The sequence below is a fragment of the Chromobacterium sp. HL1 genome, from assembly GCF_057418835.1.
On record NZ_CP162399.1, the window covers coordinates 3,049,787 to 3,271,808 of the forward strand.

Annotated in this window: 222 protein-coding genes and 4 tRNA genes (2 of these 226 cut by a window edge); 104 read left to right on the forward strand and 122 right to left on the reverse strand. The window is 65.3% G+C overall.

Annotated elements, in window-relative coordinates; genetic code table 11:
- Nucleotides 1-828 carry the 5' end (the start) of an ABC-F family ATP-binding cassette domain-containing protein gene (locus AB1Z25_RS13685; protein ID WP_107799716.1) on the reverse strand. The gene continues 840 nt to the left of window position 1, outside the view, so only the first 828 of its 1,668 coding nucleotides appear in the window; its start codon is at nt 826-828; the stop codon falls past the left edge of the window.
- A 245-nt stretch (nt 829-1,073) separates the two neighbouring features.
- Nucleotides 1,074-2,462: a GTPase HflX gene (gene hflX, locus AB1Z25_RS13690; protein ID WP_107799717.1), complete on the reverse strand. Its 1,389-nt coding sequence runs from the start codon at nt 2,460-2,462 to the stop codon at nt 1,074-1,076.
- A gap of 161 nt (nt 2,463-2,623) precedes the next feature.
- On the opposite strand from hflX, the gene AB1Z25_RS13695 reads away from it, so the two are divergent.
- Nucleotides 2,624-3,889 (forward strand): DEAD/DEAH box helicase, encoded by a 1,266-nt coding sequence (locus tag AB1Z25_RS13695; RefSeq protein ID WP_486635468.1) that lies wholly within the window; start codon nt 2,624-2,626, stop codon nt 3,887-3,889.
- Nucleotides 3,890-4,035: 146 nt separating this feature from the next.
- On the opposite strand, the gene AB1Z25_RS13700 is transcribed toward AB1Z25_RS13695, so the two are convergent.
- Complete coding sequence (locus tag AB1Z25_RS13700) at nt 4,036-4,815, reverse strand: HAD-IIA family hydrolase (RefSeq protein WP_107799719.1); 780 nt, start codon at nt 4,813-4,815, stop codon at nt 4,036-4,038.
- A gap of 323 nt (nt 4,816-5,138) precedes the next feature.
- On the opposite strand from AB1Z25_RS13700, the gene AB1Z25_RS13705 reads away from it, so the two are divergent.
- The 3 genes from AB1Z25_RS13705 (at nt 5,139) to AB1Z25_RS13715 (ending at nt 7,958) form a co-directional block, all read left to right on the forward strand.
- Nucleotides 5,139-5,879: an acetoacetate decarboxylase gene (locus tag AB1Z25_RS13705; protein WP_107799720.1), complete on the forward strand. Its 741-nt coding sequence runs from the start codon at nt 5,139-5,141 to the stop codon at nt 5,877-5,879.
- Between the two features lie 112 nt (nt 5,880-5,991).
- A complete protein-coding gene (locus AB1Z25_RS13710) occupies nt 5,992-6,774 on the forward strand; it encodes a 3-hydroxybutyrate dehydrogenase (RefSeq protein WP_107799721.1) in 783 nt (260 codons plus the stop codon).
- A complete protein-coding gene (locus AB1Z25_RS13715; protein WP_227103995.1) occupies nt 6,771-7,958 on the forward strand; it encodes a DUF3734 domain-containing protein in 1,188 nt (395 codons plus the stop codon). The genes AB1Z25_RS13710 and AB1Z25_RS13715 overlap by 4 nt, the downstream gene beginning before the upstream one ends.
- Nucleotides 7,959-7,993: 35 nt before the next feature.
- Here the strand turns inward: AB1Z25_RS13715 and yfcF are convergent, their stop codons facing one another.
- The 13 genes from yfcF to cmk all read right to left on the reverse strand — a co-directional run bounded on the left by yfcF (nt 7,994) and on the right by cmk (nt 19,556).
- Entirely contained in the window at nt 7,994-8,617 is a 624-nt protein-coding gene (gene yfcF, locus AB1Z25_RS13720) for a glutathione transferase (protein WP_235087755.1), read from the reverse strand.
- 155 nt (nt 8,618-8,772) lie between these two features.
- A complete protein-coding gene (gene cysM / locus AB1Z25_RS13725) occupies nt 8,773-9,657 on the reverse strand; it encodes a cysteine synthase CysM (RefSeq protein WP_107799724.1) in 885 nt (294 codons plus the stop codon).
- Between the two features lie 91 nt (nt 9,658-9,748).
- On the reverse strand, nt 9,749-10,195 hold the full coding sequence (locus AB1Z25_RS13730; protein WP_486635469.1) for an NUDIX hydrolase: 447 nt from the start codon (nt 10,193-10,195) through the stop codon (nt 9,749-9,751).
- A complete protein-coding gene (gene rfaD / locus AB1Z25_RS13735; protein WP_107799726.1) occupies nt 10,192-11,187 on the reverse strand; it encodes an ADP-glyceromanno-heptose 6-epimerase in 996 nt (331 codons plus the stop codon). Before rfaD ends, AB1Z25_RS13730 begins: the two co-directional genes overlap by 4 nt.
- Before the next feature lie 55 nt (nt 11,188-11,242).
- Nucleotides 11,243-11,821, reverse strand: coding sequence for a DUF924 family protein (locus AB1Z25_RS13740; protein WP_486635470.1), 579 nt, complete (start codon nt 11,819-11,821; stop codon nt 11,243-11,245).
- A gap of 36 nt (nt 11,822-11,857) precedes the next feature.
- Nucleotides 11,858-12,820, reverse strand: a complete 963-nt coding sequence (rfaE1, locus tag AB1Z25_RS13745; protein WP_304502833.1) for a D-glycero-beta-D-manno-heptose-7-phosphate kinase — start codon at nt 12,818-12,820, stop codon at nt 11,858-11,860.
- Between the two features lie 8 nt (nt 12,821-12,828).
- Nucleotides 12,829-14,148, reverse strand: coding sequence for a UDP-glucose dehydrogenase family protein (locus tag AB1Z25_RS13750; RefSeq protein WP_107799729.1), 1,320 nt, complete (start codon nt 14,146-14,148; stop codon nt 12,829-12,831).
- Nucleotides 14,149-14,151: 3 nt separating this feature from the next.
- Nucleotides 14,152-14,889: an orotidine-5'-phosphate decarboxylase gene (gene pyrF / locus AB1Z25_RS13755; protein ID WP_107799730.1), complete on the reverse strand. Its 738-nt coding sequence runs from the start codon at nt 14,887-14,889 to the stop codon at nt 14,152-14,154.
- Between the two features lie 182 nt (nt 14,890-15,071).
- Nucleotides 15,072-16,232, reverse strand: a complete 1,161-nt coding sequence (lapB, locus tag AB1Z25_RS13760; protein WP_486635471.1) for a lipopolysaccharide assembly protein LapB — start codon at nt 16,230-16,232, stop codon at nt 15,072-15,074.
- 120 nt (nt 16,233-16,352) lie between these two features.
- Nucleotides 16,353-16,646, reverse strand: a complete 294-nt coding sequence (locus tag AB1Z25_RS13765; protein WP_019104285.1) for a LapA family protein — start codon at nt 16,644-16,646, stop codon at nt 16,353-16,355.
- 135 nt (nt 16,647-16,781) lie between these two features.
- Entirely contained in the window at nt 16,782-17,096 is a 315-nt protein-coding gene (locus AB1Z25_RS13770) for an integration host factor subunit beta (protein WP_019104286.1), read from the reverse strand.
- A gap of 7 nt (nt 17,097-17,103) precedes the next feature.
- Nucleotides 17,104-18,795: a 30S ribosomal protein S1 gene (gene rpsA / locus AB1Z25_RS13775; protein ID WP_085951937.1), complete on the reverse strand. Its 1,692-nt coding sequence runs from the start codon at nt 18,793-18,795 to the stop codon at nt 17,104-17,106.
- A 92-nt stretch (nt 18,796-18,887) separates the two neighbouring features.
- Nucleotides 18,888-19,556, reverse strand: a complete 669-nt coding sequence (gene cmk, locus AB1Z25_RS13780; RefSeq protein ID WP_107799732.1) for a (d)CMP kinase — start codon at nt 19,554-19,556, stop codon at nt 18,888-18,890.
- Between the two features lie 229 nt (nt 19,557-19,785).
- Here cmk and aroA point away from each other — a divergent pair, with 229 nt between their 5' ends.
- On the forward strand, nt 19,786-21,078 hold the full coding sequence (aroA, locus tag AB1Z25_RS13785) for a 3-phosphoshikimate 1-carboxyvinyltransferase (protein ID WP_107799733.1): 1,293 nt from the start codon (nt 19,786-19,788) through the stop codon (nt 21,076-21,078).
- 118 nt (nt 21,079-21,196) lie between these two features.
- Complete coding sequence (locus tag AB1Z25_RS13790) at nt 21,197-21,616, forward strand: pyrophosphohydrolase domain-containing protein (RefSeq protein WP_107799734.1); 420 nt, start codon at nt 21,197-21,199, stop codon at nt 21,614-21,616.
- 185 nt (nt 21,617-21,801) lie between these two features.
- Here AB1Z25_RS13790 and AB1Z25_RS13795 read toward each other — a convergent pair whose 3' ends face one another.
- A complete protein-coding gene (locus tag AB1Z25_RS13795) occupies nt 21,802-22,434 on the reverse strand; it encodes a class I SAM-dependent methyltransferase (RefSeq protein ID WP_107799735.1) in 633 nt (210 codons plus the stop codon).
- Nucleotides 22,435-22,578: 144 nt separating this feature from the next.
- The gene (locus tag AB1Z25_RS13800) at nt 22,579-23,208 is read right to left on the reverse strand and encodes a LysE family translocator (protein WP_107799736.1); all 630 of its coding nucleotides are present in this window, start codon (nt 23,206-23,208) and stop codon (nt 22,579-22,581) included.
- 209 nt (nt 23,209-23,417) lie between these two features.
- On the opposite strand from AB1Z25_RS13800, the gene AB1Z25_RS13805 reads away from it, so the two are divergent.
- The gene (locus AB1Z25_RS13805) at nt 23,418-24,839 is read left to right on the forward strand and encodes an aminotransferase-like domain-containing protein (protein ID WP_107799737.1); all 1,422 of its coding nucleotides are present in this window, start codon (nt 23,418-23,420) and stop codon (nt 24,837-24,839) included.
- A gap of 1 nt (nt 24,840) precedes the next feature.
- Here AB1Z25_RS13805 and AB1Z25_RS13810 read toward each other — a convergent pair whose 3' ends face one another.
- Together AB1Z25_RS13810 and AB1Z25_RS13815 are read right to left on the reverse strand one after the other, a co-directional pair.
- On the reverse strand, nt 24,841-25,770 hold the full coding sequence (locus AB1Z25_RS13810; protein ID WP_227104011.1) for a L,D-transpeptidase: 930 nt from the start codon (nt 25,768-25,770) through the stop codon (nt 24,841-24,843).
- A gap of 185 nt (nt 25,771-25,955) precedes the next feature.
- Nucleotides 25,956-26,459 (reverse strand): DUF2938 domain-containing protein, encoded by a 504-nt coding sequence (locus AB1Z25_RS13815; RefSeq protein WP_486635472.1) that lies wholly within the window; start codon nt 26,457-26,459, stop codon nt 25,956-25,958.
- A 121-nt stretch (nt 26,460-26,580) separates the two neighbouring features.
- Between AB1Z25_RS13815 and AB1Z25_RS13820 the strand changes: the two genes are divergently transcribed.
- The 3 genes from AB1Z25_RS13820 to AB1Z25_RS13830 all read left to right on the forward strand — a co-directional run bounded on the left by AB1Z25_RS13820 (nt 26,581) and on the right by AB1Z25_RS13830 (nt 30,311).
- Nucleotides 26,581-27,288 carry an ArsR/SmtB family transcription factor gene (locus AB1Z25_RS13820; protein WP_486635473.1) on the forward strand — a complete coding sequence of 236 codons (708 nt, stop codon included), beginning with the start codon at nt 26,581-26,583 and terminating at the stop codon, nt 27,286-27,288.
- Nucleotides 27,289-27,332: 44 nt separating this feature from the next.
- The gene (gene rlmD / locus AB1Z25_RS13825; RefSeq protein WP_486635474.1) at nt 27,333-28,871 is read left to right on the forward strand and encodes a 23S rRNA (uracil(1939)-C(5))-methyltransferase RlmD; all 1,539 of its coding nucleotides are present in this window, start codon (nt 27,333-27,335) and stop codon (nt 28,869-28,871) included.
- A gap of 255 nt (nt 28,872-29,126) precedes the next feature.
- Nucleotides 29,127-30,311, forward strand: a complete 1,185-nt coding sequence (locus tag AB1Z25_RS13830; protein ID WP_107799742.1) for a NupC/NupG family nucleoside CNT transporter — start codon at nt 29,127-29,129, stop codon at nt 30,309-30,311.
- Between the two features lie 58 nt (nt 30,312-30,369).
- Here the strand turns inward: AB1Z25_RS13830 and AB1Z25_RS13835 are convergent, their stop codons facing one another.
- The 4 genes from AB1Z25_RS13835 to AB1Z25_RS13850 all read right to left on the reverse strand — a co-directional run bounded on the left by AB1Z25_RS13835 (nt 30,370) and on the right by AB1Z25_RS13850 (nt 34,334).
- Entirely contained in the window at nt 30,370-30,669 is a 300-nt protein-coding gene (locus AB1Z25_RS13835; protein ID WP_486635475.1) for a putative quinol monooxygenase, read from the reverse strand.
- A 207-nt stretch (nt 30,670-30,876) separates the two neighbouring features.
- Entirely contained in the window at nt 30,877-32,094 is a 1,218-nt protein-coding gene (locus AB1Z25_RS13840) for a 6-phosphofructokinase (RefSeq protein WP_227104020.1), read from the reverse strand.
- Between the two features lie 182 nt (nt 32,095-32,276).
- The gene (gene dkgB, locus AB1Z25_RS13845) at nt 32,277-33,077 is read right to left on the reverse strand and encodes a 2,5-didehydrogluconate reductase DkgB (protein ID WP_486635476.1); all 801 of its coding nucleotides are present in this window, start codon (nt 33,075-33,077) and stop codon (nt 32,277-32,279) included.
- Nucleotides 33,078-33,140: 63 nt separating this feature from the next.
- A complete protein-coding gene (locus AB1Z25_RS13850) occupies nt 33,141-34,334 on the reverse strand; it encodes an MFS transporter (protein WP_227104024.1) in 1,194 nt (397 codons plus the stop codon).
- A gap of 129 nt (nt 34,335-34,463) precedes the next feature.
- Here AB1Z25_RS13850 and AB1Z25_RS13855 point away from each other — a divergent pair, with 129 nt between their 5' ends.
- A complete protein-coding gene (locus AB1Z25_RS13855; protein ID WP_253315499.1) occupies nt 34,464-35,399 on the forward strand; it encodes a LysR family transcriptional regulator in 936 nt (311 codons plus the stop codon).
- Between the two features lie 79 nt (nt 35,400-35,478).
- On the forward strand, nt 35,479-36,240 hold the full coding sequence (locus AB1Z25_RS13860) for an alpha/beta fold hydrolase (RefSeq protein WP_107799747.1): 762 nt from the start codon (nt 35,479-35,481) through the stop codon (nt 36,238-36,240).
- A gap of 42 nt (nt 36,241-36,282) precedes the next feature.
- On the opposite strand, the gene AB1Z25_RS13865 is transcribed toward AB1Z25_RS13860, so the two are convergent.
- Complete coding sequence (locus AB1Z25_RS13865) at nt 36,283-36,792, reverse strand: GNAT family N-acetyltransferase (protein ID WP_227104030.1); 510 nt, start codon at nt 36,790-36,792, stop codon at nt 36,283-36,285.
- Nucleotides 36,793-36,912: 120 nt separating this feature from the next.
- Here AB1Z25_RS13865 and AB1Z25_RS13870 point away from each other — a divergent pair, with 120 nt between their 5' ends.
- The gene (locus AB1Z25_RS13870) at nt 36,913-37,713 is read left to right on the forward strand and encodes a substrate-binding periplasmic protein (protein ID WP_486635477.1); all 801 of its coding nucleotides are present in this window, start codon (nt 36,913-36,915) and stop codon (nt 37,711-37,713) included.
- A gap of 11 nt (nt 37,714-37,724) precedes the next feature.
- On the opposite strand, the gene AB1Z25_RS13875 is transcribed toward AB1Z25_RS13870, so the two are convergent.
- The 4 genes from AB1Z25_RS13875 to AB1Z25_RS13890 all read right to left on the reverse strand — a co-directional run bounded on the left by AB1Z25_RS13875 (nt 37,725) and on the right by AB1Z25_RS13890 (nt 41,576).
- The gene (locus AB1Z25_RS13875) at nt 37,725-38,477 is read right to left on the reverse strand and encodes a LytR/AlgR family response regulator transcription factor (protein WP_227104034.1); all 753 of its coding nucleotides are present in this window, start codon (nt 38,475-38,477) and stop codon (nt 37,725-37,727) included.
- A 29-nt stretch (nt 38,478-38,506) separates the two neighbouring features.
- Entirely contained in the window at nt 38,507-39,412 is a 906-nt protein-coding gene (locus AB1Z25_RS13880; protein ID WP_107799751.1) for a sensor histidine kinase, read from the reverse strand.
- Nucleotides 39,405-39,707 carry a hypothetical protein gene (locus AB1Z25_RS13885; protein ID WP_107799752.1) on the reverse strand — a complete coding sequence of 101 codons (303 nt, stop codon included), beginning with the start codon at nt 39,705-39,707 and terminating at the stop codon, nt 39,405-39,407. Before AB1Z25_RS13885 ends, AB1Z25_RS13880 begins: the two co-directional genes overlap by 8 nt.
- A gap of 153 nt (nt 39,708-39,860) precedes the next feature.
- On the reverse strand, nt 39,861-41,576 hold the full coding sequence (locus AB1Z25_RS13890; RefSeq protein WP_486635478.1) for an ABC-F family ATP-binding cassette domain-containing protein: 1,716 nt from the start codon (nt 41,574-41,576) through the stop codon (nt 39,861-39,863).
- A 370-nt stretch (nt 41,577-41,946) separates the two neighbouring features.
- On the opposite strand from AB1Z25_RS13890, the gene AB1Z25_RS13895 reads away from it, so the two are divergent.
- Nucleotides 41,947-42,531 carry a HutD/Ves family protein gene (locus tag AB1Z25_RS13895; protein ID WP_486635479.1) on the forward strand — a complete coding sequence of 195 codons (585 nt, stop codon included), beginning with the start codon at nt 41,947-41,949 and terminating at the stop codon, nt 42,529-42,531.
- Between the two features lie 68 nt (nt 42,532-42,599).
- Nucleotides 42,600-42,959: a VOC family protein gene (locus tag AB1Z25_RS13900; RefSeq protein ID WP_107799755.1), complete on the forward strand. Its 360-nt coding sequence runs from the start codon at nt 42,600-42,602 to the stop codon at nt 42,957-42,959.
- A gap of 74 nt (nt 42,960-43,033) precedes the next feature.
- Here AB1Z25_RS13900 and AB1Z25_RS13905 read toward each other — a convergent pair whose 3' ends face one another.
- From AB1Z25_RS13905 to AB1Z25_RS13915, 3 genes are all read right to left on the reverse strand, one after another.
- Complete coding sequence (locus tag AB1Z25_RS13905) at nt 43,034-44,020, reverse strand: DUF1176 domain-containing protein (RefSeq protein WP_486635480.1); 987 nt, start codon at nt 44,018-44,020, stop codon at nt 43,034-43,036.
- Between the two features lie 81 nt (nt 44,021-44,101).
- Nucleotides 44,102-44,473, reverse strand: a complete 372-nt coding sequence (locus AB1Z25_RS13910; RefSeq protein WP_486635481.1) for a VOC family protein — start codon at nt 44,471-44,473, stop codon at nt 44,102-44,104.
- Nucleotides 44,474-44,552: 79 nt separating this feature from the next.
- The gene (locus AB1Z25_RS13915; protein ID WP_486635482.1) at nt 44,553-45,965 is read right to left on the reverse strand and encodes an MFS transporter; all 1,413 of its coding nucleotides are present in this window, start codon (nt 45,963-45,965) and stop codon (nt 44,553-44,555) included.
- Nucleotides 45,966-46,382: 417 nt separating this feature from the next.
- On the opposite strand from AB1Z25_RS13915, the gene AB1Z25_RS13920 reads away from it, so the two are divergent.
- Nucleotides 46,383-47,297, forward strand: coding sequence for a LysR family transcriptional regulator (locus tag AB1Z25_RS13920; RefSeq protein WP_486635483.1), 915 nt, complete (start codon nt 46,383-46,385; stop codon nt 47,295-47,297).
- Between the two features lie 178 nt (nt 47,298-47,475).
- Nucleotides 47,476-47,955, forward strand: coding sequence for a protease inhibitor I42 family protein (locus AB1Z25_RS13925; protein ID WP_486635484.1), 480 nt, complete (start codon nt 47,476-47,478; stop codon nt 47,953-47,955).
- A gap of 181 nt (nt 47,956-48,136) precedes the next feature.
- On the opposite strand, the gene AB1Z25_RS13930 is transcribed toward AB1Z25_RS13925, so the two are convergent.
- From AB1Z25_RS13930 to AB1Z25_RS13955, 6 genes are all read right to left on the reverse strand, one after another.
- Nucleotides 48,137-48,916, reverse strand: coding sequence for a PhzF family phenazine biosynthesis protein (locus AB1Z25_RS13930; protein ID WP_486635485.1), 780 nt, complete (start codon nt 48,914-48,916; stop codon nt 48,137-48,139).
- Entirely contained in the window at nt 48,913-49,629 is a 717-nt protein-coding gene (locus AB1Z25_RS13935) for a helix-turn-helix transcriptional regulator (RefSeq protein WP_107799762.1), read from the reverse strand. Before AB1Z25_RS13935 ends, AB1Z25_RS13930 begins: the two co-directional genes overlap by 4 nt.
- A gap of 11 nt (nt 49,630-49,640) precedes the next feature.
- A complete protein-coding gene (locus AB1Z25_RS13940) occupies nt 49,641-50,066 on the reverse strand; it encodes a DUF2000 domain-containing protein (RefSeq protein ID WP_107799763.1) in 426 nt (141 codons plus the stop codon).
- Entirely contained in the window at nt 50,059-50,604 is a 546-nt protein-coding gene (locus tag AB1Z25_RS13945) for a GNAT family N-acetyltransferase (protein ID WP_231462255.1), read from the reverse strand. The genes AB1Z25_RS13940 and AB1Z25_RS13945 overlap by 8 nt, the downstream gene beginning before the upstream one ends.
- A 95-nt stretch (nt 50,605-50,699) precedes the next feature.
- Nucleotides 50,700-51,893: a serine hydrolase domain-containing protein gene (locus tag AB1Z25_RS13950; protein WP_486635486.1), complete on the reverse strand. Its 1,194-nt coding sequence runs from the start codon at nt 51,891-51,893 to the stop codon at nt 50,700-50,702.
- Between the two features lie 114 nt (nt 51,894-52,007).
- The gene (locus AB1Z25_RS13955; RefSeq protein ID WP_107799766.1) at nt 52,008-53,027 is read right to left on the reverse strand and encodes a threonine aldolase family protein; all 1,020 of its coding nucleotides are present in this window, start codon (nt 53,025-53,027) and stop codon (nt 52,008-52,010) included.
- Nucleotides 53,028-53,262: 235 nt separating this feature from the next.
- Between AB1Z25_RS13955 and AB1Z25_RS13960 the strand changes: the two genes are divergently transcribed.
- On the forward strand, nt 53,263-54,558 hold the full coding sequence (locus AB1Z25_RS13960; protein WP_486635487.1) for a hypothetical protein: 1,296 nt from the start codon (nt 53,263-53,265) through the stop codon (nt 54,556-54,558).
- Between the two features lie 171 nt (nt 54,559-54,729).
- Here AB1Z25_RS13960 and AB1Z25_RS13965 read toward each other — a convergent pair whose 3' ends face one another.
- From AB1Z25_RS13965 to AB1Z25_RS13980, 4 genes are all read right to left on the reverse strand, one after another.
- The gene (locus AB1Z25_RS13965) at nt 54,730-55,674 is read right to left on the reverse strand and encodes an ornithine cyclodeaminase family protein (RefSeq protein WP_486635488.1); all 945 of its coding nucleotides are present in this window, start codon (nt 55,672-55,674) and stop codon (nt 54,730-54,732) included.
- Nucleotides 55,671-56,633 (reverse strand): threonine/serine dehydratase, encoded by a 963-nt coding sequence (locus AB1Z25_RS13970; protein ID WP_233246696.1) that lies wholly within the window; start codon nt 56,631-56,633, stop codon nt 55,671-55,673. Before AB1Z25_RS13970 ends, AB1Z25_RS13965 begins: the two co-directional genes overlap by 4 nt.
- Entirely contained in the window at nt 56,630-57,235 is a 606-nt protein-coding gene (locus AB1Z25_RS13975; protein WP_486635489.1) for a helix-turn-helix transcriptional regulator, read from the reverse strand. Before AB1Z25_RS13975 ends, AB1Z25_RS13970 begins: the two co-directional genes overlap by 4 nt.
- Before the next feature lie 167 nt (nt 57,236-57,402).
- Nucleotides 57,403-58,842 (reverse strand): PhoPQ-activated protein PqaA family protein, encoded by a 1,440-nt coding sequence (locus AB1Z25_RS13980; protein ID WP_486635490.1) that lies wholly within the window; start codon nt 58,840-58,842, stop codon nt 57,403-57,405.
- 259 nt (nt 58,843-59,101) lie between these two features.
- Between AB1Z25_RS13980 and AB1Z25_RS13985 the strand changes: the two genes are divergently transcribed.
- From AB1Z25_RS13985 to AB1Z25_RS14000, 4 genes are all read left to right on the forward strand, one after another.
- Entirely contained in the window at nt 59,102-60,103 is a 1,002-nt protein-coding gene (locus tag AB1Z25_RS13985) for a substrate-binding domain-containing protein (RefSeq protein ID WP_486635491.1), read from the forward strand.
- Nucleotides 60,100-60,858: a hypothetical protein gene (locus tag AB1Z25_RS13990; RefSeq protein WP_486635492.1), complete on the forward strand. Its 759-nt coding sequence runs from the start codon at nt 60,100-60,102 to the stop codon at nt 60,856-60,858. Before AB1Z25_RS13985 ends, AB1Z25_RS13990 begins: the two co-directional genes overlap by 4 nt.
- Before the next feature lie 351 nt (nt 60,859-61,209).
- Nucleotides 61,210-61,737: a hypothetical protein gene (locus AB1Z25_RS13995; RefSeq protein ID WP_486635493.1), complete on the forward strand. Its 528-nt coding sequence runs from the start codon at nt 61,210-61,212 to the stop codon at nt 61,735-61,737.
- Nucleotides 61,738-62,154: 417 nt separating this feature from the next.
- The gene (locus tag AB1Z25_RS14000; protein ID WP_486635494.1) at nt 62,155-63,003 is read left to right on the forward strand and encodes a glycoside hydrolase family 16 protein; all 849 of its coding nucleotides are present in this window, start codon (nt 62,155-62,157) and stop codon (nt 63,001-63,003) included.
- A 189-nt stretch (nt 63,004-63,192) separates the two neighbouring features.
- On the opposite strand, the gene AB1Z25_RS14005 is transcribed toward AB1Z25_RS14000, so the two are convergent.
- The gene (locus tag AB1Z25_RS14005) at nt 63,193-63,822 is read right to left on the reverse strand and encodes a LysE family translocator (RefSeq protein WP_107799778.1); all 630 of its coding nucleotides are present in this window, start codon (nt 63,820-63,822) and stop codon (nt 63,193-63,195) included.
- Between the two features lie 317 nt (nt 63,823-64,139).
- Nucleotides 64,140-64,586, reverse strand: coding sequence for a GNAT family N-acetyltransferase (locus tag AB1Z25_RS14010; RefSeq protein WP_486635495.1), 447 nt, complete (start codon nt 64,584-64,586; stop codon nt 64,140-64,142).
- A 200-nt stretch (nt 64,587-64,786) separates the two neighbouring features.
- Between AB1Z25_RS14010 and AB1Z25_RS14015 the strand changes: the two genes are divergently transcribed.
- The 4 genes from AB1Z25_RS14015 (at nt 64,787) to AB1Z25_RS14030 (ending at nt 69,298) form a co-directional block, all read left to right on the forward strand.
- Complete coding sequence (locus AB1Z25_RS14015; protein WP_107799780.1) at nt 64,787-65,101, forward strand: DnaJ domain-containing protein; 315 nt, start codon at nt 64,787-64,789, stop codon at nt 65,099-65,101.
- 276 nt (nt 65,102-65,377) lie between these two features.
- The gene (locus tag AB1Z25_RS14020) at nt 65,378-66,826 is read left to right on the forward strand and encodes an alkaline phosphatase (protein WP_486635496.1); all 1,449 of its coding nucleotides are present in this window, start codon (nt 65,378-65,380) and stop codon (nt 66,824-66,826) included.
- A 188-nt stretch (nt 66,827-67,014) separates the two neighbouring features.
- On the forward strand, nt 67,015-68,376 hold the full coding sequence (locus tag AB1Z25_RS14025; protein ID WP_486635497.1) for an alkaline phosphatase: 1,362 nt from the start codon (nt 67,015-67,017) through the stop codon (nt 68,374-68,376).
- 250 nt (nt 68,377-68,626) lie between these two features.
- On the forward strand, nt 68,627-69,298 hold the full coding sequence (locus tag AB1Z25_RS14030) for a hypothetical protein (protein WP_107799783.1): 672 nt from the start codon (nt 68,627-68,629) through the stop codon (nt 69,296-69,298).
- Nucleotides 69,299-69,403: 105 nt separating this feature from the next.
- On the opposite strand, the gene AB1Z25_RS14035 is transcribed toward AB1Z25_RS14030, so the two are convergent.
- The 6 genes from AB1Z25_RS14035 to AB1Z25_RS14060 all read right to left on the reverse strand — a co-directional run bounded on the left by AB1Z25_RS14035 (nt 69,404) and on the right by AB1Z25_RS14060 (nt 77,706).
- Complete coding sequence (locus AB1Z25_RS14035) at nt 69,404-69,940, reverse strand: GNAT family N-acetyltransferase (protein WP_486635498.1); 537 nt, start codon at nt 69,938-69,940, stop codon at nt 69,404-69,406.
- A gap of 205 nt (nt 69,941-70,145) precedes the next feature.
- Nucleotides 70,146-71,246, reverse strand: a complete 1,101-nt coding sequence (tssA, locus tag AB1Z25_RS14040) for a type VI secretion system protein TssA (RefSeq protein WP_486635499.1) — start codon at nt 71,244-71,246, stop codon at nt 70,146-70,148.
- Between the two features lie 31 nt (nt 71,247-71,277).
- Nucleotides 71,278-75,129, reverse strand: coding sequence for a type VI secretion protein IcmF/TssM N-terminal domain-containing protein (locus AB1Z25_RS14045; protein ID WP_486635500.1), 3,852 nt, complete (start codon nt 75,127-75,129; stop codon nt 71,278-71,280).
- Entirely contained in the window at nt 75,126-75,890 is a 765-nt protein-coding gene (locus AB1Z25_RS14050; protein WP_486635501.1) for a DotU family type IV/VI secretion system protein, read from the reverse strand. The genes AB1Z25_RS14045 and AB1Z25_RS14050 overlap by 4 nt, the downstream gene beginning before the upstream one ends.
- Nucleotides 75,880-77,226: a type VI secretion system baseplate subunit TssK gene (gene tssK, locus AB1Z25_RS14055; RefSeq protein WP_227108596.1), complete on the reverse strand. Its 1,347-nt coding sequence runs from the start codon at nt 77,224-77,226 to the stop codon at nt 75,880-75,882. Before tssK ends, AB1Z25_RS14050 begins: the two co-directional genes overlap by 11 nt.
- A 24-nt stretch (nt 77,227-77,250) precedes the next feature.
- Nucleotides 77,251-77,706: a hypothetical protein gene (locus tag AB1Z25_RS14060; RefSeq protein WP_227104085.1), complete on the reverse strand. Its 456-nt coding sequence runs from the start codon at nt 77,704-77,706 to the stop codon at nt 77,251-77,253.
- A gap of 281 nt (nt 77,707-77,987) precedes the next feature.
- Between AB1Z25_RS14060 and tssB the strand changes: the two genes are divergently transcribed.
- From tssB to AB1Z25_RS14135, 15 genes are all read left to right on the forward strand, one after another.
- Nucleotides 77,988-78,533, forward strand: a complete 546-nt coding sequence (gene tssB / locus AB1Z25_RS14065) for a type VI secretion system contractile sheath small subunit (RefSeq protein WP_081545015.1) — start codon at nt 77,988-77,990, stop codon at nt 78,531-78,533.
- A gap of 35 nt (nt 78,534-78,568) precedes the next feature.
- Nucleotides 78,569-80,047, forward strand: a complete 1,479-nt coding sequence (gene tssC, locus AB1Z25_RS14070) for a type VI secretion system contractile sheath large subunit (protein ID WP_081545014.1) — start codon at nt 78,569-78,571, stop codon at nt 80,045-80,047.
- A 65-nt stretch (nt 80,048-80,112) separates the two neighbouring features.
- On the forward strand, nt 80,113-80,610 hold the full coding sequence (locus AB1Z25_RS14075) for an Hcp family type VI secretion system effector (protein ID WP_048409970.1): 498 nt from the start codon (nt 80,113-80,115) through the stop codon (nt 80,608-80,610).
- A gap of 383 nt (nt 80,611-80,993) precedes the next feature.
- The gene (tssE, locus tag AB1Z25_RS14080) at nt 80,994-81,461 is read left to right on the forward strand and encodes a type VI secretion system baseplate subunit TssE (protein WP_107801837.1); all 468 of its coding nucleotides are present in this window, start codon (nt 80,994-80,996) and stop codon (nt 81,459-81,461) included.
- Nucleotides 81,461-83,260 carry a type VI secretion system baseplate subunit TssF gene (gene tssF, locus AB1Z25_RS14085; protein WP_486635502.1) on the forward strand — a complete coding sequence of 600 codons (1,800 nt, stop codon included), beginning with the start codon at nt 81,461-81,463 and terminating at the stop codon, nt 83,258-83,260. The genes tssE and tssF overlap by 1 nt, the downstream gene beginning before the upstream one ends.
- Nucleotides 83,224-84,273: a type VI secretion system baseplate subunit TssG gene (gene tssG / locus AB1Z25_RS14090; protein ID WP_486635503.1), complete on the forward strand. Its 1,050-nt coding sequence runs from the start codon at nt 83,224-83,226 to the stop codon at nt 84,271-84,273. The genes tssF and tssG overlap by 37 nt, the downstream gene beginning before the upstream one ends.
- The gene (gene tssH, locus AB1Z25_RS14095; protein ID WP_486635504.1) at nt 84,270-86,852 is read left to right on the forward strand and encodes a type VI secretion system ATPase TssH; all 2,583 of its coding nucleotides are present in this window, start codon (nt 84,270-84,272) and stop codon (nt 86,850-86,852) included. The genes tssG and tssH overlap by 4 nt, the downstream gene beginning before the upstream one ends.
- 11 nt (nt 86,853-86,863) lie before the next feature.
- Nucleotides 86,864-87,307, forward strand: coding sequence for a hypothetical protein (locus AB1Z25_RS14100; RefSeq protein ID WP_486635505.1), 444 nt, complete (start codon nt 86,864-86,866; stop codon nt 87,305-87,307).
- Nucleotides 87,308-87,525: 218 nt separating this feature from the next.
- The gene (locus AB1Z25_RS14105; RefSeq protein WP_486635506.1) at nt 87,526-87,978 is read left to right on the forward strand and encodes a hypothetical protein; all 453 of its coding nucleotides are present in this window, start codon (nt 87,526-87,528) and stop codon (nt 87,976-87,978) included.
- Nucleotides 87,979-88,236: 258 nt separating this feature from the next.
- Nucleotides 88,237-88,407, forward strand: coding sequence for a hypothetical protein (locus AB1Z25_RS14110; protein WP_486635507.1), 171 nt, complete (start codon nt 88,237-88,239; stop codon nt 88,405-88,407).
- 96 nt (nt 88,408-88,503) lie between these two features.
- Entirely contained in the window at nt 88,504-89,460 is a 957-nt protein-coding gene (locus AB1Z25_RS14115; RefSeq protein WP_486635508.1) for a hypothetical protein, read from the forward strand.
- A 410-nt stretch (nt 89,461-89,870) separates the two neighbouring features.
- A complete protein-coding gene (locus tag AB1Z25_RS14120) occupies nt 89,871-90,539 on the forward strand; it encodes an endonuclease/exonuclease/phosphatase family protein (RefSeq protein ID WP_486635509.1) in 669 nt (222 codons plus the stop codon).
- A gap of 115 nt (nt 90,540-90,654) precedes the next feature.
- Complete coding sequence (locus AB1Z25_RS14125) at nt 90,655-91,212, forward strand: hypothetical protein (protein WP_227104100.1); 558 nt, start codon at nt 90,655-90,657, stop codon at nt 91,210-91,212.
- Nucleotides 91,213-91,433: 221 nt separating this feature from the next.
- Nucleotides 91,434-93,440 carry a type VI secretion system Vgr family protein gene (locus AB1Z25_RS14130; RefSeq protein WP_486635510.1) on the forward strand — a complete coding sequence of 669 codons (2,007 nt, stop codon included), beginning with the start codon at nt 91,434-91,436 and terminating at the stop codon, nt 93,438-93,440.
- 4 nt (nt 93,441-93,444) lie between these two features.
- Complete coding sequence (locus AB1Z25_RS14135) at nt 93,445-93,972, forward strand: toxin-antitoxin system YwqK family antitoxin (RefSeq protein WP_107799796.1); 528 nt, start codon at nt 93,445-93,447, stop codon at nt 93,970-93,972.
- Between the two features lie 215 nt (nt 93,973-94,187).
- Here AB1Z25_RS14135 and AB1Z25_RS14140 read toward each other — a convergent pair whose 3' ends face one another.
- Together AB1Z25_RS14140 and AB1Z25_RS14145 are read right to left on the reverse strand one after the other, a co-directional pair.
- The gene (locus AB1Z25_RS14140) at nt 94,188-94,541 is read right to left on the reverse strand and encodes a VOC family protein (protein ID WP_107799797.1); all 354 of its coding nucleotides are present in this window, start codon (nt 94,539-94,541) and stop codon (nt 94,188-94,190) included.
- Nucleotides 94,542-94,817: 276 nt separating this feature from the next.
- Nucleotides 94,818-95,459 (reverse strand): S24 family peptidase, encoded by a 642-nt coding sequence (locus AB1Z25_RS14145; protein WP_486635511.1) that lies wholly within the window; start codon nt 95,457-95,459, stop codon nt 94,818-94,820.
- 377 nt (nt 95,460-95,836) lie between these two features.
- Between AB1Z25_RS14145 and AB1Z25_RS14150 the strand changes: the two genes are divergently transcribed.
- The gene (locus AB1Z25_RS14150) at nt 95,837-96,178 is read left to right on the forward strand and encodes a hypothetical protein (RefSeq protein ID WP_107799799.1); all 342 of its coding nucleotides are present in this window, start codon (nt 95,837-95,839) and stop codon (nt 96,176-96,178) included.
- Nucleotides 96,179-96,497: 319 nt separating this feature from the next.
- Here the strand turns inward: AB1Z25_RS14150 and AB1Z25_RS14155 are convergent, their stop codons facing one another.
- From AB1Z25_RS14155 to AB1Z25_RS14165, 3 genes are all read right to left on the reverse strand, one after another.
- Nucleotides 96,498-97,445: a sugar-binding transcriptional regulator gene (locus AB1Z25_RS14155; RefSeq protein ID WP_474454000.1), complete on the reverse strand. Its 948-nt coding sequence runs from the start codon at nt 97,443-97,445 to the stop codon at nt 96,498-96,500.
- A gap of 173 nt (nt 97,446-97,618) precedes the next feature.
- Nucleotides 97,619-98,035, reverse strand: coding sequence for a putative toxin-antitoxin system toxin component, PIN family (locus AB1Z25_RS14160; RefSeq protein WP_486635512.1), 417 nt, complete (start codon nt 98,033-98,035; stop codon nt 97,619-97,621).
- Nucleotides 98,036-98,046: 11 nt separating this feature from the next.
- A complete protein-coding gene (locus AB1Z25_RS14165; protein ID WP_107799802.1) occupies nt 98,047-98,286 on the reverse strand; it encodes a ribbon-helix-helix domain-containing protein in 240 nt (79 codons plus the stop codon).
- Between the two features lie 249 nt (nt 98,287-98,535).
- Between AB1Z25_RS14165 and AB1Z25_RS14170 the strand changes: the two genes are divergently transcribed.
- The 9 genes from AB1Z25_RS14170 (at nt 98,536) to AB1Z25_RS14210 (ending at nt 108,282) form a co-directional block, all read left to right on the forward strand.
- Nucleotides 98,536-99,312: an L-iditol 2-dehydrogenase gene (locus AB1Z25_RS14170; protein ID WP_019102568.1), complete on the forward strand. Its 777-nt coding sequence runs from the start codon at nt 98,536-98,538 to the stop codon at nt 99,310-99,312.
- Between the two features lie 154 nt (nt 99,313-99,466).
- A complete protein-coding gene (locus tag AB1Z25_RS14175) occupies nt 99,467-100,774 on the forward strand; it encodes an ABC transporter substrate-binding protein (RefSeq protein ID WP_227104109.1) in 1,308 nt (435 codons plus the stop codon).
- A gap of 80 nt (nt 100,775-100,854) precedes the next feature.
- Entirely contained in the window at nt 100,855-101,787 is a 933-nt protein-coding gene (locus AB1Z25_RS14180) for a carbohydrate ABC transporter permease (RefSeq protein ID WP_227104111.1), read from the forward strand.
- Nucleotides 101,784-102,608: a carbohydrate ABC transporter permease gene (locus AB1Z25_RS14185; RefSeq protein WP_486635513.1), complete on the forward strand. Its 825-nt coding sequence runs from the start codon at nt 101,784-101,786 to the stop codon at nt 102,606-102,608. Before AB1Z25_RS14180 ends, AB1Z25_RS14185 begins: the two co-directional genes overlap by 4 nt.
- The gene (locus AB1Z25_RS14190; protein ID WP_486635514.1) at nt 102,605-103,288 is read left to right on the forward strand and encodes an HAD family hydrolase; all 684 of its coding nucleotides are present in this window, start codon (nt 102,605-102,607) and stop codon (nt 103,286-103,288) included. The genes AB1Z25_RS14185 and AB1Z25_RS14190 overlap by 4 nt, the downstream gene beginning before the upstream one ends.
- 21 nt (nt 103,289-103,309) lie before the next feature.
- Nucleotides 103,310-104,407: an ABC transporter ATP-binding protein gene (locus tag AB1Z25_RS14195; protein WP_486635515.1), complete on the forward strand. Its 1,098-nt coding sequence runs from the start codon at nt 103,310-103,312 to the stop codon at nt 104,405-104,407.
- A 20-nt stretch (nt 104,408-104,427) separates the two neighbouring features.
- Nucleotides 104,428-105,819: a D-arabinitol 4-dehydrogenase gene (gene dalD, locus AB1Z25_RS14200; protein ID WP_486635516.1), complete on the forward strand. Its 1,392-nt coding sequence runs from the start codon at nt 104,428-104,430 to the stop codon at nt 105,817-105,819.
- 55 nt (nt 105,820-105,874) lie between these two features.
- Entirely contained in the window at nt 105,875-107,347 is a 1,473-nt protein-coding gene (xylB, locus tag AB1Z25_RS14205) for a xylulokinase (protein ID WP_486635517.1), read from the forward strand.
- Nucleotides 107,344-108,282 (forward strand): carbohydrate kinase family protein, encoded by a 939-nt coding sequence (locus AB1Z25_RS14210; protein WP_486635518.1) that lies wholly within the window; start codon nt 107,344-107,346, stop codon nt 108,280-108,282. Before xylB ends, AB1Z25_RS14210 begins: the two co-directional genes overlap by 4 nt.
- Before the next feature lie 141 nt (nt 108,283-108,423).
- On the opposite strand, the gene AB1Z25_RS14215 is transcribed toward AB1Z25_RS14210, so the two are convergent.
- Together AB1Z25_RS14215 and AB1Z25_RS14220 are read right to left on the reverse strand one after the other, a co-directional pair.
- A complete protein-coding gene (locus tag AB1Z25_RS14215) occupies nt 108,424-109,386 on the reverse strand; it encodes a LysR family transcriptional regulator (protein WP_253314509.1) in 963 nt (320 codons plus the stop codon).
- A 60-nt stretch (nt 109,387-109,446) separates the two neighbouring features.
- Nucleotides 109,447-110,535 (reverse strand): agmatine deiminase family protein, encoded by a 1,089-nt coding sequence (locus tag AB1Z25_RS14220; protein WP_107799810.1) that lies wholly within the window; start codon nt 110,533-110,535, stop codon nt 109,447-109,449.
- Between the two features lie 182 nt (nt 110,536-110,717).
- Here AB1Z25_RS14220 and AB1Z25_RS14225 point away from each other — a divergent pair, with 182 nt between their 5' ends.
- Nucleotides 110,718-111,542 carry a substrate-binding periplasmic protein gene (locus AB1Z25_RS14225; RefSeq protein ID WP_235087636.1) on the forward strand — a complete coding sequence of 275 codons (825 nt, stop codon included), beginning with the start codon at nt 110,718-110,720 and terminating at the stop codon, nt 111,540-111,542.
- 368 nt (nt 111,543-111,910) lie between these two features.
- On the opposite strand, the gene AB1Z25_RS14230 is transcribed toward AB1Z25_RS14225, so the two are convergent.
- The 6 genes from AB1Z25_RS14230 to AB1Z25_RS14255 form a co-directional block, all read right to left on the reverse strand.
- Nucleotides 111,911-112,411 (reverse strand): hypothetical protein, encoded by a 501-nt coding sequence (locus tag AB1Z25_RS14230; RefSeq protein ID WP_486635519.1) that lies wholly within the window; start codon nt 112,409-112,411, stop codon nt 111,911-111,913.
- Nucleotides 112,412-112,615: 204 nt separating this feature from the next.
- Nucleotides 112,616-113,008 carry a DUF4280 domain-containing protein gene (locus tag AB1Z25_RS14235; RefSeq protein WP_081545670.1) on the reverse strand — a complete coding sequence of 131 codons (393 nt, stop codon included), beginning with the start codon at nt 113,006-113,008 and terminating at the stop codon, nt 112,616-112,618.
- A gap of 60 nt (nt 113,009-113,068) precedes the next feature.
- The gene (locus AB1Z25_RS14240; RefSeq protein WP_486635520.1) at nt 113,069-114,766 is read right to left on the reverse strand and encodes a putative 2-aminoethylphosphonate ABC transporter permease subunit; all 1,698 of its coding nucleotides are present in this window, start codon (nt 114,764-114,766) and stop codon (nt 113,069-113,071) included.
- Nucleotides 114,760-115,860: a putative 2-aminoethylphosphonate ABC transporter ATP-binding protein gene (locus AB1Z25_RS14245; protein WP_486635521.1), complete on the reverse strand. Its 1,101-nt coding sequence runs from the start codon at nt 115,858-115,860 to the stop codon at nt 114,760-114,762. The genes AB1Z25_RS14240 and AB1Z25_RS14245 overlap by 7 nt, the downstream gene beginning before the upstream one ends.
- A 213-nt stretch (nt 115,861-116,073) precedes the next feature.
- The gene (locus AB1Z25_RS14250) at nt 116,074-117,096 is read right to left on the reverse strand and encodes a putative 2-aminoethylphosphonate ABC transporter substrate-binding protein (protein WP_199225886.1); all 1,023 of its coding nucleotides are present in this window, start codon (nt 117,094-117,096) and stop codon (nt 116,074-116,076) included.
- A gap of 155 nt (nt 117,097-117,251) precedes the next feature.
- Nucleotides 117,252-117,932 carry a DAPG hydrolase family protein gene (locus AB1Z25_RS14255; protein WP_486635522.1) on the reverse strand — a complete coding sequence of 227 codons (681 nt, stop codon included), beginning with the start codon at nt 117,930-117,932 and terminating at the stop codon, nt 117,252-117,254.
- 96 nt (nt 117,933-118,028) lie between these two features.
- Between AB1Z25_RS14255 and AB1Z25_RS14260 the strand changes: the two genes are divergently transcribed.
- The gene (locus AB1Z25_RS14260; protein ID WP_227104126.1) at nt 118,029-118,676 is read left to right on the forward strand and encodes a TetR/AcrR family transcriptional regulator; all 648 of its coding nucleotides are present in this window, start codon (nt 118,029-118,031) and stop codon (nt 118,674-118,676) included.
- Between the two features lie 76 nt (nt 118,677-118,752).
- Nucleotides 118,753-120,375: a sensor domain-containing diguanylate cyclase gene (locus tag AB1Z25_RS14265; protein ID WP_107799818.1), complete on the forward strand. Its 1,623-nt coding sequence runs from the start codon at nt 118,753-118,755 to the stop codon at nt 120,373-120,375.
- 62 nt (nt 120,376-120,437) lie between these two features.
- Here the strand turns inward: AB1Z25_RS14265 and AB1Z25_RS14270 are convergent, their stop codons facing one another.
- The 4 genes from AB1Z25_RS14270 to phnF form a co-directional block, all read right to left on the reverse strand.
- Nucleotides 120,438-120,767: a hypothetical protein gene (locus AB1Z25_RS14270; RefSeq protein ID WP_107799819.1), complete on the reverse strand. Its 330-nt coding sequence runs from the start codon at nt 120,765-120,767 to the stop codon at nt 120,438-120,440.
- 298 nt (nt 120,768-121,065) lie between these two features.
- Entirely contained in the window at nt 121,066-121,635 is a 570-nt protein-coding gene (gene phnN / locus AB1Z25_RS14275; protein ID WP_227104127.1) for a phosphonate metabolism protein/1,5-bisphosphokinase (PRPP-forming) PhnN, read from the reverse strand.
- Nucleotides 121,625-122,317, reverse strand: a complete 693-nt coding sequence (locus AB1Z25_RS14280; protein WP_486635523.1) for a DUF1045 domain-containing protein — start codon at nt 122,315-122,317, stop codon at nt 121,625-121,627. The genes phnN and AB1Z25_RS14280 overlap by 11 nt, the downstream gene beginning before the upstream one ends.
- Nucleotides 122,317-123,039 carry a phosphonate metabolism transcriptional regulator PhnF gene (gene phnF / locus AB1Z25_RS14285; RefSeq protein WP_227104129.1) on the reverse strand — a complete coding sequence of 241 codons (723 nt, stop codon included), beginning with the start codon at nt 123,037-123,039 and terminating at the stop codon, nt 122,317-122,319. The genes AB1Z25_RS14280 and phnF overlap by 1 nt, the downstream gene beginning before the upstream one ends.
- A 168-nt stretch (nt 123,040-123,207) precedes the next feature.
- On the opposite strand from phnF, the gene phnG reads away from it, so the two are divergent.
- The 7 genes from phnG to AB1Z25_RS14320 are packed head-to-tail and all read left to right on the forward strand — an operon-like array spanning nt 123,208 to nt 128,790.
- Nucleotides 123,208-123,648, forward strand: coding sequence for a phosphonate C-P lyase system protein PhnG (gene phnG, locus AB1Z25_RS14290; protein ID WP_107799823.1), 441 nt, complete (start codon nt 123,208-123,210; stop codon nt 123,646-123,648).
- A 1-nt stretch (nt 123,649) separates the two neighbouring features.
- The gene (gene phnH, locus AB1Z25_RS14295; RefSeq protein WP_486635524.1) at nt 123,650-124,222 is read left to right on the forward strand and encodes a phosphonate C-P lyase system protein PhnH; all 573 of its coding nucleotides are present in this window, start codon (nt 123,650-123,652) and stop codon (nt 124,220-124,222) included.
- A gap of 1 nt (nt 124,223) precedes the next feature.
- Nucleotides 124,224-125,309 carry a carbon-phosphorus lyase complex subunit gene (locus AB1Z25_RS14300; RefSeq protein WP_486635525.1) on the forward strand — a complete coding sequence of 362 codons (1,086 nt, stop codon included), beginning with the start codon at nt 124,224-124,226 and terminating at the stop codon, nt 125,307-125,309.
- Entirely contained in the window at nt 125,306-126,163 is an 858-nt protein-coding gene (locus AB1Z25_RS14305; RefSeq protein WP_107799826.1) for an alpha-D-ribose 1-methylphosphonate 5-phosphate C-P-lyase PhnJ, read from the forward strand. The genes AB1Z25_RS14300 and AB1Z25_RS14305 overlap by 4 nt, the downstream gene beginning before the upstream one ends.
- Nucleotides 126,160-126,933: a phosphonate C-P lyase system protein PhnK gene (phnK, locus tag AB1Z25_RS14310; protein WP_235087620.1), complete on the forward strand. Its 774-nt coding sequence runs from the start codon at nt 126,160-126,162 to the stop codon at nt 126,931-126,933. The genes AB1Z25_RS14305 and phnK overlap by 4 nt, the downstream gene beginning before the upstream one ends.
- Before the next feature lie 4 nt (nt 126,934-126,937).
- The gene (gene phnL / locus AB1Z25_RS14315) at nt 126,938-127,645 is read left to right on the forward strand and encodes a phosphonate C-P lyase system protein PhnL (protein ID WP_227104137.1); all 708 of its coding nucleotides are present in this window, start codon (nt 126,938-126,940) and stop codon (nt 127,643-127,645) included.
- Nucleotides 127,642-128,790, forward strand: a complete 1,149-nt coding sequence (locus tag AB1Z25_RS14320) for an alpha-D-ribose 1-methylphosphonate 5-triphosphate diphosphatase (protein WP_486635526.1) — start codon at nt 127,642-127,644, stop codon at nt 128,788-128,790. Before phnL ends, AB1Z25_RS14320 begins: the two co-directional genes overlap by 4 nt.
- Nucleotides 128,791-128,933: 143 nt before the next feature.
- Here the strand turns inward: AB1Z25_RS14320 and AB1Z25_RS14325 are convergent, their stop codons facing one another.
- Both AB1Z25_RS14325 and AB1Z25_RS14330 read right to left on the reverse strand, forming a co-directional pair.
- Nucleotides 128,934-129,080, reverse strand: coding sequence for a hypothetical protein (locus tag AB1Z25_RS14325; protein ID WP_157222177.1), 147 nt, complete (start codon nt 129,078-129,080; stop codon nt 128,934-128,936).
- Nucleotides 129,081-129,125: 45 nt separating this feature from the next.
- Nucleotides 129,126-129,392, reverse strand: a complete 267-nt coding sequence (locus AB1Z25_RS14330; protein ID WP_146176662.1) for a hypothetical protein — start codon at nt 129,390-129,392, stop codon at nt 129,126-129,128.
- 331 nt (nt 129,393-129,723) lie between these two features.
- On the opposite strand from AB1Z25_RS14330, the gene AB1Z25_RS14335 reads away from it, so the two are divergent.
- The 3 genes from AB1Z25_RS14335 (at nt 129,724) to AB1Z25_RS14345 (ending at nt 131,750) form a co-directional block, all read left to right on the forward strand.
- Entirely contained in the window at nt 129,724-129,948 is a 225-nt protein-coding gene (locus AB1Z25_RS14335) for a hypothetical protein (RefSeq protein ID WP_107799831.1), read from the forward strand.
- A 606-nt stretch (nt 129,949-130,554) separates the two neighbouring features.
- A complete protein-coding gene (locus tag AB1Z25_RS14340) occupies nt 130,555-131,307 on the forward strand; it encodes a winged helix-turn-helix domain-containing protein (protein WP_486635527.1) in 753 nt (250 codons plus the stop codon).
- The gene (locus AB1Z25_RS14345) at nt 131,283-131,750 is read left to right on the forward strand and encodes a hypothetical protein (protein ID WP_107799833.1); all 468 of its coding nucleotides are present in this window, start codon (nt 131,283-131,285) and stop codon (nt 131,748-131,750) included. Before AB1Z25_RS14340 ends, AB1Z25_RS14345 begins: the two co-directional genes overlap by 25 nt.
- 211 nt (nt 131,751-131,961) lie before the next feature.
- Here AB1Z25_RS14345 and AB1Z25_RS14350 read toward each other — a convergent pair whose 3' ends face one another.
- From AB1Z25_RS14350 to AB1Z25_RS14370, 5 genes are all read right to left on the reverse strand, one after another.
- Nucleotides 131,962-133,590: a lactate permease LctP family transporter gene (locus AB1Z25_RS14350; RefSeq protein WP_227108597.1), complete on the reverse strand. Its 1,629-nt coding sequence runs from the start codon at nt 133,588-133,590 to the stop codon at nt 131,962-131,964.
- Nucleotides 133,591-133,752: 162 nt separating this feature from the next.
- Nucleotides 133,753-136,578, reverse strand: a complete 2,826-nt coding sequence (locus AB1Z25_RS14355) for an FAD-binding and (Fe-S)-binding domain-containing protein (RefSeq protein WP_486635528.1) — start codon at nt 136,576-136,578, stop codon at nt 133,753-133,755.
- Nucleotides 136,575-138,038, reverse strand: a complete 1,464-nt coding sequence (locus tag AB1Z25_RS14360; protein WP_107799835.1) for a LutB/LldF family L-lactate oxidation iron-sulfur protein — start codon at nt 138,036-138,038, stop codon at nt 136,575-136,577. The genes AB1Z25_RS14355 and AB1Z25_RS14360 overlap by 4 nt, the downstream gene beginning before the upstream one ends.
- A complete protein-coding gene (locus tag AB1Z25_RS14365; RefSeq protein ID WP_107799836.1) occupies nt 138,035-138,742 on the reverse strand; it encodes a LutC/YkgG family protein in 708 nt (235 codons plus the stop codon). The genes AB1Z25_RS14360 and AB1Z25_RS14365 overlap by 4 nt, the downstream gene beginning before the upstream one ends.
- Nucleotides 138,739-139,479, reverse strand: coding sequence for a (Fe-S)-binding protein (locus tag AB1Z25_RS14370; protein ID WP_235087615.1), 741 nt, complete (start codon nt 139,477-139,479; stop codon nt 138,739-138,741). The genes AB1Z25_RS14365 and AB1Z25_RS14370 overlap by 4 nt, the downstream gene beginning before the upstream one ends.
- A 163-nt stretch (nt 139,480-139,642) precedes the next feature.
- Here AB1Z25_RS14370 and AB1Z25_RS14375 point away from each other — a divergent pair, with 163 nt between their 5' ends.
- Complete coding sequence (locus tag AB1Z25_RS14375) at nt 139,643-140,407, forward strand: FCD domain-containing protein (RefSeq protein WP_235087612.1); 765 nt, start codon at nt 139,643-139,645, stop codon at nt 140,405-140,407.
- A gap of 171 nt (nt 140,408-140,578) precedes the next feature.
- Here AB1Z25_RS14375 and AB1Z25_RS14380 read toward each other — a convergent pair whose 3' ends face one another.
- Nucleotides 140,579-140,923 carry an H-NS histone family protein gene (locus AB1Z25_RS14380; RefSeq protein WP_107799839.1) on the reverse strand — a complete coding sequence of 115 codons (345 nt, stop codon included), beginning with the start codon at nt 140,921-140,923 and terminating at the stop codon, nt 140,579-140,581.
- A 418-nt stretch (nt 140,924-141,341) separates the two neighbouring features.
- On the opposite strand from AB1Z25_RS14380, the gene AB1Z25_RS14385 reads away from it, so the two are divergent.
- The 3 genes from AB1Z25_RS14385 to AB1Z25_RS14395 all read left to right on the forward strand — a co-directional run bounded on the left by AB1Z25_RS14385 (nt 141,342) and on the right by AB1Z25_RS14395 (nt 141,584).
- Nucleotides 141,342-141,417 (forward strand) — tRNA-Ala (locus AB1Z25_RS14385).
- A 7-nt stretch (nt 141,418-141,424) separates the two neighbouring features.
- Nucleotides 141,425-141,500 (forward strand) — tRNA-Glu (locus AB1Z25_RS14390).
- 8 nt (nt 141,501-141,508) lie between these two features.
- Nucleotides 141,509-141,584: transfer RNA gene (locus tag AB1Z25_RS14395), tRNA-Ala, on the forward strand.
- A gap of 54 nt (nt 141,585-141,638) precedes the next feature.
- On the opposite strand, the gene AB1Z25_RS14400 is transcribed toward AB1Z25_RS14395, so the two are convergent.
- From AB1Z25_RS14400 to AB1Z25_RS14415, 4 genes are all read right to left on the reverse strand, one after another.
- Nucleotides 141,639-143,246, reverse strand: a complete 1,608-nt coding sequence (locus AB1Z25_RS14400) for a diguanylate cyclase domain-containing protein (RefSeq protein ID WP_486635530.1) — start codon at nt 143,244-143,246, stop codon at nt 141,639-141,641.
- Nucleotides 143,243-144,685, reverse strand: a complete 1,443-nt coding sequence (locus tag AB1Z25_RS14405; protein ID WP_227104154.1) for a sensor histidine kinase — start codon at nt 144,683-144,685, stop codon at nt 143,243-143,245. The genes AB1Z25_RS14400 and AB1Z25_RS14405 overlap by 4 nt, the downstream gene beginning before the upstream one ends.
- Nucleotides 144,686-144,938: 253 nt before the next feature.
- Nucleotides 144,939-145,014, reverse strand: a tRNA-Asn gene (locus AB1Z25_RS14410).
- Nucleotides 145,015-145,109: 95 nt separating this feature from the next.
- Nucleotides 145,110-148,055, reverse strand: a complete 2,946-nt coding sequence (locus tag AB1Z25_RS14415) for an Rne/Rng family ribonuclease (RefSeq protein WP_486635531.1) — start codon at nt 148,053-148,055, stop codon at nt 145,110-145,112.
- A 522-nt stretch (nt 148,056-148,577) separates the two neighbouring features.
- On the opposite strand from AB1Z25_RS14415, the gene AB1Z25_RS14420 reads away from it, so the two are divergent.
- The 8 genes from AB1Z25_RS14420 to AB1Z25_RS14455 all read left to right on the forward strand — a co-directional run bounded on the left by AB1Z25_RS14420 (nt 148,578) and on the right by AB1Z25_RS14455 (nt 154,636).
- The gene (locus AB1Z25_RS14420; RefSeq protein WP_107799842.1) at nt 148,578-149,513 is read left to right on the forward strand and encodes an RluA family pseudouridine synthase; all 936 of its coding nucleotides are present in this window, start codon (nt 148,578-148,580) and stop codon (nt 149,511-149,513) included.
- A gap of 1 nt (nt 149,514) precedes the next feature.
- On the forward strand, nt 149,515-150,174 hold the full coding sequence (locus tag AB1Z25_RS14425) for an HAD-IA family hydrolase (protein ID WP_107799843.1): 660 nt from the start codon (nt 149,515-149,517) through the stop codon (nt 150,172-150,174).
- Nucleotides 150,150-150,512, forward strand: a complete 363-nt coding sequence (locus AB1Z25_RS14430; RefSeq protein ID WP_486635532.1) for a Rieske (2Fe-2S) protein — start codon at nt 150,150-150,152, stop codon at nt 150,510-150,512. Before AB1Z25_RS14425 ends, AB1Z25_RS14430 begins: the two co-directional genes overlap by 25 nt.
- 41 nt (nt 150,513-150,553) lie before the next feature.
- Nucleotides 150,554-151,495, forward strand: a complete 942-nt coding sequence (locus tag AB1Z25_RS14435; protein ID WP_486635533.1) for a S49 family peptidase — start codon at nt 150,554-150,556, stop codon at nt 151,493-151,495.
- Nucleotides 151,496-151,514: 19 nt separating this feature from the next.
- Nucleotides 151,515-152,351 (forward strand): flagellar motor protein MotD, encoded by an 837-nt coding sequence (gene motD / locus AB1Z25_RS14440; RefSeq protein WP_019101524.1) that lies wholly within the window; start codon nt 151,515-151,517, stop codon nt 152,349-152,351.
- Between the two features lie 28 nt (nt 152,352-152,379).
- Complete coding sequence (locus tag AB1Z25_RS14445) at nt 152,380-152,970, forward strand: malonic semialdehyde reductase (RefSeq protein ID WP_227104166.1); 591 nt, start codon at nt 152,380-152,382, stop codon at nt 152,968-152,970.
- A gap of 57 nt (nt 152,971-153,027) precedes the next feature.
- On the forward strand, nt 153,028-154,056 hold the full coding sequence (locus AB1Z25_RS14450; protein WP_227104168.1) for a quinone-dependent dihydroorotate dehydrogenase: 1,029 nt from the start codon (nt 153,028-153,030) through the stop codon (nt 154,054-154,056).
- A 112-nt stretch (nt 154,057-154,168) separates the two neighbouring features.
- Nucleotides 154,169-154,636, forward strand: a complete 468-nt coding sequence (locus AB1Z25_RS14455; protein ID WP_048415794.1) for an outer membrane lipoprotein — start codon at nt 154,169-154,171, stop codon at nt 154,634-154,636.
- Nucleotides 154,637-154,757: 121 nt separating this feature from the next.
- Here the strand turns inward: AB1Z25_RS14455 and AB1Z25_RS14460 are convergent, their stop codons facing one another.
- The 3 genes from AB1Z25_RS14460 to fur are packed head-to-tail and all read right to left on the reverse strand — an operon-like array spanning nt 154,758 to nt 156,605.
- Nucleotides 154,758-155,495 carry an arginyltransferase gene (locus tag AB1Z25_RS14460; RefSeq protein ID WP_486635534.1) on the reverse strand — a complete coding sequence of 246 codons (738 nt, stop codon included), beginning with the start codon at nt 155,493-155,495 and terminating at the stop codon, nt 154,758-154,760.
- Nucleotides 155,482-156,183 carry a leucyl/phenylalanyl-tRNA--protein transferase gene (gene aat / locus AB1Z25_RS14465; RefSeq protein ID WP_235087594.1) on the reverse strand — a complete coding sequence of 234 codons (702 nt, stop codon included), beginning with the start codon at nt 156,181-156,183 and terminating at the stop codon, nt 155,482-155,484. The genes AB1Z25_RS14460 and aat overlap by 14 nt, the downstream gene beginning before the upstream one ends.
- Nucleotides 156,180-156,605 carry a ferric iron uptake transcriptional regulator gene (gene fur, locus AB1Z25_RS14470; protein ID WP_019101530.1) on the reverse strand — a complete coding sequence of 142 codons (426 nt, stop codon included), beginning with the start codon at nt 156,603-156,605 and terminating at the stop codon, nt 156,180-156,182. The genes aat and fur overlap by 4 nt, the downstream gene beginning before the upstream one ends.
- Before the next feature lie 144 nt (nt 156,606-156,749).
- Between fur and AB1Z25_RS14475 the strand changes: the two genes are divergently transcribed.
- From AB1Z25_RS14475 to AB1Z25_RS14490, 4 genes are read left to right on the forward strand one after another with little or no spacing between them, the layout of a single operon-like run.
- Nucleotides 156,750-157,082 carry an outer membrane protein assembly factor BamE gene (locus AB1Z25_RS14475; protein WP_233246701.1) on the forward strand — a complete coding sequence of 111 codons (333 nt, stop codon included), beginning with the start codon at nt 156,750-156,752 and terminating at the stop codon, nt 157,080-157,082.
- Complete coding sequence (gene dapB, locus AB1Z25_RS14480; RefSeq protein WP_486635535.1) at nt 157,079-157,891, forward strand: 4-hydroxy-tetrahydrodipicolinate reductase; 813 nt, start codon at nt 157,079-157,081, stop codon at nt 157,889-157,891. The genes AB1Z25_RS14475 and dapB overlap by 4 nt, the downstream gene beginning before the upstream one ends.
- Nucleotides 157,892-157,927: 36 nt before the next feature.
- A complete protein-coding gene (locus AB1Z25_RS14485; RefSeq protein ID WP_107799853.1) occupies nt 157,928-158,902 on the forward strand; it encodes a FecCD family ABC transporter permease in 975 nt (324 codons plus the stop codon).
- Nucleotides 158,895-159,674, forward strand: a complete 780-nt coding sequence (locus AB1Z25_RS14490) for an ABC transporter ATP-binding protein (protein WP_486635536.1) — start codon at nt 158,895-158,897, stop codon at nt 159,672-159,674. Before AB1Z25_RS14485 ends, AB1Z25_RS14490 begins: the two co-directional genes overlap by 8 nt.
- 4 nt (nt 159,675-159,678) lie before the next feature.
- On the opposite strand, the gene folE is transcribed toward AB1Z25_RS14490, so the two are convergent.
- From folE to AB1Z25_RS14525, 7 genes are all read right to left on the reverse strand, one after another.
- The gene (gene folE / locus AB1Z25_RS14495) at nt 159,679-160,317 is read right to left on the reverse strand and encodes a GTP cyclohydrolase I FolE (RefSeq protein ID WP_107799855.1); all 639 of its coding nucleotides are present in this window, start codon (nt 160,315-160,317) and stop codon (nt 159,679-159,681) included.
- A 228-nt stretch (nt 160,318-160,545) separates the two neighbouring features.
- The gene (locus AB1Z25_RS14500) at nt 160,546-162,060 is read right to left on the reverse strand and encodes a SpoVR family protein (protein WP_486635537.1); all 1,515 of its coding nucleotides are present in this window, start codon (nt 162,058-162,060) and stop codon (nt 160,546-160,548) included.
- A gap of 158 nt (nt 162,061-162,218) precedes the next feature.
- Nucleotides 162,219-163,502, reverse strand: a complete 1,284-nt coding sequence (locus tag AB1Z25_RS14505; protein WP_107799857.1) for a YeaH/YhbH family protein — start codon at nt 163,500-163,502, stop codon at nt 162,219-162,221.
- Between the two features lie 150 nt (nt 163,503-163,652).
- Nucleotides 163,653-165,581, reverse strand: coding sequence for a PrkA family serine protein kinase (locus AB1Z25_RS14510; RefSeq protein ID WP_081545718.1), 1,929 nt, complete (start codon nt 165,579-165,581; stop codon nt 163,653-163,655).
- Between the two features lie 398 nt (nt 165,582-165,979).
- Complete coding sequence (locus AB1Z25_RS14515; protein WP_081545720.1) at nt 165,980-166,297, reverse strand: PilZ domain-containing protein; 318 nt, start codon at nt 166,295-166,297, stop codon at nt 165,980-165,982.
- Nucleotides 166,284-166,841 (reverse strand): NUDIX domain-containing protein, encoded by a 558-nt coding sequence (locus tag AB1Z25_RS14520; protein WP_264372981.1) that lies wholly within the window; start codon nt 166,839-166,841, stop codon nt 166,284-166,286. The genes AB1Z25_RS14515 and AB1Z25_RS14520 overlap by 14 nt, the downstream gene beginning before the upstream one ends.
- A 9-nt stretch (nt 166,842-166,850) precedes the next feature.
- A complete protein-coding gene (locus AB1Z25_RS14525) occupies nt 166,851-167,402 on the reverse strand; it encodes a DUF2062 domain-containing protein (RefSeq protein ID WP_019100393.1) in 552 nt (183 codons plus the stop codon).
- 196 nt (nt 167,403-167,598) lie between these two features.
- On the opposite strand from AB1Z25_RS14525, the gene AB1Z25_RS14530 reads away from it, so the two are divergent.
- Both AB1Z25_RS14530 and AB1Z25_RS14535 read left to right on the forward strand, forming a co-directional pair.
- A complete protein-coding gene (locus tag AB1Z25_RS14530; protein WP_486635538.1) occupies nt 167,599-169,383 on the forward strand; it encodes an acyl-CoA dehydrogenase C-terminal domain-containing protein in 1,785 nt (594 codons plus the stop codon).
- A 382-nt stretch (nt 169,384-169,765) separates the two neighbouring features.
- Nucleotides 169,766-170,056 (forward strand): putative quinol monooxygenase, encoded by a 291-nt coding sequence (locus tag AB1Z25_RS14535; protein WP_486635539.1) that lies wholly within the window; start codon nt 169,766-169,768, stop codon nt 170,054-170,056.
- A 202-nt stretch (nt 170,057-170,258) separates the two neighbouring features.
- Here AB1Z25_RS14535 and AB1Z25_RS14540 read toward each other — a convergent pair whose 3' ends face one another.
- Nucleotides 170,259-170,756, reverse strand: a complete 498-nt coding sequence (locus tag AB1Z25_RS14540; protein ID WP_486635540.1) for a hypothetical protein — start codon at nt 170,754-170,756, stop codon at nt 170,259-170,261.
- Between the two features lie 651 nt (nt 170,757-171,407).
- On the opposite strand from AB1Z25_RS14540, the gene AB1Z25_RS14545 reads away from it, so the two are divergent.
- The 4 genes from AB1Z25_RS14545 to AB1Z25_RS14560 all read left to right on the forward strand — a co-directional run bounded on the left by AB1Z25_RS14545 (nt 171,408) and on the right by AB1Z25_RS14560 (nt 175,534).
- Entirely contained in the window at nt 171,408-172,343 is a 936-nt protein-coding gene (locus tag AB1Z25_RS14545; RefSeq protein ID WP_486635541.1) for a hypothetical protein, read from the forward strand.
- Between the two features lie 433 nt (nt 172,344-172,776).
- Nucleotides 172,777-173,406 carry a hypothetical protein gene (locus AB1Z25_RS14550; RefSeq protein WP_486635542.1) on the forward strand — a complete coding sequence of 210 codons (630 nt, stop codon included), beginning with the start codon at nt 172,777-172,779 and terminating at the stop codon, nt 173,404-173,406.
- Nucleotides 173,407-174,373: 967 nt separating this feature from the next.
- Nucleotides 174,374-174,913 carry a hypothetical protein gene (locus AB1Z25_RS14555; protein ID WP_486635543.1) on the forward strand — a complete coding sequence of 180 codons (540 nt, stop codon included), beginning with the start codon at nt 174,374-174,376 and terminating at the stop codon, nt 174,911-174,913.
- 81 nt (nt 174,914-174,994) lie between these two features.
- Nucleotides 174,995-175,534, forward strand: coding sequence for a hypothetical protein (locus AB1Z25_RS14560; protein ID WP_486635544.1), 540 nt, complete (start codon nt 174,995-174,997; stop codon nt 175,532-175,534).
- Between the two features lie 214 nt (nt 175,535-175,748).
- Here the strand turns inward: AB1Z25_RS14560 and AB1Z25_RS14565 are convergent, their stop codons facing one another.
- The 3 genes from AB1Z25_RS14565 to AB1Z25_RS14575 all read right to left on the reverse strand — a co-directional run bounded on the left by AB1Z25_RS14565 (nt 175,749) and on the right by AB1Z25_RS14575 (nt 177,846).
- On the reverse strand, nt 175,749-176,057 hold the full coding sequence (locus AB1Z25_RS14565) for a helix-turn-helix domain-containing protein (RefSeq protein WP_486635545.1): 309 nt from the start codon (nt 176,055-176,057) through the stop codon (nt 175,749-175,751).
- Nucleotides 176,047-176,361 (reverse strand): type II toxin-antitoxin system RelE/ParE family toxin, encoded by a 315-nt coding sequence (locus AB1Z25_RS14570; protein ID WP_486635546.1) that lies wholly within the window; start codon nt 176,359-176,361, stop codon nt 176,047-176,049. Before AB1Z25_RS14570 ends, AB1Z25_RS14565 begins: the two co-directional genes overlap by 11 nt.
- A gap of 111 nt (nt 176,362-176,472) precedes the next feature.
- Entirely contained in the window at nt 176,473-177,846 is a 1,374-nt protein-coding gene (locus AB1Z25_RS14575; RefSeq protein WP_486635547.1) for an aminotransferase-like domain-containing protein, read from the reverse strand.
- 193 nt (nt 177,847-178,039) lie between these two features.
- On the opposite strand from AB1Z25_RS14575, the gene AB1Z25_RS14580 reads away from it, so the two are divergent.
- The 3 genes from AB1Z25_RS14580 (at nt 178,040) to AB1Z25_RS14590 (ending at nt 182,235) form a co-directional block, all read left to right on the forward strand.
- On the forward strand, nt 178,040-179,221 hold the full coding sequence (locus AB1Z25_RS14580; protein ID WP_486635548.1) for an MFS transporter: 1,182 nt from the start codon (nt 178,040-178,042) through the stop codon (nt 179,219-179,221).
- 597 nt (nt 179,222-179,818) lie between these two features.
- Nucleotides 179,819-180,370, forward strand: coding sequence for a hypothetical protein (locus AB1Z25_RS14585; protein WP_486635549.1), 552 nt, complete (start codon nt 179,819-179,821; stop codon nt 180,368-180,370).
- A gap of 236 nt (nt 180,371-180,606) precedes the next feature.
- Entirely contained in the window at nt 180,607-182,235 is a 1,629-nt protein-coding gene (locus tag AB1Z25_RS14590) for a methyl-accepting chemotaxis protein (RefSeq protein ID WP_486635550.1), read from the forward strand.
- A 55-nt stretch (nt 182,236-182,290) separates the two neighbouring features.
- On the opposite strand, the gene gloA is transcribed toward AB1Z25_RS14590, so the two are convergent.
- Nucleotides 182,291-182,686 (reverse strand): lactoylglutathione lyase, encoded by a 396-nt coding sequence (gene gloA / locus AB1Z25_RS14595; protein WP_486635551.1) that lies wholly within the window; start codon nt 182,684-182,686, stop codon nt 182,291-182,293.
- A 248-nt stretch (nt 182,687-182,934) separates the two neighbouring features.
- Between gloA and AB1Z25_RS14600 the strand changes: the two genes are divergently transcribed.
- Complete coding sequence (locus AB1Z25_RS14600) at nt 182,935-183,777, forward strand: LysR family transcriptional regulator (protein WP_235087561.1); 843 nt, start codon at nt 182,935-182,937, stop codon at nt 183,775-183,777.
- A gap of 24 nt (nt 183,778-183,801) precedes the next feature.
- On the opposite strand, the gene AB1Z25_RS14605 is transcribed toward AB1Z25_RS14600, so the two are convergent.
- Both AB1Z25_RS14605 and AB1Z25_RS14610 read right to left on the reverse strand, forming a co-directional pair.
- Entirely contained in the window at nt 183,802-184,200 is a 399-nt protein-coding gene (locus AB1Z25_RS14605) for a hypothetical protein (protein WP_486635552.1), read from the reverse strand.
- 15 nt (nt 184,201-184,215) lie between these two features.
- Complete coding sequence (locus AB1Z25_RS14610; RefSeq protein WP_486635553.1) at nt 184,216-185,595, reverse strand: MFS transporter; 1,380 nt, start codon at nt 185,593-185,595, stop codon at nt 184,216-184,218.
- A 109-nt stretch (nt 185,596-185,704) separates the two neighbouring features.
- Between AB1Z25_RS14610 and AB1Z25_RS14615 the strand changes: the two genes are divergently transcribed.
- Both AB1Z25_RS14615 and AB1Z25_RS14620 read left to right on the forward strand, forming a co-directional pair.
- Nucleotides 185,705-186,607 carry a LysR family transcriptional regulator gene (locus AB1Z25_RS14615; protein WP_486635554.1) on the forward strand — a complete coding sequence of 301 codons (903 nt, stop codon included), beginning with the start codon at nt 185,705-185,707 and terminating at the stop codon, nt 186,605-186,607.
- Nucleotides 186,608-186,738: 131 nt separating this feature from the next.
- Nucleotides 186,739-186,984, forward strand: a complete 246-nt coding sequence (locus AB1Z25_RS14620) for a hypothetical protein (RefSeq protein ID WP_253314997.1) — start codon at nt 186,739-186,741, stop codon at nt 186,982-186,984.
- Nucleotides 186,985-187,369: 385 nt separating this feature from the next.
- On the opposite strand, the gene frdD is transcribed toward AB1Z25_RS14620, so the two are convergent.
- The 5 genes from frdD to AB1Z25_RS14645 are packed head-to-tail and all read right to left on the reverse strand — an operon-like array spanning nt 187,370 to nt 191,993.
- Nucleotides 187,370-187,735: a fumarate reductase subunit FrdD gene (frdD, locus tag AB1Z25_RS14625; protein ID WP_227104194.1), complete on the reverse strand. Its 366-nt coding sequence runs from the start codon at nt 187,733-187,735 to the stop codon at nt 187,370-187,372.
- A complete protein-coding gene (locus AB1Z25_RS14630) occupies nt 187,732-188,130 on the reverse strand; it encodes a fumarate reductase subunit C (RefSeq protein ID WP_486635555.1) in 399 nt (132 codons plus the stop codon). Before AB1Z25_RS14630 ends, frdD begins: the two co-directional genes overlap by 4 nt.
- On the reverse strand, nt 188,127-188,873 hold the full coding sequence (locus AB1Z25_RS14635) for a succinate dehydrogenase/fumarate reductase iron-sulfur subunit (protein WP_107799874.1): 747 nt from the start codon (nt 188,871-188,873) through the stop codon (nt 188,127-188,129). The genes AB1Z25_RS14630 and AB1Z25_RS14635 overlap by 4 nt, the downstream gene beginning before the upstream one ends.
- The gene (gene frdA / locus AB1Z25_RS14640; RefSeq protein WP_227104196.1) at nt 188,870-190,654 is read right to left on the reverse strand and encodes a fumarate reductase (quinol) flavoprotein subunit; all 1,785 of its coding nucleotides are present in this window, start codon (nt 190,652-190,654) and stop codon (nt 188,870-188,872) included. The genes AB1Z25_RS14635 and frdA overlap by 4 nt, the downstream gene beginning before the upstream one ends.
- Before the next feature lie 13 nt (nt 190,655-190,667).
- Entirely contained in the window at nt 190,668-191,993 is a 1,326-nt protein-coding gene (locus AB1Z25_RS14645) for an anaerobic C4-dicarboxylate transporter (RefSeq protein WP_107799876.1), read from the reverse strand.
- Between the two features lie 295 nt (nt 191,994-192,288).
- On the opposite strand from AB1Z25_RS14645, the gene AB1Z25_RS14650 reads away from it, so the two are divergent.
- Complete coding sequence (locus AB1Z25_RS14650; RefSeq protein WP_486635556.1) at nt 192,289-193,752, forward strand: hypothetical protein; 1,464 nt, start codon at nt 192,289-192,291, stop codon at nt 193,750-193,752.
- Nucleotides 193,753-193,975: 223 nt separating this feature from the next.
- Here AB1Z25_RS14650 and AB1Z25_RS14655 read toward each other — a convergent pair whose 3' ends face one another.
- The 3 genes from AB1Z25_RS14655 to AB1Z25_RS14665 form a co-directional block, all read right to left on the reverse strand.
- Nucleotides 193,976-195,301: a methyl-accepting chemotaxis protein gene (locus AB1Z25_RS14655; RefSeq protein WP_486635557.1), complete on the reverse strand. Its 1,326-nt coding sequence runs from the start codon at nt 195,299-195,301 to the stop codon at nt 193,976-193,978.
- Nucleotides 195,302-195,486: 185 nt separating this feature from the next.
- A complete protein-coding gene (locus AB1Z25_RS14660) occupies nt 195,487-196,038 on the reverse strand; it encodes a GNAT family N-acetyltransferase (RefSeq protein WP_486635558.1) in 552 nt (183 codons plus the stop codon).
- A 188-nt stretch (nt 196,039-196,226) separates the two neighbouring features.
- Nucleotides 196,227-196,526 (reverse strand): hypothetical protein, encoded by a 300-nt coding sequence (locus AB1Z25_RS14665; protein ID WP_107799880.1) that lies wholly within the window; start codon nt 196,524-196,526, stop codon nt 196,227-196,229.
- Nucleotides 196,527-196,967: 441 nt separating this feature from the next.
- Here AB1Z25_RS14665 and AB1Z25_RS14670 point away from each other — a divergent pair, with 441 nt between their 5' ends.
- From AB1Z25_RS14670 to AB1Z25_RS14680, 3 genes are all read left to right on the forward strand, one after another.
- A complete protein-coding gene (locus AB1Z25_RS14670) occupies nt 196,968-197,702 on the forward strand; it encodes a hypothetical protein (RefSeq protein ID WP_107799881.1) in 735 nt (244 codons plus the stop codon).
- A gap of 15 nt (nt 197,703-197,717) precedes the next feature.
- Nucleotides 197,718-198,896 (forward strand): MFS transporter, encoded by a 1,179-nt coding sequence (locus AB1Z25_RS14675; RefSeq protein WP_227104198.1) that lies wholly within the window; start codon nt 197,718-197,720, stop codon nt 198,894-198,896.
- Between the two features lie 122 nt (nt 198,897-199,018).
- Entirely contained in the window at nt 199,019-199,426 is a 408-nt protein-coding gene (locus AB1Z25_RS14680; protein ID WP_107799882.1) for a VOC family protein, read from the forward strand.
- A 495-nt stretch (nt 199,427-199,921) separates the two neighbouring features.
- On the opposite strand, the gene AB1Z25_RS14685 is transcribed toward AB1Z25_RS14680, so the two are convergent.
- The 18 genes from AB1Z25_RS14685 to fliE form a co-directional block, all read right to left on the reverse strand.
- Nucleotides 199,922-200,638, reverse strand: a complete 717-nt coding sequence (locus AB1Z25_RS14685) for a glucosaminidase domain-containing protein (RefSeq protein WP_486635559.1) — start codon at nt 200,636-200,638, stop codon at nt 199,922-199,924.
- Entirely contained in the window at nt 200,619-201,044 is a 426-nt protein-coding gene (gene flgN, locus AB1Z25_RS14690; RefSeq protein ID WP_107799884.1) for a flagellar export chaperone FlgN, read from the reverse strand. The genes AB1Z25_RS14685 and flgN overlap by 20 nt, the downstream gene beginning before the upstream one ends.
- Nucleotides 201,045-201,314, reverse strand: coding sequence for a flagellar biosynthesis anti-sigma factor FlgM (flgM, locus tag AB1Z25_RS14695; protein ID WP_486635560.1), 270 nt, complete (start codon nt 201,312-201,314; stop codon nt 201,045-201,047).
- Nucleotides 201,315-201,416: 102 nt separating this feature from the next.
- Nucleotides 201,417-202,109, reverse strand: coding sequence for a Crp/Fnr family transcriptional regulator (locus AB1Z25_RS14700; protein ID WP_107799885.1), 693 nt, complete (start codon nt 202,107-202,109; stop codon nt 201,417-201,419).
- A gap of 223 nt (nt 202,110-202,332) precedes the next feature.
- The gene (locus AB1Z25_RS14705; protein ID WP_486635561.1) at nt 202,333-203,313 is read right to left on the reverse strand and encodes a flagellar motor protein MotB; all 981 of its coding nucleotides are present in this window, start codon (nt 203,311-203,313) and stop codon (nt 202,333-202,335) included.
- Nucleotides 203,314-203,326: 13 nt separating this feature from the next.
- Nucleotides 203,327-204,193: a flagellar motor stator protein MotA gene (gene motA / locus AB1Z25_RS14710; protein WP_107799887.1), complete on the reverse strand. Its 867-nt coding sequence runs from the start codon at nt 204,191-204,193 to the stop codon at nt 203,327-203,329.
- 17 nt (nt 204,194-204,210) lie between these two features.
- A complete protein-coding gene (locus AB1Z25_RS14715) occupies nt 204,211-204,903 on the reverse strand; it encodes an RNA polymerase sigma factor FliA (RefSeq protein WP_107799888.1) in 693 nt (230 codons plus the stop codon).
- Nucleotides 204,904-204,909: 6 nt separating this feature from the next.
- Nucleotides 204,910-205,353 carry a flagellar basal body-associated FliL family protein gene (locus AB1Z25_RS14720; protein WP_107799889.1) on the reverse strand — a complete coding sequence of 148 codons (444 nt, stop codon included), beginning with the start codon at nt 205,351-205,353 and terminating at the stop codon, nt 204,910-204,912.
- A gap of 17 nt (nt 205,354-205,370) precedes the next feature.
- Complete coding sequence (locus AB1Z25_RS14725) at nt 205,371-206,378, reverse strand: flagellar hook-length control protein FliK (protein WP_486635562.1); 1,008 nt, start codon at nt 206,376-206,378, stop codon at nt 205,371-205,373.
- Nucleotides 206,375-206,662, reverse strand: coding sequence for an ABC transporter substrate-binding protein (locus AB1Z25_RS14730; protein ID WP_235087531.1), 288 nt, complete (start codon nt 206,660-206,662; stop codon nt 206,375-206,377). Before AB1Z25_RS14730 ends, AB1Z25_RS14725 begins: the two co-directional genes overlap by 4 nt.
- The gene (gene fliS / locus AB1Z25_RS14735; RefSeq protein WP_048407819.1) at nt 206,649-207,041 is read right to left on the reverse strand and encodes a flagellar export chaperone FliS; all 393 of its coding nucleotides are present in this window, start codon (nt 207,039-207,041) and stop codon (nt 206,649-206,651) included. Before fliS ends, AB1Z25_RS14730 begins: the two co-directional genes overlap by 14 nt.
- Before the next feature lie 85 nt (nt 207,042-207,126).
- Nucleotides 207,127-208,470 carry a flagellar filament capping protein FliD gene (gene fliD / locus AB1Z25_RS14740; RefSeq protein WP_107798663.1) on the reverse strand — a complete coding sequence of 448 codons (1,344 nt, stop codon included), beginning with the start codon at nt 208,468-208,470 and terminating at the stop codon, nt 207,127-207,129.
- Between the two features lie 131 nt (nt 208,471-208,601).
- Nucleotides 208,602-209,036 carry a flagellar export protein FliJ gene (gene fliJ, locus AB1Z25_RS14745; RefSeq protein ID WP_081575891.1) on the reverse strand — a complete coding sequence of 145 codons (435 nt, stop codon included), beginning with the start codon at nt 209,034-209,036 and terminating at the stop codon, nt 208,602-208,604.
- Nucleotides 209,033-210,346, reverse strand: coding sequence for a flagellar protein export ATPase FliI (fliI, locus tag AB1Z25_RS14750; RefSeq protein ID WP_107798662.1), 1,314 nt, complete (start codon nt 210,344-210,346; stop codon nt 209,033-209,035). Before fliI ends, fliJ begins: the two co-directional genes overlap by 4 nt.
- A gap of 3 nt (nt 210,347-210,349) precedes the next feature.
- Entirely contained in the window at nt 210,350-211,057 is a 708-nt protein-coding gene (gene fliH, locus AB1Z25_RS14755; RefSeq protein ID WP_107798661.1) for a flagellar assembly protein FliH, read from the reverse strand.
- Nucleotides 211,054-212,106: a flagellar motor switch protein FliG gene (locus AB1Z25_RS14760; protein ID WP_048415757.1), complete on the reverse strand. Its 1,053-nt coding sequence runs from the start codon at nt 212,104-212,106 to the stop codon at nt 211,054-211,056. Before AB1Z25_RS14760 ends, fliH begins: the two co-directional genes overlap by 4 nt.
- Nucleotides 212,090-213,787 carry a flagellar basal-body MS-ring/collar protein FliF gene (gene fliF, locus AB1Z25_RS14765; RefSeq protein WP_227104209.1) on the reverse strand — a complete coding sequence of 566 codons (1,698 nt, stop codon included), beginning with the start codon at nt 213,785-213,787 and terminating at the stop codon, nt 212,090-212,092. The genes AB1Z25_RS14760 and fliF overlap by 17 nt, the downstream gene beginning before the upstream one ends.
- 18 nt (nt 213,788-213,805) lie before the next feature.
- Nucleotides 213,806-214,147: a flagellar hook-basal body complex protein FliE gene (gene fliE, locus AB1Z25_RS14770; protein ID WP_107798659.1), complete on the reverse strand. Its 342-nt coding sequence runs from the start codon at nt 214,145-214,147 to the stop codon at nt 213,806-213,808.
- Between the two features lie 469 nt (nt 214,148-214,616).
- Here fliE and AB1Z25_RS14775 point away from each other — a divergent pair, with 469 nt between their 5' ends.
- The 8 genes from AB1Z25_RS14775 to AB1Z25_RS14810 all read left to right on the forward strand — a co-directional run.
- The gene (locus tag AB1Z25_RS14775) at nt 214,617-215,483 is read left to right on the forward strand and encodes a FliM/FliN family flagellar motor C-terminal domain-containing protein (RefSeq protein ID WP_107798658.1); all 867 of its coding nucleotides are present in this window, start codon (nt 214,617-214,619) and stop codon (nt 215,481-215,483) included.
- A 31-nt stretch (nt 215,484-215,514) separates the two neighbouring features.
- Nucleotides 215,515-215,877, forward strand: coding sequence for a flagellar motor switch protein FliN (gene fliN / locus AB1Z25_RS14780; RefSeq protein ID WP_107798657.1), 363 nt, complete (start codon nt 215,515-215,517; stop codon nt 215,875-215,877).
- The gene (gene fliP / locus AB1Z25_RS14785; protein WP_371926309.1) at nt 215,877-216,641 is read left to right on the forward strand and encodes a flagellar type III secretion system pore protein FliP; all 765 of its coding nucleotides are present in this window, start codon (nt 215,877-215,879) and stop codon (nt 216,639-216,641) included. Before fliN ends, fliP begins: the two co-directional genes overlap by 1 nt.
- A 258-nt stretch (nt 216,642-216,899) precedes the next feature.
- Nucleotides 216,900-217,172, forward strand: coding sequence for a flagellar biosynthesis protein FliQ (gene fliQ / locus AB1Z25_RS14790; RefSeq protein WP_043590304.1), 273 nt, complete (start codon nt 216,900-216,902; stop codon nt 217,170-217,172).
- A 2-nt stretch (nt 217,173-217,174) separates the two neighbouring features.
- Nucleotides 217,175-217,954 carry a flagellar biosynthetic protein FliR gene (gene fliR / locus AB1Z25_RS14795; protein ID WP_253315627.1) on the forward strand — a complete coding sequence of 260 codons (780 nt, stop codon included), beginning with the start codon at nt 217,175-217,177 and terminating at the stop codon, nt 217,952-217,954.
- On the forward strand, nt 217,947-219,089 hold the full coding sequence (flhB, locus tag AB1Z25_RS14800; protein ID WP_107798655.1) for a flagellar type III secretion system protein FlhB: 1,143 nt from the start codon (nt 217,947-217,949) through the stop codon (nt 219,087-219,089). Before fliR ends, flhB begins: the two co-directional genes overlap by 8 nt.
- Nucleotides 219,086-221,176 carry a flagellar biosynthesis protein FlhA gene (locus AB1Z25_RS14805; RefSeq protein ID WP_486635563.1) on the forward strand — a complete coding sequence of 697 codons (2,091 nt, stop codon included), beginning with the start codon at nt 219,086-219,088 and terminating at the stop codon, nt 221,174-221,176. The genes flhB and AB1Z25_RS14805 overlap by 4 nt, the downstream gene beginning before the upstream one ends.
- A 474-nt stretch (nt 221,177-221,650) precedes the next feature.
- On the forward strand, nt 221,651-222,022 hold the 5' portion of the coding sequence (locus AB1Z25_RS14810) for a helix-turn-helix domain-containing protein (protein ID WP_158274251.1). Its footprint extends 492 nt past the window's final position; 372 of the gene's 864 nt are visible here — the first part of the coding sequence; its start codon is at nt 221,651-221,653; its stop codon lies off the right edge, out of view.

Below are 222,022 nucleotides of genomic sequence, written 5' to 3' on the forward strand. Positions count from 1 at the left end.
CGCCTGCTTGGCCTTGCTGGCCTTGGCCTTGAAGCGGTCGATGAACTTCTGCAGATGCGCCATCTTCTCCTGCTGCTTGGCCAGCACGGCCTGCTGCAAAATCATCTGCTCCGCGCGCATGTCCTCGAACTTGCTGTAGTTGCCGCCGTAGCGCACCAGCTTGCCGTGGTCGATGTGCAGGGTGACATTGGTCACCGCGTCCAGGAATTCGCGGTCATGGCTGATCACCACCATGGTGCCGGCGTACTGTTTCAGCCAGGCCTCCAGCCAGACCAAGGCGTCCAGGTCGAGGTGGTTGGTCGGTTCGTCCAAGAGCAATAGATCGGACGGGCACATCAGCGCGCGCGCCAGCTGCAAACGCATGCGCCAGCCGCCGGAAAAGCTGTTCACCGGCCGCTGCAACTCGGCCACGCTAAAGCCCAGACCCAGGATCAGCGCCTGCGCCCGCGCGGGAGCGTCATGCTCGCCGGCGTCGTTCAGCGCGGTGTAGGCATGCGCCATGCGCATATAGTCCTCGCCCGCCTCGGCTTCGGCCACTTCGCGCCGCGCCGCCAGCAAGGCGGTATCGCCTTCCACCACGAACTCGGTGGCGGTCTGCGAGGTTTCCGGCATGTCCTGCGCCACCTGCGCCATCCGCCACTGGCTGGGGATGGAGAAATCGCCGCTGTCTTCGTGCAGGCTGCCGTTCAAGACCGCAAACAGCGAAGACTTGCCCGCGCCGTTGCGCCCTACCAGGCCGACCTTTTCACCGGGGTTGATATTGACTGTCGCGCCGTCCAGCAAAACTTTGGTGCCGCGACGCAAAGCCACGTTTTTCAGAATAATCATTGGGAATAGCAGTGTTGCAGAATTTTAGGAAGCAAGAAAACAGCAGCCCGGCGACCACTTGCGTCCCGGCGGAATGCCATGAATTAAGCATGCCCGCGGACAAAAGCCGGGGCACGAGGGAGGGATTATACGCAGATGCGCGCTCACGGAGGATAAGCGTCTGCGCCATCTCGGCGAAACGCGGGGCGGCGGGTGCGTTCCAGGAACGGCCCGGCTCCGCCACGCCCGAGCCGTAGGCTCAGGCCTCAGACTTCCCAATACTCCTTCTGACGCCCCTGCGAGCCGGGGTTCAACTGCTCGCGCAGGCTGCGCAGCTTGTCCGGCTCGCCGCGCACGCGGAACCAGCTGCCCTCTTCCTCCGCGCGTTCTTCCAGCACCTGGCAGTGGCTGTAGATTTCGCCGCGCAGTTGCTGGGCGGACCACGGCAGCAGCAGTTCGCCTTCCTCCAGATCTCGCTGGAAGAAGGCCACGATCAGCGCGCGCAGCGCCGCCACTTCCTCGGGGCGGCGCGCGCTCATCACCACGCAGTCCGGATAGCGTTGCCGCAGCTCGGCGGCCCAGGCCGCCTGCTCGGCCGCGTCGCCGACATGATCTATCTTGTTGAACACCCGGATGCGCGGCACTTCGTCGGCGCCGATTTCCTTCAAGACCTCATCGGTCACTTCCAGCTGACGCTGGAAGCCCGGGTCGCTGGCGTCGATCACATGCAGCAGCAGGGCCGCGTCCAGCGCTTCTTCCAGCGTGGACTTGAACGAGGCCACCAGGCCGTGAGGCAGGTTCTTGATGAAGCCCACGGTATCGCTGACCAGCACCCGCGGCACGCTTTCCGGGTAGATGGCGCGCACCGTGGTGTCCAGGGTGGCGAACAGCTTATTGGCCACCAGCACTTCGCTGCCGGTCAAGGCGCGCATCAGCGTGGACTTGCCGGCATTGGTGTAGCCCACCAGCGACACCCCGCCCAGACCCTGGCCCTGGCGCTCCAGCCGGCGCGCGCGCTGGGTCTTGCGCTCCAGCTCCATCGCGACGATTTCGCGCTGCAGCTCGGCGATGCGGTCGCGCACCTTGCGACGATCCAGCTCGGTATGCGATTCGCCGGCGCCGCGCCCGCCCATGCCGCTGCGCTGCCGGCCTTGCGGCCCGGCCAGCTTGGCCGCCTCGCGCAAGCGCGGCGCCATATAACCGAGACGGGCGATTTCCACCTGGGCGCGCGCCGCGCGCGAGCGGGCGTTGCGGTGGAAGATCTCCAGAATCACCATGGTGCGGTCCATCACCTCGCAGCCGACGGCCAGCTCCAGATTGCGCGCCTGCGACGGCGAGATTTCGTGGTCCACCAGCAAGGCGTCGATCTCCACCGTGCCGGCGTCCAAGACCGGAGGCGCGTCCTCCAGCTCGTCGTTGCGAAGACCGCGATTGACGAACTGGCTGATTTCCTCCAGCTTGCCCACGCCCATATAGGCGGTGCGGTCGAAGCTGTTACGCTTTTGCACAAAGGTCCGCACCACTTGGAAGCCCAGGGTCTTGGCCAGTTCGCTCAGCTCGGTGAGCGAGGCCTCGAACTCGACATCGCTGACATCGGGCAACTGGACCGAGGCCACCAGGGCGTAGCGGGGTTTCTCTTTGACTTCTGTTTGCATGTGCGTATGACTTTAACTTGATAGCGAGCCCAGATAGTACTCGCAAACGGAACTTCCCGCTGCGCAACGCGCGTTGCGGCGACGCCACGCCCCGCTTGACCCGGCCGCGGGCAGCGTCGATACTCCTGCCGCTTCAAGTCCATCGCCGTCAACGCCAATCCATGTCATTCACCTCACTGGGCCTGTCGCCCGCCCTGGCCCAGGCCGCCAGCGATCAGGGCTACCCGGCCCCCACCGCGGTTCAGCTCGCCGCCGTCCCCGCCGTTTTGCAAGGCCACGACGTGCTGGCCACCGCGCAAACCGGTTCCGGCAAAACCGCGGCCTACTGCCTGCCGCTGTTGCAGCAATGGCTGGCTGGCCGCCAGGTCTCGTCTCGCCAGCCGCAAACGCTGATCCTGCTCCCCACCAGGGAACTGGCGGCGCAAGTGGGCGACGCCCTGCGCCAGCTGGCCCAGGGCCTGCCGCGCCGGCCCAAGATCGCCGTGGTCTTCGGCGGCGTCTCCATCAATCCTCAGATGATGGCCTTGCGCGGCGGCGCCGACATCGTGGCGGCCACGCCCGGCCGGCTGCTGGACCTGCTGGCGCACAATGCGCTGCGGCTCGCCGCCGTCGACACCCTGGTGCTGGACGAGGCCGACCGCCTGCTCGACCTCGGCTTCGCCGACGAACTGGCCAGCGTGCTGGCGCAGCTGCCGCCCTACCGGCAAAACCTGATGTTTTCCGCCACCTTCCCCCCCGCCGTGCGCGCGCTGGCGGAGCAATTGCTGAACCAGCCGCGGCATATCGACATCGCGCCCGGCGACGTCGCCGCGCCGGACATCCGCCAGCGCGTCATCGAGGTGGACGCCGGCCGGCGCACCATGTTGTTGCGCCATCTGCTGCACACCCATGGCTGGGAGCGGGCTCTGGTCTTCGTGGCCAGCCGCCACACCGCAGACCGAGTGGCCGGCAAGCTACAGGCCGCCGGCGTCCGCGCCGCCGCGCTGCACGGCGATTGCAGCCAGGGACAACGCGGCCAGGTGCTGGCCGACCTCAAGTCCGGCCGTCTGCAAGTTCTGGTGGCCACCGACGTGGCCGCGCGCGGCATCGACATCGCCCGCCTGCCGGTGGTGGTGAACTACGATCTGCCGCGCTCGCCGGTGGACTACACCCACCGCATCGGCCGCACCGGCCGCGCCGGCGCCAGCGGCGAGGCCATCAGCTTCGTCAGCGCCGATTGCGCCGCGCATTTCCAATTGATAGAGAAACGCCAGCGACTGCGGCTGCCGCGCGAACGGATCGCCGGTTTCGAACCCGTCGCCGCCAGCCCGGCCGCGGCCGCGAGCGCCGCCACGAACCCGGCGGCCGACAACGGCGGCGTCAAGGGCAAACGCAAGAGCAAGAAGGACAAATTGAGGGAAGCCGCGGCCCAAGCCGAGCAGCGCTGAGCGCCTCGCCGGGCCGAGCGGGATCTAGACGGCAAACAAACAGGGCCGCCCCCAAACGGGAGCGGCCCTGTTTTCGTCCGACGCCGGCCTGACCGGCCATGGCTTGTTCAAAGCCTCGCGACGCGCAACAGAACGTAGCCAGGCTTTTACAAAGCCCCCGGATCAATCTCCGCCACGCTCTCGAACACATAGTCCGGCTGGTAGGGAAACTGCTCCATGGATTCGCGCGACGACACGCCGGACAACACCAGCGCGGTGCCCATGCCGGCTTCTATGCCGCCGACGATGTCGGTGTCCATCCGGTCGCCTATCATCACCGCCTCCTCCGGATGCACGCCCAGCTTGCGGGTGGCCAGCATCATCATCAGCGAGTTCGGCTTGCCCACGATGTAGGGCTTCTTGCCGGTGGCGGCCTCGATGGCGGCCAGCAGCGTGCCGGCGGCCGGCTCGTAGCCGCCGCCCTCTATCGGATCGATCATATCCGGGTTGGTGCCGATGAATTTGGCGCCCTGATCGATAAAACGCACCGCCTTCTTGATCTGCTCGAAACTGAAGGTCTGGGACTTGGCCACCACCACGTAATCCGGATGGGATTCGGAAATGGAAAACCCCACCTTGTACAGCTCGTTGATCAGGCCGGCGCCGCCCACCACGTAGGCGGTGGGCATGGCCTTGCGCGTCTGGCTGCGCAGAAACATCGCCGTGGCCATCGCGCTGGTGATGAAGTTGTCTTCCGTCACGCCGTTGATGCCCAGGCTCTCCAGCTTCAGCCTCAGGTCCAGCGGCGTCTGCTCCGCGTTATTGGTCAGAAACAGGAAGGGCGTGCCGCCCTGCGTCAGGCGGTTGACGAAATCGCGCGCGCCCGGAATCAGTTGCTTGCCCCGATAAATCACTCCGTCCATGTCGGAAATGATGCTTTTGCTCATACGGTCCATCCAAAACTGCAAGTGCCGACTCCGCCGGCACGGTGGCGGGCCGCGGCTCATTCGCCGCAACGGCGACAGCATAGCACGGCGGCGCGGTGGCCGACGCCCTCCTTGCCGCCGAGCGGAAAGACAGCGGCCGGGCGCGCGGCGTCGTCCCAATGGACAGGCGACGCCGCGCCAAGCTATCTGTATGGGATCTTTGCCTGTACCATCGGAGCCAGATGCACGCATGCCCGTCGGGCCGTTCCGCCGGCGGGCTCCTTTCGCAGCAGCGGCCGCGCCGTCCCGGCGCGACCTTTTGCCATCCAGGGAGCGCAGCACGTATGAACATCGACGCCATCCGCGAGCAGGCCTTCGCCATGCCGCTGACCAACCCCGCCTTCCCCCGCGGCCCCTACCGCTTCACCAACCGCGAATTCTTCATCATCACTTATCGCACCGATCCGGCCAAGCTGCGCGAGGCGGTGCCGGAACCGCTGCAGCCGGCCTCGGATCTGGTGAACTTCGAGTTCATCCGCATGCCGGACTCCACCGGCTTTGGCGACTACACCGAAAGCGGCCAGGTGATCCCGGTTCTGCTGGGTGGCGTGGCCGGCAATTACACTCACGCGATGTATCTGAACGACCACCCGCCCATCGCCGGCGGCCGCGAACTGTGGGGCTTTCCCAAGAAGCTGGCCTGCCCGCGGCTGCAAGTGCGCACCGACACCCTGGTGGGCGAACTGGACTACGGCCCGGTGCGGGTGGCCACCGCCACCATGGGCTACAAACATCACGCCCAGGACGCCAGCGCGCTGCAGCGCTCCATGGTCAACACGCCCAACTTCCTCTTGAAGATCATCCCGCATGTGGACGGCAGCGTTCGCATCTGCGAACTGGTGCGCTTTCACCTCAAGGACGTCACCGTGCACGGCGCCTGGAGCGGGCCGGCGGCGCTGGCGCTGTTCCCCCACGCGCTGGCCCCGGTGGCGGAACTGCCGGTGCTGGAAGTGGTGGAGGCGCGCCACATCGTCGCCGACCTGACCCTGGGCCTGGGCGAAGTGGAATTCGATTACCTGAACTAAGCGCCTGTACTTACAGAACCTGTTCAAAGTCTCGCGAGCAAGGACGAGACGAGGCGGAAACCGGCGCCAAGCCGCTACGCGGCGCATCCCACCCGACGACAAGGAGAGCAGCATGCAATTGAACGGCAAAGTGGCATTGATCACCGGCGCGGCCAGCGGCATAGGCAAAGCCATTGCGGAAACCTACGCCCGCGCCGGCGCGGCGGTGGCCATCGCCGACATCAACCTGACGGCGGCGCAGGCCGCGGCGGAAGAGATCAAGGCCGCCGGCGGCAAGGCGGTGGGCGTGGCGATGGACGTGACCCATGAGGAATCCGTCAACGCCGGCACCCAGGCGGCGGTGGACGCGCTGGGCGGGCTGGACATCCTGATCTCCAACGCCGGCATCCAGATCGTCAACCCGCTGGTGGACTACTCGTTTTCCGACTGGAAGAAGATGCAGGCCATCCACGTGGACGGCGCCTTTCTCACCACCAAGGCCGCGCTGCGCCATATGTATCAGGACAAGCGCGGCGGCACCGTGATCTATATGGGGTCGGTGCACTCCCACGAGGCGTCCAAACTCAAATCCGCCTACGTCACCGCCAAACACGCGCTGCTGGGCCTGTGCCGGGTGCTGGCCAAGGAAGGCGCGGAATACAATGTGCGCGCCCACGTGATCTGCCCGGGCTTCGTGCGCACGCCGCTGGTGGAGAAGCAGATTCCGGAGCAGGCCAAAGAGCTGGGCATCAGCGAGGAAGAAGTGGTCAAGCGCGTGATGCTGGGCAATACCGTGGACGGGGTGTTCACCACGGTGGAAGACGTGGCCCAGACCGCGCTGTTCCTGGCCGCCTTCCCCAGCGCCGCGCTCACCGGACAATCGGTGATTGTCAGCCACGGCTGGTATATGCAATGACGCCGCCGCACAACCCCGCCTGCCCGCAGAGCGGCGGCCTGTACCAGAGCCGCAGCCTGCCGCCCGGCCACCGCTACCAGGTGCTGGCGCTGGTGCTGCAGGGCGGCGGCGCGCTGGGCTCCTATCAGCCCGGCGTCTACCAGGGCCTGGCCGAGGCCGAGCTGCACCCCAACTGGGTGGCCGGCATTTCCATCGGCGCGCTCAACGCCGCCATCATCGCCGGCAACCCGCCGGAGCGGCGGGTGGAGCAGTTGCGCGCCTTCTGGGACACCATCTGCCGGCCGCCGTTTCTGCCGGCCAGCCCCTTCAGCCAACTGGACACCCACCATTGGCCGGCGGGGCTGAACGGACTGATGGCGAGCTGGGAGGCCTGGCGCGCGCTGACCGAGGGCCAGAACGGCTTCTTCCTGCCGCGCTCGCCCTGGCCAAGCGGCGCGCCCTCGCCCGCCAATTGCAGCCTTTACGACACCGCGCCGCTGAAGGGCACGCTGGAACGTTTCGCCGATTTCGACCGCATCAACGACAGCGATCAGATGCGGGTGTCGGTGGGCGCGGTCAATCTGCGTAGCGGCAACTTCGTCTACTTCGACAATACCCGCCAAAAACTGCGCGCCGAGCATTTCATGGCTTCCGGCGCGCTGCCGCCGGGCTTTCCGGCGGTGGAGATAGACGGCGAGTACTACTGGGACGGCGGCCTGGTGTCCAATACGCCGCTGAAGCAGATACTGAGCACCGAGCCGCGCAAAAACTCGCTGGTGTTCCAGGTGGACCTGTGGAGCGCCAAGGGCGAACCGCCCACGGACATGAAGGCGATCGCGATGCGGCAGAAGGACATCCAGTACTCCAGCCGCACCCGGCAGATCACCGACACGATGAAACGGGAACAGAACTACCGCGGCTTGCTGCGGCAGCTGATGGAACTGGTGCCGGAGGCGCAACGCGAACACCCGGCCTACCGCCACGCCCACGAACTGGCCTGCGGCCGGCTGTTGAAGGTGATACACCTGATCTACCAGGACAAGGAGTACGAAGACCACCACAAGGATTATCAATTCGGCGCCCAGACCATGCGCGCGCACTGGGCCAGCGGCTATCAGGACATCCGCCGCACACTACGCCATCCGGACTGGCTGGAGATGCCGTCGCCGGACCGGCCCTTCGTCACCCACGACGTGCATCGCTGAAACGGCAGTCCAGGCGCGGGCGCGCGCTCAGCCTTTCAAGCCGAGGCCGCCCGCCGTCCCAGCGCCAGCCAGTCCTGCACCGCCGGCCGCCGCCATTGGCGCTCGGCGTAGGCGGCCAAACGCGGCGGCAGCGCATCGTCGTATTGCAGCCGTTTCAGCATTAGCGCGAGATCGGTATCGGCCAGACACCAGGCGCCGAACAGCTCGCCGCCGTCGGCCGGCAGCAATTGCTCCGCGGCCGCGATCAGCTTGCCGGCCGCCTGGCGCGCTTCCGGCGCCAGCGTGCCCGCCGCCGGACGCAGAAACACCACCTCGGTGTTGCGGTCTTCCCGCAGCGCCATCAGATCGCTGCGCAGCCAGGCTTGCAGCTGGCGCGCGCGAGCGCGCTGGCGCAAGTCCTGCGGGTATAGCCGCGCGCGTTCGGGATAAGCGTCTTCCAGATATTCGGCAATGGCCGAGGATTCGCTGAGACGGAACTCGCCGTCTTCCAGCATGGGCACGCGGGCGGTCAGCGACTGACGCCGATAGTCGGCCGCCAGATTGGCCTGCGCCTCCAGGCTGACGGTCGATAGTTCGAAAGTCAGCCCCTTTTCTTTCAGGGCGACAAAGGCGGACAGCGCGTAAGGGCTGAGAAAACGGGAATCGACATGCAGCAGCATCGGAGCCTCCGGGACGGGGACAATGGACTCCCGATGCTAGCGACATGAGGCGCCGGACGCCAGCGCCAAAACGCGAACACTGCGTTCCGCCGCGCCGTCCGTCTTGTGACCCGGTTCACAAGCCCCTTGACCGGAAGGGGCGTGAACCCTCGCGCTCAGCCGAACAGTCCGGTGGACAGGTAACGGTCGCCGCGGTCGCAGATGATGGAGACGATGACCGCGTTCTCCAGCTGACGCGACAGGCGCAGCGCCACCGCCAAGGCGCCGCCGGACGAAGGCCCGGCCAGGATCCCCTCCTCGCGCGCCAGTTGCCGCGCCATATCCTCGGCCTCCTGCTGGCCGACGTGCTGCAAATCGTCCAGTTGCGAGAAGTCGCAAATCTTGGGCACGTAGGGGTCTTCCCATTTACGGATGCCGGCGATCTGGCTGCCCGGCTCCGGATGCACGCCCACGATCTGGATCGCCGGATTTTGCTGCTTCAGATAGCGGCTGGTGCCCATGACGGTGCCGGTGGTGCCCATGCTGGACACGAAGTGGGTGACGCCGCCCCGGGTGTCATGCCAGATTTCCGGCCCGGTGCTTTCATAGTGGGCCAGCGGATTGTCCGGATTGGAGAATTGATCGAGGATGCGGCCCTGGCCGGCGGCTTCCATCTTGCGCGCCAGGTCGATGGAACCCGGCATGGAGGCTTCCTTGGGGGTCAAGACCACTTCCGCGCCGTAGGCGCGCATCGCCTGCACCCGCTCGGCGCTGGAGTTCTCCGGCATGATGAGGATCATCTTATAGCCCATCATCGCCGCCGCCATCGCCAACGCGATGCCGGTGTTGCCGCTGGTGGGTTCGATCAGCGTATCGCCCGGCTGGATCTCGCCGCGCTCTTCCGCGCGACGGATCATGGACAACGCCGGCCGGTCTTTGACCGAACCCGCCGGGTTATTGCCTTCCAGCTTGACCAGCACGATGTTGCTGGTGACGCCGGGCAGGCGCTTGAGTCTGACCAAGGGGGTGTGGCCGACGAAATCTTCCAGATGCTTGTACACGACGCGTTCTCCAACGGGGAACGGCCATTATACCGATTGGCTATCAGCAAAGACGGAATCCTTATGTCTAAGCAAATAACCGTTGCTGCAACTATCTGCCCGCGGACGCTTCCGCCAGCATCGCCAGCAAGTCTTCAGGGAAATAGCGCGCGCCGGACGCGGCCAGTTCCTCCGGCGGCCACCAACGGCCCCGCCCCATCACCCGCCGCTCAAGCTCGGTCCAGCCGCCGTCGTCCAGCCTCGCGTGTTCGACGCGGATCAGGAAGAAATGCTCAAGCGCCCGCACCCGTTCTCCGTCCAACAGCGTCAACTCGAATGAGCGGCGGGCCACCGGCGAGCCGGGATCGGCGATAAGGTGACCGGTCTCTTCACGGCATTCGCGCCGGGCCGCGTCCGCCAGGCTTTCGCCGGCTTCGAGTTCGCCGCCCGGCGTGAACCAGTATTCGGCCCGGTCCGCCGGCTGGTAGGGAAAGAGCAGCACCCTGCCCGCGGGGTCGAGCATCAGCAGCCGCGCCGCCTGCCGGACGCGCAGCGTCATTGCTTGATCAGCCAATCCACGTAGCGATCCACGCCCTGCTCGACGTCAAACAGCTCAGCGCCGTAACCGGCGCTGCGCAGTTTGCCGATGTCGGCCTGGGTGAAACTCTGATATTTGCCCTTGAGCGCGTCCGGGAAGTCCACGTATTCGACGATGCCCTGAGCCGCCATCTCGTCCAGGCTCAGCGCCGGCTGGCCGTCATGGCGGCGGCAGGCGTTGACGGTGGCCACGGCCACGTCGTTGAACGGCTGCGAGCGGCCGGAACCCAGGTTGAAGATGCCGCTCTTTTCCGGGTGGTCCAGGAAATACAGATTGATCTTGGCCACATCCTCCACCGACACGAAGTCGCGGCTTTGCATGCCGTTGCCCCAGCCGTCCCAGCCGCCGAACAGCTTGACCTTGCCGTGTTCGCGATACTGATTGAAGTGGTGGAAGGCCACCGAGGCCATCCGACCCTTATGCTGCTCGCGCGGGCCGTAGACGTTGAAATAGCGGAAGCCCACCGCCTGCGCGCTCAGGCCTTCCTTCATGCGTTGACGCAGCACTTGGTCGAACAGGAATTTGGAATAGCCGTAGACATTGAGCGGGCCTTCGTACTGGCGCTCTTCCTTGAACACGGTGCCCTTGCCGTAGGTGGCGGCGCTGGAGGCGTAGAGGAACTGAATCTCCTCGTGCTGACAGTAGTCGAACAGGGCCAGCGTGTACTGATAGTTGTTATCCATCATGTACTTGCCGTCGTGGTTCATGGTGTCGGAACACGCGCCCTGGTGCAGGATGGCGGACAGTTCGCCCTCGAACTCGCCTTCCAGCAGCAAGGCCAGGAAGTCGTGCTTGTCCATATAGTGGGCGATTTCGCAATCCACCAGATTGCGGAACTTGTCGCCGCTGGACAGATTGTCCACGGCGATGATGTCGGTGACGCCGCGCTCGTTCAGCGCCTTGACCAGATTGGAACCAATAAAACCGGCGGCGCCGGTGACGACGATAGTCATGTTTTGCCTTTCCGCCGCCGGCCATCGCCGACGGCGCGAGAATATTGCTGCGCGTTTAAAAACCGGCGCCGGGCTCGGCCAGATAGGCCTTCTCGTCCGGCGTGTCCGTCCGGCCCAGCGCGGCGTTGCGATGCGGGAAGCGTCCGAAGCGGACGATCACGTCCCGGTGGCGGTGCGCGTAATCGATAAAACTCGCCATGGCCGCGTCCTCGGCCATGGTTTCAAACAAACGCACGGCTTCGTCCTGATCCGCCAGCGACTCGCTGTGCTCGAACGGCAGATAGACGAAGGTGCGGGCGATATGCGGCAGTTGCCGGTCCAGGCCGCGCGCCACCATCTCGCGCGCCAGCGCCAGCGCCTGGCCGTCGGTGGCGAAGGCCTCGGCCGAGCCGCGGAACAGATTGCGCGGGAATTGATCGGTCAGAATCAGCCAGGCCAGACCGCGGCGAGCGTCGCCGGCCTCTGCCGGCAGTTCCCCGGCGCGCGCCTGTCGCCACGCGTCCAGGAAGCGTTCGCGGATAATGCCGTCGAACACTTCATCCTTCTTGAACCAGGCGCTGCGCGGCACCGACAGGAAACTGTCGTCGCCGCCGCCAAACCAGAACGCCAAGATGGCATCGGTATAGTGCTGCATGTGTTCTCCTTCAGGATCCAGCCTGACTGGACGGGATCACACGGCGAAAAGTTCGCGCTGGCTGCACACCGCGGTGCCCAGCTTGCCCACCACCACGCCGGCGGCGGCGTTGGCGAGACTCATCGCCACCGGCAGCGGCTGGCCGGCGGCCAGCCCCAGGCCCAGCGTGCCGATCACGGTGTCGCCGGCGCCGGACACGTCGTAGACTTCGCGCGCGAAGGTGGGCTGATGCACCACGCCCTCGTCGCGGAACAAGGTCATGCCCTCCTCGCTGCGCGTCACCAGCAAGGCGTCCAGCGCCAAGTCCGCGCGCAAGGCCTGCGCCTTGGCGGTCAGCTCGCTCTCCGACGCCCAGCGGCCGGCCACCTGGCGGAACTCGCTGCGATTGGGCGTCAACAGCGTGGCGCCGGCGTATTTGCTGTAGTCGTCGCCCTTGGGATCGATCAACACCGGCTTGCCGGCCTGGCGCGCCAGTTCGATCATCTTGCTGACATGGGTCAGCCCGCCCTTGCCGTAATCGGACAGGATCACCACGTCGTGCTCGGCCAGGATCTGCTGATACTCTTCCAGCTTGCCGGCCAGGATCTCATGGCTGGGCGCGTCCTCGAAGTCGAGGCGGATCAGCTGTTGCTGCCGCGCCACCACGCGCAACTTGATGGTGGTGGCGATGCTGGGGTCGCGCTTCAGCGAGGTGGCGATGCCGTCCGCGGCCAGCAGGCGCTCCAGCGCCGAGGCGGCTTCGTCGTCGCCCACCACCGACAGCAAGGTGGCCTTGCCGCCCAGGCCGGCGATATTGCGCGCCACGTTGGCGGCGCCGCCGGCGCGCTCTTCAATGCGCTCGATCTTGGCCACCGGCACCGGCGCTTCCGGCGAAATGCGGGTGGCGTCGCCGAACCAATAACGGTCCAGCATCACATCGCCCACCACCAGGACTTTCGCTTGCGCCAGTTCGGCGGCCAGTTTGGAGCTGTCCAGCCCCAGGTCTTGCATCAGGCCCATGATTATCCTCAGCGGCCGATCGCGAAGTAATCGAAGCCCTGCTCGCGCATCCAGGCCGGATCGTACATATTGCGGCCGTCGAACACCAAGGGCTGCTTCAGCGCTTGCTTGACCGCGCTCAGGTCCGGCGCGCGGAACATCTTCCATTCGGTGACGATCAGCAAGGCGTCGGCCTGCCGCAACGCCGCCATCATATCGTCGGCGAAGCTCAGGCCGGCGATGTCGCCCATCACCCGCTGCGCTTCATGGATGGCCACCGGATCGAAGGCCACCACTTCCGCGCCGCGGCGGCTCAGTTCTTCCGCGATCACGCGGCTGGGCGCTTCGCGCATATCGTCGGTGTTGGGCTTGAAGGCCAGGCCCCACATCGCGAAGCGGCGGCCGGACAGATCTTGGCCGAAACGCGCCAGCACCTTGTCCACCAGGCGCAGCTTTTGCAGATCGTTGGCCTCTTCCACCGCGCTCAACACGCGCAGGTCATGGCCGTTTTCCTTGGCGGTCTGCACCAGGGCCTTGACGTCCTTGGGGAAGCAGGAGCCGCCGTAGCCCACGCCCGGATACAGGAAGTGATAGCCGATGCGCGGATCCGAGCCCATGCCCAGCCGCACCTGCTCGATGTCGGCGCCCAGGCTCTCGGCCAGATTGGCCAATTCGTTCATGAAGGAGATGCGCGTCGCCAGCATGGCATTGGCCGCGTACTTGGTCAGTTCGGCGGAGCGCACGTCCATTAGCAGCACGCGCTCGTGATTGCGCTGGAACGGCGCGTACAGCCGGCGCATCATCGCGGCCGCGCGCTCGTCGTCTACGCCGATCACCACGCGGTCCGGACGCATGAAGTCGTCGATGGCCGCGCCTTCCTTCAGGAATTCCGGGTTGGACACCACGCTGAATTCCAACGCCTCGCCGCGCTCGGCCAGGGTTTCCGCCACCGCCGCCTTGACCAGGTCGGCGGTGCCCACCGGCACCGTGGACTTGTCGACGATGACTTTGTAGTCCGTCATGTGGCGGCCGATATTGCGCGCGGCGGCCAGCACGTATTGCAGGTCGGCGGAGCCGTCCTCGTCCGGCGGAGTGCCGACGGCGATGAACTGCACGTCGCCAAAGGCCACAGACTCGGCGATGTCGGTGGTGAAGCTGAGCCGGCCGGCGGCGACGTTGCGCCGCACCATGTCTTCCAGACCGGGTTCGAAAATCGGAATGCCGCCCTGTTTCAGGATGGCGATCTTATTGGGATCCACATCCAGGCAGCACACGTGATAGCCGGTTTCCGCCAGACACGTGCCGGTCACCAGACCGACATACCCCGTACCGATAACTGTGATTTTCATATTTTATTGAGCCTGATAGTGCTGAATGTCTTGATTGATCGCGCGCAACACGGCCAGCGGGTCGGCGGCGCGGGTGATGGGCCGGCCTATCACCAGATAATCGGAGCCTGCGGCCAGCGCGGTCGTCGGCGTCATCACCCGGCGCTGATCGTCGGCGACGCTGTCCGCCAGGCGGATGCCCGGCGTCACCAGTTTGAATTCGCGGCCCAGCGCGGCTTTCAGTTCGCCGGCTTCCTGGGCCGAACACACCACGCCGTCCAGCCCGCAGTCGCGGGTCAGCGCGGCCAGCCGCAGCACATGCTCTTGCGGCGAAGCGGCGATGCCGATTTCGGCCAGATCCGCCGCTTCCATGCTGGTCAGCACCGTCACCGCGATCAAGAGCGGACGCTGGCTGTACGGCGCCAGCGCCTCGCGCGCGGCCTCCATCATCCGGCGGCCGCCGGAGGCGTGCACATTGACCATCCAGACGCCGGCTTCCGCCGCCGCCTTGCAAGCATGGGCCACGGTATTGGGAATATCGTGGAACTTCAAATCCAGAAACACCTGAAACCCTCTGGCCACCAGACTCTCCACCAGGCTGCGGCCGGAGGAGGTGAACAGCTCCTTGCCCACCTTGAGGCGACACTCGCTCGGGTCCAGGCGGCTGGCGAAGCGCAAGGCGCTGTCCGCGTCGGCAAAGTCCAGGGCCACGACGACGGGCGAAGTCGGCTGCGCCGCGTCGGCTGCGATCAAAGGATTCATGCTTGCTCCATTCTTGCCGCCGACGCTCGCCGACGGCCGGTATTCAAATCAGCGCAGCCGCTCTCTGGCGGCTGCACAACTATCCCTACGCCCAAGCCGCTGACAACACCTCGCGGAGAAGCAGAGGCAAGGCGCGCAGACGTAAGCAGTACATCTAGGCGTTTTGTCAGCGGCGCTGCTGCTTACTGCGATTCCGTCCGGTTGGCGGTGAAGCCCTCCCACTCGCCGCAGGCCGGGCAATGCCAGAAGAAGGCGCGCGAGCGGAAGTTGCAGCATTTGCAACGGTGCACGCTCAGGCGCTGCGCGTGCTTGAGCACCAAGGCGCGCGCCACTTCCGCGTCCATCCGCCCTTCCGGGCTCAATTCGTCCATCTGCGCCTCGATCAAGCGGTAGACGCCGGACAGGCTGGGACGGGCGTGCACGCCCTCGCGCGCGACTTCCAGCGCTTTTTCCTCGCCCTCGTAAGTGGCGATCTTCTGGTACAGCAGATCGGTCAGTTCCAGCTGCGGGAAAGTCTTCTGATAGCCGCGCAGCAAGGCGATGCCTTCCAGCGGCTTGTCCTGCCGCTCATAGGCGTCGAACAGCCGCTCGGCGGCCATCGACAAGTATTCGTAATTCTGCTTTTCAATGTTCTGCCAGGCCGCGATCGCCGCCTCCACATGACCGCCGGCGAACTCGATGTCTCCGAGGATCAGGCTGGCGCGCACGCACTTGCGGTTGGCCGTGAACGCTTCTTCCACATAGTGGCGCGCTTGTTCGCTATTGGATTTGTACAGCTCGCCCTGGGCCAGTTCGCAATAGAACTGCGCCACCTCGTGCTGGAAGGAATGCGCGTCGCTGCGCAGCTCCTTGGCGGTGGCGATGGCCTTGTGCCAATCGCGGTCCTGCTGGTAGATGTCCAGCAGCTGACGCCGCGCGGCCAGGCCCATATTGCCGTCCTGCAGCTTGATCAGAATCTCTTCCGCCCGGTCCACCAGACCCGCTTTACGGAAATCCTGGGCCAATTCGAAGCGCACCGCGTCGCGGTGCTCGGCCGGCAGATCCGGCGCGTCCAGCATGCGCTGATGCAACCGGATGGCGCGGTCGTTCTCCCCGCGCTTGCGGTAGAGCTTGCCCAAGGTGTGCTGCAACTCCAGCGCCGACCCTTGCTGGCGCGCCACTTCGGCCAGGGCCGAGGCGGCGATATCGGTCTTGTCCTCCACCAGCGCGTCCAGGCCGCGGAAAAATCCGGTCGGCACCGCCTTCGCCTGTTTCAGCACCGTGCGCATGTCCACGCGCGCGGCAAACCAACCCAGGCCGAAAAAGGCCGGAAACAATAGCAACCACCACAAATCCAGTTCCAACAGCAATCCTTTCCGGACAAACAACAACAGCCGCTCCCGGGCGGCATCATCAAGAACGACGGATTCCATCGCGGCGGCGCCTAGGCGCGGCGCCGGCTCGCTCCGCCGCTCGCGCTAGGCTCAATCGGCGATCGCGTCGCTGGGGTCGCTGATCACCTTGCTGGCGGGGGGACGGTTGCGCAATTCTTTTTTCAATTGGGACAGCTCTTTCCGGCTGCGCAGATAATAGCCGAGCGTGGCGAGCAGACCGACCAGCGCGCCAACCACGAAAAACAGCAGCAGAAACACAATCAGCGGCGCGGACCAGGACTGGCCGAAGAACAATTTGAATTCAACCGCATGGCTGTTTTGCACGGTGACCGCGATCAGGAATACCAACAGGGCCAATTCAACGATACGAAGCAGGTAACGCATGATCTCGCTCGATTTGTTTGCCGGAGTGCAAGTTTAAACGATAGCCCGGCGCAACCCAAGCTGGAATTTCAGCCGCGCAAAGAAAAAGCGCCGCAAAAAGCGGCGCTTCGGATTCGCTAGACAGGGCTTGAACGCCTAGGCTTCGCTCTGCTCCAACAGGGACAGATCGACGCGTTCGCGCAATTCTTTACCCGCCTTGAAATGCGGCACATATTTCTCAGGAACCGAGACGCTGGTGCCCGACTTGGGGTTGCGGCCAATCCGCGGCGGACGGTAGTTCAAATCGAAACTGCCGAAACCGCGGATTTCAATCCGGTTTCCCTGCGCCAGGTTATTGGCCATCGCATCCAAAATGGTTTTGACGGCCAACTCAGCGTCTTTGTAGACCAACTGAGAATTGCGCTCGGCGAGTCGTTCCGACAGCCTAGCGATCAGCTCAGATTTGGTCATGTCTCAATTACTCGTTAGAGCCGGACAGTTTTGCCTTCAGCAAGGCACCCAGATTGGTGGTGCCAGCGGAAGCGCTGTCAACGGACAGGCTCTTCAGAGCAACGTTGTCTTCCTGAGCGTCTTTAGCCTTGATGGACAGGCTGATGTTGCGGGACTTGCGGTCCACGGCAATGATCACGGCTTCCACTTCTTCGCCGTCCTTCAGAACGGAGCGAGCGTCTTCCACGCGGTCGCGGGACAGTTCGGAAGCGCGCAGGTAGCCTTCAACATCGGTGTCCAGAGTCACGACGGCGCCTTTGGCGTCAACGGACTTCACGGTGCCCTTAACCAGAGCGCCCTTGTCGTTCATCGCAACGAAGTTGTTGAACGGATCGCCTTCCATCTGCTTGATGCCCAGGGAAATGCGCTCTTTCTCAACGTCGATGGACAGAACAACGGCTTCAACCTCGTCGCCCTTCTTGAACTTGCGCACGGCTTCTTCGCCAGCTTCGTTCCAGGACAGGTCGGACAGGTGAACCAGGCCGTCGATGCCGCCCGGCAGGCCAACGAACACGCCGAAGTCGGTGATGGACTTGATCGCGCCCTTCAGCTTGTCGCCTTTGTGGAAGTTGTCGGCAAACTCGTTCCACGGGTTGGCCAGGCACTGCTTCATGCCCAGGGAGATGCGACGACGGTCTTCGTCGATTTCCAGGATCATGACTTCCACTTCGTCGCCAACCTGAACAACCTTGGACGGGTGTACGTTCTTGTTGGTCCAGTCCATTTCGGACACGTGCACCAGACCTTCGATGCCCTGTTCGATTTCCACGAACGCGCCGTAGTCGGTCAGGTTGGTCACCTTGCCGAACAGACGGGTGCCGGACGGGTAGCGGCGGGACAGGCCCACCCACGGATCTTCGCCCAGTTGCTTCAGACCCAGGGATACGCGGTTCTTCTCTTGGTCGAACTTCAGTACCTTGGCTTCCACTTCGTCGCCCACGGCCAGAACTTCGGACGGGTGCTTCACGCGGCGCCATGCCAGGTCGGTGATGTGCAGCAGACCATCGATGCCGCCCAGGTCAACGAACGCACCGTAGTCGGTGATGTTCTTGACGATACCCTTGATGATGGCGCCCTCTTTCAGGGTTTCCAGCAGAGCTTTGCGCTCTTCGCCCAGGGTTTCTTCCAGCACGGAACGACGGGACACAACAACGTTGTTGCGCTTGCGATCCAGCTTGATGACCTTGAATTCGATCTGTTTGTTTTCGTACGGGGTGGTGTCTTTCACCGGACGCACGTCAACCAGGGAACCCGGCAGGAAGGCGCGGATGCCGTTGACCATAACGGTCAGGCCGCCTTTGACTTTGCCGCTGATCAGACCGGACAGGATCTTGCCGGTTTCCAGAGCCTCTTCCAGCTCCACCCAAGCGGCCAGGCGCTTGGCTTTTTCGCGGGACAGCTTGGTTTCGCCAAAGCCGTTTTCCAGCGCGTCGATGGCGACGGTAACGAAGTCGCCGATGGCCACTTCGACCACGCCTTGGTCGTTCTTGAATTCTTCAGCCGGAATCAGGGACTCGGACTTGAGGCCTGCGTTCACGGTTACAAAGTTGGAATCAACTGCCACCACTTCGGCAGTGATCACCTCGCCCACGCGCATGTCGTGAAGGGTCAGGCTTTCCTCAAACAGCTGAGCGAAGTTTTCCATGGAGAGGGTAGTCATCAAGCGTACTCTCGGTGCGCGCCTTGCGGCGTGCGGGGTTAGGGTTGCACAACGGGTTTATTGCCTTGCAGCATTTTCACCCGACAAAAAAATCATAGGCCGGAGACCTGTCTTTCCTCGAACCAACGTAGAACCTGTGCGACCGCCTGGTCGATGGTCAGCTCCGTGGTGTCGAGCAAAAAGGCGTCCGGCTCCTGGCGCAGCGGCGCTACCGGCCGGGCGGCATCGCGCGCGTCCCGATCGATAATGTCCTGCAGAATCCGTGGGAGATTAGCAGAATCTCCCTTGCCGATCAACTGCTTATAGCGGCGCTCGGCGCGTTCCTCGGCGCTGGCGGTCAAAAACACCTTCAAGGCGGCGGCGGGAAACACCACCGAACCCATGTCGCGGCCGTCCGTCACCAGGCCCGGCAACTGGCAGAAATCGCGTTGGCGCTGCAACAGCGCGGCGCGCACCGCCGGCAGCGCGCCCACCTTGGACGCGCCGATGCCGATTTCCTCGCTGCGTATCGCCGCGCTGGCGTCGTTGCTCTCCAGCCACACCGCCCCGTCGGCGAACTCCACCGGCAAGCCGGAGGCGGCCGCGGCCAGGCCCGGCTCGTCGTCCCAGCCTATATTGTGACGCTGCGCGAACAGCGCCAGCAGCCGGTAGAGCGAGCCCGAATCCAGATAATGAAAACCCAGCCGCGCGGCGACCAGGGCGGCGACAGTGCCCTTGCCCGAGGCGGACGGGCCGTCGATGGCGATGACAGGTGCGGTCATGTACAGACGATGTCCTTGCAGAAATTCGCGCCGGCCGCCGCGACGGGCAACCGGCCAAACCGTCGATTTTATCTCAAAGCCGCGGGCCGGCGCAGCAAGATTCTACGACGCGCGCCGCGCCGACGCGCCGCCACGCGGGTTTGCGCAAAGACCTTCCTGGCGGTTACATTGTCCGACGGGCGCCGCGTCGCCCTTCGCCAACCCCAAGAACACAAGATCCCGAACCGCCATGGAACAACTGCATCTCGCCCCCGTCCTCCGCCTGTCCGGCGCCATCAAGCTCCCCGGCTCGAAAAGCATCTCCAACCGCACCCTGCTGCTGGCCGCGCTGGGCAGCGGCAGCACCCTGGTGCGCGATCTGCTGGATTCGGACGACATCCGCCACATGCTGGCGGCGCTGAAGCTGCTGGGCGTGGAGATCGAACAGATAGGCGACAGCCGCGACTTCCGCGTGCAGGGCGTGGGCGGCGAATTTCCGGTTAAAAGCGCAGATCTATTCCTCGGCAACGCCGGCACCGCCTTCCGCCCGCTGACCGCCGCGCTGGCGCTGATGCAGGGCGACTACCAACTCAGCGGCGTGCCGCGCATGCACGAACGGCCGATCGGCGATCTGGTGGACGCGCTGCGCGTGGCCGGCGCCAAGATTCAGTACCAAGGCCAGCCCGGCTACCCGCCGCTGACCATCGCGCCGGCGCAACTGGAGGCCGGCCGGGTCATCCCGGTCAAGGGCAATGTGTCCAGCCAGTTCCTCACCGCCTTGCTGATGGCGCTGCCACTGACCGGCGAAACCGCGGTCATCGAAGTCAGCGGCGAGCTGATCTCCAAGCCCTATATCGAAATCACCCTCAATCTGATGGCGCGCTTCGGCGTGCGGGTTGAGCGCGACGGCTGGCGCCGCTTCACCATCCCCGGCGGCCAGACTTATATTTCCCCGGGAGAGGTTCACGTGGAAGGCGACGCCTCCAGCGCGTCCTATTTCCTCGCCGCCGGCGCGCTGGCGGGCGGCCCGGTGCGGGTGGAGGGCGTGGGCGCGGACAGCATTCAGGGCGACGTCAAGTTCGCCGACGCGCTGCGCCTGATGGGCGCCGAAGTCAGCATGGGGCCCAATTGGATAGAAGCCCGCGCCAGCCTCCCGCTCAAGGCGATAGACGCCGACTTCAACCACATCCCGGACGCGGCGATGACCTTGGCGGTGGCGGCGCTGGCCGCCGACGGCACCAGCACGCTGCGCAATATCGAAAGTTGGCGCGTCAAGGAAACCGACCGCCTGAGCGCGATGGCCGCCGAGCTGCGCAAGGTCGGCGCCGTGGTGGAAGAAGGCCAGGACTACATCCGCATCACCCCGCCGCCGGCCTTGACGCCGAACGCCGAGATCGACACCTACGACGACCACCGCATGGCGATGTGCTTCTCCCTGATTTCGCTGCTGGGCGCCCCGGTCACCATCAACGACCCCAAATGCGTGGCCAAGACCTTCCCCGATTACTTCGACGCGCTGGCCGCGCTGAGCGCTCAGGCGTAAACCCCGCGGCGCCCTGATCCAGCCCCGCCCCGGCGGGGCTTTGTTTTGCCCACCGCTTGCGCCCCGCCCGCCGATAAAACACAATATATGGATCACAAAAACAGAAAGACGCTAAATAATGGAAAACTTCTTCGCCCTACGCCGCCAATTCATGCAGCAGTTCGACATCCCCAGCCCGGCTCAGCCGCAATGGCAGCCGCAGCAGCTGGCGATGTGGGAGACCATGCTGGGCGAAGAGCTGGCGGAATTCCAGCAAGCGCTGGCCGACTACAAGCGCCAGGACGGCGATGAAGCGGAACGCGCGCGCCGGATGGCGGAGCTGCTGGCCGAGGGCGTGGACGTGCTCAATGTGCTCAGCGGCCTGCTGATGTCGCAAGGCCTGCCGCTGGAAGAGATGACGCGGGAGATCCACGCCGCCAATATGCGCAAATGCGTGGACGGCAAGATTGTGCGCCGCGAGGACGGCAAGGTGCTGAAGCCGGCCGGCTGGCGGCCGGCCGACAAGGAAGGAGTGATACGCCGGGCGCTGGAGTCCTGAGAACCTGTTTACTTTCTGCTGCGCGTCGTGAAACGTGACGCGGCGAGTACCGCTTCGAAATGCTCATGCACCACTTGTACATTCCGCTTTCTCAGCCGCAACGCCTTGTCTCATCTTAGCTCGCGAGATCGTAAACAAGTTCTGAGAGCCCGATAAAGCCCGCCGCGCGTCGGCGGCAACGGCGCTCAGTGATCCCGCCGCGCGAACAGCCGGGCGATGCCGTGGTAATGCGGCTGGCCATGGCCGACATCCAGCGCATACTCCTCTTGATAGGCCAGCAGGCTCAGCGCCGAGAACTGACGGCGCAGCTCTCCCGGCTGGTAGTAATGCTTGACGTAGGAGGCCGTCTCGCTGGCCACCCGGCCCAGGGCGTCGCACCCCGGATCGTCGACCGTGAACACCGATACGAACAGATGGCCGCCCGGCTCCAGCGCGGCGGCCATCTGGCGCGCCAGCGCCTCGCCCTCGTCCGCACCCAAGTGATCCAGCGAAGTATTCGCGACGATCAGCCGGAAACGCCCCGGCTCCAGCTCCAGGCCGGCCAGATCCGCCACCCTGCCACTCACGTTCAGCCTGCGCTCGTCCGCCGCCTCGCCCAGACTCGCGATCGCCTCCGCCGAACCGTCCACCGCCGTCATCGCGAAGCCCCGCTGAGCCAGAAACAAGGCGTTGCGACCCTGGCCACAGCCCAGATCCAGGCCGGCTCCGTCGCCCGCCACATGATATTTTTCCAGATACTGGACCAAGGACGGGGACGGCTTGTCCCCGTAGAAGGACGTGCTCGAACGATACACGCCGTCGAAACCCGCTGCTGTCATGATGATGCCCCCGTCTCGGCTGCCCGCCTACGGCCTACCCCGGCCCGGGTGCGTCCCAGGATACCTGTACGATAAGCCACCTACCCTTTTGGACAGCATAGACGATGTCCCCAGCAAGAACATCCCTATCGATTTAGCTATTCATCAAATCATTTGCGGCAGCGCGTGCAAGGACTGCGCCGGCAGCATTTCCAGCAACAGCCAGATCGCGGTTCCCGCCAGCATCGCCGCCATGCCGCAATTGAAAACCCTCAACCGGCGCGGCGACGCCAGGAAGCGGCGCGCAGCCACGCCGGACCCCGCCCACAGCGCGATGCACGGCAGGCCGATGACGAAAGTCAGCGCCGCGAACAGCAGACCGGCATGCCAGGCGTTCATCTTGGCCGGCAGAAACACCATCGCGATATTGAAACCCATCAGCCACACCTTGGGATTCAACCAGTTGAACAGCACCCCGCCCCAAAACCCCATAGGAGCGCCGCCGGATTCGCCCGCGGCCGGCGCCGAGCGCGCCATGCCCCAGGACAGCCACAGCAGATACAGGCAGCCGGCCATGGCCAGATAAATCTGCACCGAAGCGATGACGGCGACCAGGCTGCCCAGAAACACCGTCAACAGGCCCACCTGCACCGACAGGCCCAGCGACATGCCCAGCAAGGCCGGCACCGTGCGGGAAAAACCGTGATTGACCCCGGACGAGGCCAATACCAGATTGTTCGGCCCCGGCGTGATCGACATCACCAACAGATAAGTCACCAACGCAACAAAGTTCATTACCGCTCCAAACCATAGCCAGCGGCCGGACAATCCGGACGCGACATGTTTTCAATGCTGGCCATGATAACGCCGCCGCAACATCGAATACAGATTCAGAAAAATTGAATTGGAACCATAACAGTTTTACAATTTCAAAACTGTTATGGTCGTTTTTGCGGAAAATTGTACCGATGGCGACCCCCACATCTGTCAGCGAGGCCCCCAGCATGAGCGACGAACCCCTCTATCAGCAGTTGGTCAACGAATGGATCACCCTGATCCAGACCGGCGTGGTGCAGCCCGGAGAACGGCTGCCCTCGGTGCGCAAGGCCTGCGAAATGCACAAGGTCAGCCCGTCCACCATCCTGATGACTTACCGCACGCTGGAGGACCGCGGCCTGATCGAGGCGCGGCCGCAATCCGGCTTCTACGTCAAATCCGCCGCCACCCTGCCGCTGCCGCGCATGCGCCGGCAAAGCGCCGCCCACCACGCCGGCGAGGTGGTGGACCAGATCGAAGCGGTGATGACGGCGCAGACGCGGGAGGATTTCATCGACCTGTCCTTGGCCAGCCCGCGCGGCAGCGACTTCTACCCCACCACCCGCTTCAAGCACATCATGGGGCGGCTGCTACGCCAGCACCCGGAGCTGACCACCGATTACCCGTTTCCGCCCGGCTCGGAACGGCTACGCCGCCAGATCGCCCAGCGCGCGGTCAGCTGGGGCTGCGTGCTGGCCGCCGAGGACTTGGTGATCACCAACGGCTGCACCGAGGCGCTGCAACTGGCCTTGCGCGCCTGCTGCAAGCCGGGCGACACCGTGGGCCTGGAATCGCCCACTTATTTCGCGCTGCTGCCCACGCTGAAGAACCTGGGCCTGAGCGTGATCGAAATTCCCACTCATCCGGCCAACGGCCTGTCGCTGGACGCGCTGGAACTCTTGCTGTCGGAGAAAAGGCTGAACGCCATCGTGGCCATGCCCACCGTGCACAATCCGCTGGGCTGCACCATGCCAGCCGAGGCCAAGCAAAGGCTGGCGGCCCTGGTCAACGAACACCAGGTGCCGCTGATCGAGGACGTGCCGCACGCCGATCTGCACTACGACGGCGCCACCCCGGACGCGGTCAAGGCCTATGACCGCGACGGCTGGGTGCTGCTGTGCTCCAGCTACAGCAAGACCTTGGCGCCGGGTTTTCGCATCGGCTGGATCGCGCCCGGGCGCTTCTTGCGGGAAGTGACGCGGCTGAAGTTCGCCAGCTCGCTGGCCCAGCCGCGCTTACTGGAGGAAACGCTGGCGGAATATCTGGAAACCGGCGGCTACGACCACCACCTGCGGCTGATCCGCCGCCACTTCATGAGCCAGATGGAAAGGCTGCGCGGCACCGTCGCCAGCTGCTTCCCGGCTCAGACGCGGGCCACCTCGCCGTCCGGCGGCTGCCTGCTGTGGGTGGAGCTGCCCAGCGGCGTGGACACCATGACATTGTTCCAGACGGCGCTGGCCGAACGCATCACCATCGCGCCCGGCACGCTGTACTCGGCCAAGGGGCGCTACCGCAATTGCGTGCGGCTGTCCTGCTGCTATCCGTGGAACCCGGCGTACGAACGCGCCTTGCGGCGCGTGGGGGAACTGGCGGGAGAGATGGCCGACTGAATCAGGCCGGACGGCCGCTACGCGGCGGCTGGGCGCGCACCGCGGCGCGCGAAGAGGACGGCGCGGACGACGGCGCCACCGCCGGCGCGTGCTGCGGCGCGGACGCCGGCGGCGTAGCCTGCGACGGCAACGGACCGCCCGGCTCGCGGCCGGCCGGTTCGCGCGCGAACTGAGTATCGTCCGCCTTGCCCGGCGACAGCCAGCGCACCGCGGACAGATCGCCGTCCACCTTGGCCTTGGCCACGTCCTTGCAGGTCAGACACACCGGCACGCCCTTGCGCGCCTTCAAAGCCTGGTCCACCCGCGCGCCGAACACCACCGCGGACTTTTGCTTCTGCCAGGCCAGCAGCGTTTCGGCCAGCATCGGGAAGGAAGGATCGTCCTGCTTGTAATGATTGCGGTAAGCGGTCAGCCACAGTTCGCCGGCGGCGTCCTGGTTCAGCAACACGGTCTGATAAGCCACCGTGACCGCGTCGCCGCGGCCCACGGTCTTGGACAGCAGCAAGGCGTCGTCGTTTTTCATGCGCACGCAGCCATGGCTGCGGAAACCGGGCACCGAGCCGGGCGCGTTGGTGCCGTGAAAGCCCAGGCCCAGCTTGGCCTCGCCGAAACGAATGAAGACCGGCCCCAGCGGGTTCTTGGGCCCCGGCGGCACCACAGTCTGCACTTCCTTGCCGCTGCGGCGCATTTCTTCCTGGATGGAGCGCGGCACATGCCAGGCCGGCGCCTTGTAAATGCCGGTAATGTCGAAGCTGCCGATCGGCGTCTGGGTCAGCATCTTGCCCACCGCCACCGGATAGATCTTGGACAGCCTGCCGTCCTGGTACTGGAACAGCCGCGCCTGCGGCAGGTTCAGCACCAAGTGCAGGCCCGCGGGGTTGACCTGCACATCAGGCTCGGGAATCACCGCCGCGCCGACAAACGGCGCCACGCCAAGCCCAAGCCAACCCAACAGCCCAACACATCGCTTCAACATACCGCACCATATCTAAAATCACTATTGTTCGATTCTAACAGAAAGCGTGGGAAAGCAAGATTCTGACTATTACCAAGCCCCTGCCGCCTCCGGGCCGTCGCTAATATTGTCGGTTTTACGCCAGCATAGCCGGCTTGAGCTCAAAACGCAGGCCAATGCGCCAAAACCCAGGCCGCCGCGTACAGGCCCAGGCCGAAGCTGGCGTGCGCCGCCAGGCTGCGCCGGCGCGACAGCCATGGCCGCGGCGTTTTCGACGCGAAGAAACCCGCGCCCATCGCCGGCTGCATCAGCAGGAAAGGCGCCGCCACGCTGGCGAGGCCGAACAAGAGCGCGGGCCCCGGCGTCGGCGCGCGCCACCAAAGCTCGCCGCACGCGGCCAGCAACAACAGCGCGAAGACGACGCCAATCAAATAATGCGCCAGCCAGCCCAGCGCCCGCTCGCCGCGCGCCGGCTCGGCGCGGGCGATGCTTGCGTGGCGGAAGCGGCCGCGCCGCCAATGCGCCATCCAGCGCCCCACCAGCGCGTAATCCAGCGACGGCGTGCCAAAGCTTCGCCGCAGCCAGTACGCCCACGCGTCCATCACCGCCGTGGCGCCTACGCCCACCAGCGCGCCGCGCGCCAACCATTCCGTCACCGCCTCCATGCCCTCTCCCCATCAACCATTCAATGCCCACGCCGCGCCCGACGCGACGCCGGCGCTGACAAACGCCGACCAATAGATTATCATTAAATAGATTGATTGAATGATATTTTGAAGGCCGTCCATGACCAGCACTCCTCCGCCCGCTCCGGAACGCTTCGCCGACCTGGCCGACCTGGCCCGCACGCTGAGCCACGCCCACCGACTGTTGCTGCTGGAACACATCGCCCAAAGCGAGCGCCCGGTTGAGCGGCTGGCCGAGCTGGCCGGCCTGTCCATCGCCAACGCCTCGCAACACCTGCAACACCTGAAGCGCGCCGGACTGGTCCTATCGCGCCGCGACGGCAAGCGCGTGATGTACCGGCTGGGCGACGGCCCCATTCTGTCCGTGCTGGACGCGCTGCGCCGTCAGGCCGAGCACCGCCGCGCCGCCGTCCGCGCGCTGCTGGACGACGCCGCCGCCCGGCCCGAGACGCTGGACGGCGTCACGCTGGACGAGCTGCTGCGCCGCTTGGGCGACGGCGACCTCATCCTGCTGGATGTGCGGCCGGCGGACGAGTACGCCGCCGGCCATCTGCCCGGCGCGCTCAACCTGCCGCCGGAGCGGTTGGAACACGGCCTGGCACAGCTCAGCGCCGGCGCCGAAATCATCGCCTACTGCCGCGGCCCTTTCTGCGTGCTGTCCACCCAGGCGGTGGCCGCCTTGCGCGCCCGCGGCCTGAACGCCAGGCGGCTGGACAGCGGCTTCCCGCAATGGAAAGCGGCCGGGCTGGAGGTCGAAACCGGCGCGCCGGCCGGCGCGGACAAAAAACCCCTGCGCGTTGCCAGATAATTTGAGAAAATCGCCGCTTTCCGTTTGATTTTCCAAGCAACACCATGACGCACAAACAGACTATCGCTCAGGTCGAGTCGCTGGACCACGAAGGCCGGGGAGTCGCCCACGTCGATGGCAAGACCATCTTCATCGACGGCGCGCTGCCTTATGAAACCGTGGTCTACAGCGCCTATCGCAAGAAGTCTTCCTACGAGAACGCCAACACCAGCCAGGTGCTGAAGGAAAGCTTTCTGCGCACGCAGCCGCGCTGTCCGCATTACGGCACCTGCGGCGGCTGTTCGATGCAGCATGTGGAGTTCTCCGCCCAAGTGGCGGTCAAGCAAAGGGTGCTGGAAGACAATCTGGCCCGCATCGGCCGGGTCAAGCCGCAACAGGTGCTGACGCCCATCGCCGGCCCGGCCTGGCACTACCGCCACCGCGCGCGGATGTCGGCGCGGCTGGTGGAGAAAAAGGGCGGCGTGCTGGTGGGCTTCCACGAGAAGCGCTCCACCTACATCACCGATATGAACGAGTGCCACATCCTGCCGCGCCATATCTCGGACCTGATCGTGCCGCTGCGCGAGATGATCTACAAGCTGTCGATCAACAACCGCATGCCCCAGGTGGAGCTGGCGGTGGGCGACAAGGTGGACATCCTGGTGTTCCGCAATATGGAAGCCATCAACGACGCCGACCACGCGCTGCTGCGCGCCTTCTCCGACGCCCACGGCAGCAAGGAGCGGCCCTTGCAGATGTGGCTGCAGCCCAAGGGCCCGGACACCTGTTATCCGGTCTACCCGCTGGACGCGCCCAAGCTGACTTACAGCCTGCCGGAATACCGCGTGGAGATGCCCTACTACCCCACCGAGTTCACCCAGGTGAACCCCGAGATCAACGCGGTCATGGTGGCGCGCGCGCTGAAATTCCTGGACCCGCAGCCGGGCGAGCGCATCGCCGACATGTTCTGCGGCATCGGCAACTTCACCCTGCCCATCGCCCGCTCCGGCGCCGAGGTGCACGGCATGGAAGGCAGCCAGCCCCTGGTCAAGCGCGCGGTGGAAAACGCCACCCACAACGGCCTGCAGGACAAGGTCAGCTATGAGATGGCCAATCTGTTCGAAGTCACCGAGGAGTCCTTCGCCGCGCTCGGCCGCTTCGACAAGATGCTGGTGGACCCGCCGCGCGACGGCGCGGTGCAGCTGCTGAAGGCCATCACCGAGGACACCGCGCCCAAACGCATCGTCTACGTGTCCTGTAATCCGGCCACGCTGGCGCGCGACGCCAATGTGCTGGTGCACACCAAGGGCTACACGCTGAAGGCGGCCGGCATCATCAATATGTTCCCGCACACCGCCCATGTGGAATCCGTGGCCTGGTTCGAAAAAACCGGCCCGTGCAAGAGCCGCAGCGAAATCGCCGCGATCGAAGCCGCCGAGGAAGCCGAACGCGAAGCGGTGAAAGCGGCGCAACGCGCCGAGGCGGCGGCGGAAGCCGCCAAGAAGGAGCAGGAGCTGGCTGAAAAGGCCGCGGCCAAGCAGGCCCGCCGCGATTATTATTTCGCCGAACAAGCCCGCCGCGAAGCGGAACAGCAAGCGCAATAGTCCCGCATGCGACAAGCCTCCGGCCATGGCCGGGGGCTTTATTTTTGAGCCGGCCGCGCAGCTTGTTTGATCAAACCGGCTGGTTTGCGACAGCGGATAAGCGCACAGTGGCGGGCGAATGCGTTTTACATGGAATCAGCAATCGCTTCATGTCAAAATTCGCCGTTCGCCAATCAACAACACAAGCACACACAGCGGGCGCGCCCGCCAACATCGCCGCTCCTGCCTGAAGGACGGCCCATCAAGGCAATAGATATGCACATACTTCAATTCGTCTTCGGACTGCTGGTTGTCTTCCTGCTGACCCAAGTGGTGGCGCGCGACCGCAAGAACATCAAGATCCGCTACGTGCTGCAACTGATCGTGGTGGAGATGGCGCTGGCCTACTTCCTGCTGCACTCCAGCTACGGCCTGACCCTGGTGGGCGGCGTGGCCGGCGTGTTCGACAAACTGATGAGCTACGCCGGCGAAGGCACCAACTTCGTGTTCGGCGGCCTGCTCAATCAGGGCGAGTTCAGCTTCTTCCTCAAGGTGCTGATGCCCATCGTCTACATCTCGGTGCTGATCGGCATCCTGCAGCACATCCGCGTGCTGCCCTGGGTGATACGCGGCATCGGCTGGGTGCTGGCCAAGATCAGCGGCATGGGCAAGATCGAGTCCTTCAACGCCGTCGGCTCCATGATCGTGGGCCAGTCCGAGAACTTCATCGCCTACAAGAACATCATCGGCAGCTTCTCGGAAAAGCGCATGTACACGCTGGCCGCCACCGCCATGTCCACGGTGTCCATGTCCATCGTCGGCTCCTATATGCAGATCATCCAGCCGCGTTTCGTGGTCACCGCGCTGATTCTCAATCTGTTCAGCACCTTCGTCATCCTGTCGCTGATCAACCCCTACGACGCCAGCCGCGACGACGATGAACTGATCAGCGCCGAAGCCGCCCACCGCATGTCCTTCTTCGAAATGCTGGGCGACTACATCATGGCCGGCTTCAAGATCGCCGTGATCGTCGGCGCGATGCTGATCGGCTTCATCGCGCTGATCACCACCGTCAACCACCTCTTCGACGCCGTCTTCGGCGTGAACTTCCAGTACGTGCTGGGCTATGTGTTCTATCCCTTCGCCTGGCTGATGGGCATCCCGGCCGCCGACATCATGCCGGCCAGCAGCATCATGGCCACCAAATTGGTGACCAATGAGTTCGTGGCGATGATGGAATTGAAAAAGCTCACCGCCCAGCTGTCGGAATACACCATAGGCGTGATCTCCATCTTCCTGGTGTCCTTCGCCAACTTCAGCTCCATCGGCATCATCGCCGGCGCGGTCAAGGGCCTGGACGAGGAGCGCGGCAATATGGTGTCCCGCTTCGGCCTGAAGCTGGTATACGGTTCCACCCTGGTCAGCATTCTGTCGGCGTTGATCGGCGGCCTGGTGCTCTAAACCGGCCCCTCCTCCGCCAACAGGCCCGGTCTATGCCGGGCCTGTTTCATTTCCCGCCTCAAGCCACCTTGTCGAGGAAAATCAGCTTGATCGGCTCAGCCAGCAATTCATCGAAGCGCTTTTCGAAGGCCCGGAAGTAAGGCGCGGCCAAATGCTCGTCCAGCGCGGCGCGGCTGACGAAGGCTTCCCGCATGTAAAAGCTGCCCGGCTCGTCCGTGAGTTCGAACAGGATGTAATCGAGGTTGCCCGCCTCGCGGCGAGTGGGCTCGACCAAGGCGGTCAGCGCAACGCGAAGCGCTTCGCGCTGGCCCGGCTTGGCCTTGAGCACGGCGATGCTGGTCAGGGGGGATGTCGTCATGATGCGGTTCTCCGTTCTTGGGATGATGATGCGGCAGCGGCGCGCTGGCCTACGCCTCAAACCGTCAGTATGAAGACGCCGCGCAAGGCCAAACAGACCGTCCGCGCGCAGACTCTTTCAATCCAGGTTTGAAAACGCCGCGCCACCCGGCGCCGGGCAATAAAAAACCCGGCGCAAGCCGGGTGTTCCATCCAGTGCTTCCCGCCCTCACACCTTGGGCCAGGCGATGGGCCGATAATCCGGCAATCCGTCCTTGAACGGCGGAATCCGCTCGCCCTCCATCAAGGGCCGCACATAATCGAGGAAGGCCGGCGTCACGCTGAAGCCGTCGGCGCCGATGAATTCCGGCGGCAGCCGCTTCTCCTGATCGCCCACCACCGCCAACGGCACCTCCACCACGTCCCAGCAATAGGGATGGTTCTGGATGCGCTTGATGCCGGCCATCACGCCGCTCTTGCCGGCCAGCAGCCACTCCACCGCCCGCTCGCCCATGATGTAGGCCTGACGCACATCCATGCTGGAGCCCAGATGGCCGCCGGCGCGCTGCAGATAATCCACCTGCGCCACGTGTGCGGAAATGCCGCGCTCGCGCAGCAGCAGCTGGGCGATCCAGTGGCCGGCGCCGCCCAGTTGCTCATGGCCGTAGACTTCGGATTTCTTGGCCTCGGCGACGAAGCGGCCGTCGGCGTCGGTAATGCCCTCCGCCACCGCGATCGCGCACTGGCCGAAGCGCGCCAGCCTGTCGTCCACCGCGGCGAGGAAACGCTCGGCGTCGAAAGCCACTTCCGGCAGCAGCAGCAAATGCGGCGCTTCGCGCTCATTGCGCGCCGCCGCGGCGCAGGCCGCCGCCAGCCAGCCGGTATGGCGGCCCATGGTTTCCATGATGAAGACTCGGCCCCAGCCCATGCTGGTCATGTCCAGGCCCACCTCGCGCATCGCGCTGGCCAGGAATTTGGCGGAGGAGCCGTAGCCGGGGCTGTTGTCGGTGCCCACCAGATCGTTGTCTATGGTCTTGGGAACGCCCACCACCTTGAGCGGATAGCCCATGTGGCGCTCGAACTCCGCCAGACGCTCGGCGCAGCCCAGCGAGCCGTTGCCGCCGTTGACCAGCAGATAATGGATGTCGTGCCGGGCCAACACTTCGCGCAGCCGTCGCCAGTCGTCGCCGGCCTCGGCGAAGCTCCCTATCATGCGTCGGCTGACGCCGAAGCTGCCGCCGGGCATGAAGGCCAGTTGGGCGATGGCCTCGTCCGATACCGCATCGGTATTGCACAAGCGGTCCTCCAGCAGGCCGGCCAGACCGTCGAAAGCGCCGTACATCGACAGGCCGCGCTGGCGCGCGGTTTCTATCGCGCCCTGCGCGGAAGCGTTCAACACCGCAGTCGGACCGCCCGACTGCAAATATACGGCACGGGGTTTGGACATCATCGCCACCTGGAGAAATGGAGAATCAAACGGCGCGGCGCGCGGCCGGGCCGGGAATACCACAAACATACCACTGGCCGGAAAGCCGCCTCAAGCCGGACGGCGCCGCCATTCCCCATTTCCTTGACCGGCGGCAAATCCGCGCGCAAGTTGCCGCCGCGCTACAGGCGGCCTTGGCCCTCCTAATCCCAGCGCGGGCTGAACTCCGGATCGGCCAGCCGCTCGCCGCGCTCCAGGCCGGCGATGGCCTCCATATCGGCCTCGCTCAAACTCAACGTCTCCGCCTGCAGATTGGCGGCCAGATTAGCGCGCCGGGTAGACGATGGAATCACTGCCAGCCCCTGGCGCAACAACCAGGCCAAGGCCAGCTGCGCCGGGCTGGCCCGATGCCGCGCAGCGATTTTGCGCAATAGCGGCTCGTCCATCACCTTGCCGTAAGCCAGCGGCATATAGGCGGTGACCGGCACCCCCTGCTCTCGGCAGAAATCCAGCAGCTTGCGGTTTTGCAGGAAAGGATGCACTTCCACCTGCTGGCTGGCGATCTCCCCCGGCCCCACCGCGGCCAGCGCCCGGCGCAGATGGGCGATGGTGAAATTGGACACGCCTATCCGCCGCGTCAGCCCTTGCTGCTTGGCCAGGGCCAGCGCTTCCATATATTCCGCCACCGGCAGCGCGTCGCCGGGCGACGGCCAATGGATCAGCGTCATGTCCACCTGCTCCACGCCCAGCAAGTCCCGGCTGCGGCGCAGGCTGTCGGCCAATTTTTCCCGCCCCAGGTTCTCGGTCCAGATCTTGGTGGTCAGAAACACTTGCTCGCGCGGCAAGCCGCTCTGGCGCAGCGCCTGCCCCACCTCGGCCTCGTTGCCGTAAATCTGCGCGGTGTCGATGTGGCGGTAGCCCAGCTCCAGCCCGGTCAATACCGAATCCACCACTTGTTGCCCTTCCAGGCGGAAGGTGCCCAAACCTATTTTTGGCATATCCATGATGAAACGTCCTTTCAATTGCGCGCCCTGCGGCGCTTTATTTCCATTGTCCTGCTCCGGCGGTCAAGCCGCCTGCGAACACATTGCCGGCGTCCGCGCCGCGCGGCGGTCCAGCGCGCCGGACCAAGTGGTCAGGGCCAAGGCGGCCAACACCACCAGCGCGCCTATCCACGGCGTGGCCAGCAGGCCCAGCTCCGCCACCACCCAGCCGCCGGCCCAGGCGCCGCCGGCGATGCCCACATTGAAGGCGGCGATGTTCAGGCCGGAAGCCACGTTCACCGCCTGCGGCGCGTCGCGTTCCGCCTGCCGCACCACATAGAGCTGCAGGCCGGCCACATTGCCGAAAGCCACCGCGCCCCAGGCCAGCACCGTGACCAGCACCCACGCCGGCGACGGCGCGGTGAAGCTCAGCGCCAGCAGCACCAGCGCCAGCAAGGCGAAGATGATCTGCAAGGCGCGTACCGGCCCCTTGCGGTCCGCCAGCCGGCCGCCCCAGATATTGCCCGCCGCCACCGACACGCCGTACACCAGCATCACCAGCCCCACCCGCGACGGCGCGAAACCGCTGACCTGCTCCAGAATGGGCGCCAGATAGGTGAAGGCGATGAAAGAACCGCCGTAGCCCAAGGCCGTCATCGCGTACACCAGCAATAGCCGCGGCCGTTTCAGCACCGCCAGCTGCGCGGCCAGCGAGGCCGGCGGCGGTTGGGGAATATCCTTGGGCACCAGCAGCAGGCTGCCGATGAAGGCCAGCACCCCCAGCATGGACACCGCCAGAAAAGTAGCCTGCCAGCCCAGGGTCTGGCCGATGAAGGTGCCCAGCGGCACCCCGCTCACCAACGCCACCGTCAGGCCGCTGAACATCAGCGCGATGGCGCTGGCCGCCTTGTCCTTGCTCACCAGGCCGGTGGCGATGGTGGAGCCGATGGAAAAGAACACCCCGTGCGCCAGGCCGGTCAGCACCCGCGCCGCCATCAGCGCCTGGTAGCCCGGCGCCTGCCAGGCCACCAGATTGCCCAGGGTGAACAAGGCCATCAGCCCCAGCAGCAAGGGCTTGCGCGGCACGCGGCCGGTCAGCGCGGTCAACAGCGGCGCGCCCACCGCCACGCCCAAGGCGTAAAGGCTGACCAATAGGCCGGCGGACGGCAGCGACACTCCCAGGCTGGAAGCGATGGTGGGAATCAGGCCCACGATGACGAATTCGGTGGTGCCAATGGCGAAGGCGCTCAAGGTCAGCGCCCATAAGGCAAGCGGCATGGTGTTCTCCCAAAGAAAAGCCGAGTCGGGCCCGCCGCGGCGGGCAAACGAATAAGGCCGTATTCTCCACGCTTGCCAGCCGCGGAAAAATCCGCTTCACTGACAAAAACTTTTGCTCAGGAATCAACAATGCTACCCATGGAAGCGCTGATTGCGTTTGTCTCAGTCATAGACGCAGGCTCCTTCTCCGCCGCCGCGGAGCGTCTGGGCCAGACCCCGTCCGGCATCAGCCGCAGCGTCAGCCGGCTGGAAAAACAGCTGGGCGTGGCGCTGATCACCCGCACCACCCGCCGGCTGGACCTGACCGCGGAAGGCCGCTGGCTGCTGGAACGCGCGCGCCGCATCCTGGCCGAGCTGCAGGACACCGAGGCTCAGTTGGCCGCCAGCCTGGCCCAGCCCAGCGGCCTGCTGCGCGTCAACGCCGCCACCCCCATCCTCACCCGCCTGATCGCGCCGCTGACCGCCGGCTTTCTGGAACGCTACCCGCAGGTGCGCCTGGAGTTGACGGGCGCGGAAGGCATCGTCGATCTGATAGAAGAGCGGGCCGACGTCGCCATTCGCGTCGGCATGGGCGCGCTGGCGGACTCCAGCCTCAGCGCCCGCCGCCTGGGCGACAGCCGCATCCGCCTGGTGGCCTCGCCGGACTATCTGAGCCGCCGCGGCGCGCCGGACAGCGCCGACGCGCTGGCGCGGCACCGGCTGCTGGGCTTCACCGCGCCGGACACCCTCAATCAATGGCCGCTGCGCCACCGCGGCGGCAACGGGCTGGCCATTCAGCCCGCGCTGACCGCCTCCAGCGGCGAAACCCTGTTGCACCTGGCCTTGCACGGCGCCGGCATCGCCTGTCTCAACGACCTGCTCACCGCCGAAGATCTGCAAAGCGGCCGCTTGTTGCCGGTGCTGGACGCCGTCAGCCTGCCGTGGAGCCAGACTATCTGGGCGGTGTTCTACAAACAGGGCGCGCTGGCGCCGCGCGTCGGCGCCTGGGTGGATTATCTGGCCGCGGAGCTGGGCCAGAGGCTGGGACAGCCGACGACGATGGAAAAAAATCAGCGTCCTTCATGAAGTTCAGGAACTGAATTAATTTTTCACTTACAAAAACAATAAGATAGATCCCTTACGGCGGCCGCCGCCCGCTTGCGCCATGACCACCCTGCCCCCCAAGCTCATCGTCGCCATCGACGGCGTCGCCATGGAGTACATCGCCGTCGGCGCCGCCGCGCCGCCCATCGTGCTGATCAACGACGCCGGCACGCCGATGGAGGGCTGGTACAAAGTGCTGCCGGCGCTGGAAACGCTCAGCGGCGTGTTCGCCTACAACCGCTGCGGCATAGGCAACAGCGGCAACGCCCGCGAGGCGCAGACCGGCGCCGCGATGATGGAAACCCTGCGCGCGCTGCTGTTCAAGGCGGACCTGGCCCCGCCCTATGTGCTGGTGGCCCACGCCTTGGGCGGCCTGATCGCCAATCTGTTCGCCCGCAGCTACGCCGGCGAAGTGGCCGCCGTGGTGCTGCTGGACGCCGCCGCGCCGGAAGACATCAGCGCGCTGGACGCGCGGCAAGGCCGGCTGGGCCAGTTGCTGCGCCGGGCGCTGGACCTGGCTCAGGACCGGGACACCCTGAACGAGACCGGCCACCTGCGCCGCAGCGCGGAACAGATCGCCGAAGCGCCGCCCTTCCCCGACATCCCTTTGTTTGTGATCAGCGGCGGCGCGCCGGGCTTGTCCTGGCTCACCTCCAAGGCGGTGCTGGACGCGCGCGCCGAGGGCCAGCGCCGGCTGGCGGCGCTGTCGCCGCGAGGCCGCCACGTCATCGCCGCCCGCAGCGGCCATTTTCCGCAATTCTCGGAACCGGAACGGGTCGTCTCCGCGGTGCGCGACGCGCTGACGGCTATCGCCTCTAGCTAAACGCCCGCCCCATGATGGCGTTGGCCAACAAGCCCCGACGCCTCACAAGCGCTTGAAGTAATAGGCGGTGGGGTGCAGGCGTCCGTCCGGACGGGCGGCGTAATCCGGGATCTCCCCGCTCTTGCTCCAGCCCAGTTTGCGGTAGACGTCCTCCGCGCCGGAACCGGCCTCGGTGTCCAGCACCAGCAGGCGAATGCCCTGTTTGTGTGCATGATCCTCCAGCGTCGCCATCAATTGGCGCGCCACGCCGCGGCCGCGGCGGGCGGAATGCACCAAGAGCTTCTGCACCTCGGCGCGGTGGCGGCCGTTGCCGCGCTGGCAAGGCGCCAGTTGCACGCAACCCAGCAGTTCCTCGCCCTCTTCCGCCAGCCATAATTGCAGGCCGGCGCCCAGCAGCGCGTCCACCTGCGCCCAGTAAGCGGCGGCCTCGGCCTCAGGCAAGGGCGCGAGGAAGCCCACCGACGCGCCGCCGGTCACGCAGTCGGCCAATAAGGCGCTCAGGCGCGAGTAATCCCTGGCCGCCAGCGCCGGCGTCATTCTGATCGTGCTCATCTTTTTTCCCCCTTGAACGCCGCGCGCGGACCGCGGCCACAAGCCGGGACAAGCAGTTTTCATGCCGGAGCGCGGCGCGGCAAACCTGCTAGTCTGGAACAAACCCTATCGGACGCTGCCATGGTTTGGTCCCCGATGCGCCTGGCGCTGATCTGCTGCGCCGTTCTCGCCCCGCCCTGCCTCGCCGCCGCGCCGCCGCCGGTGCGGGAGGTGGTGCTGGCCAGCGGGGAGTGGCCGCCCTATCTATCCGCCAAGCTGCCGCAGCAGGGCTATGCCTCCCACATTGTCAGCGAAGCCTTCCGCCTGGCCGGGATCACGGTGCGCTACCGGCATTTCCCCTGGGCCCGGGCCGAGGCCATGGTGCGCGGCGGCGAGATCGCGGGATCGGTGGTGTGGTCGATCACGCCGGAGCGCGAGCGATTCGCGCTGTTCAGCCTGCCGGTGGTGGTGGATGAGGAGGTGGCGTTTCACTTGGCCAAACGCCCGCTTTCTCCGACGGAGATGCCGGATTTGTACGGCTTGCGCATGGCCACGCCCAACGGTTCCAAACTGGGGGTATGGGGCGAGGCGGTGCGCGCCGGCCATATTCGCAACGACAGCACTCAGGACATAGAAAGCGGCATGCGGCAGTTGCTGGCGGAGCGCATCGATTTTTTCCCTCTGGTCAAATCGGTGGGGCAATCCTTGCTGCGCCGGCGCTTCACGCCGGAGCAGCGCGCCGCCATCGTCTACGCGCCCAAGGTGTGGGAACGCAACGAGTACCGCCTGATGCTGAGCCGGGCGCAGCCGCAAAGCCAGTGGCTGCTGGACCGCTTCAACGAAGGCCTGGTCCGGCTTAAAAACAGCGCCCAATACCGGCGGATGGAGCGGGATTTCGAGGATGGGGCTTACGATCAGCCGGTCTCTACGGCAAAACCTTGAAGCCTCCCGGCTTACATGCGCTGAAAGAGATGGGCGTAGCTGCGGCTGACTTCCAGCGGTTCCGGATAGCCGCGCAATTGCAGCATGAGGCCGCGCTGGCCGTCGTCGCGCTTGATCTGTTCGATGGCGTCCACCCGCACCAGGGTGGAGCGGTGGATCTGCCAGAATTCGTCCGGGTCCAGCGCCTGCAACAGTTCCTTGATCGGCATGCGGATCAAAGCTTCGCAGCCGACGGTCTGCACCCGGGTGTATTTTTCATCGGATTGAAAAAACAGCACTTCGCCGGTGCTGATCATGCGCAGGCTATTGCCCACCGAGGCCTTGATCCAGCGCAGATAATCCGGACGCGCCAGTTGACGGCTCAGCTGCTGCAAGGAGGCCTGCCAGTGCGTCGGCAGCGCCAGCTGCCGCTGCTCCCAGCGCTGGCGCGTGCGCAACAGCCGCTCGTCCTCCACCGGCTTGAGCAGATAATCCACCGCGCCTTCTTCAAAGGCCTTGATCGCGTATTGGTCGTAAGCGGTGACGAACACCACCGGGCACAGGCCGTCTATCTCCATCGCCGCGGCGATGCCGTTCTGCACCGGCATGGTGATGTCCAGAAAAGCCAGGTCCGGCCTATGCTCGCGGACCAACTCCACCGCCTCCGCGCCGTCGCGGGCCTCGGCCACTATCCTCAACTCCGGCCACACCCGTTGCAGGGCCATGCGCAGTTGCTCGCGCATCAGGCGCTCGTCGTCGGCGATCACCGCGCTCAATTTGCTCATTAACGCTGTCCTCTTTACAAGCGGGCCGCTCACACCAAGGCGAACGGCAGGCCTATGGTGGCGCGGGTGCCGCCTGTCGGCAACACCTCCAGCAACAGCTGCGCGCGCTCGCCGTGCAACATGGCCAGACGCTCGCGGATATTGCTCAGGCCCAGGCCCTGCCCCGGCTGCTCCGGGAAGCCGACGCCGCTGTCGCTGACCGCCACCCTAAGCTCGCCGGCCAGCACCTTGGCGTCGATGAGGATCTCGCCGCCTTCGGCCTTGGGCTCCAGGCCGTGTTTGATCGCGTTTTCCACCAGGGTTTGCAGCATCATCACCGGAAAGCGCGCGTCCAGCAGCGACTCCGGCACTTCCAGCCGCACCCGCAGCCGGTCTTCCATCCGCAGCTGCATGATGTCCAGATAGGCGCGCGACAATTCCAGCTGCTGGCCCAGGCTGGTTTCCGCCGGGGACTCCCGCCACTCCGGCAGCGAGGAGCGCAGATAGCGGATCAGCGCCTTTTGCATCAGCAAGGCGCGCTCCGGCGCGGTTTCCATCAACTGGCACACCGAGGACAGGGTGTTGAACAGGAAGTGCGGCTCGATCTGCGCCTGCAGCGCTCCCATCCGCGCTTCCGCCAGCTGGCGTTGCAGCGCCTCCACCTCGGCCAGCTCCTCCGCCTGCCGGCTGCGCACCACCGCCGCGTCGGCGCGCTGCTCCGCCCGGCGCTTGCCTCTGGCCACGATCTTGACGATGCAGACGGTCACGCCCAGGAAGAAGGCCAGCGCCGGAATCCCGATGATGCCGCCCAGGATCAGGCCCAGAAAGCAGATCAGCAGCAGCCGGCCCCAGCCGACGGCGGCCAGCCAGTCGAAAAACAGCCACCAGTAGATGGAAGCCTTGTGGCTGACGAGTTCAATGCCCGCCAGCGCCTCCGCATGTTTTTGCCTATCCATGATACGCCCCCCGGTCTTGCTTCATTTCTTCCTCGGTCCCCTGCGTCAGCGCCGCCGGCCTCGACGGCTTCGGCGCGACGCAGGCCTTGACCAGGAAGGACATCAGTATCAAAAAAACCACGGCGCCGCTCAAGGCCAGCACGCCGCTCAAAATCAAGGCCAGCAGCGAGACCAAGGCCAGCCGCCCCCAGCCGAGGCCGGCCAGCCAGTCTACATAAAGCCGCCAGTAAATGGCGATTTTGTGCTTGACGCCGTTCAGTCCGTCCAGGGCTTCCGCGTGTTTTTCCCGATCCATGTTCAGCTCCTTGCAATGCGTTGTGGTTGACGCTGCTCACTGTAGCCAGCGCCAAACGCGGCCGACAGCGGCTTGCGACGAAACGCGCAAGGCGATGGATGAAGCGGCGAAACACGCGACGAACGGGCGGCGTTTTTAACGCCGCCCTTCGCGTTACAAGCCCAGTTCCCGTTCCAGCGCCCCCATCTCCCGCCGCCATTCACGCTGCAATTGCGGCTTCTGATGCTTGGGCTTGCGCGCCAGATCCGCGTTCAGCAAGGCCTCCAGTTGATACAGGCGCTCCAGCTGCCGCTCCGCGCCCTTGGGAACGGACGCGTCGCCGGACGCCGTCGGCTGATCGGCCACGGGCGCGACGGCCTGCGGGGTGAACAGCTGGGCGTAGGCGCCGGCGGCGTCCGGCCACTCGCGCAGCCGGCCCTCGCTGACCACCCAGAAGCGGTTGCACGATTGCTCGATCAACTCGCGGTCGTGCGACACCAGCAGGAAGCCGCCGGCAAAGTCCGCCAGCGCCTCCGCCAGTTCCCGCTTGCCGTCCAGATCCAGGTGGTTGGTCGGCTCGTCCAGCCACAGCAGGTGGTAGCTGGCCAGCGACAGCGCCAGGAACAGCAGCCGCGCGCGCTCTCCGCCGCTGAGAGTGGCCACGGTCTGTCCGTGGCGCGCATAGGCGAAACCGGCGGAAATCAGCGCCTGCCGCCGCTCCGCCTCGCTCAGCGGCGCGAAGGGATACAGCGCGTCCGACAGCGCGGCCGCGTCGTCCAGCCGGCGCAGCGACTGATCGTAATACGCGACGCGCGCCGCCGGGTGCGGCCGCCAGCCCGCGCCGGCCTCGCCTTGCAGCCAATCCTGCCAGCACTGGCGCAACAAGGAGGACTTGCCCGCGCCGTTGGCGCCCAGCAAGGCCACTTTGTCGCCGCTGCGCAGGCTCAGCTCGTCGGCCTCGAACAAGGCCGGCAAGCCGGGCGCGGCGCTCACCTGCAAGCCCTCGAAAGCCTGCAAGCGGTCCGCCGCCAGCGCTTGGCCTTGCAGCCGCAAGCGCCACGGACTGCCGCGGCTGACGAAGGCTTGCTCCTCCTTCAGCCGGTCCACCCGCTTCTGCATGGACTTGGCCTTGCGCACCAGCTTTTCGTTGTCGTGCTCGCGGCCCCAGATCGCCAGCCGCTTGCTGCTGGCGTTCAGACGGTCTATCTCCTTCTGCTCGCCGGCGCGGCGCGCGCGCGCGGCGTCGTCCGCCTCCGCCAGCGCAACCCGCGCCTGGCTGCACGGCAGCTCGAAGCGGTACAGGCGCTGGTCCCGCAGAATCCAGCTGTGCGAAGTCACCGCGTCCAATAGCCGCGCGTCGTGGGACACCAGGATGAAGCCGCCCTGCCAGCGGCGCAGAAAGTCTTCCAGCCACAGCAGCGACGGCAGGTCCAGATGGTTGCTGGGCTCGTCCAGCAGCAGCAGATTGGGCTGGCGCAGCACCGCGCGCCCCAGCAGCAGCCGGGTGTGCTGGCCGCCGCTGAGACTGGCCGCCGGGGTGTCGGCCGCGGCCGACAGTTCCAGCTCGTCCAGCAGGCTGTCCACCCGCCAGCGCTGCTCCGGCTGACGGTCCACCGCCTCCAGCAGCGCCGAGCGCGCGCTTAAGCCCGCCAGCCTCGCCGGCAGGTGTTGCTCTACGTATTGCAGCCGGCACAGGCCCGCGTATTGCACCGCGCCGGCATTGGCTTCGCGCTGGCCGGCCAGCACGTCCAGCAAGCTGCTCTTGCCGCAGCCGTTATGGCCCAACAGGCCGATGCGGTCGCCCAGTTTTACGGTAAAGGAAAGGTCCTGGAACAGCGGGCCGTGGCCGGCGTCCAGTTGCAGGGATTGCGCGGAAATCAGGGTTGTCATGCTCTTGCTCTCGTTTTTTCGGGACGTGACAGTCCCTGTCAACAGGAGCGCTGGCGACAACATGGGAGTCGGGAAAGACTCGGCGAGTGAAACTCGAAGTGAAGAGTGGCTTTGCTCCGACCCGGTTATCGCAGCGCGATGGAACTCGGGCAAGAGCCGGCAAATGCGCTAAACAAGCGAACCAACATTTCTGGGCGCGCAAATTGAAGCATATTTACCTCCTTTCTTTTTTATTCAAGGTGATGGAAACCCGAAGTGTAAACCAAGCGCGGCCGCCTATTCCAGTCCCGCCCGCGTCCGGCGACGCCGGCGGCGCGCTCCTGCTAGACTGGAGCGCCCTTCCCACCCCGCAATCACTCAAAGGCCCGCCATGACGCTCATCCGCCTGCAAGACTGCCCGCCCAGCCCGTGGAAAAACGGCGGCGGCAGCACCCGGCAATTGCTGATCTCCCCGGCCGGGGCCGGCCTGGACGATTTCGACTACCGCGTCAGCCTGGCCAGCGTGGCCAGCGACGGGCCGTTCTCGCGCTTCGACGGCGTGGACCGGCAGTTGCTGATCCTGCAAGGCGCGGGGCTGGAGTTGGAGCTGGACGGCCGCGGCCGTCTGCGGCTGACGCCGGACGGCGAGCCGCTGGCCTTCGCCGGCGAAACCCCGGCGCAAAGCCGGCTGCTGGACGGCCCGCTGACCGATTTCAACGTGATGACGCGGCGCGGCCGCTACCGCTCGCGCCTGGACAGGCTGACGCTGGACGGCGCGCTGGAATTACGCGCCGACGCCGAGCTGACCCTGCTGCTGGCGCTGGAGGACGGCGCGCGGCTGTGGCATGACGGCCGGCCGCAGCCGCTGGCGGCCTGGGACGCCGCCGTCGCCCGGCGCGGCGAAACGCTGCGGCTGCAAGCCGCGCGACCGCTGTCGCTGTGGCGAGTGGAACTGGAAGCCGTCGATCCGGCCTGATCCGGCCTATAATCGTTTAGGCCGTTGAAATAGGCCAAAAGGCTTTTTCACCACAAAAGGAGATTCCCATGGCATCACCTGTTTCCTATATCGAGATCGGCGCCGGAGACGCGGCCCCTGTCGGCGCCTTCTTCGCCGAACTGTTCGGCTGGAGCTTCCATCCGATGGGCACGGACGGCGGCGGCTGGTTTCAGGCCGGATCGATTAAAGCCGGCCTGCACGGGGGGGATGCCGCGCCCCGGATCGATCTCTTCTTCCAGGTGCCGGACCTCACGGCCGCCGTGGAGCGCGTGCGGGCCTTGGGCGGCCAAATCGACGGCGGCATCGCGGAGGAGCCGGGCTTCGGCAAATTCGCTCAGTGCCATGCGCCCGGCGGCCTGAGCTTTGGCTTGCATCAGCCCGAAGCCGCCGCGTCCGCGTCGACATAAGCAAAGACCGGCGCCACGCCAACGACGGGATCTCGGTCCGCCCCCGCCACGGAGCGCGGGCGGACCGAGCCCGCTTATTTCTGCCGCGTCACCCAGCTGCGCAGCGACACGCCGCCGGGAATGCCGCGGCACTGCGGCGCCTCGGCGGCGTGCATCAGTTCGAAGCGGCCGCCGGTCCAGGCCCAGGCGCTGCTGATGTTGCAATCGCCTATGCCCCGCCCCTTGGCGTAGCTGCTGAGCACGCCCTGATTGAATTCGGCGTTCATCAAATAGGCGGCGTCGCCGTCGGCCAGCTTGGCCAGCGCCGGCCGATACGGCGGCTTATCGTTGGCTATCCACACGCTGAAGCCGCCCTGATAAGCGCCGCGGCCGCATTCGCGCAGCACCAGCACCTTGTCGGCGCTCAAGCGGTGGACGTCTATCGTCGGGTTCTCCGCATCCGGCATATCCTCCCAGCAGCCGCGCTCGCGCACCGCTTTGAGAATGGGCGCCGCCAACGCGGCGTCGCCGGGCCGGGCCGCCGCCGCCGCCGGTTTCAGCAAAGGCGTCGGCAAGGCCGGCGGCACCGAGGCTTCCGGCTTCGCGCCCTTTCTTACCAGCGCGCCGGGCGTGCCCAGACGGCCCTGGACCTCGTCCATCTTCAGCAAGGCGGCCTTGAGGCCGGCCAGCGACAGCGTCCATTGCAGCTTGCCGTCGCCTAGGCTGATCGCGTCCGCGTTGAGCATGCGCGGCAGCAGCTGCGCCATCTGTCCGGCGCTCAAGCTCTGCTCCGTTTTCAAGCCGCTCAGTTTGAAATCGCCCAGCCGCAGCGTCAGCGGCCCCGCCTTGCCGTCGTCGGCGTCCGCCGCGATCAACTCCCCGGTCAGCGGCGCATTGGGGCCGCCGTCGCGCTTGAGCAAGAGGCTGACCGGATTGTCGCCGTCCGCGGCCTGGGTGCCGTTGGCTTCGCAATGGAGGGTGTTGTCGCAGGCCACCGCCCAGTCCTTGTACGACTCCGTCTTGGCCCATGCCGCGGCGGGCAGACTCAGCGCCGCCAAGGCGGCCATGATGTGTATTCGCATGATTACCCTTCGTTGTATTCCATGCCGGCCGCGCAACGGCGAGGCCAGACCGCCAAAGCGCAGCAGGCATGACGCAAACGCTCAGTCCCGCTGGCACACCCGCAGCCGATGCCCGTCCGGGTCCAGCATCAGGAAGGTGCGGCCGAAGACCTCGGAGCTCGGCGGCTGCGCGATGCGCAGATCGGGATCGTTCCACCAGGCCTGATAGAGCTGGTCCACCGCCTCGCCGGATGCCAGCATGATACCGGCTTCGACGAATCTCGGGACATCGGCATGCGGCGCGTCCCCGCCGCTCCACAGGGCGAACAGCGCCTCGCCGCCGGCGCTGAAGGCGACGTAACGCGGGCTGACGAACACCGGATCGGCGGCGAACAAACGGCGGTACAGCGCGGCGGAGCGCTGGATATCCGTCACATACAGCAATTGCAGATTGGCTTGGGGGGCCAAGGTCATGGCTTGCTCCTTTTCACTGGAATGCGGCTTGCGCCGTGGAAAAGAACCAGTCTGCCTGCCCCCTGCTGACAGCGTGGCGTCAGCAGAGCGCGGCTTTTCTGCGCCCACGCGCCGACGCCAACAGCGCCAGCAGCATCAGCGCCGCCGCCAGCCCAAAAGCGGCGCGCGCGCCGGCGGCCACTTGCTGCGGCGCGGCGGCGGCGATGTCCGCGGCTCCGCTGGCCGCGGCGAACACCGCGCCCATCAAGGACGCGCCGGTGATCAAACCCAGATTGCGCGACAGACTGAGCAGGCCGGACACCAGGCCGCGCTGCCGCGCCGCGGCGCCGGTCAGCGCCTGAGTGTTGTTGGCGGCCTGGAACAAGGCGTAGGCGGCGGTGATCAGGGTCAGCGGCAACAGATAGCCGGCCAGGCCCAGGCTGGCCGGCAGCAAGGCCAGCGCCAGCGCGCCCGCGCCGATGCCCGCCAGGCCGGAGCGCGCCGCGATGTCCGAGCCATAGCGGTCCACCATCCGCCCGGCCGGCACGCCGCTCAAGGCCGCCACCAGCGGCCCCAGCGACATCGCCAGGCCGACGCCGGCGGCGTCCAGGCCCAGCCCCCGCGCCAGATAGAACGGCCCCACCACCAGGGTGGCCATCATCACCGTGGACACCAGGGCGTTGCCGAGCAGACCGGCGGCCAGCGCCGGGTCTCTTAGCAGGGCCAGGTTCAGCAAGGGCGAGGCGGCCTTGGACTCGGCCCGCAAGAAGGCGCGGCCGCCGACGACGGCCGCCAGCAACAAGACGGCGTTGAGCGCGCCGAAGCCCCCCTGGGCGTGATCGGGCTTCAGGGTCAAGCCCAGCGCGTAGGCGGCCAGGGTCAGCGCCAGCCAGCCGCTGCCGGCGAGGTCGAAACCGACGCGCTCGGCGGCGGGGCCGCTTGGCGCCGGCACGCTGCGCCAGATCAGGCCGAAAGCCAGCGCGCCCAGCGGCAACATCGGCCAGAACATCGCGCGCCAGCCAAAGCCCGCGATCAGCGCGCCGCCCAGCGACGGGCCCAGCGCGGTGCCGACGGCGGACATGGCCCCCAACAGCCCCATCGCCCGCCCCACTTCACCCTGCGGGGCGATGTCCGCGACAAAAGCCATGCCCAGGGCCAGCATCAAGGCCGCGCCTACGCCCTGCAAGGCGCGTCCGGCGATCAGCGCCCAAAAGGCGTCGGCCGCGCCGCAGCCGGCCGAGGCCGCGACGAACAAGGCGATGCCGGCCAGCAAGGCGCGCCGGCGGCCGAACTGATCGCCCAGCCGGCCGGCGTTGACGCTGGCCAGCGTGATCAGCAGCAGATAGGCCAGCACCACCCATTGCGCTTGCTGGAAGCTGATCCGAAAGGCCGCGGCCAAGGCCGGCAGGCCGACGTTGGCCACGCTGGCGCCCAGCGAGGCCAGCAGGATAGACAGCGCCAGGCCGGCCAGCGCGGCGGCGGAAGAAGACGAAGAGGATGGAGAAACAGACATGAGGGCGGCTCCCGCCCGCATCCGGCTCCGAACGCCGGGGCCGTCGACACGGACCCGATACAGGCTACGCCGCCGCCACAGCAGGCGGAAGACGCATGGTTTACACTAAATAGTTGCGTTTGACGCCAGGTATCGCTGTACTAAGAGTGGCTAACAAAAATCAGTTTCACGACTGAGGCAAGGCGCGCCGACGCAGGCAGTACTTGAGTACGGCAAGTCGGCGCAACGCAGCATCAGGAATTTGTTAGCCGCTCTAATGAGTCTGTGTACCATCTGCTGCGCTGCGGCGGGATTGTAGACAAGAGCGTTGAAAACGGCTTCGAAATGCTCATCTACCACGTGTACATTCCGCTTTCTCAGCCATTTTCGTCTTGCCCTTGCTCGCGAGACATTGAATAGGCTCTTTAAGGCGAAGCCATGCCCATACCTGATCTCAATCTGCTGATCACCCTGGACGCGCTGCTGAACGAAGGCAGCGTGGCCCGCGCCGCGCGCCGCTTGCAGCTCAGCCCCTCGGCGATGAGCCGCGCGCTGGCGCGCTTGCGCGAAGTCACCGGCGACCCGCTGCTGGTGCGCGCCGGCCGCGGCCTGACGCCGACGCCGCGCGCGCTGGAACTGCGCGAACGGGTGCACGCGCTGGTGCTGGACGCGGAAAGCGCGCTGCGCCCGGCCGGAACGCTGCGGCTGGACCGCTTGCAACGCAGCTTCACCCTGCGCTGCAGCGACGGTTTCGTCGAAAACTTCGGCCCGCGGCTGCTGGCGCGGCTGCAAGGCGAGGCGCCGGGCGTGCGTCTGCATTTCCTGCCCAAGCGCGACAAGGACAACACGCCGCTGCGCGACGGCGCGGTGGATCTGGACACCGGCGTGGTGGGCCACGAAGCCGGGCCGGAGTTGCGGGTGCGCATGTTGTTCCGCGACCGCTTCGTCGGCGTGGTGCGCGCCGGCCATCCGCTGGCGGCCGACGCCGTCGACATCGCCCGCTACGCCGCCGGCCGCCATGTGTTGGTGGCCCGCCGCGGCGGGCTGGTCGGGCCGGTGGACGAGGCGCTGAACGCGCAGGGGCTGCGCCGCGACGTCGCGGTCACCGTGGGCGGCTTCGCCGCCGCGCTGGCGCTGGCGCGCGCCAGCGATTTGATCGCCACCGTGCCGGAGCGCCACACCGGCCATCTGCGCGCCGGCCTGCACAGCTTCGCGCTGCCGCTGGCGGTGGCGGAGATCACCATTTCCATGATCTGGCATCCGCGCCTGGACGCGGACCCGGCGCAGCAATGGCTGCGCGCCTGCGTCAAGGCGGTGTGCGATGAACAATTGGCGACGGAAGCCGCCGTTTGAAGCGCGCCGCTCTAAAAACCTGTTTACCTGCGTATCGCCGACGCGCAGCAGATCGTAAACAGGTTCTAAAGCGCTTCAGTAAGCTGGCGACTCCATGACTCGCTTCAACGCTGACTCGCTTGCCAATCCATTAGGCAGCCAATCAACTTCTGATCACTCATATTCAGCGAGGTAAAGTATGCATAGTTTTTATAAGACGCTGATGGTCACATCTTTTTGCTTAATTCCGGCAACTTGCTTTTCTTCTGAGAAAGCGGCTCAAATGAAATCAGATTCATTCGGCTATTATGATTTAAATATTGGCGATTATTCAGCGCCAGAACAACATCACGACCTGCCTAAAGAAGGGAATGGCCATATTGAAGTCAACTTGGATCGTAATTTTTCGATTACCTTTCCTGACAATCCCTCAACAGGGGCCTCTTGGGGCTTAAGGACGCTTCCTGCGGAATTGATGTTTCTGAGTTCCAGCCACAAACCATCTGACAAATGCGGCGTCGTCAACAATGAGGGCGTGCCGCCGGTTGGATGTGGCGGGTTTACAAGCTATATATTTAAAGCGTTAGAAAAAGGAACCGGGACAGTAAGATTTGAGTATGGTCAACAGTGGAGCAAGGATGCTAAAAAAGTCATAACGGTAAAAGTCACTGTTAAATAACGGAATAGTTCCGAACGATCATCTCGGCACTATTCTCTCAGAACCTGTTTACGATCTCGGGAGCTATGGCGAGACAAGGCGAAAACGAGCGAAAAAGCGGAATGTACGCGTGATATATAAGCATTTTGAGCTTGTACTCACCTGCAATGCTTCACGAAGCGCGGCAGACATTGAACCGGCTCTAAACGTAAATCTCGCCCCTCAGATACAAGCTCGCCTGCCCCAGCAAAGCCACTTCCGCGCCTTCCACCCGGCACTCCAGGCTGCCGCGGCGCGCGCCGCCCTGGCGCGCCTGCAAGCGGGTCTTGCCCAGCACGCCGGCCCAGTACGGCGCCAGCCAGCAGTGGGCCGAGCCGGTGACCGGGTCTTCGTCGACGCCGACGCCGGGGCCGAACCAGCGGCTGACGAAATCGCAGTCCGCGCCGCGCGCGGTCACCGCCACCCCGCGCTTGGGCAAGCCGCGCAGCCGCTGGAAGTCCGGCCGCAGCGCCGCCAGCCTCGCCGCGTCGTCCAGCACCACGATGTAGTCGTCGGCGGCCAGCACCTGGCCGGCGTCCAGGCCCAGCGCCGCCAGCAGGCCGGGCGGCTCGGCGCAGGGGCGCGGCGTCACTGCGGGGAAGCGCAGTTCGATGCGCTCGCCGTCACGCCGCGCCGTCAATTCGCCGCTGCGGGTCTGGAAGACGATGCGTTCGCCGCGCCAGCCCAGCTCATGGAACAAGACCCAGGCGCTGGCCAGCGTGGCGTGGCCGCACAAATCCACCTCGGTGGTCGGCGTGAACCAGCGCAGCGCCATTCGTTCGCCGTCCGCCACCAGGAAGGCGGTCTCGGACAGATTGTTTTCCATGGCGATGGCTTGCAGCGCGGCGTCCGGCAGCCAGGCCGGCAAGGGGCACACCGCCGCCGGATTGCCGTGGAACACCGCGTCGCAGAACGCGTCCACCTGGTAGATGGGAATCTTCATGCCTTGTCCTCCCGCGCATCGCCGCGGATTTCGTCCAGATAGTTGTAGACGGTGTAGCGGCTGACGCCCAGCGCCTCCGCCGCGCGCTCCACCCCGCCTTTGACGATGAACAGGCCCTGCTCCAGCATCTGCGCCACCGCCTGTTTCTTGTCCGCCTTTTTCATCCGCGCCAGCGGCTTGCCGCCGCGCTCCAGCGCCTGGGCGATGATGTCCTGCATCGCCTCGTCCATGGCCGGCGGCTCCGGCGCGGCCGGAGGCGGCGGCGGCGCGCGGCCCACCAGCGCCTGCAGGCAGGCCAGCGCCGCTTCCAGCTGGCTGCGGTCGCTGTTCAGGCACAGCGCGGCGAAGGGTTCGCCGGCGGCGGTCTTGAAGACGGCGCTGGCGGACAGCAGCCGCCGGCCGTCGCGGCTCAGGGTGTGGTAGCCGGACACCAGCGCCGGTTCCGCGCCGCCCTGACGCATCGCCTGTTCGATGGCGGCGAAGCCGCGGTCGCCGGCCGGGCCGCCCAGGATGGCGTCCCCTAGACGGCGGCCGGACACATGGCCGTTCTCGATGGCGACGACGGAGCGCTCCGGCCGGCTCAGATCATGCAGCACCACCTCGGTGTGCGCGTCCACCATGGCCCCCACCAATTTGACCGCGGCGCTCAAGGCGCGCAGCACCGCCTGTTTTTCCGCCTGGGCCGGATCGGCCGCCGGTTTCGGGTCTTCCATGCGGCCGCCCGTCAACGGTAAAGACTGAATTTGCGCGTCAGCGCGCCCAGCGCCGCCTCGTCGCCGCACAAGGCCACGCCCCAGTATTCCAGCGCGGCGGCCGGGGTGGCCGCGGTGCGGCGCAGTTGTTCGGCGCTGCCGCCCTCGCCCATGGTGTCGGTGAAGTCGACGCAGACCACGCCGGCCTCGGCGGCGGCCTGGCGCAGCCGCTCCAGCTTGGCGGAGTTGTCCGCGCGCAGCACGATGAAGGGATCGGCCGAGATCGCCGGGTGCACGCCGCCGTCGGCGTCCACATAGTCCACGTGGTTTGCCGCCGCATCCGCGCGCCGCAGCCGGCAGGCCAGGGCCAGCGCCAGATGGCCCAGCACATTCATCGCCCGGCCCGGCTCCAGCCGCTTGTGGATCACCGCCACGTATTTGCGTTCCGCCTCACTCATCGCCGCCGTCCTCCGCCTCATGCTCCGCGCGCAACAAGGCGTAATTGGCCAGCGACAGATAGCGGCCGTCCTTCCATTCGCACTCGCGGCTGACGCCCTCCAGGGTAAAGCCGACGCTACGCAACAGTTTGCCGGAGCCCAGATTGTCCACTTCCACTTGCGCGTAGACGCGGTTGAGCGGGAAGCGGCGATAAGCCAGCCTCAGGAAACCGCGCAGGGCTTCCCGCATATAGCCGCGGCCCCAGTGTTCCGGCAGCAGCCAATAGCCCAGTTCGGCGCAATGGTGCTGTTCCGACCAGGAGCTGATGCCCACCGCGCCCAGGAAGCGCCCATCCTCCCGCGTTTCCAGCGCCAGCCACAGGCCGCTGCCGTCGGCGCGGATGTCGTCGAACCAGCGCATCTGCGCGCGGCAGTCCTCCTCGCTGGCGTAATGGATGCCGTAATGCTTGATCACTTCCGGGTGCGACAGCCCGTAAAACACATTGGGCAAATCCTCGGCGCGAAATTCGCGCAGCGCCAAGCGCTCCAATTGCAACATCGTTTCCCCTTCACGCCAGCGGCCCAAGCTCGAATCTTGCCGGGCTTGGGCCGCCACAATTCAACAATTTGTTGAAATTTACATTTTTGGTTGAATTATTGCAAGAGGGGCTCCACGCCGTAGACCGCGTCGCGCAGATCGGCGACGAAGCGTCCGGACATGCCTTCGTACAAGGTATTGGTGAAGGCCACCACGCTCAGGCCGCGCGCGCGGTCCACAAACCAGGAGTGGCCGTAAGCACCGCCCCAGCGCCAGGTGCCGGGCGATTCCGGCGAGGCGGCGGCGGCCGGATCGCGCAGCACCGAGAAGCCCAGGCCGAAACCGAAGCCGGGCATTTCCGGCAGTTCCAGCGTTCCGGTGTGATTGCGCCCCATCTCCTCCACCCACTCCGGCGGCAGCAAGGGCGCGCCGCCCTGGCGCAGCGCCTCCAGCAGGCGCAGGAAATCGTCGGCGCTGCCCACCATGCCCGCGCCGCCGGACGGATAGGCGCCGGCGTCCAGCGCCCGCTGCGGCGCAAAGCGTATGCCCACCGTGCCTTCGAACGGCGCCACAATCGCCGGCTGCTCCATCCGCCACGGTTCGGCCTCGCCGTTGACGTAGACCGCGGCCAGGCGGCCCGGCTCCAGCGCGTGAAAATCGGTGTCGTCCATGCCCAGCGGCGCTGTGACCCAGCGGCGCACCGCCTGCGGCAGCGGCTGGTCCGCCACCCGCTCCACCAGCGCGCCCAGCACGTCGGTGGCCAGCGAATAGCCCCAGGACTGGCCCGGCGTATACAGCAGCGGCACGCTGGCGATGCGGCGCAGATTCTCCGTCAGGGTGAGGCCGTCGGCGTCCATGCCGTCGGACACTCCGGCGCGGGCGTAGGGACCGTCGCCGTCCTCCTCGAAAAAGCGATAGCCCAGGCCGGCGGTATGGCTGAGCAGCTGCCGCGGCGTGATCCGCGCCGGCGCGCCGTCCGCCAGCCGCGGCCGGAATTCCGGCAGCCAACGGGCAATGTCCTCGTCCAGGTCCAGCCGCCGCCGCGCCGCCAGCGCCATCGCCGCCGTGGAAACAATGGGCTTGCTGACGGAAGCGAGCCGGAACAGCGCGTCCTCCCGCATCGGCAAGCCGGCCTCCCGGTCCGCCCAGCCGGCCGCGCGGCGGTAAGCCGGCGCGCCGTCCTTGGCCACCAACACCACCGCCCCCACCAGCCGCCGCTCGCTCAGCGCCTGTTCCAGCACCGCGTCCACCCGCGCGTCCAGGCCCGCTTCCAGGCGGCTGGGCCGCACGCCGCATTCCACATTCGACATATCGCTTCCTTTGGCTTCAAAACAGCCACCACGATAAGCGACGGCCGCGCCGGGAAAAAGCGGGCAGCGCTCCGCGCTATCGTGAGAAATTGTCCGGAATGGGAGACCGGCGCTTCAGAGACTGGCGCGTATGATGTCCGCCGCCCGCTCCACCTGCCCGCGCGTCACCAGGCTGCTGCTGATGAAGCGCACCAGATCCGGTTTCCAGGCCAGCGCCAGCACGCCCCGCTCCGCCAGCCTGGCCACCATGGCCTTGGCGTCCGCCGCTTCGATGAACACCATATTGGTCTCCACCGGGTACTTCAGCCGCGCCGCCGCGCTCAATTTGTCGCCCAGGATGCGGGCCTTGTCATTGTCTTCCTGCGTCACCTGCTGCCAGCGCCGCATCTTGTCCAGCGCGATGCCGGCCATCAGGCCGGATTGGTGCAGGCAGCCGCCGTACCATTTGCGGAAGACCTTGGCCGCCTCTATCTTGCGGGCCGGGCCGGCCAGGATGGAGCCGAAGGGCGCGCCCACGCCCTTGGAGAAGCAGAAATTCAGCATGTCCGCCGGCCCCAAGTAACGCGCCGGCGACAGGTCCAGATGGCTGCAAGCGTTGAGCACCCGCGCGCCGTCCAGGTACAGGCTCAGCCCCATTTCGTCGCACAGCGCGCGCATGCGCAGCATTTCCGCCGCCGGATAGACGATGCCGCCGTAGGTGTTGATGCTGCTTTCTATCGCCACCGCCTTGGGCTCCGCGTACAGGCTGGACCAGCGCGCCTTGGCGTGAATGGCCCGGCGCGCGTCGTCGGCGGTGAGGATGCCGTCCGCGCTGTGGTAGGGATTCAGCACCAGGCCGCTATTGGCGCTGACGGCGGAGGATTCGAAGAAATTGATGTGGTAGCCCACCTCGGTGACGATCTCGTCGCCGGGCCCGGCCAGGCAGCGCAGCCCCACTTGATTGCTCATGGTGCCTGAGGGCATGAACAAGGCCGCTTCCTTGCCGAACAAGTCCGCGCAGTAGGCTTCCAGCTCGCGCACATAGCGGTCTTCGCCGTAGCAGTCGTCGCCGATCTTGGCGAAATCCAGCGTCTCCACGTCGCTCTTGCTGACCCGCGTCAGGGTATCGCTTCTCAAATCGATGATGTCCGGCATGTCTGGCTCCGTTCGTGAACGTCGGCTGGAGGATGGCAAGCGGCGGCAAGGAAAGCGTCTGGCGAGCACGCGCGTCGGCGCCCGTCGTCCAGTCCGCGCCATTGGCGTGCCAATCAAACGCGAAGCCGATGCTAGGGGCCGGACATCAATGATTCAACACTACTTTTGATAAGGTAGCCACCGGTCGGCGCGCTAGTTATTCGTACGGAGTGCGATTTTACGCTGGAGAACTACCATGGTAGCCACGCCGCCAATCAGCGAGGCCATCATGAAAAACCTGAAATATCACGGCTTGTGGGCAGGCCTGTTGCTGCTGGACATCGCCGCGCTGTACGGGCTGTCGCTGCTGATGGCGCAGCCTTTTTCCCGCCCGCAGCACGCCAGTCATTTCGCGCTGGGCCTGCTGACCACCGCGCTGGCGGCCGCGCCGATGATCCGCTTCCTGGTCATAGGCTGGGGCGCCCGCTACGAGGAATTCCGCAACCGGCTCAACAACGGCGCGCTGATCTATTATCTGCGCCAGTTCTGGCAGCCGCGCACCGACAAACATCCGCAACTGAACGCCTGGCCGCTGCCGGAAAACGAGGAGGTGGAGGCCGCCGCCGAGCAATTGTTCGAGCAGATCTACCGCGAGCACTACGGCCGCGCCGCCTTTCTCACGCCCATGATGCTGATGCTGATCGCCACGCTGTGCATGAGCGTGCTCTACCTGCTCGCCGTCAACGGGCAGCTGGCCCTGCCCTTCGGCACCCAGATCGTCTGCGCCGCCATCGCCGGCGCCTATCTGTTCGTGGTCAGCGATATGGTGCTGAGCGTGCGCAAGCGCAGCCTCAATGTGGCGGACGTGTACTGGTACGCGCTGCGCATGATGCTGGCCATTCCCATCGGCGCGGCCGTCAGCGCCGCCGGCGACTCCGAAACCGTCTCCGCCGCGCAGACCGTGGCCGCCTTCGCCGTCGGCGCCTTTCCGATGGACTCCCTGTTCAAGCTGCTGCGCCGGCTGGTGGCGCTGAACCTGAACGCCAAGGAACAGCCGCAGGAAAACGACCAACTGATCCAGCTGGAAGGCGTGACCGCCAATATTTCCGCCGCGCTGGCGGCCGAGGGCGTCAACTCGATAGAACAATTGGTGTGCATAGACCCGGTGCTGCTCTCCATCCGCACCGGCTTTCCGTTCAAATTCGTGTTGCGGCTGGGCTCCCAGGCCATCGTCTGGCGGCACTTCGGCCAACACGCCGCCGCCCTGTCCGCCATGGGGCTGGCGGACGCGCCCGCCATCGTCACCCTCAACGAGATGCTGAAAAAAGAAGCGGGCTCGGCGCTGCGCCAGCAGGCGGACAATGTGGTCGCCGACATCGTCGCCCGCTTGCAGGCCAAGGACGGCGCCGCGCTCTCTGCCGACACCGTCAAATTCAACTTCCGCCAGGTGGGCAAGGAAAACTACACCCGCTTTCTGATGGCGGCGCAAAAACAGGGCGGCCACGCCCGGCCGCCCTTGCGGCCGGTGCACGGTTTCCCGCACGCGGCCTGAGAACCTGTTTACGATCTGCTGCGTTTCGTGAGACGCCCCACGGTGAGCACGGCTTCGAAATGCTCATGTGCCAAGAGTACATTCCGCTTTCTCAGCCGTTTTCGCCTTGTCTCGCCCTTGCTCGCGAGACGTTGAACAGACTCTGAGAACCCCTTGACGGTCAAGCGCGTCTCAGGCCTGAGCCTCCAGCACGCATTTGGCGATCTGCGCGTCCTGCACCGCCAGTCCGGTCAGGTCCGCCAGCGTGATCTCGTCCTCGCTTTGCCGGCCCGCCTGCTCGCCGGCCAGCACCCGCCCCAGCTCCGTCAAGCGTTCGCGCTCCAGCAGGCCGGCGGCCAGCGCGTGCGACACCTCGCCGTAAGCCGCGCACTGCGCGACGGAGTCCACCACGATGCGGTCCGCGGCGGCCACCCATTCCGTCTCCAGTTCCTGCTTGCCGGCGGCGTCCGCGCCCACCGCGGTGACATGGCTGCCGGGCCGCAGCCAGCCGGCCCGCAGAATGGGCCTGGCGGACGGCGTGCAGGTGACGATCAGCCGGCAGGCGCGCGCCAGCGGCTCCGCGTCCAGCGTGGTCCGCACACGGTAGCCCTCGGCTTCGAACTCGGCGGCGAAGGCCGCCAGCTCGGTCTCGGAACGCCCCCACACCCACGTCTCCCGGCATGGCGTCACCGCCTGCAAGGCGCGCAATTGCAGCCGCGCCTGCAAGCCGGTGCCGACAATGCCTATCGCCTCCACCCGGCGTGGGGCCAAGACCCGCGCCGCCAGCCTGCCGGCCAGCGCGGTGCGCCAGGCGGTGAGCCAGCCCTCGTCCCGCAACAGCGCCAACGGCGCGCCGGTGCGGGCGCAGAAGCACAGCACCAGGCCCTGATTGCTGGGCAGGCCGCGCTTGGGATTGTCGTAGAAACCGGACGACACCTTGACCGCGAACAGGCTCTCGCCCTCCACATAGCCGGATTTCACGCAGCAATCGCCATTGGCCGCGGCAAAGGCGAAATGCTGCACCGGCGGCAGTTGCGCACGGCCGGCGGAATAAGCGATGAAACCCTGGCGCAGCAGCGCTTCCGCCCGCTCCAGATCCAGCCGCGCCAGGATTTCATCCTTGTTGAAGGTTTTCATGACACCGCCTTCAAAAACTTATCCAGCACGATGTTGCGGCCGCACAGCACCACCGCCACCTTTTTGCCCTGGTAGCGCGGCGCCTGCCGCAACAGGCCGGCCAGCGCCACGCCCGCCGCGCCCTCCGTCATCCAGCGCTCGCTTTGGGCCAGCAAGCGCAGCGCCGCGCGGATCTCCGCCTCGCTGACCAGCGCGCAATGGCGGATCAAGGCCTGGCACAGCTCGAAAGTCACCGCGCCCGGCTCCACCCCGCCGGCGGTGCCGTCGGACAGGGTGTCGCCCTCGTCCACCTCGACGATGCGGCCGGCTTGCAGGCTGGCGTGCATGGTAGCCGCCGCCTCCGGCCAGCAGCCCACCAGTTCCGCGCCGGGCGCCAGGCGCCGCAAGGCCGCGCCGATGCCGGAAATCAGGCCGCCGCCGCCCACGGAGACAAAGACCGCGTCCAGCTCCGGGCACTGCTCGGCCAGTTCCATGCCCACCGTGCCCTGGCCGGCCACCACGTCCAGATCGTTGTACGGCGACACAAAGGGCAGACCCGCCCGCCGCGCCGCCTCGCCGGCGCTCAGTTCCGCCTCCAGCGCGCCGCCGTCCACCAGCTTGAGCTCCGCCCCCAGCGCGCGGATGGCGTCCAGCTTCACCGCGGCGGCGGACGCCGGCGCGTACACCGTCACCGGCACTTGCAACAGGCCGCCGGCCAAGGCCACCGCCTGGCCGTGGTTGCCGGTGGACGCGGCGATCACCCCTTCCCGCCGCGCCGCCGGGTCCAGCAGCCGCAGCTTGTTGCTGGCGCCGCGGAATTTGAAGGAGCCGGTGCGCTGCAGATGCTCGCACTTCAGATACACCTCGCAGCCGGTCAGGGCGGACAAGGCCGGGCTGTGCTCCAGCGGCGTGACCCGCGCCTGCGGGCGGATGGCCTGGTGGGCTGCGGCGATGGCGTCGAACAGGGAATCCAGTGTCATGCTTGCTCCTTCAGCTCTTTCAAATGCTTGAAAACCGTGGCGCGGCCCATGCCCAGCACATTGGCCACGTAGTTGGCGGCGTTCTTGCCGCGAAACGCGCCCTCGTGCAGCAGCGCCTCCACCAGCTCGCGCTTGTGCTCGCGGTTGAGAATGGACAGGCTCAGCTGACGCTGTTGCAGCCAGCCGTGAATGAAACGGTTGATGCGCTCCTGCCAGTCGTCCTCGAACAACAAGGCCGGCTGCGCCACCAGCTTGCTGCCGGACAGGAACAGGTCCAGCGCCGCCCGCGCGCCCTCGAACACCGAGATGTCCAGGTTCACGCACATCATGCCGAGCACGACTCCGGCGTCGTCGCGCAGCACCACGCTGATGGAACGCAGCTTGCGGCCGTCCCAGTTCAGTTTTTCGTAAGGACCGATCACCGTCGCGTCCGGCGTGTTTTCCAGTTCGTCCAGGCCGGAATCGTCGCCCAGCTCGCGCTTGGAGAAATTGTTGGCGATATAGGCCACGGACTGGGTGGCCAGGTCGTGCAGCACCACTTCGGCATAGGGATAGAACAAGGTGGCGATGGCGTCGGCGATGGACTGGTAACGGGACAGCATGGCGGCACTCGTGTTGGATCAATTAATCCAGAGTAGACCTTGAAATCCAAAATGTAAACAAAAAAATCCAGATTGGACTAAAAAATACAAAGCATGAGAAAAATAAAAGCCGGCTCAGCCGGCTTCGAGATCTGGCGCAGGCGGCCAAACCGCCCGCCCAAGCGCGATCAGCGCCCCAGTTGCAAACGCGGCGCGCCAAACGGCACCGGCTCGCCGTTGGGATAGGCGTGCGGCCACACCAAGGGCGGCGTGCTCCAGGCGAAATCCTGGCCCTCGAACTCGATGAAATAAGCCTGCCAGCCCGGCAGCGAGGCGTCCGGCTTGAACTCGAAGCGGCAGTTGCCGCGGCGGCACTGGCCTTCAATCGCCTTGGGCTGATAACGGATGCCGGAATTGAAGCGGAAATCCCGGCTCGCGGGGTTATGCGCCAGCCACAGCGTCGCCTTGCCCGCCTCGCGCTCCGCCACGCTAACGCGCAGCCGGCCGCTGGCCGGGTCCGCGTCCACCTGCGCCCGCGGCATCGGCTTGCCGGCCAGCCAGCGGCGCATGAACTGACGCAAGGCCTTGCCGATCTGATCGCCCTTCACATAGTGCGACTGATTGGGCAGATAGCGCAGCTGGGTGGGGCCGGCGAAATCCGGCAGATAGCTCCAGGCGGAATCCGGCACTGCGAAGTCGTCGCCGGAAGCGGAAATCATATACTTGCTCAAACGCGCCATGCCGGCGCGGTAATTGACCACGTCCTCGAAGCGCAACAAGGCGTCCAAACCCGGCCCTCCCTGCAGCACATCCTCGGTGATGCCGTTGCGCTGATAATCGCGCAGCGCCGCCGGCCACTGCTGGCCGTAGCTGTTGTAGACGTGGGTGAAGTTGACGCGCACGTTCCAGAAATCCGCCACCACCGGCACGATGGCGCTCACCCGCTTATCGTTCAGACCGGCCAGCCAAGCGGCCCAGCCGCGCTTGGACGCGCCGGCCACCACGAAACGCTCGCTGCCCGGCAGGCTGCGCTGCAAGGCGTCCATCGTCGCGCTCACCGCCTGCGTCATCGGCAGATGCAGGGAGCTGAAACGCTCCGCCTGCGGCTGATCCACCGTTTTGCGCCAGGTATAGGCCACCAGCGCGTCCTCGCGGCCGGCCGGCTGCTCGTCCAATTGCAAATCCTGGTTCGGCACGAAATACAGCTCGGCCACCGGCACGCCCAGATCGCGCGCCAGCGCTTCCGCCGGCAAGCGGTCCGGCAGTTTGGGCGGCTGCGCGTGATTGCTGCCGCCGTTGACGTACAGCAGCACCGGCGCGCCCGGCTTGCGCGTCAAGGGCAGGACCAGCTTGTACTGCTGCTCCCACAGCGGCGCATTGCTCCCAATGCCGCTGCCGGCTCCCGGCCATTGCTGCGACACCATCCGGTACATGCGCACCTCCACCCCGTCTTCCACCACCGAGCTGAGCAGCTCGGCCGGCTGCTGACTGGCCTTGGCCTGTTGCAGATAGTCGGCGACCACGGTGGAGACGGGCTGAACCGGCAAGGACTTGGCCGGCGCGACGGCGGGCCATGACAAGCACAACGCGGCGCAGGCGCGCAGCGCGAGGGAAAGAGAAATGTTCATCGGCGGAATGTATTAATTGTTAGAGAGTAGGTGCTAGATTTTGCAGGGATTAGGGTAAACACTCAAGCGCCACTCCACACGCCCCCGCCAAGCGTCCTTTACGGCCATGTTTCCATAACAGCCGCCGCTGCGGCAGAGCTTGGCCTGCCCCCATCATGACGACGCCCATCGATGACGAGGGTGAGGCCAAACCCCTCAAACGCATGGATAGTCCGCTCCTGCCGCCCTCCCCGCTGTGCTCTATAAAGAAGCCATATCCTTGAGCCTGGCCGCGCGGCCGGGCCTGGCCGGCGGCTTGCCGGCGCATTCATTCGACAGGCGGGGGAGCTCCATGCGGCGGCGCGCGTTTTTACTGGCATCTCTGGGCCTGCTGGCCTGGCCCCGGCTGGCGGCGGCCGCGACGAAGCCCGCGGTGACCCTGGTGCTCAAATCACTGAGAAACCCTTTCTTCAGCGTGATGACGGCCGGCGCGCGCAGGCACCACGCGCAGCACAACGGCGACTATCAGCTGACGATAGACGGGGTGCAGGGGGAGACCGACCTGGCCGGGCAGATCAAGATCGTTGAAGCCTGCATCGCCCGCCGCGAGCAGATTCTGCTGATCACGCCGGCGGACTCCCGCGCCATCATCCCGGCGCTGATCAAGGCGGTGCAAAGCGGCCTGTTGGTGATCAATCTGGACAACAAGCTGGACGACCGGGCGCTGGCCAGCCACGGCGTCAACATTCCCTTTGTCGGCCCCAGCAATTTTAGCGGCGCGCGCGCGGTGGGTGACTATGTGCTGCGGGCCTTGAAGCCGCGCAGCAAGGCGGCCATCATCGAGGGCCTGCCCGGCTCCATCAACGCCAAGGCGCGCAGCGACGGTTACCGGGAGGCGATAGCCAGCGCCAATATGACGCTGGCCGCCCTCGCCTGGGGCGATTGGGAGCGGGACGCCGGCCGGGCGGCGGCGCTGAAGCTGATGAAACAGACGCCGGACCTGGCCGCGCTCTTGTGCGGCAACGACAATATGGCGATTGGCGCGGCGCAGGCGGTGACGGAATTGAAGCGGGACGGCAAGGTCTTGATCGGCGGCTACGACAATATCCCGGAGATGGCCGCGCTGCTGGCGTCCAAGCGCATTTACGCCACCGCGGACCAGCACCCGGCCTTGCAGGCGGAGTACGCCATCCGCCTGGGGCTGGAATCCTTCAACAAGCGGCTGACGCAAAGCGAGATGCAGAGCATTGTGCGCACGCCGGTGGATCTGGTGAAGTCTTGAGCCCGCCGCCCGCGTTCAGACAGCTGGCGGCGGCGCTGGCCGGCGCCGCCTGCCTGGCCCAGGCCCAGCCGCTGCTGACCGTGGTGGCGGACGCGCATCCGCCCTATCTGACGCCGGCCCGAGACGGCCTCGGCGGCCCCTACGCCGACGCTTTCCGCTACCTGACGGCCAAGGCCGGGCTGGAGGTGGCGCTGAAAGGCGTGCCGGCCAAGCGCGCGTATTTCCTGGCCGCCGCGGAGAAGAACACCTGCGCGCTGGATGTGAACTTCGACCAGGGCAAGGCGGAAACCGTCAGCTATGTGGCCGCCATCTCGCCGGTGGTCTTGCAGGCCTACGTGGCCCGCGGCAACGCGGCGCCGTTCAAGAATCTGCGCGATATGCAGGGCATGACCCTGGGCACGGTGGACATCGCGGAAGCGCGCGATCTGCTCAGTTCCGCCCAACTGAGCTACATCCCCATCGCCAAACCGGCGCTGGGTTTCAAAATGCTGGCGGCCAAGCGGCTGGAGGTCTTCGTCAGCGACACCCCGCCCGCGCCGGAGGACGGCCCGCCACCGCGCAAGGCGCTGGCGCTGACGCCGGCCGAGCGCTGGCTGATCTGCCATCCGGACACGCCGCCGGCGATTCTGGCCAAGCTCAGGCAGGCTTTGCGCGCCGGCTTGTTCGCCAAGGAAACGGCCTTCATCTGGGACAAATACCGGCTGCACGGCTTGTTCCTGGAAACCCAGGCCGCCTGGGAGCGGAGCCGCCAGTAGGACGCCCTTCCCGGCAAGCCGGGCCGAGGCGGGGCCTTGCGGCTGAGACGGCGGCTTGGCGCATGGCCGGCCTCAGCCGCCCCGGAATATCGCCCAAGCACTCCTCTCCCTCACCGCCCCGCGCGGAAGTCGTTCTCAAGGCCGCGCCACCGACGCCGGACGCCTCCTCAGCCAGGCTTCGGCGCACAGCGCTCGCCCGCCACCTGTCCCAAAGCGCAGGCATCATTAATGCCTTTTGCATTAATCTTCAACGATAAATCGCGTCATGCCCTGTTGGCGCAATAACTTACAGCCGCCCGCTTTTAAAAAACCCCATCGGGCCTGCGCGCCCGACGTTTTCAGGATTCCCTCATGTCCAATCGCCTCCTCCCAATCTGTTCCGGCGCCGCGCTGACAGCGCTAACCCTATGCCTGTTGTCCGCTGCGCCGGTTCAGGCGGCGGATTGCCGCGTCACCCCGGATGTGAACGCCAGCGTCAAATCCATGGCGGACAACACCGCGATGGAAGGCCATGTCAGCATCCATATCCACGGCCAGCCCACCCAGGCGGGCAAATCGCAGTTCGACAGCTGGGACCAGTTCAAGGCCGCCTTCACCACCTGGCAGGGTTATCCCGGGCCCAAAGGCCCCAAACCGGCCATATGCGGCACCCGGGCGGCGGAGTCCGATTGCGTGCCGGAGGGCACCCTCTATCCCAAGGGCTGGCCCGGCGCGCTGCCCAGCACTTGCAAGGAGGTGAACGCGGCCGGAGTCTGCACCCTGTCCACCCCGTTTCCCGCAGGGCAGCCCATTTTCCTGTCATTCCGCTACGCCAAGAACAGCAAGGGCAAGTGGATCCTGAATACCGCCTATCCCAGCCTGAACTCGAATTGCTCCTAAGAACCTGTTCACGATCTACTGCGCTGCGGCGATACCGCGTTAAAAACAAGCTCAAAATGCTCATGTACCACGTGTACATTCCGCTTTTTCGCTCGTTTTTGCCTTGTCTCGCTCTTGCTCGCGAGATCGTGAACAGGCTCTAAGACCCGCTAACAAAACCCCTGATCCCGCGTTGCGCCTCCTTGTCGTACGACTTGTACTGCCTGCGTCGGCGCGCCTTGGCTCAGGTTCTCTGCGAGCTTTTGTTAGCGGCTCTAAGCAGCGGTTCAATGTCTGCCGCGCTTCAGCGATACGGCGTTGAACAGGCTCTAAGCCGCGGGCCTGGCCGCGCTTGGTAAAACTGCCAAGCGCGGCCGCGCTGCGCCGCTCTCGCTTCCGGCTATGCTGGGCGCTCGACAAACTCGCGCGAGATGAGCGATGAAAAGCAAGATGGCGGCAGCCGCCGCGATTACGGCGCTGCTGAGCGGCGGCGCAGCCGCGGCCAATTGGCAGTTGGCGTGGCAGGACGAATTCAACGGCGCGGCGCTGGACGGCGCCAAATGGCGGCTGGAATCCGGCCCCGGCCCGTGGGGCCTGCATGAGCTGCAGTACTACACCGCCGGAGACAATGTGGCCGTGCGCGACGGCGCGCTGCATATCGCCGCGCGGCGGCAGGCTTACGGCGGCCGCGACTATACCTCGGCGCGCCTGCGCAGCCAGGCCGCCTGGCGCTACGGCCGGATCGAGGCGCGCATCAAGCTGCCTTACGGCCAGGGCATGTTTCCGGCGTTCTGGATGCTGAACCAGCGCTGGGATCAGCCCGCGCATTACGGCGAGATCGACATCCTGGAAATGGTGGGCAGCGAGGCCGGCGCGGAAAACGCCACCGTCTGGGGCAGCGCGCACCGGCCCAAGCCCGGCGCGCCGGCCGGGACGGTGCAAACGGCGTCGGCCTCCTATGTCACGCCGGATCTGGGCTGGTTCAACGACCGTTTCCACGATTTCGCCGTGGAGTGGTCGCCGGCGGCGATCCGCTACTTCGTCGACGGCCGACTCTATCAGACGGTGACGATGAAAACCGACGGCGGCGACGGCTGGAGCGCCTTGCAAGAACCGGCCTTCATCGTGCTGAATCTCGCGGTGGGCGGGGATTGGGCCGGCGCGCCGGACGCGTCCACGCGCTGGCCGCAGGAGATGGTGGTGGACTATGTGCGGGTGTACCGGGACGCCGCCGAACCCGCCGCGCGCCGTCGGGCGCCGGCGTCGGCCGCCTCGCCGCTGCGTTGAGCCCTCATCCCGCTGTCACGGCGGCGGATATATTGGCCGGAGGGTTCAGGAACAAGTCCTCCCCTCCTTTGTATCTATCGATGTCCTCTTGCCGCCCCCAGGGGCGGCTTTTTGTCGCGCCCGGCGATAGGCCCACATAAAAAAACCCGCCGGATTCGGCGGGTTTTCCGTGGCGGCAAAGCGGCGCGCTCAGCTCATATCGCTGCGGCGGTACAGGCTGAGGCCGATGGCCAGCACCGCCAGCATGCCGGCGCAGCTGCGGTTGATCCAGCCCATCACGCGGGCGGAGAAGGTGCGCATCGCGTGGCGGCCGCCGTAGGCGTAGATGAACATCATCACGCAGTCCACGCTGGCGGTGACCACGGCCAGAATCATGTATTGCGGCACCGCCGGCTGATCCTGGCGGATGAACTGCGGCAGGAAGGCGGTGAAGAACAGCAGGCCCTTGGGGTTGGACAGGCCCACCACCAGGGAACGCAAAAACGTGCCGCGGCCGCTGGCCTCGCCGCTCTGGGCGCTGGCGGCCAGCGCCTGGGTGGGCGCGCGCCACATCATCCAGGCCAGGTAGACCAGATAGGCGGCGCCGCCCCATTTGACGATGGAAAACAGTTGTTCCGACGCTTGCAGCAAGGCACCCAGGCCGCAGCCCACGGCGGCGATCAGCAGCAGATCGGACAGCACCGCGCCGGCAAAGCCGTAGCTGGCGATGCGCATGCCGTGGCTGGCGCCGTTGTTGAGCGCCAGCAGCATGGACGGACCGGGGGTGATCATCACGGCGCTGACGGCGACGATGTACAGCAATAAGGTGGCGAAACTCATTCAAAACTCCAGGACGGCTATCATCTATGACTTGGCGCGGCCACCCGGAAACAGTCGACGACGACGGCGCGCGAAACGCGGCGTCTTGGCATGAAGCAGGGAACTGGGTAATGCGGACAGGGGCGGCAAACAACGCAGAGCCGGCATCATAATATAAAAGCCGGCGCGGCTGTAGTGGCATATTGGCTTATGCTTATGCGCTTAAAGAAGAAGCGCTCCCTCTTTACCTGCCCGCCACGCGCCTCCGGACGCCCGGGAACGCGCGTATCCGGCACGCCCCCGGCCTCTTCAGTCTCGTCGCCGGAGGCGCGCCTCGCTCAGCCCTCGCGCCGCTTTTCGTACAACAGGTCCCCGCCCTCGGCCGGGCCGGCCTGCCGCCAGCCCTGGCGCTGATAAAAGCCGTTGGCGCGGATGGCCGCGTCGCCGTCGGTCGTCAGCCGGATCACCGGATGGCGTTGAAACAGCGCGGCCTCGGCCTGGCTCAGCAGTTGCCGGCCCAGGCCCAGGCCCTCGAACGCCGGCTTGATGAACAAGGCGAACACTTCGCCGGCGTCCAGGTCCGCCATGGCGAAGCCGGCCGGCTGGCCGTCCTGCTCCGCGATCCAGGCGCAGGGCGCGGCGGCGATGGTTTCGGCGATGGTCTCGGGCGTGATGCCCAGGTCGGCCAGTTGCTCGATGGAAAGGTGGTTTTGCCGGACGCTGGTGCGGATGTCGAACAGCGCGGCGATGTCGCCGCGGACGGCCGGACGGATGGTGGAACTCATACGCTTCCTTGCGGGCCGCCTCCTCCCCGGATCGGCAGGCGGCTCTAAATTAAAGAACATAACCGGGCCGGGTGGGACCGCCCGCCGGCGGCATAGTTCACCCACCGCGGCCCCGCGCCGGGAACCAGCGTCCGGCCAGCCGCTCCATATTGCTATTCCGTCCGCAAGCGCGGGCGGCCCTCTGCCAAGGAACCGTGTCGATGCGATTGATTGCGCTGCTGTTGTTTGCCCTGCTGGCCTACTGGCTGATCCGCCGGGCGCTGAGCCCGACGCGGCCGGACGCCCCGCCGTCCGGCGCCGTCTCCGAGACCGAGCGCGCCTGCCAGGTGCTGCAAGTCGCCTGGCCCTGCTCCGCGGAAGAACTGAAAGCCGCTTATCGGGCGCGGATGGCGGAATACCATCCGGACAAGGTCAGCGCTCTGGGCCTGGAGCTGCGCGAACTGGCGGAACGCAAGAGCAAGGACATCAACGCCGCCTATCAGCGGCTGCTGCCGCTGTGCGCCGACCGGCGCTAAGAACCTGTTTACGATCTCGCGAGCTAAAGCGAGACAAGGCGAAAACGGCTGAGAAAGCGGAATGTACAAATGCTACATGAGCATTTCGAAGGTGTGCTCACCGTGTAAGGCTCCACGACGCGCAGCAGATCGTAAACAGGTTCTAAGCGCGCCCCGCCAACGCCGGCCCCGCCTCGCCGGTTGACCCCGCAACAAAATCTTCATCAAACCCTCTCCTGGCCGAAACATGCGCCCACTATGCTGTGCCGGTTTTTTTCATGCCCGGAACATAACATCATGCGCATCCTCAGCCTGACCCTGGCCGTGACGGCCGCCATCGGCCTGGCCGCCTGCGGCAGCAGCGGCGGCACCGCCAGCGGCTCCGCCAACAACAACCAGGGCCTCCGTCCCGCCGCCAAGAACGTGATCTTCTTCCTGGGCGACGGCATGGGCATCAACACCACCACCGCCGCCCGCATCTACTCCGTGGGCGAAGACGGCGAGCTGACCATGGACACGCTGCCGGAGAGCGGCTTTGTCAAAACCTTCTCCAACGACGCCCAAGTCACCGACAGCGCGCCGTCCATGTCCGCCTACATGACCGGCGTGAAGATGAACAACGAAGTCATCTCCATGTCCACCGACACCCAGGCCAAATCCCCCACCGCGGACTTCACCTCCAACTGCGGCAGCGGCAACGGCCAGCCGGTCAGCACCCTGCTGGAGCTGGCCAAGGCCGGCGGCAAGGCCACCGGCGTGGTCACCACCACCCGCGTCACCCACGCCACCCCGGCGGCCACTTACTCCCACGTTTGCCACCGCGACGCCGAATCCGACATCGCCGCCCAATTGGTGCCGGGCGGCGCGCTGTTCAACGCCAAGCTGCAAGACGGCGTGGATGTGGTCTTCGGCGGCGGCCGCCAGTTCTTCCTGCCCAAGGCCGCCGGCGGCAAGCGCGCCGACGGCCGCGATCTGGTGGCGGAGCTCAAAGCCAAGGGCTACGGCTACACCGCGGACAAAACCGGCTTCAACGCGCTGGACCCGGCCAAGACCACCCGCGCCGTGGGCCTATTCACCAGCAGCCACATGAGCTACGACCTGGACCGCGACGCCTCCAAGGAACCCAGCCTGGCCGAGATGACCGCCAAGGCCATCTCCATGCTGGCGGACCGCAAGGACAAGCAAGGCTTCTTCCTGATGGTGGAAGGCGGCCGCATCGACCACGCGCTGCATGAAACCACCGCCAAGAAAGCGCTGCAGGACACCGTGGCCTTCGATCAGGCGATCAAGACCGCCATCGATGCGATGAAACAGCGCGATCCGGACCTGAAAAACACCCTGATCGTGGTGACCGCGGACCACGACCACACCCTGGTGCTCAACGGCTACGCCCAGCGCACCGGCAAGACCACGGCCGGCAACCCCGGCGTGCTGGGCCTGGTGAAGAACTACAGCAACGGCAGCCTGGCCACCGACGCCGACGGCATGCCCTATTCCATCATCGGTTTCGGCAACGGCGAAAACCGCGTCAACGGCAACCGCAACGCCGCCGCCGCGCTGACCGACGCCGTGGTGTCCGCCAACGACTACCACCAGGAAGCGGCGGTGCGCATGCCGGCCGGCGGCGAAACCCACGGCGGCACCGATGTTTACATCGGCGCCATCGGCCAGGGTTCGGACGCCTTCCACGGCTTCCTGGAAAACATCGACGTGTTTGGCCTGGTGAAGAAAGCGGCCGCGCTCTGAGACCCTGTTTACGATCTCGCGAGCAAGGGCGAGACAAGGCGAAAGCGGCTGAAAAAGCGGAGTGTACACACGGTACACGAGCATTTTGAAGACATTTTCAACGCCGTATCGCTGACGCGCAGCAGACCGTAAACAGGTTCTGAGCCGCCGCCCCCAAACGCTACACAAACCCATACAAGAGAACCGCAATGAAACCGATGATGAAACCGCTGCTCAGCGTCGCCGCGCTGGCCGCCGCCCTGCACGCGCTGCCGGCCCAGGCCGCGGGCGAAGCCAAGAACGTGATCTTCTTCCTGGGCGACGGCATGGGCCCCACCACCGTCACCGCCTCGCGCATCTACAAATACGGCGAAGCCGGCAAGCTGAACATGGAACAGCTGTCCCGCACCGCCCGCGTCAAGACCTTCTCCAACGACGCGCAAACCACCGACAGCGCGCCGTCCATGTCCGCCTATATGACCGGCGTGAAGATGAACAACGAAGTCATCTCCATGTCCGCCGACACCCGCGCCATCGACCCCAATAGCAACGGCACCGGCAATTGCGGCAGCGGCAACGGCCAGCCGGCGACCACCCTGCTGGAACTGGCCAAGGCCAAGGGCAAGGCCATCGGCGCGGTGACCACCACCCGCGTCACCCACGCCACCCCGGCCGCCACTTACTCCCACGTCTGCCACCGCGACGCCGAATCCGACATCGCCGCCCAGGCGGCGCCGGGCGGCGTCGGCTACAACGCCAAGCTGGGCGCCGGCCTGGACGTGCTGATGGGCGGCGGCGGCAAATTCTTCCTGCCCACCGCCTCCGGCGGCAAGCGCCCGGACGGCCGCAATCTGCTGACCGAAATGCAGGCCAAGGGCTACACCCTGGTGAGCAGCGGCAGCGAGCTGGCCGCCTTCAACCCGCAGTCCGGCAACAAACTGCTGGGCATCTTCAACAAGGACCACATGGACTATGAGCTGGACCGGGTGAAGAACAGCCTGAACCAGCCCAGCCTGGCCGACATGACCGCCAAGGCCATCGACACCCTGTCCCGCAACGGCAACGGCTATGTGCTGATGGTGGAAGGCGGCCGCATCGACCACGCGCTGCACGGCACCAACGCCAAGCGCGCGCTGGAAGACACCATCGCCTTCGACAACGCCATCAAGACCGCGCTGGCCAAGGTGGACCTGAACAACACCCTGATCGTGGTCACCGCGGACCATGACCACACCATGACCATCAACGGCTACGCCAAGCGCGGCAACCCCATCCACGACATCGTGCGCGGCTACGCCGACGGCAAGGAATCCAAGGACGCGGACGGCGCCACTTACACCGCGCTGGTGTTCGGCAACGGCCCCAACCGCAAGGCCAGCCGCGTGTCGGTGGACTCCGCCACCGCGATGGGCGACGACTACCAGCAGGAAACCGGCATCCGCCTGTCCAGCGAAACCCACGGCGGCGGCGACGTGATGCTGATGTCCGGCGGCGCCGGCTCCAAGGGCTTCAAGGGCGTGATGGACAACACCAAGGTGTTCGGCCTGGTGAAAAGCGCGCTGGGCCTGTAAGAACCTGTTTACGATCTGCTGCGCGTCGTGAAGCGTTGCACGGTGAGTACCAGCTCAAAATGCTCATGTACCACGTGTACATTCCGCTTTTTCACTCGTTTTCGCCTTGTCTCGCTCTAGCTCGCGAAATCGTAAACAGGCTCTAAACCCCCGCGCCGGCGCCGCTACAGGCCCGGCGCGGCCGTCCCGGATGCACCCCATTCGGCTTGCCCACGGGCAAGCCTACTTTTACGCACGAAGAAAGACCGCGATGAAAATCCTGCTGCCGCTGGCCCTGCTGGCCCTGTCCCCGGCGCTGCGCGCCGCCGCGCCGGATCTGGTGGCCACCATCCGCTATGAAACCGTCACCATCGGCAAGGACGGCGTGGAAAAAACCATACGCTATCGGGAAAAACTGACCCGCCAGGGCAAGCACGTCTGGCGCGAACGGCTGAACGCCCCCGCCGACGACCACGATCACGACGACGGCCACGGCCATGAGGACGGCCACGACCACATCGACTACGCCGCCGCCAGCCGCCACGTCTGGCTGGACGCCAAAGGCCAGCCGCGGCTGGAGTTCGCCCTGCCGCAACAGCGGCTGCTGGTGCAAGTGGGGCAGCGCGAATGGAGCGACGTGGGCTTCGACGGCTCCTGGATCCTGGCCAGCCAGCTGGTGGACATTGAAAAACTGAAAGGCTTCACCGTCAGCCCCGGCGCGGACGGCAGCCGCTGGTATCGCAAAACCGCCAAGGGCCACAGCAAGCAATTGCAATGGAGCGCGCGCTGGGCGATGCCGCTGCGGGTGGAGTCGCGTTCGCAGGACGGCCGCCATCGCGAAAGCATGCGCGTGGAGATCCGCCCGCTGGCCGCCGGCCAGCCGCTGCCCTGGGCGCAAACCGGGCGGCTGCGCGGCAAGGACTATATGGACACGCTGGACTGAGTCCTTGCCCGCGCCGTCCTTCCGGGCCAGGCATCCTGGCCTTGGAGTCCGTTCGCGGTCCGCTGCGCGCCATGCGAGCAAGCCGCTTTCCCAAGCGGCCTCGCCCTAGCTCGCGGGAGCGTGAACGCGCTCCAGCAGCTGGCAGGGCCAGCCGTCCACATCGAATGCGGCGATGCGCTCATAACCGCAGGACTCGTAAAAACGCGCCAAGGCTCCCGTGCCCCCGCCATAGCAATCCACGCGCAAGCGCTTGACGCCGGCCAGCCTCGCCTGTTCGTCCGCGAAAGCCATCAAACGCCGGCCGACGCCCCGCGCGCCGGAGCGGCGGGAGGCGACCAGCAAGCGCACGTAGATTTCGGGCTCCGTCGCGGCCGGCGCATAGGGCATGGCCTCCCCCAGCACCAGGGCGGCCAACACGGCGCCGCCTTCCTCCTCCGCCACCCACGCTCCCGGCAGCGAGCACGCCTCGACCACCCGCGCCACTTGTCGCGGCTGGCTTGACCACGGCTCGCTTCCCCATTGCTCCGCGTTGCCCATGGCGACGAACCAGGCGATGATTTCATCGAAAATTTTCAATACCGCGAGCGCGTCGGCCGCGCTCGCGCGGCGGATGATCAGCCCCTTCCACTCCACATTCGCCATCTGGCCGTCCTTCACTGAATGCCCGTCAAGCGGGAGGCGGCTTCTCCGCCTCAAGCCCCGTTTTTAAACGCCTGCTCAAAGCCTCGCGCACAAGGGCGAGATAAGGCGAAAACAAGCGAAAAAGCGAAGTGTACAAGAGGCAATGAGCATGTTGAGCTTGTTCTCAACACCGTATTCCCGACGCGCAGCAGATCGTAAACAGGTTCTAAGGCAACACCCCCAGCAGGGACCACAGCCGCCGCGCCTCGGCGTCGCTGTCTATCAGCTCCGCCAGCAGCTCCCGCAAAGGCTTCTCCCCCCACTCCACCGCGCGGTAGATCAGATAGGGCACCGGGCTGTGCGGCTCGGTGCGCGCCAGATAATCGGCGATGCCGCGCAACTGGCGGTAAGCGTCCTCCCGCCCCTGCGGCTCGCGCTGGGCGAAAACGGGCGCGGACGCCGGCGGCGGCGCGCCGTGGCCGGCTTCGGCCAGGGCCGGCGGCGCGGCGGTTTCGCCCTGGTCGACGGCGGCGGCTTCCGGCTCCGGCGGCGGGCCGGGATGCAGGACGGCCAGCTCCTGCAAGGCTTGCGCCGCCTGCTCCAGCGTCTGGCTCAAGGGAGCGTAGGACGGTGCGTCCGCGCCCATGCGTTCGTCGCACCAGGTCTGCAGCCGCGCCAGCCATTGCCGGCTGCGCGCCAGCGCGCCGCGGCTCTCCTCCAGCGCGGCCGGCGGCAGCGCGCGCACCCAGTCGTTCAGCTTCTGCTGCTCGTGGCGCGCCTGTTCGCGCTCCAGCTTGCCCTCGTCGCCGCCGGCCAGCAGCCGGCGGTTGAGGTCCTGCCACTGCCGCAGGGTCAGCGGCTGCCGCTCCTGCGGCGGCGGCGCGTTCAGCAAGGGCACCTGGGCCGCCAGCGTGGCGGCGTAGGTTTTGGCCAGCCATTCCAGCGGGCCGGTGCGAAAACTCAGATCGTCTTGCTGCGGCAAGGGGTGCAGGCTGTCCCAGTACTGCTCGCAGCACTGCGCGCTCAACGCCAGCGCCGCTTCCAGGCCGGGCAGGCCCAGCAGGTGCAGCCAGGATTCCCCCAGCCAGCCGGCCACCATCAAATCCTTGCTGCGCTCGGCCAGCAGCGCGGAGGCGAGGCGCTCCACGCCGGACCAGTCCGCGCGTTTCAAATCGCTTTCCCAGATGCCGGCGGGTAGGCTGGGATCGTCCTCGCGCCGCAGTTCGCGCAGTTGGTCGTATTCCGGCGCGTAGCGCAGCGGCTCGCCGCCGGGATTGTCCGCGGCGATGGGTTGCAACAGGGTTTCCAGACGCGACATGGCGCTCATGGCCGTTTCCTCAAGGTGTTCAAAGCGCGCATCAGCTGCCCTCTATCGCGGCCAGCCGCGGATTGGCGGCCGCGCGGAACGGCGACGGCGGCGCGGCGTACGGCAGGCTGGCCACGGCCAGACCGCTCTTGCCGCCCGGCGCCTGCAAGGTCAGCCGCAAAAACATCTGCGCGTCGCCGTTGCCCAGCAAGGCCGGGTTGCGCACCGGCAGCGCCAGCATCAGGCCCACGTCGTTGACGCCTTCCACGCTATTGGTGCGCAGCGGCGAATTGTTCTCGCGCAATAAGCGCAGCAAGCCCCATTGTCCGCCGTAGTTCCAGCTGGCCAGCCGGTCGAACACGGTCAGCCCGCTTTGCGTCGAATCCTCCACCGGCGCCTGCTGCGATTCCTTGGCCCAGCGCAGGGTCGCCGTCACCGGCTGGCCGATGTTCCAGTGCAGGCGCTGGCCGTCGCCGCCGGGGTAGCGCAGGCGCTGGCCGCCGCTGGCCAGCGTCCATTCGATCACCTGGTCCGCCGCCTGTTCGTGTTCGCGGTCGGTGCGCCAGCGCACTTCCACGTCCACGCCCTGCCACGGCCCGCCGCCCTCGCGGGCGAACATCGGCCCCAGCCAGGCGCGCGCCGCCTTGGCCGCGTCCAGGAAGCGCCGCGCCGCCTGGGCCTGGCCGGACTTGAGGTCCTGCAGGCCGGCGGCCGCCAGCCCGCCGCTGTCGTCCATCAGGCGCATGAATTCCGCCACCCGCTCCGGCGCGGCGTCCGGCGCCGCCAGCTTGGCGGCGAAGGGGAAGCGGTTGGCCAGGTATTGATTGAAGAAGGCGCTCAGCTTCTGGTAGGCGGCGGCGCCGGCCTGGGTGCGCAGCGCGCCGCAGCGGTCGCTGGCCAGGCTGACCAGGGTCTGGGCGCGGTCGGAGAAGACGTTGCCGGCGGCCGGCAGCTCCACCTGGTCCAGCACCGCGCGGCAATTGCCCACGTCCATCTCGTTGAAATCCTTGACGATCATGGTTTCCAGCACCGCCGGCGCGCTGTTGGCGGCCTTTTCCTTGTAGTGGCGCAGTTCGACGGCGGCGCTTTGCCAGCGTTGCTGCAATTGCTGGTCGCTGACCGGCAACGAGGATTTGTGCGAGGCCAGCCAGCTCAGCGCCGGCGCCTGGGCCTGGGTCAGATTGCCCACCAGCTCCAGCTGCGCGCCCAGGTATTGCTGCAGCTCGCGCGCGCCGCCGGCGCGGAAGGCGCGGGCGCCGGCGTTGCGCGAGCCGTCCCACCAGCGGAAGCTGCCCTGCAGCGGCTGGTACAAGCCCAGCCCTTGCAGGCTGCGCTCCGCGTGGCGCAAGGATTGCAGCGCGCGCCGGTCCATCTCGCGCAGCACGCTGTCGCGGAAGGCGGGCTGGGCCAGTTCGTCCAGCGCCGCCAGCACCGGGGTGGCGGCCTTGGCCTGGGCGTCGAAGGCGTTGCCCTCGTCGATGGAACCGCCGTTCAGGCCAACCGACGGCTCGGCGCGGCGGCTGCTCAGGGCGGCCCACATCGCCCGCGCCGCGCTGTCCTGCAAGGCGCGCTCCAGGCCCTTGCGGTAGGCCGGCGGCATCTGGCCGGCGCTGCCGGCCAGGTATTTCTGGTAGCCGTCGTAATGACGCAGCGCCGCCGTCATGGCGTCGGCGTCCATATTCGCCAGCCCGCCCGCCGTCGGGCCGCCCTCCCCCTGCGCCCGCGCGCTGGCGACGAAATCCTGTTTCAGCAGCGAGGCCAGGGTCACGTTCAGCTTGAGCACCTGGTCCTGCAGCTCCAGGCCGCCGGACGGCCCTTGCGCCAGCAGCGCCGAACTGGCGCCCACGCCGCCCAGCCAGCGCTTGCGGAATTCCTGGCGCGCCACCGCGGAATGGTCCACCACCCGCGCCACCGCGTCCCGCCCTATCAGGCTGGAGCGGCGCGCGCCGTCCAGCATCGCGCTGTAGCCGGGCACCAGGTCCTGGCCGGCGGCGCGGCTCCAGGCGCTGTTGGTGGCGTTGACCAGGCTTTGCAGCAGGCCGATGTGGCCGGCCACGCTGTCCAGTTCCGGCAAGGAGTTGCCTTGGCCGGACTCCAGCATCAGCAGCTGTTTCTGCAATTGCTGGGCGGTGAGGTCGAAGGTCTGATTGGTGTAGAGCTGGCCGAGCCAGGCTTGCATCAGGCCGCTGAAGTGTTCGCCCACCTGCGGCCGGATCTTGGAGAGGTCGATCGGCGCGGCCACCAGTTGATCGCTGGACAGCAGGATGCGGCGCAGATTGTCGCGCTGGGCGTTCTGCGGCGCGCGCAGGCTGAGGCCGAACAGGCCGTTGGCCAGCTCCGCCGCCTCGTCCAGCGTGGTGTTGCCGTCGCGCACCGCGTGGTTGAACTGGTTGACGCGCTGTTCCAGCTTGACCGCGTCGCCGGCCAGTTGCCGCGCCAGCAGATAGGCCGGCCATTTCTCCGGCGCGGCGGTGTCGTCGCTGACGCTGTCCGCGCCGGCCTCGCCCAAGCGCCGCACTTGTTCGGCGTCGCGCAGCAGCCGCTGTTGCAAGGGCAGCATCACCGAGCGGCGCAGCGCGTATTCGATGGTGTCGTCGATGCGGCCGTCCACCGGGGACATCAGCGAGGTGGGCAGCAGCAAGGTGCCGAAACGGCGCGAGGGCGCGTCCTTGAGCGCGCGCCAGAAGGCGGCGACGCTTTGCCGCGCCGCCGCGTCGTTGCCCAGTTCCGGCCGCGGCCCGCCGCGGTCCAGTTGCAGAATGCGCAGCTGGCGGCCCAGCGCGTCGGCGTCGTCGGTGGCCGCGTGCCAGTACCAGCTGATGCCGGCCAGCCACAGGGCGGCGAACAAGCCCATGCCGGCCAGGGTCCAGCGGTGCCAGCGCTGGCGCAGCCGCAGGATGCGCGGCACCGGCTGGGCCAGGCCCTGCTCCGCCAGCACCCGCTGGCGCAGCAGCCGGCCGGCGAACAGGGGCAGCGCCGGCGGCGCGACGGTTTCTTCCAGATCGTCCTGCGGCGCGGCCTGGGCGCCGGTGAAGTAGATGCCGCGCAATTGCGGCGCCTCGCCCAGCGCGTTGCCGCGGAACACCGGATCGCACAGCGCCTGCAGATTGGCGCGCACCGCCTCGAAGCTGCGCGGCAGCAGGTACAGATCCGTGGACACGCCGCCTTGCAGGGCGCCGAATTCGGCTATGGTTTCGCTCAGGGTCAGCCGCAGCCGCGTCAAGGCCTGTTCTATCCAGTCGGATTGATAGGCGGCGCTGGCGGCGTAGGGCGAGGACCAGCCCAGCATCGCGTCGCGCGCTTCGCGCGGCAGCGCCTGCGCCAGCTCCAGGAAGCCCGGCGCCTGCTCGGTCTCGGTCACCACCAGATAGATGGGCAGGCTCAGGCCCAGCCGTCTTTGCAGATCGGAAAACTTCTTGGCCGCGGCCAGGCCGGCGCTGACCGCCAGGTGCTCGCTCCACAGCTGGCCGGCGGACACGGTCCAGATCAGCGCGTCCAGCGGCCGCGCGGCGCGGCTGCGCAAGAGCACGCCCAAGAGCCGCCGCCAGGCCGACAGCGGCGCCAGCGCGCCTTCCGGATGGCTGAACATATCGTCCGGAATCACCAGCACCGCGCCGTCCCCGCCGTACCACCAGCGGCCGAACCAATTGGCCTCGCCCTCGCTCTTCAGCTGCAGCGAGGCGCACAAGGCCTCCACATTGCGCACCCGGTCGCCCACCGCCAGCACCCAGGGGGTCTGGTAGCGGTCTTCCGCGCCGATCTCGCGCTCGAAGCGGCGCACCGAGCCGCGGAAGCTGCGCCGCGCCGGATCGGCCTCGCGCCGCAGCCACCAGATCAGCGCCGCCAGCGCCAGCAGGATCAACAGGGCCAGCAGCACAATGCCGGCTAGGGTCTGTATCGTCATTTGCTCTGCCCGTCCCCGTCCGCCCCGCGGTACAGCATGGGCTCCACCCGCGACACGATGTCGTGCCAGAAGGCGTGCCCCACCACCGACATGCCCACCAGGATGGCGGCCACGCCCACGGCCAGCCGGAAGCCGTCCGGCAGCATGCGCCGCACCGTCAGCCGCAACGGCGGCACATTGCTGCTGCGCTCCAGCGCCGGCGCCAGGCTGCGGATGTCGGCGTCGCGCTGGTAGGCGAAGGCGAACAGCTCGCGCCGCCATTCCTCGTGCTGGGCCAGCCCGCCCGGCCCGCGCAGCCGGCCGTAGAAACCCAGGGTCAGCGTTTGCAGGCAGACATTGGCCAGATCGCGCCCGGCCGGATCGCGCTCGCGCAAGACCCGTTCGATCAGCGCCGGCACCTTGTCGCCGGCGGCGCGGCTGCCGAACAGCCGCTGCTCCAGCGGCGTGGCCTGCCACAGGCTCTGCCCCGGCCAGTCGTCGAACAACAGCCGCTCGTCTATCAGCGCGACGAACAGATACTGCAAGGCCTCGATCTGGCTCTGCCCGGCCGCGCCCACGCGCGCGCCGGCGGCGCGGCTCAAGCGCCGCGCCAGCAGCCCGCCCTGCTCGGCCGCCAGTTCGGCGGCGGTTTCGGCCTTGTGGCCGCCGCCGGCCAGTTCCCGGAACACTTGCAGCCATTCGGCGTAAGCGTCTTCGAAAGTGGCGCTCAGCGGCGCTTGCGCCAGCGCCCCCAGCGGCTGGGACAGCGCGCTATCCAGCATGGCGTTCTCCATCGGCGTCCTCACGCGGGTCCGCGACGAAGAGCAGCGCCTCCCACGGCTCCAGCGCCGCGCCGCCGGCCGGCAGCGTCATCCTCAGCGGCTGATCCGCTTGCAGCCAATCGCCGTTGGCCAGCACGGCGAACAGCCGGGTGTCGTCGCCCACGCTGTAAGCCACTTGTTCGGCGCGGTCCAGCGGCTGGAAGGACAAGCCGCGCATGCGCTGGCGCGCCAGCGTGGCCACATGGGATTCGGAGGCGATGATGGCCTGGCCCAGCCATTGCTGGGCGGCGGAATCCGGCGCGCCGCCGGGCATGCGCAGGCCCACGATCAAGCGCCCGCTGTCGCGCGCGGCCTCCGGCAATACGATCCAGAAACCTTCTTCGTCGCGGTTGAACGGCAGGCTGCGGTAACCGGCGCGCACCCGGTCCAGCGCGGCGGACAGCCAGTTCAGCAGCGGCTCGTAGCTGGCCAGCAGTTCCTGGTAATTGAAGGCCGGGAACACCGGCGCGCCGGCGCCCGGGTCCAGCGCGGTCAGCGAGCCGGCCATGCCGGCCAGCAGGCCGAACAGGGCGGCCGGATGGGCGGCGCGGCTGCCCAGCGCGGCTTCCGTCTCCGGCAGCCGCGCCCACAGCGCCGCCAGCTGGCGGCGGATTTCGTCGATATCGTCGTCCTTGCCGGCCTCCTTGGCCTGGCGCAGACGTCCGCTGAGGAAGACGCATTTTTCGCGCGCCTTGGCGCACAGCGCCGCCACCTTGCGCCCCAGCAGGCTGTCCGGCAGCAGCCGCGGCGACGGCGGCGCGTAGGCGCGGCGGGCAAAGCCGCCGCCCTGCTGGGCGATGCGCAACAGCGGCAGGCAGATCATGTCGGCGCGTTCGGCCTCGGTGACCAGGCGGATGTCCGGCCGCCACAGCGTCAGGCTGGCCGGGTTCTCCCCGCTGCTCAAATCCGGCACCGCCTCGCTGTTTTCCGAGCGGAAACGCCCGGCGGCCGGGTCCAGCCGGCCGGCGCGCCACAGGGGCGGCAAAGCCAGGTAAACCGTCACCGTGCGGCCCGGCGCCTCCGCCGCGGCGGCCGTCACGTCGCAGCTGAGCGCCGCGCCGTCGCCGGCGTCGAAGCGCAGCGGCAAGCCGTCCGGCAGCACCGCCTCCAGCGCGGACACCCGCGCCACGCCGCCGGCCAGCGCCGCCTCGTCCAGCTCCAGCTCCAGCACGCCCCAATACAGCGGCTGGGCCGCCGCCGCCAGCGCCGCGGACACCCCGTCCGCCCTCAGCGCCTGCCATTGAAAATGCTGGGGCAGCAACTGCATCCCCTCGTACCAACACACCGCCTGTGGCACTGCTTTCAAACCGCTCTCCCCCCGCTACGGCTCCATCAGCCGCATATTCTTGCTTTCAAAGCGCAGCCAGACCTTCTTGCGCGCGTCCAGGCTCAGCCGGTGCATGCCCGGTCCGGCGTAGCTGGCGTACACCAGCAGGCCGGCCGCGGATTCGCCCCGTATCGGCACGTCCTCGGTTTCCAGATGCTGGCCCGGCACCAGCTCCAGCTCCCATACCTTGAGATCCGCCGGGTAGTCGCGCAGCAGCTGCTCGCGCTGCTCAAACCACTTGGCCGCCGGCAGCCCCAGCAGCAGCTTGTACAGCTCCGGGTCCTTGGCGGCGACGAAGTCCACCGCCAGCGGCGTGTCGTCGTTGGCCATGCTGACCACGTCCAGCGTGGCCGCCTGCAATTTGACCGAGGGGCCGAAGCCCAGCGACGAGCACCCGCCCAAGCCCAAAGCCAAAGCGCAGAACAGCCCAGCCAGATACCCGTTGCGCATCCGCATCACCCCGACGCCATTATCCATTGCAAATAATATTGGCAAAAAAACGCCGACAGTTCTATAGGAATTGTTAAGCCATGGTCATTGAAAAATGCAAGTTGCAAGCATTTGTCAGCAAAAAGGGCTTCCATGAGGCGGCTTGAGCCGGCTTCAATGGAAAAGAACGACCAGGCCCGGCCGGGCAACAATGGTCTGACAATCATGCAGTTTCGCCCAAGCGGACCGGATACGCGGCCCGCCGTCGGCGTCCCCAGCTTCCCAACCGATCGAGGTCTGTTATGGCAGAGAGCACACAGCACAAGCTGGACCGGATTCGTCCGCCCCGCGTGCAAATCACGTATGACGTGGAAATCGGCAACGCCCTGGAAAAACGGGAGCTGCCGCTGGTGGTAGGCATCATGGCGGACCTGGCCGGCAAGCAGGAGCAGCCGCTGCCCAAGCTCAGCGAGCGCCGCTTCGTGGAGATAGACCGCGACAACTTCAACGCCGTGCTGGCCTCGCTGACGCCGCGCGTCACCGCCCAGGTGGACAACGCGCTGTCCGACGACGGCAGCAAGCTCAATGTGGAGCTGAAGTTCAACCACTTCGACGACTTCGACCCGGTCAACATCGTCAAGCAAGTCACCCCGCTGCGCCGGCTGTACGAGGCGCGCCAGAAGCTGCGCGACCTGCTGACCAAGCTGGACGGCAACGACGAATTGGACAAGCTCTTGCAGGACGTGGTGGCCAACACCGAGGAACTGCAAAAGATCAAGAGCGCCCGCCCGGAGGCCCCGGCCGCCGCGGAAGCCGCCCCGGCGCCGGACGCGCCGCCGGCCGCCTGACGCCCCGCCCGACCCCCTGATACCGGAGACATCTCATGGCTAAGACCCAAGCCGAAGCGCCCAGCGGCGACGCCGCCTCGCTGTCGCTGCTGGACCGCATCATCCAGGAAGGCCGCATGGCCCACGACGACATCCAGCAGGAGTACGCCAAGGACCTGCTGTCCGAATTCGCCACCCAGGTGTTGGACGAAGGCATGGCCATCGACAAAGACACCGTGGCCATGATCAACCACCGCATCGCCATCATCGACCAATTGCTGAGCAAGCAGCTCAACAACATCCTGCACCACCCGGACGTGCAGAAGATGGAAGCCTCCTGGCGCGGCCTGCACTTCCTGGTGATGAACACCGAAACCAGCAGCCGCCTGAAGCTGCGCCTGCTCAACGCCACCAAGGACGAGCTGCAGAACGATCTGGAAAAAGCGGTGGAATTCGACCAGAGCGCGCTGTTCAAGAAGATTTACGAGGAAGAGTACGGCACCTTCGGCGGCCACCCCATCAGCCTGCTGATCGGCGATTACGAGTTTGGCCGCCATCCGCAGGACGTGGCGCTGCTGGAAAAGCTGTCCAATGTGGCTGCCGCCGCCCACGCGCCGCTGATCTCCGCCGCCAGCCCGCGCCTGTTCGACATGAGCAGCTTCACCGAACTGGCGGTGCCGCGCGACCTGTCCAAGGCTTTTGAAAGCGCCGAGCTGATCAAATGGCGCTCCTTCCGCGCCAGCGAGGACTCCCGCTACGTCAGCCTGGTGCTGCCGCACATCCTGCTGCGCCTGCCTTACGGCCCGGACACCAAGCCCACCGAAGGCATGAACTACGTGGAAGACGTCAACGGCACCGACCACGGCAAATACCTGTGGGGCAACGCCGCCTACGCGCTGGGCCAGCGCATCACCGACGCCTTCGCCAAATACGGCTGGTGCGCGGCCATCCGCGGCGTGGAAGGCGGCGGCGCGGTGGAAGGCCTGCCGGCCCACACCTTCGGCACCGTGTCCGGCGACATCGCGCTCAAATGCCCGACCGAGATCGCCATCACCGACCGCCGCGAGAAAGAACTGGACGGCCTGGGCTTCATCGCCCTGTGTCACAAGAAAAACACCGATCTGGCGGTGTTCTTCGGCGGCCAGAGCGCCAACCAGCCCAAGGTCTACAACACCAACGCCGCCAACGCCAACGCGCGCATCTCCGCGATGCTGCCCTATGTGCTGGCCGCCTCGCGCTTCGCCCACTACATCAAGGTGATCATGCGCGACAAGATCGGCAGCTTCCTGACCCGCGACAATGTGGAAACCTATCTGAACAACTGGATAGCGGACTACGTGCTGGTCAACGACAACGCGCCGCAGGAAGTGAAGGCCCAGTACCCGCTGCGCGAAGCGCGGGTGGACGTGACCGAAGTGCCGGGCAAGCCCGGCGCCTACCGCGCCACCGTCTTCCTGCGCCCGCACTTCCAGCTGGAAGAGCTGACCGCGTCCATCCGCCTGGTGGCGGAGCTGCCGCCGCCGGCCGCCGCCTGACGCCACACCAAGGGCCCGCCGCGCGGCGGGCCCAATACTTCTCATAACACGGAGAACACATAGCAATGGACGCCATCATTCTGGACCTGGGCAGCGACATCAAGGGCGAGTGCAAGCTGGAAGGCTACACCGACAAGATCGAAGTGCTGTCCTACAGCCACAACGTGGCCATGCAGGTGACCAACGACGTCAGCAACACCGAACGCACCTCCGGCAAACCGCATATCGGCGAATTCAGCCTGACCAAGTTCACCGACAAATCCACGCCGGAACTCAACGCCTACTGCTGCCAGGGCAAGAACATCCCCGAGGTCAAGATCACCATCGGCCGCAACGCGGCCGACAGCAGCGGCAAGGTGCTGCCCTACATCGTCTACACCCTGACCAACGCCATCCTGTCCAACGTCAGCGTCAGCGGCGGCACCGGCGGCAAGCCGGTGGAAAACCTCTCGCTCAACTTCACCAAGATCAAGTGGGAGCTGACCACCCAGAAAGACACCGGCGCCAAGGACGGCAACGCCGCCGCGGTGTGGGACCTGGCCGCCAACAAGTACTCCAAATAAGTCGATTGAATCCGCCGCGGAAGCCCATAAGCACAGCGGGCGTTCCGGGGTCTTTTGGCCACGGCAGCACACGGAAGAACACGGGCAAGCATCGGGCTTGCATGGACTTCATGACCACGGGTGTTGTCTTGTTCCGTGCTTTCCGTGCGCTTCCGTGGCAAAGAAGATTTTTTCGTGTCTTTACGTGGGTTTTGTGGCTTAGCCACGGAAAAACACGGACAAACCCAAAAGCGGCGCCTGGCTTGCGTGAGCGATGACCACGGCTGTTGTCTTGTTCCGTGTTTTCCGTGCGCTTCCGTGACAAGAAAGATTTCTTTCCTGTCTTTACGTGGGTTTCGGGGCCAAGCGTTTTTCCATGGCCCATGCACTTTTAGGATACCGCGATGCGCCAAGCCGCCCAGTTTCGCCCGGGTCTGTTCGAACTGCTGGCCGACGCCGAACCGCGGCAGCGGCTGGAAGCCGAGCCGCTGCTGCGGGTGGACCGCCGCCGGCTGCAAGAATCGGTGCGGGCGGAACTGGCGCGGCTGCTGTCCAGCCGCCGCGCGGCACAGCCCTACCTGGCCGAACTCAGCGTCATCGACTACGGCGTGGCGGACTGGAGCGCGCTGCACCCGGAGCGCGCCGAAGACCGCCAGCGTCTGGCGCGCGAGATCCGCCAGGCGATACGCAGCTTCGAACCCCGGCTGGCCGCGCCGCGCGTCAGCGTGGACACCGTGCCGGGCCGCGGCCTGCTCCTCAGCGTGCGCATAGACGGCGAACTCCAGGCCGAGGGCAGCCGCTGGCCGGCCGCCTTCGTCGCCGAGCTGGACCCGTCCGGCGCGCGGCTGACCGCCTGCGAGGACGCCGGCTGATGGAATCGCTGGACCCGCGCCTGCTGGACTACTACCAACGCGAACTCGCCTACCTGCGCCACGCCGGCGGCGAATTCGCCCAACGCTACCCCAAGGTGGCCCACCGCCTGCAACTGAGCGACGGCGAATGCCCGGACCCGCAAGTGGAACGGCTGCTGGAAGGCTTCGCCCTGCTGTGCGCTCGCCTGCAACGCCGGCTGGACGACGACTACTCCGAACTCACCGACGCGCTGCTGGAGCAGCTCTACCCGCACGCGCTGCGGCCCATGCCCTCCTGCGCCATCGCCCGCTTCGAGCCGGACCCGGACAAGGGCAAGCTGGACGCCGGCTACCGCATCGAACGCGGCACCCCGCTGTTCGTGGCCACCACCGCCGGCGACAGCCTGCGTTTCCGCACCAGCGCCGCCGTCACCCTGTGGCCGCTGCGGCTCGCCGCCGCCAGCCTGCTGACCGAGGACGAAGCCCAGGCCGCCAGCGGCCTGGCCCAGGCGCGCGCCGCCCTGGTGCTGCGGCTGGAAAAACTGGGGCCGGAGCCGCTGGGCGCGCTGCCGCTGAACAGCCTGCGCATCCACCTGGCCGGCTCCCCACTCAACGCCGCCGCGCTCTACGACCTGCTGTCCGCCCACAGCCTGCAAATCAGCTGCCGGCTGCCGGAGCGGCCCGGCCTGGCACCCTCCATCCGCCCCGGCGCGCTGCCGCGCGCCTGCGGCTTTAGCGCCGACGAAGCGCTGCTGCCGGCCGAGGACGGCGTGCACCCGGCGCACGCGCTGCTGGCGGAATACTTCGCCTGCCCGGAAAAATTCGCCTTCTTCGACCTGCCGCTCAGCCTGCCGCGCCAGGCGGAGCGGCAGCTGGAAATCGTCATCGCCTTCGAACGCGCGCCAGTTGGCCGCCTGGGCATCCAGCACGGCGACATCGCGCTGGGCTGCGCGCCGGTGATCAATCTGTTTCCGCACACCTCGGAGCCGCTGCGCCCGGACGGCAGCCGCAGCGAATACCTGCTGGTGGCCGACGCCCACCGCGACCACAGCGTGGAAATCCACTCCATCCGCCAGCTGCGCGCCGCCGGCCCGGACGGCGCGCGCCGCATCGCCCCCTACTTCGCCTGCAGCCACGGCGAGGGCGGCGACGGCCGCTACTGGCACGCGCGCCGCGTGCGCGGCCTCAACCGGCTGCGCCCCGGCAGCGACATGCTGCTCACCCTGGTGGACGCCGATTTCGACCCGCTGGCCGCCAGCGAACTCAGCCTCACCGCCGAGCTGCTGTGCACCAACCGCCACCTGGCCGAGCAACTGCCGGCCGGCGCGCCGCTGATGTTCGAACTGCCCGGCCCGGTGGGCCAGGCGCGGCTGCTGCGCCCGCCGCGGCCGCAAACCGAAGCCGCGCTGGACGGCGCCTCGCGCTGGAAACTGGTGTCCCAGCTCAGCCTCAACCACCTGTCGCTGAGCGAAGGCCCGCAAGCGCTGGCCGCGCTGCGCGAAATGCTGGCGCTGCACAATCTGGGCGAACAGCCGGCCGCGCGCCGCCAGATCGAAGGCATAACCGCGCTCGGCAGCGAACGCATCGTCGATCACGTCGGCGCCGACGCCTGGCGCGGCTGGCGCAACGGCCTGCTGCTGACGCTGGAGCTGGACCCGGCCTGCTTCGCCGGCGGCAGCCGCGTGCTGTTCGCCGCCGTGCTCGCCCACTTCTTCGCCCTCTACGCCCACGCCAACCGCTTCGTGCGCACCCGACTCGTCCACCAGCAACAGGAGATCCAGACATGGCAGCCGCCGCCCGGCCCCAGCCTGGTTCTGTAGCCGAGCGGCTGCTGACGCGGCCGCAGGGCTTCGAATTCGCCCAGGCGGTGATGCTGCTGGAACGGCTGACGCCGCAAGCCGCGCCGCTGGGCCAGGGCGCGGACCCGGCGCGCGAGGCGCTGCGGCTGCGCGGCCCGCTGCTGCCCGCCTTCGCCGCCAGCGAACTGAGCGCGCTGGAACCGGGCGCGCTGGGCGGCGACGCGCGGGACGGCCAGCCGGCGCTCGATGTCGAATCCTTCGGCCTGGGCGGCCCGGACGGCCCGCTGCCCTACGCCTACCAGGAATGGCTGCAACAACGCCGCCAGGACAAAGACCACGCGCCGGCGGAATTCCTGCAACTATTCCAGCACCGGCTGCTGGCCCTGCTCTACCGCGCCCAGCGCAAATACCGGCTGGCGCCCAGCTTCGCCGCGCCGCGGCTCAGCCCGGCGCGGCCGCTGCTGCTCAGCCTGTGCGGCCTGCTGCCCGCCGGCCTGCAACAACGCCAGGCGGTGCCGGACGCCGCGCTGCTGGCCCGCGCCGCCCTGCTGGCGGACCGCCGCCGCTCGCTGGCCGGCTTCGCCGCCTTGGCCAGCCGCCACCTGGCAGCGCCGGTGCAAGCCAGCCCCTACGCCGGCGGCTGGCGCGAGATCCCGCCGGCCAGCCGCACCAGCATCGGCCCCAAGGGCCGCAACGCCGCGCTGGGCCAGGGCGCGCTGGCCGGCCGCCGCGCCTGGGACGAACACGCCGGCATCCGCCTGACCGTGGGCCCGCTGGACCCGGCCGGCTACCGCGCCTTCCTGCCCGGCGGCGAACGCCACCGCGCGCTGGCCGCGCTGGCGGCGTTCTACTTTGGCCCGGACCTGGACATCCAGCTCAGCCTGCTGTGGCAGGCGCCGGCCGCCGCGCTCAAGCTGCAAGCCCGCGCCGCGCCGCGGCTGAGCTGGGACAGCTGGCTGGGCGGCCCCGGCGGAGCGCGGCGGTTGGACACCCGGCTGCAACGGCCGCCCCCGGCCGGCGAGGAGCCGGCATGAGCGCCGAACTGTCCGAACTGGTGGCCCGCCTCAACCCCAGCTGCCGCAAAGCGCTGGAGCTGGCCGCCCAGCGCTGCCTGCAACAAAGCCACTACTACGTGGAAATCGAACACGTGCTGCTGGAGCTGCTGGAGCTGCCCAACGGCGACCTGCCGCTGCTGCTGCCCAAGCTGGGCCTGAGCCCGGACCAACTGAGCGCGGAGCTGCGCCGCAGCCTGGACCAGTTCAAGCGCGGCGAAACCCGCGCCCCGGCCTTCTCCAGCCACACCGTGGCCTGGCTCAAGGAAGCGCTGCTGCTGGCCACGCTGCGCCAGCAGGCCAGCATCCGCTCCGGCCTGCTGCTGCTCACCCTGCTGGAGCGCGACGAGCTGCGCAATCTGCTGCTGATCGGCGCGCCCTGCCTGCTGCGCGCGCCGCGCCAGCCGCTGAGCGAACAACTGGACGCCTGGGCCGCCGCCTCGCGCGAAGCCCCGTCCGCCGCCGCGGCGGAACCGGCCGGCGCGCTGGCGCGCTTCACCCACGACCTGGTGGCCGACGCCCGCGCCGGCCGCATCGACCCCATCGTCGGCCGCGACGGCGAAATCCGCCAATGCCTGGACATCCTGCTGCGCCGCCGCCAGAACAACCCCATCCTGGTGGGCGCGCCCGGCGTGGGCAAAACCGCGGTGGCGGAAGGCCTGGCGCTGCGCATCGCCCACGAGGAAGTGCCGCCGGCGCTGGCCGGAGTCGGCCTGCTGGCGCTGGACCTGGGCCTGCTGCAAGCCGGCGCCGGGCTTAAGGGCGAATTCGAACAAAGGCTGCAAAGCGTGATGGACGACATCCGCGCCGCCGCCCGGCCCATCATCCTGTTCATCGACGAAGCCCACACCCTGGTGGGCGCCGGCGCGGCCGAGGGCCACAGCGACGCCGCCAACCTGCTCAAGCCGGCGCTGGCGCGCGGCGAACTGCGCACCGTGGCCGCCACCACCTGGCAGGAATACAAGAAATACTTCGAACGCGACCCGGCGCTGGCGCGGCGCTTCCAGCCGGTGCAAGTGGAAGAACCGGACGAAGACCGCGCCGTGGCCATGCTGCGCGGCGTCGCCGCCCGGCTGGAACAGCACCACGGCGTGCGCATCCTGGACGCCGCCATCCACGACGCGGTCAAGCTGTCCCACCGCTACATCTCCGGCCGTCAGCTGCCGGACAAGGCCATCAGCGTACTGGACACCGCCTGCGCCCGCGTGGCGCTGGCCCAGCACGACCAGCCGCCGCAGCTGGAAAACCTGCGCCACCGCCAGACCATGTTGGACGAGGAACTGGAGCGGCTGCTGAACGAACAGGCCACCGGCCTGGACCACGCCGCCCGCATCGCCGCGCTGCGCCAAGACAGCGCGCGCCAGCTGCAAGCGATGCGCGAACTGACCGTGCGCTGGCAGGACGAATTGCGCGCGGTGCGCGAAATCCTGCGCACCCGCCAGCAACTGCTGGACTTCCTGGCCAGCGAGCCCGAGCTGCCCGCCGGCGAACCGCCGCTGCTGCTGGAAGAAGCCGAAGACGGAACCGCGACCGCCGACGAGGACGAAGCCGCGGACCCGGCGCTGCGGCTGGCGGAACAACTGGCGCGGCTGGAAGCCGGCCTGGACGCGCTGCGCCAGGACGACCCGCTGGTGCCGGAACACGTGGACTCCAAGGCGGTGGCCGCCGTCATCGCCGGCTGGACCGGCATCCCGGTGGGCAAGATGCTGGCCGACGAAGCCTACGCCATCCGCACCCTGGCCCAGCGCATGGGCCAGCGCGTGATCGGCCAGCCGGCCGCGCTGGGCAAGATCGCCCAACGCATCCAGGCCTACCGCGCCGGCCTGACCGACCCCGGCAAACCGGTGGGCGTGTTCCTGCTGCTCGGCCCCACCGGCGTGGGCAAGACCGAAACCGCCTACGCGCTGGCCGACGCGCTCTACGGCGGCGAACGCAATCTGATCGTGGTCAACCTGGCGGAATACCAGGAAGCCCACAGCGTCAGCCAGCTCAAGGGCGCGCCGCCCGGCTACGTCGGCTACGGGCAGGGCGGCGTGCTGACCGAAGCGGTACGGCGCAAGCCCTACAGCGTGGTGCTGCTGGACGAAATCGAAAAAGCCCACCCGGACGTGCTGGAAGCCTTCTACAACGTGTTCGACAAAGGCCAGATGGAAGACGGCACCGGCCTGACGGTGGACTTCAACAACACCATCATCCTGGCCACCAGCAATGTGGGGGCGGAGCTATTGCAAACCACGCCAGGCGAACAACTCGCCACCCAGCAGTTCGACGAACGCCTGCGCAAAACGCTGTTACAAGCCTTCCGCCCCGCCTTCCTCGCCCGCATGACCGTGGTGCCCTATCCGCCATTGGCGGAACGCACATTGGAAAACATCGTGATCAATAAGCTGGAAAAACTGCAAGCCCGCTATAAGGCGGCGACAGGGAAACAATTCGACTTCGACCCGGCCATTGTGAAAGCGGTTTTGGCTAAATGCAGCTCTGCCGGCGCGCGGGATATCGAGAACGTGTTGATGGCGCAGGTGACGGGGAAGTTGGCGGAGTGGGTGTTGGAACCCTAGGAGATATGCACATGAACTTACTCAGAGGACTGAATAGTTACGCTGAAGCTGTGGCAATACTGACCTACAAAACTGCTGGCGGGTTCGCCCCCATACCCAATGAAGTTCCAGCCAAGCCGCCTAAGGACGCCTGTGATGTACAAAAAGGAACCGATGGCGAAACCCGTTACTCCCAAGACTCCGCCTGGATCTACTTTATGCAGAAGAATCACACAGGAGACAACGCGATAGTTGAATACACCACGAACCCAAACATGGCGAATCAGTTTAGTCGTCCGCTTACGATTGGCATCGAGATAGCAGATGCATGGTGCTATTCATGCGAAAAAGACTCATTTGAAAGTGGAGTAATGATTTTTCGAAGAGCCCCATTTATAAAAATACACGGCCTCATGATCAGCAAGCCCCAAATGCATGCTAGTCGTTCGGAAAAAGACACAATTTTCTTTACGTAGCTAGTGCAGTTGGCCTCGATGGCACAGATAGATATTTCTCACTTATGAGACAAACCAATGCCTCACCCTATCGACACTAAAGCTACCCTACCCGCCCCTTTGACTATCAAGAACAGGCTATTTAGATAGAAACAGCAAGGGCAATGAAGGCTTTTTATTTATCCACGAACACTGACCAGTGAAATACAATTCACCAACATTTTTCTAGAAAGAATAACATGGATGATGACTTCTTTTTTTCAGGCATAGGTAGTACGCGCGAAAAAAATTCTACACTTCTTAAGGCTAAGCAGTCACGCTACCATGCAATAAAAGAAGTGCCCATAAACAAAATACAACTACGAGGAGACTCCTACACAACCGGCGTTCATCATGAGCTAATGATTTTTCTAGAAAATTCAATAAATATAAGGGTATCAAGAACAAATGGGGAGGACACCCTTCAATTAGATGCTATAGATACAGGGAAATATGCAAAAAATGTACTACATGAAAAGAAAATAACCGACAAAAAAATAAACACAAAAACCGTTTTTATTGCATTTTCAGAAACAAAAAATGCTAGACCATACTACGACCAAGCAGATTGCCAAACCTTTGCGGCAGAAGTCTACAAAAAAATAACCGGAGAATCGCTCAACTCGAATTTAGGTGACGATGACTTCATTTAAGACGAGCCAACTATGCCAACTCAAATTAAGATAGAACACAAAAGAAGCTCCTGTGCTAGAGGCGGACATATACTCACCACCAAGAACCTGAAATACGCTCCACTCAATTTATTTATTTTTATAGCCTACGGAAATACTAAGGGCCGTAGGTTGGGCTAAATGCAATGAAGCCCAACGTTTACCATTCACCATCCAAAAGCGACATAACCTTGGGCTTTCCTACTCACGCATAAAATAAACGCAATCCACTAAACCACCATGCTCCGCCCCTCCGACAAAACCACCCCGCTCTCGCTCAGCGCCTCCGTGCTGAAAGAGCTCTACCCGGACAGCCTGTCCGGCGACGAGGCGCTGAACGCACTGGGTAGTTTCACCTTGGCCGGCTTCAGTGACAGCATGCTGACGCTAAACAAAGCTCTTCCACCCTAGTTAGCAAGATGGCAGAACAAATTTAGAACCGATGTGATGATTTAAGCAGCACCCGGCAGAGCATCAACTCATTGGAAGCAAAAACAGGGAGGCCGCATGATTACCGTAATGACCCTCAGTGGTGGCTCGGGCACCATGTTTTGCAGTTGCAAGAATGGGGACTGCCAAGACCACAGCCTCATTTCCATTACCACTCAAAACCATGAGGTCTATCAGTTTCAATACTCCGCCGGCCATCAAACAATGTATCTCAGAACCGCCAAGGATAAGATCACCCAGTTTTGGACCAACACCAAAGCCGCTCACATCCGGGTCCGGCATGTGATTTACATCCCCAGCAAGAATGAAGTGGCGCACATTCTAAGAAGCACGCCGCCGGAAATCGGCATCCCGCCAACCAGCGCCATCGGCAAGCCGCCGCCAACCCATCAGAGCATGGGTTCGGTAGTGGAGATGAAGCCGCCCACCATGACCATGCGCCGCGGCGATGATGTCTTAATTGACATTGGCGGCAGCCATGGCGATGAAAAGGCCTTCTCGCATAAGCCGCTATTAAAAAAAACGCCGACGGCGCTGGGCTTGGATCAAGACAGAATGATCCAATTCATGAAAGAAAATAATGGAAAAAACCTGGGCAACTGCGCGGAGGTGGTGGCGGCGGTGCTTGAGGCCGGCATCACCGACGCGCGGGATAGGCCGCTGACCACCGGCTGCACGCTGCCCTTATGCGCTTGCATCTGCTGCTGCCATTCGCCTACCTCGGTGAGCAAACTGGCCTTTAACATTCAGAAAAACACCCTGGCGCAACTCAGCGAACAAGGCCTGCTGAGCACGGACTTGCTGGGCTACGCCCCCAATAAAATCTCCCAAGCCGGGAAAAGTCAACGTGACGAATTCGACTTATTCGATATCGACTTTGACTCGCTGTCTTACTACCAGAAAGATGACAATTGCTGTACCTCCCTGATTAAAATCATCTGGGACACTTTATCCATGTGCGCCTTCAGCACCTACTCCAGAGCGCATGGCGGGGGCCAAGACAAGCAGCACTAACACCGCAGCATTAATTTGGAAGCTGTTTACCATCTGCTACGCGGTCAAGATCAAAGCGACTTGGCTTGCCAGCCGCACTGGAAACCGCGTATTCGATGCTCCCCAGGTCCCTTCAAGCCTGCCGTCGGGTGGCAGGCCCGAGGTCTTAAGCGGCTGCTTGTTCGAGCACCGCGACGTTAGCGCGGGGCGAGTTCAGCCGCGCCTCGGGCCTGACGGGGCCCGACGGGAAGCCGTAGGCCAGGCTTGCAGGGCGGCCTTTGGGGTGAAGGGGAATTTGGCCGAGCAAATTCCCCTTCCTGCCCGCCGGGCAGCCCCGGCAATGCAAACCATCATCCGCATAGCGGATTCAATGTATTGGGCAATACCTGAAAAGATCGTGAACAGACGTTTAGAGCCGTCAAGGAGCAACGATGCGCGTAGCCAGCTTCAATCTGGAAAAAAACGGCGAATCCTCGCCGCTGGATAAAAAGGCGCAGGTCGAGACCTTCATCCACCAATGCTGCTCCAACGACAGCTGGGACGTTGACGTGGTGTTTCTGTGCGAAGTGCACTCCGCCAGGCTGGACGACTATTACGATTATTTACGCGGCGTGTATCAAAACTATGATGTCCACGCCTTTGCCGGCGGCCACTCCAACGGCTACATCGTGATAACCAGAAAAGGGCTACATCTCGAAGTTGTCAGCCAGGGACACTTGAAAGGCCTGAACCGGGACTTGATCGCGGTCGTGGCCCAAGGCGTCAACGGCTACACCGGCCTCTTGTTTCTGGCTCACTTCAAATCCGGCCAGGGCGGGCTGACCAAGAGCCAGTTGCGGGACTGCACCAGCCTGGACGGACACTGGGTGGCCACCGGCGATCTGAATCTGGACTACACCCGTGTAGAGGAACTGGACACCCCCGGCGTGGCCCATGAATGCTGGCAAGGACAGGCCACCCACGCCAAAGGCGGCATCCTGGATTGGGTGCTGGCCTCGGTCGACGTCAAAGTCGCGCCTTTCGACATCAGCGGCTGGGCGGACGCGTTCGACATGAGCGGCCCGGACCATCGCCCCATCGTCTTCGACGTCCTCAGCTGAGCGCCGCTGCCGCGAGACGCCCATGCCCCGCCATCGGCCTGACTGATTATTCGACAAAGCAATACTAAGCCCACCTTTGAGGAGCATAGCGATGAGTCTAAGGTTGAGATTTGAATTGCTGAAGAGCCTGGTGAATGTCACATCGATAGAAGGCGACGGCAAGTTTCCCGGCAATGCCAACAGCAGCTGCACCGGTCAGGTGCTGACCTGGTTTCGCGCCTTGAGCGGCAACTTGAAAAGCGGCACCGGCCTTAGCGAATCGCTATTAAGCCCTCAGCAACAGGCCACCCAATTGCATTTTGAACAGCTGAATAACGGCAACACCAGAATACTGGCGTCGATAGCGGAGAAAACCGTCAATATGCGCGGGCAAAACTCCGCGGAAAACATCAAAGACAAAACCCCATGGTCAGGCAAATACAAGCTCTACATCATCGCCAGTTCCAAAGGCAGCGGCCATGCGTTGGGCGTCTACTTTCCCTGGACGGGCAGAGTCCAGTTTTACGATCCCAACCTGCTAGTGTGCGAAATGAAGAAAGACGACGACATTTACCCTTTATTATCGCAATGGGTCAGGATGTACGACGGGCTGGACGCGCCGGACTCGATATGGGGGCACGAAGACCTGTACGTCATTCCCGAATCCAAATTAAAAACCGCCTATATCGTATGACGCGGCAATCGCAGGCATCGATGCGCGCCAGCCCCCGAGCCGAGGGCAGAGGGCAGAGGGAAAGTGCACATGAAATACCGCGCCCCATTCACCGCCTCAAGCCGGCCTGGCCAGCGGCAAGCCGCCCTATTGGCCGTCTTGCCGCCGGAGACGCCCAGGCAGGAGAAGAGTCAATCCCGCCGCGCCGCTCATGCTCTATTTCCCAATATTTGAGAACCGTCATGCCCCGCCCATCCGATAAAACCACCCCGCTCTCGCTCAGCGCCCCCGCGCTGAAAGAGTTGTACCCGGACAGCCTGTCCGGCGACGAGGCGCTGAACGCGCTGGGCAGCTTCACCCTGGCCGGCTTCAGCGACAGCGCGCTGACGCTGGACAAGGCGGTGGCCTCCCACCTGACGCTGAGCCTGCGCCGCGACGACAAGACCCGGCCGCTAGACGGCCTGTGCGCGGCGATACGCCAATTGCCGGGCGACGCCACCGCGGACCGCTACAGCGTGACGCTGCGGCCCTGGCTGTGGTGGCTGAGCCTGGCCGGCAACAACCGCATCTTCCAGAACCAGAGCGTGCCGGACATCGTAAAAGCGGTATTCGCCGGCCACGGCTTCAGCGACTACCAGCTGAAGCTGGATGCGACTTATCCCAAGCGCGAATACTGCGTGCAGTTTGGCGAAAGCGATCTCAATTTTGTGATGCGGCTGCTGGAAGACGCCGGCATCTTCTGGTTCTTCACCCACGCCGACGGCAAGCACACCCTGGTGCTGGCGGACGGCAACAGCCATTTCCCGGACTGCCCCAATAACGCCAAAATTCCCTATCTGGGCCAGGACCTGGGCGGGCGCGAGCTGGAAGGCGTGCGCAGCGCCGGCATCAGCCGCCAGGCGGTGGCCGGCGGCTACCGCGCCGGCGATTACGAATTCACCACCGCCAGCGCCTCGCTGTACGCGCAGGCGCTGGCCAAATCCGATCTGCCCAATCTCTACCAATACCCGGGCGGCTACGCCAAGAAGGCGGACGGCGACGCGCTGGCCAAGCAGCGCAGCGACGGCCTGCGCGCCGAGGAAGTGGAGCTGGTGGGCGACAGCGACTGCCGCTGGCTGATTCCCGGCCACTGCTTCACCCTGAGCGGCCACCCGGACCCGGCCTGCAATATCGCCTGGGTAATCACCCGCGTCAGCCACGAAGCCGGCCAGCAGCACTACCGCAACCGCTTCGCCGCCATCCCCAAGGCCACCCCCTACCGCCCGCCGCGGCTCAGCCCCAAGCCGGTGATGCACCCGCAGGTGGCCAAGGTGGTGGGCAAGGCCGGCGAGGAGATCTGGACCGATAAATACGGCCGCGTCAAAGTGCAATTCCCCTGGGACCGCGACGGCAAGGACGACGAATCCAGCTCCTGCTGGCTGCGGGTGATGCAGCCGTGGAGCGGCAAGGGCTTTGGCATGCAGTTCATCCCGCGCATCGGCCAGGAAGTGATTGTCAGCTTCATCGACGGCGACCCGGACAAGCCGCTGGTCAGCGGCTGCGTCTACAACGGCGACAACGCGCTGCCCTACGAACTGCCGGCCAAGCAGGCCCAATCCGGCCTCAAGACCAACTCGACAAAAGGCGGCGGCGGTTTCAACGAATTACGCTTCGACGACAGCAAGGACAAGGAAGAAGTGTTCTTCCAGGCGCAGAAGGACTACACGGTGAAAGTGCTCAACGACGCGGCCGCCGACGTGGGCCACGACGAAACCCTGGTGGTGAAGAACGAGCGCAAGCGCAGCGTCACCGAGGGCAACGACAGCCTCAGCGTGGACAAGGGCAACCGCACCGTGGAAGTGAAAACCGGCAATGAAACCCTCAACGTCAAGGGCAAGCGCACGGTCAAGGTGGAGGGCGACCAGAGCCACAGCACCGGCGGCAATCACGAACACAAGGTCAGCGGCAACTACACGCTGACCGTGGACGGCAACCTCACCATCAAGGTCAGCGGCACCCTCACCCTGCAAAGCGGCGGCGCCTTCAGCGCCAAGAGCGACGCCGCCTACACCGCCCAGGCCGGCACCAGCCTGACCAACAAGGCCGGCACCGGGCTCACCAACCAGGCGGGCACCGAACTGACCAATAAAGCCGGCACCACCCTGACCAACGACGCCGGGGTGTCGCTGACCAACAAGGCCAGCGCCAGCCAGACCGTGGACGGCGGCGGCATGCTCACCCTCAAGGGCGGGCTGATCCAGCAGAACTGACGCGATGGCGGAACCGATAGACCTCCAGCAAGACCAGCAGCGCTTCGTCGGCCAGCTGGCCGACGGCAAGCTGCAAGGCCCGGCGCGCATCGACCAGGCCGGCGCGCCGCTGGCGCGCTTCCACTACCAGGACGGCCAGCTGCACGGCCCGGCCACCCTGCTGCACCCCGGCGGCCAGCCCTCGGCCCAGCTGCATTACCAGCGCGGCCAGCTGCACGGCGCCGCGCAGTACTGGTCGCCGGAGGGCGCGCTGCAACGCCAGGCCCATTACCGCCACGGCCTGCCGCACGGCGAAACCCGCACCCTGTTTCCCAACGGCCAGGCGGCGGAGCTGGCGGTCTACCGCAACGGCCTCAAGCACGGCCTGCAACAGCGCTACCACCCCAACGGCGCGCTGGCGGAACGGCAGCATTTTGTCGAGGGCAAGCCGCTGGGGCCGCCGGAACGCTTCGCCGACGACGGCCGGCCGCTGAACGCAGACGGCAAGCCGATGGCGCGCTGGCGCTGGTGGTGGAGAAAGATGATGGGATGAGCGCGGGGCCTAAGAACCTGTTTACGATCTGCTGCGCGTCGGCGGGATGGATAGAAATGGGCGTTGAAACCAAGCTCAAAATGCTCATGTACCACGTGTACATTCCGCTTTTTCGCTCGTTTTCGCCTTGTCTCGCTCTTGCTCGCAAGATCGTAAACACGTTCTAAGAGCGGCTAATATTGTCAGTTTCACGTCTTTCGACAATCAGGACGGCTCTACATTTCTTGAACGAACATCACCGTGTTTCCGGCTGGATCGCTGACTTGCGCAAGCTTTATGAATCCTAGGTCCTGTGTTTCGCTAGCGGTAACACCAGCATCTTGGCAAACTGCCCTCTGTGTTTCGATATCGTGGACACCGCATACCACAGATGATTTACCCGCAAGGCTAGGGTCAGGAGCCAGCGAAACTTGAATCCAAGCATTTTCCGCCAGCTGCCATTCGGCGACGCCCTCATAAGGTGTGATATCTGGCTTGCGCCCAAGCCATTTGGCGTACCATTCAACGGCTCCGTCGAAATCATTCACGTGAAGAACGGAGACTACACTCGTAAAATTGTTATTCGACATTTCCTTATTCTCCTTATCAAATTAAAACATCCGTTTTTGAACTGGCAGGCTCATATTACGAATTGCAGTGCGTGAAGTGCTGCGTAGATACACAGGAAAACGCGCTCCGGGCCCCTTCAAGCCTGCCGACGGGTGACAGGCTCGAGGTGTTAGCGAGGCGGAAACTTCGCTACGCTCGGTCTTGGGCAGCCCCGGCAATCAAGACCGTCATCCGCGCAGCGGATTCAAGGCTTTGAACAAGACTTCCCGTCAGCAAAGACCATGAACAGGCGAGCGCTACACCTGCCGCCCCAGCCACACCACCCGTCCCAACACCGAGAAATCCGCCGGCGGCGCGGCCAGGTCCACCTCGAACGGCGGATAAGCCTCATTGGCGCTGGACAGCCCCAGCTTGCCGCCCGGCAGCCGCTGCGCCCGGCGCACCACCACCTCGCCGTTCAGCTCCAGCGCGTACAAGCCGCTGCCCGGCTGCGTCTCCGCCCGGTTGACCAGGGCCAGATCGCCGTCGTTCAACACCCCGGCCATCGCGTCGCCGGCCACCGCCACCACCGCCAACTGCTCGGCCGGCAGCTTGAGCCGGGACGCCAGCCAGCCCTGCGCCAGCGGCAAGGCCGCGCCGGCGCCGTAACACGGCACCTCCACATGCGCGCCCTGCGGCGCATAGCGCTCCGCCGTCTCGCCGGTCCGCGGACCGGCCTTGCCCGGCAAGGCCTCGCCCTCGCCGAACAACAGCCAATCCGCCCGCACGCCGGTCAAACGCGAAAACTTGGCCACCAGCACGGCGGACGGCTGGCGCGCGCCGCCTTCGTAGTTTTGCAGCGACACCAGCGAGATGCCCAGTTTCTGCGCGGTGACGTCGCGCGCTTCTTTCAGCACCGTATCGCGGATAAACCTCAGTCGTTTGCCAAGAGATTCCACTGCCCACCCCCTCAGATTCAACAACGGACCCAGCTGATAGACGGAAAAACAACATTCGCGGTCCATGCAATGCATTGACTTTATTGAATATCTTTATTTTCCCGCATGACGGACCACGCTCGCATTTGCAATAAACCTCAATCGTGGTCATATGTTTCCATGCCGATGACAAGAAGCGGCCGACGCCGTCAAGGCTGAGCCGGCCCAGGCCCGGCGGCCATCCGCCAGGCCCCGCTTGCGTCAAGGCCAAACCAGGCGCCGACACGATTCGTGCATTCTAAGCCCGCCCTCTGGAAAGCGCGAATCCGGCCGGTCCAGCCCCGGCCGGCGCGCCGGCGGCAAGCCGGCCGCGCCGCTGGCCCCCTTTAGGAGCAGCCATGCCGATACGCACCCTCCTCGCCCGATTCGCCAAGCCGCCGCCGGCCAAGCCGCTCGCTCGCCTGATCAAGACCGTGCAGCAATTGCACGCGCAGCGCGCCGACAACCCCGCCCTCGCCGCCATCGATCTCGAGCTCGCCTATCTGTCCCGCTGCTGCGAGCACTACGACGACATCGCGGACGAGCTGCGCCAATGCTGCGAGGCGCTGAGCGCGCTGCTGCTGATGCTGCGCCACACCGAAAACGCGCAACTGCGCGGCAAGGCGCTGTGGGCCTTGCTGGAGCCGCTGCAGCAACGTTTGCAGCTGGCGGCGGCCAAGCTGGAGGCGGTGACCTCCTGAGCGGCGGCGTGACCGTCGCGCCAGCCAGCGCGAGACTAGCGCTTGCGGCCGAGACGGCGCCCATGCGTTTTAGAAGCCGCGCTCACCGCGCCGCGGCTCACGCTGCGCAAGAGAGACGGGCCGGTTCCGAGCCCGCCCGCGCTCATGCGCGCCGCCTTTCAGAGCCAGCTCAAAGTCTCGCAAGCAAGGGCGAGACAAGGCGAAAACGAGTGAAAAAGCGGAATGTACACGTGGCACAAAGCATTTTGAGCGTGTACTCACCGTGCAACGCTCCACGAAGCGCAGCAGATCGTAAACAGCTTCTTAGAGGCCGCTGGCCTCATCCTTCCAGCATCTTGCGCGCGCAGGCCTCGTCGGTGACCAGGCCGGACAGCCATTCTCCGCGCAGCGCCGCCAGGATGGCCGCCGCCTTGCCCTCGCCGCCGGCGAAGGCGATCACCGGCTTGGCCGGCCGCTGCCGCAAGGCCAGGCTGGTCACCCGCTGCTGCACCGCTTCGCCCACCAGCCGGCCGGCGCTGTCCATCGGCCGGCCCAGCAGCTCCGCCACCGCCTGGCGCGCCATCAGCCCGGCAATCTCCTCCTGATCCAGAAAGCCGTCCTCCTGCAAGGGGCAGCCCGGTTCAATGGCGCCGATGCCGATGAAGGCCACGTCGGCCTCCGCGCCCAGCGCTTCCACCGCGCGGTACAGCCGGTGGTGGCACCATTGCGCGCGGTCGTCGGCGCTGTCGGCGTACAAGGGCGCCGGCAGCAGGTAGTAACGGCTTTGGGTTTTCTGCGCCGCCGGCAAGGCCACGTCGTAGCGGTTGGAGCAGCCGTCGTGGGCGATGGTGCCGATCAGCGACACCAGCCGGTGCTGCGGGCTGTGGATGTCGCCCAGCTCGTCGATCACGGCCTTGAGCGTGCGGCCGGAGCCCAGCGCCGCCACCAGCGGGCGCGGCTGCTGCAAATAGCGCTCGAACACGCGCGCGCCGGCCACCGCCAGCTTCTTGCGCAGTTCCGCCGGCGTGTCTGCGTCGGCCGGCACCACCTCGCACAGTTGCAGGCCGAAACGCCGGCGCAAGGCTTCCGCCAACTCCAGGCAGGCCGCCACCGGATGCGTCACCGTCACCTTGACCAGTCCCTGGTCCACCGCCGCCGCCACCAGCCGCTGCGCCACCTGGCGCGACACTTGTAGCTGCTCGGCGATCTCGTTCTGGGTCTTGCCCGCCACGTAATACAGCCAGGCGGCCCGCGCCGCCTGGTCCAGCTTTTCCTGCTGTTTGGACAAAACACCCTCCTCGCTTACCAATCCTTGTCGCTACGTCAAAGCAGCTCAGAGCCTGTTCACAATCTGCGACGCGTCGTGAGACGTCACACGGCGAGTACCACTTCGAAATGCTCATGTATCACGAGTACATTCCGCTTTCTCAGCGCTGTTCCCCTTGTCTCAACTCTTGCCCGCTAGATCGTGAACCGGTTATCAGAACAGAAAATGGCCGGGGTGACGATGCGCGCGCGGCCGATGCTGCCGCGTTGCAGCAAACCGGCGCGGCGGTCCCCCGTCACCAGATAGTCCGCCTCGCCCGCCAAGGCCATCGCCAGCAGGAAAACGTCGTTCGGATCCGTCACCTCCACCCCAGGCGGCAGCGGCGGCAAAACGTCCAATACGATGGCGCGCTGCAAATTGTTAACCATGGTGCCAACGCGATGCGCGGGCAGGATGGCCCTGAGCTTGGGGTAACGGCTGGCGCGGCGCAGCTCATCGAGTTGCGCCACGGAGGTCAGCAATTCGAAGCGCGAAGCGCGCCAGGCGCGATAGATGACATCCGGCGGACCGCTTGGCGCAATCAACGCGCCCAGCAGCACATTGGTGTCCAAGATGACCCGCATCAGTCTTCACGCGCCCATTGCACCGCTTCGTCTATCAGCTCGCTCAGCTCCGTTTCGCTCATGCCGGCCGCGGCGCTCTTGGCCTGCTTGGCGGCGCTCTCCAGCAAGTAGGCGCGCACGGCCTCCTCGATGAAACGCGACAAATCGCCCTTGCGGCCGCCTCCTTGCGCGGCGATGAACATGCGCACGGACTGATCCACCTCCGGCGACACGGCGATATTCCAGCGAACGGTGTTCATGATGACATCCTCCACAAGGCGTTTATACACATAGGTGTTTATACGCCAAGCGGCATAGCGCCGCAATGACAAGCCATGCCACGCCGGAACCGGCCCCGCCGTCGTCACGGGCGGCAAGTTTTTCTTAAAAATCATGCTGCTATGCAGCACTTCTTTTTCGCCCTCTGCGCTTGACAGCCTTCTTCATTTTATCGAATATTTGCCCACAACAAGAGCAAATGCTCAAAAACAATCTTTGGAGGAGAAAGCATGAAGTTGAAACACAAGGTGGCCATCGTCACCGGCGCGGCCGGCGGCATCGGGCTGGCGGTGGCGCGCCGCTATCTGGCCGAAGGCGCGCGCTGCCTGCTGGTGGACCTGCGGCTGAGCCCGGAACTGCTGGCGCTGGCCGGCGGGGCGGACGCGGACAACACGGCCTTGCTGGCCGCCGACATCGGCAAGCGCGACGATATCGAACACATCGTCCGCGCCGCGATCGAGCGCTTCGGCCGCGTGGACATCCTCTACAACAACGCGGCGCTGTTCGACCTGGCCCCGCTGCTGGAAGCCAGCTGGGACAGCTATGAGCGGCTGTTCGCCGTCAACGTCAAGGGCATGTTCTTCCTGATGCAGGCGGCGGCGCGGCAAATGGCGGCCCAGGGCGAGGGCGGCAAGATCATCAATCTGTCGTCCCAGGCCGGCCGCCGCGGCGAGGCGCTGGTGGCCCATTACTGCGCCAGCAAGGCGGCGGTGATCAGCTACACCCAGTCCGCCGCCCTGGCGCTGGCGCCGCACGGCATCAACGTCAACGCCATCGCGCCCGGCGTGGTGGACACGCCGATGTGGGATCAGGTGGACGCGCAGTTCGCCCTTTACGAGAGCCTTGGCCCCGGCGAGAAAAAACGGCGGGTGGGCGCGGCGGTGCCGCTGGGCCGCATGGGCAGGCCGGAGGATTTATGCGGCGCGGCGGTGTTTCTCGCCTCCGCCGACGCGGACTACATCACCGCCCAGACGCTGAACGTGGACGGCGGCAACTGGATGAGCTGAGCCGCCACGCCGGCAAACCGCCCTGATTCACGCCTCAAGACCCGATCCAGAACCGCAGACACCGCCCCGAGCGGGTCCGAGCCGCCGCCGCATCGCGCCCGGCAAGCCGGCCGCACCAGCTTTGTCCGCAACGCTTCAAGCAAGGAGAAACGCCATGACCAGACCCTGCCGCTTCCCGCTGGCCGCCACCCTGCTGCTGGCCGGCTCCGCCCACGCCGCCACCCTCACCATCGCCACGCTGAACAACCCGGACATGATCACGCTGAAAAAGCTGTCCCCGGCCTTCGAGGCGCAAAACCCCGGCATCAAGCTCAACTGGGTGGTGCTGGAGGAAAACATGCTGCGCCAGCGCGTCACCACCGACATCGCCACCAAGAGCGGCAAATTCGATCTGATGACGATAGGCACCTACGAAGCGCCGATCTGGGCCCAAAAAGGCTGGTTGCAGCCCATGGATCAACTGGCGCCCGGCTATGAGCTGGCCGATGTGGTCAAGACCGCGCGCGACGCGCTGTCCTACAAGGGCCAGCTGTACGCGCTGCCCTTCTACGTGGAAAGCTCGATGACCTATTACCGCAAGGACTTGTTCGCCAAACTGGGGCTGAACATGCCGGAGCGGCCCACTTACCAGCAGATCGCCGGCTTCGCCAAAACGCTGAAGGAAAAAGGCGGGGTGTACGGCATCTGCCTGCGCGGCAAGGCCGGCTGGGGCGAGAACATGGCCTATCTGTCCACCCTGATCCACACCAACGGCGGCCGCTGGTTCGACGAGCAATGGCGGCCGACGATAGACAGCCCGGAGTGGAAGCAGTCGCTGAACTTCTACGTGGACCTGATGCGCCGCTACGGCCCGCCCGGCGCCAGCACCAACGGCTTCAACGAGAACCTGACCCTGTTCGCCAGCGGCAAATGCGGCATCTGGATAGACGCCACCGTGGCCGCCGGACTGTTGTTCAACCCCAAGGAATCCCAGGTGGCGGACAAGGTGGGCTTCGCCCAAGCGCCGACGGGGGTGACGCCCAAGGGCTCCAGCTGGCTGTGGTCCTGGGCGCTGGCGGTGCCCAAGTCCTCGCGCCAGCAGGCGGCGGCCAAGCAGTTCGCGCAATGGGCCACCTCCAAGGACTACATCCGGCTGGTGGCCAAGGATCAGGGCTGGACCTCGGTGCCGCCCGGCACCCGCCTGTCCACTTACCAGCAGCCGGAATACCAGAAGGCCGCGCCCTTCGCCAAATTCGTGCTGGCGGCGATCCAGCAGGCCAATCCCAATGAGCCGGCGCTGAAAAAAGTGCCCTATACCGGCATCCAGTATGTCGGCATCCCGGAGTTCCAGTCCTTCGGCACCGTGGTGGGCCAGGCCGTTTCCGGCGCGCTGGCCGGTCAAAGCAGCGTGGACGCGGCGCTGAAAGCCGGCCAGGCGGCGGCGGACCGGGCGGTGCGGCAAGGCGGTTATCAGAAGCCGTAAGAACCTACGGAGTCTGCCCCCAGCGCTTCGCCGCTCCCATCCACCCACGACCGCCGTCGCGGCGGTCCGGAGGAAAACCCATGCCCTCTCCCGCTCACACTTTGCGCGCCGACGCCGGCGCGGCCCCGCCGCCCAGGCCGCGCCGCGGCGGCGTACAGCGCTGGCTGCTGGCCCCGGCGGTGCTCAGCCTGTTGCTGTGGTCGCTGGTGCCTCTGGCGATGACCCTGTATTTCTCGGTCAACCGCTACAGCCTGCTGAGCCCGGACGAATCCGGCTTCGCCGGCCTGGACAATTACCGCTTCCTGTGGAGCGATCCGGCCTTTGTCCCCTCCATCGCCAACACCTTGCTGCTGACCGGCGCGGTGCTGCTGATCTCCGTCGTCGGCGGCGTGCTGATGGCGGTGCTGTTCGACCAGCCCTGCTTCGGCCGCGGCCCGGCCCGGCTGCTGGCCATCGCGCCCTTCTTCGTGATGCCCACCGTGGGCGCGCTGATCTGGAAGAACATGCTGCTGCACCCGGTCTACGGCCTGTTCGCCGCCGCCGCGCAAGCGCTCGGCCTGCCGCCGGTGGACTGGCTGGGCCAGTACCCGATGTTCTCTCTCATCCTGATCGTCAGCTGGCAATGGCTGCCCTTCGCCTTCCTGATCCTGCTCACCGCCATCCAGTCGCTGGACCCGGAGCAGAAGGAAGCCGCCCAGATCGACGGCGCCGGCCCGCTGGCCATGTTCTTCCACATCGTCCTGCCGCATCTGAGGCGGCCCATCGGCGTGGTGGTGATGATTGAAACCATCTTTTTGCTATCGGTGTTCGCGGAGATCTACGCCACCACCGGCGGCGGCCCCGGCACCTCTACCACCACGCTGTCCTTTTTGATCTACGCGGTGGGCTTGCAGCAATTCGATGTCGGCCTGGCGTCCACCGGCGGCGTGCTGGCGGTGGTGCTGGCCAATATCGTGGCGGTGTTCCTGATCCGCATGCTGGCGCAGAACTTCAAGGAGGAACGACAAACATGAACGCGAAAGCGACGCTGTCCTGGCGCTACGCCGCCACCTCCGCCGCGGCCTGGCTGATCGCCCTGCTGCTGTTCTTCCCCATCCTGTGGATGCTGCTGACCGCCTTCAAGACCGAGGCCCAGGCCTACCAGCTCAGCCTGTGGTTCCAGCCCACGCTGGACAGCTTCCGCGAGGTGTTCGCCCGCAGCGACTACCTGGCCTTTGCCGGCCATTCCGTCGCCGTGTCCTTCGGCGCCACCGCGCTCAGCCTGCTGCTGGCGGTGCCGGCCGCCTACAGCCTGGCCTTCCATCCCGGCGCGCGCGCGCAGCCGCTGCTGCTGTGGATGCTGTCCACCAAGATGCTGCCTTCGGTGGGCGTGCTGCTGCCGGTCTATCTGCTGCTGAAACAGGGCGGCCTGCTGGATACCGTGACCGGGCTGGCGCTGGTCTACGCGCTGGCCAATCTGCCGATCGCGGTGTGGATGGCCTACACCTATTTCTGCGAAGTGCCGCGCGAAATCCTGGAGGCGGCGCGCATGGACGGCGCCGGCCTGTGGCAGGAAATCATGCATATGCTGCTGCCGATGGCCCTGCCCGGCCTGGCGTCCACCAGCTTGCTGTTGCTGATTCTGAGCTGGAACGAGGCGTTCTGGAGCATCAATCTGTCCAGCGCCCACGCCGCGCCGCTGACGGTGTTCATCGCCTCCTACTCCAGCCCGGAGGGCCTGTTCTGGGCCAAGCTGTCCGCCGCCTCGCTGCTGGCGGTGGCGCCCATCCTGGCGCTGGGCTGGCTGACGCAAAAGCAGCTGGTGCGCGGCCTCACTTTCGGGGCGGTCAAATGAGCGCCGCCGTCTCCCATCTGGTCTGCGATTGCGACGGGGTGCTGCTGGACAGCGAGGCCGCCGCCCAGCGCGCGCTGCAAACGCAGCTGGCGGTGCGCCTGCCGTCCGGCGTGGACGCGGCCGCGGTGATCCAGCCGCGGCTGGGCATGACGCTGGAAGCGCTGTTGGCCGACATCGCCCGCCAACACCCCTTGCCGCTGACGCCGGACGAGATCGCGCGCATCCGCCGGGCGGTGGACGCCGAGGTGGCGGCGCGGCTGCGGGCCGTGCCCGGCGTGGCCGCCGCCTTGCGCGCCATCCCCTTGCCCAAGGCGGTGGCCAGCAACAGCGCCGGGGCGCGGGTGCGCGCGGCGTTGCGCCGCACCGGGCTGTGGCCCTTGTTCCAGGGCCGCGTGCATTGCGCCGACGAGGTGGGCGCGGCCAAGCCGGCGCCGGATGTCTACCTGGCGGCCTGCCGCTCGCTGCGCGCCGCGCCGGATGCCTGCCTGGCGCTGGAGGACAGCGTCACCGGCGTCACCGCCGCCCGCGCCGCCGGCCTGCGCGTGCTGGGCTTCGCCGGCGCCGGCCACATCGCCGCCGGCCACGCGGAGCGGCTGCTGGCCGCCGGGGCCGGCCTGGTCTTCGACGATATGCGGCGGCTGCCGGAGCTGGTGCGCCGGCTGCAAGCCCGTCCGTTCTGAAATACTGAAAGGAGAAAACGCATGGCAAGCGTCCAATTGCGCCATGTCGGCAAACGCTACGGCGACGGTCCGGAAGTGATGTCCGACATTCAACTGCACATCGACGACGGCGAATTCGTCGTCTTCGTCGGCCCGTCCGGCTGCGGCAAGTCCACGCTGCTGCGCATGATCGCCGGCCTGGAGGAGATCAGCGACGGCGAGCTGGAGATAGGCGGCGAACGCATGAACGAGGTGCCGGCGGCCAAGCGCGGCATCGCCATGGTGTTCCAGTCCTACGCGCTCTACCCGCATATGAGCTTGTACGACAATATGGCCTTCGGCCTCAAACTGGCCGGCAAGAGCCGCGCCGAGATCGACGCCGCGGTGCGCCGCGCCGCCGCCATCCTGCACATCGACCACCTGCTGGAGCGCAAACCCAAGGCCCTGTCCGGCGGCCAGCGCCAACGGGTGGCCATAGGCCGCGCCATCACCCGCCAGCCCAAGGTGTTCTTGTTCGACGAGCCGCTGTCCAATCTGGACGCGGCGCTGCGGGTCAAAATGCGGCTGGAGTTCGCCCGCCTGCACCAGCAACTGAAAACCACCATGATCTACGTGACCCACGATCAGGTGGAGGCGATGACGCTGGCGGACAAGATCGTGGTGCTGTCGGCCGGCCGCGTCGAACAAGTGGGCGCGCCGCGCGCGCTCTACCACCATCCGGCCAACCGTTTCGTCGCCGGCTTCATCGGCTCGCCGCGGATGAATTTTCTGCCGGGCCGCGTGTTGAGCATCCAGCCGGCAGGCGTGGCCGTGCGTCTGGACGGCGGCGGCGAGCTGCTGGCGGCGGTGACGGCGCAAGACCTGAAGCCCGGCGACGCCGTCGCCGTCGGCGTCCGCCCGGAACACCTGCAACCGGCCCCCGGGCCAGCGGCGCTGCGCGCCCGCGTGGCCGCGGTGGAAAGCCTGGGCGACTGCGCCTATCTGTACGCCGAGGCGCCGGACGCCGACGAGCCGCTGATCAGCCGGATCTCGGACGCGCAGGACTTCGCCGCCGGCGGCGAAACCGGCTTCAGCGCCCTGCCGCGACACTGCCACCTGTTCCGCGAGGACGGCCAGGCCCTGCCGCGCCTGCCGCGCTAAACCCCGCCATGGAACCCGCGATGACACTTGCCCCCACCCCGCCGCGCTGGCTGCACATCGGCGCCGGCGCCTTCCACCGCGCCCACCAGGCCGTCTATCTGGACCAACTGGCCGGCGCCGACGCCGAGCCCTGGCGGCTGGCCGTCGGCAATATCCGCGCCGACCTGAACCCGCTGCTGGAGCAGTTGGCGGCGCAGCAAGGCCAGTACACGCTGGAAACCGTCAGCCCGGCCGGCGAGCGCCGCTACCGGCGCATCCGCGCCATCGACGCGGTGCTGCCCTGGGACCGCCAACTGAGCGCGCTGATAGGCGAAGGCGCGCATCCGGCCACCCGGGTGATCTCCTTCACCGTCACCGAAGCCGGCTACTACCTGAACCAGGAGCAGGCGCTGGACACCGCCAATCCGGAGCTGGCGGACGATTTGCACGGCGGGCTCAACACCCTGTACGGCGCCGTCGCCGCGATTTTGCGCGCGCGCGCGGCGCGCGGCGGCGGCGCGCTCACCTTGCTTAACTGCGACAATCTGCGCCACAACGGCGAGCGCTTCCGCCAGGGCCTGGAACAGTTTCTGACCCTGCGCCAGGAAACCGAGCTGCTGGCGTGGACGCGCCGCCACAGCAGCTGCCCCAACGCCATGGTGGACCGCATCACCCCGCGGCCGCCGCCGGAGCTGGCGGAGCGGGTGGCCGCCGCCACCGGCTGGCGCGACCCCTGCGCGATCACCGCCGAATCCTTCATCCAGTGGGTGATAGAGGACCGCTTCGCCGCCGGCCGCCCGGCGCTGGAGCGCGTCGGCGCGCAGCTGGTGGCCGATGTCCAGCCCTATGAGGAAGCCAAGATCCGCATCCTCAACGCCAGCCACAGCGGCATCGCCTGGGCCGGCAGCCTGCTGGGCCTGGACTTCATCCACCAGGGCGCGGCGGACCCGGACATCCGGCAACTGGCTCACGACTACGTCAGCCAGGACGTGATCCCCTGCCTCAGCCCCAGCCCGCTGGACCTAGCCGGCTACCGCGACAGCGTGCTGGAGCGCTTCGGCAATCCGGCGCTGGGCGACAGCAATCAGCGCGTGGCGGCGGACGGCTACGCCAAGCTGCCCGGCTTCATCGCGCCCACGCTGCGGGAATCCATCGCCGCCGGCCGCCGGCCGGACGCCTGCGCCATGCTGCCGGCGCTGTTCCTGCGCTTTTTGCAACGCTGGCGCGCCGGCCGGCTGGGCTACGCCTACCGGGACGGCAGCATGGACATCGCCGCCTGCCATCGCATGCTGGCGGCCGCCGACCCGGTGGCCGCCTACTGCGCGGACCCGGAGCTCTGGGGCCCCTTGGCCGGCAGCCCGGCGCTGATCGCGCCCTTGCGCGCCGCATTGGCGCGGGTGGACAGCTGGCTGGACGGCCGCGGACGGGGATAGACTGCGCGAGAGAGCCGCCATCCGGCCGTCCGCCACTCCCTCCAAGGACAAAACCATGTATCTGGGCATCGATCTGGGCACTTCGGAAATCAAGGCCGTGCTGCTGGACGGCGACAACCGCCCGCTCGCCAGCGCCGGCGCGGCGCTGGACGTGTCGCGGCCGCGGCCGGGCTGGGCCGAGCAAGACCCGGAAGACTGGTGGCGCGCCGCCTGCGCGGCGGTCGCCAAGCTGCGCGAGCAGGCGCCGGCCGCGCTGGCCGCCACCCGCGCCGTCGGCCTGTCCGGCCAGATGCACGGCGCGGTGCTGCTGGACAGCAGGGACCGCGTGTTGCGGCCGGCCATCTTGTGGAACGATTTGCGCAGCGTGGCCGAATGCGCCGAACTGACCGCCGCCGCGCCGCGGCTCCACGCCGTCGCCGGCAACCTGGCCATGCCCGGCTTCACCGCGCCCAAATTGCGCTGGCTGGCGCGGCATGAGCCGGAGAGCTTCCGCGCCGTCGCCACCGTGCTGCTGCCCAAGGACTATCTGCGCCTGCGCCTGTGCGGCGACAAGATCACCGACACCTCGGATGCCTCCGGCACCTTGTGGCTGGACGTGGGCCGCCGCGACTGGTCCGAGGAGCTGCTGGACGCCGGCGGACTGTCGCGCCGCCAGATGCCGCGGCTGGTGGAGGGGCTGGCGCCGGCCGGACGGCTGAGCCCGGCCGCGGCCGCCGCCTGGGGCATCGCTCAGCCGCCGCTGATCGCCGGCGGCGCCGGGGACGGCGCGGCCAGCGCCGTCGGCATCGGCGCGATCGCCCCCGGCGACGGCTTCCTGTCCCTGGGCACCTCCGGGGTGATCTTCGTCGTCGACGACCGTTTCCGCCCCAATCCGGCGCAGGCGCTGCACGCCTTCTGCCATGCGCTGCCCCGGCGCTGGAGCCTGATGAGCGTGATGCTGTCCGCCGCCAGCTGCCTGCGCTGGTTCTGCCGGCTGGCCGGCGTGGACGAGGCGACGCTGCTGACGGAAGTCGAGCGGCTGAGCCCGGCGGAGCAAGCCGCCGCGCCGGTGTTCCTGCCCTATTTGTCCGGCGAGCGCACTCCGCACAACGACCCCTTCGCCCCCGGCGCCTTCTGGGGCCTGAGCCAGGCGCACGGCCGCGCCGCGCTCGGCTACGCGGTGCTGGAGGGCGTCGCCTTCGGCATGGCGGACGGGCTGGACGCGCTGCGCGCCGCCGGCGCCGCGCCGCGAGCCTTGTCCCTGGTGGGCGGCGGCGCGCGCAGCCCGTTCTGGGCGCAGTTGCTGGCCGACGCGCTGGACGCCGAAATCCTCACCCATCAGGGCGGCGAAGCCGGCGCCGCGCTGGGCGCGGCCCGCCTGGGCTGGCTGGCGGACGGCGGCGACCTCGGCGCCGTCTGCGCCAAACCGCCGCTGCGGGCGCGCTGCGCGCCGGACGCCGCCCGGCATCAGGCCTTGCAAGCTCGCCTGCGTCACTTTCGCGCCCTCTACCAGGCGCGGCCCCCCTCATTTGCGGAGACCTCCCCATGATTCTGTGCTGCGGCGAAGCCCTGTACGATTTTTTCCTGGAACCCGGCGCGGCGGAATGGCCGCAGCTGAACTACCGCGCCGTGCCCGGCGGCTCGCCGTTCAATGTGGCCGTGGGCCTGGCGCGGCTGGGCCGGCGCGCGGCCTTGCTGACGCCCTTGTCCAACGATTATCTGGGCGCGCAGCTGCGGCGGCTGTTGGAGCGGGAGGGGGTGGACGGACGCTATCTGCTGCCACGCGATCTGCCCACCACCTTGGCGATGGTGAGCGTGGACGCAGGCGGCCAGCCGCAATACGGCTTCTACGGCGAGCGCGCGCCGGAAGCCAGCCTGCGCCCGGAGGAGCTGCCGACGCTGGACGACGAGATCGCCGCCGTCCACTTCGGCTCCTACGCCTTGGTGGGCCGCCCCGGCGGCGAGGCGCTGCAAGCGCTGGCGGCCCGCGAAAGCGGCCGGCGGCTGATCTCGCTGGATCCCAATCTGCGGCTGAACGTGGAGCCGGAACGGGCGCGCTGGCGGCAATGCCTGGACATCCATCGCCGCCACGCCCATCTGATCAAGGTCAGCGCCGAGGATCTGGCCCTGCTGTATCCGGGACAGGAGATCGAAGCCTGCGCCCGCGGCTGGCTCGCCCCGCCATGCCAGTTGCTGCTGCTGACCCGCGGCGAACAAGGCGTGCGCGTGTTCAGCCGCCGTCACGGCGAATGGGAACAGCCGGCCGCCGCCGTCCAGGTGGTGGACACCGTGGGCGCCGGCGACAGCTTCCAGGCCGCGCTGCTGTGCCGGCTGGCCGAGCTGGGCCGGCTGAGCCCGGACGGGCTGGCGGCGCTGAGCCGGGCGGAAACCGAGGATCTGGTCCGCTTCGCAACGCACGCCGCCGCCCTCACCTGCGCGCGGCGCGGGCCGGACCTGCCGCGACGGGCGCAGCTGGCGGACTAAGCGCCTGTTCAAAGCCTCGCGAGCGAGGGCGAGGCCAGGCGTTGCGGCGGAGAAAGCGGAATGTGCTCGCGGCGCATGAGCATTTCGAAGCCGCGCTCGCCGCGCCGCGTTTCACGAATAGCGGCAGACTGTGAACAGGTTCTAAAGTGGCGCCGACTCGCCGCCGCCCTCTGCCCGCAGCCAATCAAACAGATTCGCCATCGCCTCGCTGCGCAGCGCGTCGCGCGGCCGAGACAACCACCATTGCGCGCCGGGCCGGCGCGGGTAGCCGGCCAGCTCGCGCAGCCTGCCTTCGGCCAGCGCCTCCTCCAAGGCCGGCGACGGCAGACAGGCGATGCCGTGGCCGCGCAGGGCCGCGTCCAGCGCCAGCTGCGGCGCGTCGTAAACGGCGGCGACGCCGAAACGCGGCGACAAGGCCCGCACCGCGGCCTCCGCCTCCTCCGGCATGCGCGTCTTTTCCAGGCAGATCAAACGCGCCAGCTGCGGATGGCGCTCGGCCGGCAACGCCGCCAGCTGTTCCGCCAAGGCCGGCGCGGCGACGAAACGCCAGTCCTCGCGCAGCCAGGCCGCGTCCTCCCAGCCGGCCGTCGCCATCGGCTGCCGGCCGATGACGATGTCCACGTCGATCTCATCGGCCTGGCCCGGCTCCTCGTCTATGGACAACAAGGGCACGATGTCGGGATGGGCGGCGCGCAGCCGGTCCAAGCGTCCCTGCAGCCAGCCGTGCAGTAAAAAAGCCGGCCCCACCAGCACCACCAGGCCCGGGTCCGTGTAGACCGCGATGCGGTCCAGCCCGCGCCGCAGCGTGTCCAGCGCGCGCCGCACGCTTTGTTGCAGCATTTCGCCGGCAAAGGTCAGTTCGATGCCGCGGCCCACTCGCTGGAACAAAGGCTGGCCGACAAAGGCCTCCAGCTGTTGAATCTGGTGACTGACCGCGGACTGCGACAGATGCAGCGCCTCGGCGGCGCGGGAAACGCTGCCCAGGCGCGCGGCGGCTTCGAAGCCGGTCAGCAGCCGCAGCGAGGGCAGGCGGCCAAGCGCGCCCGTCGCCGGGTCTTCCCGCTCGGCCGCCTGCGGCCCGCCGCTGTTATCGCCTCTCTCCATCCGAATATGTCCTCCTGATTTCCGGCCGGCGCGGACGCGCAGCGGGCTGTGAACGCATGCTCAAGCCGGTTGCTGCTGGGTCGCGCAATGAATGCCCCCGCCGCCTGCAGCGATGCCGTCGATGTTCAGCTGCACCACCTCGCGTTGCGGGAAGAGCTCGCGCAAGGCCGCGCCCGCGTTGCGGTCCGCCTTGGCGTCGCCGAACTCCGGCGCGATCACCGCCCCGTTGCAGACGTAGAAATTGATATAGCCGGCCGCCATCTCGTGGCCCTCGTACTCCGGCCTCACCCGCTCCGGCCCCGGCAAGACCACCACCTCCAACTTGCGGCCGCGCGCGTCCCGCGCCTGGCGCAGCAGGCTCAGATGACGGCGCGTCACCTGGTAATCGTAAGACTGCGGGTCCGTCTCCAGGCCGGCCACCACCACGCCGGGGCGGGCGAAACGGGCGTAAAAATCGGTATGGCCGTCGGTGATGTCGCGGCCGGCGATGCCGGGCAGCCAGATCACCTTGTCCACGCCCAGCAGCCGGCGCAGTTCGCGCTCGCACTGCGCCTTGCTCAGGCCCGGGTTGCGATTGGGATTGAGCACGCAGCTTTCGGTGATGATGGCGGTGCCCTCGCCGTCCACCTCGATGCCGCCGCCCTCCAGCACCAGCGAGGTCCGCACGACCGGCGCGCCGCTCTTGGCCGCCACCGCGGCCGCCACCTTGGCGTCCCTACGGTGCGCCTGCTTACCGCCCCAGCCGTTGAAGTTGAAATCCACCGCCGCCGCCCCGCCCTTGCCCTTGACGAAGATCGGGCCGCTGTCGCGTATCCACAGATCGTCCAGCGGCTGCTCCACCAGTTCCACCTTGGGGCCGCACAGCTTGGCCGCCAGCGCCATGTCCTCGGCGCGCGTCAGCATGCGCACCGGCTCGTGGGCGGCGATGGCCTGGGCCACTCGCGCCAGATCCCGCCGCACCACCGGCAGCAAACTCGTGCCCCACACCTCCAGGCTGGGACCGAAGGCCATCCAGGTGGCGGCGTGACCCTCGCCCTCGTCCGGCATACGGTAGCCGGCCGCGTTCGGCTCCGCGCTCCAAGCGCGGGCGGCCATCATGCCGCCCGCCGTCAACAGGCTTGCGCCCAGGAATTGTCGTCTAGTGCTCATCGCCGTGTCTCCAAGGCCGGTTTCCAGCCACATGGCCGTGCTTGGCATTGTGCAAGCGGACATGCATTTGAAAAAGCGATGAATTTTGCGGAAACCTATCTATTTCTATCATGTATTTGCCGCCGCCGCGCGCCGGCGGGAAGAATGACATAAGCTGAAGACGGAATACAGGAGGGGCCGGCATGCGTCTCGCGCTTTGCATCATCATCGCCGTCATCGCGGCCCAGGCCCGCCTGGCCCTGGCGCAAGATCCGGAACTGGTGATGGGCTACCGCACCAATGAACGGCGTCCCTATATCGACGACGACAACGACGAAGGCATCTATAAAACCCTGTACAGCCGCGCCTGCCAAAAAATCGGCTGCACGCTGAAAGTGGTGCGCCTGCCAAAGAAGCGCGTGCTGCAAGCGCTGGCGCAGGGCGAGGTGGACTTCTATCCCGGCTACACCTACAACGCGGAGCGCGAGCCCATCGCCCTGTTCCTGCCCAACGGCCTGCGCGAGCGCCATGTCGTCATTACCCGCGCCAGCCACCCCGCGGTACGCGGCTACGCCGATCTGGACAATGGCGTGGAGCTGCGCAGCCTGGGCAACCCGGACCTGATTCCCCTGCCGTGGCAAGCGCGCATCAAGGTGCTGCAAGTGCCGGAAATGGATGTGGAGCGCGCCTTTCGCCTGATCAGCGCCGGCAAGGCGGATTTCTACATCTACGACGAACTGACGCTGCGCTTCTACTGGGAGCGGCTGCGGCCGGCCGGGCTGACGCTGCACCCGTCGCTGGAGCCCTGGCAAGCCATGCATATGGGCTTTTCCAAACACTCCCGCTTTTACCGCGCGCAGCCCAATCCGGATTACCGCGCCGACCAGCCCTTAAACCCGGACAACTACCCGCTGCGGCTGGACCCGGCCTCGCTGGCCGGCAGACTGACGGCCGCCTTGCAGGCGATGAAGCAATCCGGCGAAACCGAACGCATCGTCGAACACTTTCTCCAGACGCCGGCCCGGTAAATGGAAAGCCACCGGCTCCCACCCCCATAAACAAAACCCCTGACGCCGCCGTACGGCGCGTCAGGGGTTCCTGCGGCAGACTTTAAGAATCTGTTTACGATCTCGCGAGCAAGGGCAAGACAAGACGGAAACGAGTGAGAAAGCGGAATGTACAGGTGGTACATGAGCATTTCAAAACCATTTTCAACGACGTATCGCCGACGCGCAGCAGACTATGAACAGATTCTAAGAGCCTGTTCACGATCTCGCGAGCAAGAGCGAGACAAGGCGAAAACATGCGAAAAAGCGGAATGTACTCGTGGTACATGAGCATTTTGAGCATGTTTTTAACGCCGTATCGCCGACGCGCAGCAGATCGTAAGCAGGTTCTAAGGCGTGACCCGCATATAGGGCGTGGTGCTCAACGTCGCGCTGATGGAGCAACCGCCGGACAGCTGGGCCGCGTCCAGGCCGATCACGGTTTCGCTGCCGTTGTCGGCAACGCTGCCGACTATCTTGGTGGGCCCGCACAGGCCGCCGGCGATCGGCGATTTCACGTTCACCGCCACATTGTCCAAGGTCAGCTGGGTGGCGGTGTCCACATGGCCGGTCCACGGCGAGGCGAGCGAGGCGGAGGGCTTGATCACCTTGCACAGCGCGCCGCCGCTGAACGAGGCGCTGGTGATGGCCACATTGCCGTAGCCGTCCACGGTGCCGCTGAACACCGCCTTGCAGTCCAGATCGATGCCGAACTTGCCCACCTTGGCCGGCCCCACCGCGGAAAACGGCATAGGCGCGCCGCCGGGACCGGGCGGAGTGATGGTGACGGCGAAGGCGGAAGCGGCGGCCAGGGTGAGTGCGGCGACGGCGAGACGATGGAAAAAGCTCATGACGGCTCCTTGCTTGAGAAGGTTGATTCATGCCGATCGGCAAGAAGCCAATAAATTATTATGCCAATTAAATTGAACGTTTGATTTTCATCAAGCCGCCGCCCGTCGGCCGCCTGACCTATAGACGGAGGCACAAGCGTCAGCTGTCATAGCGCGCGGGAGCATTGAGGGTGTCCGCGAAGCGCGGCAGCCTTGAACCGGCTCTCAGGGAATCATCACCGTGAACTGGCCGGGCGCGTTGATCTTGATCACCCCGCCCCAGTTGCACATCAGCATGCTGTTGCTGTCCAGCGCCGGCATATTGCCTATCAGCACCGTGGGCGCGCCCGGCGTCCACGGCGCGGCGGTGACCGGGATGCAGGGCATGGGCGTCAGCACGCCCATGGCGGCGGCGGTGGCGGCCGCCACCATCGGGTTGGCCGGGCTTTGGCACATGCCGAAGGGCATGACGTTGAGCATGGGCACGTTGTCCATGATGTTGGCGGCCGGCACGCCGCCGGCCATCACCCGGTTGGCGGGCAACACCACCAGGCTGCTGGGGGCGACGCCGAAGCTGCATTGCAGCATCGCGCCCATGCACACTTGCGGACATCCCATGCGCGTCTCCTCACTCCGGCGGGCCAAGACATGACATCGTCACGCCAAAGCAAACCGCAGTCAAGCGCGGCCGCGCCAGCCCTGGCCGCGTCGGCACAAGAGCCGTTCCAGCCCCAGCAACAGCAGCGAAACCGCGGCCGAACTCAAGGCGATCAGCGTGGCCATCGCCGCCGCCGCCGCGGTGTCGCCGGCGTCGTCCATGGTGACGATGGCCACCGCGGCCAGGCTGTTGTCCGGACTGGCGATGAAGATCAACGCCGACAGCGTGGTCATCGCGGACACGAAGAGATAGCGCATCACATCCAACAGCGCCGGCAGGCACACCGGCAAGCTCACCCGCCGCAGCGTCACCCAGAACGGCACTTTGAGCGAGGCGGCCACCGCTTCGAACTCCCCGTCCAGCTGCTTGAGCGCGGTGCTCATGGTCAGGTGGCCGGTGGTGTAGAAGTGGGCGATGGTGCAGGCGGCCATCAGCGTCATGCCGCCGTAAAGCGCATGCAGCGGATTGTCCGGATGGTTGAAGAAGAACACATAGCCCAGGCCCAGCACCAGGCCGGGCACCGCCATCGGCAGCATGGCGAAGAAGCGCAGCAGCGCGCGGCCCAGCGGCGCGGCCGGCAGCTTCTCGCAGGCGTAAGCGCCGGCGAACACCAGCAGGCTGCCCGCGCCGGCGGTGAGGCAGGCCAGCTTCAGGCTGTTGAAATAGGCGCTCCAGCCGCCGCCGTCCACGCTGTCGAACTGATAATGCGCCAACGTCAGGCTCAAGTCGTAAGGCCAGTATTTGATGAAGGAGGCGGCGACGCCGACGCCCAGCAAGGCCAGCAGCGGCAGCGAGATCGCCGCCAGCAACAGCCAGGCGGCCAGGTCGCGGCCCGGCGACGGCCCCGGCGAAAACGGCACCGCGCGCGCGCCGAGCGCCGCCTGCTGGCGACGCGCCATCCGCCGCTCGATGAAGAAGGAAAACACCGCCGGCAACAGCAGCATCAGGCCCACCACCGCGCCGCGCGGGAAGTTCTGCTGCCCCACCACCTGCTTGAAGGCTTCCACCGCCAGCACGTTGTAGTCCCCGCCCACGATCTTGGGCACGCCGAAGTCGGTGATCACCAGGGTGAACACCACCAGGCCCGCCGAGACCAGACCGTAGCGCGCGCCCGGCAGGGTGATGGTGAGAAAGCGACGCAAGGCGCCGGCGCCCAGCGCGCGGCCGGCCTCGTACAAACGCGCGTCCGACGCCGACAGCGCGGTCAGCAGGATCAGCAGCGCATGCGGAAAGGTATAGAAGGCTTCGCCCAAAACCATGCCCCAAAAGCCGTAGACGCTGCCGCCGGACAGCCAGGATTTGAGCAGGCCCTGGTTGCCGAACAAATACACCAGCGAGATGGCAGGCATCAAGGACGGCGCCAACAGTGGCGACAAGGCGATCTGACGAAACACGCCGCGGCCCCAGACGCGGCTGCGGCTCAAGCCCCAGGCAAAGGCGAAGGCCAGCGGCAGCACCAGGGCGGTGACGGTCAGCGCCAGCCACAAGCTGTGGCGGGCGGCGCGCATCAGGCCCGGGCTGTCCAGCACCTGGACGAAGTTGGCCAGGCCGACGAAGCCCCCGTCCATGTCCAATACCGATTTGCCGAAGATGAACAGCAGCGGCAGGCCCAGCGCCAAGGCCAGCAAGGCCGTCAGCGTCCATACCAGCGCGGCGGCGACGCGGCGCTCGCCGTCGGCCGGCGCCGCGCGCCGGCCTGGCAAGGCGCGGCTCAGCATGCGCCCTCTCCGGCATAGGCGCGCAGCAGCGCGGCCGGCAACTCCACCGGCACCACCTCGCCCGGCGTCAGCGGCTGGCGTTGCAGCATGGACGGGCAGATTTCAGCGTGCAGCAGCTGGCCGGGCATGCCTTCCGGCTGCAGGCGCAGCCGGGTCATCGCGCCGCCGAAGCTGATGTCGGCCACCCTCGCCAGCAAGGTGTTGGGCGCGCCGTCCCAGCGCGCCTTGACGATGATGTCTTCCGGCCGCAGGAACAAGGTCAGCGCCTCGGCCTGCGGCAAGGGCGCGTCCAGCCGCAGCAGGCAGTTGCCGACGGCGGCGCCGTGGGCGTCCCGCCGCCGCGCCGGCAGCCAGTTGGCGGCGCCGACGAATTCGGCGACAAAGCGGCTGGCCGGCCGGCGGTAGATTTCGGCCGGCGTGCCGATCTGCTCGATGTGGCCGGCGTTCATCACCACCACCCGGTCGGCGATGGCCAGCGCCTCGGCCTGATCATGGGTCACCATCAGCGTGGTGACGCCCAGCCGTTTTTGCAGGCCCTTGAGCTCATCGCGCAGCTTGTCGCGCACCCGCGCGTCCAGCGCGGACAGCGGTTCGTCCAGCAGCAGCAGGCCGGGCGAGGTGGCCAGCGCCCGCGCCAGCGCCACGCGCTGCTGCTGGCCGCCGGACAACTGGGCCGGGTATTTGTCCTCGGCGCCGGGCAGGCCCGCCAGGTCCAAGAGTTCGCGCACGCGGCGGGCGTGGCGCGCGCCGCCGCCGCGCGGCTTGAGGCCGTAGGCGATATTGTCGGCGACGCTGAGATTGGGGAACAGCGCGTAGCTCTGGAACACGATGCCGTAGTCGCGGCGCGCCGGCGGCTCGTCGGTGATGTCGCGCTCCAGCAAATGGACGCTGCCGGCGTCCGGCCGTTCCAGCCCAGCGATCAGCCGCAGCAAGGTGGTCTTGCCGCAGCCGGACGGGCCCAGCAGGCAGACGAATTCGCCTTTGCGGATGGACAGCGATACGCCGTCCAAAGCGGTAAAGCCGCCAAAACGGCGGCTGAGGCCGCGGACGGACAGGTGTTCGGACAAGCCGTCCAGGCTATCGGCCGGTTTCATGCGCAACTCCAGGGTGTCTTAGAACCTGTTTACGATCTCGCGAGCAAGGGCGGGACAAGGCGTTGCGGCTGAAAAAGCCGAGCGCACACACGGTATATGAGCATTTTGAAGACGCACTCACCGTGTAACGCTCCACGACGCGCAGCAGATCGTAAACAGGTTTTTAAAAAGAAACGACGCCGCCCGGCGGGCGGCGAAATGACGGAAGCCGGCTCAGCTCTTGGGTTCGGCCTTGCTTTCGTAGCGGCGCGACCATTCGCGCAGGATGGCCTCGCGCTGCTTGGCGGCCCAGGCGAAATTGTTCTTGCTCAGACGCTGGGCGTAATCGGCGGGGATGAAGGGATTGGGCTTGGCCACGCCGGGCATGGCCAGCACCGCGTAGTTCTTTTCATACAGGCGCATCGCCGGCAGGCTGACCGAGAAATCCGCCAGCTTCTGCGCGGCGGCCAGCTTCTTGCTGCCCTTGATGATGGCGGTGGCTTCCAGATCCCAGCCCAGGCCCTCCTTCGGGTAGATCAGGTCGATGGGCGCGCCCTTCTCCTTGAGCTGAGCGCCGCGGTATTCGAAGGAGATGCCTATCGGATACTCGCCGGCGGCGGCCATCTTGCACGGCTTGGAGCCGGAGTGGACGTACTGGGCCATATTGGCGTGCAGCTTGTCCATATACTCCCAGCCCTTTTTCTCGCCCATCATCTGCAGCCAGGCGGACACGTCCAGATAACCCGTGCCGGAGGACGCCGGATGCGGCATCACGATCTGGCCCTTATAGACCGGCTTGGCGAGGTCGGCCCAGCTCTCCGGCTTGGGCAGGTTTTTCTTGGCGGCTTCCACGGTGTTGAAACAGAGGGCGGCGGCCCACACGTCCATGCCGGTCCACTTGGGCGGCTTGGCCTTGTCGACGAATTCCGGGCTCAACTTTTCCACGCCCTTGGGCGCGTAAGGCTGCAGCATGCCCTGCTGGTCCAGAATCATCAGGCTGGTGGCGGCCAGGCCCCATACCGCGTCGGCTTGCGGATTGTTTTTCTCGGACAACAGCTTGGCGGTGATGATGCCGGTGGATTCGCGCACGAAGCGGATTTCGATGTCCGGGTTGGCCTTCTCGAAAGCCTCTTTGTATTCCTTGACCTGGTCCGCCTCCAGCGCGGTGTACACGGTCAGGGTGGTGGCGGCCTGCGCCAGCGGGGCCGTCAGGCCGGACAGGGCCAGGCCGGCGGCCAGGACAATCAGCTGTTTCATCGACATCGCTCCAATGGGTTTAGACGTATAGACCTCATGGTCCATGCGCCGTCCGTCAATCAGCCGCCACCTTACGACGCGCCGATGACAGCGCGGTGACGGCCGGGTGAAGCTTGTCTTGCGCGGCTGGATGTCCTGCCCGCCGGCGCGGCGGCCTACCAGGCCAGCGGCCCTTTCTCGCCGTTGGCGTGCTCGCCGTAATACAGCGACGGCAAGAACCGCGCCAGGCAGCTGAACTCGTTGTAGCAATGGCGCATCAGCTCCAGGCCCAGGCGTTCCGGCACCGGTTCGCCGCTGCCGTCGACCGCGCCCAGCAAGAAGCGGCTGCGCAGCACCGCGCCGTGGGCGGTGTCCCGCGTCAGGTGCACCATCTCGCCGTCCAGCGGGTCGCCGTCGGCGCTGAGCCGCGGTTCGTTGCCGAAAGCGATGCGCGCGCACACCGCGGCCGAGGCCTCGCCGCGCGCCAGCGCCGCGCTCAAGCGGCCGGCGCCGAAGAAGGTTTCCGGCGGGTGGAACTTCAACACCGCCGCCACCGGCGGAATCTCGCCCAGCGCCTCCACCGCGCGCACGGTGGAGCCGATATAGCCGCGGCCGGCGCGGCGGCGGCCGTCCCAGCCACGCAGCTCCACATGGTCGTGCGGATGCCACCAGCGGATGTGCCGGGTGGAATCGAAGAAGGTGAACCACCAGTCGAACATGCGGCCGGCGCAGCCGGGCATTTCGGTGCGCGCGGCCACCAGCAAGCGGCCGTCGTCCAGACGGCGCACGCCGGTTTCCAGCATCAGCGGGCCAGGCTGCAACAGCTCATCGTAAGATGTTTCATAGTGAGAATTCACAGTACACTCCTTGGCTTGAAGATCAGCGCGGCGCGACGCCGGCGCTGGTTAATTAAGAAACGCATTGCGTTTCCATATTGAGGAAACCTTACCCCGATGTCAAGCCAGGATCAGGCCTCGCCGCGCGCGCGCGGCCGCCCCGCCGCGCCGGAACACGCTTTGAAGCAACAGGTGCTGGACGCCGCCACCGAACTCTTGCTGAGCCAGGGCTACCAGGCCGCCACCATGGCGGCGGTGGCGCAGCGGGCCGGGGTGGCCAAGAAAACGGTGTACCGCTTCGCCGACAACAGCGAGCAGTTGCTGGGCGCGGTCATCCACGGCTGGACCGACGCCTTCGTCGCGCCGATGAGCGAGCCGCTGACGGAGGCCGCCGCGCTGCCGCAGGCCTTGGAAGCGCTGCTGAACACCGTGGCGGCCAAGGTGCTCACGCGCGAGGCGGTGGGATTGTTCCGCCTGCTGATAGGAGACTTTCCCGGCCGGGAACAGGCGCTGGCGCAGTACGCCGAGCACGGCGTGCAGCGCTGCGCCGCGCTCTTGGCCGGCTGGCTGGAGCGCCAGGCGGAACAGGGCTTGATCCGCTGCCCGCAGCCGGCGCAAACCGCCGAACTGCTGCTGGCGATGACGATAGCGGAGCCGCTGCGCCGGATGGCGCTGGGCCTGACGCCGCCGCTGCCGGAGCACGAGCCCGGCGAGCGCATCCGCGCCGCGGTGGCGCTGTGTTGCGCCGGTCTGCTGCCGCGCTGAGCCGCCCCGCCGGGCCCGGGCATACAAGGCCCGAAACCTTGACTAAACTGTCTTGAAGACAACCTTATTTGCGACCATGAGCCTGCGCCGCGTCCTTGATAGCATCGTTACCCGCTTGCTGCTGCTGGCGCTGGGCATCGTGGTGGCCGGCGCGGTGGCGCGCTACTACGCGCTCAGCCAGTTTCTGCGCGAGGATTTGAGCAAGGTGGTGCAGAACCAGCAGATGGCGCTGGCCAGCTACGTCGCCCGCGACGTGGACTTCAAGATCCAGCAGCGCCAGGCCTTGCTTCAGCGGTTGGCCGCCAGCCTGCCCCAGGAGCTGCTGCAACGCCCGGCGGAACTGCAAGCCTGGCTGCGCCTGCATTGCGACTTCCAATGCCCGTTCTCGCAAGGCCTGTACGTGGTGACGCCGGACGGGCGCGCCATCGCCGACTATCCGTCCATGCCCGGCCGCGTGGGCCGGGACTATTCCGACCGGGACTATATCCGCGTCGCCCTGTCCAGCCCGCCCAATCTGGACCGCGTCGTCATCGGCCGCCCGCTTATCGGCCGCATCAGCAAAAAACCGGTGCTGCCGATGGCGGCGGCGCTGCCCTGGCGCGACGGCCGCCCGCAAGGCGCGCTGGCCGGCATTACCGCGCTGGCCGCGCCGGGCTTCATGGACTTGCTGCTGGCCTCCCACATCGGCGGGCCCAATAGCGGCTTTTTGCTGATCTCGCCGCAGGACAAGATCTTCGTCGCCTCCTCCCAGCCGGACATGGTGCTCAAACCCACGCCGCCGGCGGGGATCAATCCCTTGCACGACCGGGCGATGACGGGGTTTCGCGGCGTGGGCATCACCGTCAACGCCCAAGGGCGCGAGGAAGTCTCCGCCATCGCCTCGGTGCCCAGCACCGGCTGGTTCGTGGTGGCGCGGCTGCCCAGCAGCGAGGCCTTCGCCACCGTGGGACGGGCGCAAGCCTTTTTGCTGAAAAACGCGGTGATCGCCGTGCTGGTGTTCGCTCTGGCCGCGGGCGCGGGCCTGTATCTGCTGTTCCGCCCGCTGTTCCGCGCCGCCAGCCACGCGGACCGCATGACCCGCGGCGAACTGCCGCTGGAACCGCTGCCGGTCAAGCGCAACGACGAGGTGGGCTATCTGCTGGCCGCCTTCAACCGGCTGCTGAGCAAGCTGGACCAGCATCAGGCGGAACTGGCGCGCATGGCCCATCACGACACCCTGACCGGCTTGCCCAACCGCGCCTTGCTGGCCGACCGCCTGACCATGGCGCTGGCGCGCGCGCAGCGCAATGCAAGCCGGCTGGGCTTGTTGTTTCTGGATCTGGACGGCTTCAAGCAGATCAACGACGGCTACGGCCACAAGGCCGGCGACAAAGTGTTGTGGCAGGCGGCGCAGCGCCTGGGCGGCATCGTGCGCCAGACCGACACCCTGGCGCGCATCGGCGGCGACGAGTTCGTGCTGCTGATCGGCGATCTGGGCGAGGACGCGGAGGAAGCGGCCCGCATCGTGGCGGCCAAATGCATAGAGACGATGCAAACGCCTTTCGACATCGGCGGCGAACAACGCCAGCTGGGCATTTCCGTCGGCATCGCGCTGGGCAACGGCGACAGCAGCGCGGACAGCCTGCTGCAGGCGGCGGACCAGGCGATGTACCGGGCCAAGAAGTCCGGCCGCAGCGGCTGCGAAAGCGTCACGCTGTAAAACCCGTTTACGATCCCGCAAGCCGTCCGGCGGCCCTGCCAGGCCGCCGTGACTGCCGCTGTCTATACGATTTCGGGGATGGGCTCGATATAAGCCACCCGCTCGTTATTGTGCAGCACTTCCACCGCCGTGTACTTGGGCGCGCCCGGCGGCAGCACCCTGTCGTAGTGGGCGTGCGCCACCGCCAACACCTGCGGCCACATGCCGGGCTTTTGCACCAGGTGCAAGTCCAGCATCAGGATGGCCGGGTTGATGCCTTGCGGCTCGCGCATGCACAGCAGCGCCTCCACGCCGGGGTTGGCCACCACCACGTCGCCTGCCACATGCAAGCTCTTGGGGTGACCCGGCATCACGTTCAGCCAGGCATGCCAGTTTCTCGATTGCAAAGCCATATCCATTCTCCTGCCAACGGCGGGACGACCATTGCATGCGCACCGCTCAGAACCTGTTTACGATCTGCTGCGCGTCGGCGATACAGCGTTGAAAACCACTTCGAAATGCTCATGTACCACCTGTACATTCCGCTTTCTCAGCGGTTTTCGCCTTGTCTCGCCTTAGCTCGCGAAATCGTAAACACGTTCTCCGGCGTCCCGCCAGCCGGAGACGGCGCGCGGCTCGCCGCCACGCGGCCGGCGAACTGCCCCGGTTATAGCAAGCGGCGGCGGCTTCGCCGGCGCGGTTTTCCAGGCATTAAGGACAGTCCGCCTCCCTGCCCCGCGTCAGCAGCCGCAGCAGCCGCTCGCCGGCCTCGGCCAGTTCGCCGTCGTTTTGCAGCACCGCCGCGTCCGGCGGCGGCGTCAGCGCGGCGGCCTCCTCCAGCCGCAGGGCGACGCGCTCGGCCGATTCCCGGCCGCGGCCGGCCAGCCGCGCCGCCAGCGCCGCCGGGCTGGCGACGACCCACACCGGCCGCAGGCCGGGAAAACGCCGCGCCGCCAGCGGCAGCGCCGAGCGCGAGCCGTTGACCACCACGTCCAGCCCCTGTTCCAGCCACAGCGCCACTTCCATGCCCAGGCCATAGGCCAGACCATGCCGCCGCCAGCTCAGGGCGAAGCAGCCGCTGCGCTCGCGCTGTTCAAACTCTTCCCGGCTCAAGGCCACGTGGTTCTCGCCGCCGGCGTCGGCCGGCCGGGTGATGTAGCGGTGGGCGAACACCAGCCGGCCGGAGGCCGGCAGCCGCGCCCGCGCATAAGCCAGCAGGCTGTCCTTGCCGGCGCCGGACGGGCCGATCACATACCACAGCGCGCCGGGCTCAGGCTTCATAGCGCGCCACCTGTCCGTCAAAGCCGCAATGCGCGAGGTAGCGGAAAGCCTCGCCCGCCGCCGGCTCGACAAACACCGCCACGCCGTCCACCCGCGCGCGGGTGAAGGCGGCGAAATGCCGGCGCGCCGCCTGTTCCAGCGCCCGCCCCGTCGCGCTGTCCAGCCTCAGCCGGCCGCTCAGCGTCAGGTGAAAGCGGTAGTGTTCGAACACATAGGGATAGCCCCAGCGCAAGCTTAGCTGCTCCTGGCGCGGGTCCAGCCCGGCGCGCGTTTTCCGCGGCGATTCGCGATCGGCCAAGGGCTCCAGCTCCACCACGCAGGCGGCGGCCAGCTCGGCCAGCTCCGGCGGCGGCGCCGGCGGCCGCAGCGCCAGAAAATCCGCCAGCCAGGCCACCTCCAGCGCCAGCTCGAAGGGCTGGAAGCGTTGCGCCAATACCGCGGTCCGCGCCAGCAGCGCCGCCTCATCCGCGCCGGCGCGCAAGGCGAACGGCGCTTTCAGCGTGGCGTGCCAGCCGTAGCGGGCCGGCGCCGCGGTCAGCTCCGCCCAGACTTCGGCGTCCAGGCCCGGCGCGTGCGGCGGCAATACTTGCAGACCGCTGTGCGCGTCCTGGCCCAGCCAGCCGCTGCCGGCGCGCCAGAAGGCGCTGTCCGGCCGCGGTGCGTAATACAGCGCGTAACGCATCAGGCCTCCTCCATCACCAGTTGCACCAGATCGCCGTTGAAACAGGTGATCCCGTATTGCACCGGCCGCCCCTGCGGGTCCACGTTCAAGGACTTCACATGCAGCACCGGCCGGTTCTTGGGCAGCCCCAGATAGTCCACCGTCTCGCTGTCCGGCAGCCGCGCGCTGACGCGGGTGAAGCGCCGGGTGTAATCGTCTACGCCGAAATGCGCCAGCGCGCGCGTCACCGAGCGCTCGCGCCGGTAAATCTCCGGCAGGCCGGGAAAGCGCGCCGCCGGAAAGAACAAGATCGCCCAGTCCACCACCCGCAACGCCACCCGGCTCAGGGTCTTGATGCGCAGCAGCGGCTCGCCCACCGCCACTTGCAGCAAATCGGCCAGTTCGGCGTTGGCCGGCACCGTGTCGCTGGCCAGGACGTCGATGTCCGAGTTCAGGTTCTGGCTGGCCATGTTCTGGGAAAAACGGGTGCGCTTGCTGATCGCGTAGTCAATCGCATTGTCCTGGACGAAGGTGCCGCGCCCCTGCTCCACCCGCAGCAGGCCGCGCTCCACCAGCGTGGCCACCGCGCGCCGTATGGTGTGGCGGTTGACGCGAAAGCGCTGGGCCAGTTGCAGCTCGGTGGCCAATTGCTCGCCGGCGCGGATCGCGCCGCTGGCGATCTCCTCCGCCAGGCTGTTTTCTATCTGCCGCCAGACGGCGACCCCGGAACCGCGTTCAATCATCGTTCACGCCCTCTCGTTCCCATGGCGGCCAAGGTCTAGCCCCGCCACCCAATCGTCACAAAACCTTCATCGCCGCATGCTGTTTGCGCCTTATCGCCGGCCATTATCATGGATACGTCTATACGTTTATATGAATTTTTGTTGAAACCGCACAGGGGAATACCCGATATGGAAACCTCGACCCGACAAGACTGGCTCAGCGTGCTGGCCCACACCCCGCCGCCGCGGCTGCGCCGGCTGCTGGGCCCGCAATTGCCGCCGGCGCCGCAAGTGGAATGGCTGCGCCGCGCCGAAACCGGCCTTGTCATGCTGCAGGGCCGCGCCGGCGGCGGCGGCGCCCGCTTCAATCTGGGCGAAGCCAGCGTCAGCCGCGCCAGTTGCCGGATCAACGGCCGCCTGGGCCACGGCTGGGCGCTGGGCAGCAACGGCGAACACGCCGAATTGATCGCCCAGGCCGACGCGCTGCTGCAAGACCCGGCGCGGCGGGACGGTTTGCTCGCGCAATGGATAACGCCCTTGCGCGCCGAACGCGCCGCGCGCCGCGAACAGGCGGCGCGCGAAGCCGCCGCCAGCAAGGTGGAATTCTTCACCCTGGTCCGGGGGGAATGAAATGCGCGCCGCCTTCTCCGACCCGGTTCACGACAGTCAGCGCTGCTTCCGCGCCGCGCTGGCCGCGCTGGCCGAACCCTTGCTGCCGCAAACGCTGCCGGCGCTGCCGGCCGAACTGCCCGGCCTGATGCCGGCCACCGCCGCCCTGCTCTACACCTTGCTGGACCAGGACGTCAGCGTCTGGCTGCCGCCGCTGCCGGCGGACACCCTGGCCAGCCTGCGCTTCCACACCGGCCTGCGCCTGGCCGCCGCTCCGGAACAGGCCGACTTCGTGGTGCTGCCGCTGGGCACGCCGCCGCCGCCGCTGGCCGCGCTCAAGGCCGGCGAGCCCGAATACCCCGACCGCTCCGCCACCGTGCTGCTGGAAACCGCCGGCTTCAACGCCGAACAGGTGGAAGCCGACGGCCCGGGCTTCGCCGCGCCGCGCCGTTTCGGCGTGAACGGCGCGCCGGACGGTTTCTGGCGGCAATGGCGGGACAATCACGCCCGTTTTCCGCTGGGCGTGGACATTTTTCTGATCTGCGGCGAGCGCGTGGCCGGCCTGCCGCGCAGCACCCGCGTCAAGGAGGGTTGAGATGTACGTAGCCGTCAAAGGCGGAGAAACCGCCATCGCCCGCTCCTGGGACTTGCTGGCCGCCAAGCGCCGCGGCGACGCGGCGACGCCGGAACTGAGCCTCGCCCAGATCCGCGGCCAATTGCGGCTGGCGCTGGCCAGGACGATGCAGGAAGGTTCGCTGTACGACGAGGAGCTGGCGGCGCTGGCGCTGAAACAGGCGGCCGGCGACTGCGTGGAGGCGGCCTTCCTGCTGCGCGCCTTCCGCACCACCCTGCCGCGCTTCGCCGCCAGCCGGCCGCTGGACACCGCGGCGATGCGGGTGCGCCGGCGCGTGTCCGGCACCTTCAAGGACGTGCCCGGCGGCCAGGTGCTGGGCCCCACCGCAGATTACACCCAGCGGCTGCTGGACTTCGGCCTGGCCCAGGCCGGCGAGCCGCCGCTGCCGACGCTGGCGGACGCGCCGCTGCCGGAACGGCTGCCCTGCGTGCTGGACACTCTGGCCCAGGAAGGGCTGATCGAGCCGGAAACGCCGCCGCCGGGCGACCCGGAGCCGGCCGACCTGACCCGCGAGCCGCTGCTGTTCCCGGCCGGCCGCGCCGCCCGGCTGCAAAACCTGGCGCGCGGCGACGAGGGCTGGCTGCTGGGCCTGGCCTACTCCACCCAGCGCGGCTACGCCGAAAGCCACCCCTTCGCCGGCGAAATCCGCATGGGCGAAGTCAGCGTGACGGTCTGCCCGAAAGAACTGGGCTTCGACGTCGACATCGGCGAAATCACCCTGACCGAATGCCAGATGATCAACCAGTTCGCCGGCAGCCGCAGCGCGCCGCCGCAGTTCACCCGCGGCTACGGCCTGAGCTTCGGCGAGGCCGAACGCAAGGCAATGGCGATGGCCCTGGTGGACCGCAGCCTGCGCGCCGCCGAGCTGGGCGAAACGGCGCACGCGCCGGCGCAGCAGCCGGAATTCGCGCTGTGCCACAGCGACAACGTCGAAGCCTCCGGCTTCGTCCAGCATCTCAAGCTGCCGCACTACGTCGACTTCCAGGCCGAGCTGTCGCTGATACGCCAGCTGCGCCGCGAACACGCCGCCAAGGAGACACAAGCATGAGCACCGCCGCGCCATGGGCGTACAACTTCGGCTTCCTCGACGAAAACACCAAGCGCATGCTGCGCCGCGCCCTGCTCAAGGCCGTGGCCGTGCCCGGCTATCAAGTGCCCTTCGGCGGCCGCGAAATGCCGCTGCCCTACGGCTGGGGCACCGGCGGCATCCAGGTGACGGCCAGCGTGATCGGCCGCGACGACGTGCTCAAGGTCATAGACCAGGGCGCGGACGACACCACCAACGCGGTCAATATCCGCCGCTTCTTCGCCCGCGTCGCCGGCGTGGCCACCACCACCCGCAGCGCCGAAGCCAGCCTGATCCAGACCCGGCACCGCATCCCGGAAACCCCGCTGCGCGCCGGCCAGGTGCTGGTGTTCCAGGTGCCGGAACCGGAACCGTTGCGCACGCTGGAGGCCAGCGAACAGGAAACCCGCAAGCTGCACGCCCACCAGGATTACGGCCTGATGCACGTCAAGCTGTACGAGGACATCGCCCGCTACGGCCACATCGCCGCCAGCTACGACTACCCGGTGCTGGTCAACGGCCGCTACCTGGCTTCGCCCTCGCCCATCCCCAAATTCGACAACCCCAAGCTGCACCTGAGTCCGGCGCTGCTGCTGTTCGGCGCCGGCCGCGAAAAAAGGCTGTACGCGATCCCGCCGCACACCCGGGTGGAAAGCCTGGCCTTCGACGACCATCCGTTCCAGGTGCAGCGCTGGGAACAGGCCTGCGCGCTGTGCGGCGCCGGCGACAGCTATCTGGACGAAATCATCACCGACGACGCCGGCGCGCGCCAATACGTCTGCTCCGACAGCGACCACTGCCGGCAGCGCCGCGACACACAGGAAAGCCCGCAATGAACCCGCCCCTACTCAGCGTCCGCGGCCTCGGCAAGGACTACGGCAACGGCAACGGCTGCTTCGGCGTCGATTTCGATCTCCACGCCGGCGAAGTGCTGTGCGTGGTCGGCGAATCCGGCTCCGGCAAATCCACGCTGCTGGCCGCGCTGGCCGGCAAGCTGGCCGCAGACGCCGGCAGCGCGCGCTTTCGCGAACGCGACGGCCGCGAGCACGAACTCACCGCCATCGCCGAATCCGAGCGCCGCCGGCTGGCGCGCAGCGAATGGGGCTTCGTGTCCCAGCACGCCCGCGACGGCCTGCGCATGAACGTCTCCGCCGGCGCCAATATCGGCGAGCGGCTGATGGCGCTGGGCCAGCGCCATTACGGCCGGCTGCGCCAGACCGCCGGCGACTGGCTGGAACGGGTGGAAATCGGCCGCTCGCGGCTGGACGATCCGCCCAGCGCCTTCTCCGGCGGCATGCAGCAGCGGCTGCAGATCGCCCGCAGCCTGGCCACCCATCCGCGGCTGGTCTTCATGGACGAACCCACCGGCGGCCTGGACGTCTCGGTGCAGGCCCGCTTCCTGGACCTGACCCGAAGACTGGTGCGCGACAGCGGCATCGCCGTCATCATGGTCACCCACGACCTGGCCGTGGCGCGGCTGCTGGCGCAACGCACGCTGGTGATGCAAGGCGGCCGCGTGGTGGAAGCCGGCCTCACCGATCAAATCCTGGACGATCCGCAGCATCCGTACACCCAGCTGCTGGTATCCTCCATCCTGCAGGCCTGAAGCCATGAAGCTATTGATAGACGCAAGGCAAGTGAGCAAGACTTTCACCCTGCACCAACAAGGCGGCCTGACGCTGCCGGTGCTCGACGAGGTCTCCCTGCAGGCCGCCGCCGGCGAATGCGTGGCGCTGGCCGGCCCTTCCGGCGCCGGCAAGAGCACGCTGCTCAAGGCGCTGTACGCCAATTACCTGGTGGAGCGCGGCAGCATACGCATCCGCCACCGCGACGCCTGGCTGGACATGGCCGCCGCCTTGCCGCACGAGATCGCAGACGCCCGCCGCCACACCCTGGGCTACGTCAGCCAGTTCCTGCGCGCCATCCCGCGGGTGCCGGCGCTGGACATCGTCGCCGAGCCGCTGCGCGAATGGGGCGTGGACGCCGACGCGGCGCGGCGCGAGGCCGGCGCTTTGCTCGCGCGGCTGAACATACCGGAACGGCTGTGGCGGCTGCCGCCGGCCACTTTTTCCGGCGGCGAACAGCAACGGGTCAATATCGCCCGCGGCATGATCGCGCCGCGGCCCATCCTGCTGCTGGACGAGCCCACCGCCTCGCTGGACGCCGCCAACCGCGCGGTGGTGATTGAACTGATGCGCGAAGCGCTGGCGCGCGGCGCGGCGCTGGTGGGCATCTTCCACGACGAACCCACCCGCGACGCCGTCGCCGACCGCGTGTTTGAAGTCCCGCTGGCAAACAAATCGGAACACCTAGCATGAAACGGATATTGAACAATGCCCGGCTGATCCTGGCCGACGGCGTCGTCGAACGCGGCGCGCTGGAAATAGACAACGGCGTGATCGCCGCCGTCCATGCCCAAGCGCTGAGCGCCCCCCCGCCCCACAGCGAAGATCTGGACGGCGACGACCTGCTGCCCGGCCTGGTGGAAGTGCACACCGACAATCTGGAAAAACACCTGATGCCGCGCAACGGCGTGCTGTGGCCGACGCTGCCGGCCGTGGTCACCCACGACGCGCAATGCGTGGCAGCCGGCATCACCACCGTGCTGGACGCGCTGTCGGTGGGCGATCTGGAAGGCGACAGCGTGCGGCTGGACACCCTGCAAAGCGCCTTCGAGGCGATAGACGCCGGCATGCGCCGCCGCGTCTTCCGCGCCGAGCACCTGTTCCACCTGCGTTGCGAACTGGCCTATCCCACGCTGCTGGACGCGCTGTCCCCCTTGATCGGCCATCCGGCGGTGCGTCTGGTGTCGCTGATGGACCACACCCCCGGCCAGCGCCAATACCGCGACCTGGCGCAGTACAAAAAGTACTACGCCAAGAAAAACGTCAGCTGGAACGACGACACCTTCCTCGCCGCGGTGGAGCAACGCAAGCTCAAGCAAGACCGCTACGCCGAAAGCCACCGCCAGGCGGTGGTGGAACTGGCGCGCGCGCGCGGCATCGCCCTGGCCAGCCACGACGACACCGAGCTCAGCCATATCGACGAGGCGGTGCGCGACGGCGTGGCCATGTCCGAATTCCCCACCACCCTGACCGCCGCGCGCGCCGCGCGCGAACAGGGGCTGATGACGGTGATGGGCGCGCCCAACATCGTCCGCGGCGGCTCCCACTCCGGCAATGTCGCCGCCCTGGAACTGGCCGGCCACGGCCTGCTGGACATCCTGTCCTCGGACTACGTGCCGGCCAGCCTCTTGCACGCCGCCTACCTGCTGGGCCGCCAGCCGGGCTGGAACCCAAGCCGCGCCGTCGCCACCGTCACGCGCAACCCGGCCCGGGCGGTGGGATTGGCGGATCGCGGCGCCATCGCCGTCGGCCAGCGCGCGGACCTGGTCCAGGCGCGCGAGCGGGACGGCATTCCGCTGGTGCGCCAAGTGTGGAGCGCCGGCCTGCGCGTATTCTGATAAACGGCGTCCACGCCAAAAGGGCCGCGTTATCGCAACGCGGCCCCATTTCATTTCAATCCGACAATCCCCATTTCGCCCGCTCCGGCGGGGCGAGGAGAAGCCCGCGCCTGACTTTGCTGCCACAAACCAGGCGCAGGCGCTCACTCGCGCCGCAAGGGCGCATTCAAAGCCTTCTCCTTGCCAATATGCAAGAGCAGCATCAAAACGCCTATGCCCAGCGCCTTCATCCCGCACCAGAACAAAGCGATGCTAAATACGCGACAACATACAAAACCGATCAGCGACACAATTGATTTCCCAATCCAAAAATAAACGCCACTACTGACCAATAATCAAATGGAAAACGCTTCCGACTTCACCGCCCAATAAATATCCAAACGCTCCTTGCGCGTCAGATACACCTTGCCGCCCACGCCGCCGCCTTTCAGGGCGACGCTGCATATTCTCAAAGCGCGATAGAGTCCAGGCACCACCGCGCCCATGGCGGAGGTTTTTCTAATCAGGTTTTCGATATAAACCGTCAAGCTCTCCAAATCCTGCCGCCAAATCATCTCCCGCTCTTGGGCCAAGCCTTCCAATACTTTTTCATTTCCCGCCATTAACACGGCCACTGCCTCCAAAAAACATCAGCGGCCAGCTTAACCCTGTTGATACTAAATGTCTTTATCCAAACCAGTACAATTTATTATCAGCCATTAGAAATGATTATCGTTTTGGCCGCCGCCCCAGGTCCGATATCGGCCCGAACAGGGCCAACAACGGCCGCAGCAATCATTATCATTCCTTACCACCCCTGGCAAAAAGCTTAATTCTCAAGGCTTGCGCCCCCGCTCATCCAAACTGCATGCTATGATCTCCGCTCTGTTCCGTGGGCGCGAAATCCGCTTTCGACTGCCTAAATGTATTGAATAACAACACACATCATTCAGCATGCAATATAAAAACAAAGACCACGCCAACGCCGGCAATCCTTTAATGGAGCAACTCGCCAACAGCGCCAAACTCTCCGCGCTGATCCTATGTCTGGATCAGGCGCAATTGCTGAGCGAGCAACTGTTAAACGAACTTAACAGCAGAGATAAAAGAATTAATGCGATAGAGCAGGAGCTGCTGCGAGCGCAACAAGAAATCACACAGCTTAAATCCACGCATTAAGCCAAAAGCGCCGCTGGTTTTAACAAGCGGCCGCAGCCATTTGCCAGAGCCGTCAATTCCACTCAGTCCTCAATAGCAAGCGACAGGCCATCTTATTGGCGGCTCCCTTATCCCGGTTTTTCATGCGCGCTTCGCGCCGGACTCGCCTCGGCGGGCGTTTCGGCTCCGTTCCGGCGCCGGCGCGCTGTAATCGCGTCGCTACAATTCCGTAGTCATCGCCGGCCGCTCCGGCCTTTCGCCAAATCCATGGTTTTCGTTGCGGGCCGGCCACGCCGAATACGCCGGATTCCCCGACGCCGCCATCCCGGCGGCAATGCCCTACAGGCCTGAGTTCCAGCGGACTTCGCCGTCCGTTCGCGCATGCGGTCCGCGCGGCGAACGCGGCCATCCTCTTGAAAAGAAGCGGATTCTGTTGGAAAATATTTGACGTCAAATCAAGAGCGCGCCCGGCGCTCTTGTCATTTCCGCTTACCTTTCGGCTCCCCCGCAACATCACTTGGCAAGGCCAGCTTGGCAGTTGGGTATTGCTACCTATAATCGATTTAGAGCAAATTACCTATGGGGTAATTTAAAATATCGCCGAACCCGTCCTGGCCGTAATATCAAATGCCGCAAGGCGTTTCCAATACCGGCCGCGGCGTGGGAAGAAAGATTATAAAAATGAGATTCCATATTGAAGACAAAGTCGTCTTCGACCCTGACGAGGGCAGCCTGCTGCCCGGGGATCAAGACAAGATCATCCTGAAATACAATGAAGCGCTGCTGCTCAAGCTCTTGCTCTCCGGACTGTTCGAAAAAAACGAGCTGATTGAAAACGTATGGGGGAAAACCATCGTCACCGACTCCAGCTACCACAAGCTGGTATTCGATCTGCGCGCGCAGCTTGAGAAAAGCGGGCTGGATCCCAAGATCATCAAGACCATTCCGAGGCGCGGCTGCCAATTCGTCGGCGCCTTCGCCACGCTGGAGCCGCGGGAGGACGCCGACGGCGCCCTGCCCGCGCCGGAAAGCCTCCCGCCCGCGGCCGGAGCCGCGCCGGCGCCCAAGCGGCGCATGGCGCGCTGGCGGCTGCCGGTCCGTGTCGATCGCCGCCAGGCGCTGGCCATGCTGGCCATCACGGCCGCGGGCCTGCTCTTGGGCTGGCACGCCTCTTGGTGGATTCCGCAAATGAACATTCATAAAATGCGCGACGGCGCGCGCAGCCTGTTCGTGGTGGGCAATGTCTACCGCGACGCGCCCAAGCTGCCGGAAAGCGGCGGCGACGCCTTCTACATCAAGAGCGGCAAATGCACGGCGAGTTATCTGTGCGACAAGAAATACGGGAGCGATCTCAATTGCAAAAACAAAATCGTGTTCTGATCGCTCTCGGACTGTTTCTGATCGCGCTCTATCTGGGCTATGCCGGCCACAACTACATCATGGACAGCCGCACCATCTGCACCGCCCGCATCTCCGAGCTCAAATTCCCGCGCAATAGCGGCGAGACGGCGATCACCAGCGGCTTCATCGATCTGGACATGAAGAACGAGACCATCCACTTCTTCCTGCATTCGCCCACCGGCGACTACATCAACCGCCTGCTGCAGTTCAACACCAGCTACGGCTGGAACGGCGAGGCCAACGCGGTCACCATCGTCAAAAAGACCAAGTCGCCGTCCGAGTACGGCAGCCTGGCCAGCGAATACCATATCTTCGACATCGGCACCCGCCACCTGATCAATATGGTGCCGGTCACCAACCATGTCACCCAGGTCAATTTCGACTCGATCAGCTTCTTCTGCGAAAACCAGGAAATCCTGTAAGCCGCCCCCGGCCCGGCGCGTCCACGCCGCCGGGCCTTGAGCCGGGCTCTCAGAACCTGTTTACGATCTCCGAGCCTGTTCAAAGTCTCGCGAGCAAGAGCGAGACAAGGCGAAAACGAGCGAAAAAGCGGAATGTACACGTGGTACATGAGCATTTTGAGCTTGTTTTTAACGCCGTATCGCTGAAGCGCAGCAGACATTGAACAGGTTCTCAGAAATACGCCATCGCGTAAGTCATCGCCCCCACCAGACTGCAAAAGATCAGGCTGTGCTTGAGGGTGAAACGGAACAGGTCCGCCTCCTTGCCCACCAGGCCCACCGCCGCGCAGGCCACGGCGATGGACTGCGGCGAAATCATCTTGCCGGTCACGCCGCCGGTGGTGTTGGCCGCCACCAGCAGAATGTCCGACACGCCCAACTGATGCGCGGTGGACGCCTGCAAGGCCGAGAACAAGGCGTTGGACGAGGTGTCGGAACCGGTCAGGAACACCCCCAGCCAGCCCAGGAAGGGCGAGAAAAAGGGAAAGGCCTTGCCCGTATTGGCCAGGCACAAGGCCAGCGTGCTGGACATGCCGGAATAATTGGCGACGAAGGCGAAGGCCAGCACCATGCCGATGGACAGGATGGGCCGCTTCAGTTCCAGCAGGGTTTCACCGAAGGCGGCGGCGGCCTGCGCCGGGCGGAAGCGCAGCAACACGATGGACAGCAAGGCCGCGACGAAAATGGCGGTGCCCACGGCGGACAGCAGGTCCAGCTTGTACAGCGCCTCGTAAGGCTTGTCTGCGGCCACGATGGGCGCGGTCTTGATCACCAGATTGTCCAGATACGGCACATGGAACTTCAGCACCCAGTGCTCCAGCGCGCCGCCCTTGGCGAACAAGGCCTTGAACGGTTTCAGGCTCCACAGCGTCACCAGCGCGGTCAGGATCAGGAACGGCCCCCAGGCGCGGGCGATCCGGCCCAGGCCGAAGCCGGATGGCCGGCGCGGGCTGGGCGCGCGGCGGCCGGCGAATGTGAAGATCTCGCGCGGCTGCCACACTTTCAGGAACAGCGTCAGACACACCAGGCTGACCAGGGCCGAAGTGATGTCCGGCAGCTCCGGCCCGATGTAGTTGGAGGTGAAATACTGAGTGACGGCGAAGGAGCCGCCGGCCACCAGCACCGCCGGCCAGGTTTGGCGCACGCCTTTGAGGCCGTCCATCATCATCACCAGCCAGAACGGCACCAGCACCGACAGAAACGGCAGTTGGTGGCCGGCCTTGGCGCCGATGGCGAAAGGGTCCAGCCCGGTGACCTGACCGGCGACGATGATGGGAATGCCCATGGCGCCGAAAGCCACCGGCGCGGTATTGGCGATCAGGCACAGGCCGGCCGCGTACAGCGGATTGAAGCCCAGGCCCACCAGCAGCGCGGCGGTGATAGCCACCGGCGCGCCGAAGCCGGCGGCGCCCTCCAGAAAGGCACCGAAGGAGAAGCCCACCAGCAGCATCTGCAGCCGTTGATCCTCGGTCACCGACAACACCGAGGCGCGGATGATGTCGAACTGCCCGGTCTTGACGGTGATCTTGTACAGAAACACTGCGGCGATGATGATCCAGGCGATGGGCCACAGGCCGTAGGCGAAGCCGAAACCGGCGGCGGCCAGCGCCATGTCCGCCGGCATGCCGTAGAACAGCGTGGCCACCAGCAGCGCCAGCAGCACGGTCAGGCTGCCGGCGACATGGCCCTTGAGCCGGAACACCGCCAGCGCCAGGAAAAAGAAAATAATCGGCAAGGCCGCCATCAGCGCCGACAGCGCCATGCCGCCGGACGGAAAGTAGTTTTGGGTCCAGATCATGATGTCTCCTCTGTAGTCTCTCCTTCTTCTTGCGCGCACAAACATCCGCGCGGCGGCGGGCTAGCCGCGGCCGTGTGGACGGAATGCGCTCAGGGAAGGATGTTTACCGGCGTTTCAACTCGGAGCCAGCCATCCTCCCGGACGGCGGCGCCAACGATGCGGCCTTCATAGCGGGCCGCTTTTTGGGGTGGTGCAAAAATCCAGCAGCGCCTCGACGCTGCGGTATTCAAAGCCGGCGTGCTCGCTCAGGCCGATCTGGCAAGTTCGGCTCATCGACACGCCGTGGCGGCAGCCCTGGGGCAAGGCCGGCGGCAGCCGTCGCAAGCTGTGCGCGTTCAGTTCCGGCACGGTGAAGCCCTTGTCGCCGGCGAAGCCGCAGCAGGCGATGTCCGGCACCGTCAGCCGCTCGGCGCAGCGGCCGGCCAGCCGCTTGAGCGCGTCCGCCGCGCCCATCTCGGCGGCGCTGCAGGGGATGTGCAGCGCCAGTTGCGCCAGCTTGCGCGTCACCGCCAGCCGCGGCGCGACGAAGGCGTCCAGGAAGCGGGCCGCGTCGAACAGACGCAAGCGCGCGTCCAGCCGGCCTTGGCGCTGGGCGGACAGGATGCGCGCCGCGCACGGCCCGTTGTCCAGGTAAACCGGATGGCGGCCGTCTTCGCTGGCGGCCAGCAAGGCCAGGTTCAGCGCGTTCTGACTGATGTCCAGCGCCTCCGCGGCATTGGCCGAGGCGAAGGGCTGGCCGCAGCACAGGCCATCCTGGCCGGACGGATAGCGAGGGCTGAAACCGGCGCGGCGCAGCAAGGCCAGCGTGGGCGCGGCGGCGTTGCCGCCGTCGGCGTCCGCGGCCAGCGCGCGGTTGACGCAGCTGAGGAAGAGCACCACCGGCTCGCCGTCGCCGCCGGCGGCGGGCAGACGGCCGGCCGGCCGCGGCAGCTGCGCGGGCAGCAAGGGAATCACCTTGTGGCGGCGGCGCAGCCGCAAGCTGATGCGGTGCAGCCGCTCCGGCCCGAATAGATACGCCAGCGCCAGGCCGGCGCGGACGGCGGACGCGGCGGCGCCGATGTGGCGGGCGGCGAAGCGCGCGGCGCGCGGCCGCGGCGACGGTCCTTGCAAGCGCTTCATCAATTCGCCGGTATTGATGCCCACCGGGCAGCGCGTCGCGCACATGCCGGTGGCGGCGCAGGTGTCGATGGCGCGGTAGCGGAAATCGGCGCGCAGCGCGGCCAGCTCTTCCGCCGCGCCGCCGTCGCGGCTCAGTTGCTGGATGCGGCGCCAGGCGACGATGCGCTGGCGCGGGCTCAGCGTCAGCCCGTGCGACGGACAGGCCGCCTCGCAAAAGCCGCATTCGATGCAGCGGTCGACGATGGGATCGGCCGCCGGCAAGGGCTTGAGGTTTTCCAGGTGCAGCCGCTCGTTGTCGGTGATGATCACGCCGGGATTGAGCAGGCCGTCCGGGTCGAACAAGGCCTTGATGCGGCGCATGATGTTCCAGGCGGCGTCGCCCCACTCCTGGCGCACAAAGGGCGCGACATTGCGGCCGGTGCCGTGCTCGGCCTTCAGCGAGCCGTCGTATTCGCCGGCCACCAGCGCGCTGACGTCTTGCATGAAGGCGTCGTAACGCGCCACCTCGCGCTCGCTGTCGAAACTGGGCGCGAACACGAAATGCAGATTGCCGTCCAGCGCATGGCCGAACAACAAGGCCTCGTCATAGCCGTGGCGGTCGAACAAGGCGGTCAGCCTGGCCACGCCGTCGGCCAGCTGCGGAATTGGAAAAGCCACGTCCTCGATCACCACGGTGCTGCCCAGCGGCCGCACCGCGCCCACCGCCGGAAACAGGCCCTTGCGCAAGGCCCAATAGCTGTCGCAGACTGCGGCCTCGCGGCTGAAGCCGCTGGACAGACGCGGCGCGAAACCGGCCAACAGTTGGTCTATCGCCGCGCAATGGCGCTCCAGCTCCGCCTCGGAACCGGCCCGCGCCTCGATCAGCAAACAGGCCTCCTCCGGGCCGAACGGCCGCGCCAGGAAATCCGGCAGCCCCGGCTTGCCGTGCAAGGCGCGCAGGCTGCGGCTGTCTATCAGCTCCACCGCCGCCACGCCGTGGGCTTCCGCGGCCGCGCTCAGCGCCGACACCGCGCGGCAGCACGGCTCGAGCGCGTCGAACAGCAGCAAGGCCGAGGCCTTGTGCGGATGCTCCACCACGCTGTGGAAGGTGATTTCGCTGATGAAGCCCAGCGTGCCCTCGGAACCGATCAGCACATGGCTGAGCATGTCCACCGGGTCGTCGAAATCCAGCAAGGCGTTGATGCCGTAGCCCGTGGTGTTCTTCAGCCGGTATTTGCGGCGCACCCGCTCGGCCAGCGCCGCGTCGGCGCGCAGTTCGGCCGCCAGGCCGGACAAGCCGGCCAGCAGCGCGGCGTGGGACTGGCGGAAAGCCGCCACGCTGGCGGCGTCGCCGGTGTCCAGCACAGCGCCGTCCAGCAGCAGCAGGCGCATCGCCGCCAGCGTGTGATAGCTGTTGTCGCGGGTGCCGCAGCACATGCCGCTGGAGTTGTTGGCGGCGATGCCGCCGATCTTGGCGCTATTGATCGACGCCGGGTCCGGGCCGATCTTGCGACCGTAAGGCGCCAGCAGGGCGTTGGCGTGGCTGCCTATCATCGCCGGCCCCAGCCGGACGCGCGCGCCGTCATCCAAGACCTGGCCATGGTTGAAGCCATCGCCCAGTAAGACCAGCACCGAATCGCTGACCGCCTGGCCGGACAAGCTGGTGCCGGCGGCGCGGAAGGTCAGCGCCACCCGGTGGCGGCGCGCCAGCGCCAGGATGGCCGCCACTTCCGCCTCGCTGTCGACGCGGGCGACGATTTGCGGCCGCAGCCGGTAGAAGCTGGCGTCGGTACCGTAAGCCAATGTGGACAGCGGGTCGGTGTAGATGCGCGCCGCCGGCATCGCCGTCAGCAAATCGCTATGGAAAGCCTGATGCGCCGGGCTCATGCTCATGGCCGCTCCCCGGCGGCGCGGCGCGCTTCGCGTTCGCGCACCAGCTCGTGCAGGGTCTTGGGCGCCGGCGTCAGCGGCGCGTGGTTCTGGGTCCAGCCCAACTGGCCGCCAAGCGCGAGCTTGCGCAGCCGGGTGGCGCCCCAGCCGAACCAGCGGTATAGCCGCGGCGAGGCGTGGACCTGGCGCCAGCCCTTCCAGGCCAGCCGCTCCGCCGCGCTGGCCGCCGCGCCCTGGCCGCGCAGCGGATGGCTGACTGCCTCCCCGGCCGGACGCTGGCTTTCCTCGCGCAGCCGCATCAGCATCTCGGGGATGGGGATCTTCACCGGGCAGACCTCGCCGCAAGCGCCGCACAGGCTGGAGGCGGTGGGCAGGTCGCGGGTGTTTTCCAGGCCCAGCAGATGCGGCGAGATGATCTCGCCTATCGGCCCCGGATAGGTTGTGCCGTAAGCGTGGCCGCCGATGCGGGCATAGACCGGGCAATGGTTCATGCAGGCGCCGCAGCGTATGCATTGCAGGGTCTTGCGCAATTGCGCGTCGGCGTAGGCCTGGCTGCGGCCGTTGTCCAGCAGCACCAGGTGCACTTCACGCGGACCGTCTTTTTCGCCGGCGCGGCGCGGGCCGCTGATCATATTGAAATAAGTGGTGATGGGCTGGCCGATGGCGGAGCGGGTCAGCAGGCTGTACAAGGGCGGCACGTCGGCCAGCTTCTCCACCACTTTCTCGATGCCGGTGATGGCGATGTGCAGGTCCGGCACCGTGGTGCACATGCGACCGTTGCCCTCGTTCTCCACCAGGCACAGCGTGCCGGTTTCCGCCACCGCGAAGTTGACGCCGGACAGGCCGACGTCGGCGTCCAGATAGAGCCGGCGCAGCGCGCCGCGGCCTATCTGTATCAACTCGTCCACGTCCTCGGTGTAGGGCGTGCCCGGCAGCTTGTCGTGGAATAGCCGCGCGATGTCGGCCTTGGTCTTGTGTATCGCCGGCATGATGATGTGGGTGGGCTTTTCGCCGGCCAACTGCACGATGTACTCGCCCATATCGCTTTCCACCGCGGCGACGCCGCGCGCTTCCAGATAGTGGTTGAGTTCGATTTCCTCGCTGACCATGGACTTGCCCTTGACCATCAGCCGGCCGGCGCGCGCCGCCACCAGGCCGTGGATGATGCGATTGGCCTCGTCCGCGGTCTCGGCCCAATGCACTTGCACGCCGTTGGCGCTCAGCCGCGCCTCCAACTGCTCCAGCAAGTCCGGCAGCCGCGACAGGCAACGCTGGCGAATGGCTTCTCCCAATGCGCGCAAGGCGTCCAGTTCCGCCGGATCGTCGAAGGCCGACAAACGCTTGGCCATCAGAAAATCCATCGCCCCGCGCAGGCTGTGGCGCAGTTCGCCGTCGGCCAATGCCGCGCGCGCCTGCTGCTTGAATTGGCGCGAGGGATAAAGCTCGATCTTGTGCTCGCTCATGGTCGGGCCTCCTCCGCCTGCTCCAGCTGCGCCGGATCGATGTGCTCGGGCAGCTGCGCCAGCACCAGCAGTTCACGCGGGCCGTGCGCGCCGTAGGCCAGCGTCAGCTGGATGTCGGCGGTCTTGGACGGGCCGGAAATCAGCAAGGCGTTGGTAGGCATGCCGTCCTGCCAGTTTTCGCAACGCATCGCGCTGTAGAAGTCCGGATAGAGCGTGGCGGTGTCGAACAGGACGATGTGCAGCGGCGGCACCAGGCTCATGGTCCGCGGCTCCTGCGCGTCCGGCCACAGCACCAGGGTGCCGGTGGCGGCGATGCCGCAGCGCGCCGCGGTGAACGCCGCCTCGATCTCGAACAGCTCGGCCTTCCAGTCGTCGACGGCGCGGTCGAAGAAACGCAGCGCCGGCGGCGTCGGCAAGCCTTGCAGCACCGCCTCGGCGCGGCGGCCGTGCGCGGTGTCGGACAGCAGCAAGGAAGCCGGCCGCCGCTGCGCGATCCACACCGCCAGCCGCGTGTGCCAGTCGTCGGCGCGCACCCATAGCACCTCGGTCTTCACCGCCCGCATCGCCCGCGCCCAGCCGCGCAAGGCGTCCAGGCTGTGCTGCGGCGGCGCGAAGCGCCGGAAATGCGCGTCCAGCTCCGGCCGCGGCAACTCCTCGCGCGGCGCGGCGCGCAGCTTGGCCAGAATGGCGTCGCGGGCGCTCATGCCTTGCCTCCCACGCGCTCCAGCAGAAAGCTGGCCAGATGCCGGCCCCGAAACGCCCCGCCCTCCTTGGCCAGCTTGCCGTTGATATTGAGCAGACAGCCGCCGTCCGCGGTGATGAACTCCACCGCGCCGCTGTCCCGCAGCGCGGCGGCCTTGTCCGTCACCATCGCCCCGGCGATGTCAGGATGCTTGATCGAAAAAGTGCCGCCGAAACCGCAGCACTCGGATTCATGGTCGTGCACCACCCGTTCCACATTGGCCAGCCGCTCCAGCAAGGCCCAAGAGGACAGATGCACATTCATTTCGCGGCGGGCGGAACAGGAGGTGTGCACCGCCACCTTCACCTTGGGGCCCTGATCTTGCGGCCGCCAGTCCAGATGGTTGAGCAGAAAATCGCTGAACTCCACCACCCGCGCGGCCGCCGCGCAGGCGCGCGCCTCGTCCGGCTGGCCGGCGAACAGCTTGGGCCAATGGTACTTGATCATGCCGCCGCAGGAGCCGGACGGCACCACGATGGGCCAGTCCTCGGCGAAGCAGTCCAGCTGCGCCCGCGCCACCGCCAGCGCTTCCGCCGGATGGCCGCTGGTATAGGCCGGCTGGCCGCAGCAGCTCTGTTGCTGCGGAAAGTGCACTCGCAAGCCCAGGCCTTCCAGCAAGGCGATGGCGTCCACGCCGGCCTGCGGCAAAAACAGGTCCAACAGACAGGTGCCGAACAGATACACGTTGGCAGGCTTCATCCGGTTTCCTTTGTAAATTGGTAAGACCAATTATTTTTATTAAAACAACTCTAGAGTGATTGCTTGAGTCCGTCAATATGACGACGCGGATTCCCGCACCGGCTGTGGTAAGCTGCACTCACTCTGGTCTGACCAATTTTTCCGAACCGACAAGCCCGGCGCCATGGCCTATCCCAAACTGAACATCCCCAAACTCTCCGACGTCATCGTCGAACAACTGGAAAAGCGCATTCTGGACGGCGTGCTCAAACCGGGAGACCGCCTGCCGCCGGAACGGCAGCTGGCCGAGGAGTTCGGCGTGTCCCGGCCCTCGCTGCGCGAGGCGATCCAGCAACTGGCGTCGCGCGGCCTGCTCAGCAGCCGCCAGGGCGGCGGCACCTGGGTGACGGACCGGCTGGAGACCGCGTTTTCCGACCCCTGGGAAAAGCTGCTGAACCAGCATCAGGACTTGCACGGAGACTTATTGGAATTCAGGCGGGTGCTGGAAGGCGCGGCGGCGCGCAGCGCGGCCAACCGCGCCACGCCGGCCGATCTACAGCGTCTGGAACATTGCGTGAACCAATTGCAGAATGCCTACGACGGCGGAGATCTGGCTCAGCAGGCGCAGGCCGACGTGCGCTTTCACCAGGCGGTGGCCGAGGCCTCGCACAATGTCTTGTTCGCCCATCTGAGCGGCAGCCTGCTGGCCATGCTGCATCGGCACGTCAAGGACAATATCGCCGATTTGTTCGCGGTGGGAGAAGTGGCGGACGCGCTGCGCGCGCAGCATCTGGCCATCTGGGAAGCTATCCGCGACAAGCAGCCGGACGCCGCGCAGCAAGCGGTGGAACAACATCTGGACTTTGTCGCCACCACGCTGCAAAGCAGGCAGCGGCAAGCGGAGCGCGATGCGCGAGCGCGCATGCGCCTGGAACACCAGGACCCTTGAAACGCGCCTGAGCCGGCCGCCGCGGCGCCAGCATCCATTCAAGGTCTCGCGGGCCAGCGCGAGACAAAATGAAAACAGCGGAAGAAGCGGAACGCGCTCGCGGCGCACGAGCATTTCGAAGCGGTGCTCACCATGCCAGGCTTCACAAGGCGCGGCAGATGGTGAATGCTTCTAGACCTGCCCCAATCTTTTCTGACTCTTGATCACAAAACGCTCGCGGTCCTCTCCCCTGGCCTCCGCCTCCACCAGCCACACCGGCGGCCTGCCGCGGCCGGACCAGGTCTGGTGAGGCATCGCCGGGTTCTGATATTTGGGCGTCACGCCGTTTTTGGCGTAGAGCTTGGGCAGAATCAGGCCGTAAGCCATGGCCAGCCGCTCAATTTCTTCTATCCCTTTCTGCTGACGCAACTGAACGCGGTCCGTCAGGGTGTTCAGCAGGAAAACCGCGGCTTCTTTCAAAGCCTGGTCCGAGGAGGAGTCCAGCAAGTCCTCGTTGATCAACTGTTTTTTATTCATGCACGCCTCCTAAAGCTTTGCCGGACTGTCGCTTCCCTTCCCACCCCGGCCAATCCGCGCCCGGCATTCTCATGTCTATGCCATCCATCGTTAGCCGTCGATTTGAGCCAGGCTTTAACCTTGTCCGGCATGAACTCTTTGCGCTAATGCCGGACGTGAATTGTTTTTCCGCGGATATTCTATCCCCGCCACCCCAATGGCTTGGAATAGGAATAAACTGATTTTTCCCAGAAAATCACGGCTTTGCGGCCAGCGGCGTCAAAAGCCGCCGCCGCCGCCCCTTAAACCCCCTTTCTCACCCGGCGTCCGCCAAGGGAAATATTTTGAGAAAAGCCTTGCGCGGCCTGAAAAGCCTAGGTATAGTTCGCTTCCTGTCGAGACCGACCGGGCGAAAGCCGGGAAGGGCGAAACACTCCGTGGGGGTATAGCTCAGCTGGGAGAGCGCTTGCATGGCATGCAAGAGGTCAGCGGTTCGATCCCGCTTATCTCCACCACAATTCAGTCCCCATCGTCTAGAGGCCTAGGACATCGCCCTTTCACGGCGGTAACCGGGGTTCGAATCCCCGTGGGGACGCCAGCAATACCGGGGGTATAGCTCAGCTGGGAGAGCGCTTGCATGGCATGCAAGAGGTCAGCGGTTCGATCCCGCTTATCTCCACCAAATATAAAAGCCGAAATCTCGCGATTTCGGCTTTTATTCTTTCCCGCGCGAATTTTATTCCGCCGCCATCCTGAATTCGTTCTTACCCGCCCTCTTGGCCTGGTACATCGCCCGGTCGGCCGCATGCAGCAAACCGCCCAGATCGCCGCCGTTTTCCGGAAAGAACGCCACCCCTATGCTGGCCGACACCGCGCATTCGTCGTCACCCAAAGCCACCGGCTGCGCCAACACCGTCAAGAGCCGACCCACCATCACGCTGCAGGACTCTCCGCGATCCAAGCCCGGCGCCACCACCAGAAACTCGTCCCCGCCCAGGCGCACCACCAAATCCTCGCCGCGCACATGCTGACGCAGACGCTCGGCCATCGCCACCAGCAGCGCGTCGCCCGCCTCGTGCCCCCAGCCGTCGTTCACCGCCTTGAAACCGTCCAGATCGATGAACAAGAGCGCGATGCGCTCATTGCGGCGCTTGGCCCTGGCAATCTCCTTATCCAACTCCACCTGCAGAAAATGGCGATTGCCCAAGCCGGTCAGTTGATCATGGTAGGCCAGGAAATGAATATGCGCTTCCGCCGCGCGTATCGCCGAAATATCGGAGATGGCCAGCACGTAATGACTAACCGCCCCCTCCCCGTCCCGCACCACCGACGCATGCTGCCAGCAAGGAAAGGTTTCACCCCGGCGGCGACACACCACCTCGCCCTGCCAGAAATGCCGCTCTCCCTCCAGCCGGCGGTAAAAACTCTCGCCATGCGGCTCCACGTGCAGGCAATCGTCCGGATCGCTGCCCAACGACTCTTCCGCGCTCAAGCCCGTCAATCGGTAAAAGGATTCGTTCGCCGACACGATGCAACGCCGATGATCCAATACCAGAATCCCCTCCGCGCTGGCCTGAAACACCACGCTGGCTTGCCGCAGGCTGGCCTCGCTCAAATGCGCGTCGGTCACGTCTCGCGCCACCCCCACCCAACGCGCCGGCTCGCCCTGCGCGGCGAAATTGCGCCCGCACAACTCAAGCCAGCGCTCCCCGCCCTCCGCGTCCAGCTTCACTGTTTTCTGCAAGACCCGCTCGGACTCCAAGATCCGCGTCAACTCGGCGGCGTCGGCCTCGGCCATGCCGAGCAAACCGGGCAACCCGTCCTCGGCGACGGCGAACGGGAACGCGTCCAGAAACTCCTGCTCCCACGCCATCTCGCCGCGCCGGCCGCCCCATTCCCACACCCCCAGCCGGGCCGCCTCCACCGCCATGCGCAAGCGACGGCGCTGACGCTGCTCCTCCACCTCCGCCCTGCGCCGCGCCAGCCCCATGCGCACCGAGGCGTTCAGCTCCCGCAACTGGTAAGGCTTGAGCAGATAGCCGTAGGGCGCGCTGCCTTCCGCGTTGCGCAGCATATCGTCCTCGGCGTAGGCGGTCAGAAAGATGGACGGGATCTGGAAACGCTCGCGTATCACGCGCGCCGCCTCGGTGCCCGGCACGTCGCCGTCCAGATGAATGTCCATCAACACCAGATCCGGCCGATCCGCCCCCGCCCGTCGCACCGCGTCGTCCGCATTGGCGCAGACGCCGAGAACCCGGTAACCCAAAGACTCCAGACTGGTCTGCAAGTCCAGCGCCACCACCCCTTCGTCTTCCACGATCAACAAACCGTTGTCCATATTCATTCCGCGCTCTCCGGCTCATCGCTGAACGCGATCTCCACGCAGGCCCCGCCCGCCTCAGGCCGCAGCAAGCGAGCCTCCCCCTTCAACTGACCCACCAGGGTGGGAATCAGGCGAAACCCCAAGGAACTGACCTCGCCCAGCTTCACCGACTCCGGAATGCCGACGCCGTCGTCCGACACCAGAATCCGGCAACGCCCGCCGTCCTCCCGCTCCAGCGCCACCTCCACCGTGCCGCGCCGATCGGGAAACGCATGCTTGAGCGCATTGGTCACCAACTCGTTCACCAGCAAGCCGCAGGGAATCGCCCGCTGCATGCCCAGATACACCGCGGCGCCCATGCCGCGGCAGCGCAAGCGCACCCCGACGTCCGACACGCTGCCGCTGAGCAACTGAGTCAGCCGCTCCAGGTAAACCCCCACGTGAATCCGGGAAAAGTCGCCGTGCTCGTACAAGAGCTGATGGATCAGCGCCATCGCGCGCACATGATTCTGACACTCGGTCAGCACCGCCACCGCCTCCGGCGGCGCCGAGCGCGTTTGCAGATTGAGCAGACTGGAAATGACTTGCAGATTGTTTTTGACCCGGTGGTGCACCTCGTTGAGCAAGGCGGTCTTTTCCTTCAAGGCCAACTCCAGACTGGCCTGCGCCGCCTTGCGCGCGCTGATGTCGGTAATGGTGGCCAGCACTTGCAACTCCCCGCCGTCGCGCACCGGCGTCAGGCCGATTTCGGCCGGGAACTCGCCGCCGTCGCGCCGCACCCCGAAGATTTCCTGCTGGCGCGCCATCTCCCGCGCCTCCGGGCGGCGCATATAATTTTCGATCAGCCGCCCATGGCCGTCGCGGAAGCGCTCCGGCACCAGGCCGGAAATCATCAGACCCTCCATGCCGACGCCCAGATAATCGAACATCACCTCCGCCCGATGATTCGCCATCCGGATGCGCCCGCCCTGGTCTATCATCACCAAGCCGTCCAGCGCGGAATCCACCACCATTCGCAAGCGGGCCTCGCCCTCGCCACGCAGACGCTCGGCCCGCCGCTCCGCCGCCACGTCCCTGACCACCGCCAACACCCCCGCCACCTCGTCCGCCGAGGCGCAATACGGCAGATAGCTGATCTGCCACTCCCTGAGCGCGCCCTTGCCGCCGGCGCCCACCCTGGAATTGACGCAAACATCCAGCACCGGCTCGCCGCTCTCCATCACCTGCCGCATCAGCGATTCCAGATATTCGCCGATCTGCGGCAGCGTTTCCGCCACGCCGCGCCCCAGATGGGCCGAATGCGGCAGGCCGTTGGCCTCCGCCAGACGTTGGTTGAGCAATCGATAACGCATCTGGCCGTCAATCAGCGCCAGCCCCACCGGAACCGCTTCCAGCACATCGGACAACACCTGTTCGGCGCAATCCAAGGCGCTGCCTTCGCCCTTCAGGGATCCAGCCACCCGGCCTCCTCACGCCACCCCCAGCTCGCCGCGCCGCGCAGCCGGAAACGGCCGCGCTCAAGCGCGCGCAAACGAGGCGGTCAAGTTGTCACCAGCTTGTGTTATATGACGTATGGAATGGGAAGCAAACTGTTAAAATTGCTTAGCGCAATCAATTGGGACAGGCGCGCCAGGGCGCCGAGAACTCGGCGGAAAACCGCGACGAACGCGCGGAAACGCAAAAAGGCCACGCGATGCGTGGCCTTTTGAATTCTGGCTCCCCGAGCAGGGCTCGAACCTGCGACCTGCGGATTAACAGTCCGTCGCTCTACCAACTGAGCTATCAGGGAACATCTCTTGCGAGAGAGGGGCATATTAACCAAACCCCTGAGCGGCGTCAACACCCGGAGCGCTAAATAGCAGCGCTCCGGGCCTCAGACTACGTTCAAGGATTGCGGGTTTCCACCTGCACCAGGTCAGCCGGAGCGGCGCCTTGCTGAGCCTGACGAGTCACGTCGCGACGACGCGGCCCCGCCGGCAATACCGGCTCCTGCGCCGCGGGCGCCTCGACTACCGACTTGGTGGACACCATGACCAAGCCGCCCAGGCTTGCCGGCTCCGCCGCGGCAACGGCGCGGGTCTCGACCACGGCCGGTGCCTCGACTGCCGGCTCGACCGGATCGGCCTGTTCCGGCTCGCTCTGCGCAGCGGCAACTTCCGGCGCAGGCGCGGGTTCCGCCGCGACAAACGCCTCGACAGCCTCCAGCACCGAAACCACTTCAACCGCCGGAGCCGCCTCAAGCACCGGAGCCGCTTCCACGACCGGGGCCAGCTCAATCGCCGGAGCCGCGTCAACAGCCGGCTGTTCCGGCTCAACCGCCGCAACAGGCTCGAACGCTTCCCGCGCCGGCTGGACCGCTTCGACTGCCGCGGATTCAACCGCCGCCGCTTCCTCGCGCTGCTCAGCCGCTGCCGCCGGCGCTTCAGCCGGCGCCTCGGCCACCGCCTCGACGACGGCTTCCACCGCTACCGCGCTGACAACGGCCGCGGCTGCGATCGGCGCCGCTTCCGCCGCCGGCAGGGCAAGACCCTCTTCCTGCGGCGCTGCGGCCGGATCATCGCGACGACGGTCGCGACGGCTGCGACGACGACGACGCTCATTGCGCTCCTGCTGCTCGGCGTCGCCTTCGGCGCGAGCCTCGTCGACAACCGGCTTGCTCAGCTCCAAAGCCTGCTCTTCCGCCTGCGGCGCCTGACGACGACGCGGTTCCTGCTGCGGACGCTCCTGCTTCTCCAGCTTTTCCGGACGCTCCTGCGGCGCTTCCTCACGCGCCGGCTGTTGACGCTGCGCGTCCTTCAGCTCGCGCGGTTCGCGGCCTTCGCGAGTCTCGCGGCCATTGTCGCGCTCGCGGCGGCGGCCGTTGCGCGGCTGCTCGCCGCGCTCCTGGCGCTCCTCGCGTTGCGGCGGCTCTTTGCGCTCCGGACGCTCCTGGCGTTCCTGACGCTCGCCGTCCTGGCGCTCACCGCGTTCGGCGCGCTCCGGACGACGCGGTTTCTCATCGGCACCTTGACGACGCTGCTCGTGTTCGCGACGCGCCTGACCGCCCGGACGGCGGTCGCCGTTGCGCTGGCGGTTGCCGCGTTGCTGAGACTGGGCCGCCGGCTTTTTCTTCTCGGCCGGCTGAGCCGCTTGCTCCGGCTCGGCGAACAGGCTCTTGACCCAAGCGCCCAGCTTGCCGAACAGACCCGGCTCCGGCTCGGCCGCCTTGGCCGCCACCGTCGGCGCCGGCTGCTGAGGCGTAATGCCCTTGACCGCGGCTTCCTGACGCTCCAGCTTCGGCTTTTCATGGCCGAAGTTGGTGATCACGTCTTCTTCCTGCACTTCCACCCGCTTGTAGCTCGGCGCTTCGCCGGCTTCGGCCAAGTCGTCGTGGCGCACGCGCACGATCTTGTAATGCGGGGTTTCCAGATGGATGTTCGGGATCAGCACCACGTCCACGTCCAGACGCTCTTCGATCGAATGGATCTCGGAACGCTTTTCGTTGAGCAGGAAGGTGGCCACGTCCACCGGCACCTGCGCGTGAACCGCGCCGGTGTTTTCCTTCATCGCCTCTTCCTGAATGATGCGCAGGATGTGCAGCGCGGAGGACTCGGTGCCGCGGATGAAGCCGATGCCGTGACAGCGCGGGCAGGTCTCGTGGCTGGTCTCGCCCAGGCTGGGCTGCAGACGCTGACGCGACAATTCCAGCAGGCCGAAACGGGACAGCTTGCCCATTTGGACGCGAGCGCGGTCGTGCTTGAGCACGTCGCGCAGGCGGTTTTCCACATCGCGCTGGTTCTTGGCGCTTTCCATGTCGATGAAGTCGATCACCACCAGGCCGCCCAGGTCGCGCAAGCGCAGCTGGCGGGCGATTTCCTCGGCCGCCTCCAGGTTGGTCTTGACCGCGGTGTCTTCGATGTCGGCGCCCTTGGTGGCGCGCGCGGAGTTGACGTCGATGGACACCAGCGCTTCGGTGTGGTCGATCACGATGGCGCCGCCGGACGGCAGCTGCACGCTGCGCGCAAAGGCGGTTTCGATCTGGTGTTCGATCTGGAAACGGGAGAACAGCGGCACATGATCCTTGTACAGCTTCACACGCGACAGCATGTTGGGCATCACATGGCTCATGAACTGACGGGCCTGATCGTAGATTTCCTCGGTGTCGATCAGCACTTCGCCGATGTCGGGATGGAAGTAATCGCGGATCGCGCGGATCACCAGGCTGCCTTCCTGCAGAATCAGGAACGGCGCGTTCTGAGCGCCGGCCGCGCCTTCAATCGCGCGCCACAGCTGCATCAGGTAACCCAGATCCCACTGCAGTTCTTCCAGATTGCGGCCGATGCCGGCGGTACGGGCGATCAGGCTCATGCCGTGCGGCACTTCCAGCTGAGACAAGAGGTCCTTCAGCTCCTGACGCTCCTCGCCCTCGATGCGGCGCGATACGCCGCCGCCGCGCGGGTTGTTGGGCATCAGCACCAGATAACGACCGGCCAGGCTGATATAGGTGGTCAGCGCGGCGCCTTTGTTGCCGCGCTCGTCCTTCTCCACCTGCACGATGACTTCCATGCCTTCGCGCAGCACATCCTGGATGCGCGGACGGCCGCCGTCATAGCCCTGGAAATAGGAACGGGACACCTCTTTGAACGGCAGGAAGCCGTGGCGTTCGGTGCCGTAATCGACAAAACAAGCCTCAAGGGAGGGCTCGATACGGGTAATCACACCCTTATAGATATTCCCCTTGCGCTGCTCCTTGCCTACAGTCTCGATATCGAGGTCGACGAGCTTTTGTCCGTCGACGATAGCAACGCGCAGCTCTTCAGCTTGCGTTGCGTTGAACAACATGCGTTTCATTTACATTCCTTGCGCGGCACTCACGCAAGGGATGCAGCCAGTATTTGACGGCCCAGTGACTATTGATGGGCGCTTTCCGAAAGAAGTGTCGATGTAAAGATCGAAAAAAACAGTTTTGACAAGCCTACTTCCTGAAAATCGATCACACGCAGACCTGACTCATGTGCGCAATTGGCGCTCCGGGATCGCCGGCCTGCCTCAAAGGGCAGGACATACAGTGCAGGGGGGCTAGCATGCCGGGTCAAACTTCGCTGCAAAATTTCCTGACTGGCTTAGCATCAGGAAATGGAATACTCGTGAGTGCGTTATGCGTACAAATGCATTACCATCGCTGCTTTTCGGTGAGCGAGTTAACCTTGGCTGCAAACGTCGCGAGCGGCATCAGGTCAGGGTCTGTAAATCCCTGCCGGCCGTCTCCAACCTCTTGCAGCAGCGCCACGCAACATGCCGTGACCTTGGCTTGACATTTCGCCGTCATCTTGGTGCAACACACCTTGGGACAGCGCCAGAAGTATAAGCAATATGACAGACATTCGCAAAGATTCCGTCTCCTTCGTCCAAGTGGACGACGGCGACGCCGGCCAACGCATCGACAACTACCTGGTGCGTTTGCTCAAGGGCGTGCCCAAGAGCCACATCTACCGCATCCTGCGCTCCGGCGAGGTGAGGGTGAACAAGGGCCGCATCGACGCCGCCTACCGCGTGCAGGCGGGCGACGAGCTGCGCATTCCGCCCATACGCGTGGCCGAGCGCGCGGAAAAGAACGTGCCGGCCGCCACCTTCCCGGTGGTGTACGAAGACAACGCGCTGCTGGTGATAGACAAACCGGCCGGCGTGGCGGTGCACGGCGGCAGCGGCGTGTCCTTCGGCGTGATCGAACAACTGCGCCAGGCGCATCCGGACTGGCGCTATCTTGAGCTGGTGCACCGGCTGGACCGCGAAACCTCCGGCCTCCTGATGCTGGCCAAGAAGCGCTCGGCGCTGACCAAGCTGCACGACATGATGCGCGCCAATGTGCCGGACAAGCGCTATCTGGCGCTGGGCCTAGGCCAGTGGCCGGACGACGCGCGCCAGGTCAAACTGCCGCTGTTCAAGTTCCACACCCCGGACGGCGAGCGCCGCGTGAAAGTCAGCGACGCCGAAAACGGCCAGTACGCGCACACCAATTTCGCGGTCAAGGAACGTTTTGCCGAGTTCACGCTGGTGGAAGCCCACCTGCGCACCGGCCGCACCCATCAGATCCGCGTGCACATGCAGGCCAACGGCTGCGCGATCGCCGGCGACGAGAAATACGGCGACTTCGCGCTGAACAAGGAACTGGCCAAACGCGGCCTGAAACGCATGTTCCTGCACGCGCGCAGCCTGTCCCTACCCCATCCGCTGACCGGCGAGCCGCTGAAACTGGAAGCGCCGCTGCCGCCGGAGCTGGAGCGCTTCCTGAAAAGCCTGAGGTCTTGAGATGAATACTCGCTTCGATCTGGTCGTTTTCGACTGGGACGGCACCCTGATGGACTCCACCGCTCACATCAGCCAGTCCATCCAGCAGGCTTGCGCCGACCTGTCCCTGCCCGTCCCCAGCCGCGAGCAGGCCAGCCACGTCATCGGCCTGCGCCTGGCCGAGGCGCTGCAACAGGCCTGTCCGGCCGCCGCCCCGGAGCAACTGCCGCGGCTGACCGAAGCCTTCCGCCATCATTACCACGCCAACCAGCATCAGGTGACCCTGTTCGACGGCGCCGTGGACTGCCTGAACGCCATCGCCGCCAGCGGCGTTTTCCTGGCGGTGGCCACCGGCAACAGCCGCGCCGGCCTCAACCGCTTGCTGGAGCAGACCGGGCTCGGCCCGCTGTTCCACGCCACCCGCACCGTGGACGAATGCCATTCCAAGCCTCATCCGGACATGCTGTTGTCGCTGACCGAGATGCTGGGCGCGGACCCGCGCCGCACGCTGATGATAGGCGACACCAGCCACGACCTGCTGATGGCCGGCAACGCCGGCTGCCACGGCGTAGGCGTCGGCTTCGGCGCCCACGACAGCGAGCATCTGGAAAGCTGCGGACCGCTGGCCTTGTTCCATTCCTACCCCGAGCTGCAGACATGGCTGCTGCCGAAACTCGGATAATCTGCGCCGCAGCCGAGCTGCAGGACGGCGGCCGCGCCTGGCGCTTCGAGATCACACAGGCGGACGGCGCCCCGCCGCTGCCCGCCTTCGCCGTGCGCTACCGCGGCAAGGTCTACGCCTACGTCAACGCCTGCCGCCACATCCCGGTGGAACTGGATTTGCGCGATGGCGAAGTCTTCGACCTCAGCGGCCATTATCTGGTGTGCAGCATGCACGGCGCCTGCTACGAAGCGCACACCGGCTATTGCGTCTCTGGCCCCTGCCGCGGCCAGCGGCTGATCGCCGTGCCCGTCTTCGAACAGGACGGCAACATCTGCATCAATGTCATGCCGTCGTGAACTTTGCTAGACTCCTGGAATTATTCAGGGAGCACCCACACATGAGCGACACCTCCAACCATTGGGAACGCCAATTGCTGGAAAAACTGGCCAGCGCCGCGTTGGTGGAACAACGCCGCGCCCGCCAGTGGAAAATTTTCTTCCGCATGATCTGGCTGATCATCATCGGCTTCATCCTGTTCAGCCTGTTCATGCGCAACGAGGACAAGGCCACCGCCGGCATCGTCGGCTCCGGGCACACCGCCGTCATCACGCTGGAAGGCGTGATCGACAGCCAGAGCGACACCGCCAACAAGCTGAGCCAGGCCCTGACCGACGCCTACGGCGACAAGAGCACCAAGGGCATCATCATCGACGCCAACAGCCCGGGCGGCAGCCCGGCGCTGTCCGGCATGGCCTATGACGAAATCCGCCGCCAGAAGAAGCTGCACCCGTCGGTGCCGGTTTACGTGGTGGTCAGCGAGGTCTGCGCGTCCGGCTGCTATTACATCGCCTCCGCCGCCGACAAGATCTTCGTCGACAAGGCCAGCATCATCGGCTCCATCGGCGTGCTGTCCGACGGCTTCGGCTTCACCGGCGCCATGGAAAAACTGGGCGTGGACCGCCGCCTGCGCACCTCCGGCGAGAACAAGGCGATGGGCGACCCCTTCTCCCCGGTCAACCCCAAGCAAGAAGCCATCCGCCAGCAATTGCTGGACGACATCCACCAGCAATTTATCGCGGCGGTCCAGGTTGGCCGCGGCCAGCGCCTGGCCAAGGACCCGCAACTGTTCTCCGGCATGGTGTGGCTGGGCGACAAGAGCATCCCGCTGGGCCTGGCCGACGGCCTGGGCACGGTGCGCTCGGTGGCGCGCGACGTGATCAAGGCGGAGAAAACCGTCGACTATACTCAGCAAGACGATCTGTCCAGCCGCGTGGCGCGCAAGATCGGCGTGGAGTTCGCCGGCGGCGTGAAGAGTCTGTTCGACACCAAGCTGTTCTGACCAACCGGCAAGGCACACCATGGCGCGCAGAAGAAAACGACAGGAAGAAGAACACGAGAACCATGAACGTTGGCTGGTTTCCTACGCCGACTTCATCACCCTGCTGTTCGCTTTCTTCGTGGTGATGTACGCGATCTCCTCGGTCAACGAGGGCAAGTACCGCGTGCTTTCCTCCGCCATCGTGGACGCCTTCCGCTCCGGCTCCACCATCAGCGTCAACACCACCCCGCCCAGCGGCGGGGCCAACACCATGATAGAAATCCCGGAGACCAAACCCATCGCCAAGGCGGTCAAGGGGGAACACCAGGCCGAGAAAAAAGCCAATACCGGCTCCGCCCAGGGCGACGAAAAAACCCGGCTCGCCAACCTGACCCAGGATCTGGCCAAAGTGATGGACCCGCTGGTCAAGAGCGGCCAGGTCACCATCACCCACAGCAGCAAGGGCGTCACCATCGACATCCGCGACACCGCGCTCTTCCCCACCGGACAGGCGCAGCCCAACGAACAGTCGCGCCAGCTGATGGCCAATATGGCGCTGCAGCTGGCCAAGGTGGACAATCCGATCCGAGTGGAAGGCTTCACCGACACCGTGCCCATCCGCAACTCCTACTTCCCGTCCAACTGGGAACTGTCCGCCTCGCGCGCCGGCAGCGTGGTGCGCCTGTTCCAGGAAAACGGCATCAAGCCGGAACGGCTGGTGGCGGTGGGCCGAGGCGCCAACCTGCCGGTGGGCGACAACGCCACCGCCGACGGCCGCGCCAGCAACCGCCGCGTCGCCATCACCGTGCTGGCGAGCGGGCTGAGCGACGCCGAAGTGCTGTCGCCGCAAGACGCATCCATGGCCAATGGCCGCTAACACCCCTGTTTCTCAAGAGGAGCACGATATGAGCACCCCGATTCATCATTCCGCGCTGGAACAGCTGTTCCTCAACGCCCGCACCCACAGCCACTGGCAGGACCGCCCGGTCACCGCCGAAACGCTGCACCAGCTGTTCGACCTGCTGAAAATGGCGCCCACCAGCGCCAACTGCTCGCCGGCGCGCTTCATCTTCGTGCAAAGCGACGCCGCCAAGGCCAAGCTCAAGCCCTGCCTGGCCGAAGGCAACGTCGAAAAAACCATGGCCGCGCCGGTCTGCGTGATCGTGGCTCAGGACATGCGTTTCTACGAGCACCTGCCCAAGCTCTACCCGCACGCCGACGCCAGAAGCTGGTTCGAAGGCAACGACGCGGCGATCCAGGCCACCGCCTCGCGCAACAGCAGCCTGCAAGGCGGCTACCTGTTGCTGGCCGCGCGCTCGCTGGGACTGGACTGCGGTCCGATGTCCGGCTTCGACAACGCCGCGGTGGACCAGGCCTTCTTCCCGGACGGCCGCTTCAAGTCCAACTTCCTGGTCAACCTGGGCTACGGCGCCGCGGACAAGCTCTACCCGCGCTCGCCGCGCTTCGAGTTTGACGACGCCTGCCAGATTCTTTAATCCCCCCGCCCGATGCCCGGTTATAATGCCGGGCATTTTGCTGCCTGGAGAAACAAGATGCTCTATTCGCTTCTGCGCCCGCTGCTGTTCCGCTTTGACGCAGAGACCGCCCACGAACAGACGCTGGCCATGCTGGACCAGGCGCACAAGCTGCGCCTGAGCACGCTGACCTGCCACAGCGCCGCGCGCAAGCCGGTGCAAGCCATGGGCCTGACCTTCCCCAACGCGGTGGGACTCGCCGCCGGGCTGGACAAGAATGGAGCGCATATCGACGCCTTGGCCGCGCTGGGTTTCGGCTTCATCGAAATCGGCACCGTCACCCCGCGGCCCCAGCCGGGCAATCCCAAGCCGCGGCTGTTCCGCCTGCCGGAGCACCAGGCCATCATCAACCGCATGGGCTTCAACAATCTGGGCGTGGACACTCTGCTGGACAATGTGCGCCGCTGCAAATTCCAGGGCGTGCTCGGCATCAATATCGGCAAGAACGCCGCCACCCCGATAGAAAACGCCGCCGACGACTACCTGGCCTGCCTGGACAAGGTCTACGCCTACGCCAGCTATGTCGCCGTCAACATTTCCTCGCCCAACACCAAGAACCTGCGCCAGCTGCAGGAGGGCGACGAACTGGGCCGCCTGTTGGCGCAATTGAAGCAGCGCCAGCAGGCGCTGGCCGACAAGCACGGTCGCCACGTGCCGCTGGCGCTGAAGATCGCGCCGGATCTGGACGACGATCAGATCGTCGCCATCGCCCGCCTGCTGACCGAACACCGCATCGACGGCGTCATCGCCACCAACACCACGCTCTCACGCGAGGCGGTGGCCGGCCACCCGTTGGCGGAGCAGGCCGGCGGCCTGTCCGGCGCGCCGGTCAAAGACCGTTCCACAACAGTTATTCGCAAATTAGCCAAGGAACTTGACGGCGCTCTGCCTATCATAGGAGTTGGCGGCATCCTGTCCGGGCGGGACGCCGTGGAAAAACTGGACGCCGGCGCCAGCCTGGTGCAAGTCTACAGCGGCCTGATCTACCGAGGCCCGGCGCTGGTGGCCGAATGCGCGAATGCGATCGCAGCGCGCGCCAAACCCTGAACAACAGCACGCGCGGCCGCGCACGGGCCCTTCCTCAGGAAGCCCGGCGACAGGCCCGCGGCGACCATCCCGGGGCAAACCGGCTCGCTTATATAACATGGGACTCACTCATATGAACGCAAAACAACTGATTCGTCTTTCCGCCGTCGCGCTGCTGAGCGCCGGCGTGCTCACCGGCTGCGCCACCTCCGACTCCGCCGCCGTCTATTCCAAAGGCCAGATGCGCCAGGCGCAGACCGTGCAGCTGGGCACCGTGGTGTCGGTGCAGAACGTGAAAATGGAAGGCAGCAACAATGAGCTGCTGACTCTGGGCGGCGCCGCGCTGGGCGGCCTGGCCGGCAGCAATATCGGCGGCGGCAAGGGCCAGATCGCCGGCGGCATCGTAGGCGCGCTGGCCGGCGGCTTCGGCGCCCAGGCCGCTCAACGCGGCCTGAGCAAGAACGCGCTGGAAATCACCGTCAAGCTGGACGGTTCCGGCCGCATGATCTCCATCGTGCAGGAAGCCGACATTCCGTTCTCCGCCAACCAGCGCGTGCGCGTGCTGACCGGCGGCGGCAACGACCGCGTGGTGCCGTTCTAAGCATCCGCTCAAGGCCCGCCGTCGCACGCTTTCGACTCACAGGCCTTGAACAGGCTCTGACGCGGACGGCGTCAGCAATGAAAAAGCCGGCGCTCGCGCCGGCTTTTTCATTGGGTGCCGCTCACTCGTCCCGCGGCCTGGACAACTCCACCCACCGCCCGTCCATCAAGGCCTGCAGGGGCTGATACATCGCCTTGTAGGACATCTTCTGGCATTCGCGTATCCAATAGCCCAGATACAGGTGCGGCAGCCCCAGCCGCCGCGTCAGCTCCGCCTGCCACAACACATTGAACACGCCCAGGCTGGATTTGGAGTCTTCCGGATCGTAGAAGGTGTATACCGCGGACAGGCCGTCGGCCAGGCGGTCGATCAGGCTGACCATCTTCAATTCGCCGTCCAGGCGGAACTCCGCCAGCATGCTGTCCACCCCGCTTTTCAGGATGAACTCCGAATACTGCTGCGGATCGTCGTCCGACATGCCCCCGCCGGCGTGCCGCGACTGCTGATACCAGCGATACAGCGCATAGTGTTCGGCGTCGAACTCCAGCGGCAGCAGGCGCACCTGCATCGCCTCCAGCCGACGCGCCACCTTGCGTTGAGTGCGGCTGGGCGCGAAACGCTCCACCGGAATCCGCACCGGCACGCAAGCCTGGCAACTGTCGCAATACGGCCGGTAGGTATACAGGCCGCTGCGGCGGAAGCCCAGCTTCACCAACTGGCTGTAAACCTCGCCATCGATCGCCTCCGCCGGGATCGCCACCTGCGAACGCGCCTGACGCCCGGCCAGATAACTGCAGGGATAGGGCGCGGTGGCGTAGAAATGGATGGCCACTGTCGGGCCGGGATCACGATGGCTCATTGGTATACCGGTAGTTCCACATCGCGGCGGGCTGCGCCCGTCGGGCATTCTCTTTCAGAGTAGCAAGAAATGTCTGACGCGAAACCAACTTGGCGCCCAAGCTCTGCAAATGGCGGGTGTGCATCTGACAATCTATCATCGTCACCCCCTGCGTCCGCAAATGGCGCACCATGTGGATGAAGGCCAGCTTGGACGCGTTGCTGCGCCGGGAAAACATGGATTCGCCGTAGAACATCAAACCCAGGCCGATGCCGTACAGGCCGCCGACCAGTTCGCCGTCCATCCAGGTCTCGAAAGAATGCGCGTAGCCCAGCCGGTGCAGACGGCAATAGGCGTCCACCATCTCCGGCACGATCCAGGTGCCCTGCTGCTGCGCCCTTGGTTCGGCGCAGGCCGACATCACTTCGCGGAAGGCGGTGTCCACGCGGATTTCGTAATGTTGATTGCGCAGCAGCTTGTCCATGGAACGGCTGACTTTGAGCTCGTCCGGACTCAGCACCATGCGTGGCGCCGGCGACCACCACAGAATGGGCTCGCCTTCGGAAAACCAGGGGAAAATGCCTTGGGAGTAAGCAGCCAGGATGCGCTGCGGGGACAAATCGCCTCCGGCGGCCAGCAAACCGTTGGGTTCGCGCAGAGCCAGCCGCACCGGAGGGAAGACCGGCTCAGGACCGAGCCAGGGAATCATGCCTTCTTGGCGTTAAGGCAGTCCGGGCACTCGCCGTACATGTACAGCGCGTGATCGACGATGCGGAAGCCGTGCTGCTCGGCGATGCGGTCTTGCAAAGCCTCGATCTCCGGATCGAAGAACTCGACCACCTTGCCGCAGCTGACGCACACCATGTGATCGTGATGACCGCCCTGGTTCAGCTCGTACACCGCTTTGCCGGTTTCGAAATGGTGGCGCACCAGAATGCCCGCCTGCTCGAACTGCGTCAGCACGCGGTAAATGGTGGCAAGGCCGATGTCGATATTTTCCGCGAGCAGCTTGCGGTAGACATCTTCCGCCGACATGTGGCCGGCGTGCTCCTCCTCGAACAGATCGAGGATTTTCAAACGCGGGCCGGTGGCCTTGAGGCCGATATCTTTAAGGTGACTGGCTTTGCTCATCGTGATATAAAGTGGGTCGATTTCAGATCATGATAAAGCCTTTTCACGGCTTTGCCTAATTACCGCCTCATAACTTTTAGGTCACGGAGTATCATGCGCGCCCTGATTTTTGTCGCCGTCCTTGCCCTCTCCGGCTGCAGCTCAATGAACCCTCTGAACTGGCTCAGCCCGCACAAGATGGAAATCCAGCAGGGCAATTATGTCACAGAGGATGCCGTCGCCAAACTTAAACCGGGCATGACGCGCTCGCAAGTGCGTTTCCTGTTGGGTTCTCCGCTACTGGCCGACGCGTTTCACGCCAATCGCTGGGATTACACCTATAGCGACATCAAGCAGGGCAAGCTGGATAAAAACAGCAACCGCCTGTTGACCGTCCACTTCAACGGCGACGTGCTGGAGCGCGTGGAAGGCCAGGCGCAGCCGGCCGAACGCCCGCCGCTGACCGCCTCCGCGCCGGCCCAGGAAGCCAAGCCATGAGCGCCTCCCCGCTGAAACTGGTGGTGGTCGGCGCCGGCGGCCGCATGGGCAAGGCCCTGATTGAAGCGGCGCTGGCCGCGCCCGGCGTGGCTCTGCACGCCGCGGTGGACCGCCCCGGCTCGGATTTCATCGGCCAGGACGCCGGCCTGTTCATCGGCAAGCACACCGGCGTCAAGATAGGCGGCGACTTCCTCCAGGCGCTGGAAGGCGCCGACGCCGTCATCGACTTCACCCGCCCGGAAGGCACGCTGGAACACCTGGCCGCCTGCGCCGAGCGCGGCGTGCAAATGATCATCGGCACCACCGGCTTCGACGAGGCCGGCAAGGCGGCGATCCGCGCCGCCGGCGACCGGATCGGCATCGTGTTCGCCTCCAATTTCAGCGTTGGCGTCAACCTCACCTTCAAGCTGCTGGACATGGCGGCGCGAGTGCTGGACGACGGCTACGACATCGAAATCATCGAAGCCCACCACCGTTATAAAGTGGACGCGCCGTCCGGCACCGCGCTGCGCATGGGCGAAGTCATCGCCGACGCGCTGGGCCGCGACTTGAAAGAATGCGCGGTTTACGGCCGCGAAGGCGTGACCGGCGAGCGCGATCCGCACACCATAGGCTTCGCCACCGTGCGCGGCGGCGACGTGGTCGGCGACCACACCGCCTTGTTCGCCGCCATCGGCGAACGCGTGGAAATCAGCCACAAGGCCTCCAGCCGCGCCACCTTCGCCAACGGCGCGGTGCGCGCCGCGCGCTGGCTGGCCAGCAAACCGAGCGGCCTGTTCGATATGCAGGACGTGCTGGGCCTGCGCTAAGCGCCGGCGGGGAGCCTCCTCCCCGCCCCCCTTTCCATGCGCCTCTTCCCGCTGACCCTGGCCCTCGCGGCCGGCCTGATTCTCCTCTCTCTCGCCTCGCTGCTGCACGGCAGCGGCATGGACGCGTCCCGTTTGCTGGCCGGCCAGCCCTTGCCGGAACTGGAATGGCAATTGCTGTGGCAGCTGCGGCTGCCGCGCCTGCTGGCCAGCGCCAGCGCCGGCGCCTTGCTGGCCAGCGCCGGCGCTGCGGTGCAGGCGCGTTTCCGCAACCCGCTGGCCGAACCCGGCCTGATCGGCATCAACAGCGGCGCGGCGCTGGCCGCCGCCGCCGCGCTGAGCCTGGGCGCCGGCCTCTACGCCGTGTCCGCGTCCGCCTTCGCCGGCGGCCTGTTCTCCTTATTGCTGATCCGCCTGCTGGGCCAGACCCAACAAGGCGGCAGCCGGCTGATCCTCAGCGGTCTCGCCATCAGCTCCTTGCTGGGCAGCCTGCTGACCCTGCTGATCACCACCCTGCCCGACGGCTCCTTGCGCGTGGTGATTTTCTGGCTGATGGGCAGCTTCGCCAGCGTGGACTGGCCGCAAACCGTCTTGCTGTGCGCGGCCGCGCCGCTGGTCTGGCTGGCGCTGCACCGGCAATGGCGCTTTCTCAACGCGCTGCAATTGGGCGAAACCGCCGCCTTTCACCTGGGCTTTGAAGTGCGTCGCCGCGAATGGCAGGTGGTGATCCTGGCGGCCCTGGCCGCCGGCCTGGTGGTGTCCGCCTGCGGCATGATCGGTTTCATCGGCCTGATGGGCCCGCACCTGGCGCGCCAACTGGTGGGCGGCAACGCGCGCCGGCTGCTGTGGATCGCGCCCATGCTGGGCGCGCTGCTGGCCATCGCCTCGGACTGGCTGGCGCGCAGCCTGCTGGCGCCCAGCGAGCTGCCGGTGGGCGTGATCACCAGCCTGATAGGCGCGCCCTTCTTCCTGTGGCTGCTGCGGCAAAGCGCGGAAAAGGACGCCCATGCTTGAAGCGCGCGCCCTCAGCCTTTCCCGCCAGGGCCGCCTCTTGGTGGAGGCGGTGTCCCTGCGCGTGGCGCCGGGCGAACTCAATATCGTGCTAGGCCCCAACGGGGCCGGCAAAAGCAGCTTGCTGGGCATGCTGGCCGGTCTGCACGCGCCCAGCGCCGGCGAGGCGTGGATGGCCGGACGGCCGCTGCGCGGCCAATCCGCCGCTCAACTGGCGCGCCAGCGCGCGGTGGTGGAGCAAAATCCGCTGACGCCGGCCGGCTGGAGCACGATGGAGCTGATCCAGTCCGGCGCCTATCTGCTGGGCGACGCCGGCGAGGCCTGCCGCCAGGCGCTGGAACTCACCTGCACCGCGGAGCTGGCGCGACGCCAGGCGCGCACCCTGTCCGGCGGCGAACAGCAACGCGTCCACCTGGCGCGCGCGCTGTGCCAACTGCTGGCCTCGGCGGACGCGGAACGCTATCTATTGCTGGACGAACCCACCGCCGCGCTGGACTTCGCCATGGCCGACGCGCTGCTGGCGCAGGTGGCCCGCATCTGCCGCGAGCTGAACATCGGCGCGCTGGCCGTGGTGCACGATCTGAACCTGGCGCTGCGCCACGCCGACAATGTGCTGCTGCTGAACGAAGGACGCGCCGCCGGCTTCGGGCCCACGCCCGAAATCATGCGGCGGGAAACCTTGGAAGCGGTTTACGGCGTACGGCTGGCGGAGCTGAGCAGCCGGGAGCACGCCTTGCGGGCTTTCGTGCCCTTGCCCCACCCGCACCAAGAGTAAACGCTCAGCGGTGCGAGGCCTGCTTGCACTCGCTGAGGAAGCGCGCGCGGTCGGCCTCGCCCACTTCTCCGGCGAAGCCCTGGGTGATCACCGCCTCCGCGCCGCGCCGGTTTTCCCCCAGCTGCAAACACATCTGCTTGGCCTGGATCACACAGGCCGCGCCCTTGGCCATGCCGTGCCGCACCAGCGCGTCCGCCACTTCCTGGCAAATCCATTCCTGGTAATTCAAGCGGTGCGAGATCACGTCGATCAGCCGCGCGATGCGGCCGAAGCCGTGCAGCCGTCCGCCCGGAATGTAGGCGACGTGGGCGATGCCTTCGAAGGGCACCAGATGGTGCGGACACAGGCTGTGGATGGAGATATTGCTGATGATGACCATCTCGCGGGAATCGTCTTCAAAACCGCAGCCCAGCACCTCGCTCGGATCGGCGGCGTAGCCGTCCAGCAAGCGGTCGCGCCAGAACGCGCCGACGCGTTCCGCGGTCCTGCCCAGATGCGGATCGCCTTGCGGCTGAAAGCCGCAGGCGGTCAGCAAATCGGTCACCGCACGCTCAAACGCCTCCTTGTCGAAGGGCCGCAAGCGTTCCACGCCCACCTTGGGCGCGCGCTCCGGCGCTGGATGATCGCAATGCTGGTGGTCCATATCGTCTCCCTTGTGAGCGCTGGTTCAAAATCCGCCACGCGCCGGCGAGGCAGAGCGCGGCCGGGGCCGCCTCGCGTGAAGCGAAACAGGCTTTGCGGCGGCGACGCGCAATCGAAATAGGAATTCGAGAGCGGCCCGGAGGGAAAGTTGCATCCGCCGGCGGCATGAAAAACCCGGGGGCGACGACCGCCGGCCCCGGGTTTTCGACTATATCACAGGCCGCCGCCGCTACACGCGCGCGCCATCCAGGTTGGATTTCATCTCGTAGCTCTGCTTGACGTCGCCATTGCCGTCCACGCTTTCCAGCCTCACGTCGAAGCCCCACAGCCGGCACACGTGCTTGAGCACCTCGTTGGCGCTGTTGTCGTCCAGCGGACGCCGATTGTGCATGGTGTGGCGCAGCACCAGGCTGCGGTCGCCGCGCACATTGACCGACCACACCTGGATATTGGGCTCGCGCGAACCCAGATTGTACTGCTCGGCCAGCTTGCCGCGGATGTCGCGGTAGCCCATGTCGTCGTGGATGGCGGACACTTCCAGCTTGTCGTCGTGGTCGTCGTCGCGGATGGAGAACAGACGGAAATCGCGAATCAGCTTGGGCGACAGATACTGCGAGATAAAGCTCTCGTCCTTGAAGTTCTTCATCGCGAACTCCAGGGACTCCCGCCACGGCGTGCCGGCCAGGTCCGGGAACCAGGCGCGGTCCTCGTCGGTGGGGGCTTCGCAAATGCGCTTGATGTCCTGATACATGGAGAAGCCCAGCGCGTACGGGTTGATGCCGTTGTACCAACGCGCCGTCACCGGCGGCTGGTACACCACATTGGTGTGGCTCTGCAAAAACTCCATCATGAAGCCGTCGGTGACCATACCCTTGTCGTACAGGCGATTGAGGATGGTGTAGTGCCAGAACGTGGCCCAGCCCTCGTTCATCACCTGGGTCTGCCGCTGCGGGTAGAAATACTGCGCCACCTTGCGCACGATGCGCACCACCTCGCGCTGCCAAGGCTCCAGCAGCGGCGCGGATTTCTCGATGAAGTACAGCAGGTTTTCCTGCGGCTCCGGCGGAAAACGCGGCGGCGACTTGTCGCTGCCGTCCTTGTCGCGCTTGGGAATGGTGCGCCACAGATCGTTGACCTGGGTTTGCAGGTATTGCTCGCGCTCTTCCTGACGCGCCTGCTCCTTGGCCAGCGACAGCTTCTGCGGCCGCTTGTAGCGGTCCACGCCGTAATTCATCAGCGCGTGGCAGCTGTCCAGCAAGTCCTCCACCGCGTCTATGCCGTAGCGCTCCTCGCACTTGGTGATATAGCTCTTGGCGAACACCAGATAGTCGATGATGGCCGAGGCGTCGGTCCAGGCGCGGAACAGGTAGTTGCCCTTGAAAAAGCTGTTGTGGCCGTAAGCGGCGTGGGCGATCACCAGCGCCTGCATCGTCATGGAGTTTTCCTCCATCAGATAGGCGATGCAGGGGTTGGAGTTGATCACAATCTCATAGGCCAGCCCCATCTGGCCGCGCTTATAGCTCTTTTCGGTGGCGACGAAATGCTTGCCGTAGCTCCAGTGATGGTAGTTGACCGGCATGCCCACCGAGGCGTAGGCGTCCATCATCTGCTCGGCGGTGATGACTTCCAGCTGATTGGGATAGACATCCAGCTTGAACTCATCCACCGCGATGGTGCGTATCTGCCGGTCGTACTCGTCGACCAGGTCGAAGGTCCATTCGGACCCGGTAGAAATCGGTGTCATGTTGCTCCCCCCTTGGCAAGACCGCTCAGAACCTGTTTACGATCTGCTGCGCGTCGGCGATACGGCGTCGAAACCGAGCTCAAAATGCTCATGTACCACGTGTACATTCCGCTTTTGCACTCGTTTCCGCCTTGTCTCGCGAGATCATAAACACGTTCTCAGGCGGTGGCGGCGCGGCCATTGGCCGGCTGGCGCTTGAACAGTTCCCGGAAGACCGGGTAGATGTCGGAAGCCGAACGAATTTTCTGCATGGCGAACTGGCGGTTGCGTTCCTGCACCTTCAAGTATTCGTACCAGAGGTTTTGCGGCTCTCCTTCGGTGATCTCGATGTAGGCGAAGTACTGGCAGTAAGGCAGCAGGTCCTCCTCCATGATGCGGCCGCAGTTGGCGGAATCGCTGTCCCAGTTGTCGCCGTCGGACGCCTGGGCGGCGTAGATATTCCATTCGCTGCCGGCGTAGCGTTTCTTGACGATCTCCGCCATCAGATTGAGCGCCGAGGACACCACGGTGCCGCCGGATTCGCGCGAGTGGAAGAAATCCTCCTCGCTCACCTCCACCGCACTGGTGTGGTGGCGGATGAACACCACCTCGATCTTCTCGTAATTGCGCTGCAGGAACAGGTAAAGCAGGATGAAGAAGCGCTTGGCCATGTCCTTTTTCTGCTCGTCCATGGAGCCGGACACGTCCATGATGCAGAACATCACCGCCTGACTGGTGGGCTTGGGCTGCTTGACCCGGTTGTTGTAGCGCAGGTCGAACGGGTCTATCCACGGAATGCTGGCGATGCGTTCGCGCAGCCGGTGAATGCTTTGCCGTTTTTCGCGGATTTCCGAGGTGTTGTCCTCGTCATCCTCCATCAGGGTGTCGAGCTCCTCCTCCGCGTCGCCCAGCGTGGCCATGGTGGGCGCGGCCATCGCCACCCGCCGCGCCAGCGCGCCGCGCAGCGAACGCACGATATTGATGTTGGCCGGCGTGCCGTCGTTGGTGTAACCGGCGCGCACCGTCTTCATCTCCTCAATGCCCATCAGCTGGGTCTTGATCAGATTGGGCAGGGCCAAGTCGTCGAAGAACACGTTCATGAACTCTTCGCGCGACAGCTGGAACACGAAATCGTCCTCGCCCTCGCCGTCCTGGCTGGCCTTGCTGCCGCCTCCGCCCCCGCCGCCCTGCGGCCGCGGCAGGCGGTCGCCCTTGACGAACTCCTCATTGCCCGGGTGCACGTTTTCCGTCATGCCGCCCTTGCCGTGATGAAACACGGGTTCGGAAATATCCTTTACCGGAATCGAGACCTTCTCCCCGCTCTCGATATCGGTAATGCTGCGCCCCTTGACCGCCTTGGCGACGGCCTCCTTGATTTGGGCCTTGAAACGGCGCAGAAACCGTTCGCGGTTGACCGCGGACTTGTTCTTGCCGTTGAGGCGCCGATCGATGATGTGGGACATAAGCACCTCGCTTTGCCTGTGCCGGCGGCGGCCGCCCGCGGGCGGCCATCGCCTGGCTTGCTGTTGTTATATTCTTCACCGCCCGGCGGCGACAGCGGCCGCGCGGGCGATTTCCGGCGCCGCCCCAGGCGGCGCCGGATCAGCGACGGCTTACGAGGACTTGCGCACTCGCAGATACCATTCGCACAACAGACGCACTTGCTTGGCGGTGTAGCCTTTTTCCACCATGCGGTTGACGAAGTCCTCGTGCTTCTTCGCATCCTCGGCGCTGGCCTTGGCGTTGAAGGAGATCACCGGCAGCAGCTCCTCGGTGTTGGAGAACATCTTCTTCTCGATCACCGTGCGCAGCTTCTCGTAGCTGGTCCAGGTGGGATTCTTACCGCCGTTGTTGGCCCGCGCCCGCAACACGAAGTTGACGATCTCGTTGCGGAAGTCTTTGGGGTTGGAAATCCCGGCCGGCTTCTCTATCTTCTCCAGCTCCGCGTTCAAGGAGGTCCGGTCGAAGATCTCGCCGGTGTCCTGATCGCGGTACTCCTGATCCTGAATCCAGAAGTCCGCGAAGCTGACGTAGCGGTCGAAGATGTTCTGGCCGTATTCGGAGTAGCTTTCCAGATAAGCGGTTTGAATCTCCTTGCCGATGAACTCCACGTACTTGGGCGCCAGGTACTCCTTCAGGAAGGTCAGATACTTCTGCTCGATTTCCGCCGGGAACTGCTCGCGCTCAACCTGCTGCTCGATCACGTACAGCAAGTGCACCGGGTTGGCCGCCACTTCGCTGTGATCGAAGTTGAACACCTTGGACAGAATCTTGTAGGCGAAGCGCGTGGACAAGCCGCTCATGCCCTCGTCCACCCCGGCGTAATCGCGGTATTCCTGGATGGATTTGGCCTTGGGATCCGTATCCTTCAGATTGTCCCCGTCGTACACCTGCATCTTGCTGAACAGGCTGGAGTTTTCCGGCTCTTTCAGCCGCGACAACACCGCGAACTGCGACATCATCTTCAGCGTGCCCGGCGCGCACGGCGCGCGGCCCAGCGAAGAGTTGCGGATCAGCTTGTCGTAGATCTTGATCTCGTCGGACACGCGCAGGCAATACGGCACCTTGACGATGTAGATACGATCGAGGAAAGCCTCGTTGTTCTTGTTGTTGCGGAACTGCTTCCACTCGGATTCGTTGGAGTGGGCCAGGATCACGCCTTCAAACGGAATCGCGCCAAAGCCCTCGGTGCCCTTGAAGTTGCCTTCCTGGGTGGCCGTCAGCAGCGGGTGCAAGACCTTGATCGGCGCCTTGAACATCTCCACGAATTCCAGCAAGCCCTGGTTGGCCAGGCACAAGCCGCCGGAGTAGCTGTAAGCGTCCGGGTCGTCCTGCGCGTATTTCTCCAGCTTGCGGATATCCACCTTGCCCACCAGCGACGAAATATCCTGATTGTTCTCGTCGCCCGGCTCGGTCTTGGCCACCGCGATCTGCTTGAGCACGGACGGATAGCGTTTGACCACGCGGAACTGGCCGATGTCGCCGTTGAACTCATGCAGCCGCTTCACCGCCCACGGGCTGGGAATGCTCTTCAGATAACGGCGCGGAATGCCGTATTCCTCTTCCAGCAGCGCCCCATCCTCGTCGTAGTTGAACAGCGCCAGCGGAGACTCGTTGACCGGACTGCCTTTCAGGCAATAGAACGGCACCAGCTCCATCAGCTCTTTCAGCTTCTCGGCGATGGACGATTTGCCGCCGCCCACCGGGCCCAGCAAATAGAGGATCTGCTTCTTCTCTTCCAGGCCTTGCGCGGCGTGGCGGAAGTAGGACACCACCTGTTCGATCACCTCCTCGGTGCCGTAAAAATCACGGAACGCGGGATAGACCTTGATGACTTTGTTGGAAAAGATGCGGGACAGACGCGAATCGTGCCGAGTGTCCACCAGCTCCGGCTCGCCTATGGCGGCCAGCATGCGCTCTGCGGCGGTGGCGTAAGCGCCGGGGTCTTTCTTGCAGAGCTCCAGGTACTCCTGGATGGTGTACTCCTCCTCACGAGTCTTGTCGTAACGAGCAGCGTAGTGACTGAAGATATCCGGGTGCATGGCTCTCTCCTGGCAGGTAGCAGAGGCGCAAACGATATGCACGCGGCATCCGCTGCTCCCCTTGCTGAATTAGAGTATTCACATTGTTTCCGGCTTTCTTTTTCTGGGTATAGCATAACGCACAGCCTGGCAGGGCAAAACCGCGCCTGCACACAAAATATGAGATCGTGAGCCAGATTCAATACAAGTATTTGAAATGGATGGTGAATTCCGCCAGCTTTTTTTTGTAACGGAAGACGAGCGGCGTGTAAGCGGGAGTAAACGGAAATCGGCCCTAAAAAAACGCTTTGAGAATCAAACGTTTCCATCGCGGCGATTGAAACATTCACGCCGCGCAGCGCGGCGGAAAAAGAGAAGGGAATATAAAGAATGCGCCGCACCCGCGCGGACTGCGGCGCTCAGCCTTTGCGCTGCACAATGCGCACGCCAATTTCATAGATGCGGCCGCGCTGCACCTCATTGCAGCGCTTGACCTCCACCACCGCCTCCAAGGGCTTGCCCGGCATGCCGCCCACACCCGGGGCCAGCACGATCACGGACAGGCGCTCGCCAAACTGCGGCACAAAGGACGAGCGCAAGGCCATGCCGTCCACCGACAGATCCACGCACTCGCCGTAATGGGTTTCGCCGCTGATCAAAGAACGGATGCGGGCCTTGCAGCCCATGCTGATGCGGCGCCCGCGCCGTCGATCCCGGTAAGGATCAAACGGCGACACCCGGCATCCTCCCGGCCTGGTGCGCCGCCAGCCAGTGCAGGCCCACGATGGACTTGCTGTCGCAGATCGCCCCGCTCAGCGTCATCTCCATCGCCTGCGCTACAGGCACCGTCAGCACCTCCAGGAATTCGCCCTCGTCCAGCCGGCTGCCCTGCTGGCTCAGCCCTTCCGCCAGGTAATAACTGATGCGCTCGTTGGAATAGCCAATGCAGGGATAAGCGGTGCCCAGATACGTCCAGCGCTCCGCCGCGTAGCCGGTTTCCTCCAACAGCTCCCGCCTTGCCGTGGCCGCCGGGTCCTCGTCCGGGTCTATCTTGCCGGCGGGAATCTCCACGAACTCGCGGCCGGTCGGATAACGGTACTGGCGCTCCAGCACCAGCTTGCCGTCCGGCGTCAGCGCCAGCACCGCCACCGCGCCGGGGTGCAGAATGTATTCGCGCGTGGACGCCGCGCCGTCCGGCAGCGCCACCTCGTCTTTATGAACCTTGAGAAAACCGCCCTGATACACCAGCTCCGACGACAACTGCTTTTCAACCAGATCCACAATCACCCCTTAAAGTGTTCTGCAATGCCTGCTTTTCCAGGCGCTGATCACCGCCCAGCGCCACAGCAGCCGCGTCAACGCGTAGCCGATCACGGCAAAGGTCAGGCCCAGCGCCGGCAATCCCACCAGCAAGGGCCAGCCCAGCTCCGCCAGCCAATTCAGGCAGGCGTGCCACCAATCCGGCAAGCTCATCCGGTCCCAATTGGGCGGCGGCGTCATTGTACCCGCAGCCGGATTGCCCAGTAAAAGCTTGCCATAAGCATAAGCCAGAAAGTACAGCGGCAATACGGTCAAAGGGTTAGTGTACAGCGTGAACAACACCGCCACCGGCAGATTCACCCGCATCAGCAAAGCCAGCGCCACCGCCGTCACCTTTTGCGTGGGGCCGGGCATCAGGCCGGCGAACAAGCCCACCCCCACCCCCATCGCCACCTTGCGGCGGTTCAGCGACCAATACGCCGGCCGGTCCAGATAGGGCGCCAGCCGGCGCAGGCCCGGCTTCTGAAACCAATGGTGCCGGTAGGCAACCCATTTGCGTACCTTGCGTCTAAACCAAGTCATCTGGAATGTTTTGATCCTTGTGCGCGCGCGTTGCCGTTAAACCACACTCGGCGACGGGTAAAACGCGAAAAGCTTGTCAAAGCCACGTCGATAATTTAAACAAGCGTTTGAATTATTCGCCCAAGCGCAGGGCGAACCCAAACACGACAGACCTGGGCCGGATCGTCCAGGCCGCGCAAACCAACAGGAGAGACCCATGCCTGCATACCAAGCCCCGCTGCGGGATTTCGATTTCGTGCTCCACGAGCTGATCAAGGTACAGGACATCATCCCCACCCTGCCCGGCTACGAAGAAGCCACCCAGGACATTTTCCGCTCCTATCTGGAGGCCGCCGCCCAGTTCTGTGAAAGCGAACTGGCGCCGCTGAACCGCCAGGGCGACGAAGAAGGCTGTCACTACGACAGCACCACCAAATCCGTCACCACCCCGCCCGGCTTCAAGGAAGCCTACCAGCAATACTGTGAACTGGGCTTCCCGGCGCTGGACTGCGACCCGGCCTACGGCGGCCAGGGCATGCCCAAGGCGCTGGGCTTCCCCATCATGGAAATGCAGTGCTCCAGCAACGTGGCCTGGTCCATGTACCCCGGCCTGTCCCACGGCGCGTATTCTGCCATTCATGCCCACGGAACCGAAGCGCAAAAAGCGGCCTACCTGCCCAAACTGGTGGACGGCAGCTGGACCGGCACCATGTGCCTGACCGAACCGCACTGCGGCACCGACCTGGGCCTGCTCAAAACCCGCGCCGAGCCCAACGGCGACGGCAGCTACAGCATTACCGGCACCAAGATTTTCATCTCCGCCGGTGAACATGATATGTCCGACAACATCATCCACCTGGTGCTGGCCCGCCTGCCGGACTCGCCCAAGGACGTGAAAGGCATCTCCCTGTTCATCGTGCCCAAATTTCATGACGACGGCAGCCGCAACCCCGTGGCCTGCGGCAGCCTGGAACACAAGATGGGCATCAAGGCCAACGCCACCGCGGTGATCAACCTGGACGGCGCCAAGGGCTATTTGATTGGCGAAGTCAACAAAGGCCTGTCCTGCATGTTCACCATGATGAACGCCGCCCGCCTGGGCTGCGGCATGCAAGGCCTGGGCATAGGCGAAGCCTCCTTCCAGGGCGCGCTGGCCTATGCACGCGAACGCCTGCAAATGCGCTCGCTCTCCGGCGACAAATGCCCGGACAAGCCGGCGGACCCCATCATCGTCCACCCGGACGTGCGCCGCATGCTGCTGACCCAGAAAGCCTACACAGAGGCCGGCCGAGCGCTGACCAGCCTGCTGGCGCTGCAACTGGACATTGAAGACAAACACCCGGACGCCGACACCCGCCAGGACGCCGCCGACCTCGTGGCCCTGCTCACCCCGGTGGCCAAGGCCTTCATGACCGACAACGGCTACGAAGCCGCCAACCTGGGCATGCAAGTGTTCGGCGGCCACGGCTACATCCGCGAATGGGGCATGGAACAACTGGTGCGCGACTGCCGCATCTCCCAGATCTACGAAGGCACCAACGGCATCCAGGCCATCGACCTCTTGGGCCGCAAAGTGCTGATGGACCAGGGCCAGAAGCTGCGCAAGTTCACCAAGCAGATCCACAAGTTCTGCCAGGCCAATGAAGGCAACGACAAACTGGCCGACTACGTGGCCCCGCTGTCCAAGCTGTTGAAGGACGTGGGCGAAGTGACCATGGGCATCGGCATGGCCGGCATGCAGAACCGCGACGAAGCCGGCGCAGCCGCCACCGACTACCTGCGCCTGATCGGCCACCTCAGCTACGCCTGGCTGTGGGCGCGGATGGCAGAAGTGGCTCACTCCAAGCTGGGCGGCGGCGAAGACGGCTTCTACCAGGCCAAGATCCTGACCGGCCGCTTCTATATGAGCAAGCTGTTCCCGGAAGTGCACAGCCTGCTGGCCAAGCTCAAGGCCGGCGCCAAGCCGTTGATGGAGTTGCAGGACGAGCACTTCGCGTTCTGAAGAACCTGCTTACGATCTGCTGCGCGTCGCCGATACTGCGTTAAAAACAGCTTCGAAATGCTCATGTACCACGAGTACATTCCGCTTCCTCAGCTGTTTTCGCCTTGTCTCGCCTTAGCTCGCGAGATCGTAAACAGGCTCTACACCAGCAAGGCATCATGACAAAACGGCCCCCCGGGGCCGTTTTTCTTTTGCCGCCGTCCGCCCCTCACCCAGCCGGGCCTTGAGCCATCACGACATTTAACTCATAAAAAACGAATACAAAGCTAATTATATTTCACTTTTAACGAACAACAGGGCTTCGTAAAATGGCCGCCATGGATACACCGCGCCGACGGCAGCGGAACATTCGCATTCATTCACCCAATACCAGAGGCCCCACATGATTACCCTGAACGTATTCTTCAACGTCAAAGCCAAAAGCCAACAAGACTTCCTCACCCTGCTCAACACCATGGTGCGGGAATCCAATAAGGAGGCCGGCTGCAACTACTACCAGCTTTGGCAGCAAGCCGGCGAGCCGCTGCGCTACGCGCTGATCGAACTGTGGGACAGCAAGGAGCGCCTGGCCGAACACCAGAAAACCCCGCACTGGATCGCCTTCAACGACCGCGTCAACGACTATCTGGACGGACAGTACGACGAGCACCATTACTCCGAACTCGCGCGCTAAGAATCTGTTTACGATCTGCTGCGCGTCGTGAAGTCTTGCACGGTGAGTACAAGCTCAAAATGCTCATGTGCCACTTGTACATTCCGCTGTCTCAGCGGTTTCCGCCTTGTCTCGCTCTTGCGCGCAAGATTTTGAACAGGCTCTAATAACACAGCACAAAACCAAACGGCCCCGAAGGGCCGTTTTTTCATGACCAACGCACTCAGCGCTGACGGCCCCGACCGCGCTTCTTGCGCCGCTGTTGCTGTTGCGTCTCAGCCAACTGCTCCAGGCACAGATAAAGCTGCTGCACCGCCTCCACATGCTGCGCCAGATCCACCCGCTCCACCGCCAGGTTCAACAACATCTCCAGATAATTGAAGAAACCCTTGCACAGGCCGATGCGGTAACTCTTGTCGGCAAAATCCATATCGCTGGCAATGCGGAACAACAGCCCACGCGCCGCATGCTGACGGTTGGTCTTCAACAACTGCGCCATGTGCGCCGCATACTGGCGGCCAATCGCGCAAGCCTCGAAATAACTCTGGGGCTCGGCTGGCTGCCAGTAATGCGGATAGGTGCGGCCTGGCACGCGGCGGACAAAGGGCAGACGGAGGTCTTTGGCTTCGCTGGAGGGGAAGCGGTAGCGGGAACGGCGGGGGTTGGGGAAGTCGGCAAGGTCAAACGAGGAAACAGGAATCGGGGAGAACTTCTTTGACATGACATTTCTCCTGCAGTCTGTGGAAGTACCGCCATCCCCTTCTCACGGGGGAAGGCAGACCGAACAGAGCGTGAGAAACCAGCGACTGCGAGCTGGCCAACCAGAAGGTTACCCCATCCGGTCCGCCATACAGACGCAACAGGACGCGCGAAATGCACGGATAGCCGCATTTCGCCCGCAGTCGATAAAACGAAGATGGGTTCTCACGCCCAGTGCCGGTATAGAACGGCACGGGAGGATTGTTGCTGAGGGAGGAACGAGGGTCAAGCCTTGGAAGTTGTTTGGAGGGCGATGTGTTTTACGTCGCAATCTACATACTAGACGGATAAGAAGTGCAGCTTCTCGGCCAAAGCTGTCTTTCTCCCCATCTGCGCTGAGAGTCTGTTCTGGGCCACATACCGGCAATTTTCCTTGCGCCCATGACGAACGTCGGCTTTCTGCCCCTGAGAACGCGTACTTCCGACCCAAAGCAGACAATCACTGGCAACCACGTCACCTATGATTTCAGGGGGGCTAAAGAATTGAGTTCAGCGCGCGGGCTTGACAGAAACTGTACAATTTATTCATTTTGGATTACATTAATTCTCGAACAATTTCTGTGGACAAGAAAAGAAACTTCAAATTAGGCTGAAAAACATAACGGGGGTGGATATGGCTTCTTCAGAAATATCGCGTGTGCGAGAGCGATCTAAATGCCGCAAGCGATTGAATGAGATTTACGATGAGGCGATCAACGCGTACGTGATTCACTATTCTTGTGAATCATTCTATGCGCCTGATGGTCATTCCCCACTAGCGAACTCGACGCGGGTTACTTCCATCGCAGTGAGAAATCTGAAGTCAGGTCAAACCAAAACGTGGTCAATTCATAAATCTGCTGAGTTGAATAAACAGCTAGATAACTTGAGTGAATTGATTAAGGCTAATGCGTCGCTCGCCACTCAAGGTCGAAATCCTGAAATACCACAAATAGCCTCAACTACGCGAATAAGTGAGATTCTTGATCCGCTTGAGCACGACATGCTATATGGATATTTTTCGTTTCTTCATAACCACTCCGATAGTACGTACGTTCATTGGAATATGCGGGATGACAATTATGGGTTTTCCGCACTAGAACATCGCTTTCGGGTTTTAGGTGGAAGTCCCGTAATACTTCAAGATAACAAGAAATTTGACTTGGCTCGTGAATTAATAACCCTCTTCGGTAAGCGCTATGCTGCCCATACCTCTCCGAAGGGTAGGAGAGGGCGATTGATGAGTGTGATCGAACTAAACAAGATAGCCGATACTGATGCACTTCAAGGTGCGGAAGAGGCTGCGGCCTTCATCAACGGTGAGTTCATCAAGCTTCAGCAGTCCACACTTCGCAAAGTCGATGTTCTGTCAAATATATTTGACCGCACTCACGACAAAAGCCTTAAAACAGATGCCACTTTTACTGACAAGTATGGAATCCACCCTGTGGCAATAATGGAAGTCGCAAGGAATAACCCAGTAATCTTAGGCTTTATTTTCCTTGCAGGCGCCCTCGCTGCCGTGGTGCGATATAAGGAAAGCATTGTGTCAATTATTTCGTGGTTCTAAAAATATGTTCGCTGAAAACAGGCCGTCGCGTTGGGTCAGAGGATGTCTTAGCAATTGAGATTGGATTGCCACACCGCCCGGTAGAAAAATGGCTGACAATGCTCATTTTTGTGTTCTCCAATAAAGCAGCCGTTTGGGGTGATCGTAACGATCTAGATGTCGGCTTTGTTGTATCTGCACTAAACTGGTGCAATCAGCCAATAACGGTCATTCGCGGCAGGTCTGAATGCGTAGGATGTGGATCATATAATGGTTTTCCCCCACAGTCCCTTTCCCGGACTTTTCAGTTACCACTTCACATCACCATTTTTACGCTGACATACTCCACCTGACTGCTCATATTCACCAACATTAAGGTCACCGGATCGAATGGCGATTGAACCCTCATGAGAAACGATGAAGAATGTTCCCGTAAAAACATAAACACCATCTTATGACACAAGTCCACCCACTACCAAATGTTGTAGATGTATGTGAAAAACTGGTGATCCGCGCCAGGGAGAATTTTGGCTCCACATATCGTATTATTTACGGACATGGTTTGTTTGTGAAAGCTGTACGACATGGTCGTTCTATTTTGACACTTGCAAAAGAAGAAGATGAGCAGGACATCGGGGGAATATGTTTCCTGGCACGTTGCATAATGGAAGCGTACAAAGCTGCATCTTACTTTTTAGAGACAGGGCTATCCGACAATGAAGCCGACATGCGATTGCAACTTTTTTCATTAAATCACTCTACAGATCTTTGCAAGATACATGAACACCTTGGAATATCTAAGTCAGACTCTTTACACCACATGACGCGTGAGTGGTCACTAAAAAAACTAGAACATAACCCTATATTTATGTCTCTAGATGAGAAACATAAGAACAATCTTCGCCGAGGAAAATCACCATATCAACACAATAGATACGCTGGTAAAAACCTTTTACCAAGTGACATTGAAACACTCTCTTCTCTCATAGCGCGCATTCTTTCTCACTTAGTTTGCCTGAAACTGGAAGCGGCTCCGCTAGCGCAAGCGGTGCAGCCAACTCTTTTTTCCTGGCTGCGGATGTAGCCAGCATTCACTTAGCAGCCTTCGGCCTTCTGTATTGGCGAGTGCGCCACCGGGCTATTAAGTATCTATCGCCAGGGGAAAGAGCTATCTTAAAGGAATCATCCTCACCTTCTCATTTAATCGACCGTCTGGGAAAAATTCGTGCAGGATATTCAGAATGGTGACACCACAAGATCCAATTTACTCTTTTCCATCGCCGACTAGTGGCCAACCAATCCAAACCGTGCAGATAGTAACCCCATCTAAAAAGCAGGAATATCTCAAGTTTTTATTTGGATAAAATACCCCACTCTAGACCTTTGCATCGCATGCATATACACATGCAAATCAACTTTTCATTTCTGACCACATAGCTAGCTGAAAACCCGTACCCAGCGTATACAACTGGGCGTAGCTTTTTATCAGGCAGCCATCCAAGTTGCAACAAAACCCACCCGATGAGTGGGCTTTCTCAAAATGGGGTAAGAAGACTTTGTCAGCCTAGTCATCAACTGACTCTAAGAACTTCATGTTTTCTGGCTCCAACACCCACCCCTTTTTATTTCCGCATACCACCTCCGTGTACGCATCGGCTTTGCCGAATGAGGTCTTACCTACTCGGCAGGATGTACCTGCTTGAATCGTGAAGGCCGGCCTGTCGCGGGCATCGTTCACAGCAGCGTAAGCGAAGGTGTCACGGCTTGCGATTGCCTCCGTCATTGGATCGGAGCAGCCGAACAAAGCGCTAACAAGGGAAATTAGAAGAACTGGCTTGATCATTTTTTGGTATCCGCCGCTTCACCAGAGAAGCGGTATTCTGCCCAACCACACACAATGATGTCATCATGACGCAGATCGACTAGGCAGTGCACCCTGCCCGCTTCCAGCAATTTACAGGTTTGACCACTTGAGACCATACGCAGAGCAACACCGGCTTCAAACTGTCATACAGCAAAGATTTTGGCGATTTTCTTTAAAGGTCCAAAACATGCGTGCCAACTCCTTCTGCTCGCTCCTTAGCGGCATAGCTCTTTGTACCGTTACCCTGACTGCTACGGCTTCTTCACGCTACCAAGGCATTGTCACCGCAAGAAATGCTGGGACAGGAAAAGTCTGCTTCTCAGTAGATAGCTATAGGTCGGCAAACAAGTCCGTTGCCATCCCTGCCAAGGGGCTGGTTTTGACTTCCATCACGGTTTACACGACAACGGCGGATGGCGCTCAAGCGATTTGGCAAGTAGATGCCGCCTCGCGTAACGAAGCGGAGCTTTACAAGGTCAAGTCGGCTGAATGTTTGGCTTATGGCGAAACGATTCCAGGGAAATACACGGTGGAGCAAGCCCCCAAACCTTTCCCGAGCTCAAGCCCATTGGAGGTCGTGACTACCTACTGGCATCCAAGCGGAGCCGCGAACGGTTTGACGCTAGGTGGTACGTTTTGCTCAACGGCAAATGGCGTCATCACGGCTTCCGAAGATGGAAGCTGCCCCAGCCAAAGTGCTTCCAAGAAAAAAACCAAGTCGTTTTAAACTGGTAACCTTCACTCGTCATGGGACAAAGCAGCAAGAGCAGCTGTTACGGGACCCAGCCGTTACCTTAAAGGTCAAAGAATGTACGCAAACGCCCTACTTTCACTCCTTGGCGGCATGATTATTGGTGCGGCCGCCCTCGACGCCTGCGCTTCATCTCTTTACCAAGGCACTATCACTACCCGGAATACGGGGGCAGGAAAAGTCTGCTTCTCAGTAGACAACTACAGATCGGCAAACAAGTCCATTGCCATCCCTGCCAAGGGGCTGGTTTTGACTTCCATCACGGTTTACTCGGAAACGGCCAACGGTGCGCAAGCCATCTGGAAAATTAATGCAGCGTCCCGAAACGAAGTAGAACTCTACAAAGTCAAGTCTGGTGAATGTTTGATTTACGGAGAAGTCATTGCTGGCAAATACACAGTGAGCCAAGCTCCGAAGCCACTACCGGCCTCAACTCCGTTAGAGGTTGTAGCAACGTTTTGGTACCCTGCAGAATTCAATAATATTTTGTCCATGGGAGGAAAGTTTTGCTCAATGGCAAATGGAATCATCGAGGCCTCCGAAGACGGTAACTGCCCTAGTCAAAGCGCCCCTAAGGAAAAAGCCAAATCCCTGTAAGAGCCTGTTCAAAGTCTCGCGAGCAAGAGCGAGACAAGGCGAAAACGAGCGAAAAAGCGGAATGTACAGGTGGTACATGAGCATTTTGAGCTCGTTTTCAACGCCGTATCGCCGAAGCGCAGCAGACTTTGAACAGGTTCTAAGCCTTTTGACCACAACACCATAAACAAAACAGCCTCTCAAACGAGAGGCTGTTTCCTATTCAAACACCAGCTTAGATGGACTTCAGCTCCCGCAGCACTTTCGGATGCTGCACCGCTACCCGCAGCAAAGTCTGCGCCGCGCCGGTGGGCATGCGCCGGCCTTGCTCCCATTCCTGCAGCGTGCGTTTGCTGACATCCAGCAATGCCGCGAACTCCGTCTGGGACATGCCCATCTGCGAACGCGCTTGTGCCGCCAGCGTGGGCGTGACCAGGGTGCGCCGGGCGGCCTGGTCCGCCTTCATCTGGCGCACGGATTCCAGCAACTCCGCCCCCAGATCGCGCTGGGCGTCCCGAGCGGCCAGTTCTTTGTCAGTCGGCATCAATAGTCTCCTTGATCGCTCTGAGAATGTGGGCCGGGATATCCTCCCTCACATTCTTGCCATAGATGGTAAGCAGCCAAATCGTGCCATCATCCAATAGGTTGTAATGGATCACTCGCACCCCGCCACGCTTCCCCTGCCCCTCCGAAGACCAACGTACCTTGCGGCAACCACCGGAGCCGGGGATCACCGCTCCGGTGGTGGGATTGTTGACTAACCAGACAAAGAAGGCGCTACGCTCTTCTTCGCTCCAGTAATCAGCAACATACCTAGTAAAAATGGAGGTTTCCGCTAGGGTGTACATAGCTCAATAGTACGTCAATGACGTACTATCCACAAGAAAGAACAGACCAAGGTAAACACAAGCCACCGCATGAATCCATCGATCAAGCTCCCCACAACCTGATCCGCCCCCTCACCCTCCCTTAAACGCCTCAAAAAACCCCAGCGCCCGCGCATCGCCGGCATAAGCGACATTGATCCGCAGCCAGTCGTTGTCCTCGCCGCCGGGCATGAAGCCGCTGCCCGGCGACAGCAGCACGCCGCGCTTGGCGGCTTCCGCCTGCATGTCCTCGAAGCTGTGGCGGCCGGTGCGCGCCCAGACGAACATGCCGCCCTGCGGCTCGGCGAGCACTTGCCAGCCGTTGGCCTCCAGCGTTTGCAGCGTGGCGGCCATTTGCCGGTTCAGCCGCAGCCGCAGCCTTTGCGTCAGCTTGCGGTAAGCGCCGCTGGACAAGAGCTGGGCCACCACGCATTCCGCAAAGCGCTGGGTGCCGATGCCGGTGTACATCTTGATATTGGCCAGTTGGCGGACCAGCTCCGGCTGGGCCAGCACATAGCCGACGCGCAGCGAGCAGCTGAGGGTTTTGGAGAAGCTGGACACGTAGATCACCCGCCGCAGCGAATCCAGCGCCGCCAGGCGCACGCCGGGGTGGTTCTGGAAATCCGCGTAGATATCGTCTTCCACGATCAGAAAGTCGTGGGCCTCGGCCAGTTGCAGCAGGCGGTGCGCCACCGCCGGCGTCAAGCAGGTGCCGGTGGGGTTGTGGAACAGGCTGTTGATGAACAGACATTTGGGCCGATGCCGGGCGAGGATGGCTTCCAGCGCCGCCAGGTCCGGCCCGTTGCCGGCGCGCGGCACCGCCAGCATTTCTATGCCGTGGAATTTCAGCAGGTTGAACAGATTGTAGTAGCCGGGGCTTTCCACCAGCACGGTGTCGCCGGGCTTGAGCAGTGCGCGCGCCAGCAGGTCCAGCGCGTGGCTGCCGCCGTTGGTGGTGAGGATTTGTTCCTGTTCCACATGGATGTCGATCTGGCGCAGCCGCTGCTGCAGTTGCCGGCGCAAGGCCGGCAGGCCCAGCGGGGTGCTGTAATCGAACAGGTCCGCCGGCTGGCAGCGGGTGATGTGGCGGATGGCGTAGCCCAGTTCTTCCTGGTCGCGCCAGCTGTCCGGCACCCAGCCGCAGCCCAGTTTCAACTGTTCGCCGCTGTCGCTGAACTGGCCCCAGGCCGGTTCCATGGTTTCCCGCCATTCGCTTTCTTCGCGGCCCGGCGGCGCGGCCACGAAGAAGCCGGCGCCATGGCGCGATTCCAGCAGGCCCAGCGCCACCAGCCGGTCGTAGGCGTCGATCACGCAGGACTGGCTGAGCTGCTGCTCCTTGGCCAGTTGGCGGATGGAGGGCAGCCGGGTGCCGGGGCGGACGCGGCTGCGCCGTATCCAGGCGCGCAATTGATCGGCGATTTGCTGCGCCAGCGGCTGCCGGCTGGCGCGGTCGAGTTCTAGCCGCATGGCGGGCTCACTGTTTGCTGATAATGAGCAAACAGTTAAGCGCAAATGGCCGCCGCTGTCACTTGTTGCCGTCATGGGTGGGCCGGATAGTGGCGTGTCGCGCCCTTTTCATCGCCAGGCCATAGCTTATGACTGTTCCACTGTTCGTCCATACTGTTTGTTCCGCCGTGTCTCTTTTATTCCCGGAGGCGGCATGAACACGCGCCACCCTGCCCGGCTGGCCTTCGGCCTGTGCCTGATCACTTGCGCGGTGAATCTGCAAGCGCCGTTGTACACCGCTTACGCGCAGTTGGCCGGCCAGGGCGCGGCGGCCACCGCCACCGCGTTTTCCGCCTATGTGCTGGGGGTGTTGCCGGTGCTGTTGGCGCTGGGCGGCCTGCCGGACCGGCTGGGACGCAAGCCCTTGATCCTGGCGGCGCTGGCGCTGGCGATGCTGGCCACCGCCGTCATGGCGCTGTGGCCGCGGCTGGAGGCCTTGGCCGTGGCGCGCTTTCTGCTGGGCTGCGGCACCGCGCTGGCTTCCGCCGCCGGCGTCGCTTATATGGGGGAATTGATGGCGGAGCCGGACGGCCGCCGCGCCACGCTGTGGGTGACGGCCAGCACCTCGCTGGGCTTTGGCCTGGGCGCGGCGCTGACCAGCGTGTGCCTGTTGTGGCAGAGCACGCTGACGCCGGCCAGCTTTTGGCTGCATCTGGTGCTGGCCGGCGCGGCGCTGCTGGCGGTGGCCGGCTTGCCGGACCCGGCCCCGCGCGGCCGCCATACGGCGATGCTGCGCCCGCCCTATTTCCCCGCCGGCAGCCTGCCCTTCGGCTGCGCCATCCTGCTAGCCTGGGCGGCGGTGGGGCTGGTGATCGCGCTATTGCCCTCGGTGCTGGCCGCGCACGGGCTGGCGCGCTGGTCCGGTTTCTCTACTTTCACCGTGATCAGTTGCGGCCTGCTGTTCCAGCCGCTGGCCCGCGCGATGCCGCCCAGCCGCGCCGCCCGCCTGGGCATGCTGGTGCTGCCGCCCAGTTACGCGCTGCTGGCCTGGGGCGCGACTCAGGGTTCGCTGGCGGCGGTGTTGCTCGGCGCGCTGGGCGCGAGCAGCTCCTGCTACGGCTTCACTTATCTGGGCGGTTTGTCCGCGGTGAACGCGCTGGCCGGCGCGGAGAAGCCGCGCGCCAGCGCTGGCTTCTTTCTATTGGCTTATATCGGCTTCAGCCTGCCGGTGATCTTCACCGGCCTGCTGGTGGACCGCCTGGGCGCGCCCGCCGCTCTGCTGTTGTTCGGCCTGGCGCTGGCCGCCGGCGCGGCCCTGGTTGCCCGGGCGATTGGGCGGAGCGCGGCGGCAAACGCCATGCTTCCCGCCATGGCGGCGGCCGGCCGGCGCGATTAGCCGCGGGTGGCAAGGCCTAAGAACGGGTTCAAAGTCCCGCGCTTTCAGCATGCTATTGACCGCAAAGACATTGGCGATAGCATGCGAAGAATATCCAAAGGGTTTGGCAATGTAGGCAAGGCATTGCAAATAGCGTCAGCCCACGAATAACGGCTGAAATAAACACTCCCCTGCCACAGGCATTTGCATACCTTTGCGTATCGGTTGGCATTAGGCGCTTTTGCTTTATCAATAACTGGCACTGATGCTCTTATTGCTGCGGATCTTGTAGCCACCACCTTCTTCACCCCTGAAAGAATGGGCAAAATCAACAATATAATCTTCAGACAACAACTCTTTTGAAAGCACCCTCATTTACCCACTTGCAAGATGGTGCTAGCATGCGTTGTGGCACAGGGGACACCAATGACTTTAATTCCCTCAAGAAGGGCCGGCCTTCCTTCTGACGAAATCTGGCCCTCCGCCCAAAAGCAGCCCAATCATCAAAACTTAATAAACACTCAGGAATTGAACAATGAAATCCACTCAAACAAATCAAACATCCTGTAGTCCCCTCTTTCAGGAGGACTTCTTTTAAACCGCACAATAAAAACCATCATGCCAACCATAGAAAATACATTAAAAAAATCTCCTTTGCTTTATTTTTTCATATTTGTCAGTATAGCGCCCATTCTGCTTATCGGAATCGCATCTCAGCTAATGGGGGATTCGTCCCTAGCGCCAATCTTCAATTTCTTGTCTCTCAAGCATTTAACGGGTTCTGGCGGCATGCAGTCTGAGACGCTGAAAAACACGGCTGCCGTGACTTTCTCGTACATTCGTCTCAGTATCCCAATTTATTTTATCGCAATTATTTTTCTATTTCGCCGGAATTTTGCTTTCAGCAACTTGGATTTAAGCCATTTCAGTTGGAAACGAGTGACTCTTTCGCTATTCGCCATCGGCGGAATGCTTGCCTTCATGGTGTACATTACTTATTTTGACGGTTCCAACCTTGAGTCTGGCAGGCATATCATTCGAGCAGCCACCACCAACCCGATACTTTATTCAATCTTGGCGTCATGTCATGTAATGATGTTCTATTTCATTGCGCATTTGACTTTCATTAGTCTTATTTTTCAGCCTATTTACTTGATAAAAAACCGCTAATTTCTCAACGGCGGGGGTAGTTCAAAAACCTCCGCCAACACCATTCATATGGCATGCCGTCGCCGCCCACTCGCCCACTACAGCCTCCCCCATTCTTCCCCAGCAAAAAATTGATAAACGCGATAAGCATGATTTGATCTAGCCCAATCCGGCAACTATGTTTCATCAAGAGACCGCGGCTCTGGCAGGGCGCGTCGCGGCACTATAGGCACAATATCTGTCCGGGGGAGCGCTCCATGCTGCACCAGTTGACCGTCAAGCAAAAACTATTGGCCGGCTTTGGCCTGCTGATCATTCTGATCGCCATCATCGTGGCGGTGGCGATGATGAAGTTGAACACCATAGACGCCAAGATCCGCGATGTGACCGAGGACCGCTATCCCAAGATCGTGCTGTCCAACAAGATCAGCGTCACCACGCTGGACATAGGCCGCTCCATCCGCAACGCCATCATTGTGCAAACGCCGGAGGAGACCGAGGCCAATCTCAAGAAGGTGGAGGAGTTGCGCGCCGCCAACGCCGTCAATATGGATCAGATGGAAAAGCTGCTGTCCACGCCCAAGGGGAAGGAGCTGTTCGACAAGCTCAAGACGGCCAGCGCCAATCTGGGCGGTCAGTTCGAGCCCTTGTACGCCTTGGCGCGCGCCAATAAGAACGAGGAAGCCAAAACCTTTCTGATGAAGACTTTTGCGCCGGCCAACAATGCGTTTTTAAAGGCTCTGAAAGAGATGTCTGACTTTCAGGAAGACTTGATGCAAAAGTCTATCGAGGGCAGCAAGGCCGCGCAGAGCGAGGCGGTGACAGTGTTGATCACCGTGGCGGTGATCGCCCTGATCGCCGCGGTGGCGATTGCGATGTTCATCGCCAATCTGGTGACGGTGCCGCTGCAGAAGTCCGCGCAGCTGGTGCGCAATATCAAGCAGGGCGATTTGTCCGGCCACGATGAGCCGATTCCGGATGCGCGCGACGAGGCCATCGCCATGGCCAAGGATATTCAGGAGATGCGCCAGGGCCTGCGCGAGGTGGTGGCCAGCATCCAGAAAAACGCCAACGAGGTGTCGGACTCCGCCCATGAGCTGGCCAGCATGTCCGAACAGGTGGCCCACGGCGCTCAGCGCCAGTCCGAGGCCACCTCGGAAGCCGCCGCCACCATTGAGGAGCTGACGGTCAGCATCAACCACGTGGCGGACAATTCCAACGAGGCGTCCCGCCAGGCGGCGATGGCCGGCGATCTGGCCAGCCGCGGCGGCCATGCGGTGAAGGCATCGGTGGGCAATATCGAATCGGTGTCGTCTTCGGTGGCGGCCACTTCGGACCAGATGAAGGGCCTGACTCAGGAAGTGCAGAAGATAGGCAATATCGTCACGGTGATCCGCGACGTGGCGGACCAGACCAATCTGCTGGCCTTGAACGCGGCGATTGAGGCGGCCCGCGCCGGCGAGATGGGCCGCGGCTTCGCCGTGGTGGCGGACGAGGTGCGCAAGCTGGCGGAACGCACCGCCAGTTCCGCTCAGGAAATCACTCAGATGATCGGTTCCATCCAGGGCAGCGCCAACCGGGTGGTGGGCAGCATGGAGCAGAGCCTGACCAGCGTGGGCACGGTGTCCGACGGCGCCGGCCAGGCCACCGACTCCATGCAGGAGATAGAGGGCAGCACCCACTCCATCGTGCACTCCATCGGCAACATCACCAGCGCGCTGAGCGAGCAGCGCACCGCCAGCCTGAACCTGGCGCAGAGCATGGAGCGGGTGTCTCAGATGGCGGAGGAAAACAGCGCCACGGTGGAAGAACTGGCCACCACCTCCAGCCAGCTCAATGCGCTGGCGCAGAACCTGCAGGGCGTGACCGCACGCTTCCGTCTCTAAAAACGGGGTTCAAACCAGGCGGGTCCGGCAAGCGCGGGCCCGCCCTTCCCCGCGCTCAGTCGTACTGGGTGCCCTTCTGGATCAATTCCACCTTGTAGCCGTCCGGGTCCTGCAAAAAGGCGATCACGGTGCGGCCGTGCTTCATCGGCCCCGCTTCGCGCGCCACGGTGTAGCCCAGAGCACGCGCCTGCTCGCAGACGGCGGCGGCGTCGTCCACTTCTATCGCCACATGGCCATAGCCGTTGCCCAACTGGTAATCGCCCTGATCCCAGTTATGGGTGAGCTCGATGGCGGCGGCCTCGGATTCGTCTCGATAGCCGACAAAGGCCAGGGTGAAGCGGCCGTCCGGGAAGTCGTTGCGGCGCAGCAGGCGCATGCCCAGCGCCCGGGTGTAGAAGGCCAGCGCGGCGTCCAGATCGGCCACGCGCAACATGGTGTGCAGAATTCTCATGCGCTTTTTCCTGATGGTTGAGATGAAGAGCCTGTTCAATGTCTCGCGAGCCAGAACGAGACAAGGCGAAAGCTAGCGAAAAAGCGGAATGTACCGGTGGTGCATGAGCATTCCAAAGCGGGTTTCAACGCCGTATCGCTGAGGCGCAGCAGACTTTGAACAGCTTCTTAGATCGCGGTCATCTTAGCCGCGCTCATCACCCACAAAAAGCGACTTATAATGTACGGATCAATCACAAAAAGCGAAATATGAAACTCTCGCAACTGAATTTCTTCTGCGCGGTGGTGGAGCAAGGCAGCATCGCCGCCGCCGCCGAGCAATTGCACCGGGTGCCGTCCAATCTCACCGCCCGCTTGCAGGAATTGGAGGCGGAACTGGGCGTCAAGCTGTTCAGCCGCGAAAACCGTCGCCTGCTGACCACGCCGGAAGGCCATCTGCTCTACCGCCACGCCCGCGGCCTGCTGCAACAGGCCGAGGAGGTGCGCGGTCTGTTCGACGGCGCGCCCGCGCGCGGCTTGCTGAGAGTGGGCGCGCTGGACGGCGCTCTGGCCACCCATCTGCCCGCCCGCATCGCCCGCTACCGCCGCCAGCACGCCGAGGTGGAGCTGCATCTGCGCGCCGGCCATTCGCTGGAACTGGAGCGCCAGCTGCAGGATGGTGAGCTGGATCTGATTCTCAGCGACGGACCGGTGGAGCATCCGCTGCTGACCAGCCGGCTGGCTTTCCGGGAGAAGCTGACGCTGATCGCGCCGCCGGACACCGCCGCGGCGACGGCGGAGGCCTTGGCCGGGCTGGAGCTGTACACCTTCGGCGCGGCCTGCCATTACCGCCGGCTGGTGGATCAATGGCTGCAAGCCTCCGGCGTGCGGCCGCGCGCGGTGCTGGAGATCGAATCCTATCCGGCCATCTTCGCCTGCGTCGCCGCCGGCGCGGGCTTTTCCTGCGTGCCGGAGAGCCTGTGCCGGCCGCAAGACGGCTACCGCGGCTTCGCTCTGCCGGATTTGGCGATCAGCGACATCCACTTCATCTGGCGCAAGCAGCAGGACTCCGCATTGGTTGACGGTTTCGTTCAGTCCATCGCCGCGGACTGAAGGCCGGCGCCGCGCAGCGCGAACTCACTCAAGGCAGAAGGTTTCCTGCAAATGCCGCCAGCGCGGCGCGCCGGCCGCGTCGCGCTCAAACACCACGGTGGCCAGCCGCAGGCTGCTCGGCCGGCCGCCCAGGTATTGCGCTTCGCGATAAGCCACCGTCGCGCCGCCGGCGTGTTCATCCAGCAAGGCCAGTTGATCCACGGCGATCTCCAAACCCGGCTTGCCGCCGCCGGTCCGGGCGAACAGCTGCCGCAGCCCGTCCAGATCCAGCTGCGCGCCGCTGGGCGCCACCATGGTGAAGCGCGGCGAGAAGCGCGCCATCAGGGCCTCCCGCGCGGCGGCGTCCGCCGGGCCGGCGAACCATTGCCGGATGGCGATATGCGCGGAGATCACTTCGTCGAAATAGGGATTGGGCTTGGTCATCGGACTTTCTCTCTGTTAGTGGCTGGGCCGCAGCAGGGCCAGCACCGTCGGGGTGTGGATGCGCAGCACGAAAACCGCCGGCGCCAAGGTCAGGCCGGCGGCGATGAAGAAACAGGCTTGGTAGACCTGGGCGGTGGCCGCCGGCGCGCCGCTGTAATGAGTCAGCGCGTTCAGCAGCAGGCTGATCACAGCCACGCCCAGGCCGAAACTGAACTGGCGGTTGATGTTCCACAGCGCGCTGGCCTGCCGCAGTTCCGGTTCCGCGACATCCAGAAAAGCCGCGCTCTGCGCCGCGCTGCTGCACAGGCTGCCGCCGAAGCCCATCAGGGCGTAAGCGGCGATCAGCGGCCCCGGCGCGCTGGCGCCCAGGGCCAGCACAACGATGCCGGCGCTCTGGAACAGCATGCCCAGCAGCAGCAGGGGCTTGGGGCCGCCATGGTTGAAGCGGCCGCGGGTCAGGCTGATCGCCAGCGCGGAGGCCAGCGCCCAGGGCAGCATCAGGCCGCCGGCGGCGGCGGCGCTCAGCTTGAGCACCTCTTGCAGATAGAGCATGGCCGCCAGGCTGACGCCCATGAACACGCCGGGGACGAACAGATACACCAACATGGCGGTACGCAGCAGGCGCCCGCGCAACAGCGTCAGCTTCAGCGCCGGCTCGGCCTTGCCTGCGGCCGCCCGCGCGTAGCCGGCCAGCGCGGCGGCGGCCAATAACAGCGCGGCGAGTCCCCACGCCAGATGGCCGCTTTCGCCCAGCCAGGTCAAGCCCAACAGCAACGAGGCCATGCCGACGGCCAGCAAGGCCAGGCCGGACAGGTCCAGCGCGCCGCGCCGCGCCGGGGTCCGGTCTTCCGGCAGCCAGCGCGCCGCCAGCCATAGCGTCAGCAGGGCCAGCGGCACGCTGGCCAGCAAGACCCAACGCCAGGACAAGACGTCCACGATCACCCCGCCCAGCGTCGGCGACAGCGCCGGCACGATCAGCGCCACGCCCATGATCAGGGCGGTGAGCCGGGCGCGGAGCGCCGGCGGATAATGCCGGTATACCATGGCCTGGCCCACCGGGATCAGCAGGCCGCCGCCCAGGCCCTGCAGCGCGCGCCAGCCTATCAGGGCTTCGATGGACGGGGCCGCGCCCGCCAGCGCGGCCCCGGCGAGAAACAGCGCCAGCGATCCCAGCAGCACCCGCCGCTCGCCGTAAGCGCCGGCCAGCCACGCGCTGAGCGGGATCACCAAGGTCAGGCCCAGCATATAGGCGTTGCCCACCCAGGCCAGCTGCGCCAGCGACGCACCCAGGCCGCGGCCGATGTCCGGATAGGCGACGCTGGCGATGAACATATTAATCAGGTCCAGCGCAAAGCCGAGCAGGTACACCAGGGTCAGTTTCGAACGAAGCGACATCGGCGCTCTCCACGGTAAAGCGGCCGAGTATAGACAGGGGGCGGCGCTGGAAATAGCGGCCGCCGCCGGCTAAACTGTCAAAATATTTTTGACAATAACAGGCGGTGCCGTGGTCAGTCTGGATCGTTTTGAAACCTTCAAGGCCGTGGCGGACGCCGGCTCCTTCACCGCCGCCGCCGCCGCGCTGGGGCAGACCCGCGCGGTGGTCAGCTTCAACATCAAGCGCCTGGAACAGGAAATCGGCGTCGCGCTCTTGATCCGCAATACCCGCAGCCTGGCGCTGACGGACGCCGGCGCGCGTTTTTACCAACGCTGCGCCGACATGCTGGAGCAGGCGCGGCGGGCGATAGACGACGCCCGCGCCGAACACGGCGAGCTCAGCGGCGCGCTGCGCGTCACCGCCACGCTGGAATACGGCCTGGCCAGGATAGCGCCGGCGATCGAGCGCTTCGCCCTGCGCCACCCGGCGCTGCAACTGCAGTTGTCCACCTCCTCGCTGCACGCCGATCTGATCGCCGAACGCTTCGACGTCGCCATTCGCCTGGGCCGCCTGCCGGAAACCGATCTGCACGCGGTGCCGCTGGCCCAGTTCGATATTTTCCCGGTGGCGGCGCCGGCCCTGCTGGCGCAACGGCCGGACGGAGACGTCCGCGACCTGGCCGCGCTGAGCCGGCTGCCCTGGCTGGGACACAGCCGGCTCAAGCATGCCCAGCCCTGGCTGGTGGACACGCCGGACGGCGGCCAAGAAGCCTGGCGCCAGCATGGCCAGCCGCGGCTGAGTTCGGACAGCGCGTCCATTCTGCGCGCCTACGCGCTGGCCGGCCTAGGCGTGGCCCTGCTGCCGGACTGGCTGGTCAAGGCCGATCTGCAAGCCGGCCGGCTTTGCCGGCTGCTGCCCGATCACGGCTTCCCGCAGCAAGGCATCCACGCGCTCTACCCGCGCACCCGCCATGTGCCGGCCAAGGTGCGGGCCTTCATCGATTTTTTGCGCGAGCGCGAGACGGCGGACTAGCGGGCCGCCCGCGATTGTCCCGGTCATTGCCAGCGGCGCGGGCGCCGCGTCCACGCAGGCCTGCGCTGAACGGTGGGCAAAGCCGCGGCCTTGATGCAAAATGTGCGCTTCACCCCCAATAAGCGACTCAAATGTCCTATCTCCGCGCCGCCTCGCTCCTGCCCGCCCTCTTGCTCTTGTCCGAATGCTGTCTGGCTGATATGGGCAGCATGGGCGCCTTCATGGTCAATCTGGCGCTGTTTGGCATCGTAGGCTGGCTGGCGCTGACTTGCTTGGTGTTCTGGAAGCTGCGCCGGCACACGGCCGGAGCCCAGTTCGGCTTCACTCTATTGTTTCTGCTGCTTCCCCTTTTGTGGGTGGTGAGCATGGGGCGCTGATCCGCCGCCCATATCCAAAGTTTCATTAGGAAATGAGCGCCTAGAAACAGCTCACGCCCCTTCCGTTTGGACCAATTTCCAGACACCTCGAATCCGCTTCGCGGATGATGATTTAGGGCCGGTTCCGCCCGGCAAACGGAAAGGGAGATTTGCGCGGCCAAATCTCCCTTTACCCTAAAGGCCGCCCTGCAAGCCTGGCCTACGGCTTCCCGCCGGGTCCCGTCAGGCCCGAGGCGCGGCTGAACTCGCAGCGCGCTAACGTCGCGCTGCTCGAACAAGCAGCCGCTTAAGACCTCGGGCCTGCCACCCGACGGCAGGCTTGAAGGGAGTTTGGGTGCCTCGAATACGCGGTTTCCTGCGTATCAAATAGATCGTGAACAGCTTATTAGAACCCCACCGCCAGCAACAGCCCCGCCGCCGCCAGCGTGCCCAGCGCCGCCACTCCATAGGTGCAGGCCTTGGCCAGCGGCCCGCCGCGAACGCCGACATCGTGCAGGCTGTGGTAGATGCGGTGCGCCGCGTGCCACAGCAGCAGGGCGATCAAGCCGAACAGCAGCGCCTTGCCGATCAGGCTTTGCGCCAGCGCCTGCAGCGTGGCGTAATCGGCGGCGCCGTCCGGCAGCCAGCCCAGCGGCGCGGCGATGCCGGTGATGAACACCAGCATGGGGCCGAACAAGGCGGCCAGCATGCCGCCCGCGCCGAACAAGCCCCAGAAAATGGGCGCGTGAGAGCGTTTCAGTTCCGGTTTCATGCCGTCATTCCCCATACCAGCATCAAGAGCGCGGCGCTGCACACCGCGGCGGCGGCCAGGCCGCCGGCGGTGATGGCCAGCGCGGACACCCGCCGCCCGGCCAGCGTCAGCGGCGGCAATGTGCGCGGCATGATCTTGAACCAGGTGTAGCTGTGGTAGCCGATCATGGCCAGCGCCGCCGCGTGCAGCAGCAAGGCCGGCGCGCTTTGCAAGGCGGCGATGAAGCCGTTCCAGGCCGCCTCGCCCTGGCTCAGCCGCCACAGCCCGCACAGCAGGGTCAGCGCGTAGCCGGCGACGAAGAGCGCCGTGCCTTCGTGCACCATGTACTCGATGAAGTAAGGGTTCTTGCGCCACCAGCCCTCCATTGGCCGGACATACGGTTTGCGCTTGCTCATTTGCACGTCCCCTTGGGCCGGGCGAAGCGCAGGAAGTAATCCCTGGCCACCGCCGTCTTGTTGAGGTTGACCGCATTGGCCGGGTCCACCATTTTGGGGCAGACCTCGGAGCAGTAGCCCACCGCGGTGCAGTTGAACACGCCTTCCTGCGCGGCCAGCAGCTCCATCCGCTCTTCGGCCGCGCTGTCGCGCGTGTCCATATTGTAGCGGTGCAGCAGCGCGATGGCGCCGGGCCCCAGGAACGTGTCGTCCAGGCCGTACTGCGGGCAGGCGGCGTAGCACAGCAGGCAGTTGATGCAGCTGCTGAACTGGGCGTACCAGTCCATCTGCGCCGGGGTTTGCAGGGTTTCGCCCTCGGACAAGGGCTTGTCTTCCTTGGGCACGATATAGGGCTGGATACTTTCCAGCTTGGCGATGAAGTCGTCCAGCACCACCACCAGATCGCGTTCTATCGGGAAGTGATTCAGCGCCTCGATGCGCACCACGCCGGGGTAATCGCGCAGGAAGGTCTTGCAGGCCAGCTTGGGCACGCCGTCCACCATCATGCCGCAGCTGCCGCAAATCGCCTGCCGACAGGACCAGCGGAAAGCCAGGCCGCCGTCCAGATAATCGCGGATGTATTGCAGCGCCTGCAGCACCGACATGTCGTCGCGGTACGGCACTTCAAAGCTTTGCAGCCACGGCTCGCTGTCCTGCTCCGGACGGTAGCGCATCACGGCTATGGTCTTGGTCTGTTCGCTCATGCCTTGCCCTCCTTGGCCGCGGCTTCCGCCGCCAGTCCGGCCGCGCCGTAGGCGCGCACCGCCGGCTGCGATTTGGTGATCTTCACTGCGCCGTAATCTATGCGCGGCGCGTCCGCGCCCTGGTAGACGGCGAGGCTGTGTTTGAGGAAGTTGGCGTCGTCGCGCTGCTCGCAGCCGTCCAGCCGCTGATGGGCGCCGCGCGATTCGCGGCGTTGCAGCGCGGAATGCGCCATCGCCTCGGCCACGTCCAGCTGGTAGCCCAGCTCGATGGCCAGCAGCCAGTCGCTGTTCCAGACGCTGGATTTGTCTTCCACATGCACATTGCGGAAGCGCTGCTTCAGTTCCGCCAGCTTGTCGCAAGTGGCGCGCATCGAGGCTTCCAAGCGGTAGATGCCGCAGCCGGCCTCCATGGTTTCCGCCATTTCGCGGCGCAGTTCGGCGATGCGTTCGCCGCCTTCGCGCGCGCGCAGCGCGTGCAAGCGCGCCTCGGCGGCCTCGGCCTGCTGTTGCAGCGCCTCGCGCCGCGCCGGACGGCGCGATCGCGCGCAGCGGGCGGCTTCTTCGCCGGCCACTTTGCCGAACACCGACAGTTCCGCCAGCGAGTTGGAGCCCAGGCGGTTGGCGCCGTGGATGCCGACGCTGGAGCATTCGCCGGCGGCGAACAGGCCGGGCATGGGCGCGGCGCAGCGGCCATCCACCAGGATGCCGCCCATGGTGTAGTGCACCGCCGGCCGCACCGGAATCGGCGCCTTGGCCGGGTCTATGCCCAGGAATTCCTCGGCCAGCTCGCAGATTTGCGGCAGCCGTTCGCGCAGCTTGGCGTGGCCCAGATGGCGCAGGTCCAGGTACACCGCGGAGCCCCATGGGCCTTCCACGGTGCGGCCCTGTTGCTGCTCGTACCAGAAGGCCTGGCTCAGCCGGTCGCGCGGACCCAGTTCCATGAATTTATTGCGCGGCTTGTCCTCGGCCGGCCCCAGGCCGTAATCCTGCAGATAGCGGTAGCCGTCCTTGTTGACCAGCAGGCCGCCTTCGCCGCGGCAGGCCTCGGTGAACAACAGGCCGGTGCCGGGCATGCAGGTGGGGTGATATTGGACGAATTCCATATCGCGCAGCGGCACGCCGTGACGGTAAGCCAGGGCCATGCCGTCGCCGGTGACGATGCCGCCGTTGGTGTTTTCGCGGAACACCCGGCCGGCGCCGCCGGTGGCCATCACCACCGCGCCGGCCTCGATCAGCAGGCTGTCGCCGCTGGCGATGTCTATCGCCAGCACGCCGCGCGCCTCGCCGTCTTCCACGATCAGATCCGCGCAGAAGTATTCGTCGAAACGGCGGATGGACGGGAAGCGGATCGAGGTCTGGAACAGGGTGTGCAGCATGTGGAAGCCGGTCTTGTCGGCGGCGAACCAGGTGCGTTCAATCTTCATGCCGCCAAAGGCGCGCACATTGACGCTGCCGTCCTCCTTGCGGCTCCACGGGCAGCCCCAGCGTTCCAGTTGCACCATTTCCTCCGGGCACTGGCTAACGAAGTATTCCACCACGTCCTGCTCGCACAGCCAATCGCCGCCGGACACGGTGTCGTTGAAATGGGCGTCGAAGCTGTCGTGCGCCTGCTTGACCCCGGCGGAGCCGCCCTCGGCCGCCACGGTGTGGCTGCGCATCGGGTAGACCTTGGACACCAGCGCGATGCGCAAGGCCGGGTCCGCCTGGGCGGCGGCGATGGCGGCGCGCAAGCCCGCGCCCCCCGCTCCCACGATCACGATATCTGCTTGGTAAGTTTCCACAAGCTTTCCTCACTTAGAAGTACAAATGCGTCAATCCGTACGCCGCCAGCGTGGACACCCCCACCCCTATCAGCCCCGGCATCATGAAGCTGTGGTTGAGCAGGTATTTGCCGATGCGGGTGGTGCCGCTGCGGTCCATATTGATGGCCGCCAGATCGCTGGGATAAAAGGCGAAGAAGAAATAGGCGTAGCAAGAGGGCATGATGGCCAGCAGCTGATGCGGGCTCAGGCCCAGCGCCAGACCGAAGGGCACCATGATGGTGAGCGTGGCGGCCTGGCTCTTGACGAAGGCGGACACGGCGAACATCGCCAGCGCGAAGGTCCACGGCGCGTAGGCCACCATGGCCTTGATATTGGCCACCAGCAGCGGCTCGTTGGCCTTGACGAAGGTGTCGCTCATCCAGGCGATGCCGAAGATGGACACCACGGCGATCATGCCGGCGGTGAACACCTCGGAACGGGCGATCACCGCGGCCTTGGCGTTGGAACGGAACAGGATGAAGGCGCCGAAGGCCAGCATCACGAACTGCACCACCGTGGTCATCGGCACCGGCTTGCCCTGGCTGACCGGCAGCCATTGCGGAAACAAGGCCAGCAGCACGATGACGAGGATGCCGGAGAAGAACAGCGCCACCGATTGCCGCGCCGCCGCCGGCAGGGTCTTGTCCAGGGTGGTGACGGATTTTTCCACCGAGGCGCGGAAGTCCGGGTCTTGCATCCGGGCCAGGAATTCCGGATCGCGGTCCAGTTCCACGCCGCGGCGCAGGCTCCAGCAGGCGGCGGCCAGCACGCCCAGCAGGCCGGACGGCGCGGTCACCATCAGGATTTGCCACAGGGTCAGCGGCTGGCCGCTGTGGGCGGTCATCGCCAGCAGCGAGGTCACCGCCGCCGCCGCCGGGCTGGCGGTGATGCCCATTTGCGAGGCCACGCTGGCCATGGCCATCGGCCGTTCCGGGCGGATGCGGGTTTTCAGAGAAACGTCGGCGATCACCGGCAGCAGCGAATACACCGCATGGCCGGTGCCCACGCACATGGTGAGCAGGAAGGTGGACAGCGGTGCCAGGAAGGTGATTTGCTGCGGATGGCGGCGCATCAGCCGCTCCGCCTGCTGCACCAGGAAGTCCAGGCCGCCGGCCACTTGCAGCGTGGCCGAGGCGGTGACCACCGCCAGAATGATCAGCATCACGGTGATGGGCGGCTCCGCCGGCGCCACGCGGAACACGAAGCACAGCACCGCCACGCCCAGCCCGCCTATCATGCCCAGGGCCACGCCGCCGCGGCGTATGCCCATCAGTATCGCCGTCAGCAGCAGCGCGAATTGTATCCAGAAAACCCACATGATCTTGTCCCTATTAGCCATTGTTTTTCGCTGTTATAGGGGATTAACAGCATCGGCTAATAGACCTTGATCAAGTCCGGATCACAACGATTTCAAAACAGACCATTGGCATTGAAAACCAACTATTTTCAAGCCCTCCAGCCTGCTCCACTGACCTTAATAACGGCTAACCATGATATTCCGTATGGCTATAACTGGGCAGCATGCGGCTTGCGCATGCCCAATTGACGCCAATACCAGGGCAGAGGCCCGCGGCCTTCCCGCCCAGTTGAAGACCCCGTTTGGAGATCTTGTGATGAAACGCCATGAATTGTCCCTGCTCGCCGGCCTGCTGCTGACAGGCTACGCCGCCGCGCAGCCGGTGCCGCTGCCCAATCCCGGCATCCCCGGCTACCAGTTCCCGGAACCGGAATCCACGCTGATGCAGTGGATCAATCAGCCCAGCGCCGCCCATGCCCGCAATATCCACCGCCACGGCTGGGGCATGTGGGCCGCGCTGACCATGCCCAGCGGCCAGACCGAATACGGGCTCGCCAACGCGCCGGTCTATCTGACCTGGCTGACGCCGAACGAGGTGGCCGCCCTGCCCGCGGACGCGGCCGCCAACGCGACGTCGGCCTTGGCGGCGGCTCCGCGCCAGATGCGGCTGCGCGTGCCGCGCCAGTTCATGCGCATTCCCGGCTTCATGGAAAAGCTGCAGGCGCGACTGGCGGCGCTGAGCCAAAGCCAGGACCAATCCGCCCGCGGCGTGCGCGACACCTCCTCGTTTGAAATGGTGGGCTACGATCCGAGCGCCGCCGCCTTCGCCAGCAAGAACCAGCTGTTTTCCAAGGCGGCGCTGAACAAGCTCTACCAGGCCGGCAACGCGTCGATTCCGGCCTTCCCAAGCACCGCCGTCACCATCAAGCCGGTATACAAGCTGGTCAACAAGGCCAATATGATTCCGGGCACCTCCTTGTATGTGATGCCGGCCTGGCCCGGCACGCCCAAGCCGACGCCGGCGATGCAAAGCGGCGGCTTTCCGGAGGAGGCCTGGCCCGGCTGCGTCTACATCGACGCCAAGAACCCGGGCCGCTCCGCGGCTCAGAGCGTGGATGCTTCCTGTAGCAGCCCCAGCGCCGCCAATACCTTCGGCCTGGGCGACTTCATCCGCATCCCGATCACCGCCGCCAACGCCGCCCTGTTTTCCAGCCTGGCGCAAAACCAGTTGAAACAGCCGGTGGAGCCCGGCGACACCCTGATCCTGATGGCGATGCACGTCACCTCGCGCGAGATGACGGAATGGACCTGGCAAACCTTCTTCTGGACGCCGGCCCCGGCCAAGCCGCCGCTGCCCAGCTCCGTCGCCGTGGCCCAGGCGCGTCCGGCGCAACTGCCCTGGCCGGCGGCGCATTACGCGATGTCCATCGGCTACCAGATGGTGGCGCCCAACCAGCCGGTGAACGGCGGCAAGAGCGTCGGCTCGCCGGTCACGGTGTACAACCCCTACTTGGAGGCCAGCTTCGGCAGCAGCGTCTTCCAGCCCCCGCCGCCGGTGAACGTGGGCATTTACAACCCCAAGACCAAGACCACCTTCAAGGGCACCCTGGGCATACAGAGCAATTGCATGACCTGCCACTCCGGCGCCTCGGTGAAGATGGACAGCACGGTCAAGCCGATAGGCTACGCCACCAATTTCTACATCCCGCGCAATGCGCCCATGTTCAAGGGCAATCTGCAAACCGACTTCCTGTGGTCCATCGCGGACGGCGCGGAATAAGCGGCATGGCCTGAAGACGAACGCCCATCCTCCGGACGGGGGATGGGCGCAGGATACGGCGCGCGGTTTCGAGCAGGTTTTTAGAAGCTGTTCAAAGTCTCGCGAGCTAAGACGAGGCAAGGCGAAAACAGCTGAGAAAGCGGAATGTACACGTAGTACATGAGCGCTTCGAAGCCGTTTTCAACGCCGCATCGACGACGCGCAGCAGGCATTGAATAGGTTCTTAAGGCGTTTTCTGCGCCTGCACCGCCGAAAAATGGCTGACCACCTCGCTCAGCTGGGCGGTGCTGCTGCGGATCTGGTCGATGGAGGTGCTGGCCACGCCGGCGTGCTCCTCGCCCATTCGCGCCTTGACCTGCATCTCATGGATGCTCTCGCTGGCGGACGAGGTGCCGTTGCGGATGTCGTCTATCATGCCGGCCACTTCCTTGGTGGAGGCGTTGGTGCGCTCGGCCAGCTTGCGCACCTCGTCCGCCACCACCGCGAAGCCGCGGCCCTGTTCGCCGGCCCGCGCCGCCTCGATCGCCGCGTTCAGCGCCAAGAGATTGGTCTGATCGGCGATCTCGTGAATGGTGTTGACGATGGAGGTGATGCGCAGGGTTTTGGAGTCCAGATCCTCGATGATCTTGACCGAGCGCTCGGCGCTGTCCGCGATCAGGCTCATCTCGCCTATGGTGTCCTTGATCACCGCCAGGCCGTCGGACGAGGCCGCGTCGGACGCGGCGGACAAGCGGTGTGCCTCCTTCACCAGATGCAGGTCGTGCTGCGCCGCTTCTTCTTCCTCGGTGATGTCCAGCGCGAACTTGATCACTTTGTAGACCTCGCCCTCGTCGTTGACGATGGGGTTGTAGCTGGCCTCCAGCCAGATGGGCCGGCCCTGCTTGTCGCGGCGCTCGAACTTGCCGGCGATGAAGGTGCCCTGGTTCAGCCGCTGCCACAGCTCGGCGTAGGCCGGGCTGTGCACATAATCGGGAGAACAGAAGATCCGGTGATGCTGGCCGATGATTTCCTGCTCGGTGTAGCCCACCGTGCTCAGGAAGTTGCCGTTGGCGCGCAGCACAATGCCGTCGATGGAGAATTCGATCACCGCCATGGAGCGGCTGACCGCCTTCATGGTGTTGCGGGCCTCCAGTTCGGTTTGCACCGACTTGGTCACGTCCAGCGCGAACTTGACCACCGCCGTCACCTGGCCGGCTTCGTCGCGCACCGGATTGTAACTGGCCTCCAGCCACACGATCTCGCCGTCCTTGGTCACTCGCTTGAAGCGGTCGCTGACGAAATGCCCCTGCTTCAGCCGGCTCCAGAAGGTGGCGTACTCGGCGCTGCTCACGTAATCGGCCGGACAAAACAGCCGGTGATGCTGGCCTATCACCTCGCTGGCGCGGTAGCCCATCACTTCTTCGAAATTGGCGTTGGCGGAACGCACCACGCCGTCCGGCGAAAACTCGATCACCGCCATCGAGCGGTCTATCGCCTGCAACACGCCCTGCTGTTTATGCAGCTCCGCCACCGTATCCCGCAATTTGCGTTTCAACGCCATATTGAACATGCAGCAACCTTTCCGCTCGAGTCATCGTCCTTGCCGTCAGCGCTCCTCTTCCACTCTTTATTTACAAAGCCGGCCATGCCAATGTCAAACCGTAAAAACACCTACCGCCCCCCGGTGGCCAAAATGCCGGGCCGCGCAAAAACAAGCCGCCTTGCGGCGGCGTGACCAGGGCGCTCGCGCGCCGCTCAAGCTTCAGCGTCCGGATCGGTGACCAGCCGCGAGAACATCTTGAAATTGCCCGGCTCGCCGCGCACCTGGCGATAGCCGCGCAGCAAACCCTCGTATTGAAAACCGCTGCCGCGCAGCAATTGCTCGGCGCGCCGGTTGCCGTCGCGCGCCACCGCCTGTACCCGGTACAAGCCGCAACCGACAAAGGCCCAGGCTGTGACCGCCTTGCAGGCGGCCAGCCCCAGCCCGCGCCCCCAATAGGCCGGCGCCAGGTCGAAATCGATCTCCGCCTTGCGATCCTCCGGCCAGACGGCGTCGAAACCAACCGAACCGGCCAGACTCCCCGATTCGTCGTCCACGATGGCCAGCCGCAACGGCGCGCCCGGCTCGTCGGAGCGATAGGCCTGCACCAGCGGCGCCAGATCCGCCGCCGATTGCAGCTCCCAGCGCAGATGCTGCGCCACCTCGGGCAGGCGCAGATAGTCGTACCAGTCCGGAATATCCAGCATTTCCATGGGACGCAGGCTGAAACCCTGCAGATCGATAGACGGCGGGGTTATCACATTCATCACGAGCACCAGAATGAGGCGGCCGGCCCCCGCGCTTGCAAGCGAGTGGACCCGGCCGCGCTTTATTGTGTACAGCGGGAGACCGCACTCCATTCTAGAAGATAGCTCGCCAATAGAAAGCCTATCTAGGCCCGCTCAAGGTCTTGCGAACAAGAGCGGGACAAGGCGCAAACGGCTGAAGAAGCGGATCAGGCGGTCAAGGCCGGGCTGCCGGCCGGCGCGGCGGGCGCAGGCTGGGGGGCCTGGGCCTGCGCGTTGGCGGCCTGGATTTGCGGACTATCGCCGGGGCTGAAGCTTTGCGTCACTTTGCCTGTCATCAGAATGCCCAGCACCACGATCACCGAATTGTCTATCGGCAAGGACGGCGAGCCTTTCTGGATCGAGGTGTAGGCCCAGACCAGCAGCACGCCCAGCGCCCACAGCAGGAAAGCCAGCCGCGTGGCGGAAAAGCTGCCGAAACCATCCTGCAAGAATTCAGAAACCTTCATCTTCCATCCTTTCCCGTTGAACCGGCGGGCAGGCCGCCTGCTATTTAGCGATATAGCGCCGCGGCCAAGGGCCGGCAAAACCGGAAAACACTTAGAACCCGTTCTAAAGCCTACTGCGCGTCAGCGATACGGCGTTGAAAACCCCTTCGAAACGCTCATATCCCCTTGTACATTCCGCGTTCTCAGCTGTCTTCGCCTTGCCTCGCTCTCCTGGCGTGAAAGCTAGTCTTTAGGCCGGCGCCTTCTCCGCCGGGCTTGGCCATAATACGGAAGGACAAGCGCTCCGCCGCCGCAGAAGCATTCCGTCGCCTGTTTCAAGACGGCCGCCGCGGCGGCCATCCGCCTTCATGCCCGCTCCATATCAACAAGCCGCCGCGCCCACGGGCCGAGCGGCGGTCCGGCTCGCTCTTTGATTGACCCTAACTTGGAAGGAGTCTCGCCATGAGCCTAGACCAAGCCGTATTGGACAGCCCGGTTGTCGAAGACATCGACGCTCAGATCGAAAAAGTGCTGGCCATGATGTCCGCCCGGGACCTGCAGCAGCTGCAAGCCAAGCTGCGACAGCTGTATCAATTGGAGTATTCCGAAACCGACGCGCATCCCTTCAATATCAAGACCATCATCAAGGGACGCGACATCCGCTTTGCGCGCGGGGTGTCCCCGGCTTCCCGCGCCTTCATGATTCTGCACAGCCTGGGGCATTATTTTTTCATCTGCGCGGCCAGGCGCAAGAACATCGAGCGTTATGACTATATTTACGACCTGCGCGGGGTGCAGACGGCGCTGCACTATTACGAAACCGCCGGCCAGGGCAGCGGCCTGGATCAGCCGCCGCCGATGACGGAGCAGAAACGCAAGGACCGGGTGTCCTTCGAGGTGGGCGCCAACCGCTTTGCCGCCGATCTGCTGGCCGACATCGGCTTCGGCCAGGCGGCGGCGCTGATTCAGCGCTATCAGGTGGGCGACATCAACTACATCCTCGACGTGTCGCGCGGCGGCAAGGCCGCCATCGTGCCCAGCGATCACGACTATCTGCGCCGCTACATCTGCGCCGGCTTGTCCATAGACCCCGACGACGCTTACGATGACGGCGTCTACGATCCGGACGCCTACCGCCGGGACGGCATAGATTGGCAACATATCGAGGATATCCGGCTTGAGATCCATTTCTTCTGATTCTTCCGGCCGCGCATGGGCGGCATAAGCCGCCGCCAGCTGGCCGCCCTGTTCTGCTGCATGTTCATCATCGGATCGGCCGAAGTGGCGGCCGGCCCGATGATGGCCATGATGGGCCGCCATTTCGGCGTGCCCTCCAGCGCCATCGCCTATCTGCCCGCCGCTTACGGCCTGTGCTACGGCGTGTTCGCGCTGCTGGCCGGCCCGCTGTCCGACCGCTTTGGCCGCAGGCCGCCCTTGCAACTGGGCCTGCTCGGCTTCGCCCTGTGCTGCGCGCTGCTGCCCTCCGCCCCCGGCCTGAACGCGGCCGTCGCGCTGTCCGCGCTGAGCGGGCTGTGCGCGGCGGTGATCCAGCCCAATGCGCTGGCGCTGGTGGCGGACCTGGCCCCGCGCGCCCAGCTGGGCCAAAGACTGGGCCAGGTCTTCATCGGGCTGATGCTGGCCTTCGTGCTGACGCCGGCGCTGGCCGGACGGCTGGCGGACACCGCCGGCTGGCAGGCCAGTTATTACGCGCTGGCGGCGGCCGGCCTGTTGGCCTGGGCCGCGGTGCGGCGCTGGTTCCGCGCCGACGGCGGCCGCCTGACGGCGGGCGGCGGCTTCCTGGCCACCCTGGCCGGCGCCTGGCGCACGCCCGGCGCGCGGCGCCGGCTATGCGTCAGCTATCTGTGGCTGGGTTGGGTCGCCGGCTTCGGCGCGGTGGTGGCCGAGGTGGCCGCGCGCAAGCTGGCGCTCAGCTCCACCGGCGGCGGCCTGCTGGCCGGCGGCTTGGGCCTGGTGGTCATCGCGGGCAATCTCTGCGGTCCGCCGTTGCAAAGGCGGCTGGGCGAGGCCGCCCTGCCGGCCGCGGCGCTGGCGGCGGCGCTGGGCATCCTGGCCTTCCTGCTGCCCCTGAGCGCGCTGTGGCAACTGGCGCTGGCCGGCTGTCTGTGGGCCTTCGGCTACGGCTGCGCCGGGCCCTTGCACCACGCCCGCTTGAGCACCCTGTCCGAACGCTATCGCGGCACCCTCAATTCCTATCACGCCAGCTTGCTGAACCTGGGCATTTTTTCCGCCGCCCTGTTGCTGGGCCTGAGCAGCGAGCCAAGACCGGTGGCCTGGTTCTGCGCCGCGGCCGGGCTGTTGACCCTGGCCGGCGCGCTCTTGCTGCTGCCCTTCGGACCGGGCTTGCGGCCGGCGGACGCCAAACAGGCCTAAGAAGCTGTTCGAAGGCTATCGTTGGCATTAAGAAATACAATTCCGGCATCGGCTTGCAAATCCGCGCGCCGGACACATCATGACAAATACAAAACAAAATGCCATGCAACTAAGGAAACGTCATGATTGCCATTCGGGAGATCGACCATATCGTGCTGCGGGTCAGCGACCTGGCCAAGATGGAGCGCTTTTACCGCGAGGTGCTGGGCTGCACGGTGGAGCGCCGGCGCGAGGACTTGGGGCTGTTGCAGTTGCGCGCCGGGCATTCGCTGCTGGACCTGGTGCCGGTGGACGGGCCGCTGGGCCGGGCCGGCGGCCGCGCGCCGGCCGCGGAAGGCCGCAATCTGGATCACTTCTGTTTCCGCGTCGAGCCTTTCGACGAGGAGGCGATACGCGCCCACCTCGCAAGCCACGGCCTCAGCGCCGGGGAAACCGCCCAGCGCTACGGCGCCGAGGGCGACGGCCCCTCCTTGTACTTGCAGGACCCGGAGGGCAATGTCGTGGAGCTGAAAGGCCCGCCCTCCCCTTAGAAGCTGTTTACGATCTGCTGCGCTGCGGCGATACCATATGCCTGCCGCGCTTCCTGACGGCGCGGCGAGCGCCGCTTCGGCCCCCTGAGCCGCCTCCGCGGCCGCAAGGCCTGGGCTCCAAGACCCCAAACCGCTGTTGAATCCGGCGTCGCCGCGCCCGCCGTGAGCGGCGTCTTTCGGCGCTAAGCACCGGTTCACAGGCCGCTCCGGCAAACTGGGTCTGGCGATTTTAAATATTACTGGTTTTGATTTTTTTATTTAGACATAAATACTCTAGTCTAAACCGCTTCGATAATAGGGGGTTTAATCCGCCCGCCCTAATCGCGTTAATTCAAACAACCGTTTGGAGTAAATGCCGAAATTCAAACTGGCATTGAATTGGTATTAAATATCGTCAATGACGCTTATTCGCCGCGCCGGCGGCCGCGCGCGGCGGATATAAAAAACCCCTGAAGCGGACAGCGCCTTCAGGGCTTGTGTCGCGTGAGTCCGCGTTCAAGGCTGTCTGCGAGCCTGAATGCCCGCCGCCACCTTTTGCAGCTTGTCCGCATAGCCCGGATCGGTGGCGTAGCCGCCCTGCGCCAGCGCCTGAGCGAAGGCCTGGGCGTTGCCGCCCACGCCCAGCGCGCCGCGATAACGCGGATTGCCGGCCAGCAGCTGCGCGTAATCGGCGAAGGCGTCTTGCAGGCCGGAGTAGGCGCGGAAGCTTTCCGTCCGCTTCACGTCGCGGCCGTCCACATGCTCGGTGGTCAAGGCGCGGCTGACTTCGCCCTGCCAGCCCTTGCCGGCCTTGATGCCGAACAGATTGTGGTTGCTGCCGCCGTCGGCGCGGGTCAGCGGACGCTGGCCCCAGCCGGACTCCAGCGCCGCGTGAGCGGCCACCAATTCCGGCGCCACGCCCAGTTTGGCGGCGGCCTGTTGCGCGTAGGGCGCGATGCTGTCGAGAAAGGCCTGCTGGTCCGCGCCGTAGGGCATGCTGCCGCCCAGGGTGGCGTCCTGGACGCGCTGACGCGCCCAAGCGCCTTCCGGCGACAGGCTGGGCCAGCTCTCCGAGCCGTTTTCGATGAAGTCGCGCACTTCGCTGCGCAGCTGACCGCTCCATTGGTCGGCGAAACGCTCGCCGTCCCCGCCGCCCTGGCCGATCAACGGCAAGGCGATGGCGTCGGCGCCGAAGTCCGGCCCGGCGCCGATGTCATTGCGCACAGTAAACATCGCTGTCTCCATTCAGCACGCGGTTCATCAGGTCCTGCTGCTGTTGCAGCAGCTGGCCGTTGCGCAGGTTCAGGGTCTGGCACAAACGGATCTGCTCCACCAGCGCGTTCCAGCGCTGGCGGCAGGCTTGTTCCGCGGCGGCGGGCAAAAGCTTGAGCACCGCGTCCATCGAGGCGGCGCGGCCGCGGCCCAGCAATTGGCCGGCCAGTTGCAGGCGCTGGTCGCGGCTGGCCTGCAAGGCGTCGCATTGGGCGACGATGTCGGCCCCCAACTGCCGCAGCTCGTCGGCCTGATGCGCCAGCGCGGCGGCGAACTGCTGTTCCAGCAGTTGCTCCAAGCGGCCGTAGCCTTGCAGATCCTGCTGCACGGTGGCCAGCAGTTGTTTGAAGGCTTGCTCGCGATTCATTCAGCGGCTCCGGTGGTATTGCTCCACCAGATCGGCCAGGCGGGCGGCGTCGAAGCGCACTTCGCCGCGCGCCAAGGCGGCGCGCACTTCTTCCACCCGCTTCATGTCGATGTCCGGCAGCGCGCGCAGTTCCGCCACCGCCGGCGCCATGTCCTGGCTCGCGGCGGGCGCGACGGCGGCGGCGGGCGCGCGGGCCGGCGTTTCCGCGGCGGCGCTCTGGCCGCCGACCGCCAGTTCGCGGCGTTGCGACGAGGTCGAATTGATTTGCATAGTTTGGAATCCGTCTGGTTAGGCTGTGCGAGCGGCGCGGCCGCTCGGAGCGGGCCCTGCGGCCCGCCCTTACCCTTTCAAGGCGACAGTCTGAAAAAAAACTTAAAAATTTACCGGTAACATTTTCAGAACGACAATGCGCCGGTTTTCCAGACGGATATAGCGGCCGAACACCAGCTCCTTCAGGATGCGCGCCACCATCTCGCGGGAGGAGCCGATCTGGTCGGCGATTTCCTGCTGGGTCAGCTGCTTTTTCAGCACCATTTCCTCGCCGTCCTGCTCTTCCAGCATTTGATTGATCAGGATGCGCACGCGGCCGTACACGTCCATCAGCGCCAGGTTCTTGGCCTTGGTGGACATGCGGCGCACCACTTGCACCAGATGGCACATGATGCGGGTGCGGGCCTCCGGGCTGTGCGGCAGGCCGTCTTCGGTATCGAACAACTGCATCAGGCTGTCGCGGCTGAACACCAGCAGGTGGCTGTCCTCGTCCGCCGCGCAATTGGAGCTGCGCTCGCCGCTGTCGATGAAGCCGACCATGCCGATCAGCTCCCCGGAAGCGCAGATTTGCAGAATGTATTTCTTGCTGAGTCCATCCGAAACAAAGACTTGCATGCAACCGCTGGCCAGCAGATAGACCTCGTTGGCGCTATCGCCCTCGTTGTACAGCACCTCGCCCTTGTTCAGGCGGCGGCTTTCGGCCAGTTCCAGCGCTTTGTCCAGTTTGTCGTTGTCCAGATGTCCGAACAGATGTGTGCCTCTTAACAAGGCTTTGATATTGTGGTTTTCATTCATGACCACGTCGTCCCCGATAGTCTTGCGATTGAATCGACTTTCCCGCAGATGTTTGCCGCCTTTTGGCGTCTTTTTTTGTCAACATCATCCGAGTCTTTCGCTCGGATTTTTATTAATCAGGTGCGGATTATAATATTAGCGGTTAACAAAAGTGTGAAAAAACACACATAAAAAAAGCCTGAAACGAATCAGGCTTTTGTTTTGAACCCAAAAAAATAAAAGTTCAGCGGGGAGTTAGGCCATCTTGCAGCGCGCTATCCAGATCGGATTTCTGTAGTGGCGAACTTACAACACTGGTCTCGCGATTGCCGCTCTGCCCCGGCGGTCCGAACATGGCCACCACCGCCTGCGCCTGCTTGCTGGTCATCACCAAGAGCTCGATGCGGCGGTTGTAGGCGGCCAGCGGGTGCTCGGCGTCCAGCGGCGCCCGGTCCGCCATGCCCACCACTTGCAAAATGCCGGCGGCGTTCATGCCGCCTTCCAGCAGATGCAGCCGCGCCGCCATCGCGCGGTTGCTGGACAGGCCCCAGTTCGAAAACGAACCGAAGCCGGCGGTCCGGTATTGCGCGGCGTCAGTGTGTCCGACAATCAGCAATTGATTGTCGATATGGCCGAACATCTCGCCCATATCGTGCAACAGCCGCTTGAAGCGCGGCTCGACGATGGCGCTGCCGCGCTCGAACATGCCCTGGTTGTCGGTGTCGTGCAGCATCACCCGCAAGCCGTAAGGCGTGACCACGGTCTGCAGATTGCTGGCCAGGCCGGCGTCGCGGCTCATCTTGGCCAGCAGGCCGGCCAGCTTTTCCAGATCCGCCACGCTGTCCAGGCTGCGCTGGCCCTGTCCGTCGAAGGTTTTCTTGGCCACCTTGTTGCTCTCCTGCAGCAGGGAGTCGGCCTTGGTGGTGGTGGGCTGGCCCGGAATCGGATCGCGCGGGATCAGGCTGCCCGGCGGGGTGCCGGTATGCTCGATGCTGCGCGAGCCGCCGGCCTTCAGCGGGCTGCCGCCGCCGGCGGTCAGCAATTGCTGCAGGTTTTCCTGGTCGCGCGCGGCCAGCACCCATAGCACCAGGAACAAGCACATCAGCGCCAGCACGAAGTCGGCGAACGCCACTTTCCACGCGCCGCCGTGTCCTTCGGAATCCTGACGACGCGACACCTTCTTGATCACCGCGGCTTCATGCTCGCGATTGGGTTTATTCGCCATGCCGGCCATCCGCTCAGTTCACGCCTTCCAGCGCGTTGATCCAGGTTTCCAGCTGGGAGAAGCTGGGCTTGGTGTTCAGCTGCACCAGGCGGCGGCCGGCGTCGATGGCCAGCAGCGGCGGCTTGCCGGACACATGGGTGGTCAACACCACTTTCACCGATTCGTAGTTGGACAGCTCCTGCTTGACCAGCTGGTGCATCATATTGGACAGCGGGTCCAGCACGCCGTAGCAGAAGAAGATGCCGATGAAGGTGCCCACCATGGCGGCGGCCACTTTCTCGCTGATCTCGCCGGCGGTGGCGCCCTGGCTGACGCTGTTCATCGCCATCACGATGCCCAGCACCGCGGCCAGAATGCCGAAGCCCGGCATCGCCTCGGCGATCTTGTGCAGCGATTTGGACGGCTGGTTCAATTCTTCGTGAATGGCGTCCAACTCCTGGTCCAGCACGCCCTCCAGTTCATGGGCGCTGATCTTGCCCATGGCCATCAGGCGGAAGTTGTCGACGATGAAGGCCAGCAGCTTGGGTTCTTCCAGCACCAGCGGGTAGCGGTTGAACAAGGCGCTCTGACGCGGGGCCTCCACGTGTTCGTCCAGCGCCTTCAGGCCCTGGCTGGCGGTGATCAGCAGTTCGTACATCAGCAGCAGCAGCTGGCGCTGAAATTCCGCGTCGTACTTCTTGCGCATGCCGACGCGCTTGATCTGGCCGCCCATTTCCGTCAGCACGTGCTGCGGGTTGCCCAGCACGATGGCGCCGACGGCGGCGCCGCAGATGATCAGCAGCTCCACCGGCTGCCAGATCACGGACAGGATGCCGCCATGCAGCATGAAGCCGCCAAAGACACAAACCAGCACGATCAGAATGCCGAATAATTGCTGCATGTTTTCTTTCCTCGGGCTCAGGCCGCTTGTAGGCAGGCCTGCATTTTTTTGAGAGCGCTCTTGTTGATCTGGCAGACGCGCGCTTCGGTCAGCGCCAGCACCGCCGCGATCTCCTTGAGACTCAGTTCAAATTCGTAATACAGCTGGATCACTTGCTGTTCGCGCGGGTTCAGCGCCTGCAAGGCCACGGTCAAGGCGCTTTTCAGCGCCAGCCGCTGTTCCGGATTGTCTTCCGCCGCCGGCTCCAGGCCCTGGGCCATCAGTTCGTCGAAGCTGGACAGCGCTTCCGCGTTGTCGGCCAGCAGCGCCTCCTGATAGGCCTCGGCGCTGAGGCCCAGCAGCTGCATCGCCTCGGCTTCGCTGGGTTCGCGCCCCAGCTTGCGGCTGAGCAGGCGCAGGCCGTCGCGCACGCGGTGGGCTTCCTGGCGCACCGAGCGCGGCCGCCAGTCCAGCCGGCGCAATTCGTCCAGGATGGCGCCGCGAATGCGCAAAATGGCGAAGCCGGCGAACTTGTCGTCCGGCTCGCCGTAGCGGCGCAGGCTTTCCAGCAAGGCCATCAGCCCCACCTGCTCCATGTCTTCGCGGTCGAACACGCCGCCGGCCTGAGACGACAGCTGGCGCGCCACCCGCTTGACCAGATGGGCGTACTGACGCAGCGCCTCGGCTTCGCCGCCGGCGCTGGCCGGGGCTTCGGCGTAACTGGCGTACATGGCGGCTTACTCGATGATCAATTTGCTGACCATCACCTCGCTGAACGGCGCGTCGCGTCGCTCGCGCAGAAAACCGCCGGCATAGGCCTTGGCCAGCAAGCGCTGGTAGTCGTCTATGCTCATCGTCAGCGCCTTGTCCGCCGGCAGCTCCGACAGCGCGCGCACGGCGATGCTCTTCAGGAAGGGCAGCTGGGACTTGACCTCGGCCTCCTGCTTTTCATTGCTGCGGAACACCAGGTCCACCGCCATGAAGCGGGTGGCGGATTCCCCGCCGCGCAGCATCACGATCACCTTGTCCATGCTGACGAAGCGCGCGTCCAGCGCCGCCGCCGGCTTGGGCGCTTCCGCGGCCTGCGGCGCGCGCGAACTCAGCCACCACCAGGCGCCGCCGCCTGCGGCCAGCGCCGTCACGATGGCCACGATCAAAATCACTACGATGTTTCGATTCATTCTTGTGCTTCCGCTGCTCAGCCCTGGCCCAGCCAGAAGCCTTGTCCATCACCCTGCCCCGCTTCCGCCAGCGCCCGTCCCGGCGCGCGTTGCGGCTGCTGTTGCCCCTGGCGTTCCTGACGCTGCTGGCCGCCCTGCCCCGGCGCGCCTTCGCGCACCTCCACCGCCACCTGGGTGTATTGGCGGTTGGACAGGTCCTGGCGCAGCGCGTCGCCGATGGCTTGCAACTGGCGCACCACTTCGCCGTGCGAGGCGGTCAGTTGCACTTGCAGCGCGCCGGCTTCGTGGCGGATGGAGATTTCCAGCGAGCCCAGCGAGGGCGGGTCCAGCCGGATCAGCGCGCGGTCCATGCCGTGGCTGCTTTGCACTTGCAGGCGCTCGCCCAGCGCGGCGCTGAGCTTGTCGCCCCATTTGGCCGCTTGTTCCGCGGGCAGCTTGATCGGCGCCCATTCCGGCAGCGGCGCGCCGGCCTTGTCCTGCGGCTGCGGCGCGATGGCGGCCAATAAGGGCGCGGCGGCTTGCGCCGGCGCCGGCGTTTCGCGGCCGGCCTGAGCCTCGCCGGCCGCGGCCGGCTTGGCCGGCAACGGCGCCAGGGTGTTGAGCGCGGCGGACAGCGCGTCCGCCGGCAGCGCCGCCTCGGCGCTCCGGCGCGGCGTCGCGGCGCTGGCGACAAGCGCGGCCGCGTCCATCCCGGGCTGCGCCGGCGCGCCGGCCTGCGACGTCGGAGCCAGCGGCTGCGGCATGGCCGGCGTCGCCGGCAACGGCGGCGCGGCCAGGGCGAGCGGCTGCGCCGCCGGCGTCCCGGCCTTGGCCTCGTCGCCCGCGGGGGCCTCGGCGTCTGCGTCTGCGTCCGCCGCCGGCGCGGCGTTCTGCCCGTCCATCAGGCTGGCCAGCAAGGCGCTGGCGAAGTCGCCGCCGGACGCCGGCGCCGCCGCGTTCGGGTCCAGCAGGGGATCGGCCGGCGCGGCGTCGGCGGGCGTTGACGCGCCGCCGGCGAGAAGATTGGGGGGCAAGGATACGTTCATGCTTGATTCCAGTCGCTGACTTCGGCGTAGGCGATTTGCGCGTCGCGCTGATGGCTCAGCGCGGCGATTTTGTCTTGTAGTTCCGCGGAGTCGGCGCGGCAGACTTCCAGCGCGTCGCGGTAGGCGGCGCGCAGAGCGGCGCGCGCGGCGGCGTCCAGCGCCTGAGGCTGGGTGCGCAGCAGCTCGGCCAAGAGTTGGTCCAGCGCGGCCAGGCGCTCCCAGTCGCGCTCGGCGCAGGCGCGGCGGATGGCGGCTTCCAGCGCGGCCGGATCAGGCGGCTTCATGCTGGTCCCGCACGCCTATCCAGCCGCCCTTGAGCTTGATCAGCAGCTGTTCCGCCTCGTCCAGCGCCGCCACGTCCAGATTGACGCTGGCGTGGTAGAGCCGGTAGGCGCAGTAGTCGTAAAGCCGCGCCAGATTGGTGACCACCTCGCCGCCGGAATCGAAGTCCAGCGCGCTGGACAGGCCGTTGAGGATGTTGATGCACTTGCTGATGCTCTCGCCCTTTTGCTCGTAGCGCTGGTTTTCCAGATGGCCGCGCGCGCGCGCCATTTCTTCCAGCAGGCCGTCGAACAGCACCAGCACCAATTGCACCGGCGAGGCGGCGTGGGTCTGCGCTTCCAGATTGACCGCGTGATAGCTGCGGTAGGCGTCGTATTCCACGTTGTCGTGCTCCTGTTCTAATTCAATAGGCGGGAGGGAATCCCTCCCGCCGAATTCTGTGCGGCCAAGCAAACCCGGGCTGGATTCAGAAGGACAGCATGCCCAGAGTCTTCTGCATGTCTTCCTGCATCTTCTGCAGCTGGGTGAACTGCGTCAGGTAGCGCTTATAGCTCTGGTCGTACTGGGTCTTCAGCCGCAGCTGGCGGCTATCCAGATCTTTCTGGATGCGGGATTCGGAATCCTTGCGCAGCTTGAGCAGGCCGCTGCTGCCGTTCAGCCATTTGTCCAGGTAGTCGCTGCTTTGCTTGACCACGCCGTTCTTGTTGTCGCCGTTGACGAAACGGTCCAGCGCGTCCGGCTTGTCCTTCAGGGTGTCGTTCAGCTTCTTGCTGTCCAGGCTCAGGGTGCCGTCGCGGTTGGCCTTGATGCCCAGCTGGTTCAAGGTGATGCCGTCGTATTCCTGACGCAGCAGGCCGTTGATGCCGTCTTTCAGGCTGCGGATGCCGGAGTCACTGGCGAAGGGGCCGCCGGTCTTGCCTTCCTTGCCCGGAGCGGACAGATCGGAGATGGCGCTGGCCAGCTTGTTGTAGCTGTCGACGAAGCCTTGCACATTGCCGACGGTGTCGGCCTCGTTGCGCGACACCGACAATTGCAGCGGGGTATCGCCCGGCTTCATCGCCTTGCTGATGGTCAGGTTGACCCCGTCAATGCTGTCAAAGGTGTTGGACGCCTGCTTCATCTGCACGCCGGTGTCTTTATTGCCCAGCCAGACGATGGCGTCCTGCCCCTTGGTCAGCTCCTTGGGGCTGGCGAGGCCGCTCTTCAGGCCGGCGTCGCTGACCTGGCTCAGGTCCAGCGTGACGACGCCGCTTTCGCCGGTCTTGCCGGAGGACATCACCAGCTGGCTGGCGCCGCCGTTGTTCAACACCATGGCGTTGACCTTGCCGCTGTTGCCGCTGGCGCGGTTGATGGCCAAAGCCAGCTCCGACGGAGACAAATTGCCGTCGCCGTCGCGGTCCGCGCTGCTGAGGTCCACTTCAAAGCTGTCGCTGCCCTGGCGGATGGTGATCTTGTCGCCGGCCTGGGCCTTGGCGCCGGACAGGCTGCCGAAGGACAGCTGATGGGCGGTGGCCACTTGTTCGATGAACAGCGAGTAGTTGCCCGGCTGAGCGTTGCCCTTGGCGCTGACGCTGCCGAAGCCTTCCTGGCTGATGCTGGCGCTCATCGCCACCAGGCTCTTCTTGGTGGTGATGCCACTCAGCGCGCTGCGGTAGTCTTGCAAGGCCTTTTGCAGCTTGTTCAGCGCGTCGCCGCGCGCCTGCGCCGCCTTGCTCTGATTGTCCAGCTGGTTCTGGGCGTCTTGCAGATACAGGCTGGCGGCGTTCTGGGCCAGCGCCGAGGGCGGGGTCTTGCTGAAATCGATAGCCATTTAGAATCCTTTCGCTGTACGCGGGCCGGAGCGCGGTCGGCGCGCCGAGATGAGATCGCCGGTATTGAGATCGACGCTAATGACGATCCCTTGCGACCGCCGGCCGGCTTTTCTTGAGCCGCCGTGAATAATCACGCTCCGCGCAGCCAGGCTTGCCCGGCCAGTTCGTCGGTTTGCTTCTGTTCTTTCTTCAGCCGCAGGCGCAGCAGGCTTTCCGCCGCCTGGTCGCGCACCTGGACCATCACTTCGCGGCGCAGGCTGGCTTGCAGCAGCGCGCGCTGGCTGACCGCGGCGTCCGCCTCGGCCAGTTGCAGATCCTGCTGCTGCGAGGCCATCAGGCCCAGCAGCGCGCCCTTGTAGTCCGCGCAGTTGCGCGCCAAAGCCGGGTGGCCGGCGTCGGCGCTGGCGCCGCTCTGGCCGCAGAGCTCGCCCATGCGCAAGATGTTGCGGCGGTAGCGTTCCTGCAGCTGGCGCTTGCCTTCCACCTCGCTTTGCAAGCGGTCCACGTCCTGCTGCCGCAATTGGACCATCAGGCCCAGGCGGCGCACGTCTTCGGGCTGGCTCATGTCGCGATCATCTCCATCAAACCGTTGCGGCTGTCTTCATAGCTCGCGGCCTCGGCCGCGCCCTGGCGCAAAAAGGCTTCCAGCCTGGGCATCAGCCGCACCGCGCGGTCGGTGTCCGCGTCGGCGCCGGCGACATAGCCGCCCAAGGGGATCAGGCTGCGCACTTCCTGGTAACGGGACCAGGCGCCGCGCGCGCCGCGCGCCGCCTCCGCGTGTTCCGCCGCGGTCAGCTGGCTCATGCAGCGGCTGACCGAGCGGCCGATGTCGATGGCCGGATAATGGCCGCGCTCGGCCAGTTCCCGCGACAGCACGATGTGGCCGTCCAGGATGGCGCGCGCGGTGTCCACCACCGGGTCTTGCTGATCGTCGCCTTCGGCCAGCACGGTGTAGATGGCGCTCATGCTGCCGGCGCCGCCCTCGCCGTTGCCCGCGCTCTCCGCCAGCGAGGGCAGGAGACCGAACACCGACGGCGGATAACCGCGGGTGGCCGGCGGTTCGCCCAGCGCCAGCGCCACTTCGCGCTGAGCCATCGCGTAGCGGGTCAGCGAATCCACCAGCAGCAGCACATTGCGGCCCTGGTCGCGGAAATGGGCGGCGATGGTGTGGGTCAGTTCGGTGGCCTTCAGCCGCATCAGCGGCGATTCGTCGGCCGGCGCCACCACCAGCACCGCCTTGGCCAGGCCGGCCTCGCCCAGCGAGTGCTCGACGAACTCCCGCACTTCGCGGCCGCGCTCGCCGATCAGCCCCACCACCACCACGTCGGCTTCGGTGTGGCGGGTGATCATGCCCAGCAACACGCTTTTGCCGACGCCGGAACCGGCGAACAGACCGACGCGCTGGCCGCGGCCTATGGTGAGCAGGCTGTTGATCGCGCGCACGCCCACGTCCAGCGGCGCGGACACCGGCTGTTTTTTCAAGGGATTGACTTGCGGCGGGTGGGCGGCCAGCGGCTGTTCGCCGCCAAGACGGCCCAGGCCGTCCAGCGGCTCGCCCAGGCCGTTGACGATGCGGCCCAGCCAGGACGGGCCTATCATCAGGCCGCCGCCGTCGGCGGCGGGCAGCACCCGCGCGCCGGTGCTCAGCCCCACCGGCTTCTTGAACGGCATCAGGTAGGAGACTTCGCGCTTGAAGCCCACCACCTGGGCTTGCAGCCAGCCGCCGCCGGTGGTTTCGATCACGCAGCGCTGGCCGGTTTCCAGCGGACAGCCCACGCTTTCCAGCAGCAGGCCGGACGCGCCCACCAGGCGGCCGCTGACGGTGGCCACCGGCACCTCGGGCAGTTCCAGCCGTCCCAACGCCTGGCGCAGCATGGCTTAAGCCTCCGCCTCGGCCGCCGCCGGCTCGTCGGCGTCGTGTTGCAGTTGTTCGCGCACGGTGGCGATGCAGGCCTCCAGCCGCTGCTGACAGCCGGCGTCGGCCTCGGACTCCGGCGTGCGGATCCGGCATTCGCCGTGCGGCAGCTGCGCGTCGGCCACCAGGCGCCAGCGCGCGGCGCGCTCCGGCGCCAGTTCGCGGATGCGCTGGCATTCTTCGGCGTTGAGCAGGATTTCCACCTCGTCCTGCTGGTATTGGCCCGGCGGCAGCGCGGCCAGGGTTTCGTCCACCAGGTCCAGGATCTGCACCGGCTTGAGCGCCAATTCGCAGCGGATCACCTGGCGCGCCACCTTGGCCACCAGTTCCACCACCTCGTCGCGCATCGCCGCCTGGTATTCCTCGCTGACGCGGCGCAGTTCGGCCAGCGCGGCCTCCAGCGGCCGGCCCAGGTCGGCCAGCTCGGCCAGGGCTTCGCGGCGCGCGGCCGCCTGCCCTTCCTGGCGGCCCTGCTCCAGGCCCGCGGCGTAGCCGGCCTCTCGGCCGGCGGCTTCCCCGCTGGCCAGGCCTTCGTTGTAACCGGCGTCCATGCCCTGACGGAAGCCGTCGGCGGCGGAGGCCTGGATCTGGGCGGAGTCCTGCGCGTTCAGCGGCAGGTCCAGCGCGCTGTGGATCAGCGGCGGGAAGCGGAAGGGGCGCCAGGCCTTCACTCGACCACTTCCTCTGGGAACAGCTGCAGGTCGATTTCGCCGGCCTGGGCCAGCTGTTTGACCTGAGCCATGATGTCGGCGCGCACTTCTTCCACGCGGCTCAGCGGCACCGGGCCGGAGCGGCGCATCATCGCGTCGAAGTTTTGCGCCTGACGGCGCGGCATGGTCTGGACGATGGCCTCGCGCACCGCCGGCTCCGCGCCCTTGAGCGCGATCGCCCATTGCTCCAGCGGAATGTCTTCGCTGATGCGCATCAGCACGGCCTCGGTCTGACGCGACAGGATGAAGAAGTCGTACATGCGGGTTTCGATTTCCTCGACGATGTCCGGATCGTGGGCGCGCAGCAGTTCCATCATGCGCTGGCGGTCGCCCGGCAGGCGGTTGAGGATGTCGGCGGTCTGCTGCATGCCTTCCACCGCGGTGCTCTGGGTGTGCAGGCTTTCCAGACAGCGGTTGACCAGTTCTTCCAGCTCTTCCAGGAGCTCGCGGTCCACGTCCTTGAGCCGGGCCACGTTGACCAGCACGCTGTCGCGGCTGTCCGCCGGCAGCGCGTCCACCACCTGGCCGGCCAAGGCCGGCGGCAGGAAGGCGAGGAACACCGCCTGCATGCGCACGTGTTCGCCGGCGATGCGGTCCGCCAGCCATTGCGGCGACACCCATTGCAGCCGCGCCATCTTGGGACGGATGGCGTCGCCGTAAATGGTGTCCAGTACGCTGTTGGCGATGTCGCTGCCCAGCGCCAGATCCAGCGAGCGCTTGAGGAAGGCGCGGCTGGCGCCGTGCACCCCGCTCTGCTCGCGGTATTCGTCGAAGAATTTCTGAATCGTGGTCTTGACCGCGTCCACCTTGATGCCGCTCATGCCTGACATCGCCTGGGTCACTTGCAGCAGTTCTTCGCGGCTCAGGCAGCGCAGCACGGCGGCGGCGGGCTCCTCGCCCATGCACAGCAAGAGCACGGCGGCCTGCTCGATGGTGTTCATCGCTTCGGCGGCGGGCGCGGCGGCGGCCGGCGGCAGGGCCGGCGCTACGGCGTTATTGGTTTCGTCCATTTTTCTGCACCCATTGTTTGACGACTTCGGCGACGCGTTCCGGCTCTTTGGCGGCCAGGCCCTTCAGGTGGTCGACCAAGACGTCGACGCTGGAGCCGGCCGGCGGCAGATCGTAATTTTCCAGCAGCGGCACCACTGGGCTGGCGCCGGCGCCGGCCGCGGCCAAGGCCGCCGGCTGCGGCGCGGAGGACAGCTGCGCCTGGCGCGCGGCGCGCAGGTCGGCGCCGTCCATCAGCGGATCGGGTTTCAGTTCCAGCGCTTCCGGCTGCTGGTATTCGCGCAGCTGACGATCGGTCAGCTGGCGCAGCATCTTCAGCAGCGGACGCGCCAGCAGCAGGTAGGCCAGCAGCAGGCCGAAGGCGTAAACGGCCCAGCGCGCGGCTTCGAACCAGGTGTCCTGCTGCATCCAGATCGGTTCCGGCTCGGACAGCGCGGAGAAGTTGAGCGTGGACACCGCCAGGGTGTCGCCGCGCTCGGCGTGTATGCCCAGGCCGTTGCGCAGCACCTTGTCGACATTGGCCAGTTCGGCCGGCTTCCAGCCGCCCTTGGCCGGCGCGGCGGCCTGGTTCAGCACCACGGCCACGCTGAGGCGGCGCAGCGTGCCGCGCGCCTTCTTGATCTGGGTGACGCTGCGGTCGTAGGCGTATTGGCGGGTGACGGCGTTCTTGCTGTTGCCGGCTTTTTCCGAAGCTGGGCCGGAGGCGTCGGTGTTGACCGGGCGGTTGCTCAGCGAGCCGGGCACGCCCAGCGCCATTTTCTCGGTGGAGGTTTCCTCGCGCGAGGCCTCGTTGGTGACCTTGGGCGCCTCGCCGTATTTCTCGCGGGTTTCCTCGACGCGGTCGTTGTCCACGTCGGCGGTGACGCTGACCTTGAAATTGTCCTTGCCCAGCACCGGGGTCAGCAGATCGCGGACGTTTTGCAGCGCTTCCTCGCGGAAGCGGCGCGCGGCGTCGCTCTCATTGCCGCCCAACACCCCGTCGTCGCTCAGGTCCACGCGCGAGGACAGCAGATTGCCGGCCTGGTCCACCAGGGTGACCTGGGACGGCGACAGCGTGGACACGCTGCCGGCCACCAGCTTGATCACCGCGGCCACTTGCTCGTTGCTCAGTTGCTGGCCGGGCTTGAGGGTGACCACCACCGAGGCGGAGCCCTTGTCGTTGACGGCGCCGACAAAAGACGTGGCGCGCGGCAGCGACAGATGCACGCGCGCGGCGGACACCGGCTCCAGCGCCAGAATGCTTTGCACCAGCTCGCCTTCCAGGCCGCGGCGGAAGCGCACATCCTGGACGAACTGGCTGACGCCCAGCGGGTCGTTCTTGTCCAGCAGCTCCAGGCCGGACGGCAGCTGCGCCACCACGCCCTTGGCCGCCAGCTGCATGCGCACGCGGCCCAGCTGGCTGTCCGGCACCAGCACCTGGCCGGTTTGCGGATGGATGCGATAAGGGATTTTCTCGGCGTCCAACACCGCCATCATGTCGGCGGCCACCACTTTTTCCTGGGCGCCGAACACCGGCTTGTAGCTGGCGTCGTCGCGCCACAGCCACAGGCTGATCATCACGGTGAGGCCGATGGCCAGCGCGACGATGGGCAGCGCCAGGCGCAGGGAGGGTCCGGAAACGGGCCAACGGCCGCCCAGACGGGTTTGCACGGCCGCGACGCCGCTGCGGAAACGATTCAACACGGGCATGGTCCTCGCGGCTTACAGCTGCATCTTGATCAAGTCGTCCACGGCGCCCACCACCTTATTGCGCACTTGCATCAGCATGGAGAACGACAGGCTGGCTTCCTGGCTCATCAGCATGGCGCCGACCAGGTCGTCGCTCTTGCCGCTGTCCACATCGGCCATTTTTTCGGAGGCGGCGCGGTTCTGCGCGTCCACATCGCGGACGGCGGCGCCCATGGCGTCGGAGAAGCTGGCGGCGGAGGCCGGCTCTTCGCTGTGTTGCGGCGGCGCAATCGGCGCGCCGCGCGCCATCCCGGCCATTTCGCCGAGCATTTGCTTGCGGTCGGCATGAATCATCAAACCCAGGTTGGTCGCCATCGGAAATCCTTGTCGGGCGGTGCCCGTTATTATTGAGTGGCCAATCAAGGCCGGTTTCACGTCTGCGGCCCGCCGCGCGGCGGCGAGCGTATCGAAGCGGCAGCCCCGAGATGAGGACTTGTAACCATGCCATCATCCTGACGCCAGGATACGAGCGGCGATTTTAAACTTTATGCTTAAACCAACAGCCGTGAATTTTCACAAACTCTGACGTGAATTTTCCCCCTTTACCCAACGGCGGCAGCCAGTAAGATGCACACTCCATAAGGTTTAGCCTGCCGTTTGCCTCCGTCCGCGAGCCGCGAATTTAGTACCTTCTAGTACAGTTCGCCTCCAGCGCCGCAGAGGGCGGGCCGGCCTTGATGAACACCAGGACGCCGCGGTTTAAGCGCCGCGCCCCTGCCGTCGCCCGCGCGCGCCGGCCGGGCGCGCCGGCGGCGCCAAGCCCACGCCTTCACCGAGAATCGAGATGCCAAGAGCCAGAATCATTTCGCAGCATGACGGCGCCCAATTGCCGGCTCTCGACCTGCGCACGCTGGGACGACCGTTCCATCTGCTGCCCGTCTTCGGCAAAGCCCTGCAAGAAGAGCTGGCGGATTTCCTGCAGCAAGAATTGAACCGCCGCTACCACGCGCGTTTCCACATCCGCGCGCTGGAACAGGCGCAACCGGCCGCCGACGAGCGCCGCTGGCTGTGGCACGCGCTGGACGGCTGCCAGCTGGGCAGCCATATCGAACGACCGCTGCTGCTGCGCTTGCTGGACTACCGCTTCGGCGCGCCGACGGCGCAGCCGGACGCCGACGCCGCCGCGCCGGCGGAGACCGAAACCGAACGCCGGCTGGCGCGCAGCCTGGCGGAACGGCTGCTGCCGCGGCTGCTGCAATGCGTTTTGCGCCTGGACCGCCAGGCCGGCGGCCTGCCGCCCGGCCCGGCCGACTGCGCGCTGCTGCCCTTCGTGCCGCCCGGCACCGGGGTCTGGGAGATACGCCTGGACATCGGCGACGGCGAGCACGCCGTCGGCGCGCTGCGCCTGCAACTGGACGCCGCCTGCTTCGAACGGCTGCTGAAAAACCTGTCCGGCCGCCGCGACAGCGCCGACGCCCAGGCCGCGCCGGCGGACACCTTCCGCGACCGGCTGCGGGTGCGGCTGCAAGCGCGGCTGCTGGATCGCGAAATGGCGCTGGGCGACATCATGGACCTGCGCCCCGGCAGCGTGCTGCCGGTGACGCTGCAGGCCAGGAGCGAAGTGCTGGTCGGCGCTTCGCGGCTGTTCGACGCCGAAGTGGCCGAGCAGCACGGCAAGCTGTGCCTGACCGGCTTTGTCGCCAGCGAATGACTCCACAAACACAGAACAAGCAAGGATTAGCATGGACTTGAACGACGATTTCGACCTGGGCGGCGTGCTGGACGGCCTGGACGGCCAGAACGACGCGGACGCCAAGCCGGCGGACGACGCCGCGGCGCGCCGGCCGCAACGCGACATGACCCAGTTCCTGCGCAAGATCCCGGTCCGGCTGACGCTGGAAGTGGGCGGCGCCGACATCTCGCTGGCCGATCTGGTCAATATCGAAAACGGCTCGGTGGTGGAGCTGGACAAGCTGGCCGGCGAACCGCTGGACATCAAGGTCAACGGCACGGTGATCGGACGCGGCGAGGTGGTGGTGGCCGGCGAGAACTACGGCCTGCGGGTGGTGGAGCTGAACGATCTGGAACTGGACAGCCTGGCCTGATGGGACTCTTGAAGAAGTTGCGCCCCCTGCTGCGACCCGGCCTCATCGCTACGGGGCTTTGGGCGCTGGCCGCCGCCTGTCAGGCCGAGCCGCTGAAGCTGCTGTCGGCCAACGCCGGCGGCACGCCGGTGGATTTCACCATCAAGACTCAGATCCTGATCCTGATGACCTTGCTCGGGCTCTTGCCCGTGCTGGTGCTGATGATGACCAGCTTCACCCGCTTCATCATCGTGCTGTCCCTGCTGCGCCAGGCGCTGGGCCTGCAGCAGGGCCTGCCCAACCGCATCGTCACCGGCGTGTCCCTGATCCTGACCCTGCTGGTGATGCGGCCGGTGGGCCTGGAGGTGTGGAACCATGCCTTGCAGCCCTTCGATCAGGACAAGATCACCATGCAGCAGGCGCTGGAGATCGCGCAGAAGCCGATCAGCCGCTTCATGCTGGCGCAAACCAGCAAGACCGCGCTGGCGCAGATCGCCAGGCTGTCCGGCGAGGAAAAGATCAGCAATCCGCAGGACCACGCCTTCGCGGTCAAGCTGGCCGCCTTCGTGCTGTCGGAGTTGAAGACCGCGTTCCAGATCGGCTGCATGCTGTTCATCCCCTTCCTGGTGATAGACCTAGTGGTGTCCAGCGTGCTGATGGCGATGGGCATGATGATGCTGTCGCCGCTGGTGATTTCGCTGCCGCTCAAGCTGCTGCTGTTCGTGCTGGTGGACGGCTGGTCGCTGACGGTGAACACCCTGGTCACCTCGATACAGGCTTATTGAATTGAGCACAAATTTTTTGCCACGGAAGCACACGGAAGACACGGAAAAATTCAGAAAAACACAAAATTCTTTGTCATGGATATCCGCCGAGGCATACGGAAATAGCGCTTTTCGAAGCGCCGAACATAAGGCGTACACAACACAGGCATGGAGTCATTGATTTTGAATTTTCCGTGTTTTTCCGTGTGCTTCCGTGGCTAAAAAAGTTTTTTACGCTTCCGCGGCTCATTGATCATCTTGACTAACTAACAGGCGTTTATGCTCACTCCCGACATTGCCGTCGACATCGTCAACGACAGCCTGCGCGTCGTCGTCACCCTGGTGGTGTTGCTGATCCTGCCCAGCCTGATCGTCGGCGTCATCGTCAGCCTGATCCAGGCCGCCACCCAGATCAACGAGCAGACGCTGTCCTTCCTGCCGCGGCTGCTGGTGACCTTGCTCACCATCGCCATCGCCGGCCACTGGATCACCGGCTTCCTGATGGATTTCTGCGTGGCGATGTTCCAGCGCGCCGCCGGTCTGGTCGGATAGCCGTGACCGGCCTCTACGCCCAGCTGCTGGACCTGATCCCGGCCTTCTGGTGGCCGTTCTGCCGGCTGATGGCCGCCTTCAGCGTGGCGCCCTTCATCGGCGAGGGCATGGTGCCGGTGCGGGTGCGCATCGGCCTGGCGCTGGCCTTGTCCGCCGCCACGCTGCCGGCCACCCTGCCGCTGCCCAAGCTGGACCTGTTCTCGCTGGCCGGCGTCGCCGCCAGCATCGAGCAGGCGGTGATCGGCCTCGTCTTCGGCCTCGCCTTTCAGCTGGTGCTGGCGGTGCTGGCCGTGCTCGGCTTCCTGGTGTCCTCGCAGATGGCGCTGTCCATGGCGGTGATGAACGACCCCGGCAACGGCAATTCTTCCGACGTGGTGTCCAGCCTGCTCTACCTGCTGGGCGCCATGATCTTCTTCTCGCTGGACGGCCATTTGCTGCTGATCCAGGTGGTTTACGCCAGCTTCCAGGCCTGGCCGGTGGGCGGCGGCGTGCCGGCCGCCTCGCTGTCCATGCTGGCCGGCGGCGTGGCCTGGGTCTTGTCCGCCGCCATGCTGCTGGCGCTGCCGGCGGTGTTCGCCACCTTCGTGGTGCAGGCCGGCATCGGCATGATCAACCGTGTGGCGCCGTCGCTGAACCTGTTCTCGCTGGGCTTCCCGCTGATCACCTTGTTCGGACTGGGCACGCTGGGCCTGGTGGCTCGCTTCATCCCCCAGCAATACCTGAACCTGAACGAACAGATGCTGCGCCTGCTGGACGGCATGCTGAGGGCCGGCCATGGCTGAGGGGCGCGGCGGCGACAAAACCGAAAAGGCCACGCCGCACAAGCTGCGGCAGGCGCGCAAGCAAGGCCAGGTGCCGCGCTCGCGCGATCTGGCCGCCGCGCTGGGCCTGTTGTTGGCGCTGAAACTGGCTTTCTGGCTGATGCCGCAGTGGCTGGACGAATTCCGGGAATTGTTCGCGCTGGCCTTCGCCCCGCTCTCCGGCAGCGGCGCGCTGGACAACAGCTGGTCCAAGCTGTTCGCCGGCACCTTGCTGCTGCTGGTCAAGATGGTGCTGCCGCTGGCGGTGATTCCGCTGTGCATGATCGTGGTTTCGCTCTATCCCGGCGGCTGGGTGTTCAGCCTCAACCATCTGCAGCCCAAGCTGGAGCGCTTCAATCCGCTGGCCCACTTCGGCCGCATCGCCTCGGCGCGGCACGCCAGCGAGATCGGCAAATCCATCGCCAAGGCTCTGTTGCTGGGCTGGGTGCTGTACCGGCTGAGCCAGAGCGCGCTGGAAGACTTCTTCGCCTTGCAAGGCGCGCCCTTCGCCACCGCTCTCGCCGGCAGCGCCGAGCTGCTGATCAACGCGCTGCTGACCCTGACCGCGGTGTTCATGCTGTTCGCGCTGATCGACCTGCCGCTGCAAATCCTGCTGTTCATGAAGCAGCAGAAGATGAGCAAGCAGGAAATCAAGGAAGAGTACAAGAGCACCGAGGGCCGGCCGGAGATCAAGCAGCGCATCCGCCAGATCCAGATGCAGATGGCCCAGCGCGGCGTGCGCAAGGCGGTGCCCACCGCCGACGTGGTCATCGTCAACCCCGAGCACTACGCGGTGGCGCTGAAATACGATGAGGAGCGCGCCGAGGCGCCCTTCATCATCGCCAAGGGCCTGGACGAGATGGCGCTCTACATCCGTCAGGTGGCTCAAGAGCATCAGGTGGACATCGTGCCGCTGCCGCCGCTGGCGCGCGCCGTCTACCACACCACCCAGGTCAACCAACAGATCCCCGCGCCGCTGTACCGAGCGGTGGCGCAAGTCCTGACCTATGTCATGCAACTCAAGGCCTTCCGCAACGGATCGCGCCGCAGCCAGCCGCGGCTGCCGGACGATTTGCCGATCCCGCGCGACATGGCCGATCCCAGAACCGCATCATGAACGCTTTCACTCGACTGCTGGCCGACATCGGCCGCCACAAGATCGCCGCCCCGCTGTTTTTGCTGGCCATACTGGCCATGGTGATGCTGCCCTTGCCGCCGATGGCGCTGGACATGCTGTTCACCTTCAACATCGTGCTGGCCATCATCGTCATCCTGGTCAGCGTCTCCGCCAAGCGGCCGCTGGACTTCTCCGCCTTCCCCACCATCATCCTGGCCACCACCCTGCTCAGACTGTCGCTGAACGTGGCGTCCACCCGGGTGGTGCTGCTGCACGGCCATGAGGGCACCCACGCCGCCGGCCGGGTGATCGAGGCCTTCGGCCAGGTGGTGATAGGCGGCAACTTCGTCGTCGGCATGGTGGTCTTCGTCATCCTGATGATCATCAACTTCATGGTGGTGACCAAGGGCGCGGAACGGATCTCGGAAGTGTCCGCCCGCTTCACCCTGGACGCGCTGCCCGGCAAGCAGATGGCCATCGACGCCGACCTCAACGCCGGCCTGATCAATCAGGAGCAGGCGCAGCAGCGCCGCCGCGACATCGCCACCGAGGCCGATTTCTACGGCGCGATGGACGGCGCGTCCAAGTTCGTGCGCGGCGACGCCATCGCCGGCATCCTGATCCTGATCATCAATCTCTTCGGCGGCGTGGCCATCGGCGCGCTGATGCACGGCCTGTCCGCCGGCGACGCCTTCCGCCAGTACGCGCTGATGACCATAGGCGACGGCCTGGTGGCCCAGATCCCGGCCCTGCTGCTGTCCTCCGCCGCCGCCATCATCGTCACCCGCATCAGCGACGACGGCGATATGCAGGAGCAGGTGGGCAAGCAGATGCTGGCCTCCCCCACCGTGCTGATGAGCGCCGCCGGCATGATGCTGGTGCTGGCCGCCATCCCCGGCATGCCCTGGCCCACCTTCCTGGGCTTCGCGCTGCTGCTGGGCTTCGTCGCCTGGCGGATGCACCGCCGCCAGCAAGTGCTGCCGAACCAGCCGGACCCGGCGCTGGCGAAAAGCGCGCTGGCCGGCGACGCCGACATCGAACTGGAATGGGGCGCCCTGCCCTATGTGGACACGCTGGGCGTCAATCTGGGCTACAAGCTGGTGTCGCTGCTGGACAAGAGCCAGGGCGCGCCGCTGGCCAAGCGCGTGCGCGGCGTGCGCCAGAGCCTGAGCGAGGGCATGGGCGTGCTGATGCCGCAAGTGAACCTGCGCGACGATCTGCGCCTCAAGCCCTCGCAATACGCCATCCTGCTCAGCGGCAACACCGTGGCCGAGGGCGAGGTCTACGCCGACCGCCTGATGGCCATCCCCTCGCCGGAGCTGTACGGCGAAGTGGACGGCATGCCCGGCGTGGACCCGGCCTACGCGATGCCGGTGACCTGGATCCTGCCCGACGACAAGAGCAAGGCCTTGGGCCTGGGCTACCAGGTGGTGGACTGCGCCAGCGTGGTGGCCACCCATCTGAACAAGGTGATGCGCGAGCACTTGTCCGAGCTGTTCCGCCACGACGACGTGGCCGCCATCAACGAGCGGCTGTCGGCGCTGGCGCCCAAGCTCGCCTCCGCGCTGAACCAGGCGCTGCCGGCGCCCTTGCAGCTCAAGGCCTACCGCCAGCTGCTGACCGACAATGTGTCGCTGAAAGACATCGGCCCCATCGCCAACGCCCTGCTGGACGCCAGCGAAAGCAGCAAGGACCCCATCATGCTGGCGGCCGAGGTGCGCTGCGCGCTGAAACGCCAGATCGTGCAATCCATCCTGGGCCCACGCGGCGAGATGAAGGCCTTCAATCTGTCCGCCGATCTGGAAAACCTGCTGCTGGGCGCGCTGAGCCAGGCGCAGCAAACCGGCAAGCCGCAGCTGGACAGCTTCCCCATCGACCCCAACGTGCTGCAGCAGCTGCAGGCCAATATGCCGGTGGTGCGCGACCAGATGAAACAGCTGGGCCACGCGCCCATCCTGCTGGTGATGCCGCAGATCCGCCCGCTGCTGGCGCGCTACGCGCGCTTGTTCGCGCCCGGCCTGCACGTGCTGTCCTACAACGAAGTGCCGGAAACCCGCGAAGTCAGCCTGACCGGCACCCTGGGCTGAGCGCCCGCCCGCGATCAACCCCGCCGCGGGCGCGCGTCGCCGCGCCCGCACGCTCTTCGCATGATATGCGAAATTACAACACCCTCCGCCCCAAGCCGTCCGCCGCCACCCAAGCCGCCATTCGCCCAATAAAATCAGACATCTAGCCGCCCTTCACCGGCCAAGCCTTACTAGGCCACAGGCATAACACAGCTCGAATCTGTACCAAGGAACAGGTTTCAATCTGTATGCCCAATTTTAAAATGAAAACCTTTTTTGCATTTTCAGCGAAAATTTTTCGCAAATTTTGCAAAAGCTGACTAATATCGGCTAAGTAGAAACCCCAGCGTCGACGTGCCCGCCCCTGCCCGGAAGGCCATCCGCCCTCCGCTCGCCGCCGCCGATAATGAAGAAAGACAGCAGCCCCCCGCCCGCGCCGGCGGCAAGCTGCGGACCAGAACGACCCGATAGTCGCCCTACTCCAAAGACATGCAAATGACACAGAACAAGCCAACCACTGAAATCATCAACGCCAATATCCGCACGCATCTGGAACAGCGCGGCCTGGCGGAGTCGCAACAGGTCAGCCTGATCGAGGAAGTGCTGGGCCTGAGCGCGTCGCAAACCTACCGCAAGCTCAACGGCAGCAGCCAGTGGCAGTTGGGTCAATTGGAGAAGCTGGCGCAATACCTGGGCCTGCCCACCTCCGAGCTGCTGGTGTCGCAAGACAACCGCCGGCCGGTGCGGGTGCCGGACGCCGACCTGATCCCGGCCATCCTCCACCTGACCGACCACACCGAGGAAGCCCATTGCTGGATACAGCTGGGCGACGTGGTCCAGGACGACTCCATCTCGCCGCTCTTGCTG

Bases quoted from the DNA above. Each gene is read 5' to 3' on its own strand.
- hflX (WP_107799717.1), bottom strand. From the start codon at position 2,462: ATGCAAACAGAAGTCAAAGAGAAACCCCGCTACGCCCTGGTGGCCTCG.
- AB1Z25_RS13695 (WP_486635468.1), top strand. From the start codon at position 2,624: ATGTCATTCACCTCACTGGGCCTGTCGCCCGCCCTGGCCCAGGCCGCC.
- AB1Z25_RS13700 (WP_107799719.1), bottom strand. From the start codon at position 4,815: ATGAGCAAAAGCATCATTTCCGACATGGACGGAGTGATTTATCGGGGC.
- AB1Z25_RS13705 (WP_107799720.1), top strand. From the start codon at position 5,139: ATGAACATCGACGCCATCCGCGAGCAGGCCTTCGCCATGCCGCTGACC.
- AB1Z25_RS13710 (WP_107799721.1), top strand. From the start codon at position 5,992: ATGCAATTGAACGGCAAAGTGGCATTGATCACCGGCGCGGCCAGCGGC.
- AB1Z25_RS13715 (WP_227103995.1), top strand. From the start codon at position 6,771: ATGACGCCGCCGCACAACCCCGCCTGCCCGCAGAGCGGCGGCCTGTAC.
- yfcF (WP_235087755.1), bottom strand. From the start codon at position 8,617: ATGCTGCTGCATGTCGATTCCCGTTTTCTCAGCCCTTACGCGCTGTCC.
- AB1Z25_RS13730 (WP_486635469.1), bottom strand. From the start codon at position 10,195: ATGACGCTGCGCGTCCGGCAGGCGGCGCGGCTGCTGATGCTCGACCCC.
- rfaD (WP_107799726.1), bottom strand. From the start codon at position 11,187: ATGACTATCGTCGTCACCGGCGCCGCCGGTTTTATTGGTTCCAATCTG.
- AB1Z25_RS13740 (WP_486635470.1), bottom strand. From the start codon at position 11,821: ATGCAGCACTATACCGATGCCATCTTGGCGTTCTGGTTTGGCGGCGGC.
- rfaE1 (WP_304502833.1), bottom strand. From the start codon at position 12,820: ATGGGCCTGATGCAAGACCTGGGGCTGGACAGCTCCAAACTGGCCGCC.
- AB1Z25_RS13750 (WP_107799729.1), bottom strand. From the start codon at position 14,148: ATGAAAATCACAGTTATCGGTACGGGGTATGTCGGTCTGGTGACCGGC.
- pyrF (WP_107799730.1), bottom strand. From the start codon at position 14,889: ATGAATCCTTTGATCGCAGCCGACGCGGCGCAGCCGACTTCGCCCGTC.
- AB1Z25_RS13765 (WP_019104285.1), bottom strand. From the start codon at position 16,646: ATGCGTTACCTGCTTCGTATCGTTGAATTGGCCCTGTTGGTATTCCTG.
- AB1Z25_RS13770 (WP_019104286.1), bottom strand. From the start codon at position 17,096: ATGACCAAATCTGAGCTGATCGCTAGGCTGTCGGAACGACTCGCCGAG.
- rpsA (WP_085951937.1), bottom strand. From the start codon at position 18,795: ATGACTACCCTCTCCATGGAAAACTTCGCTCAGCTGTTTGAGGAAAGC.
- cmk (WP_107799732.1), bottom strand. From the start codon at position 19,556: ATGACCGCACCTGTCATCGCCATCGACGGCCCGTCCGCCTCGGGCAAG.
- aroA (WP_107799733.1), top strand. From the start codon at position 19,786: ATGGAACAACTGCATCTCGCCCCCGTCCTCCGCCTGTCCGGCGCCATC.
- AB1Z25_RS13790 (WP_107799734.1), top strand. From the start codon at position 21,197: ATGGAAAACTTCTTCGCCCTACGCCGCCAATTCATGCAGCAGTTCGAC.
- AB1Z25_RS13795 (WP_107799735.1), bottom strand. From the start codon at position 22,434: ATGACAGCAGCGGGTTTCGACGGCGTGTATCGTTCGAGCACGTCCTTC.
- AB1Z25_RS13800 (WP_107799736.1), bottom strand. From the start codon at position 23,208: ATGAACTTTGTTGCGTTGGTGACTTATCTGTTGGTGATGTCGATCACG.
- AB1Z25_RS13805 (WP_107799737.1), top strand. From the start codon at position 23,418: ATGAGCGACGAACCCCTCTATCAGCAGTTGGTCAACGAATGGATCACC.
- AB1Z25_RS13815 (WP_486635472.1), bottom strand. From the start codon at position 26,459: ATGGAGGCGGTGACGGAATGGTTGGCGCGCGGCGCGCTGGTGGGCGTA.
- AB1Z25_RS13820 (WP_486635473.1), top strand. From the start codon at position 26,581: ATGACCAGCACTCCTCCGCCCGCTCCGGAACGCTTCGCCGACCTGGCC.
- rlmD (WP_486635474.1), top strand. From the start codon at position 27,333: ATGACGCACAAACAGACTATCGCTCAGGTCGAGTCGCTGGACCACGAA.
- AB1Z25_RS13830 (WP_107799742.1), top strand. From the start codon at position 29,127: ATGCACATACTTCAATTCGTCTTCGGACTGCTGGTTGTCTTCCTGCTG.
- AB1Z25_RS13835 (WP_486635475.1), bottom strand. From the start codon at position 30,669: ATGACGACATCCCCCCTGACCAGCATCGCCGTGCTCAAGGCCAAGCCG.
- AB1Z25_RS13840 (WP_227104020.1), bottom strand. From the start codon at position 32,094: ATGTCCAAACCCCGTGCCGTATATTTGCAGTCGGGCGGTCCGACTGCG.
- dkgB (WP_486635476.1), bottom strand. From the start codon at position 33,077: ATGGATATGCCAAAAATAGGTTTGGGCACCTTCCGCCTGGAAGGGCAA.
- AB1Z25_RS13850 (WP_227104024.1), bottom strand. From the start codon at position 34,334: ATGCCGCTTGCCTTATGGGCGCTGACCTTGAGCGCCTTCGCCATTGGC.
- AB1Z25_RS13855 (WP_253315499.1), top strand. From the start codon at position 34,464: ATGCTACCCATGGAAGCGCTGATTGCGTTTGTCTCAGTCATAGACGCA.
- AB1Z25_RS13860 (WP_107799747.1), top strand. From the start codon at position 35,479: ATGACCACCCTGCCCCCCAAGCTCATCGTCGCCATCGACGGCGTCGCC.
- AB1Z25_RS13865 (WP_227104030.1), bottom strand. From the start codon at position 36,792: ATGAGCACGATCAGAATGACGCCGGCGCTGGCGGCCAGGGATTACTCG.
- AB1Z25_RS13870 (WP_486635477.1), top strand. From the start codon at position 36,913: ATGGTTTGGTCCCCGATGCGCCTGGCGCTGATCTGCTGCGCCGTTCTC.
- AB1Z25_RS13875 (WP_227104034.1), bottom strand. From the start codon at position 38,477: ATGAGCAAATTGAGCGCGGTGATCGCCGACGACGAGCGCCTGATGCGC.
- AB1Z25_RS13880 (WP_107799751.1), bottom strand. From the start codon at position 39,412: ATGGATAGGCAAAAACATGCGGAGGCGCTGGCGGGCATTGAACTCGTC.
- AB1Z25_RS13885 (WP_107799752.1), bottom strand. From the start codon at position 39,707: ATGGATCGGGAAAAACACGCGGAAGCCCTGGACGGACTGAACGGCGTC.
- AB1Z25_RS13890 (WP_486635478.1), bottom strand. From the start codon at position 41,576: ATGACAACCCTGATTTCCGCGCAATCCCTGCAACTGGACGCCGGCCAC.
- AB1Z25_RS13895 (WP_486635479.1), top strand. From the start codon at position 41,947: ATGACGCTCATCCGCCTGCAAGACTGCCCGCCCAGCCCGTGGAAAAAC.
- AB1Z25_RS13900 (WP_107799755.1), top strand. From the start codon at position 42,600: ATGGCATCACCTGTTTCCTATATCGAGATCGGCGCCGGAGACGCGGCC.
- AB1Z25_RS13905 (WP_486635480.1), bottom strand. From the start codon at position 44,020: ATGCGAATACACATCATGGCCGCCTTGGCGGCGCTGAGTCTGCCCGCC.
- AB1Z25_RS13910 (WP_486635481.1), bottom strand. From the start codon at position 44,473: ATGACCTTGGCCCCCCAAGCCAATCTGCAATTGCTGTATGTGACGGAT.
- AB1Z25_RS13915 (WP_486635482.1), bottom strand. From the start codon at position 45,965: ATGTCTGTTTCTCCATCCTCTTCGTCTTCTTCCGCCGCCGCGCTGGCC.
- AB1Z25_RS13920 (WP_486635483.1), top strand. From the start codon at position 46,383: ATGCCCATACCTGATCTCAATCTGCTGATCACCCTGGACGCGCTGCTG.
- AB1Z25_RS13925 (WP_486635484.1), top strand. From the start codon at position 47,476: ATGCATAGTTTTTATAAGACGCTGATGGTCACATCTTTTTGCTTAATT.
- AB1Z25_RS13930 (WP_486635485.1), bottom strand. From the start codon at position 48,916: ATGAAGATTCCCATCTACCAGGTGGACGCGTTCTGCGACGCGGTGTTC.
- AB1Z25_RS13935 (WP_107799762.1), bottom strand. From the start codon at position 49,629: ATGGAAGACCCGAAACCGGCGGCCGATCCGGCCCAGGCGGAAAAACAG.
- AB1Z25_RS13940 (WP_107799763.1), bottom strand. From the start codon at position 50,066: ATGAGTGAGGCGGAACGCAAATACGTGGCGGTGATCCACAAGCGGCTG.
- AB1Z25_RS13945 (WP_231462255.1), bottom strand. From the start codon at position 50,604: ATGTTGCAATTGGAGCGCTTGGCGCTGCGCGAATTTCGCGCCGAGGAT.
- AB1Z25_RS13950 (WP_486635486.1), bottom strand. From the start codon at position 51,893: ATGTCGAATGTGGAATGCGGCGTGCGGCCCAGCCGCCTGGAAGCGGGC.
- AB1Z25_RS13955 (WP_107799766.1), bottom strand. From the start codon at position 53,027: ATGCCGGACATCATCGATTTGAGAAGCGATACCCTGACGCGGGTCAGC.
- AB1Z25_RS13960 (WP_486635487.1), top strand. From the start codon at position 53,263: ATGGTAGCCACGCCGCCAATCAGCGAGGCCATCATGAAAAACCTGAAA.
- AB1Z25_RS13965 (WP_486635488.1), bottom strand. From the start codon at position 55,674: ATGAAAACCTTCAACAAGGATGAAATCCTGGCGCGGCTGGATCTGGAG.
- AB1Z25_RS13970 (WP_233246696.1), bottom strand. From the start codon at position 56,633: ATGACACTGGATTCCCTGTTCGACGCCATCGCCGCAGCCCACCAGGCC.
- AB1Z25_RS13975 (WP_486635489.1), bottom strand. From the start codon at position 57,235: ATGCTGTCCCGTTACCAGTCCATCGCCGACGCCATCGCCACCTTGTTC.
- AB1Z25_RS13980 (WP_486635490.1), bottom strand. From the start codon at position 58,842: ATGAACATTTCTCTTTCCCTCGCGCTGCGCGCCTGCGCCGCGTTGTGC.
- AB1Z25_RS13995 (WP_486635493.1), top strand. From the start codon at position 61,210: ATGTCCAATCGCCTCCTCCCAATCTGTTCCGGCGCCGCGCTGACAGCG.
- AB1Z25_RS14000 (WP_486635494.1), top strand. From the start codon at position 62,155: ATGAAAAGCAAGATGGCGGCAGCCGCCGCGATTACGGCGCTGCTGAGC.
- AB1Z25_RS14005 (WP_107799778.1), bottom strand. From the start codon at position 63,822: ATGAGTTTCGCCACCTTATTGCTGTACATCGTCGCCGTCAGCGCCGTG.
- AB1Z25_RS14010 (WP_486635495.1), bottom strand. From the start codon at position 64,586: ATGAGTTCCACCATCCGTCCGGCCGTCCGCGGCGACATCGCCGCGCTG.
- AB1Z25_RS14015 (WP_107799780.1), top strand. From the start codon at position 64,787: ATGCGATTGATTGCGCTGCTGTTGTTTGCCCTGCTGGCCTACTGGCTG.
- AB1Z25_RS14020 (WP_486635496.1), top strand. From the start codon at position 65,378: ATGCGCATCCTCAGCCTGACCCTGGCCGTGACGGCCGCCATCGGCCTG.
- AB1Z25_RS14025 (WP_486635497.1), top strand. From the start codon at position 67,015: ATGAAACCGATGATGAAACCGCTGCTCAGCGTCGCCGCGCTGGCCGCC.
- AB1Z25_RS14030 (WP_107799783.1), top strand. From the start codon at position 68,627: ATGAAAATCCTGCTGCCGCTGGCCCTGCTGGCCCTGTCCCCGGCGCTG.
- AB1Z25_RS14035 (WP_486635498.1), bottom strand. From the start codon at position 69,940: ATGGCGAATGTGGAGTGGAAGGGGCTGATCATCCGCCGCGCGAGCGCG.
- tssA (WP_486635499.1), bottom strand. From the start codon at position 71,246: ATGAGCGCCATGTCGCGTCTGGAAACCCTGTTGCAACCCATCGCCGCG.
- AB1Z25_RS14045 (WP_486635500.1), bottom strand. From the start codon at position 75,129: ATGACGATACAGACCCTAGCCGGCATTGTGCTGCTGGCCCTGTTGATC.
- AB1Z25_RS14050 (WP_486635501.1), bottom strand. From the start codon at position 75,890: ATGCTGGATAGCGCGCTGTCCCAGCCGCTGGGGGCGCTGGCGCAAGCG.
- AB1Z25_RS14060 (WP_227104085.1), bottom strand. From the start codon at position 77,706: ATGCGCAACGGGTATCTGGCTGGGCTGTTCTGCGCTTTGGCTTTGGGC.
- tssB (WP_081545015.1), top strand. From the start codon at position 77,988: ATGGCAGAGAGCACACAGCACAAGCTGGACCGGATTCGTCCGCCCCGC.
- tssC (WP_081545014.1), top strand. From the start codon at position 78,569: ATGGCTAAGACCCAAGCCGAAGCGCCCAGCGGCGACGCCGCCTCGCTG.
- AB1Z25_RS14075 (WP_048409970.1), top strand. From the start codon at position 80,113: ATGGACGCCATCATTCTGGACCTGGGCAGCGACATCAAGGGCGAGTGC.
- tssE (WP_107801837.1), top strand. From the start codon at position 80,994: ATGCGCCAAGCCGCCCAGTTTCGCCCGGGTCTGTTCGAACTGCTGGCC.
- tssF (WP_486635502.1), top strand. From the start codon at position 81,461: ATGGAATCGCTGGACCCGCGCCTGCTGGACTACTACCAACGCGAACTC.
- tssG (WP_486635503.1), top strand. From the start codon at position 83,224: ATGGCAGCCGCCGCCCGGCCCCAGCCTGGTTCTGTAGCCGAGCGGCTG.
- tssH (WP_486635504.1), top strand. From the start codon at position 84,270: ATGAGCGCCGAACTGTCCGAACTGGTGGCCCGCCTCAACCCCAGCTGC.
- AB1Z25_RS14100 (WP_486635505.1), top strand. From the start codon at position 86,864: ATGAACTTACTCAGAGGACTGAATAGTTACGCTGAAGCTGTGGCAATA.
- AB1Z25_RS14105 (WP_486635506.1), top strand. From the start codon at position 87,526: ATGGATGATGACTTCTTTTTTTCAGGCATAGGTAGTACGCGCGAAAAA.
- AB1Z25_RS14110 (WP_486635507.1), top strand. From the start codon at position 88,237: ATGCTCCGCCCCTCCGACAAAACCACCCCGCTCTCGCTCAGCGCCTCC.
- AB1Z25_RS14115 (WP_486635508.1), top strand. From the start codon at position 88,504: ATGATTACCGTAATGACCCTCAGTGGTGGCTCGGGCACCATGTTTTGC.
- AB1Z25_RS14120 (WP_486635509.1), top strand. From the start codon at position 89,871: ATGCGCGTAGCCAGCTTCAATCTGGAAAAAAACGGCGAATCCTCGCCG.
- AB1Z25_RS14130 (WP_486635510.1), top strand. From the start codon at position 91,434: ATGCCCCGCCCATCCGATAAAACCACCCCGCTCTCGCTCAGCGCCCCC.
- AB1Z25_RS14135 (WP_107799796.1), top strand. From the start codon at position 93,445: ATGGCGGAACCGATAGACCTCCAGCAAGACCAGCAGCGCTTCGTCGGC.
- AB1Z25_RS14140 (WP_107799797.1), bottom strand. From the start codon at position 94,541: ATGTCGAATAACAATTTTACGAGTGTAGTCTCCGTTCTTCACGTGAAT.
- AB1Z25_RS14150 (WP_107799799.1), top strand. From the start codon at position 95,837: ATGCCGATACGCACCCTCCTCGCCCGATTCGCCAAGCCGCCGCCGGCC.
- AB1Z25_RS14165 (WP_107799802.1), bottom strand. From the start codon at position 98,286: ATGAACACCGTTCGCTGGAATATCGCCGTGTCGCCGGAGGTGGATCAG.
- AB1Z25_RS14170 (WP_019102568.1), top strand. From the start codon at position 98,536: ATGAAGTTGAAACACAAGGTGGCCATCGTCACCGGCGCGGCCGGCGGC.
- AB1Z25_RS14175 (WP_227104109.1), top strand. From the start codon at position 99,467: ATGACCAGACCCTGCCGCTTCCCGCTGGCCGCCACCCTGCTGCTGGCC.
- AB1Z25_RS14180 (WP_227104111.1), top strand. From the start codon at position 100,855: ATGCCCTCTCCCGCTCACACTTTGCGCGCCGACGCCGGCGCGGCCCCG.
- AB1Z25_RS14185 (WP_486635513.1), top strand. From the start codon at position 101,784: ATGAACGCGAAAGCGACGCTGTCCTGGCGCTACGCCGCCACCTCCGCC.
- AB1Z25_RS14190 (WP_486635514.1), top strand. From the start codon at position 102,605: ATGAGCGCCGCCGTCTCCCATCTGGTCTGCGATTGCGACGGGGTGCTG.
- AB1Z25_RS14195 (WP_486635515.1), top strand. From the start codon at position 103,310: ATGGCAAGCGTCCAATTGCGCCATGTCGGCAAACGCTACGGCGACGGT.
- dalD (WP_486635516.1), top strand. From the start codon at position 104,428: ATGACACTTGCCCCCACCCCGCCGCGCTGGCTGCACATCGGCGCCGGC.
- xylB (WP_486635517.1), top strand. From the start codon at position 105,875: ATGTATCTGGGCATCGATCTGGGCACTTCGGAAATCAAGGCCGTGCTG.
- AB1Z25_RS14210 (WP_486635518.1), top strand. From the start codon at position 107,344: ATGATTCTGTGCTGCGGCGAAGCCCTGTACGATTTTTTCCTGGAACCC.
- AB1Z25_RS14215 (WP_253314509.1), bottom strand. From the start codon at position 109,386: ATGGAGAGAGGCGATAACAGCGGCGGGCCGCAGGCGGCCGAGCGGGAA.
- AB1Z25_RS14220 (WP_107799810.1), bottom strand. From the start codon at position 110,535: ATGAGCACTAGACGACAATTCCTGGGCGCAAGCCTGTTGACGGCGGGC.
- AB1Z25_RS14225 (WP_235087636.1), top strand. From the start codon at position 110,718: ATGCGTCTCGCGCTTTGCATCATCATCGCCGTCATCGCGGCCCAGGCC.
- AB1Z25_RS14230 (WP_486635519.1), bottom strand. From the start codon at position 112,411: ATGAGCTTTTTCCATCGTCTCGCCGTCGCCGCACTCACCCTGGCCGCC.
- AB1Z25_RS14235 (WP_081545670.1), bottom strand. From the start codon at position 113,008: ATGGGATGTCCGCAAGTGTGCATGGGCGCGATGCTGCAATGCAGCTTC.
- AB1Z25_RS14240 (WP_486635520.1), bottom strand. From the start codon at position 114,766: ATGCTGAGCCGCGCCTTGCCAGGCCGGCGCGCGGCGCCGGCCGACGGC.
- AB1Z25_RS14245 (WP_486635521.1), bottom strand. From the start codon at position 115,860: ATGAAACCGGCCGATAGCCTGGACGGCTTGTCCGAACACCTGTCCGTC.
- AB1Z25_RS14250 (WP_199225886.1), bottom strand. From the start codon at position 117,096: ATGAAACAGCTGATTGTCCTGGCCGCCGGCCTGGCCCTGTCCGGCCTG.
- AB1Z25_RS14260 (WP_227104126.1), top strand. From the start codon at position 118,029: ATGTCAAGCCAGGATCAGGCCTCGCCGCGCGCGCGCGGCCGCCCCGCC.
- AB1Z25_RS14265 (WP_107799818.1), top strand. From the start codon at position 118,753: ATGAGCCTGCGCCGCGTCCTTGATAGCATCGTTACCCGCTTGCTGCTG.
- AB1Z25_RS14270 (WP_107799819.1), bottom strand. From the start codon at position 120,767: ATGGCTTTGCAATCGAGAAACTGGCATGCCTGGCTGAACGTGATGCCG.
- phnN (WP_227104127.1), bottom strand. From the start codon at position 121,635: ATGAAGCCTGAGCCCGGCGCGCTGTGGTATGTGATCGGCCCGTCCGGC.
- AB1Z25_RS14280 (WP_486635523.1), bottom strand. From the start codon at position 122,317: ATGCGTTACGCGCTGTATTACGCACCGCGGCCGGACAGCGCCTTCTGG.
- phnF (WP_227104129.1), bottom strand. From the start codon at position 123,039: ATGATTGAACGCGGTTCCGGGGTCGCCGTCTGGCGGCAGATAGAAAAC.
- phnG (WP_107799823.1), top strand. From the start codon at position 123,208: ATGGAAACCTCGACCCGACAAGACTGGCTCAGCGTGCTGGCCCACACC.
- phnH (WP_486635524.1), top strand. From the start codon at position 123,650: ATGCGCGCCGCCTTCTCCGACCCGGTTCACGACAGTCAGCGCTGCTTC.
- AB1Z25_RS14300 (WP_486635525.1), top strand. From the start codon at position 124,224: ATGTACGTAGCCGTCAAAGGCGGAGAAACCGCCATCGCCCGCTCCTGG.
- AB1Z25_RS14305 (WP_107799826.1), top strand. From the start codon at position 125,306: ATGAGCACCGCCGCGCCATGGGCGTACAACTTCGGCTTCCTCGACGAA.
- phnK (WP_235087620.1), top strand. From the start codon at position 126,160: ATGAACCCGCCCCTACTCAGCGTCCGCGGCCTCGGCAAGGACTACGGC.
- phnL (WP_227104137.1), top strand. From the start codon at position 126,938: ATGAAGCTATTGATAGACGCAAGGCAAGTGAGCAAGACTTTCACCCTG.
- AB1Z25_RS14320 (WP_486635526.1), top strand. From the start codon at position 127,642: ATGAAACGGATATTGAACAATGCCCGGCTGATCCTGGCCGACGGCGTC.
- AB1Z25_RS14330 (WP_146176662.1), bottom strand. From the start codon at position 129,392: ATGGCGGGAAATGAAAAAGTATTGGAAGGCTTGGCCCAAGAGCGGGAG.
- AB1Z25_RS14335 (WP_107799831.1), top strand. From the start codon at position 129,724: ATGCAATATAAAAACAAAGACCACGCCAACGCCGGCAATCCTTTAATG.
- AB1Z25_RS14340 (WP_486635527.1), top strand. From the start codon at position 130,555: ATGCCGCAAGGCGTTTCCAATACCGGCCGCGGCGTGGGAAGAAAGATT.
- AB1Z25_RS14355 (WP_486635528.1), bottom strand. From the start codon at position 136,578: ATGAGCATGAGCCCGGCGCATCAGGCTTTCCATAGCGATTTGCTGACG.
- AB1Z25_RS14360 (WP_107799835.1), bottom strand. From the start codon at position 138,038: ATGAGCGAGCACAAGATCGAGCTTTATCCCTCGCGCCAATTCAAGCAG.
- AB1Z25_RS14365 (WP_107799836.1), bottom strand. From the start codon at position 138,742: ATGAGCGCCCGCGACGCCATTCTGGCCAAGCTGCGCGCCGCGCCGCGC.
- AB1Z25_RS14370 (WP_235087615.1), bottom strand. From the start codon at position 139,479: ATGAAGCCTGCCAACGTGTATCTGTTCGGCACCTGTCTGTTGGACCTG.
- AB1Z25_RS14375 (WP_235087612.1), top strand. From the start codon at position 139,643: ATGGCCTATCCCAAACTGAACATCCCCAAACTCTCCGACGTCATCGTC.
- AB1Z25_RS14380 (WP_107799839.1), bottom strand. From the start codon at position 140,923: ATGAATAAAAAACAGTTGATCAACGAGGACTTGCTGGACTCCTCCTCG.
- AB1Z25_RS14400 (WP_486635530.1), bottom strand. From the start codon at position 143,246: ATGAATATGGACAACGGTTTGTTGATCGTGGAAGACGAAGGGGTGGTG.
- AB1Z25_RS14415 (WP_486635531.1), bottom strand. From the start codon at position 148,055: ATGAAACGCATGTTGTTCAACGCAACGCAAGCTGAAGAGCTGCGCGTT.
- AB1Z25_RS14420 (WP_107799842.1), top strand. From the start codon at position 148,578: ATGACAGACATTCGCAAAGATTCCGTCTCCTTCGTCCAAGTGGACGAC.
- AB1Z25_RS14425 (WP_107799843.1), top strand. From the start codon at position 149,515: ATGAATACTCGCTTCGATCTGGTCGTTTTCGACTGGGACGGCACCCTG.
- AB1Z25_RS14430 (WP_486635532.1), top strand. From the start codon at position 150,150: ATGGCTGCTGCCGAAACTCGGATAATCTGCGCCGCAGCCGAGCTGCAG.
- AB1Z25_RS14435 (WP_486635533.1), top strand. From the start codon at position 150,554: ATGAGCGACACCTCCAACCATTGGGAACGCCAATTGCTGGAAAAACTG.
- motD (WP_019101524.1), top strand. From the start codon at position 151,515: ATGGCGCGCAGAAGAAAACGACAGGAAGAAGAACACGAGAACCATGAA.
- AB1Z25_RS14445 (WP_227104166.1), top strand. From the start codon at position 152,380: ATGAGCACCCCGATTCATCATTCCGCGCTGGAACAGCTGTTCCTCAAC.
- AB1Z25_RS14450 (WP_227104168.1), top strand. From the start codon at position 153,028: ATGCTCTATTCGCTTCTGCGCCCGCTGCTGTTCCGCTTTGACGCAGAG.
- AB1Z25_RS14455 (WP_048415794.1), top strand. From the start codon at position 154,169: ATGAACGCAAAACAACTGATTCGTCTTTCCGCCGTCGCGCTGCTGAGC.
- AB1Z25_RS14460 (WP_486635534.1), bottom strand. From the start codon at position 155,495: ATGAGCCATCGTGATCCCGGCCCGACAGTGGCCATCCATTTCTACGCC.
- aat (WP_235087594.1), bottom strand. From the start codon at position 156,183: ATGATTCCCTGGCTCGGTCCTGAGCCGGTCTTCCCTCCGGTGCGGCTG.
- fur (WP_019101530.1), bottom strand. From the start codon at position 156,605: ATGAGCAAAGCCAGTCACCTTAAAGATATCGGCCTCAAGGCCACCGGC.
- AB1Z25_RS14475 (WP_233246701.1), top strand. From the start codon at position 156,750: ATGAACCCTCTGAACTGGCTCAGCCCGCACAAGATGGAAATCCAGCAG.
- dapB (WP_486635535.1), top strand. From the start codon at position 157,079: ATGAGCGCCTCCCCGCTGAAACTGGTGGTGGTCGGCGCCGGCGGCCGC.
- AB1Z25_RS14485 (WP_107799853.1), top strand. From the start codon at position 157,928: ATGCGCCTCTTCCCGCTGACCCTGGCCCTCGCGGCCGGCCTGATTCTC.
- AB1Z25_RS14490 (WP_486635536.1), top strand. From the start codon at position 158,895: ATGCTTGAAGCGCGCGCCCTCAGCCTTTCCCGCCAGGGCCGCCTCTTG.
- folE (WP_107799855.1), bottom strand. From the start codon at position 160,317: ATGGACCACCAGCATTGCGATCATCCAGCGCCGGAGCGCGCGCCCAAG.
- AB1Z25_RS14500 (WP_486635537.1), bottom strand. From the start codon at position 162,060: ATGACACCGATTTCTACCGGGTCCGAATGGACCTTCGACCTGGTCGAC.
- AB1Z25_RS14505 (WP_107799857.1), bottom strand. From the start codon at position 163,502: ATGTCCCACATCATCGATCGGCGCCTCAACGGCAAGAACAAGTCCGCG.
- AB1Z25_RS14510 (WP_081545718.1), bottom strand. From the start codon at position 165,581: ATGCACCCGGATATCTTCAGTCACTACGCTGCTCGTTACGACAAGACT.
- AB1Z25_RS14525 (WP_019100393.1), bottom strand. From the start codon at position 167,402: ATGACTTGGTTTAGACGCAAGGTACGCAAATGGGTTGCCTACCGGCAC.
- AB1Z25_RS14530 (WP_486635538.1), top strand. From the start codon at position 167,599: ATGCCTGCATACCAAGCCCCGCTGCGGGATTTCGATTTCGTGCTCCAC.
- AB1Z25_RS14535 (WP_486635539.1), top strand. From the start codon at position 169,766: ATGATTACCCTGAACGTATTCTTCAACGTCAAAGCCAAAAGCCAACAA.
- AB1Z25_RS14540 (WP_486635540.1), bottom strand. From the start codon at position 170,756: ATGTCAAAGAAGTTCTCCCCGATTCCTGTTTCCTCGTTTGACCTTGCC.
- AB1Z25_RS14545 (WP_486635541.1), top strand. From the start codon at position 171,408: ATGGCTTCTTCAGAAATATCGCGTGTGCGAGAGCGATCTAAATGCCGC.
- AB1Z25_RS14550 (WP_486635542.1), top strand. From the start codon at position 172,777: ATGACACAAGTCCACCCACTACCAAATGTTGTAGATGTATGTGAAAAA.
- AB1Z25_RS14555 (WP_486635543.1), top strand. From the start codon at position 174,374: ATGCGTGCCAACTCCTTCTGCTCGCTCCTTAGCGGCATAGCTCTTTGT.
- AB1Z25_RS14560 (WP_486635544.1), top strand. From the start codon at position 174,995: ATGTACGCAAACGCCCTACTTTCACTCCTTGGCGGCATGATTATTGGT.
- AB1Z25_RS14565 (WP_486635545.1), bottom strand. From the start codon at position 176,057: ATGCCGACTGACAAAGAACTGGCCGCTCGGGACGCCCAGCGCGATCTG.
- AB1Z25_RS14570 (WP_486635546.1), bottom strand. From the start codon at position 176,361: ATGTACACCCTAGCGGAAACCTCCATTTTTACTAGGTATGTTGCTGAT.
- AB1Z25_RS14575 (WP_486635547.1), bottom strand. From the start codon at position 177,846: ATGCGGCTAGAACTCGACCGCGCCAGCCGGCAGCCGCTGGCGCAGCAA.
- AB1Z25_RS14580 (WP_486635548.1), top strand. From the start codon at position 178,040: ATGAACACGCGCCACCCTGCCCGGCTGGCCTTCGGCCTGTGCCTGATC.
- AB1Z25_RS14585 (WP_486635549.1), top strand. From the start codon at position 179,819: ATGCCAACCATAGAAAATACATTAAAAAAATCTCCTTTGCTTTATTTT.
- AB1Z25_RS14590 (WP_486635550.1), top strand. From the start codon at position 180,607: ATGCTGCACCAGTTGACCGTCAAGCAAAAACTATTGGCCGGCTTTGGC.
- gloA (WP_486635551.1), bottom strand. From the start codon at position 182,686: ATGAGAATTCTGCACACCATGTTGCGCGTGGCCGATCTGGACGCCGCG.
- AB1Z25_RS14600 (WP_235087561.1), top strand. From the start codon at position 182,935: ATGAAACTCTCGCAACTGAATTTCTTCTGCGCGGTGGTGGAGCAAGGC.
- AB1Z25_RS14605 (WP_486635552.1), bottom strand. From the start codon at position 184,200: ATGACCAAGCCCAATCCCTATTTCGACGAAGTGATCTCCGCGCATATC.
- AB1Z25_RS14610 (WP_486635553.1), bottom strand. From the start codon at position 185,595: ATGTCGCTTCGTTCGAAACTGACCCTGGTGTACCTGCTCGGCTTTGCG.
- AB1Z25_RS14620 (WP_253314997.1), top strand. From the start codon at position 186,739: ATGTCCTATCTCCGCGCCGCCTCGCTCCTGCCCGCCCTCTTGCTCTTG.
- frdD (WP_227104194.1), bottom strand. From the start codon at position 187,735: ATGAAACCGGAACTGAAACGCTCTCACGCGCCCATTTTCTGGGGCTTG.
- AB1Z25_RS14630 (WP_486635555.1), bottom strand. From the start codon at position 188,130: ATGAGCAAGCGCAAACCGTATGTCCGGCCAATGGAGGGCTGGTGGCGC.
- AB1Z25_RS14635 (WP_107799874.1), bottom strand. From the start codon at position 188,873: ATGAGCGAACAGACCAAGACCATAGCCGTGATGCGCTACCGTCCGGAG.
- AB1Z25_RS14645 (WP_107799876.1), bottom strand. From the start codon at position 191,993: ATGTGGGTTTTCTGGATACAATTCGCGCTGCTGCTGACGGCGATACTG.
- AB1Z25_RS14650 (WP_486635556.1), top strand. From the start codon at position 192,289: ATGAAACGCCATGAATTGTCCCTGCTCGCCGGCCTGCTGCTGACAGGC.
- AB1Z25_RS14655 (WP_486635557.1), bottom strand. From the start codon at position 195,301: ATGTTCAATATGGCGTTGAAACGCAAATTGCGGGATACGGTGGCGGAG.
- AB1Z25_RS14660 (WP_486635558.1), bottom strand. From the start codon at position 196,038: ATGAATGTGATAACCCCGCCGTCTATCGATCTGCAGGGTTTCAGCCTG.
- AB1Z25_RS14665 (WP_107799880.1), bottom strand. From the start codon at position 196,526: ATGAAGGTTTCTGAATTCTTGCAGGATGGTTTCGGCAGCTTTTCCGCC.
- AB1Z25_RS14670 (WP_107799881.1), top strand. From the start codon at position 196,968: ATGAGCCTAGACCAAGCCGTATTGGACAGCCCGGTTGTCGAAGACATC.
- AB1Z25_RS14675 (WP_227104198.1), top strand. From the start codon at position 197,718: ATGGGCGGCATAAGCCGCCGCCAGCTGGCCGCCCTGTTCTGCTGCATG.
- AB1Z25_RS14680 (WP_107799882.1), top strand. From the start codon at position 199,019: ATGATTGCCATTCGGGAGATCGACCATATCGTGCTGCGGGTCAGCGAC.
- AB1Z25_RS14685 (WP_486635559.1), bottom strand. From the start codon at position 200,638: ATGTTTACTGTGCGCAATGACATCGGCGCCGGGCCGGACTTCGGCGCC.
- flgN (WP_107799884.1), bottom strand. From the start codon at position 201,044: ATGAATCGCGAGCAAGCCTTCAAACAACTGCTGGCCACCGTGCAGCAG.
- flgM (WP_486635560.1), bottom strand. From the start codon at position 201,314: ATGCAAATCAATTCGACCTCGTCGCAACGCCGCGAACTGGCGGTCGGC.
- AB1Z25_RS14700 (WP_107799885.1), bottom strand. From the start codon at position 202,109: ATGAATGAAAACCACAATATCAAAGCCTTGTTAAGAGGCACACATCTG.
- AB1Z25_RS14705 (WP_486635561.1), bottom strand. From the start codon at position 203,313: ATGGCGAATAAACCCAATCGCGAGCATGAAGCCGCGGTGATCAAGAAG.
- motA (WP_107799887.1), bottom strand. From the start codon at position 204,193: ATGCAGCAATTATTCGGCATTCTGATCGTGCTGGTTTGTGTCTTTGGC.
- AB1Z25_RS14715 (WP_107799888.1), bottom strand. From the start codon at position 204,903: ATGTACGCCAGTTACGCCGAAGCCCCGGCCAGCGCCGGCGGCGAAGCC.
- AB1Z25_RS14720 (WP_107799889.1), bottom strand. From the start codon at position 205,353: ATGAATCGAAACATCGTAGTGATTTTGATCGTGGCCATCGTGACGGCG.
- AB1Z25_RS14725 (WP_486635562.1), bottom strand. From the start codon at position 206,378: ATGAACGTATCCTTGCCCCCCAATCTTCTCGCCGGCGGCGCGTCAACG.
- AB1Z25_RS14730 (WP_235087531.1), bottom strand. From the start codon at position 206,662: ATGAAGCCGCCTGATCCGGCCGCGCTGGAAGCCGCCATCCGCCGCGCC.
- fliD (WP_107798663.1), bottom strand. From the start codon at position 208,470: ATGGCTATCGATTTCAGCAAGACCCCGCCCTCGGCGCTGGCCCAGAAC.
- fliJ (WP_081575891.1), bottom strand. From the start codon at position 209,036: ATGAGCCAGCCCGAAGACGTGCGCCGCCTGGGCCTGATGGTCCAATTG.
- fliI (WP_107798662.1), bottom strand. From the start codon at position 210,346: ATGCTGCGCCAGGCGTTGGGACGGCTGGAACTGCCCGAGGTGCCGGTG.
- AB1Z25_RS14760 (WP_048415757.1), bottom strand. From the start codon at position 212,106: ATGGACGAAACCAATAACGCCGTAGCGCCGGCCCTGCCGCCGGCCGCC.
- fliE (WP_107798659.1), bottom strand. From the start codon at position 214,147: ATGGCGACCAACCTGGGTTTGATGATTCATGCCGACCGCAAGCAAATG.
- AB1Z25_RS14775 (WP_107798658.1), top strand. From the start codon at position 214,617: ATGCCAAGAGCCAGAATCATTTCGCAGCATGACGGCGCCCAATTGCCG.
- fliN (WP_107798657.1), top strand. From the start codon at position 215,515: ATGGACTTGAACGACGATTTCGACCTGGGCGGCGTGCTGGACGGCCTG.
- fliP (WP_371926309.1), top strand. From the start codon at position 215,877: ATGGGACTCTTGAAGAAGTTGCGCCCCCTGCTGCGACCCGGCCTCATC.
- fliQ (WP_043590304.1), top strand. From the start codon at position 216,900: ATGCTCACTCCCGACATTGCCGTCGACATCGTCAACGACAGCCTGCGC.
- flhB (WP_107798655.1), top strand. From the start codon at position 217,947: ATGGCTGAGGGGCGCGGCGGCGACAAAACCGAAAAGGCCACGCCGCAC.
- AB1Z25_RS14805 (WP_486635563.1), top strand. From the start codon at position 219,086: ATGAACGCTTTCACTCGACTGCTGGCCGACATCGGCCGCCACAAGATC.